Source organism: Microbacterium sp. LWO12-1.2, from assembly GCF_040675875.1.
Taxonomy (GTDB): domain Bacteria; phylum Actinomycetota; class Actinomycetes; order Actinomycetales; family Microbacteriaceae; genus Microbacterium.
The window spans coordinates 621,956-848,518 of the sequence record NZ_JBEGII010000001.1; the positions used below are offsets into that span (position 1 = coordinate 621,956).

209 protein-coding genes, 1 tRNA gene and 2 riboswitches (2 of these 212 only partly in view) are annotated in these 226,563 nt (G+C 67.9%); of the genes, 127 read left to right on the plus strand and 83 right to left on the minus strand.

The features are described from left to right. From MRBLWO12_RS02910 to MRBLWO12_RS02925, 4 genes are all read left to right on the plus strand, one after another. Positions 1 to 221, plus strand: the end of a protein-coding gene (locus tag MRBLWO12_RS02910; RefSeq protein WP_363552516.1) for a class I SAM-dependent methyltransferase. Its footprint begins 520 nt before the window's first position; 221 of the gene's 741 nt are visible here — the last part of the coding sequence; the start codon falls outside the window, past its left edge; its stop codon occupies positions 219 to 221. Between the two features lie 48 nt (positions 222 to 269). Further along, positions 270 to 1,343, plus strand: a complete 1,074-nt coding sequence (gene ychF / locus MRBLWO12_RS02915; protein ID WP_363552518.1) for a redox-regulated ATPase YchF — start codon at positions 270 to 272, stop codon at positions 1,341 to 1,343. A 132-nt stretch (positions 1,344 to 1,475) separates the two neighbouring features. Then, positions 1,476 to 1,625: a hypothetical protein gene (locus MRBLWO12_RS02920; RefSeq protein ID WP_363552520.1), complete on the plus strand. Its 150-nt coding sequence runs from the start codon at positions 1,476 to 1,478 to the stop codon at positions 1,623 to 1,625. Positions 1,626 to 1,699: 74 nt separating this feature from the next. Beyond that, entirely contained in the window at positions 1,700 to 2,092 is a 393-nt protein-coding gene (locus tag MRBLWO12_RS02925) for a VOC family protein (protein WP_363552522.1), read from the plus strand. 250 nt (positions 2,093 to 2,342) lie between these two features. Here MRBLWO12_RS02925 and MRBLWO12_RS02930 read toward each other — a convergent pair whose 3' ends face one another. From MRBLWO12_RS02930 to MRBLWO12_RS02955, 6 genes are read right to left on the minus strand one after another with little or no spacing between them, the layout of a single operon-like run. Beyond that, entirely contained in the window at positions 2,343 to 3,413 is a 1,071-nt protein-coding gene (locus tag MRBLWO12_RS02930; RefSeq protein ID WP_363552524.1) for a PLP-dependent cysteine synthase family protein, read from the minus strand. Continuing rightward, positions 3,410 to 4,492, minus strand: coding sequence for a peptidase C39 family protein (locus MRBLWO12_RS02935; protein WP_363552526.1), 1,083 nt, complete (start codon positions 4,490 to 4,492; stop codon positions 3,410 to 3,412). Before MRBLWO12_RS02935 ends, MRBLWO12_RS02930 begins: the two co-directional genes overlap by 4 nt. A 1-nt stretch (position 4,493) precedes the next feature. Further along, positions 4,494 to 6,071, minus strand: a complete 1,578-nt coding sequence (locus MRBLWO12_RS02940; protein WP_363552528.1) for an ABC transporter ATP-binding protein — start codon at positions 6,069 to 6,071, stop codon at positions 4,494 to 4,496. Beyond that, positions 6,068 to 6,925: an ABC transporter permease gene (locus MRBLWO12_RS02945; protein WP_363552530.1), complete on the minus strand. Its 858-nt coding sequence runs from the start codon at positions 6,923 to 6,925 to the stop codon at positions 6,068 to 6,070. The genes MRBLWO12_RS02940 and MRBLWO12_RS02945 overlap by 4 nt, the downstream gene beginning before the upstream one ends. Then, positions 6,922 to 7,917, minus strand: coding sequence for an ABC transporter permease (locus MRBLWO12_RS02950; protein WP_363552532.1), 996 nt, complete (start codon positions 7,915 to 7,917; stop codon positions 6,922 to 6,924). Before MRBLWO12_RS02950 ends, MRBLWO12_RS02945 begins: the two co-directional genes overlap by 4 nt. After that, positions 7,914 to 10,565 (minus strand): ABC transporter substrate-binding protein, encoded by a 2,652-nt coding sequence (locus MRBLWO12_RS02955; protein ID WP_363552534.1) that lies wholly within the window; start codon positions 10,563 to 10,565, stop codon positions 7,914 to 7,916. Before MRBLWO12_RS02955 ends, MRBLWO12_RS02950 begins: the two co-directional genes overlap by 4 nt. An 84-nt stretch (positions 10,566 to 10,649) precedes the next feature. On the opposite strand from MRBLWO12_RS02955, the gene MRBLWO12_RS02960 reads away from it, so the two are divergent. Beyond that, entirely contained in the window at positions 10,650 to 11,312 is a 663-nt protein-coding gene (locus MRBLWO12_RS02960; RefSeq protein WP_363552536.1) for a DUF1684 domain-containing protein, read from the plus strand. An 83-nt stretch (positions 11,313 to 11,395) separates the two neighbouring features. Here MRBLWO12_RS02960 and MRBLWO12_RS02965 read toward each other — a convergent pair whose 3' ends face one another. Continuing rightward, the gene (locus tag MRBLWO12_RS02965; RefSeq protein ID WP_363552538.1) at positions 11,396 to 12,256 is read right to left on the minus strand and encodes a transposase; all 861 of its coding nucleotides are present in this window, start codon (positions 12,254 to 12,256) and stop codon (positions 11,396 to 11,398) included. 384 nt (positions 12,257 to 12,640) lie between these two features. Here MRBLWO12_RS02965 and MRBLWO12_RS02970 point away from each other — a divergent pair, with 384 nt between their 5' ends. Genes MRBLWO12_RS02970 through MRBLWO12_RS02980 form a run of 3 tightly spaced genes read left to right on the plus strand, consistent with a single transcriptional unit; the run spans position 12,641 to position 15,463 of the window. Beyond that, on the plus strand, positions 12,641 to 13,204 hold the full coding sequence (locus MRBLWO12_RS02970) for an alpha/beta fold hydrolase (RefSeq protein WP_247629597.1): 564 nt from the start codon (positions 12,641 to 12,643) through the stop codon (positions 13,202 to 13,204). A gap of 5 nt (positions 13,205 to 13,209) precedes the next feature. Further along, entirely contained in the window at positions 13,210 to 13,746 is a 537-nt protein-coding gene (locus MRBLWO12_RS02975; RefSeq protein WP_363552540.1) for an isochorismatase family protein, read from the plus strand. Positions 13,747 to 13,798: 52 nt separating this feature from the next. After that, on the plus strand, positions 13,799 to 15,463 hold the full coding sequence (locus MRBLWO12_RS02980; protein WP_363552542.1) for an ABC-F family ATP-binding cassette domain-containing protein: 1,665 nt from the start codon (positions 13,799 to 13,801) through the stop codon (positions 15,461 to 15,463). A 4-nt stretch (positions 15,464 to 15,467) separates the two neighbouring features. Here MRBLWO12_RS02980 and MRBLWO12_RS02985 read toward each other — a convergent pair whose 3' ends face one another. From MRBLWO12_RS02985 to MRBLWO12_RS02995, 3 genes are all read right to left on the minus strand, one after another. Next, the gene (locus MRBLWO12_RS02985; protein WP_363552544.1) at positions 15,468 to 15,812 is read right to left on the minus strand and encodes a LysR family transcriptional regulator; all 345 of its coding nucleotides are present in this window, start codon (positions 15,810 to 15,812) and stop codon (positions 15,468 to 15,470) included. Positions 15,813 to 15,969: 157 nt separating this feature from the next. Continuing rightward, positions 15,970 to 16,269, minus strand: coding sequence for a Fe-S cluster assembly protein HesB (locus tag MRBLWO12_RS02990; RefSeq protein ID WP_363552546.1), 300 nt, complete (start codon positions 16,267 to 16,269; stop codon positions 15,970 to 15,972). Positions 16,270 to 16,412: 143 nt separating this feature from the next. Next, positions 16,413 to 16,916 (minus strand): GNAT family N-acetyltransferase, encoded by a 504-nt coding sequence (locus tag MRBLWO12_RS02995; RefSeq protein ID WP_363552548.1) that lies wholly within the window; start codon positions 16,914 to 16,916, stop codon positions 16,413 to 16,415. A gap of 70 nt (positions 16,917 to 16,986) precedes the next feature. Here MRBLWO12_RS02995 and MRBLWO12_RS03000 point away from each other — a divergent pair, with 70 nt between their 5' ends. Next, positions 16,987 to 17,529 carry a Dps family protein gene (locus MRBLWO12_RS03000; protein WP_363552550.1) on the plus strand — a complete coding sequence of 181 codons (543 nt, stop codon included), beginning with the start codon at positions 16,987 to 16,989 and terminating at the stop codon, positions 17,527 to 17,529. Positions 17,530 to 17,560: 31 nt separating this feature from the next. Here MRBLWO12_RS03000 and MRBLWO12_RS03005 read toward each other — a convergent pair whose 3' ends face one another. Then, positions 17,561 to 18,091, minus strand: coding sequence for a DUF6328 family protein (locus tag MRBLWO12_RS03005; protein ID WP_363552552.1), 531 nt, complete (start codon positions 18,089 to 18,091; stop codon positions 17,561 to 17,563). Between the two features lie 69 nt (positions 18,092 to 18,160). On the opposite strand from MRBLWO12_RS03005, the gene MRBLWO12_RS03010 reads away from it, so the two are divergent. Further along, positions 18,161 to 18,364, plus strand: coding sequence for a hypothetical protein (locus MRBLWO12_RS03010; RefSeq protein ID WP_363552554.1), 204 nt, complete (start codon positions 18,161 to 18,163; stop codon positions 18,362 to 18,364). A 21-nt stretch (positions 18,365 to 18,385) separates the two neighbouring features. Here the strand turns inward: MRBLWO12_RS03010 and MRBLWO12_RS03015 are convergent, their stop codons facing one another. Beyond that, positions 18,386 to 18,982, minus strand: coding sequence for a 1-acyl-sn-glycerol-3-phosphate acyltransferase (locus MRBLWO12_RS03015; RefSeq protein WP_363552556.1), 597 nt, complete (start codon positions 18,980 to 18,982; stop codon positions 18,386 to 18,388). Between the two features lie 76 nt (positions 18,983 to 19,058). On the opposite strand from MRBLWO12_RS03015, the gene MRBLWO12_RS03020 reads away from it, so the two are divergent. Continuing rightward, a complete protein-coding gene (locus MRBLWO12_RS03020; RefSeq protein ID WP_170198113.1) occupies positions 19,059 to 19,205 on the plus strand; it encodes a hypothetical protein in 147 nt (48 codons plus the stop codon). 38 nt (positions 19,206 to 19,243) lie between these two features. Here MRBLWO12_RS03020 and MRBLWO12_RS03025 read toward each other — a convergent pair whose 3' ends face one another. Then, entirely contained in the window at positions 19,244 to 20,713 is a 1,470-nt protein-coding gene (locus tag MRBLWO12_RS03025) for an MDR family MFS transporter (RefSeq protein WP_363552558.1), read from the minus strand. Positions 20,714 to 20,880: 167 nt separating this feature from the next. On the opposite strand from MRBLWO12_RS03025, the gene MRBLWO12_RS03030 reads away from it, so the two are divergent. Next, positions 20,881 to 22,932 carry an ABC transporter ATP-binding protein gene (locus MRBLWO12_RS03030; RefSeq protein ID WP_363558508.1) on the plus strand — a complete coding sequence of 684 codons (2,052 nt, stop codon included), beginning with the start codon at positions 20,881 to 20,883 and terminating at the stop codon, positions 22,930 to 22,932. Between the two features lie 18 nt (positions 22,933 to 22,950). Here MRBLWO12_RS03030 and MRBLWO12_RS03035 read toward each other — a convergent pair whose 3' ends face one another. Genes MRBLWO12_RS03035 through MRBLWO12_RS03065 form a run of 7 tightly spaced genes read right to left on the minus strand, consistent with a single transcriptional unit; the run spans position 22,951 to position 30,278 of the window. Continuing rightward, entirely contained in the window at positions 22,951 to 23,724 is a 774-nt protein-coding gene (locus tag MRBLWO12_RS03035) for an SDR family NAD(P)-dependent oxidoreductase (protein WP_363552560.1), read from the minus strand. 43 nt (positions 23,725 to 23,767) lie between these two features. Then, the gene (locus MRBLWO12_RS03040; RefSeq protein ID WP_363552562.1) at positions 23,768 to 24,715 is read right to left on the minus strand and encodes a glycosyltransferase family 2 protein; all 948 of its coding nucleotides are present in this window, start codon (positions 24,713 to 24,715) and stop codon (positions 23,768 to 23,770) included. A gap of 23 nt (positions 24,716 to 24,738) precedes the next feature. After that, the gene (locus MRBLWO12_RS03045; protein ID WP_363552564.1) at positions 24,739 to 25,875 is read right to left on the minus strand and encodes a cysteine desulfurase family protein; all 1,137 of its coding nucleotides are present in this window, start codon (positions 25,873 to 25,875) and stop codon (positions 24,739 to 24,741) included. Continuing rightward, positions 25,875 to 26,726, minus strand: coding sequence for a carboxylating nicotinate-nucleotide diphosphorylase (gene nadC, locus MRBLWO12_RS03050; RefSeq protein ID WP_363552566.1), 852 nt, complete (start codon positions 26,724 to 26,726; stop codon positions 25,875 to 25,877). Before nadC ends, MRBLWO12_RS03045 begins: the two co-directional genes overlap by 1 nt. Further along, a complete protein-coding gene (gene nadB / locus MRBLWO12_RS03055; protein WP_363552568.1) occupies positions 26,726 to 28,207 on the minus strand; it encodes an L-aspartate oxidase in 1,482 nt (493 codons plus the stop codon). Before nadB ends, nadC begins: the two co-directional genes overlap by 1 nt. Beyond that, the gene (gene nadA / locus MRBLWO12_RS03060; protein WP_363552570.1) at positions 28,204 to 29,565 is read right to left on the minus strand and encodes a quinolinate synthase NadA; all 1,362 of its coding nucleotides are present in this window, start codon (positions 29,563 to 29,565) and stop codon (positions 28,204 to 28,206) included. The genes nadB and nadA overlap by 4 nt, the downstream gene beginning before the upstream one ends. Next, the gene (locus MRBLWO12_RS03065) at positions 29,562 to 30,278 is read right to left on the minus strand and encodes an NUDIX hydrolase (protein ID WP_363552572.1); all 717 of its coding nucleotides are present in this window, start codon (positions 30,276 to 30,278) and stop codon (positions 29,562 to 29,564) included. The genes nadA and MRBLWO12_RS03065 overlap by 4 nt, the downstream gene beginning before the upstream one ends. 272 nt (positions 30,279 to 30,550) lie before the next feature. Here MRBLWO12_RS03065 and MRBLWO12_RS03070 point away from each other — a divergent pair, with 272 nt between their 5' ends. The 11 genes from MRBLWO12_RS03070 to MRBLWO12_RS03120 all read left to right on the plus strand — a co-directional run bounded on the left by MRBLWO12_RS03070 (position 30,551) and on the right by MRBLWO12_RS03120 (position 44,700). Further along, complete coding sequence (locus tag MRBLWO12_RS03070) at positions 30,551 to 31,885, plus strand: extracellular solute-binding protein (RefSeq protein ID WP_363552574.1); 1,335 nt, start codon at positions 30,551 to 30,553, stop codon at positions 31,883 to 31,885. Between the two features lie 64 nt (positions 31,886 to 31,949). Beyond that, positions 31,950 to 32,915, plus strand: a complete 966-nt coding sequence (locus MRBLWO12_RS03075) for a carbohydrate ABC transporter permease (protein ID WP_363552576.1) — start codon at positions 31,950 to 31,952, stop codon at positions 32,913 to 32,915. Beyond that, positions 32,912 to 33,829, plus strand: coding sequence for a carbohydrate ABC transporter permease (locus MRBLWO12_RS03080; protein ID WP_363552577.1), 918 nt, complete (start codon positions 32,912 to 32,914; stop codon positions 33,827 to 33,829). Before MRBLWO12_RS03075 ends, MRBLWO12_RS03080 begins: the two co-directional genes overlap by 4 nt. A gap of 42 nt (positions 33,830 to 33,871) precedes the next feature. Further along, a riboswitch (glycine riboswitch) is annotated at positions 33,872 to 33,967 on the plus strand. 1 nt (position 33,968) lies between these two features. Then, positions 33,969 to 34,066: riboswitch (glycine riboswitch) on the plus strand. Between the two features lie 54 nt (positions 34,067 to 34,120). Further along, on the plus strand, positions 34,121 to 35,305 hold the full coding sequence (locus MRBLWO12_RS03085; protein ID WP_363552579.1) for a glycine cleavage system aminomethyltransferase GcvT: 1,185 nt from the start codon (positions 34,121 to 34,123) through the stop codon (positions 35,303 to 35,305). Continuing rightward, complete coding sequence (gene gcvH / locus MRBLWO12_RS03090; protein WP_363552581.1) at positions 35,302 to 35,697, plus strand: glycine cleavage system protein GcvH; 396 nt, start codon at positions 35,302 to 35,304, stop codon at positions 35,695 to 35,697. Before MRBLWO12_RS03085 ends, gcvH begins: the two co-directional genes overlap by 4 nt. A gap of 61 nt (positions 35,698 to 35,758) precedes the next feature. Continuing rightward, complete coding sequence (gene gcvP / locus MRBLWO12_RS03095) at positions 35,759 to 38,587, plus strand: aminomethyl-transferring glycine dehydrogenase (RefSeq protein WP_414685503.1); 2,829 nt, start codon at positions 35,759 to 35,761, stop codon at positions 38,585 to 38,587. Positions 38,588 to 38,821: 234 nt separating this feature from the next. Beyond that, on the plus strand, positions 38,822 to 40,495 hold the full coding sequence (locus MRBLWO12_RS03100) for a peptide ABC transporter substrate-binding protein (RefSeq protein ID WP_363552585.1): 1,674 nt from the start codon (positions 38,822 to 38,824) through the stop codon (positions 40,493 to 40,495). Positions 40,496 to 40,597: 102 nt separating this feature from the next. Then, a complete protein-coding gene (locus MRBLWO12_RS03105) occupies positions 40,598 to 41,524 on the plus strand; it encodes an ABC transporter permease (RefSeq protein WP_363552587.1) in 927 nt (308 codons plus the stop codon). Beyond that, positions 41,517 to 42,461, plus strand: coding sequence for an ABC transporter permease (locus MRBLWO12_RS03110; protein WP_363552589.1), 945 nt, complete (start codon positions 41,517 to 41,519; stop codon positions 42,459 to 42,461). Before MRBLWO12_RS03105 ends, MRBLWO12_RS03110 begins: the two co-directional genes overlap by 8 nt. Beyond that, a complete protein-coding gene (locus tag MRBLWO12_RS03115; RefSeq protein ID WP_363552591.1) occupies positions 42,458 to 44,131 on the plus strand; it encodes an ABC transporter ATP-binding protein in 1,674 nt (557 codons plus the stop codon). The genes MRBLWO12_RS03110 and MRBLWO12_RS03115 overlap by 4 nt, the downstream gene beginning before the upstream one ends. Positions 44,132 to 44,133: 2 nt before the next feature. Beyond that, positions 44,134 to 44,700 carry a PH domain-containing protein gene (locus MRBLWO12_RS03120; protein WP_363552593.1) on the plus strand — a complete coding sequence of 189 codons (567 nt, stop codon included), beginning with the start codon at positions 44,134 to 44,136 and terminating at the stop codon, positions 44,698 to 44,700. Between the two features lie 48 nt (positions 44,701 to 44,748). Here MRBLWO12_RS03120 and MRBLWO12_RS03125 read toward each other — a convergent pair whose 3' ends face one another. Next, complete coding sequence (locus MRBLWO12_RS03125) at positions 44,749 to 45,552, minus strand: CPBP family intramembrane glutamic endopeptidase (protein WP_414685505.1); 804 nt, start codon at positions 45,550 to 45,552, stop codon at positions 44,749 to 44,751. Between the two features lie 98 nt (positions 45,553 to 45,650). Here MRBLWO12_RS03125 and typA point away from each other — a divergent pair, with 98 nt between their 5' ends. Together typA and MRBLWO12_RS03135 are read left to right on the plus strand one after the other, a co-directional pair. Then, positions 45,651 to 47,564 carry a translational GTPase TypA gene (typA, locus tag MRBLWO12_RS03130; protein WP_363552597.1) on the plus strand — a complete coding sequence of 638 codons (1,914 nt, stop codon included), beginning with the start codon at positions 45,651 to 45,653 and terminating at the stop codon, positions 47,562 to 47,564. 199 nt (positions 47,565 to 47,763) lie between these two features. Continuing rightward, a complete protein-coding gene (locus MRBLWO12_RS03135; protein WP_363552599.1) occupies positions 47,764 to 48,675 on the plus strand; it encodes a phospholipase in 912 nt (303 codons plus the stop codon). Positions 48,676 to 48,735: 60 nt separating this feature from the next. Here MRBLWO12_RS03135 and MRBLWO12_RS03140 read toward each other — a convergent pair whose 3' ends face one another. Then, positions 48,736 to 49,284: a helix-turn-helix domain-containing protein gene (locus MRBLWO12_RS03140; RefSeq protein WP_363552601.1), complete on the minus strand. Its 549-nt coding sequence runs from the start codon at positions 49,282 to 49,284 to the stop codon at positions 48,736 to 48,738. Positions 49,285 to 49,386: 102 nt separating this feature from the next. On the opposite strand from MRBLWO12_RS03140, the gene MRBLWO12_RS03145 reads away from it, so the two are divergent. The 6 genes from MRBLWO12_RS03145 to MRBLWO12_RS03170 all read left to right on the plus strand — a co-directional run bounded on the left by MRBLWO12_RS03145 (position 49,387) and on the right by MRBLWO12_RS03170 (position 53,875). Continuing rightward, positions 49,387 to 50,103 carry an AzlC family ABC transporter permease gene (locus MRBLWO12_RS03145; protein WP_363552603.1) on the plus strand — a complete coding sequence of 239 codons (717 nt, stop codon included), beginning with the start codon at positions 49,387 to 49,389 and terminating at the stop codon, positions 50,101 to 50,103. Continuing rightward, a complete protein-coding gene (locus MRBLWO12_RS03150; RefSeq protein ID WP_363552605.1) occupies positions 50,100 to 50,414 on the plus strand; it encodes an AzlD domain-containing protein in 315 nt (104 codons plus the stop codon). Before MRBLWO12_RS03145 ends, MRBLWO12_RS03150 begins: the two co-directional genes overlap by 4 nt. A 49-nt stretch (positions 50,415 to 50,463) precedes the next feature. Further along, a complete protein-coding gene (locus tag MRBLWO12_RS03155; RefSeq protein WP_363552607.1) occupies positions 50,464 to 50,934 on the plus strand; it encodes a histidinol dehydrogenase in 471 nt (156 codons plus the stop codon). A gap of 9 nt (positions 50,935 to 50,943) precedes the next feature. Continuing rightward, the gene (fdxA, locus tag MRBLWO12_RS03160) at positions 50,944 to 51,264 is read left to right on the plus strand and encodes a ferredoxin (protein WP_363552609.1); all 321 of its coding nucleotides are present in this window, start codon (positions 50,944 to 50,946) and stop codon (positions 51,262 to 51,264) included. A 9-nt stretch (positions 51,265 to 51,273) separates the two neighbouring features. Next, positions 51,274 to 52,383, plus strand: a complete 1,110-nt coding sequence (gene dapC, locus MRBLWO12_RS03165) for a succinyldiaminopimelate transaminase (protein WP_363552611.1) — start codon at positions 51,274 to 51,276, stop codon at positions 52,381 to 52,383. A gap of 193 nt (positions 52,384 to 52,576) precedes the next feature. Then, positions 52,577 to 53,875: a citrate synthase gene (locus MRBLWO12_RS03170; protein ID WP_363552613.1), complete on the plus strand. Its 1,299-nt coding sequence runs from the start codon at positions 52,577 to 52,579 to the stop codon at positions 53,873 to 53,875. A 156-nt stretch (positions 53,876 to 54,031) separates the two neighbouring features. Here the strand turns inward: MRBLWO12_RS03170 and MRBLWO12_RS03175 are convergent, their stop codons facing one another. Next, complete coding sequence (locus MRBLWO12_RS03175) at positions 54,032 to 55,411, minus strand: DEAD/DEAH box helicase (RefSeq protein WP_363552615.1); 1,380 nt, start codon at positions 55,409 to 55,411, stop codon at positions 54,032 to 54,034. 243 nt (positions 55,412 to 55,654) lie between these two features. After that, positions 55,655 to 56,608 carry a 2,3,4,5-tetrahydropyridine-2,6-dicarboxylate N-succinyltransferase gene (dapD, locus tag MRBLWO12_RS03180; protein ID WP_363552617.1) on the minus strand — a complete coding sequence of 318 codons (954 nt, stop codon included), beginning with the start codon at positions 56,606 to 56,608 and terminating at the stop codon, positions 55,655 to 55,657. A 95-nt stretch (positions 56,609 to 56,703) separates the two neighbouring features. On the opposite strand from dapD, the gene dapE reads away from it, so the two are divergent. The 3 genes from dapE to MRBLWO12_RS03195 all read left to right on the plus strand — a co-directional run bounded on the left by dapE (position 56,704) and on the right by MRBLWO12_RS03195 (position 59,242). Continuing rightward, entirely contained in the window at positions 56,704 to 57,777 is a 1,074-nt protein-coding gene (dapE, locus tag MRBLWO12_RS03185) for a succinyl-diaminopimelate desuccinylase (RefSeq protein ID WP_363552619.1), read from the plus strand. Further along, on the plus strand, positions 57,759 to 58,976 hold the full coding sequence (locus MRBLWO12_RS03190; protein ID WP_363552621.1) for a hypothetical protein: 1,218 nt from the start codon (positions 57,759 to 57,761) through the stop codon (positions 58,974 to 58,976). Before dapE ends, MRBLWO12_RS03190 begins: the two co-directional genes overlap by 19 nt. Before the next feature lie 92 nt (positions 58,977 to 59,068). Continuing rightward, entirely contained in the window at positions 59,069 to 59,242 is a 174-nt protein-coding gene (locus MRBLWO12_RS03195; RefSeq protein ID WP_141872549.1) for a DUF3117 domain-containing protein, read from the plus strand. An 83-nt stretch (positions 59,243 to 59,325) separates the two neighbouring features. Here MRBLWO12_RS03195 and MRBLWO12_RS03200 read toward each other — a convergent pair whose 3' ends face one another. Next, positions 59,326 to 59,964, minus strand: a complete 639-nt coding sequence (locus tag MRBLWO12_RS03200) for an O-methyltransferase (protein ID WP_363552623.1) — start codon at positions 59,962 to 59,964, stop codon at positions 59,326 to 59,328. 89 nt (positions 59,965 to 60,053) lie between these two features. Between MRBLWO12_RS03200 and MRBLWO12_RS03205 the strand changes: the two genes are divergently transcribed. Next, entirely contained in the window at positions 60,054 to 60,428 is a 375-nt protein-coding gene (locus MRBLWO12_RS03205; RefSeq protein ID WP_363552626.1) for a twin-arginine translocase TatA/TatE family subunit, read from the plus strand. Next, positions 60,425 to 61,042: a hypothetical protein gene (locus MRBLWO12_RS03210; protein WP_363552628.1), complete on the plus strand. Its 618-nt coding sequence runs from the start codon at positions 60,425 to 60,427 to the stop codon at positions 61,040 to 61,042. Before MRBLWO12_RS03205 ends, MRBLWO12_RS03210 begins: the two co-directional genes overlap by 4 nt. On the opposite strand, the gene MRBLWO12_RS03215 is transcribed toward MRBLWO12_RS03210, so the two are convergent. From MRBLWO12_RS03215 to MRBLWO12_RS03230, 4 genes are read right to left on the minus strand one after another with little or no spacing between them, the layout of a single operon-like run. Then, positions 61,039 to 61,539: a YcxB family protein gene (locus tag MRBLWO12_RS03215; protein WP_363552630.1), complete on the minus strand. Its 501-nt coding sequence runs from the start codon at positions 61,537 to 61,539 to the stop codon at positions 61,039 to 61,041. The genes MRBLWO12_RS03210 and MRBLWO12_RS03215 overlap by 4 nt on opposite strands. A gap of 22 nt (positions 61,540 to 61,561) precedes the next feature. Then, positions 61,562 to 62,683 (minus strand): Mrp/NBP35 family ATP-binding protein, encoded by a 1,122-nt coding sequence (locus MRBLWO12_RS03220; RefSeq protein WP_363552632.1) that lies wholly within the window; start codon positions 62,681 to 62,683, stop codon positions 61,562 to 61,564. Continuing rightward, entirely contained in the window at positions 62,680 to 63,195 is a 516-nt protein-coding gene (locus tag MRBLWO12_RS03225; RefSeq protein WP_363552634.1) for a DUF1003 domain-containing protein, read from the minus strand. Before MRBLWO12_RS03225 ends, MRBLWO12_RS03220 begins: the two co-directional genes overlap by 4 nt. Next, positions 63,195 to 64,463, minus strand: coding sequence for a magnesium transporter MgtE N-terminal domain-containing protein (locus tag MRBLWO12_RS03230; RefSeq protein WP_363552636.1), 1,269 nt, complete (start codon positions 64,461 to 64,463; stop codon positions 63,195 to 63,197). The genes MRBLWO12_RS03225 and MRBLWO12_RS03230 overlap by 1 nt, the downstream gene beginning before the upstream one ends. Before the next feature lie 87 nt (positions 64,464 to 64,550). On the opposite strand from MRBLWO12_RS03230, the gene MRBLWO12_RS03235 reads away from it, so the two are divergent. From MRBLWO12_RS03235 to MRBLWO12_RS03245, 3 genes are read left to right on the plus strand one after another with little or no spacing between them, the layout of a single operon-like run. Then, the gene (locus tag MRBLWO12_RS03235) at positions 64,551 to 65,240 is read left to right on the plus strand and encodes a general stress protein (RefSeq protein WP_363552638.1); all 690 of its coding nucleotides are present in this window, start codon (positions 64,551 to 64,553) and stop codon (positions 65,238 to 65,240) included. Then, the gene (locus tag MRBLWO12_RS03240; RefSeq protein WP_363552640.1) at positions 65,237 to 65,875 is read left to right on the plus strand and encodes a DUF4870 domain-containing protein; all 639 of its coding nucleotides are present in this window, start codon (positions 65,237 to 65,239) and stop codon (positions 65,873 to 65,875) included. Before MRBLWO12_RS03235 ends, MRBLWO12_RS03240 begins: the two co-directional genes overlap by 4 nt. Beyond that, positions 65,875 to 66,525 (plus strand): alpha/beta family hydrolase, encoded by a 651-nt coding sequence (locus MRBLWO12_RS03245; protein ID WP_363552642.1) that lies wholly within the window; start codon positions 65,875 to 65,877, stop codon positions 66,523 to 66,525. Before MRBLWO12_RS03240 ends, MRBLWO12_RS03245 begins: the two co-directional genes overlap by 1 nt. 63 nt (positions 66,526 to 66,588) lie before the next feature. Here MRBLWO12_RS03245 and MRBLWO12_RS03250 read toward each other — a convergent pair whose 3' ends face one another. Beyond that, positions 66,589 to 67,998, minus strand: a complete 1,410-nt coding sequence (locus tag MRBLWO12_RS03250) for an aminopeptidase P family protein (protein ID WP_363552644.1) — start codon at positions 67,996 to 67,998, stop codon at positions 66,589 to 66,591. A gap of 37 nt (positions 67,999 to 68,035) precedes the next feature. Continuing rightward, positions 68,036 to 69,058, minus strand: coding sequence for an endonuclease/exonuclease/phosphatase family protein (locus MRBLWO12_RS03255; RefSeq protein ID WP_363552646.1), 1,023 nt, complete (start codon positions 69,056 to 69,058; stop codon positions 68,036 to 68,038). An 89-nt stretch (positions 69,059 to 69,147) separates the two neighbouring features. Between MRBLWO12_RS03255 and MRBLWO12_RS03260 the strand changes: the two genes are divergently transcribed. Both MRBLWO12_RS03260 and MRBLWO12_RS03265 read left to right on the plus strand, forming a co-directional pair. Then, positions 69,148 to 70,023 carry a PHP domain-containing protein gene (locus MRBLWO12_RS03260; RefSeq protein ID WP_363552648.1) on the plus strand — a complete coding sequence of 292 codons (876 nt, stop codon included), beginning with the start codon at positions 69,148 to 69,150 and terminating at the stop codon, positions 70,021 to 70,023. Positions 70,024 to 70,090: 67 nt separating this feature from the next. Next, positions 70,091 to 71,074: a DUF817 domain-containing protein gene (locus MRBLWO12_RS03265; protein WP_363552650.1), complete on the plus strand. Its 984-nt coding sequence runs from the start codon at positions 70,091 to 70,093 to the stop codon at positions 71,072 to 71,074. Here the strand turns inward: MRBLWO12_RS03265 and MRBLWO12_RS03270 are convergent. Then, positions 70,990 to 72,501: a DEAD/DEAH box helicase gene (locus MRBLWO12_RS03270; protein WP_363552652.1), complete on the minus strand. Its 1,512-nt coding sequence runs from the start codon at positions 72,499 to 72,501 to the stop codon at positions 70,990 to 70,992. The genes MRBLWO12_RS03265 and MRBLWO12_RS03270 overlap by 85 nt on opposite strands. 194 nt (positions 72,502 to 72,695) lie before the next feature. Between MRBLWO12_RS03270 and MRBLWO12_RS03275 the strand changes: the two genes are divergently transcribed. Further along, on the plus strand, positions 72,696 to 73,409 hold the full coding sequence (locus MRBLWO12_RS03275) for a ferritin-like fold-containing protein (RefSeq protein WP_363552654.1): 714 nt from the start codon (positions 72,696 to 72,698) through the stop codon (positions 73,407 to 73,409). A gap of 21 nt (positions 73,410 to 73,430) precedes the next feature. On the opposite strand, the gene MRBLWO12_RS03280 is transcribed toward MRBLWO12_RS03275, so the two are convergent. After that, positions 73,431 to 73,718, minus strand: a complete 288-nt coding sequence (locus MRBLWO12_RS03280) for a hypothetical protein (RefSeq protein WP_363552656.1) — start codon at positions 73,716 to 73,718, stop codon at positions 73,431 to 73,433. Between the two features lie 7 nt (positions 73,719 to 73,725). Next, on the minus strand, positions 73,726 to 73,950 hold the full coding sequence (locus MRBLWO12_RS03285) for a DUF3107 domain-containing protein (protein WP_363552658.1): 225 nt from the start codon (positions 73,948 to 73,950) through the stop codon (positions 73,726 to 73,728). A 181-nt stretch (positions 73,951 to 74,131) separates the two neighbouring features. On the opposite strand from MRBLWO12_RS03285, the gene MRBLWO12_RS03290 reads away from it, so the two are divergent. Both MRBLWO12_RS03290 and MRBLWO12_RS03295 read left to right on the plus strand, forming a co-directional pair. Beyond that, positions 74,132 to 77,356 carry an ATP-dependent helicase gene (locus MRBLWO12_RS03290; protein WP_363552660.1) on the plus strand — a complete coding sequence of 1,075 codons (3,225 nt, stop codon included), beginning with the start codon at positions 74,132 to 74,134 and terminating at the stop codon, positions 77,354 to 77,356. Further along, positions 77,353 to 80,856 (plus strand): ATP-dependent DNA helicase, encoded by a 3,504-nt coding sequence (locus tag MRBLWO12_RS03295; protein ID WP_363552662.1) that lies wholly within the window; start codon positions 77,353 to 77,355, stop codon positions 80,854 to 80,856. Before MRBLWO12_RS03290 ends, MRBLWO12_RS03295 begins: the two co-directional genes overlap by 4 nt. Here MRBLWO12_RS03295 and MRBLWO12_RS03300 read toward each other — a convergent pair. After that, a complete protein-coding gene (locus MRBLWO12_RS03300) occupies positions 80,802 to 82,163 on the minus strand; it encodes a phosphotransferase (protein WP_363552664.1) in 1,362 nt (453 codons plus the stop codon). The genes MRBLWO12_RS03295 and MRBLWO12_RS03300 overlap by 55 nt on opposite strands. A 64-nt stretch (positions 82,164 to 82,227) precedes the next feature. Here MRBLWO12_RS03300 and nudC point away from each other — a divergent pair, with 64 nt between their 5' ends. Continuing rightward, entirely contained in the window at positions 82,228 to 83,109 is an 882-nt protein-coding gene (gene nudC, locus MRBLWO12_RS03305) for an NAD(+) diphosphatase (protein WP_363552666.1), read from the plus strand. Further along, entirely contained in the window at positions 83,106 to 84,827 is a 1,722-nt protein-coding gene (locus tag MRBLWO12_RS03310; RefSeq protein WP_363552668.1) for an ATP-dependent helicase, read from the plus strand. The genes nudC and MRBLWO12_RS03310 overlap by 4 nt, the downstream gene beginning before the upstream one ends. An 815-nt stretch (positions 84,828 to 85,642) precedes the next feature. Here MRBLWO12_RS03310 and MRBLWO12_RS03315 read toward each other — a convergent pair. After that, positions 85,643 to 87,061 (minus strand): zinc-dependent metalloprotease, encoded by a 1,419-nt coding sequence (locus tag MRBLWO12_RS03315; protein ID WP_363552670.1) that lies wholly within the window; start codon positions 87,059 to 87,061, stop codon positions 85,643 to 85,645. A gap of 119 nt (positions 87,062 to 87,180) precedes the next feature. Here MRBLWO12_RS03315 and MRBLWO12_RS03320 point away from each other — a divergent pair, with 119 nt between their 5' ends. Both MRBLWO12_RS03320 and MRBLWO12_RS03325 read left to right on the plus strand, forming a co-directional pair. Then, entirely contained in the window at positions 87,181 to 88,266 is a 1,086-nt protein-coding gene (locus tag MRBLWO12_RS03320) for a YlbL family protein (protein ID WP_363552672.1), read from the plus strand. Positions 88,267 to 88,323: 57 nt separating this feature from the next. Next, positions 88,324 to 91,245, plus strand: a complete 2,922-nt coding sequence (locus MRBLWO12_RS03325) for a UPF0182 family protein (protein WP_363552674.1) — start codon at positions 88,324 to 88,326, stop codon at positions 91,243 to 91,245. Between the two features lie 274 nt (positions 91,246 to 91,519). Here the strand turns inward: MRBLWO12_RS03325 and MRBLWO12_RS03330 are convergent. Next, positions 91,520 to 91,593 (minus strand) — tRNA-Met (locus MRBLWO12_RS03330). A gap of 80 nt (positions 91,594 to 91,673) precedes the next feature. Here MRBLWO12_RS03330 and MRBLWO12_RS03335 point away from each other — a divergent pair. Continuing rightward, a complete protein-coding gene (locus tag MRBLWO12_RS03335; RefSeq protein WP_363552676.1) occupies positions 91,674 to 92,483 on the plus strand; it encodes a carbon-nitrogen hydrolase family protein in 810 nt (269 codons plus the stop codon). A 9-nt stretch (positions 92,484 to 92,492) separates the two neighbouring features. On the opposite strand, the gene MRBLWO12_RS03340 is transcribed toward MRBLWO12_RS03335, so the two are convergent. After that, entirely contained in the window at positions 92,493 to 93,695 is a 1,203-nt protein-coding gene (locus tag MRBLWO12_RS03340) for an aminotransferase class I/II-fold pyridoxal phosphate-dependent enzyme (protein ID WP_363552678.1), read from the minus strand. A gap of 100 nt (positions 93,696 to 93,795) precedes the next feature. On the opposite strand from MRBLWO12_RS03340, the gene MRBLWO12_RS03345 reads away from it, so the two are divergent. The 3 genes from MRBLWO12_RS03345 to MRBLWO12_RS03355 are packed head-to-tail and all read left to right on the plus strand — an operon-like array spanning position 93,796 to position 98,135. Further along, positions 93,796 to 95,400: a S1C family serine protease gene (locus tag MRBLWO12_RS03345; RefSeq protein ID WP_363552680.1), complete on the plus strand. Its 1,605-nt coding sequence runs from the start codon at positions 93,796 to 93,798 to the stop codon at positions 95,398 to 95,400. A gap of 48 nt (positions 95,401 to 95,448) precedes the next feature. Continuing rightward, entirely contained in the window at positions 95,449 to 96,702 is a 1,254-nt protein-coding gene (locus tag MRBLWO12_RS03350; RefSeq protein WP_363552682.1) for a CDP-glycerol glycerophosphotransferase family protein, read from the plus strand. After that, on the plus strand, positions 96,699 to 98,135 hold the full coding sequence (locus tag MRBLWO12_RS03355; protein ID WP_363552683.1) for a CDP-glycerol glycerophosphotransferase family protein: 1,437 nt from the start codon (positions 96,699 to 96,701) through the stop codon (positions 98,133 to 98,135). The genes MRBLWO12_RS03350 and MRBLWO12_RS03355 overlap by 4 nt, the downstream gene beginning before the upstream one ends. A 42-nt stretch (positions 98,136 to 98,177) precedes the next feature. On the opposite strand, the gene MRBLWO12_RS03360 is transcribed toward MRBLWO12_RS03355, so the two are convergent. Continuing rightward, positions 98,178 to 99,200: a glycosyltransferase family 2 protein gene (locus MRBLWO12_RS03360; RefSeq protein ID WP_363558510.1), complete on the minus strand. Its 1,023-nt coding sequence runs from the start codon at positions 99,198 to 99,200 to the stop codon at positions 98,178 to 98,180. Between the two features lie 115 nt (positions 99,201 to 99,315). Between MRBLWO12_RS03360 and MRBLWO12_RS03365 the strand changes: the two genes are divergently transcribed. From MRBLWO12_RS03365 to MRBLWO12_RS03390, 6 genes are all read left to right on the plus strand, one after another. After that, a complete protein-coding gene (locus tag MRBLWO12_RS03365; protein WP_363552685.1) occupies positions 99,316 to 100,599 on the plus strand; it encodes a CDP-glycerol glycerophosphotransferase family protein in 1,284 nt (427 codons plus the stop codon). Continuing rightward, a complete protein-coding gene (locus MRBLWO12_RS03370; protein WP_363552687.1) occupies positions 100,596 to 101,366 on the plus strand; it encodes a biotin--[acetyl-CoA-carboxylase] ligase in 771 nt (256 codons plus the stop codon). Before MRBLWO12_RS03365 ends, MRBLWO12_RS03370 begins: the two co-directional genes overlap by 4 nt. 92 nt (positions 101,367 to 101,458) lie before the next feature. Beyond that, positions 101,459 to 101,977, plus strand: a complete 519-nt coding sequence (locus MRBLWO12_RS03375; RefSeq protein WP_414685506.1) for a PH domain-containing protein — start codon at positions 101,459 to 101,461, stop codon at positions 101,975 to 101,977. Between the two features lie 80 nt (positions 101,978 to 102,057). After that, the gene (locus tag MRBLWO12_RS03380) at positions 102,058 to 103,182 is read left to right on the plus strand and encodes a 5-(carboxyamino)imidazole ribonucleotide synthase (protein ID WP_363552691.1); all 1,125 of its coding nucleotides are present in this window, start codon (positions 102,058 to 102,060) and stop codon (positions 103,180 to 103,182) included. Positions 103,183 to 103,302: 120 nt separating this feature from the next. Then, a complete protein-coding gene (purE, locus tag MRBLWO12_RS03385) occupies positions 103,303 to 103,770 on the plus strand; it encodes a 5-(carboxyamino)imidazole ribonucleotide mutase (RefSeq protein ID WP_363558512.1) in 468 nt (155 codons plus the stop codon). After that, the gene (locus tag MRBLWO12_RS03390) at positions 103,767 to 105,215 is read left to right on the plus strand and encodes an LCP family protein (protein ID WP_363552693.1); all 1,449 of its coding nucleotides are present in this window, start codon (positions 103,767 to 103,769) and stop codon (positions 105,213 to 105,215) included. The genes purE and MRBLWO12_RS03390 overlap by 4 nt, the downstream gene beginning before the upstream one ends. A 262-nt stretch (positions 105,216 to 105,477) precedes the next feature. Here MRBLWO12_RS03390 and MRBLWO12_RS03395 read toward each other — a convergent pair whose 3' ends face one another. Next, a complete protein-coding gene (locus MRBLWO12_RS03395; RefSeq protein ID WP_363552695.1) occupies positions 105,478 to 106,062 on the minus strand; it encodes a hypothetical protein in 585 nt (194 codons plus the stop codon). Positions 106,063 to 106,203: 141 nt separating this feature from the next. Continuing rightward, complete coding sequence (locus MRBLWO12_RS03400; protein ID WP_363552697.1) at positions 106,204 to 107,967, minus strand: DUF4012 domain-containing protein; 1,764 nt, start codon at positions 107,965 to 107,967, stop codon at positions 106,204 to 106,206. Between the two features lie 122 nt (positions 107,968 to 108,089). Between MRBLWO12_RS03400 and MRBLWO12_RS03405 the strand changes: the two genes are divergently transcribed. The 5 genes from MRBLWO12_RS03405 to MRBLWO12_RS03425 all read left to right on the plus strand — a co-directional run bounded on the left by MRBLWO12_RS03405 (position 108,090) and on the right by MRBLWO12_RS03425 (position 115,376). Beyond that, on the plus strand, positions 108,090 to 109,163 hold the full coding sequence (locus MRBLWO12_RS03405) for a glycosyltransferase (protein ID WP_363552699.1): 1,074 nt from the start codon (positions 108,090 to 108,092) through the stop codon (positions 109,161 to 109,163). A gap of 101 nt (positions 109,164 to 109,264) precedes the next feature. Continuing rightward, positions 109,265 to 111,697: an FG-GAP repeat domain-containing protein gene (locus tag MRBLWO12_RS03410; RefSeq protein ID WP_363552701.1), complete on the plus strand. Its 2,433-nt coding sequence runs from the start codon at positions 109,265 to 109,267 to the stop codon at positions 111,695 to 111,697. 78 nt (positions 111,698 to 111,775) lie between these two features. Then, positions 111,776 to 112,690, plus strand: coding sequence for an ABC transporter permease (locus tag MRBLWO12_RS03415; protein ID WP_414685438.1), 915 nt, complete (start codon positions 111,776 to 111,778; stop codon positions 112,688 to 112,690). Next, the gene (locus MRBLWO12_RS03420) at positions 112,687 to 113,424 is read left to right on the plus strand and encodes an ABC transporter ATP-binding protein (protein WP_363552705.1); all 738 of its coding nucleotides are present in this window, start codon (positions 112,687 to 112,689) and stop codon (positions 113,422 to 113,424) included. Before MRBLWO12_RS03415 ends, MRBLWO12_RS03420 begins: the two co-directional genes overlap by 4 nt. Then, positions 113,421 to 115,376: a DUF6541 family protein gene (locus MRBLWO12_RS03425; RefSeq protein WP_363552707.1), complete on the plus strand. Its 1,956-nt coding sequence runs from the start codon at positions 113,421 to 113,423 to the stop codon at positions 115,374 to 115,376. The genes MRBLWO12_RS03420 and MRBLWO12_RS03425 overlap by 4 nt, the downstream gene beginning before the upstream one ends. On the opposite strand, the gene MRBLWO12_RS03430 is transcribed toward MRBLWO12_RS03425, so the two are convergent. Together MRBLWO12_RS03430 and MRBLWO12_RS03435 are read right to left on the minus strand one after the other, a co-directional pair. Then, entirely contained in the window at positions 115,377 to 115,757 is a 381-nt protein-coding gene (locus MRBLWO12_RS03430; RefSeq protein ID WP_363552709.1) for a DUF2304 domain-containing protein, read from the minus strand. It lies immediately after the preceding gene. Positions 115,758 to 115,762: 5 nt separating this feature from the next. Continuing rightward, complete coding sequence (locus MRBLWO12_RS03435; RefSeq protein WP_363552711.1) at positions 115,763 to 116,449, minus strand: glycosyltransferase family 2 protein; 687 nt, start codon at positions 116,447 to 116,449, stop codon at positions 115,763 to 115,765. An 80-nt stretch (positions 116,450 to 116,529) separates the two neighbouring features. Between MRBLWO12_RS03435 and MRBLWO12_RS03440 the strand changes: the two genes are divergently transcribed. Genes MRBLWO12_RS03440 through MRBLWO12_RS03455 form a run of 4 tightly spaced genes read left to right on the plus strand, consistent with a single transcriptional unit; the run spans position 116,530 to position 121,034 of the window. Further along, positions 116,530 to 117,141 (plus strand): acyltransferase, encoded by a 612-nt coding sequence (locus MRBLWO12_RS03440; protein ID WP_363552713.1) that lies wholly within the window; start codon positions 116,530 to 116,532, stop codon positions 117,139 to 117,141. Further along, entirely contained in the window at positions 117,138 to 118,235 is a 1,098-nt protein-coding gene (locus tag MRBLWO12_RS03445; protein ID WP_363552715.1) for a DegT/DnrJ/EryC1/StrS family aminotransferase, read from the plus strand. Before MRBLWO12_RS03440 ends, MRBLWO12_RS03445 begins: the two co-directional genes overlap by 4 nt. Then, a complete protein-coding gene (locus MRBLWO12_RS03450; protein ID WP_363552717.1) occupies positions 118,235 to 119,221 on the plus strand; it encodes a Gfo/Idh/MocA family oxidoreductase in 987 nt (328 codons plus the stop codon). Before MRBLWO12_RS03445 ends, MRBLWO12_RS03450 begins: the two co-directional genes overlap by 1 nt. A gap of 10 nt (positions 119,222 to 119,231) precedes the next feature. Continuing rightward, positions 119,232 to 121,034, plus strand: a complete 1,803-nt coding sequence (locus MRBLWO12_RS03455; RefSeq protein WP_363552719.1) for an ABC transporter ATP-binding protein — start codon at positions 119,232 to 119,234, stop codon at positions 121,032 to 121,034. A 28-nt stretch (positions 121,035 to 121,062) separates the two neighbouring features. Here MRBLWO12_RS03455 and MRBLWO12_RS03460 read toward each other — a convergent pair whose 3' ends face one another. The 3 genes from MRBLWO12_RS03460 to MRBLWO12_RS03470 are packed head-to-tail and all read right to left on the minus strand — an operon-like array spanning position 121,063 to position 124,325. Continuing rightward, positions 121,063 to 122,151, minus strand: a complete 1,089-nt coding sequence (locus MRBLWO12_RS03460) for a glycosyltransferase (protein WP_363552721.1) — start codon at positions 122,149 to 122,151, stop codon at positions 121,063 to 121,065. Continuing rightward, on the minus strand, positions 122,148 to 123,233 hold the full coding sequence (locus MRBLWO12_RS03465) for a glycosyltransferase (protein ID WP_363552723.1): 1,086 nt from the start codon (positions 123,231 to 123,233) through the stop codon (positions 122,148 to 122,150). The genes MRBLWO12_RS03460 and MRBLWO12_RS03465 overlap by 4 nt, the downstream gene beginning before the upstream one ends. A 36-nt stretch (positions 123,234 to 123,269) precedes the next feature. After that, positions 123,270 to 124,325 carry a glycosyltransferase family A protein gene (locus tag MRBLWO12_RS03470; protein WP_363552725.1) on the minus strand — a complete coding sequence of 352 codons (1,056 nt, stop codon included), beginning with the start codon at positions 124,323 to 124,325 and terminating at the stop codon, positions 123,270 to 123,272. A 112-nt stretch (positions 124,326 to 124,437) separates the two neighbouring features. Here MRBLWO12_RS03470 and MRBLWO12_RS03475 point away from each other — a divergent pair, with 112 nt between their 5' ends. Beyond that, a complete protein-coding gene (locus MRBLWO12_RS03475) occupies positions 124,438 to 125,583 on the plus strand; it encodes an acyltransferase family protein (protein WP_363552727.1) in 1,146 nt (381 codons plus the stop codon). Here the strand turns inward: MRBLWO12_RS03475 and MRBLWO12_RS03480 are convergent. From MRBLWO12_RS03480 to MRBLWO12_RS03495, 4 genes are read right to left on the minus strand one after another with little or no spacing between them, the layout of a single operon-like run. Next, positions 125,575 to 126,795 (minus strand): glycosyltransferase, encoded by a 1,221-nt coding sequence (locus tag MRBLWO12_RS03480; RefSeq protein ID WP_363552729.1) that lies wholly within the window; start codon positions 126,793 to 126,795, stop codon positions 125,575 to 125,577. The two genes, MRBLWO12_RS03475 and MRBLWO12_RS03480, sit on opposite strands and share 9 nt — an antisense overlap. A gap of 1 nt (position 126,796) precedes the next feature. Beyond that, a complete protein-coding gene (locus tag MRBLWO12_RS03485) occupies positions 126,797 to 127,984 on the minus strand; it encodes a glycosyltransferase (RefSeq protein ID WP_363552731.1) in 1,188 nt (395 codons plus the stop codon). Then, positions 127,981 to 129,156, minus strand: coding sequence for a glycosyltransferase (locus MRBLWO12_RS03490; protein WP_363552733.1), 1,176 nt, complete (start codon positions 129,154 to 129,156; stop codon positions 127,981 to 127,983). The genes MRBLWO12_RS03485 and MRBLWO12_RS03490 overlap by 4 nt, the downstream gene beginning before the upstream one ends. After that, positions 129,140 to 130,348 (minus strand): hypothetical protein, encoded by a 1,209-nt coding sequence (locus tag MRBLWO12_RS03495; protein WP_363552735.1) that lies wholly within the window; start codon positions 130,346 to 130,348, stop codon positions 129,140 to 129,142. Before MRBLWO12_RS03495 ends, MRBLWO12_RS03490 begins: the two co-directional genes overlap by 17 nt. Positions 130,349 to 130,522: 174 nt before the next feature. Here MRBLWO12_RS03495 and MRBLWO12_RS03500 point away from each other — a divergent pair, with 174 nt between their 5' ends. Then, positions 130,523 to 131,197, plus strand: coding sequence for a GCN5 family acetyltransferase (locus MRBLWO12_RS03500; RefSeq protein WP_363552737.1), 675 nt, complete (start codon positions 130,523 to 130,525; stop codon positions 131,195 to 131,197). 16 nt (positions 131,198 to 131,213) lie between these two features. Here the strand turns inward: MRBLWO12_RS03500 and MRBLWO12_RS03505 are convergent, their stop codons facing one another. Then, the gene (locus tag MRBLWO12_RS03505; protein WP_363552739.1) at positions 131,214 to 132,119 is read right to left on the minus strand and encodes an LpxD N-terminal domain-containing protein; all 906 of its coding nucleotides are present in this window, start codon (positions 132,117 to 132,119) and stop codon (positions 131,214 to 131,216) included. Positions 132,120 to 132,184: 65 nt separating this feature from the next. Here MRBLWO12_RS03505 and MRBLWO12_RS03510 point away from each other — a divergent pair, with 65 nt between their 5' ends. The 10 genes from MRBLWO12_RS03510 to MRBLWO12_RS03555 all read left to right on the plus strand — a co-directional run bounded on the left by MRBLWO12_RS03510 (position 132,185) and on the right by MRBLWO12_RS03555 (position 141,744). Continuing rightward, positions 132,185 to 132,409 carry an acyl carrier protein gene (locus MRBLWO12_RS03510; RefSeq protein ID WP_363552741.1) on the plus strand — a complete coding sequence of 75 codons (225 nt, stop codon included), beginning with the start codon at positions 132,185 to 132,187 and terminating at the stop codon, positions 132,407 to 132,409. Beyond that, positions 132,402 to 133,169, plus strand: a complete 768-nt coding sequence (locus MRBLWO12_RS03515) for an SDR family NAD(P)-dependent oxidoreductase (RefSeq protein WP_363552743.1) — start codon at positions 132,402 to 132,404, stop codon at positions 133,167 to 133,169. The genes MRBLWO12_RS03510 and MRBLWO12_RS03515 overlap by 8 nt, the downstream gene beginning before the upstream one ends. Positions 133,170 to 133,195: 26 nt before the next feature. Beyond that, on the plus strand, positions 133,196 to 134,203 hold the full coding sequence (locus tag MRBLWO12_RS03520; RefSeq protein WP_363552745.1) for a 3-oxoacyl-ACP synthase III family protein: 1,008 nt from the start codon (positions 133,196 to 133,198) through the stop codon (positions 134,201 to 134,203). 170 nt (positions 134,204 to 134,373) lie between these two features. Beyond that, positions 134,374 to 135,369, plus strand: a complete 996-nt coding sequence (locus MRBLWO12_RS03525; RefSeq protein ID WP_363552747.1) for a glycosyltransferase family 1 protein — start codon at positions 134,374 to 134,376, stop codon at positions 135,367 to 135,369. After that, complete coding sequence (locus tag MRBLWO12_RS03530; protein WP_363552749.1) at positions 135,362 to 136,540, plus strand: hypothetical protein; 1,179 nt, start codon at positions 135,362 to 135,364, stop codon at positions 136,538 to 136,540. The genes MRBLWO12_RS03525 and MRBLWO12_RS03530 overlap by 8 nt, the downstream gene beginning before the upstream one ends. Positions 136,541 to 136,568: 28 nt before the next feature. Beyond that, positions 136,569 to 137,633, plus strand: coding sequence for a non-hydrolyzing UDP-N-acetylglucosamine 2-epimerase (gene wecB, locus MRBLWO12_RS03535; RefSeq protein ID WP_363552751.1), 1,065 nt, complete (start codon positions 136,569 to 136,571; stop codon positions 137,631 to 137,633). Positions 137,634 to 137,680: 47 nt separating this feature from the next. Continuing rightward, the gene (locus MRBLWO12_RS03540) at positions 137,681 to 138,985 is read left to right on the plus strand and encodes a nucleotide sugar dehydrogenase (protein WP_363552753.1); all 1,305 of its coding nucleotides are present in this window, start codon (positions 137,681 to 137,683) and stop codon (positions 138,983 to 138,985) included. A 59-nt stretch (positions 138,986 to 139,044) separates the two neighbouring features. Then, positions 139,045 to 140,181: a UDP-galactopyranose mutase gene (gene glf / locus MRBLWO12_RS03545; protein WP_363552755.1), complete on the plus strand. Its 1,137-nt coding sequence runs from the start codon at positions 139,045 to 139,047 to the stop codon at positions 140,179 to 140,181. A gap of 10 nt (positions 140,182 to 140,191) precedes the next feature. Next, the gene (locus tag MRBLWO12_RS03550; RefSeq protein WP_363552757.1) at positions 140,192 to 141,010 is read left to right on the plus strand and encodes an ABC transporter permease; all 819 of its coding nucleotides are present in this window, start codon (positions 140,192 to 140,194) and stop codon (positions 141,008 to 141,010) included. Continuing rightward, positions 141,010 to 141,744 carry an ABC transporter ATP-binding protein gene (locus MRBLWO12_RS03555; protein ID WP_363552759.1) on the plus strand — a complete coding sequence of 245 codons (735 nt, stop codon included), beginning with the start codon at positions 141,010 to 141,012 and terminating at the stop codon, positions 141,742 to 141,744. Before MRBLWO12_RS03550 ends, MRBLWO12_RS03555 begins: the two co-directional genes overlap by 1 nt. A 10-nt stretch (positions 141,745 to 141,754) precedes the next feature. On the opposite strand, the gene MRBLWO12_RS03560 is transcribed toward MRBLWO12_RS03555, so the two are convergent. The 3 genes from MRBLWO12_RS03560 to MRBLWO12_RS03570 are packed head-to-tail and all read right to left on the minus strand — an operon-like array spanning position 141,755 to position 145,214. Next, on the minus strand, positions 141,755 to 142,348 hold the full coding sequence (locus tag MRBLWO12_RS03560) for a hypothetical protein (protein WP_363552761.1): 594 nt from the start codon (positions 142,346 to 142,348) through the stop codon (positions 141,755 to 141,757). Further along, a complete protein-coding gene (locus MRBLWO12_RS03565) occupies positions 142,345 to 143,307 on the minus strand; it encodes a glycosyltransferase (RefSeq protein WP_363552763.1) in 963 nt (320 codons plus the stop codon). The genes MRBLWO12_RS03560 and MRBLWO12_RS03565 overlap by 4 nt, the downstream gene beginning before the upstream one ends. Continuing rightward, the gene (locus MRBLWO12_RS03570) at positions 143,304 to 145,214 is read right to left on the minus strand and encodes a glycosyltransferase (protein ID WP_363552765.1); all 1,911 of its coding nucleotides are present in this window, start codon (positions 145,212 to 145,214) and stop codon (positions 143,304 to 143,306) included. Before MRBLWO12_RS03570 ends, MRBLWO12_RS03565 begins: the two co-directional genes overlap by 4 nt. A gap of 154 nt (positions 145,215 to 145,368) precedes the next feature. Here MRBLWO12_RS03570 and galE point away from each other — a divergent pair, with 154 nt between their 5' ends. Then, the gene (gene galE / locus MRBLWO12_RS03575) at positions 145,369 to 146,358 is read left to right on the plus strand and encodes a UDP-glucose 4-epimerase GalE (protein WP_363552767.1); all 990 of its coding nucleotides are present in this window, start codon (positions 145,369 to 145,371) and stop codon (positions 146,356 to 146,358) included. A gap of 44 nt (positions 146,359 to 146,402) precedes the next feature. Here the strand turns inward: galE and MRBLWO12_RS03580 are convergent, their stop codons facing one another. Together MRBLWO12_RS03580 and MRBLWO12_RS03585 are read right to left on the minus strand one after the other, a co-directional pair. Beyond that, positions 146,403 to 147,701, minus strand: coding sequence for an O-antigen ligase family protein (locus MRBLWO12_RS03580; RefSeq protein WP_363552769.1), 1,299 nt, complete (start codon positions 147,699 to 147,701; stop codon positions 146,403 to 146,405). Continuing rightward, entirely contained in the window at positions 147,698 to 149,113 is a 1,416-nt protein-coding gene (locus MRBLWO12_RS03585) for an O-antigen ligase family protein (RefSeq protein ID WP_363552771.1), read from the minus strand. Before MRBLWO12_RS03585 ends, MRBLWO12_RS03580 begins: the two co-directional genes overlap by 4 nt. Positions 149,114 to 149,181: 68 nt before the next feature. Between MRBLWO12_RS03585 and manA the strand changes: the two genes are divergently transcribed. From manA to MRBLWO12_RS03605, 4 genes are all read left to right on the plus strand, one after another. Then, entirely contained in the window at positions 149,182 to 150,312 is a 1,131-nt protein-coding gene (gene manA / locus MRBLWO12_RS03590; RefSeq protein WP_363552773.1) for a mannose-6-phosphate isomerase, class I, read from the plus strand. Between the two features lie 187 nt (positions 150,313 to 150,499). Then, entirely contained in the window at positions 150,500 to 150,817 is a 318-nt protein-coding gene (locus tag MRBLWO12_RS03595) for a WhiB family transcriptional regulator (protein WP_141872480.1), read from the plus strand. 121 nt (positions 150,818 to 150,938) lie between these two features. Continuing rightward, positions 150,939 to 153,971 (plus strand): glycosyltransferase family 2 protein, encoded by a 3,033-nt coding sequence (locus tag MRBLWO12_RS03600; protein WP_363552776.1) that lies wholly within the window; start codon positions 150,939 to 150,941, stop codon positions 153,969 to 153,971. Further along, positions 153,968 to 155,350, plus strand: coding sequence for a DUF5719 family protein (locus MRBLWO12_RS03605; protein ID WP_363552778.1), 1,383 nt, complete (start codon positions 153,968 to 153,970; stop codon positions 155,348 to 155,350). The genes MRBLWO12_RS03600 and MRBLWO12_RS03605 overlap by 4 nt, the downstream gene beginning before the upstream one ends. Positions 155,351 to 155,377: 27 nt before the next feature. Here MRBLWO12_RS03605 and MRBLWO12_RS03610 read toward each other — a convergent pair whose 3' ends face one another. Next, a complete protein-coding gene (locus tag MRBLWO12_RS03610; protein WP_363552780.1) occupies positions 155,378 to 155,803 on the minus strand; it encodes a hypothetical protein in 426 nt (141 codons plus the stop codon). An 80-nt stretch (positions 155,804 to 155,883) separates the two neighbouring features. Between MRBLWO12_RS03610 and MRBLWO12_RS03615 the strand changes: the two genes are divergently transcribed. The 4 genes from MRBLWO12_RS03615 to MRBLWO12_RS03630 all read left to right on the plus strand — a co-directional run bounded on the left by MRBLWO12_RS03615 (position 155,884) and on the right by MRBLWO12_RS03630 (position 159,138). Then, complete coding sequence (locus MRBLWO12_RS03615; protein WP_363552782.1) at positions 155,884 to 156,090, plus strand: DUF3499 family protein; 207 nt, start codon at positions 155,884 to 155,886, stop codon at positions 156,088 to 156,090. A 98-nt stretch (positions 156,091 to 156,188) separates the two neighbouring features. Further along, positions 156,189 to 157,115, plus strand: coding sequence for an efflux RND transporter periplasmic adaptor subunit (locus MRBLWO12_RS03620; RefSeq protein ID WP_363552784.1), 927 nt, complete (start codon positions 156,189 to 156,191; stop codon positions 157,113 to 157,115). Further along, complete coding sequence (locus tag MRBLWO12_RS03625; RefSeq protein WP_363552786.1) at positions 157,112 to 157,927, plus strand: ABC transporter ATP-binding protein; 816 nt, start codon at positions 157,112 to 157,114, stop codon at positions 157,925 to 157,927. Before MRBLWO12_RS03620 ends, MRBLWO12_RS03625 begins: the two co-directional genes overlap by 4 nt. Beyond that, entirely contained in the window at positions 157,924 to 159,138 is a 1,215-nt protein-coding gene (locus tag MRBLWO12_RS03630; protein ID WP_363552788.1) for an ABC transporter permease, read from the plus strand. Before MRBLWO12_RS03625 ends, MRBLWO12_RS03630 begins: the two co-directional genes overlap by 4 nt. Before the next feature lie 35 nt (positions 159,139 to 159,173). Here MRBLWO12_RS03630 and MRBLWO12_RS03635 read toward each other — a convergent pair whose 3' ends face one another. Further along, positions 159,174 to 159,983, minus strand: coding sequence for an RDD family protein (locus MRBLWO12_RS03635; RefSeq protein ID WP_363552790.1), 810 nt, complete (start codon positions 159,981 to 159,983; stop codon positions 159,174 to 159,176). Between the two features lie 16 nt (positions 159,984 to 159,999). On the opposite strand from MRBLWO12_RS03635, the gene MRBLWO12_RS03640 reads away from it, so the two are divergent. Then, on the plus strand, positions 160,000 to 160,992 hold the full coding sequence (locus MRBLWO12_RS03640; protein WP_363558514.1) for a stage II sporulation protein M: 993 nt from the start codon (positions 160,000 to 160,002) through the stop codon (positions 160,990 to 160,992). Positions 160,993 to 161,015: 23 nt separating this feature from the next. Here the strand turns inward: MRBLWO12_RS03640 and MRBLWO12_RS03645 are convergent, their stop codons facing one another. The 5 genes from MRBLWO12_RS03645 to MRBLWO12_RS03665 form a co-directional block, all read right to left on the minus strand. Beyond that, positions 161,016 to 162,323, minus strand: a complete 1,308-nt coding sequence (locus MRBLWO12_RS03645; RefSeq protein ID WP_363552792.1) for a DUF58 domain-containing protein — start codon at positions 162,321 to 162,323, stop codon at positions 161,016 to 161,018. A 1-nt stretch (position 162,324) separates the two neighbouring features. Further along, positions 162,325 to 163,248, minus strand: a complete 924-nt coding sequence (locus MRBLWO12_RS03650) for an AAA family ATPase (protein WP_363558516.1) — start codon at positions 163,246 to 163,248, stop codon at positions 162,325 to 162,327. A 98-nt stretch (positions 163,249 to 163,346) separates the two neighbouring features. After that, on the minus strand, positions 163,347 to 164,534 hold the full coding sequence (locus MRBLWO12_RS03655) for a DUF4350 domain-containing protein (protein ID WP_363552794.1): 1,188 nt from the start codon (positions 164,532 to 164,534) through the stop codon (positions 163,347 to 163,349). Next, on the minus strand, positions 164,531 to 165,169 hold the full coding sequence (locus tag MRBLWO12_RS03660) for a DUF4129 domain-containing protein (RefSeq protein WP_363552796.1): 639 nt from the start codon (positions 165,167 to 165,169) through the stop codon (positions 164,531 to 164,533). The genes MRBLWO12_RS03655 and MRBLWO12_RS03660 overlap by 4 nt, the downstream gene beginning before the upstream one ends. Next, positions 165,166 to 166,638 (minus strand): glycerophosphoryl diester phosphodiesterase membrane domain-containing protein, encoded by a 1,473-nt coding sequence (locus MRBLWO12_RS03665; protein ID WP_363552798.1) that lies wholly within the window; start codon positions 166,636 to 166,638, stop codon positions 165,166 to 165,168. Before MRBLWO12_RS03665 ends, MRBLWO12_RS03660 begins: the two co-directional genes overlap by 4 nt. 97 nt (positions 166,639 to 166,735) lie before the next feature. Here MRBLWO12_RS03665 and mtrA point away from each other — a divergent pair, with 97 nt between their 5' ends. The 5 genes from mtrA (at position 166,736) to hpf (ending at position 172,362) form a co-directional block, all read left to right on the plus strand. Continuing rightward, complete coding sequence (gene mtrA, locus MRBLWO12_RS03670; protein ID WP_141872467.1) at positions 166,736 to 167,416, plus strand: MtrAB system response regulator MtrA; 681 nt, start codon at positions 166,736 to 166,738, stop codon at positions 167,414 to 167,416. A 6-nt stretch (positions 167,417 to 167,422) separates the two neighbouring features. Further along, positions 167,423 to 169,108, plus strand: coding sequence for an MtrAB system histidine kinase MtrB (gene mtrB / locus MRBLWO12_RS03675; RefSeq protein WP_363552801.1), 1,686 nt, complete (start codon positions 167,423 to 167,425; stop codon positions 169,106 to 169,108). After that, positions 169,105 to 170,823, plus strand: a complete 1,719-nt coding sequence (locus MRBLWO12_RS03680; RefSeq protein WP_363552803.1) for a GerMN domain-containing protein — start codon at positions 169,105 to 169,107, stop codon at positions 170,821 to 170,823. The genes mtrB and MRBLWO12_RS03680 overlap by 4 nt, the downstream gene beginning before the upstream one ends. Before the next feature lie 104 nt (positions 170,824 to 170,927). Next, positions 170,928 to 171,611 carry a ComF family protein gene (locus MRBLWO12_RS03685; RefSeq protein ID WP_363552805.1) on the plus strand — a complete coding sequence of 228 codons (684 nt, stop codon included), beginning with the start codon at positions 170,928 to 170,930 and terminating at the stop codon, positions 171,609 to 171,611. Positions 171,612 to 171,705: 94 nt separating this feature from the next. After that, the gene (hpf, locus tag MRBLWO12_RS03690) at positions 171,706 to 172,362 is read left to right on the plus strand and encodes a ribosome hibernation-promoting factor, HPF/YfiA family (RefSeq protein WP_363552807.1); all 657 of its coding nucleotides are present in this window, start codon (positions 171,706 to 171,708) and stop codon (positions 172,360 to 172,362) included. Positions 172,363 to 172,435: 73 nt separating this feature from the next. Here hpf and MRBLWO12_RS03695 read toward each other — a convergent pair whose 3' ends face one another. After that, on the minus strand, positions 172,436 to 173,764 hold the full coding sequence (locus MRBLWO12_RS03695; protein ID WP_363552809.1) for a hypothetical protein: 1,329 nt from the start codon (positions 173,762 to 173,764) through the stop codon (positions 172,436 to 172,438). 71 nt (positions 173,765 to 173,835) lie between these two features. After that, positions 173,836 to 174,432 (minus strand): PadR family transcriptional regulator, encoded by a 597-nt coding sequence (locus tag MRBLWO12_RS03700; protein ID WP_363552811.1) that lies wholly within the window; start codon positions 174,430 to 174,432, stop codon positions 173,836 to 173,838. Positions 174,433 to 174,613: 181 nt separating this feature from the next. On the opposite strand from MRBLWO12_RS03700, the gene secA reads away from it, so the two are divergent. From secA to MRBLWO12_RS03715, 3 genes are all read left to right on the plus strand, one after another. Beyond that, on the plus strand, positions 174,614 to 177,424 hold the full coding sequence (secA, locus tag MRBLWO12_RS03705; RefSeq protein ID WP_363552813.1) for a preprotein translocase subunit SecA: 2,811 nt from the start codon (positions 174,614 to 174,616) through the stop codon (positions 177,422 to 177,424). Between the two features lie 103 nt (positions 177,425 to 177,527). After that, positions 177,528 to 178,223: a GntR family transcriptional regulator gene (locus MRBLWO12_RS03710; RefSeq protein WP_363552815.1), complete on the plus strand. Its 696-nt coding sequence runs from the start codon at positions 177,528 to 177,530 to the stop codon at positions 178,221 to 178,223. 9 nt (positions 178,224 to 178,232) lie between these two features. Further along, complete coding sequence (locus MRBLWO12_RS03715) at positions 178,233 to 179,459, plus strand: pyridoxal phosphate-dependent aminotransferase (protein WP_363552817.1); 1,227 nt, start codon at positions 178,233 to 178,235, stop codon at positions 179,457 to 179,459. Here MRBLWO12_RS03715 and MRBLWO12_RS03720 read toward each other — a convergent pair. Next, positions 179,383 to 180,630: an AAA family ATPase gene (locus MRBLWO12_RS03720; protein ID WP_363552819.1), complete on the minus strand. Its 1,248-nt coding sequence runs from the start codon at positions 180,628 to 180,630 to the stop codon at positions 179,383 to 179,385. The two genes, MRBLWO12_RS03715 and MRBLWO12_RS03720, sit on opposite strands and share 77 nt — an antisense overlap. Further along, entirely contained in the window at positions 180,627 to 181,247 is a 621-nt protein-coding gene (locus MRBLWO12_RS03725) for an SAF domain-containing protein (RefSeq protein ID WP_363552821.1), read from the minus strand. Before MRBLWO12_RS03725 ends, MRBLWO12_RS03720 begins: the two co-directional genes overlap by 4 nt. Positions 181,248 to 181,345: 98 nt before the next feature. Here MRBLWO12_RS03725 and MRBLWO12_RS03730 point away from each other — a divergent pair, with 98 nt between their 5' ends. Then, positions 181,346 to 181,624 carry a helix-turn-helix domain-containing protein gene (locus tag MRBLWO12_RS03730; protein ID WP_363552823.1) on the plus strand — a complete coding sequence of 93 codons (279 nt, stop codon included), beginning with the start codon at positions 181,346 to 181,348 and terminating at the stop codon, positions 181,622 to 181,624. Here the strand turns inward: MRBLWO12_RS03730 and MRBLWO12_RS03735 are convergent. After that, positions 181,612 to 182,223: a hypothetical protein gene (locus MRBLWO12_RS03735; RefSeq protein ID WP_363552825.1), complete on the minus strand. Its 612-nt coding sequence runs from the start codon at positions 182,221 to 182,223 to the stop codon at positions 181,612 to 181,614. The two genes, MRBLWO12_RS03730 and MRBLWO12_RS03735, sit on opposite strands and share 13 nt — an antisense overlap. Before the next feature lie 126 nt (positions 182,224 to 182,349). Here MRBLWO12_RS03735 and MRBLWO12_RS03740 point away from each other — a divergent pair, with 126 nt between their 5' ends. Continuing rightward, positions 182,350 to 182,736, plus strand: a complete 387-nt coding sequence (locus tag MRBLWO12_RS03740; protein ID WP_363558518.1) for an Rv3235 family protein — start codon at positions 182,350 to 182,352, stop codon at positions 182,734 to 182,736. A 24-nt stretch (positions 182,737 to 182,760) separates the two neighbouring features. Further along, a complete protein-coding gene (locus MRBLWO12_RS03745) occupies positions 182,761 to 184,248 on the plus strand; it encodes a sensor histidine kinase (RefSeq protein ID WP_363552827.1) in 1,488 nt (495 codons plus the stop codon). A gap of 112 nt (positions 184,249 to 184,360) precedes the next feature. On the opposite strand, the gene MRBLWO12_RS03750 is transcribed toward MRBLWO12_RS03745, so the two are convergent. Continuing rightward, entirely contained in the window at positions 184,361 to 184,609 is a 249-nt protein-coding gene (locus tag MRBLWO12_RS03750; protein ID WP_028503730.1) for a WhiB family transcriptional regulator, read from the minus strand. Between the two features lie 232 nt (positions 184,610 to 184,841). Here MRBLWO12_RS03750 and MRBLWO12_RS03755 point away from each other — a divergent pair, with 232 nt between their 5' ends. Next, complete coding sequence (locus tag MRBLWO12_RS03755; protein WP_363552829.1) at positions 184,842 to 185,228, plus strand: hypothetical protein; 387 nt, start codon at positions 184,842 to 184,844, stop codon at positions 185,226 to 185,228. A 13-nt stretch (positions 185,229 to 185,241) separates the two neighbouring features. Here MRBLWO12_RS03755 and bcp read toward each other — a convergent pair whose 3' ends face one another. From bcp to aroA, 3 genes are read right to left on the minus strand one after another with little or no spacing between them, the layout of a single operon-like run. Beyond that, positions 185,242 to 185,715: a thioredoxin-dependent thiol peroxidase gene (bcp, locus tag MRBLWO12_RS03760; protein ID WP_363552831.1), complete on the minus strand. Its 474-nt coding sequence runs from the start codon at positions 185,713 to 185,715 to the stop codon at positions 185,242 to 185,244. 9 nt (positions 185,716 to 185,724) lie between these two features. Beyond that, entirely contained in the window at positions 185,725 to 186,795 is a 1,071-nt protein-coding gene (gene rsgA / locus MRBLWO12_RS03765) for a ribosome small subunit-dependent GTPase A (RefSeq protein WP_363552833.1), read from the minus strand. Beyond that, the gene (gene aroA / locus MRBLWO12_RS03770; RefSeq protein WP_363552835.1) at positions 186,792 to 188,117 is read right to left on the minus strand and encodes a 3-phosphoshikimate 1-carboxyvinyltransferase; all 1,326 of its coding nucleotides are present in this window, start codon (positions 188,115 to 188,117) and stop codon (positions 186,792 to 186,794) included. Before aroA ends, rsgA begins: the two co-directional genes overlap by 4 nt. A 49-nt stretch (positions 188,118 to 188,166) precedes the next feature. Between aroA and MRBLWO12_RS03775 the strand changes: the two genes are divergently transcribed. The 11 genes from MRBLWO12_RS03775 to MRBLWO12_RS03825 all read left to right on the plus strand — a co-directional run bounded on the left by MRBLWO12_RS03775 (position 188,167) and on the right by MRBLWO12_RS03825 (position 199,552). Beyond that, on the plus strand, positions 188,167 to 188,829 hold the full coding sequence (locus tag MRBLWO12_RS03775) for a sigma-70 family RNA polymerase sigma factor (RefSeq protein WP_363552837.1): 663 nt from the start codon (positions 188,167 to 188,169) through the stop codon (positions 188,827 to 188,829). Continuing rightward, entirely contained in the window at positions 188,826 to 189,071 is a 246-nt protein-coding gene (locus tag MRBLWO12_RS03780; protein ID WP_363552839.1) for a zf-HC2 domain-containing protein, read from the plus strand. Before MRBLWO12_RS03775 ends, MRBLWO12_RS03780 begins: the two co-directional genes overlap by 4 nt. Before the next feature lie 40 nt (positions 189,072 to 189,111). Continuing rightward, a complete protein-coding gene (locus MRBLWO12_RS03785; protein ID WP_363552841.1) occupies positions 189,112 to 190,416 on the plus strand; it encodes a GNAT family N-acetyltransferase in 1,305 nt (434 codons plus the stop codon). 244 nt (positions 190,417 to 190,660) lie between these two features. Continuing rightward, positions 190,661 to 192,325 (plus strand): ABC transporter substrate-binding protein, encoded by a 1,665-nt coding sequence (locus MRBLWO12_RS03790; RefSeq protein WP_363552843.1) that lies wholly within the window; start codon positions 190,661 to 190,663, stop codon positions 192,323 to 192,325. 40 nt (positions 192,326 to 192,365) lie between these two features. Beyond that, positions 192,366 to 193,370, plus strand: a complete 1,005-nt coding sequence (locus MRBLWO12_RS03795; protein WP_363552845.1) for an ABC transporter permease — start codon at positions 192,366 to 192,368, stop codon at positions 193,368 to 193,370. After that, positions 193,363 to 194,355, plus strand: coding sequence for an ABC transporter permease (locus MRBLWO12_RS03800; RefSeq protein WP_363552847.1), 993 nt, complete (start codon positions 193,363 to 193,365; stop codon positions 194,353 to 194,355). Before MRBLWO12_RS03795 ends, MRBLWO12_RS03800 begins: the two co-directional genes overlap by 8 nt. Next, a complete protein-coding gene (locus MRBLWO12_RS03805; RefSeq protein WP_363552849.1) occupies positions 194,352 to 195,209 on the plus strand; it encodes an ABC transporter ATP-binding protein in 858 nt (285 codons plus the stop codon). The genes MRBLWO12_RS03800 and MRBLWO12_RS03805 overlap by 4 nt, the downstream gene beginning before the upstream one ends. Continuing rightward, entirely contained in the window at positions 195,206 to 196,072 is an 867-nt protein-coding gene (locus tag MRBLWO12_RS03810; protein ID WP_363552851.1) for an ABC transporter ATP-binding protein, read from the plus strand. The genes MRBLWO12_RS03805 and MRBLWO12_RS03810 overlap by 4 nt, the downstream gene beginning before the upstream one ends. Beyond that, on the plus strand, positions 196,069 to 197,238 hold the full coding sequence (locus MRBLWO12_RS03815; protein WP_363552853.1) for an ROK family transcriptional regulator: 1,170 nt from the start codon (positions 196,069 to 196,071) through the stop codon (positions 197,236 to 197,238). Before MRBLWO12_RS03810 ends, MRBLWO12_RS03815 begins: the two co-directional genes overlap by 4 nt. A 41-nt stretch (positions 197,239 to 197,279) precedes the next feature. Further along, positions 197,280 to 198,536, plus strand: a complete 1,257-nt coding sequence (locus tag MRBLWO12_RS03820; protein ID WP_363552855.1) for a 6-phospho-beta-glucosidase — start codon at positions 197,280 to 197,282, stop codon at positions 198,534 to 198,536. Beyond that, positions 198,533 to 199,552 (plus strand): N-acetylglucosamine kinase, encoded by a 1,020-nt coding sequence (locus MRBLWO12_RS03825; protein ID WP_363552857.1) that lies wholly within the window; start codon positions 198,533 to 198,535, stop codon positions 199,550 to 199,552. Before MRBLWO12_RS03820 ends, MRBLWO12_RS03825 begins: the two co-directional genes overlap by 4 nt. Positions 199,553 to 199,648: 96 nt before the next feature. On the opposite strand, the gene MRBLWO12_RS03830 is transcribed toward MRBLWO12_RS03825, so the two are convergent. Further along, complete coding sequence (locus MRBLWO12_RS03830) at positions 199,649 to 203,335, minus strand: multifunctional oxoglutarate decarboxylase/oxoglutarate dehydrogenase thiamine pyrophosphate-binding subunit/dihydrolipoyllysine-residue succinyltransferase subunit (protein WP_363552859.1); 3,687 nt, start codon at positions 203,333 to 203,335, stop codon at positions 199,649 to 199,651. A 161-nt stretch (positions 203,336 to 203,496) separates the two neighbouring features. Here MRBLWO12_RS03830 and MRBLWO12_RS03835 point away from each other — a divergent pair, with 161 nt between their 5' ends. From MRBLWO12_RS03835 to MRBLWO12_RS03845, 3 genes are all read left to right on the plus strand, one after another. Next, positions 203,497 to 204,951 (plus strand): GuaB1 family IMP dehydrogenase-related protein, encoded by a 1,455-nt coding sequence (locus MRBLWO12_RS03835; protein ID WP_363552861.1) that lies wholly within the window; start codon positions 203,497 to 203,499, stop codon positions 204,949 to 204,951. 112 nt (positions 204,952 to 205,063) lie between these two features. Further along, positions 205,064 to 206,380 carry a hemolysin family protein gene (locus MRBLWO12_RS03840; RefSeq protein WP_363552863.1) on the plus strand — a complete coding sequence of 439 codons (1,317 nt, stop codon included), beginning with the start codon at positions 205,064 to 205,066 and terminating at the stop codon, positions 206,378 to 206,380. Further along, entirely contained in the window at positions 206,377 to 207,441 is a 1,065-nt protein-coding gene (locus MRBLWO12_RS03845) for a hemolysin family protein (RefSeq protein WP_363552865.1), read from the plus strand. Before MRBLWO12_RS03840 ends, MRBLWO12_RS03845 begins: the two co-directional genes overlap by 4 nt. Positions 207,442 to 207,516: 75 nt before the next feature. Here the strand turns inward: MRBLWO12_RS03845 and MRBLWO12_RS03850 are convergent, their stop codons facing one another. Beyond that, the gene (locus MRBLWO12_RS03850; RefSeq protein ID WP_363552867.1) at positions 207,517 to 208,584 is read right to left on the minus strand and encodes an NADH:flavin oxidoreductase/NADH oxidase; all 1,068 of its coding nucleotides are present in this window, start codon (positions 208,582 to 208,584) and stop codon (positions 207,517 to 207,519) included. Between the two features lie 56 nt (positions 208,585 to 208,640). Here MRBLWO12_RS03850 and MRBLWO12_RS03855 point away from each other — a divergent pair, with 56 nt between their 5' ends. Genes MRBLWO12_RS03855 through MRBLWO12_RS03865 form a run of 3 tightly spaced genes read left to right on the plus strand, consistent with a single transcriptional unit; the run spans position 208,641 to position 211,067 of the window. After that, positions 208,641 to 209,489 carry an NAD(P)H-hydrate dehydratase gene (locus MRBLWO12_RS03855; RefSeq protein WP_363552869.1) on the plus strand — a complete coding sequence of 283 codons (849 nt, stop codon included), beginning with the start codon at positions 208,641 to 208,643 and terminating at the stop codon, positions 209,487 to 209,489. After that, positions 209,486 to 210,724, plus strand: a complete 1,239-nt coding sequence (locus MRBLWO12_RS03860) for a hypothetical protein (protein WP_363552871.1) — start codon at positions 209,486 to 209,488, stop codon at positions 210,722 to 210,724. Before MRBLWO12_RS03855 ends, MRBLWO12_RS03860 begins: the two co-directional genes overlap by 4 nt. Positions 210,725 to 210,728: 4 nt before the next feature. Next, complete coding sequence (locus tag MRBLWO12_RS03865; RefSeq protein WP_363552873.1) at positions 210,729 to 211,067, plus strand: thiamine-binding protein; 339 nt, start codon at positions 210,729 to 210,731, stop codon at positions 211,065 to 211,067. Between the two features lie 18 nt (positions 211,068 to 211,085). On the opposite strand, the gene MRBLWO12_RS03870 is transcribed toward MRBLWO12_RS03865, so the two are convergent. Further along, positions 211,086 to 212,108 carry an alpha/beta hydrolase family protein gene (locus MRBLWO12_RS03870; protein ID WP_363552875.1) on the minus strand — a complete coding sequence of 341 codons (1,023 nt, stop codon included), beginning with the start codon at positions 212,106 to 212,108 and terminating at the stop codon, positions 211,086 to 211,088. Positions 212,109 to 212,138: 30 nt separating this feature from the next. On the opposite strand from MRBLWO12_RS03870, the gene MRBLWO12_RS03875 reads away from it, so the two are divergent. From MRBLWO12_RS03875 to MRBLWO12_RS03890, 4 genes are read left to right on the plus strand one after another with little or no spacing between them, the layout of a single operon-like run. Beyond that, positions 212,139 to 212,732 (plus strand): GNAT family N-acetyltransferase, encoded by a 594-nt coding sequence (locus MRBLWO12_RS03875; RefSeq protein ID WP_363552877.1) that lies wholly within the window; start codon positions 212,139 to 212,141, stop codon positions 212,730 to 212,732. Continuing rightward, complete coding sequence (locus MRBLWO12_RS03880) at positions 212,729 to 213,517, plus strand: PaaX family transcriptional regulator (protein WP_363552879.1); 789 nt, start codon at positions 212,729 to 212,731, stop codon at positions 213,515 to 213,517. The genes MRBLWO12_RS03875 and MRBLWO12_RS03880 overlap by 4 nt, the downstream gene beginning before the upstream one ends. A gap of 48 nt (positions 213,518 to 213,565) precedes the next feature. Beyond that, positions 213,566 to 214,795 (plus strand): MFS transporter, encoded by a 1,230-nt coding sequence (locus MRBLWO12_RS03885; RefSeq protein WP_363552881.1) that lies wholly within the window; start codon positions 213,566 to 213,568, stop codon positions 214,793 to 214,795. Between the two features lie 9 nt (positions 214,796 to 214,804). Further along, positions 214,805 to 215,410, plus strand: a complete 606-nt coding sequence (locus MRBLWO12_RS03890; RefSeq protein WP_363552883.1) for an NUDIX hydrolase — start codon at positions 214,805 to 214,807, stop codon at positions 215,408 to 215,410. Positions 215,411 to 215,426: 16 nt separating this feature from the next. Here the strand turns inward: MRBLWO12_RS03890 and metX are convergent, their stop codons facing one another. Beyond that, on the minus strand, positions 215,427 to 216,635 hold the full coding sequence (gene metX / locus MRBLWO12_RS03895) for a homoserine O-acetyltransferase MetX (protein WP_363552885.1): 1,209 nt from the start codon (positions 216,633 to 216,635) through the stop codon (positions 215,427 to 215,429). A gap of 167 nt (positions 216,636 to 216,802) precedes the next feature. Here metX and MRBLWO12_RS03900 point away from each other — a divergent pair, with 167 nt between their 5' ends. Next, positions 216,803 to 217,288, plus strand: a complete 486-nt coding sequence (locus MRBLWO12_RS03900) for a hypothetical protein (RefSeq protein ID WP_363552887.1) — start codon at positions 216,803 to 216,805, stop codon at positions 217,286 to 217,288. A 17-nt stretch (positions 217,289 to 217,305) separates the two neighbouring features. Here the strand turns inward: MRBLWO12_RS03900 and MRBLWO12_RS03905 are convergent, their stop codons facing one another. Both MRBLWO12_RS03905 and MRBLWO12_RS03910 read right to left on the minus strand, forming a co-directional pair. Further along, a complete protein-coding gene (locus MRBLWO12_RS03905; protein WP_363552889.1) occupies positions 217,306 to 218,271 on the minus strand; it encodes an endonuclease/exonuclease/phosphatase family protein in 966 nt (321 codons plus the stop codon). A gap of 126 nt (positions 218,272 to 218,397) precedes the next feature. Continuing rightward, the gene (locus MRBLWO12_RS03910; RefSeq protein WP_363552891.1) at positions 218,398 to 219,720 is read right to left on the minus strand and encodes a bifunctional o-acetylhomoserine/o-acetylserine sulfhydrylase; all 1,323 of its coding nucleotides are present in this window, start codon (positions 219,718 to 219,720) and stop codon (positions 218,398 to 218,400) included. 147 nt (positions 219,721 to 219,867) lie between these two features. On the opposite strand from MRBLWO12_RS03910, the gene MRBLWO12_RS03915 reads away from it, so the two are divergent. From MRBLWO12_RS03915 to MRBLWO12_RS03930, 4 genes are all read left to right on the plus strand, one after another. Then, positions 219,868 to 220,653: an SDR family oxidoreductase gene (locus tag MRBLWO12_RS03915; RefSeq protein ID WP_363552893.1), complete on the plus strand. Its 786-nt coding sequence runs from the start codon at positions 219,868 to 219,870 to the stop codon at positions 220,651 to 220,653. Positions 220,654 to 220,655: 2 nt separating this feature from the next. Then, positions 220,656 to 221,381: a uracil-DNA glycosylase gene (locus tag MRBLWO12_RS03920; protein WP_363552895.1), complete on the plus strand. Its 726-nt coding sequence runs from the start codon at positions 220,656 to 220,658 to the stop codon at positions 221,379 to 221,381. 9 nt (positions 221,382 to 221,390) lie between these two features. Further along, on the plus strand, positions 221,391 to 222,011 hold the full coding sequence (locus MRBLWO12_RS03925) for a GNAT family N-acetyltransferase (RefSeq protein WP_363552897.1): 621 nt from the start codon (positions 221,391 to 221,393) through the stop codon (positions 222,009 to 222,011). 93 nt (positions 222,012 to 222,104) lie between these two features. Then, positions 222,105 to 223,076: an IS481 family transposase gene (locus tag MRBLWO12_RS03930; protein ID WP_363552899.1), complete on the plus strand. Its 972-nt coding sequence runs from the start codon at positions 222,105 to 222,107 to the stop codon at positions 223,074 to 223,076. Here MRBLWO12_RS03930 and MRBLWO12_RS03935 read toward each other — a convergent pair. The 5 genes in view from MRBLWO12_RS03935 to MRBLWO12_RS03955 are tightly spaced (at most 17 nt apart) and all read right to left on the minus strand, a layout consistent with a single transcriptional unit that may run on beyond the window. Continuing rightward, entirely contained in the window at positions 223,073 to 223,882 is an 810-nt protein-coding gene (locus tag MRBLWO12_RS03935; RefSeq protein ID WP_363552901.1) for an ABC transporter ATP-binding protein, read from the minus strand. The two genes, MRBLWO12_RS03930 and MRBLWO12_RS03935, sit on opposite strands and share 4 nt — an antisense overlap. Further along, positions 223,879 to 224,670, minus strand: a complete 792-nt coding sequence (locus MRBLWO12_RS03940) for an ABC transporter ATP-binding protein (RefSeq protein WP_363552903.1) — start codon at positions 224,668 to 224,670, stop codon at positions 223,879 to 223,881. The genes MRBLWO12_RS03935 and MRBLWO12_RS03940 overlap by 4 nt, the downstream gene beginning before the upstream one ends. Continuing rightward, positions 224,667 to 225,536: an ABC transporter permease gene (locus tag MRBLWO12_RS03945; protein WP_363552905.1), complete on the minus strand. Its 870-nt coding sequence runs from the start codon at positions 225,534 to 225,536 to the stop codon at positions 224,667 to 224,669. The genes MRBLWO12_RS03940 and MRBLWO12_RS03945 overlap by 4 nt, the downstream gene beginning before the upstream one ends. Continuing rightward, entirely contained in the window at positions 225,533 to 226,483 is a 951-nt protein-coding gene (locus MRBLWO12_RS03950) for an ABC transporter permease (protein ID WP_363552907.1), read from the minus strand. The genes MRBLWO12_RS03945 and MRBLWO12_RS03950 overlap by 4 nt, the downstream gene beginning before the upstream one ends. Before the next feature lie 17 nt (positions 226,484 to 226,500). After that, positions 226,501 to 226,563: the end of an ABC transporter substrate-binding protein gene (locus MRBLWO12_RS03955; protein WP_363552909.1), read on the minus strand. The gene runs 1,452 nt beyond the window's last position; the window shows 63 of its 1,515 coding nt (coding positions 1,453–1,515); its start codon lies off the right edge, out of view — the gene reads right to left on this strand; the stop codon is at positions 226,501 to 226,503.

A 226,563-nucleotide genomic window follows, 5' to 3' on the forward strand; every position in this document is an offset into this window, starting at 1 on the left:
GGCCTGTCGAGGAGGAGACGTGGGAGTGGCCGCGCCCGATGACGCGCGCGCAGCTGCACAGCATGGCCATGTCGCGCAGCTACGTCATCGCGGCATCCGCGGACGAGAAGGTGCGAATCCGGCGGGACATGGACGCGCTGTTCGACGAACTCGGACTCGACGAGTCCGGTGCGATCGAGCTTCCCTACGTCACCAGGGCGTTCCGCGCGGTCCGCGACTGAACACCGGCCCGGCGTCCCGGGCATCTTCGACCGGTAGACTCGTGCCCCGTGGCTCTTACAATCGGAATCGTCGGCCTGCCCAACGTCGGCAAGTCCACCCTTTTCAACGCACTCACCAAGAACGACGTGCTCGCAGCGAACTACCCGTTCGCGACGATCGAGCCGAACGTCGGCGTGGTGAACCTGCCCGACCCCCGTCTCGAGAAGCTCGCCGAGATCTTCGGCAGCGAGCGCATCCTGCCCGCCGCGGTGTCGTTCGTCGACATCGCCGGCATCGTGCGTGGCGCGAGCGAGGGCGAGGGTCTCGGCAACAAGTTCCTCGCGAACATCCGTGAGGCCGACGCCATCGCGCAGGTCGTCCGCGGATTCGCCGACGATGACGTCGTGCATGTCGATGGCGCGGTGAACCCCGCTTCCGACATGGAGACCATCAACGCGGAGCTCATGCTCGCCGACCTCGAAACGGTCGACAAGGCGATCAGCCGCTACGAGAAGGAAGTACGCGGGAAGAAGATCGAGCCGGTCGTGCTCGAGACCGCAGTCGCCGTCAAGGATGCCCTCGAGCGCGGTGTGCTGCTGTCGGTCGCCGGTATCGACCTGACGCCGATCCGGGAACTGGGCCTGCTCACGGCCAAGCCCGTCATCTTCGTGTTCAACGTCGACGAGGCCGTGCTGACCGACGACGCGCGCAAGGAAGAGCTCGCCGCTCTCGTCGCCCCGGCGAAGGCCATCTTCCTCGACGCGAAGATCGAGTCCGAGCTGATCGACCTCGACCCCGAGGATGCGGCGGAGCTGCTCGCCTCGACCGGTCAGGACGAGTCCGGCCTCGACCAGCTCGCCCGCATCGGCTTCGACACCCTCGGACTGCAAACGTACCTGACCGCCGGGCCCAAGGAAGCACGCGCCTGGACGATCCCTAAGGGCTCGAAGGCTCCGCAGGCTGCCGGTGTGATCCACACCGACTTCGAGAAGGGCTTCATCAAAGCGGAGATCGTCTCGTTCGAGGACCTGGTCGAGACCGGTTCCGTGGTCGAAGCCCGCGCCAAGGGCAAGGCCCGCCTCGAGGGCAAGGACTACGTCATGCAGGACGGCGACGTGGTGGAGTTCCGCTTCAACAACTGAGCGCTCTGGCGGTTCACCGACTCGCGTGCGCTGGAGTGTGTATGGCAGGCGCGGGCGTCGCGAGATGAGCGCCAGCTCGTCCCGGCCGTCGAGTATGGGGATCTGTGGTTCGCTCGTGAGCCGGATGGAGCGATGCTCGCCGGCCTGACAGGTCCAACGCAGTTCGCACGGGTGCAGGATTCGAGTGCGAACCTCTGGTGGATCTGGCAGCACGGTCATGCTGTCTGGGGCGCCGATGACGGTGAGAGCGAGCGGACAGCGGAGGGCGTCGACCAGGGATGAGGTGAGGTCTCTCCCGAGCTCGCCTCCATCCAGGACACGCTGCTCATGTCGGACGCCCCGGCTATGGTCGCCGCATGACGATTCATCTCGAAGGCATTACCGTTCTCGCTGATGATGTACCGACTCTTGCTGATTTCTATGAGCTCGCGCTCGGCTGGGTAGTGGAGGTTCGCGAAGACGCGTACGTCGCGTTCGGGGGGCACGGGGTGCGCGTCGCGATATTCTCTCGTCAATTGATGAGCGGGCACACCGACGGGCACCCGGCATATGGTGCGCAGTTCACTGGCCAGGCATTCGAACTGAATCTTCAGTGCGATAGCGCGGACGAGGTGGAGCGGCGCTACGATCAGCTGGTCGCCGCGGGGGCGACGCCGTCGGGTCGACCCGCGTTGCGGGAGTGGGGCCAGTTCGCCGGCTTCTTCGCGGATCCGGAGGGAAACATTCACTCTCTGTTTGCGACCGTGTAGCGAACGTCGACATTCCTGCGCGCGCTCTTGTCCGACCTCGTCGACCACACCTCTGGCGCTGGTGTAACGCGTCGAGGTCCGCGCAACAACTGAGTCGCGGGGGCACGTGCGCGGATCAGGAGTTCTGCAGCATTGCGGAGCAGTACCCGCTACAGCATCCGAAGTACTGCAGTTCTCCGAGATGCGGGCGCATGCCCGGGTGCCAGCGCCACCACCCTTCCCAGGGATCATCGGCGCCGCGTCGGCTGAGTCACTCCCACGTGCCACCGTCGAGGAAACGGACCATGCGGGCCCGATGCGGCGCGAGGTCCAGTCCGTTCTCACGGATCCAGTCGTCGTCGTAGTAGGTGCGCATGTATCTCGTGCCACTGTCGCAGATGAGGGTGACGACACTTCCGGCCTGCCCGGCTGCGCGCATTCGGGAGATGAGCTCGAAGGCGCCCCACAGATTCGTGCCGGTCGACCCGCCCGCCAGATGCAGGGTCCGCTCGTGAAGAAGATGCATCGCGGCAAGGGACGCGGCATCCGGGACGGCGATCATCTCGTCGATCACCTGGGGCAGGAAGGACGCCTCCACGCGCGGTCGACCGATCCCCTCGATGCGCGATGACGCCCCGGTGACGTGGGAGGCATCGCCACTATGCCAGGAGGGATAGAACGCGGACCCCTCGGGATCGACCACCGCGACTTGCGTCTCATGGCATTGGTAGCGCACGTATCGCCCGATGGTCGCAGATGTGCCACCGGTCCCGGCGCCGACCACGATCCAGGTCGGGATCGGATGCCGTTCGAGGGCGAGCTGGCGGAAGATGCTCTCCGCGATGTTGTTGTTCCCACGCCAATCCGTCGCGCGCTCGGCATAGCCGAACTGATCGAGGTAGTGGCCGCGCGACTCCGCCGCGATCCTCTCCGCTTCTGCGTACACCTGGAGGGGCTCATCGACGAAATGGCAGACGCCGCCATGGAACTCGATGAGGTCCAGCTTCTCTCGACTCGTCGAGCGGGGGACGACGGTGATGAAGCGCAGCCCGAGCATTCTGGCGAAGTACGCCTCCGAGACTGCCGTCGAACCACTGGACGCCTCGACGAGCGTGGTGTCGGCGTCTATCATGCCGCCGACGAGGCCGTAGAGGATCAGGGAGCGGGCGAGTCGGTGCTTGAGCGAGCCCGTGGGATGTACCGACTCGTCCTTGAGGTAGAGGTCGATGCCCCACTCGGCAGGCAGAGGGAACGCATGCAGGTGCGTGTCGGCGCTGCGGTTGGCATCAGCGTCGAGCAGACCGATCGCGCGCGTGCGCCAGGATGCGTCGGTGTCTCTCATCCGTGCCCGCTCACCGCAGGCAGGAAGATCACTCCGCGGTAGCCATCCGGCCCCCATCGCACGAGGTCATCGAGATCGTCGGGGCGGACGGGCAGTTCGTGGGTGTCGACCCATGTCTCTCCGGCATCCACGCTGATCCACGGGTCCTCGACCACGACGGAACCGCCGACGACGGAATGCGCCAGAATCCAGTGCGGCCCCGCCTCCCCATGCATCGGCGCCTCATCGATGAGCAGCAGCGCACGCTCGCCGTTCCCGACACGCGTGACGATCTCGGAGACCGTGACCCGATCGCGGCGCACCCCGATGCCCCGAGCAGTCGCCTGCCGCAAGGAATCGGCCTGCAGCTCCTCGCGGAACGAGCGGTCGAAGCCGGTGAAGCCTTCCAGCAGCGCCGGCCCGTCGAGGTCGAGAGCCACTTCGACCGGGGTGTGCGCGAGATGATCGTGCACCGCCACCGCGAGCCCGATCGGTTCACAGGCCGGGTAGTTGCTCGCACGTCGCCAGAAGTCGATCTCGAGCTCGCGGTCGGACTCGTCGCCGTGGAACCCGCCGCCCGCAGTGCCCTCCGATGCCATCAATGCGGCGACCGCGCCGCAGGTGAAGAGCGTGGTCTGCGCGTAGTATCCCGGCTCCTCGTGGTGTGAGGCCGCGAGCCAGAGGACGTAGCCATCAACCTGCTCGGTGCCCACCGCGGCCCACGGACGCCGCATGGCTTCGAACCCCCGGTCCGAGAGGAACGCGGGCGCTGATGCGCCGCCCGCGATCTCCCACTTGATGGCGACCGCACCGTTCCTGCGGGCGTCGTCCACCACCGCATCGAGCACGGCGGCGGCAGCGAACTCCTCAGTCCACCACAGGTCCACGATCTTCCTCGCCGACGTTGCCGGGCGGCCGCTCGTCAGCGCTGCGGCGATCAGCTCTCCGCCGGAGTCCCGGACGGCGTGGACCACCGGGTGGTAGCCGATCCGGGGGAGGCGCCAACGTTCGAGCCGCGCGGGTGCGGCGCCGAGCGCCTCGATCTCATCTGCGACCCGCAGCGGCGACGCCCCCGTCTCGATCGTATGTGCGGTACGCATCTCAGTCCTCTCCAGCGATCTCCGAGGCGGAGATCTGGTTCTCGCGGCGCCCGGCGGCGACCAGCATTGCGGTGTATTCGTGGCGTGGGTGCTCCAACACCTGTGCGCACGCGCCAGACTCGACGACCCGGCCGTTCCAGAGCACGGTCACCTGATCGGCCAGCATCCTCACGACGGCGAGGTCGTGTGAGATGAACAGGATGGCGATCCCGAGTTCTTCGCGGAGGCGACGCAGCAGGCTCAGGATCTGCGCCTGAACCGACACGTCCAGGGCCGACACCGATTCGTCGCAGATGAGCAGACGGGGATGCGTCGCGAGTGCGCGCGCGATCGCGACTCGCTGACGCTGACCGCCGGACAGCTCGGCGGGGCGCTTGCGTTCGAACTCGTCCGGAAGATTGACCATCGAGAGCAGATCGGCCAGATCCGATGTTGGTCGGCCCGCCACGGCGAGTGCTTCGCGGAGGATGGCGCCCACGGACATCATGGGATTGAGCGACGAGTAAGGATCCTGGAAGACGATCTGCATCTGAGCGGGCGTGCGGGACTTCCGGCCGGGGGCGAGCGCTGCACTGTCGAATCGGATCTCGCCCGCGTCCTCGTGCTCCAACCCCGCGATGCACCGGGCGAACGTGGACTTGCCTGAACCCGACTCACCCACGAGGCCGACGATCTGTCCGGGAGCGATGTCGACCGAAACGCCATCCAGCACCGTCCTCTCACCGAACTGCTTGGTGACCCGGGTCGCCGAAAGCAGCGGCACATCGCCGACCGCACGAGGTGCCGCCTCCGACACTGCCGGGGCCGGGGCGAGCGTGGGATCCGCGTCGAGCAGCGCACGCGTATAGGGGTGCGTGGGGGTGCTGAGCACATCACCGGTAGCGCCGCGCTCCACGACCTCGCCGTGTCGCATCACGAGCACATCGTCGGCACGGCCGCGGACCAGCCCCAGGTCATGGGAGATCAGGATGACGCACAGATTCCTGGCATGTTGAATCGCGCGCAACAGGTCGAGGATCTCCGCCTGATTCGACGCGTCGAGGGCTGTCGTGGGCTCGTCCGCGATGATCAGCTGCGGATCGGCGGCGAGGGCAGCGGCGATCGCGACCCGCTGCCTCATCCCGCCTGACAGCTGATGGGGATACGACCGGGCCACGCGCGCGGGGAGTCTCACCTCGGCGAGGCGCTCCTCGATCCTGCGCTCACGCTCGGCTCGTGCCAGTCGTCGGTCGGAGGCCGCATCGAGCGTCCAGCCGATCTGCTCTCCGCAGCGGTGGACGGGGGAGAGGCTGGTGAACGGGTCTTGGAGAAGCAGGGTCACCGTGGAGCCGCGCACCGTCCGCCAGATTGTCTGGGCAGCGTCGAGGTCGACGTCGGTGGCGTCCACCCGGACTGAGCCCTCGGCTCGGAAGCCACGCGGAAGCAGCCCCACGAGCGCTTTCGCGGTCAGCGTCTTGCCCGACCCCGACTCGCCGATGATCGCCAGAGTGCGACCGGGCTCGATGTGCACGTCGAGCGGGTGCACGACTGTTCCCTCTCGACCGCTCACGGTCAGTCCGCTGATGTCGACACCGTTCACAGCACTTGTCCGATCTGCGAGAGACGCTGGCCTGCCCAGTCGCCGACGAGGTTGACCGCGGAAGCGACCAGGATGATCAGCGCGGCCGGGACGATGACCGCGGCAGGATTGTCGAACATGATCGTCCGGTTGTCGGTGAGCTGGCGCCCCCAGTCGGCGGTACCCGGTGGCACACCGACGCCGAGGAAGGACAGAGAGGAGAACGCCACCAGGGCGAACGCGATGTTGAGCATGACGTTCGTGATGACGAGTGTGGAGACGTTCGGGAGGATGTGGCGGAACATGACGCGCCAGCGCGACAGGGAGAGCATCCGTGCCGCTTCGATGTAGGGCCGTGCGCTCTGCTCAAGAACACCCGCACGAACGATCCGGATGTCGGAGGGCGAGAACAGGATGATCAACAGGACGACGGTCACTCCGTAGCCACCGCCGAATACGCCGGAGACGACGATCGCGGCGAGCAGGACCGGCAGCGCGAGCAGCAGGTCGGTCCAACGGCTCACGACGATGTCGAGCCACCCGCGTTCGTAGCCGGCGAGCGTACCGAGGAACACACCGAGGAGCATGGAGCCGATGGCGACGCAGACGGGACCGACCAGGGCGGATGCCGCGCCGGCGACCGTCATGGCCCACACATCGCGCCCCAGCTCATCGGTGCCGAGAGGGTGGCCGGGCGATCCAGCCGGCATCAGACCGGAGAGGATGTCCTGTCGCATCGCGTCGGGATACACGAGATTGCCGAAGAGAACGGCGAGCACCGTGATCCCGAGGATGGCGAAGGCGACGACGACCGTCACCGGCAGCCGCTGACGCGTGCGCCGAGGCTGGCTGATCAGAGTGATTGCGGCGGTCATGCGGTCCTCCCGGTGCGGCGCAGGCGCGGATCCAACAGCACGTATGCGAGATCGGCGAGGAGGGCGATGACCGCGATGACGACAGCGACGAGAAGCGTGAGCGACTGGACGACGGCGATGTCCTTGAAGAGGACGGAGTCCTGCAGCAGCGTGCCCACCCCTGGCAGGGCGTAAGTGGTCTCCGCGAGGACAGTGCCGCCGACGAGGAAGGTCAGGACGAGGCTTGCCCCCGTGACGATCGGGATCGCCGCATTGCGGAGAGCGATGAGGCGCACGCGCGGCTCGGAGATGCCCCGCGCGCGGGCGGAGGTGACGTAGTCGGTCTCGAGCTCGCGCAGCATAGCGGCACGGGTGAGCTTCACGATGATCGCGCCGAGCCCGAGGGCCAATGTGACGGCCGGGAGGATGAGATGCCAGAGCGTGTCGAGCCCCCCGGAGCCTGCGCCGTACACGGGGAAGATCCGCAGGTAGTAGGCGAAGACGTAGAGGAGCAGGAGCCCGACCGCGAAGGTCGGAGCGCTGAGCCCGATCACGGCGAGGCTGCTGGCCGTCCGATCCACCCATCCGCCCGCATGCACGGCGCTCTGCACGCCGAGCGGCACGGCGACCACCAGCGCGAGGGCGAACGCGAGCCCGCACAGCGTGATCGTGAGGCCTGTCCGCTGCGCGATCGCGTCAGCGACGGGAACCTGGAGCCGGATCGACTGTCCGAGATCGCCGGTGACGAACCCGCCGAGCCACTTCAGGTACTGGAGCCACAGCGGATCGTCGAGGTTGTACTGGGCGCGGATCGCCGCGACCGCGTCGGGAGAGGCCGGCCGGTTGCCCAACAGGTTCTTCACGATGTCGCCGGGAGCGAGATGCACCAGTGAGAACACGATCATCGACAGGAGAAGAAGTACCGTGAGCGTGCCGAGCACGCGCAGCGCGACCATCCGGCCGAGAGGCCGGTAGCGGGCTGCGCGCGCTCGGACGGGGAGCGGTGTCGTCACTGCCCGGCCCGGTACAGCTGGGTCGGCCAGGACGAGATGAAGGCGAACGAGCTGTAGTCCTTCATCCCGAGATCCTTCGCGAACGCCGTGGCGGACTGCCCCCACCACAGCGGAACATTGATGACGGCCTCCGCCTGCAGGGTCTCCGCCTGCACGAGAAGGTCCACCCGCGCGGCGGGGTCCGACTCGGCTCCGGCCTGTGACAGCAGATCGACCACTTCAGGATCGTTGAAGGCCGCCGGGTTGCCGGTTCCGAGGAGGTAGGTCGGAATCTCCGCCGGGTCGCCGAGGGTCGAGAAGTACCACATCAGGTTGACGCCGTGATCAGAGGAGGCGTCGAGGCTCGCGAGCCACTCTTCGATGGGTACCTCGCGGACGTTGAGCGTGACACCGATCTCGGCGAGGTTCTGAGCGAGCGCCTGGGCGGCGGTGCCCAGCTGCGGGCCGGTGTTCGGCGTGAGGATCTCCGCCTCGAATCCGTCCGGCATGGACGATTCCGCGAGCGCCGCACGGGCCGCATCCAAATCGAACTCCCACTGCGGGATGCCTGAGAGGACGTCGCGTGCCTCCTCGGCGTCATAGACCTTGCCGAGCGACTCCGGCGTCATGATCGCGGTCGCTGCTTCCCCGTGTCCTCGCAGCAGCTTCTCGACATAGGCGTCTCGGTCGACCGCGTGGGCGAACGCTTCGCGAACCTTCGGGTCATCGAAGGGCGCGACGGTGGTGTTGAAGTACAGACCCACGTAGGAGAGGTCGTTGACGTAGTCCACGCGCATCGGGTCGATCTTCTCCCACTGCTGCGACTGGGCGAGGGGCACGTTGAACGCGACGTCCACGTCGCCCGACTGCGCGGCGAGGAGTCGGGTCGACTCGTCCGGTACGAAGTTCACGGTGATCGCCTTGACTTTCGGCAACTCGCCCCACCACGTGTCGACGCGCTCGAAGGTGACGTGCGAATCGGGGGCGAACTCCGTGACCTCATAGGGCCCTGTCCCGAGGAGCAATGCGTCGGGGGTGCCGACCTTGCCGCCGTGCTCCTCCCAGAACGCCTTCGAGGTGATGAAAGCCGCGCCGCCGCTGCTCATGTTCGCGGCGAAAGCGGCATCGGGCTCGACGAGAGTGATCGTGACCTCGGCTTCACCTGTCTTCTCGATCGCGTCCACGTTCGTGAGGTAGTACGCGAGGCCGGGGGAGGCGGTCTCGTCTCGCGCCTGCTCGAGGCTGAACACGACGTCGTCGGCTGTGACGGGGGTGCCGTCTTGGAAGGTCGCGTCATCGCGAAGTTCGTACACGTACGTGATGTCGTCGGTCTGCTCCCACGACTCGGCCAGTCCGGGCTGGATGCGACCTTGTGCATCGATCGACACGAGTCCCTCCTGCGCGATCGAGGCGATGTAGTAGTTCAGGATGCCGGCTTCTTGACCGACGTAGAGGCTGGACAGCGAACCGGGAAGGGCGACGGTGATGTGGTCGATCTCCGCCCCGGTGTCGGGTCCGGTGCTTGTTGCGCCGTCGGGTGTCGAACTCGAACATGCGACCAGCATCAGGGCGCCCGCTGTGGCGACGGTTGTCGCCTTCGCCAGGCGAGCAGTGGAGGGAAACGGCATGGTGGAACTCTCCTCGGGTGTCGGTGATGCGGTTAGGAAACGGGCGCGGTGGTTCTGCGAACGTCGACGCGATTCCAGAATCGCGTCGATCTCCGCAGGGCTCGGGCGATGGGAGGCCAGGGTGCGGACGGCCGCCGCCACGGCGGGGATGGCGGCGGCCTCGATGAGGGTGGTCGCGGTGGTGCGCCGGGTGAATGAGGGCAGAACGCCGAGCGCACGGACGCCGGCGGGCAGAGACGTCCCGGCCAGATCCGACTCGGAGACGAACGCGACACCCACGCCGTGAGCGGCGAAGGCGATCGCGGCATCAGGGCGGCTGACCGTGATGTCATCGGAGAGCGCGGCTCGCCCGCTGGCGGCGGCGACGGTCCCGCTGCAGGTTCCCGGTCCGACGATCCACGGGAGGACGCTGAGGGCGCGTGCGTTGATGCGTCCGCCTGCGGCATCGACGTCTGCCGTGGTGAGAGCGACGATCTCCTCGGCGAAGAGGAAGGTGTCACGAAGCCCGCTGCGCCGAGTTCTCTGGCGTCGATCTCCGGATGCCGCGATGTCGGATGTCACGGCGATGTCGGCACGTCCAGCGCGTACGAGCGCGAGTGCATCGGCACTGTCGGTTGCTTCATGGACCGACGTGTCGACATCGGGAATCTCGATCGCAAGGCGCGCGAGAGCGGGGGCGATGACCTGTGCCAGGCACTCTGCCGTCGCGGCGAAGCGGACGACGCCCACGCGATGCCCCAAGACTCGCGCGAGCTCGGTAGCGGCGGCGGTCAGGCTCGCATCGATTCGCGGAGCGTGTTCGACCAGCAACGCACCGACGGGTGTGAGCGTGGCGGCGCGAGCGGTGCGGACGACGAGTGCGGCACCGAGGCGGGCCTCAAGGCGTTGGACGTGCTGTGTGATCGTCGGCTGAGTGAATCCGAGTGATCGTGCCGCTGCACTGATGGACCCTGCCTGATCGATGGCCACCAGGATGCGCAGCGAATGGACGTCGAGCGCGCGGGTCAGAGCATCGACATCTGGTGCGGAACTGTTATCCATAGGTGGATGCTATTCATTTCCATGTTTCGATGGTGTAACAAAATATGTAAGATCACGAAAAGAGAGAAATGACAGGGGAAGCGCATGAAGGACGAGCACGCACAGTGGGTTCAGCAGAGGGAGACCACGGTGTGGGCTCCCCATGGCACTGCCTCGCTCGCCGCCACCTGCTGGTTGGACGACACCGATCGTGCATTCGAGGGCCTTCCCGGCCGCTGGCGCGCAGACGGCTCCGTCGTTCGCGGAAGCGGCCTCCCCGGACAGCAGATGCTGGAGCCCGGTGCTGAGGCCAGGCTCGGCGAGCTGCTGCTCCGTGCGGAAGTGCGAGAGGACGCCCTCTTGTTGCGCGTGTTCGATCCGTCGGCGGCGGGCCGAAAGGGGATCTCGACGATCGTCCGAGCGCCCTATGAACCATCTGGCGTTCGCACGGGCATGTATTCCCCGACGTCGGATCACCACGGCATCGTGGTGCTCGAGGTCGACGGCCGTGCCCACGAGCTCGAGGTCGCGCGCGAACCCGACGGCACGCTGTTCGCCGCATTCTCGGATTCCACGAGCGGCGAAGAGAGCTACCTCTTCCGCTTTCTCCGCCTGCCTACGCCCGATGCCTCCGGCCGCGTGGAAGTCGATCTGAATCGCGCCTACCTTCCGCCCTGCGCCTTCTCAGAGCACTACCTGTGCGTATTCCCCTCACCGCGCAACCGCTGGAGTGTTCCGGTGCGCGCGGGAGAGCTGCGTGTGCAGTGAGCTTTCCGGAGTTCTGCCGAATCTCGGAACAGTAGGGGGAGCGGCATCCGAAACCGTGCAGATCTCCGATGTGCAGACCGCACCTACGGGGACTGCGCCTGAGCGAGTGCGTCCAGTGCGGCCTTCGCAGCGGTCTCGTCTTGCGCGGCCCCGGAGAGGTGAGCGTCCGCCGACGCCCTGTGCTCCTCAGCGCCGTCCAAGTCGGCGTGTGCGCGCTCGGCCTCCTTCACCGTCTGCGCGAGTTCCGCCTCGAGCTCTGCCACTCGCGCTTCCAGCGACTGCACACGGGCTGCCGCGTCCCGGTGCGACTTCTCCGCTTGCTTCTGCGCGCGCTCGGCCCGCTCCCGTAGATGCTCGGCATCATGCAGCGCGCGCTCGGCGGCTCGGCGTTCTCGACGCGCGCTGACCTCGTCGGCAGGGGCGGCCGGCGGGGTAGGGGTCTCGGGAGTGCCCCCTCCCACAGCCGCACCCAGATCCACGGAATCCGACGGGTCGAGTTCGCGGACCAGCCGTCCTGACGCGACCGCCGCCGCAGCATCCGGATCGAAGAAGGCGGCGGAGATCGTCCGCTCGACCGCGTCCAGCGTGGAGGCGGTGATGCGCTCGCCGCGGGACGCCGCGAGCTCGACGGCGTTCTGCGCGAGACGGCGGGTGAGCGTGCGACGTTCACGCCCGAGCGTCGCGAGCGTGGCGGCGTCGAGATCGGCCTGGGCCTCGCGCAGGTCCTCGGCGAGGCGGAGCGCCTCCGCGAGCTGCGAGGTGCGCTCTTGAGCGAAGAGGTTGACCACCCAGGCCGCGACCGACGGTTTGCGCAGCGCCTTGATCTGCGCAGCCAGTTCGCGGTCGTCCGCGACCTTCATCTGGGCGTCGCGCGCGGAGATGAAGTCGCCCGGCAGTTCGACATAGAGCTTCGCCGCGATCGTCGAGAGTGCGGTGTCGGTCATCCGCTGTCCCTTCGCCGATCTGCGCGCCGTGCTGAGGCCACGAGTCTAGGCGCACGCGACATCCGCAGCGTCGCTCGGGAGGAGAACTCCGCGCGGGGCGGAGGAACTCGAGTGGATTCTCCTCCCGAGCCGGGGAATGCCTCCCGAAACGCTCCCGGCGCTGCCCGCCAGAGAACTTCCGGATGCGGTTCTCGACAAGGGCGGGATACGCTGGACACGGTGCGTCTGGCCTGCGGGGAACCGCGCAGACGCCCGCCGAACCGCTGGAAGGGGCCAGATCGGGTCCTTCGCGATTCGAGAGCGGCCGATCCGTGCGGGGCACCTGAGGCTTCGGGGACGCTGACCGAGCGCCCCGATAACGACACCGCGAGGAGACTGCTGAGAATGGTCGACACCCAGATCTTCGAACCCGATGGACGCGCGATCCCCTTCGTGGATGAGGGTGACGGGCCCGTCAAGCTCGTGTTGATCCAGGAGCAGGGACTCGCCGCCGACGTTCTGAGCGTCGCCGCGCACTACCTCGCCGAAGAGGCGGGCTTCCACGTGCTCCGCGTCGGACACCGCGCCGACGGTGAGGCGACGCTCGACGAGCGCGTCGCCGATGTGCTCGCCGTGATCGACCACGTCGGCATCGAAGACACCTGGGTCGGCGGCCACGGCTTCGGCGGGACGATCGCACGCGCACTGGTCGCCGCACACGTCGACCGCGCGAACGGCCTGCTGCTGCTCGGCGTCGAAGACGTGGACATCGCGGTGGCCCCGGCCATCCCCGTGCTGATCGTGCAGGGAACCGAAGACGTCGACACTCCCGCCGCCAACGCCGAGCGCCTGCAGGCTACGGTGCCGGACCGGTCGAGCATCAAGACGATCGCCGGAGACCACCTGTTCCCGATGCATCACCCGATCGAGACCGGAGTGATCATCGAGGAGTACCTGGACTGGGACTGAGCGTCGTGGCAGCACCCGGTCGTACCGTCGTCCTCGCGATCGACCTGCAGGCCGGAGTGACACCCGGATGCTTCGACGAGCACGGCGTGCTGTCGCGCGCAGCGGCACTCGTCGACCGGGCGCGGGCGTCTGGCGTCCCGGTCGTCTGGGTGCACCACGACCCCGTGGGCGTGGGCACGCCGGAGTGGGAGCTTGCGGCCCCGCTCCAGCGCGCAGAGGGAGAACCGCTGGTCCGCAAGAGCTATCGCGACTCGTTCGCCGACACGACACTGCGCGCCACACTCGACGAGCTGGGAGCGACGCGGCTCGTGATCACCGGCGCGCAGTCCGACTTCTGCGTGCGCACCACGACACAGCGTGCAGCCGCGGAGGGCTACGACGTGACGCTCGTGAGCGATGCGCACACCACGGTGGACACCGAGTGGGACGGCGTCGTGATCTCCGGCGAGCAGATCGTCGCCCATACGAACATGTACTTCTCCGGACTCCGCTACCCGGGCCAGGAGTTCGCCGTCGAGACCCACGACCGGGTGCGGCTCTGACCGCAGGCGGACACGGGCGTCGGAGGACCGTGCCGCCTGAGAAGATGGTCTGATGACCGCAACGCTCGTCGCGCAGAACCTGGCCGGTGGCTACGGCCATCGCATCCTCTTCGACTCCCTCGATCTGACGGTCGCACCGGGAGACGTGGTCGGTGTCGTGGGAGCGAACGGCGCGGGGAAGTCGACCCTGCTGAGACTGCTGGCAGGCGTGGATGCTCCGGCAGCGGGTTCGGTTTCTCTGGCGCCGTCGGATGCCTTCGTCGGATGGCTGCCGCAGGAGCATGAACGCGTCGCCGGCGAGACGGTCGCCGAGTACATCGGTCGGCGCACCGGATGCGCGCAGGCGACCAGTGACATGGACGCGGCGGCGGCGGCGCTCGGCGACCCGTCGCTGGCAGCCGAGGGGACGGATCCCGCGGATGTCTATTCGACGGCCCTGGACCGCTGGCTGGCCAGTGGCGCGGCTGATCTCGACGAGCGGATCCCGGTCGTTCTCGCAGATCTCGGGCTAGAACTCGACGGTGTTTCCGCCGCGACCGCCCAGATGACGGCACTGTCGGGAGGACAAGCCGCCCGGGTCGGACTTGCAGCGCTGCTGCTGTCGCGCTTCGACATCGTCCTTCTCGACGAGCCCACCAACGACCTCGATCTGGATGGCCTCGAACGCCTCGAAGCCTTCGTCCGGGGACTGCGCGGTGGAGCGGTGCTCGTCAGCCACGACCGCGAGTTCTTGGCGCGCGCCGTGACGCGTGTGCTGGAGCTCGATCTCGCGCAGGGATCGAACCGTGTGTACGGCGGCGGTTACGACGCCTACCTCGAAGAGCGCGCGACGCTGCGCCGCCATCTGCGCGAGAAGTACGACGAGTTCGCCGACAAGAAGGCCGATCTCGTGGCACGCGCCCGTACGCAGCGGGAATGGTCGAGTCAGGGCGTGCGCAACGCCATGAAGAAGGCGCCGGACAACGACAAGATCAAGCGCAAGGCGTCAGCGGAGTCGAGCGAGAAGCAGGCGCAGAAGGTGCGTCAGATGGAGAGCAGGATCGCGCGCCTGGACGAGGTCGAGGAACCGCGTAAGGAGTGGCAGCTGGAGTTCACGATCGGCAGCGCGCCGCGTTCGAGCTCGGTCGTGTCCACTCTGAGCTCTGCCGTGCTGCGGCAGGGAGCGTTCACGCTCGGTCCGGTATCTCTGCAGGTGAACGCGGGCGACCGTATCGGCATCACCGGGCCGAACGGCGCCGGCAAGTCCACGCTCCTTCGAGTCCTGTTGGGACGTCAGATGCCGGATGAAGGGACTGCGAGCCTGGGGGCCAGCGTCGAGATCGGTGAGATCGATCAGGCGCGGTCGTTGCTGGTGGGGACCGCACCTCTCGCCGACGCCTTCGAGGCGCTGGTGCCGGAGATGGCCTCGGGAGAGGTGCGCACCTTGCTGGCGAAGTTCGGGTTGCGGGCCGACCATGTGACGCGTCCGGTCGATGAACTGTCGCCGGGGGAGCGCACTAGGGCAGCTCTGGCGCTGTTGCAGGCCCGCGGCATCAACCTGCTGGTCCTCGACGAGCCGACCAACCACCTCGACCTGCCCGCCATCGAGCAGCTGGAGCAGGCACTGGAGTCCTACGAGGGCACGCTGCTGCTCGTCACGCACGATCGCCGCATGCTCGACACGGTCCGGATCGATCGCCGCTGGCGGGTGGATCAGGGACAGGTGACGGAGAGCTAGGGGGTCAGCGTCCCTGTCGCTTCTTGTAGGGCTTCGGCTGGCCCTTGACGATCGGGGCGCGCCCGCGGCCCTTCGAGGCCTTGGCCTTGCCGCCGGCGGGGGCGACGGTCTTGGGAGCGGGGGGCGGTGCGGCGGCGACGGTGGCGCGCGCCTCTTCGAGGAACAGCTCGCCCACGTGCGTCAGGCGCGGGGTGCCCTCACGGTGGATGAGCGCATGCCCGACTTCATCCTCGAGCTTGTCGAGCGACGTGTAGAGCGACGCGAGCGGGATGCCGAGCTGCTCGGCGGCGCGAGGGAAGTGCAAGGTGTCCGCAAGGACGACATAGCGGCGCAGGAGAGCGATCTTCACGGGGGACCCTTCAGCGCCTCGCGCGGTACGAGGCAGTCTCCAGGGTACGCGGCCGGATGCCGGAGAGCCGACGGAGGGGAGTCGAACTCCGCGGATGGATCGCCGCAGACAGCACGGATGCCGCGACCCCAGGGGCCGCGGCATCCGGAATCGTGGGTCAGGCGACCTTCGGAAGCACAGCGAACGACACGGAGCCTTCGTCGTCCACACCGGCGTCGAGGATCTTGTCCTCCAGCGCGACGGATGCGGCCTCGTCGAGGAAGATGCGCGTTCCGGAGACCTCGACGATCTGGTCCTCCGGCTCCGGATCGGTCGTCACGAGCACGGCCAGGCGAGCGCCGCCTCCCGACTCCTGCGTGGCGGTCGAGTGGATGCGGAGTCCGGCATCCGGTGCCTCGCTCTGCCGGGTGACGAGGGTGGTGACGATGGCGGTGGCGTTATCGGTGAGGGTGAGCACGTGACTCTCCTTCCGGTCGGGGCATGCCACGGTCGCGACATGTCCGGGCCACGATTCCCGAGACTGCGTCCCGCTTCAACTGAACCCAGTCGATTCTTATGGTTCTCCCACCGACCGTGCATGCGGCGACTCTACGCTGCAGGTCACGTGCGCAGCGACTTGCGCATGAACACCTGCTCGGTCCCGTCGCCCTCCGGCACTCGCTCGCTCACCGCGTAGCCGCAGCTCTCGTAGAGACGGATGTTCGCTTCGCTCAGGCTGCCCGTGAACAGCTCTGCCTCGCGGGCCTCGCTGCGCTGTTCCGCCGACTCGAGCAGCAGCCGGCCCAGGCCCTCGCCCTGCTGATCTGGGGCGACCGAGATACGGCCGACGAGGAGGGTCGCGCCATCCACGCGGTAGCGGATCGCTCCGACGAGCCGCCCGTCACGCCGCGCACCCAGAGCATCACTCTCGCGGAGCTCTGCGCGCACCTGCTCCAGAGTCTGAGTCAGCGGGGGCATGTCGGCGCTGCCGTAGATCTGGGCTTCCGAGACGAATGCGGCGCGCTGCAGGGTGAGGACCTCACCCGCATCGGTGTCTTCGAGCTTTTCGATGGAGATGTCCGGTCGGGAGTCAGATGCGTTCACCTGCGCAACTTTCGGCGCCATGAACAGAGCCTGTCAACCCCCTCGGCCCGGAGGCGAGGGACGCCTAGGGTGCAAGCCAGGAGGCAACACCATGGCTGATACCAGCAAGACCACGAAGACCACTGCGGCGAAGCGCGGAGCGAAGACCACACGACGTCAGAATGCTGAGAAGGGATTCACGGCGTCCGCCACGTTGGCGGGAAATCTGCAGTCCGTGCTCGTCGACCTTCTGGAGCTCGCGTTGCAGGGCAAGCAGGCGCACTGGAACGTGGTCGGGCGGAACTTCCGCGACACCCATCGACAGCTCGACGAGATCATCGACGATGCACGCGCCTTCAGCGACACGGTCGCGGAGCGGATGCGCGCACTGCACGCGGTGCCGGACGGCCGCAGCGACACGATCGCAGAGACGACATCGCTTCCCGCGTTCCCCGCGGGAGAGGTGTCGACGTCTGACACGGTCGACCTGATCACCGAGCGACTCGAGGCCGCGATCTCGACCATGCGCGAAGTCCACGACGCGGTCGACGAGGAAGACCCGACGTCGGCGGATATCCTGCACGCGGTGATCGAACGCCTCGAGCAGTTCGCGTGGATGGTGAGCGCCGAGAACCGCACACCCGCAGGGCGCTGACAGCGACCACGATGTCCGTCAGCGGCGGAGGTCAGCTCTGCGGCGGTACGTCCCGCTGCAGTGAGCGGCGCACGACGCGGGGCAATGTCAGCCACAGCGCCACGATGACCACGACAGCTGCGATCAGTGCCACGATGCCCGCGGTCCGGTTCACCGTGAAGTCGACGATGAGAGTGGTCACGCCCACGGTCAGGGCGGCGATCACGATGAGGTCGATCTTGACGATGCGCGCAGCGACGCGCACGAGCTCGGGCTTGCGGCGGTGGCCGAACAGCACACGGTGCAGCCCGACCGGGGCAAGCGCCAGAATTGTTGCGATGGCCGCGAGGGCGACCAGCACGACGTACAGGTCGCGCTGCAGCTCGTCCATGTCGGTGAACCGGGGCTGGAAGGCGACGGCGAGCAGGAACCCGGTGAGGATCTGGGTCCCCGTCTGCATGACGCGGAGCTCCTGCATCAGTTCGTCCCAGTTGCGATCAGCACGTTCATTGGGCGTCTCATCACGCCCGTCGACACGGTCGTCGCGCTGGGGCGGTTCCGGCTCTCGGCCTTCGGCAGTCATGAGCACAGTCTCGTGTGCTTGCTTCCGCGCTGTCCAGTCGCTTTCTTCAGCAGAAACAGAGGAGATGACATGACCCTTCCGCCCATCCATGAATGGTGGCCGCACCTCTCGATCGATGCGCGACACGAGGTGAAAGACAGCGGATCCGCGCATCTGACAGAGAAGGTGCGCCAAGAGATCCGCGAGATCACCGGAGCGGTCGTCGGTATGCAGGAGACGCTCTCCGATGAGGATCTCGACTACGCCCGCACGCAGAGCGAGGCCGTCGACTGAGCGGGTGACGATCGAGCGGGCTCAGGCCTGGTCCGGAGCGGTCGGGTTCGCGTTCTCCTCGCGCAGTCGGGGAACCGTGCGTCGCTCAGGGCGCAGCCCGGCCTTGTCGGCGTAGAACGCGCGGATCCTGTCCATGTCGCCGGCGACATCACCGGTCAGCTCGAGCGTCGGGCCGAGGCCCGTCGTCATGGTGGTGCGATCGACGAATCCCAGGGTCACCGGCATCCCGGTCTCGCGAGCGATCCGGTAGAAACCGGACTTCCAATACTCGTTGCCGCCGCGGGTGCCGTCGGGGGTGATGACGAGCCCGAAGACGTCTCCGGCATGCACCTGGCTCACGACCTCCGCCACGACACGGCCAGGATCGGCTCGATCGACCGCGACGCCGCCGATCTTGCGCATGATCGGGCCGCGCCACCCGCGGAACAGGCTCTTCTTGCCGAGCCAGTGCACGTCGATCCCGAGGCGCCAAGCGATCGCGAGCATCAGGACGAAGTCCCAGTTCGAGGTGTGCGGGGCTCCGATGAGGATCGTCGGTCTCGTCGGCACGGCATCGTGGCCGACCAGAGTCCAGCGGCTGAGTGCCCAGTACAGGCGAGCGAGGAAGCGTCGGAGCATGCCTCAACCGTAGGCGATCAGGGGCGCGGAGCTGCAGTTCGGAGCCACGCCCGCGAGACGGGCGTACGATCGAGGGATGAAGAAGACGCAGCAGCCTGTGACGGAGCAGGAAGCACCCCTCGGGTTGCAGCCCCTCCCGGACGCTCTGAACCTTCTCGACGCCGATGCCGTCGGCTACTGCAGCGGCGGCGTCTGCCACTTCCCTGCGCCGAAGACGCAGTAAGCAGCAGCCGCCGCCACCGGGTGGTCGGCGAACGGTGGTCAGTGCCCGCCGTGGAAGTCGCCAGCGTCGTCTGCGGGCTTGCGGACGAACGGGCTGAGAGCGACGGCCGCAAGCGAGATGATCGCCGCGATGAGGAACGCCATGCGCGCACCGGGAGCTCCGGCCGTTGCCGTCGTCAGTCCCTCGTTCTCACCCGCATGCAGGATCGCCGCGTAGGTGACGGTGAGCAACGCGACTCCCGCCGCACCACCCACCTGCTGCAGCGTGTTCAGGACCGCGGAGCCGTGCGAGTACAGCGAGCGCTGCAGTGATCCGAGCGACGCGGAGAACAGCGGGGTGAACGACATCGCGAGTCCCACCGACATCGCGGCCTGCACGATGATCAGCACCCACCACACGGTGTGCTCGCCGACCGTCGAGTAGTAGAACAGCGCCGCCGAGACCAGGATCGTGCCGGGGATCAGCAGAGGGCGCGTGCCGCGGGCGTCGTAGACCCGACCCATCACCGGTCCGAGCAGACCCATCAACACGGAACCCGGGAGCAGGATCAGGCCCGACTGAAGCGGGTTGAGGCCTGCGACATTCTGCAGGTACTGCGGGAGCAGCGTCAGCGTTCCGAACATCGACAGCGCGAGGATCGTCATGATGATCACCGAGAACGTGAAGTTGCCGGAGCGGAACACGCGCAGGTCGAGCAGTGCGTCGTCCACACGCTGGAGCAGCAGCTGACGCCATACGAAGAGCGCGAGCGACACCGCACCGACAGCCAGCGCGATGATGCCCGTCGTCTCTCCCGATCCACCTTCGCCGCCGAACTGGCTGAGGCCGAAGACGATGCCGCCGAAACCGAGCGCTGCGAGGGGGATCGACAGGACGTCGAGCGGGACGACGCGGGTCTCTCCGAGGTTCGTCATCCACTTCGCACCCATGAAGAGGGAGATCAGCGCGATGGGCAGGATGATCGCGAACAGGGCGCGCCAATTCAGCGTCTCGAGCACCGCACCCGCGAGAGTCGGTCCGAGCGCCGGGGCGAGCGAGATGACCAGGCCGACTCGGCCCATCATGCGTCCGCGCGACTGCGGGGGGACCACGTTCATGATCGTGGTCATCAGCAGCGGCATCATGATGCCGGTTCCGGCCGCCTGGATGACGCGACCGACCAGGAGGATCGTGAAACCGGGGGCGATGAGCGCCACGAGGGTTCCCAGCGAGAACGACACCATCGCGGCGATGAAGACCTGGCGGGTGGTGAAGCGCTGGAGGATGAATCCGGTCGTCGGGATGACGACGGCCATCGTCAGCATGAACGCGCTGGTCAGCCACTGGCCCAGCTCGGGCGGGATGCCGAGATCGACGTTGAGGTGCGGAATCGCGATCCCCATCGTCGTCTCGTTCAGGATGGCGACGAAAGCCGCGACCAGCAGGAGCCAGATCACGCGCATGTCGGAGCGTGAGATGGTCCCTGCGGGAGTGGGGGTCGTGATCGAACCGGTGTCGACAGCGGACATGCGGCCTCCTAGGCACAGAAGAGAGGGAGGAAGGTGCGCGAGAGTTCGCGAGAGTCTTTCAGCGTAACCATAGGGTCGGACATTTCATTCCGGTTTCGTCCGATTCCGCCGACGGCAGACGGAGGAACCCCCGAGTCCGGGGGCATGACTACGCTGTCGACATGAGCATGGGCGGCGGAATGGGTGGCGGTCGCGGCGGGTTCCGCGGCGTCGATGAGAGCGCACAGCGAAAGCTCAACGCGGAGGCACCGCGCATCAGCGGTCTCGGAGCCCGCGTCATGACGCTGTTCCAGGCCTATCGCACGCGGATCCTGTTCACGGGCGTGCTTGTCGTCGTCGGCGCGGCGATCGCCGTCATCCCGCCGCTCATCGTGCAGCGCATCTTCGACGATGCGCTGTTCCCGGTGGCCGGGGGTGGCCCGCACATCGACCTGCTGATCTGGCTGGTCGTGATCATGGTGGCGCTGTTCCTGTTCTCGGCGGCGCTCGGCGTCGCCCAGACGTGGCTGACCTCCACGGTGGGCAACAGCGTCACCGGAGACCTCCGGGTGCGGCTGTTCGAGCATCTCCAGGCGATGGAGCTCGGGTTCTTCACCCGCACCAAGACCGGCGTCATCCAATCTCGGCTGCAGAACGACGTCGGCGGAGTGTCAGGGGTGCTCACCAACACCGTGACCAGCATCCTCGGCAACGTGGTCACCGTCATCGCCTCACTCGTCGCGATGATCCTGATCGACTGGCGCCTCACGCTCATCGCCGTCATCCTGATGCCGTTCCTCGTCATCGTGCAGCGTCGCGTCGGCCAGGTGCGTGCACGCATCGCAGGAGAGACGCAGGAGTCGCTCTCCGAGCTCACCTCCATCACGCAGGAGACGCTCAGCGTCTCGGGAATGCTGCTGTCGAAATCATTCAACCGGCAGCGCACCGAGTCCGAGCGATACCAGGCCGAGAACCGCAACCAGGTGAAGCTGCAGGTGCGCAGGGCGATGAGCGGACAGGGGTTCTTCGCGGTCGTCCAGGTGCTCATGGCGAGCGTCCCCGCCGTGATCTACCTCGTATCGGGCTACCTGATAGCCGGTGGGGCAGGGGCTATCACCGCGGGCACCGTCGTCGCCTTCACGACCGTGCAGGCGCGACTGCTGCAGCCGCTCATGGGGCTGATGCGCGTCTCGCTCGATCTGCAGACGTCCTCGGCGCTGTTCGCCCGCATCTTCGAGTACCTCGACCTGGTCCCGGAGATCGAGGACGCGCCGGATGCGATCAGCGTGCGCGATGCTCCGGGGCCGCGGGGGCGCATCGAGTTCGCCGACGTCGTGTTCCGGTATCCGGACGCGTCTCCCGACGCCCGTCCGACACTCCAGGGCATCTCTTTCGTCGCAGAGCCGGGGCAGCACGTCGCGTTCGTGGGTCCCTCCGGTGCCGGCAAGACGACGGTGCTCTATCTGGCCCCGCGTCTGTATGAGGTGCATGGGGGAGCGGTGCTGTTCGCCGGCGCCGACGTGCGAACCCTCACCCAGGAGTCGATCATCGACGACGTGGGCATCGTGTCGCAGGAGACGTACCTCTTCCACGCCACTATCCGCGAGAACCTGCTGTACGCGAAGCCGGAGGCGACGGAGGAGGAGCTGATCGCCGCCTGCACCGCCGCGAACATCCACCACATCATCGTGGGGTTCGAGCACGGCTACGACACGGTCGTCGGCGAACGCGGCTACCGTCTGTCCGGGGGCGAGAAGCAGCGCATCGCGATCGCGCGGGTGCTGCTGAAGGACCCGCCCGTGCTCCTTCTCGACGAGGCGACCTCGGCTCTGGACACGGTCTCGGAGCGCGTGGTGCAGGTCGCGCTCGACGAGGCGGCGCGCGGGCGCACGACCCTGTCGATCGCGCATCGACTCTCGACCGTGATGGGTGCCGATGTGATCCATGTGCTCGAGGCGGGACAGATCGTGGAGTCGGGTACCCACGCCGAGCTTCTCGCCCGCGGAGGGCTCTACGCCGAGTTGGCGGCTGAGCAGGTGGCGGCGTCGCAGGTGCTTGCGACCGAGACTGCGGTGGAGCAGGCGGTGACGGGAGGCGCGGCTGCGGCGCTCACCGAGCGGCGGGCGGACCGGGCTCCCGTGGACTCGGCCGGCGCCGACGCGGTCGCCGCGCTCACTGCTGCGGTGCCTTTGCTGAACACGCCCCGTGCGGATGCCCGCGTGTACCCCGACGAGAGCTGACCCCCGCGCCCGTGCGGGTCAGTGCACCGACAACCCGCCGTCGACGAACAGCGAGTGACCGGTGATGTAGCCGGAACCCGCGCCGGCCAGGAAGACGGCTGCGCCGGCGAAATCGCTCGGCAGACCGTTGCGACCGATCATGGTCCGCGCCGCCAGCGCCGCGACCTTCTCCGGGTCCTCCTGCAGACGCGCGTTCAGCGGGGTGAGCACGAAGCCGGGGACCAACGTGTTGCTGGTCACTCCCGTGCCGCCCCAGGCTTCAGCCTCGGAGCGCATGAGGGATTCGACAGCGCCCTTGGAGGCGCCGTAGATACCGCTGGAGACGAACGCACGGTGCGCCTGTTGCGAGCTGATGTGGATGAGTCTGCCGAAGCCGCGCTCCGCCATGCCCTGTGCATAGCGCTGGCCGAGCAGGAACGGGGCGAGGGCGTTCACGGTCATCGTCGCGTCCCAATCCTCCTCGGTGATCTCGGCGTAGGCGGGGCGGATGTTGATACCAGCGGAGTTGACCAGGATGTCGGGCTCGCCGAACGGTTCGGCCGCTGCCTCTGCCACGGCGTGGATGCCGGCGCGCGTGCTCAGGTCGCCGACCACGCCGGCCGCGCGGCAGCCGTGCTCCTGCAGCTCGCGCACGGTGTCCGCGATGCGCTCCTCGCCTCGGGCGACCACGACGGTCGCGGCGCCCGCACGGGCGAGGGCTGTGGCGATGCCGCGCCCGATCCCGGAGCTTCCGCCGGTGACGACAGCGGTGCGGCCCTTCAGCGAGAAGAGGTCGGCCAGGTAGTCGTTCATGGATGTCCTCGAGGGGTTGAGCGGGTGAGGCAGGGCGTGCCGGTCACCAGGCGAGGGCGGCGGCGAGCGTGGGGTCGGGAGACGAGTCGGCGTACTCCGGGAGAGCGCGGAGCTCATCGAGGAAGGCATCGACCTCCGCCGCGTACGCGGGGTCGTCGTGCGTCACGGCGATCTCGAGCAGCGGCGGGACATCCATCGCGATGATGAGGTCGAGCCGCGCCGTGACGGCCGCGCGGGCACCGGCCTCACGCAGCACGCGGATGCCGCCGCGGAGCGCGGTGAGGTAGTCGCGCAGCACGGGCAGCTGCGCCTTGCCCTGCGTGATCGAGGTGCCGTCGGCGCGGATGCGCCAGTGCACCACGATGTCGGGGATGACATCGAAGGTCCGTGCCCGCGTGTACATCCGCTGGGCGACGATCTGGTCCTCGTACGCGACGTCTTCGGGGAAGCGCAGGTCGTGCCAGAAGTCCGTGCGGCTGACCTTCGACCACGCGACGATGTTGGCCGAGGCGTTCGGGTGCTGCAGGATCGTCGTGCGCCGACGCTCCGGGTCGGTCGCAGCGGCCACCCAGGGCTGCACGCGTCCGGCGACATAGGAGTCGTGGTGCGGGCGGGAGCGCACGTATGCTCCCGCCACGAAATCGCTTCCCGTCTCCGCCAGTGTCCCGGTGAGGCGGGCGAGCGCCGTCGGGGTGAGTTCATCGTCGCCGTCGAGGAAGCCCAGGTACGGGCTGTCGACCAGTTCGAGCGCGACGTTGCGGGCCGCACCGAGACCACGGGAGGCCGCGTGCCGGACCACCGTGAACCGCTCATCGGTGGCAGCTGCCTCGGTGAAGATCGCTCCTGTCGCATCCGCCGAGCCGTCGTCGACCAGGATCGCGCGCCATCGCGTCTCGGTCTGTGCCTGCAGCGAAGCGATGGCGGCGGGGGCGAACGGGGCGATGTCACGCCCGGGAACGATCATCGTCAAGAGCGGATCGGATGCAGTCACCAGCCGATTCTATGGCCGTATCGTCAGCCCGAGACCGCTCGCACGGAGTCCGCGACCAGCGCGGCCAGATGCTCGGGCGCATCGTCCGGCAGCGGGACGCGCCCGAACGTGAAGCGCACCGACGTCTGCGCGATCTCCGGAGCGATGCCGCAGGCGAGCAGCACGTGCGATGGCTCGTCGCTGCCCGCGGCGCACGCGGATCCGCTGGATGACACGATGCCGCGTCGTTCGAGTTCCAGGAGCACGGCCTCACCGCTGGTGCCGGCGAACGTGAAGCTGGCCGTCCCGGGAAGCCGGTGCTGCGGGTCGCCGGTGAGCGCCGCGGAGGGGATCCGGGCGCGCACTTCTGCGATGAAGCGCTCGGTCGCAGCACCGACGCGGGCGGTGACGGCCGCCCGCTCCGCCTCGGCGAGCTGCAGGGCGGTGGCGAGGCCGACCGCGCCCGCCACGTTCTCGGTTCCTGAACGTCGCCCCCGCTCCTGGCCGCCGCCGTGCAGCAGCGGTTCCATGGCCACCCGGCCCCGCACCGCCAGGGCGCCGATACCTTTGGGTGCGCCGAGTTTGTGCCCGGCGATCGAGATCGCGTCCACCCCGAGTTCGTGCAGATCGAGCCATCCCGCTGATTGCACGGCATCGACATGCAGCGGCACACCGGCGGCACGGGTCACGGCGCTGAGGGCAGCGAGGTCCTGGACGGTGCCGATCTCGTTGTTGGCGTGACCGAGCGACACGACCGCCGTATCGCTGCGGAGAGCGGCGGCGAGGGCTTCGGGGGAGATGCGCCCGAGCGAGTCGACGGCGACGTGCGTGACGGATACGTCGTGGAACCGTCGCAGGTACTCCGCAGACTCCAGGATCGACTCGTGCTCGATCGGCGAGACGACGACGTGGCGTCGGTCACGCGCGAGCGCCGCCAGGGTGATCCCCTTGACCGCCAGGTTGTTCGCCTCGGTGCCGCCCGCTGTGAAGATCACATCACCGGTGCGCATCCCTATTACCGCGGCGATCCGGGTACGGGCATCCTCGAGAGCGCTCGCCGCGGCCTCGCCGGTCGTGTGATGACTGGAGGGATTGCCGAACACCTCGGTGAGGTAGGGGCGCATCGCCTCCAGCACCTCCGGACGCACCGGAGATGTCGCGGCGTGGTCGAGGTAGAGCACTAGGAGATCCGCATGTCCAGTCCGAGGTCCAGAGCCCGTGCGGAATGCGTCAGCGCTCCGACCGAGATCACATCGACGCCGGTGCGGGCGATGTCGCCCACGGTGTCGAGGTCCACGCCGCCGGATGCCTCCGTCGTCGCCCGCCCGCCGATCAGGGCGACGCCTGCACGCAGATCCTCGAGCGAGAAGTTGTCGAGGAGCACGGTGTGCGCTCCGCCGTCGAGCACCGAGGGGATCTGGTCGAGCCGGTCGACCTCGACCACCACGTGCACCGTGTGCGGGAGGCGGGAGAGCGCATCGCGCAGTGCTGTGGCGAGATCGGCGCCGGAGCGCGCGATCACGGCGAGGTGGTTGTCCTTCGCCATCACGGCGTCGGACAGCGAGTAGCGGTGATTGCGGCCTCCGCCCGAGAGCACGGCGTGACGCTCGAACGCGCGCAGTCCCGGTGTCGTCTTGCGGGTGTCGACGATGCGCGCCTGCGTACCCTCGACCGCGGCGACGTATGCGGCAGTGAGAGTCGCGATGCCGCTCATCCGCTGCACGAAGTTGAGTGCGACGCGCTCCGCGGTGAGGATGCCGCGGGCCGGCCCCGAGACCGATGCGAGCACGTCGCCGGGGACGAAGTGGTCGCCGTCGCCGACGTGCTGGTCGACGGTGATCGAGGCGTCGGTCAGGGCGAACGCGGCGGCGAAGACCTCGCCGCCGCTGAACACACCGGATTCGCGGGCCACCAGGTCGGCGGTGGCGGTGGCGTCGGCAGGGAGCAGCGTCGTGCTGGTGAGGTCGCCCCAGGGGGCGTCTTCCTCCAGCGCAGCTCCGACGACGCGGGTGAGAGTGGCGGCGGTGAGCATCAGACTCCGATCAGAGCGGGTTCGCGGAAGTGGGCGCCGACGGACTCGGTGCGTCGCAGGGCAGCAGACACCGTCTCGTCGGCGAGGAGCAGCAGATTGGCGTCCTCGTGGTCGGCCACGCTGTGAGAGGCGTCGAGCCCGGCGCGCCAGGCGCGGATCACCTCCCGCGCGTGTGCCAGACCCTCGTCGGTGCGGAGGAGTCCGACGTGGTCCCACATCAGCTGCTGCAGTGCGGCACGGGAGAAGGGGAGCGCAGCGAGGTGGTTCGACGGCAGGATGTCGTCGCGCCAGGCACGTACCGGCGTTGACGCCGTCGCGGGAGCTGGCGCCACCAGGGCCGCAGCCGCCCTGGCTCCGAACACCGCACCCTCGAGGAGCGAGTTCGACGCGAGACGGTTCGCGCCGTGCACGCCGGTCCTGGCGACCTCTCCCACGGCGAAGAGACCGGGGATGCTGGTGCGCCCGTCGAGGTCGGTGACGATCCCGCCCATCAGGTAGTGCGCCGCGGGCGTCACGGGAATGGGCTCACGAGCCCAGTCGAATCCGCGTTCGCGGGTCACGCGGTCGATCGTCGGGAAGCGCCTCGCCAGCATCGTCGTCCCCAGCATCGTGGCATCCAGCCGCACCGGAGAGCCCTGCGCTGCAGCCTGGCGTGCGATCGCGCGCGACACGACATCGCGGGGAGCGAGCTCACCGTCCGGGTGCACGTCGAACATGAACCGTCGCCCGTCGGAGTCGATCAGGGTCGCGCCCTCGCCGCGCACGGCTTCCGAGATCAGGAATGCGGGCGAGGAGTCGAGGATGGTGGGGTGGAACTGCACGAACTCCAGATCGGCCACCGCCGCACCGGCGCGGAGAGCAGCGGCGATCCCATCGCCGGTCGTGCCCGCCGGGTTGGTCGTGTGGGCATAGAGGTGTCCGGCGCCTCCGGTCGCGAGGATCACGGCATCGGCGTCGAGTTCTCCGCTGGCGCCGTCGATCAGGGTGCGGATGCCGCGGGCGACGCCGTCGACGATCATGAGGTCGACCAGGAACGCCTCTTCGACGATCGTGATGTCCGTGTCGCGAACGGCGTACGAGAGGGCACGTGAGATCGCCGCCCCGGTGGCATCGCCACCGGCATGCACGATGCGCGCGTGGCTGTGCGCCGCTTCCCGCCCGAGCAGCAGCTGTCCGTCGGGGGAGCGGTCGAACGCCACACCGCGGGTGATCAGTTCGGCGATCCGCGCCGCTCCTTCCGCCACCAGGATCGACACCGCGGCCTCATCCGAAAGACCGGCGCCGGCATCCATGGTGTCTCGCGCATGCCGTTGCGCGGAGTCGCCCGCGCCGTACACCCCGGCGACGCCGCCCTGGGCGAAGCCGGTGCTGCCGTCTCCCAGCGCGCCCTTCGTCACAAGCGTGACGACGTGGCCGGACTCGTGCGCGTGCAACGCGGCGGTGAGTCCCGCGATGCCCGAGCCGACGACGATGACGTTCATCGCGTGCTCGCCGCCGCGGGGGTCCGGGGAGCATCCACGACGGGCGGCTTCGCTGCCAGCATCCGCTCCAGGGCGACCCGTGCAGGATCGGCCACATCAGCCGACACCGTGATCCGGTTGGGGGTGCGGCCGGCGACCAGCTCCTCCAGCGTCCAGGCGAGATACCCGGGGTGGATGCGGTACATCGTGGAGCACGGGCACACGACCGGGTCGAGGCAGAAGATCTCGTGCTGCGGGTACTGCGCCGCGAGTCGACGGACGAGGTTGATCTCGGTCCCGATCGCGAAGGTGGTCGGCTCGGTGGCGCCGTCGATCGCCCGGCGGATGTAGTCGGTGGACCCGGCCTCGTCGGCGGCGTCCACGACCTCCATCGGGCACTCCGGATGCACGATCACCCGCACTCCGGGGTGTTCGGCGCGTGCCTGATCGATCTGGCCGACCGTGAACCGGCGGTGCACGGAGCAGAAGCCGTGCCAGAGGATCACGCGAGAGTCCTGGAGCTCCTCGGCGCTGGAGCCGCCCAATGCGCGGCGGGGGTTCCACATCGGCATCTGCTCGAGCGGCACTCCCATCGCCTTGGCGGTGTTGCGTCCCAGGTGCTGGTCGGGGAAGAACAGCACCCGGCGTCCGCGGGCGAACGCCCATTCCAGCACGGTCTGCGCGTTGGACGAGGTGCAGACGATGCCGCCGTGCCGCCCGACGAAGCCCTTGATCGCGGCGGAGGAGTTCATGTAGGTGACGGGGATGACCGGCACGCGCCCTTCCGCATCGACGGCGTCGAGGTCGCCCAGCACCTCGGCGAGCTGCTCCCAGCACTCCTCGACCTGATCGATGTCGGCCATGTCGGCCATGGAACAGCCCGCAGCGAGGTTCGGGAGGATCACGGCCTGCTCGGGCCCGGACAGCAGGTCCGCGGTCTCTGCCATGAAGTGCACGCCGCAGAAGACGATCGCCTCGGCATCCGGCCGGCCCTTCGCCGCGGTGGCGAGCTGGAACGAGTCGCCGACGTAGTCCGCGTGCCGCACGACCTCTTCGCGCTGGTAGAAGTGGCCGAGGATGACGACGCGGTCGCCGAGGGTCGCCTTCGCGGCGCGGATACGCTCGTGGAGCTCCTCCTCATCGGCCTCGCGGTACGCGGAGGGGAGCTCGCCCTGGCGGGGAGAACCGGTCGGGATGACGTCGCCCATCGAGGAGCCGGGGCCGTATCCGGGACGCACGTCGAAATCCCAGGGGCCTGCAGCGAGGTCGGTGCTGCAGGTGGCGTCGGTCGACGCTCCGGTGACGATCGCCTGGATCGCGTGATCGACGGAGGCATCGATCGCAGGAACCGCGGGAGTCGGGACGAAGGTGATGCTCATCGGGTGCTCGTTTCTTCGGAACCGAGCGGGCCGCGGTCGGCCAGCTCGACATCGGTGTTGTAGCGGTACAGACGTGCAGGTCGGTGGCTTCCCGTGCGGAAGCGGTCGGTGGGGATGAGATTGCCGGTGGACTCGACCTGGCGGCGGAAGTTCGCTGGGTCGAGGTGCTTGCCGAGAATGGCTTCGTACGCCTCACGGAGGTCGGCGAGCGTGAACTCGGCGGGGAGGAAGCCGTGCGCGACGCGGCTGTAGCCGACCTTGTTGCGCAGTCGCCACAGCGCGTACTCGATGATCTTCGCGTGGTCGAAGGCGAGAGGGGGCAGCGCGTCGATGTCGAACCATTGCACGTTCTCGGGAGCGCGTCCTGAGGCGAGGTGGGCGGCGCTCTGAGCCATCACGTCGTCTTGACGAAGGAGTGCCCAATAGACGAGGGAGACCACACGTGTGGGGGAGCGGTCGACCGCTCCGAATGCGTAGAGCTGCTCCAGGTAGCTCGGTGCGAGTCCGGTGGTCTCGGCGAGTGTGCGCGCGGCGGCGTCGACAGGCGATTCCGTACGGGTGAGCCATCCACCGGGCAGCGCCCACCGGTCAGCGAAGGGTTCCCTCGTCCGCCGCACGAGCGGCAGCGCAAGCACCGGTTCCTCCTCCGCCGACGCGCGCAGCGTGAGGATGACCGTCGAGACGGCGACACGGATGCCACTGGTTTGGGTCATTGATACCTTAACCTCCGAGAACGATCTTAGTGTCAACGTGACAATTAGTGCACCTTCATGACGTCGATCGCCGTCGAGTCCGAAACGTTATCTCTCCGGGGCGGCGGGGCTTGTTCCCCCGTTCCGGGTTTGTTAGGTTACTGTCCTAACAAACCCCTTCGCGGCGTTCCGACAGGTGCACGCCGGAGGGGCACCCGGTCACCACCCCTGGAGGCCGGCCTCCCTTCGGGAGATATCCCTCCTGCAGTGCAGCACCGAGAGGAAACAGAAGAATGAACCGAAACGGCAAGCGCAAGATCGCGCTCACCGCCATCGCGGGGGCCTCCGTCCTCGCACTGGGCCTGACCGCCTGCGGTACCGCTGAAGGCGGCGAAGCGAGCGCATCCGGATTCGACCCGGATTCCGCGAAGGGACAGGACATCACGTTCTGGGTGATGGGTGGCGACACCCCGGAAGAGGCGCGCGAGTACCTGGTCGACGCATACGAAGAGGCGACCGGCGGCACACTCACCATCGAGCAGCAGGACTGGAGCGACGCCCTCACCAAGCTGACCAACCAGCTTCCCGACGCCAAGAACACTCCCGATGTGACCGAGATCGGCAACACCTGGTCGCCGACCTTCACGACCGCTGGCGCGTTCAGCGACCTGAGCCCGATCTACGAGGATCTCGGCGGCGATAAGCTGCTGAGCTCCTTCGTCGAAGTCGGTGAGGTCGACGGCAAACAGTACGCGTTGCCGTACTACTTCGGATCCCGATACATCACCTACCGCAAGGACATCTGGACCGCCGCTGGTCTTGAGGTCCCCAAGACGCTCGACGAGTTCAGCGAATCGGTCAAGACGCTCCGCACCGACGCTCAGTCGGGCTTCTACATCGGAGGTCAGGACTGGCGCAACGGAATCTCCTGGATCTTCGCGAACGGCGGGGAGCTGGCGAAGAAGGACGGCGACAAGTGGGTGTCCACTCTGTCCGACCCGAAGTCCATCGCAGGTCTCACGCAGTTCCAAGACATCTTCACTGGCGCCTCGAACGCGCCGGCCACCGAGGACGACTCGACGCCGTGGATCAACATCAACAACGACAAGAGCGGTGCGGCTCCGACTGCGGCAACGATCATCGCCCCGGGATGGGCGCACTGGTCTGTGGGTGACTACACCGGCGACAACGACGAGGGAGCCGAACTGCGCGAGTGGAACGACGACACCTTCGGCGTGTTCCCGCTTCCGGGCCTCGAGGAGGGGTCGGTCGCACCGGTCTTCGCGGGCGGGTCGAACCTCGGCATCTCGGCCAAGAGCGAGAATCAGGCGGGTGCCAAGGAACTGCTGCGGATCATCTACTCGGACGAGTACCAGGCCCTCCTCGCGAAGAACGGCCTGGGCCCGGCGAACGTCGACTTCGTCAGCGATCTCGGCGATGACCAGTTCGCCCAAGCGCTCGTCGACTCGGCGCTCGGCTCGAAGCTGACGCCGGCGGCGCCTGGTTGGGCGGCCGTCGAGGGCAAGAAGATCCTGGAGGAGTTCTTCGGCAAGGTGGCCGAGGGCGGCGACATCGCAGAACTTGCGAAGGAGTACGACGCCAAGATCGACGTCATCATCAACGGTTGATCACCAGCGTGGGGGTCGGGTCCGCCCCGGCCCCCACGCGCATTCTCAGACAGGCAACGCGCGTATGACCACCACAGATGAATCCCTTTCGCCCCCCGACCGCAGAGGTCGCTCGACCGATACTGATCCGTCCGTGCGGCGGGCCGTGCTGGCACCGTACCTCCTGATCGTCGGCGCCGTGCTCGTGCTTCTGCTCGGCATGGGGTATCCCGTCGTCTGGCAGATCATCACGTCGTTCCAGAAGTACGGTGCACTGCAGCAACTCGGTGGCAAGGCGCCGGACTTCGTCGGGCTCGACAACTACATCGCCATCGCTCAGGACGGCACGTTCTGGGCCGTGACGTTCCGGTCTGTGCTCTTCTGCCTGGTGACGGCGTTCGCCACCATCGTCGTCGGCGTGCTCCTCGCGCTGCTGATGACAAAGGTCCACGCTGCTGCCCGCTTCACCCTGCAGATCGCGCTTCTCTTGGCGTGGGCCATGCCGGTGATCGCCGCCATGACGGTGTTCATCTGGCTCTTCAACCGTCAGCGCGGCGTCGTCAACTACCTTCTCAGCATGATCCCGGGTGTCGACATGAAGGGCTTCAACTGGATCGGCACCACACCGCTGCTGTTCTTCGTCGTGGCCTCGATCATCATCATCTGGATGTCGGTGCCGTTCGTCGCGTTCTCGGCATACGCCGGACTCACACAGGTCAGCGGTGAGGTTCTCGAAGCCAGTCAGCTGGACGGCGCGAGTGCCGTGCAGCGGTTCCGCTTCATCGTGTTTCCCGTGATCAAGCCAGTGATTGCGATCGTCCTTCTTCTGAACCTCATCTGGGATCTGCGCGTCTTCGCGCAGATCACGCTGTTGCAGGACGCCGGGCCGAAGTCGACGGACTACGACCTCCTCGGCACCTACATCTACAAGACCGGTGTCGCCGGTCTTGATTTCGGAGCCGGAGCAGCGATGTCGATCTTCGTCCTCGCGCTGACGATCGCTCTGAGCTGGTTCTATGTGCGCAGCCTCATCAAGGAGGAGGGAAAATGACTGTCACCGCCACCCGCCCTGCTGTCGTCAAGAGCGCCGGTCGCGTCGCCGTCAGCGCAGACGGGAGCCGCATCCCGATTCGTCGCCGCAAGCTCCGCCTCGGCACCTTGCTGCTCAGCATCCTGGCACTGTTCATCGCGGTCGTCTGGGCGTTCCCCGTCTACTGGATGGTCAACTCGTCCATGCTCTCGACGGCCACCCTCGAGTCCTCCACTCCGACGTTCTTCCCCGTCGGCGGCTCGTTGTCGAACTTCGAACGAGTGCTCACGCCGTCGTTCTTCTCCGCACTCGCCGTCAGCGTCGGAGTGACGCTTCTCTCGGTCGCCGTCTGCCTGACCTTCGCGTTCCTCGCATCCATCGCCATCAGCCGATTCAAGTTCCGCGGTCGGGTCTCGTTCATCGTGACCATCCTGCTCATCCAGATGCTCCCCGCCGAGGGGCTGTTCATCGCGCAGTACAAGATGATGGCGAGCTTCGGTCTGCTCAGCAACGTGCTGGGACTCAGCATCCTGTATGTCGCGGCGGTCGTGCCGTTCACGATCTGGATGCTGCGCGGCTTCGTCGCCGGAGTCCCGGCGGAGCTCGAGGAGGCGGGGATGATCGACGGGCTCAGCCGGACGCAGGCGTTCGTGCGCATCACCCTGCCGCTGCTGGCACCTGGGCTCGTCGCCTCCGGCGTGTTCGCGTTCCTGCAGTGCTGGAACGAGTTCACTGTCGCTCTGGTGATCATGGAGAACAACCGGACCCTGCCGCTCTGGCTGCGCGGGTTCGTCCAGCAGAGCGCCACGCAGGCCATCGATTGGGGTCAGGTCATGGCGGCCTCGACGATCGTGGCGATCCCGGTGATCATCTTCTTCGTCATCGTTCAGGGGCGCATGACGAGTGGGCTCGTCGCCGGCGCTGTCAAGGGCTGAGCGCCACCCGCTAGACTGGTCCCACAACTGAAGACAGGCCGAATGACCCACGCGGGAGAGCCCTGGTGAACGCAGCCGGGCACCGAAGGAGCAAGCCTCCCCGCCAATCTCTCAGGTAACGCGTACCGCGCGGTTCCGGCCACTCTGAAAAGCGATTCCGATGTCTCGGGATCCGCCGACGGTGAAAGCCCTGCCCCCGTGCACAGGCGAAGCTCTCAGGCCTATGACAGAGGGGGAGTTCCTCGGATCGGCGATGTCGCCGCTCCGCCCGTCCACATCCGGGAGAACTCCATGTCCGATCCCCGCTACACCCCGCTGCGCGAGCGCCATGAGGCGCTCGGTGCGTCGTTCACCGACTTCGGCGGCTGGCAGATGCCCGTGCGTTACACGTCCGACCTGGCCGAGCACCACGCGGTGCGCCAGGCGGCCGGGCTTTTCGACATCTCGCACATGGCCGAGTTTCTGGTCACGGGCGAGCACGCCGCCGATTTCCTCGACTTCGCACTCGCCGGTCGCATCTCCTCGATGCCCGTCGGGAAGGCGAAGTACTCGCTGGTCCTTGCTGACGACGGCGGGATCATCGACGACGTCATCGCGTACCGGCTCGCCGAGGACCGCTACCTGGTCATCGCCAATGCCGGCAACCGCGGTTTCGTCGACTCCGCCTTCGCCTCGCGCGTCAGGGACTTCCCTTCGATCCCCGAGCGAGAGCTGCCCGCCCGCGCGGAAGGCGAGGAGCGCAGCTTCGCAGGATTCCTCGGCGATCGCGGCGTCGACGTGGAGGACGTGTCGGACTCGTACGCGCTGCTCGCGGTGCAGGGACCGACCGCGGCCGCCATCGTCGCTGCGACGGAGGGGATCACCGATGTCAGCACGCCGTGGGCGGAGCAGAAGTACTATGCGTGGGCCGATGCCTCTTTCCTCGGCGAGCCGCTGCTGATCGCCCGCACCGGATACACGGGTGAGGACGGCTTCGAGCTCCTCGTCCGCGCAGAGGATGCCGTCGCCCTCTGGGATGCCGTGTCGGTCGCGGGGGAGGGCCACGGCCTCGTCCCCGCCGGACTGGCGGCACGTGACACGCTCCGCCTCGAGGCGGGCATGCCCCTGTACGGCCACGAGCTCAGCCGCGAGACGAAGCCCTCGCAGGCAGGGCTCGGCCGCGTGGTGGCCGCCGACAAAGAGCGTTTCGTCGGCAAGGACTCCGCGCCGGCGTCCGCCGATGCCCCGGTGCTCGTCGGCCTCGCCGCCGAAGGCAAGCGCGCCGGTCGCGCCGGTTATGCGGTCGTCGCCGAAGACGGCACCGTGCTGGGCGAGATCACCAGCGGTGCCCTCAGCCCCACCCTCGGCCACCCGATCGCGATGGCCTACGTGACTCCTTCTTCCGCGGAAGAGGGAACCGCAGTATTCCTGGATGTGCGGGGGACGAAGATCCCCGCGACCGTGACCGCCCTGCCTTTCTACCGGAGGACCAAATGACCGACCTCAACGCACTGCGCTACACCGAAGAACACGAGTGGATCGCCGCTGGCCCTTCGACAGGCTCAGGGACCCAGACCGTGGCCATCGGGATCACCGACTACGCCGCAGAGAAGCTGGGCGACGTCGTGTTCGTCGAGCTGCCCGCTGTGGGCACCGAGCTCACCGCCGGTTCCGTGGTCGGCGAGATCGAGTCGACCAAGTCGGTGGGCGAGCTGTACGCGCCCGTCGCGGGAACCGTCGTCGAGATCAATGACGCCGTCGTCGACGACCCCTCGCTCGTGAACGCCGAGCCGTTCGCCGGCGGATGGCTGATCAAGGTGTCCGTCGCGGCGGGTGCGCTCGACGGACTGCTGGACCGCGACGCGTACGTCGCGCTCACGGAGGGCTGATCCAGAAGTGGTCTCTTTCGCCGATCGTCACATCGGACCCACCGACGCTGCACAGCGCACCATGCTGGACGCACTCGGGGTCACCTCTCCGCTCGAGGATGGGAGCCCGGTCGACGCGCTCATGCGCCAGGCCGTGCCGTCCGCGATCTTCACCGACGCAGGGGAGTCCGTGATCCCGCGCGCTGCCAGCGAGACAGAGGCGCTCGCCGAGCTCCGTGCGCTCGCCTCGCGCAACGCGGTGAACCGGCCGATGATCGGCCTCGGGTACTACGGCACGATCACCCCGCAGGTGATCCAGCGCAACGTGCTCGAGAACCCTTCCTGGTACACGGCGTACACGCCCTACCAGCCGGAGATCTCGCAGGGACGCCTGGAGGCGCTCATCAACTTCCAGACCATGGTGTCCGAGCTCACCGGGCTGTCGACGGCGAACGCCTCGATGCTCGACGAGTCGACGGCCGTGGTCGAGGGCATGCTGCTCGCCCGTCGCGCCTCGAAGTCGACGTCGAACGTGTTCGCGGTCGACACCGACGCTCTCCCGCAGACCAAGGCCCTGTTGGCCACACGCGCCGACGCCGTGGGTATCGAGCTCGTGGCGGTCGACATCGCGGCAGGTGAAGAGCTCCCGGCGGAGCTGTTCGGTGTGTTCGTGCAGTACCCCGGCGCATCCGGCAACGTGTGGAACCCGTCGGCCGTGATCGACGCCGCGCACCTCGTGGGCGGGCTGGCCGTCGTCGCCGCCGACCTGCTCGCGCTGACGCTGATCGCCTCGCCAGGCTCGCTCGGTGCCGATGTCGCGGTCGGCACGACGCAGCGTTTCGGAGTGCCGATGGGCTTCGGCGGCCCGCATGCCGGATACATGGCCGTGCGCGCCGGACTCGAGCGTCAGCTCCCCGGTCGCCTGGTCGGGGTGTCGGTCGATGCCGACGGCAAGCCGGCCTACCGCCTCTCGCTGCAGACGCGCGAGCAGCACATCCGCCGCGAGAAGGCCACGTCGAACATCTGCACCGCCCAGGTGCTGCTCGCCGTGATGGCGTCGATGTACGCCGTCTACCATGGGCCGGATGGATTGCGTGAGATCGCGCGTCAGGTGGCCGACAAGACTCTGCGGCTCCGCGATTGGCTCATCGAGGCTGGTGTCGAGGTCGCGCACGACGCTTTCTTCGACACCGTGCAGGTGCGCGTGCCCGGACGTGCGGCGGAGTATGCCGCGCAGGCGCACGACGGCTACGGCATCCTGCTGCACGTCGCGGATGCCGACACGATCAGCATCGCGGTCGATGAGACCACCACTTTCGGCGAGCTGCATCAGGTCGCCATGGTGTTCGGAGGCCAGCAGCAGCGGGCGTTCGGCTGGTTCGAGAGCGGCTCACGTGGCGCCCTGCCCGAGGCGCTGCTCCGCCAGGACGAGTACCTGACACACCCGGTCTTCCACGCCCACCGCAGCGAGACCGCCATGATGCGGTATCTCAAGAGCCTCGCCGACCGTGACTACGCCCTCGACCGGGGCATGATCCCGCTGGGGTCGTGCACCATGAAGCTCAACGCCGCGACCGAGATGGCAGCGATCACGTGGCCCGAGTTCGCGGGCATCCACCCCTTCGCGCCGGCGTCCGATGTGGCGGGCTATCTCGAACTGATCGATCAGCTCGAGACCTGGCTCGCCGAGGTCACGGGATACGACGCGGTCTCGCTGCAGCCGAACGCCGGCTCGCAGGGGGAGCTCGCCGGGCTCCTCGCGATCCGCGGATACCACCTCGCGAACGGCGACGCCCAGCGCACGGTGTGCCTCATCCCGTCGTCCGCGCACGGCACGAACGCCGCCTCTGCGGTGCTTGCCGGCATGAAGGTCGTCGTGGTCGCGTGCGATGAGCTCGGCAACGTGGATCTCGACGATCTGCGTGCCAAGATCGCTGCGCACGCCGAGTCGCTGTCTGCGCTGATGATCACGTACCCGTCCACGCACGGCGTGTACGAGCAGGACGTGGTCGAGATCACCTCCGCGGTGCACGACGCCGGCGGGCAGGTCTACGTCGACGGCGCGAACCTCAATGCGCTGCTCGGCTACGCGCGCTTCGGCGACCTCGGGGGCGATGTCTCGCACCTCAACCTGCACAAGACCTTCGCAATCCCGCACGGCGGCGGGGGACCTGGCGTGGGGCCGGTGGCCGCCAAGGCGCACCTCGCGCCGTTCCTGCCCGCGCACCCGCTCGCGCAGCGCGCGGAGCATGCCGGTGGCTTCGTGTTCGAGGGCGGCGCCGTCTCGGCCGCTCCCTACGGCTCCGCCGGGATCCTGCCGATCTCCTGGGCCTATGTGCGCATGATGGGCGCCGACGGTCTGCGCCGGGCGACAGCCGCTGCCGTCCTCTCGGCGAACTACATCGCGGTGCGGCTCGGCGAGCACTATCCGGTGCTCTACGCCGGCGAGGACGGGCGGGTCGCGCACGAGTGCATCCTCGACCTGCGTCCGCTCAAGGAAGCCACGGGCATCACGGTGGACGACGTCGCGAAGCGTCTGATCGACTACGGCTTCCACGCGCCGACCATGTCGTTCCCCGTCGCGGGCACGCTGATGGTCGAGCCGACCGAATCCGAGGATCTGGCGGAGATCGAACGGTTCATCGAGGCCATGATCATGATCAAGGCCGAGGCGGATGCCGTGGCAGCCGGCCGTTGGCCTGCGGATGACAACCCGCTCGTGCACGCACCTCACACCGCCGTCTCGTTGATCGCGGGGGAGTGGAACCACGCCTACACCCGCGAGGACGCCGCCTACCCTGTGCACGCACTCGTCGCCGGCAAGTACTGGCCACCTGTGCGCCGTATCGATCAGGCGTACGGCGACCGCAACCTGGTGTGCGCCTGCCCGCCCATCGAGGCGTTCGCCTGACGCATACTGCTCGAGCCATGACGGCGCCGTGTCACCTGAGGGTGTGCACGGCGCCGTTCTGCATCGACGGGGTGCGTCGCACGGGGTGTTTCGTACATGTCACATGTTGGTCACCACTCAGTAACGAATGATTAGCCGAGCTCTGCAGGCGACGACCACCGGGTTACGCTCAACTATCCCTACGCGTTCAACGGTGAGCGCGCAGATTGAGTGACAGTCCAGGAGGACAACAAAGTGAAGCGCAACAAGATCGCCCTTGCGGGCACCGCGCTGTTCGCGATCGGCGCCCTGGCGCTCGCGGGCTGCGCGAGTGGTGGCGGAAACGACTCGGGAGACAACGGCGCAGGGTCGGCCGACCCGGATGCCATCATCACCACGAACGGCTCCGAGCCGGAGAACCCGCTGATCCCGACCAACACCAACGAGGTCGGCGGCGGAAAGATCCTCGACGAGATCTTCGCGGGTCTCATCTACTACGACGCCGACGGCAAGCCGGTGAACGACGTCGCCGAGGAGATCACCACCGAGGACCCGCAGCACCTCACGGTCAAGATCAAGGAAGGCCTGAAGTTCACCAACGGTGAGGAGATCACCGCCGACAACTTCATCAAGGCGTGGAACTACGGGGCACAGGCCGAGAACGCCCAGCTCTCCGGCTACTTCTTCGAGGACATCGAGGGCTTCATCAATGACCCGGGCGACCCGAACAACCCCGATGACGACATCTTCGGCGCACAGGGCGACCTCGCCGGCCTGAAGCAGGTCGACGACTACACCTTCACGATCGAGCTCAACAAGCCGGCCTCCGACTTCGCTCTGCGTCTCGGCTACTCGGCGTTCTACCCGCTCCCTGACGTCGCGTTCGAGGACATCGACGCGTTCGGTCAGAACCCGATCGGCAACGGCCCGTACAAGATCGATGGCGACGACGCGTGGCAGCACGACGTGCAGATCGACCTCGTGCGCAACGACGACTACGAAGGCGGACGCAAGGCGGCCAACGGCGGTCTGTCGATCATCTTCTACGCCACGCAGGAGGCGGCGTACGCCGACCTGCTGTCGAACGAGGTCGACGTCATCGACGCGATCCCGACCAACTCGCTCCAGGTCTTCACCGATGAGCTCGGCGACCGTGCTGTGAACCAGCCCTCCGCCGTGTTCCAGTCCTTCACGATCGGACAGTTCCTCCCGCACTTCAGCGGCGAAGAGGGCCAGCTGCGCCGTCAGGCGCTGTCGATGGCGATCAACCGTGAAGAGATCACCGAGACGATCTTCTCGGGCACCCGTACCCCGGCAGCTGACTTCACGTCCCCGGTGATCGACGGCTGGTCCGACTCGGTTCCCGGCAGCGAGGTCCTCGAGTACAACCCCGACGAGGCGAAGAAGCTGTGGGCCGAGGCCGACGCCATCTCGCCGTGGGACGGCGATTTCAAGATCGCGTACAACGCCGATGGTGGACACGACGCCTGGGTCGATGCAGTGAGCAACAGCATCAAGAACACGCTGGGCATCGAAGCTTCCGGTGACCCGTACCCGACCTTCCAGGACCTTCGCACGAAGATCAACGACCGCACGATCACGACCGCTGCGCGTTCGGGATGGCAGGCGGACTACCCGGGTCTGTACAACTTCCTCGGCCCGCTCTACGCGACGGGTGCCGGATCCAACGACGGTGACTACTCGAACCCCGAGTTCGACGACCTCATCAAGGCCGGTATCAGCAACCCTGACCCGGCCGCGCAGATCGAGGACTTCACCAAGGCGCAGGAGGTCCTGTTCCAGGATCTGCCCGCGATCCCGCTGTGGTACTCCAACGTCACCGGTGGCTTCGGTGAGAGCGTCGACAACGTCACGTTCGGCTGGAACTCCGTGCCGCTCTACTACGAGATCACGAAGGCCGGCGAGTAAGTTCTGACGGCACTTCACTGTGAGGCGGTGACGATTCTTTCGTCATCGCCTCACAGGCTTGTGTTCGCGTAGCTTGCTTTCCCCTCGAGAAGGGACAAGCGGATGCTCGGTTATATTCTGAGGCGTCTTCTGCAGGTGATCCCGGTCTTCTTCGGAGCCACCCTGCTCATTTACTTCCTGGTTTTCGCCATGCCTGGCGATCCGATCCTCGCCCTGTTCGGCGACAAGACTCCGAGCCCGGCGGTCGTCGCCCAGCTGCGTGAGCAGTACCACCTGAACGAGCCGTTCCTCGTGCAGTACTGGTACTACATCACCGGCGTCTTCCAGGGAGACCTCGGCACCACCTACTCAGGTCGTCCGGTCTCCACCGTGCTGGCCGCCACGCTGCCCGTCACCGGGCGCCTCGCCGTGATGGCGATCGGTATCGAGTTCGTGCTGGCGATCTTCATCGGCACGATCTCGGCGCTGCGCAAGGGCAAGCTGTTCGACAACTCGTCGCTCATCGTGGCTCTCGTTGCGATTGCGATCCCGATCTTCGTGGTCGCGTTCCTCGCGCAGTACTTCCTGGCGATCCAACTCGGGTGGTTCAAACCCACAGTGGGGGCGGACAACGACTGGGGCGGCCTCTGGCTGCCGGCGATCGTGCTCGGCTTCAGCCTGTACGCCGTGAGCATGCGCCTGATGCGCAGCTCGGTCATCGACACCCTGAACCAGGACTGGGTGCGCACCGCCTACAGCAAGGGTCTTTCGCGCAATCGTGTGCTTCCGGTGCACGTGCTGCGGAACTCTCTGATCCCGGTGATCACGAACTCCGCAACGAACTTCGGAGTGCTGCTCGTCGGCGCCACCGTCACGGAGGGCATCTTCAACGTGCCCGGTGTCGGCAAGACGCTGTTCGAGGCGATCCAGCGCGGCGAGGGACCGACAGTCGTCTCGTTCGTCACCGTGTTCGTCATCCTGTACGTCCTGGTGAATCTGTTCATCGACCTGCTCTACGGTCTGCTCGACCCGAGGATCCGCTATGTCTGACCCCACGACCCAGAAGCACTACGTCGCTCCGGTCGAGACCGAATCGATCGCCGTCGACGCCGTCCGCATCGCCGACAAGCCCAGCAACCTCTGGCGTGACGCGTGGGCTGACCTGCGCCGTCGTCCGTTGTTCTGGTTCTCCGTCGTCCTCGCCCTCTTCTTCCTGATCATGGCGCTCTGGCCGACTCTCTTCACCACGACACCGCCCAACTCGAACTGTCTGCTGGCGAACAGCAACGGGGGCCCGACCGAGGGTCATCCGCTGGGCTTCACATTCCAGGGCTGCGACATCTACGCGCGCATCGTCTGGGGAGCCCAGACCTCGCTCGCAGTGGGACTGATCGCGACGGTGATCTCGTCGCTCCTCGGCCTGATCATGGGAGCACTTGCGGGATTCTACGGCGGATGGCTCGACTCGGTGCTTTCGCGCGTCGGCGACATCTTCTTCGCGATTCCGTACATCCTGGCGGCCGTGGTCGTCATGACGGTGTTCCGTGACTCGCGTTCGGTGTGGACACTCGCGTTCGCGATCGGAGGCTTCGCCTGGGCATCGACGGCTCGTGTCGTGCGCGCTGAGATCCTCCGCGTGCGCCAGGCCGACTTCGTGATGGCCTCTCAGGCACTGGGACAGTCCAAGTTCAAGATCCTCTTGAACCACGTCATCCCGAATGCGATCGCTCCGCTGCTCGTCGTCTCGACGCTCGGGCTGGCGGCCGCGATCGTCGCGGAGGCGACCCTGTCGTTCCTCGGAGTCGGCCTCGGCAGCGACGTGATGTCGTGGGGCTTGGACATCAGCAAGGCGCAGGCCTCGCTGCGCGTCGCCCCGATGGCGCTCATCTATCCGTCGATCGCCCTCACCCTCGCGGTGCTGGCATTCGTCACCCTGGGCGAGCTCATCCGAGACGCCCTCGACCCGAAGGCGAGGGCACGCCGATGAGCGCGCACGTCACTCCACAGGTCCCGTTGCTGAGCGTGCGCGACCTCACCGTCGCATTCCGGACCCAGGAAGGGATGCGAGAGGTCCTGCACGGGGTGAGCTTCGATGTGATGCCCGGCGAGACCGTGGCGATCGTCGGCGAGTCGGGTTCCGGCAAGTCGACGACGGCGACCGCGATCGTGAACCTGCTCCCTGGCACCGGAAAGGTCACGGCCGGATCCGTCACGCTCGACGGACGTGAGCTCACCACGCTCACCCGCCGCGAGATCGAAGGTGTTCGCGGGCGGGACATCGGTTTCGTCCCGCAGGATCCGATGTCGAGCCTCAACCCGGTGTGGAGCATCGGGTTCCAGGTGAAGGAGGCGATCCGTGCGAACGGCATCGCCCAGGGCCGTGATGCTGTCAAGGCACGTACGGTCGAGGTGCTGAAGCAGGCCGGTCTCGCCGACGCGGAGCGTCGTCTGCACCAGTTCCCGCATCAGTTCTCGGGCGGTATGCGTCAGCGGGCGCTGATCGGCATCGGACTGGCTGCCGACCCGAAGCTGCTGATCGCGGACGAGCCGACTTCGGCACTCGACGTGACGGTGCAGCGCGTGATCCTCGACCACATGGCGAGCCTCACACGCGACAAGGGCACGTCGGTGCTGCTGATCACGCACGATCTGGGACTCGCGGCCGAACGTGCCGAGAAGATCATCGTGATGAACGGCGGCAGCATCGTCGAAGCGGGGCCGAGCCGTCAGATCCTCGAGGACCCGCAGCATCCGTACACGAAGCGTCTCGTGGCCGCGGCCCCGAGCGTGGCATCGAAGCGCATCCAGGCGGTGGTGGAGGACCGGGGCATCGAGACGCTCGAGGACCTCGCCGATATCCCGCCGACCGTGCGGGTGGCCGGGTTGACGAAGGACTACAGGATCCGCCAGGGAGGCTTCCGCAGTGAAGCCTTCCGTGCGGTGGATGACGTGAACTTCGAGATCCCGCGGGGCAAGACCCTCGCGCTGGTGGGCGAGTCCGGTTCGGGCAAGTCCACGGTCGCGAAGATGGTGCTCAAGTTGGAGGAGCCGACGAGCGGAACCATCGAGATCGATGGTCAGAACGTGTCGAAGCTGTCGAACGCCCAGGCGTTCGGGCTACGGCGGCGCATGCAGCCCGTGTTCCAAGACCCGTACGGCTCGCTCGACCCGCTGCGCAACATCGGCAGCACGATCGCCGAGCCGATGCAGATCCACGGCGTGGGCGACCGCGCGTCGCAGCGCGAGCGGGTCGAGGAGCTGCTCGATCAGGTCTCGCTGCCCCGCGTGCTGGCGACGCGGTACCCGAACGAGCTGTCCGGCGGACAGCGTCAGCGCGTGGCGATCGCCCGTGCCCTGGCGCTGAAGCCCGACATCCTCGTGCTGGATGAAGCCGTGTCGGCGCTCGACGTGCTGGTGCAGGACCAGGTGCTGCAGCTGCTGGCAGAACTCCAGTCCGAACTCGGTCTGACGTATCTGTTCATCACCCACGACCTCGCGGTCGTGCGAGTGTCGAGCGACCTCGTCTGTGTGATGGAGAAGGGCAAGATCGTCGAGCAGGGAACCGTCGACGAGATCTTCGCCAACCCGCAGCAGGAGTACACGGATCGTCTGCTGAAGGCGATCCCCGGTGCATCGATCACCCTCGGTGGACACTGACGGTGACGGACTCGGAACACTCTGAGGACGCGCGGACGTACCGCGCGTCCTCAGGACCGGCCGCGATCGTCTTGAGCGGCCTTCTGGCGATCTTCCTGCTCGGAGACACCGTTCTGCGCGGCAGCTGGGGTCAGATGCTCCTCATCGCGCCCTGGGTGCTGCTGGGCCTGTGGATCGTCTACGAGATCAGCTTCGTCTCGGCGGTGCGGGTCGATGCCGACGGCGCGTCGGTGCAGAACATGCTCCGCCGCACCTCCTTCGGCTGGAGTCGCGTGCGCGACATCGACTTCCGCTGGCAGCTGGTGTTCTCGCTCGACGACGGCACGGACATCAGCTGCTACGGCGGACCGGCGCGCTCGCGTCCCAACCGCCCCAGCGCGGGTCAGGACGATGCCCGGTCCAAGGTGCCTGCCGGAGTTCGCGACCTCACCGAGATCCGCGACCGGTGGGAATCCGCCGTCGGTGCGGACGCGCCGATCACGCGCACCTGGGACGGACCCGCGTTGATCGCCCTCGGAGTGATCGTGCTGTGGGCTGTCGGCGCGGTACTGATCGCCACCGCCGGCTGACGTCACCCGGGGGAGTGCCGCCTGCACTGTCCGCCCGCCGTGGCGTGATCAGCCGGGCAATCCGAACAGCGCGGGCCAGGTCGCCGCGGCCCACGGGTAGCCGACGAAGACGGTCGCGTCGATCAGGAAGTGCGCCACCAGGAATGGCAGGAGTCTGCCGCTCCGCTGGAAGAGCCAACCGAACAGCAGCCCCATCGCGAGGTTGCCGATGAATGCACCTGGGCCCTGATACAGGTGGTAGCTCGCGCGCAGCACGGAGGTCGCCACGATGATCGTCCAGGGGCTCCAGCCCAACTGCTTCAGACGGGCGAACAGGTACCCGAGCACGACGAACTCCTCCTGCAGTGAGGCGCGGGCTGCCGCGAGCAGCAGGATCGGCACCGTCCACCAGTGCGCGTCGAGACCCGTCGGGTTCACCGCCACGAACAGCCCGAGCGCGCGCCCGACGAGGTAGAGAGCGAGGCCGGGGATGCCGATCGCGAGCACCAGCAAGATCCCATGGCCCGCATCTCGACCCCTACGGGTCCCATCCAGCCCCAGGCGTCCCAGGTGAGGACGAGACGTCTGCCACAGCAGGAAGCAGACGAGGACGACCGGCACGAGCGAGAATCCGATCGACAGGATCTGGTAGATCAGGTCGAAGATCTCCCGGTCGCTGCGCGAGGGATTCAGCGTCGCGGTCTGGTCCGCGAGCGGCGTCTCATCGGTCAGCCGGTAGGCCAGCTGGACGATCGCGTACACGGCCGATTGACCCAGGCCGAGCGCCAGCACGATCGCGATCTCCCACCACAACCGCGCACGCGAGGGCGGTGCGGTGGACAGGGCGCCGTCAGCCGGGAGAGAGGTCACGATCTCGATGCTACGGCCTGTGTTCAGGAACAGTCCCTGTGCGTGCGCTATCCTGGAACGTCGGTTTCTCGGCACTTCCCACCATCTTTTAGGACTCCTGCATGGCGCACGCCCTCCGCTCTGACCTCCGCAACGTCGCTATCGTCGCGCACGTCGACCACGGCAAGACCACGCTCGTCGACGCGATGCTCCGCCAGACCGGCTCGTTCGGCGAGCACGCCCACGTCGACGAACGCGCGATGGACTCGAACGACCTCGAGCGTGAGAAGGGCATCACGATCCTCGCCAAGAACACGGCGATCACCTACAAGGGCAAGCACGCCGACGGCAAGGAGATCACGATCAACGTGATCGACACCCCCGGTCACGCCGACTTCGGTGGCGAGGTCGAGCGCGGCCTGTCCATGGTCGACGGTGTCGTGCTGCTCGTCGACGCCAGCGAGGGCCCGCTGCCGCAGACCCGCTTCGTGCTGCGCAAGGCGCTTGAGTCGAAGCTCCCCGTCATCCTCCTGGTCAACAAGACCGACCGTCCCGACGCCCGCATCGCGGAGGTCGAGGAAGAGGCGCACGACCTGCTCCTGGGGCTCGCGTCCGACCTGGTCGACGATGTGCCGGACCTCGACGTCGACGCCCTGCTCGACGTGCCGGTGGTCTACGCGTCCGGTCGTGCCGGTGCCGCATCGCAGAACCGTCCCGCCGACGGCTCGCTGCCCGACAACGACGACCTCGAGCCGCTGTTCGAGGCGATCCTCCAGCACGTTCCCGCGCCGTCCTACGACGACGAGGCGCCGCTGCAGGCCTGGGTCACCAACCTCGACTCCAGCCCGTTCCTCGGCCGTCTCGCTCTGTTGCGCGTCTTCAACGGCACGCTCAAGAAGGGCCAGACGGTGGCCTGGGTCCGCGCTGACGGCACTCACCAGAACGCTCGCATCACCGAGCTGCTGAAGACCCGCGCCCTCGAGCGCTACCCTGCCGAGTCCGCCGGCCCCGGCGACATCGTCGCCATCGCCGGCTTCGAGAACATCACGATCGGTGAGACCATCGCTGACCCCGAGGACGTGCGTCCGCTGCCGGCCATCACGGTCGACGACCCCGCCATCTCGATGACGATCGGCACCAACACCTCGCCGCTGATGGGCAAGGTCAAGGGCCACAAGCTCACCGCCCGTATGGTCAAGGACCGTCTCGACAAGGAGCTCATCGGCAACGTGTCGCTCAAGGTCGTCGACATCGGACGTCCCGACGCGTGGGAAGTCCAGGGTCGTGGAGAGCTGGCACTGGCCATCCTCGTCGAGAACATGCGCCGTGAGGGCTTCGAGCTCACCGTCGGCAAGCCGCAGGTGGTCACGAAGAAGATCGACGGCAAGACCTACGAGCCGTTCGAGCACCTGACGATCGACACTCCCGAAGAGCACCTCGGTGCGATCACGCAGCTCCTCGCGAACCGCAAGGGTCGCATGGAGAACATGACGAACCACGGCACCGGCTGGGTGCGCATGGAGTTCATCGTTCCGTCGCGTGGCCTCATCGGCTTCCGCAGCGAGTTCCTGACCACCACGCGCGGCACCGGAATCGCCAACGCGATCTCGCACGGCTACGAGCCGTGGGCCGGCTCCATCACGACCCGTCAGAACGGCTCGATCGTCGCCGACCGCCAGGGTGTCGTTACCCCGTTCGCGATGATCGCCCTGCAGGAGCGCATGTCGTTCTTCGTGCAGCCCACGCAGGAGGTCTACGAGGGCATGGTCATCGGCGAGAACTCGCGCGCGGATGACATGGACGTGAACATCACCAAGGAGAAGAAGCTCACCAACATGCGTGCAGCCAGCTCCGACACCTTCGAGTCGATGACGCCGCCGCGTCAGCTGACGCTCGAGGAGAGCCTGGAGTTCGCCCGTGACGACGAATGCGTGGAAGTGACCCCCGAGGTCGTCCGCATCCGCAAGGTCAACCTCGATGCGAACACGCGTGCGCGTGAGACCGCTCGCATGAAGCGTCAGGACGCCGGCGCCTGACGACAGCTGTCCCGAAGAGGGCCTCATCCCGTCGATTTCGACGCGGAGGAGGCCCTCTTCTCATGAAATGCCCAGGTGAGAGATTGTTTTCGTTCAGGTTGGCCGTGCAGACTCGGTGACTTGCGCCCGGCGAGTCGGCTCCCATGAGTCGCCCTGTTCCCTGCAGGTCCGGGTGGACGACGACCCGAAAGTCGAATCCGTGCTTCACCTTCACAACACCCGTGCGTCTCGGCGCGCCGCCGCAGCCCTCGAGGCTCACTCCGCTGTTCGTGCCCGCCGCCCCGTGCTGCTCCTCGGCACGCTGACCGGCGCCCTGTTGGGCATCACTCTCACGGTTGGGGTTGTCTCGGCCCCTGCGGCCGGCGCCGAGAACCCCGCCACGGCCGATCTCGTGGCTGCCGCAGCAGCCAGCGGCCCTCAGCCTCTGCGCGAGATCGCGGATGACGCGAGCGAGGCGTACGCCGAGGCCACCGAGGCCGTCGCGGCGGCCGAGGCCCTCACCGCCGAGGTCGGGGCCTCCGATCTCGATCTGGGCGACACGGTCGTCTCGATCGACACTGCCGACTTGCAGACCGACGTGGAGGCGCTGGCCGACCGCGCTCTGGTCCCCGCGCTCCTGCTCGAGGACCTGACAGCCGATACCGTCGCCGACACCCGTGCGGTGGTCGCGCTCACCACGGACCTGAGGGCGACCTACACGACTGCGCAGGAGCAGAAGGCGGCTGCGGAAGCGGCGGCTGCCGCGGAGAAGGCCGCCGCTGAGAAAGCTGCGGCCGCCGCGGCCGCGCTCGCTTCCGCGAACACCGTCGACGGCGCGAAGGCGACCGCGCGCGAGATGGCATCCAGCCGCTATGGGTGGGGCGACGACCAGTTCTCCTGCCTGAGCTCGCTGTGGACCAAGGAGTCCGGCTGGAACTACCAGGCGTACAACGCCGACGGTGGTGCCACAGGGATCCCGCAGGCGCTCCCCGGCAGCAAGATGGCATCCGCCGGCAGCGATTGGCAGACCAACGCGGCCACGCAGATCGCCTGGGGGCTCGAGTACATCGCCGGGTCCTACGGGTCCCCCTGCAGTGCGTGGTCGCACTCGCAGGCGATGAACTGGTACTGATCTCCGTGTCGCGACCGAGAAGGCCCGGCCCCACTGCGGGGCCGGGCCTTCTGCGTGTGGTCAGCGCAGCTCGGAGATGAGGACGGCACTGGTGCCCGCGACCGTCGCCTCGAAGATGTGGGGCACGTCGCCCGCGTACGAGAGGTAGTCGCCCGGATGCAGGAGGATCGGCTGCTCCACCGGACCGATCCGCGCCTCTCCGGCGATCAGGATGACGTGCTCCGTGGTGCCGGGGTGGTGCGGGTCGGAACGTCGAGGGTCTCCGGGCTCCGCCTGGATCAGGTACAGGTCGCGGCGGGCGCCCGGAGGGCTGGCCGACAGGAGAGAGGCGCTGTACGCGGCGGCCGACGACGGCACTCCGGCGAGATCATCGGCACGGATGAGTGTCGGTGCGTTCGTCTGTTGATCCACCAGCACCGCGAAAGGAACCCCGAGGGCGACTCCCAGTGCCCACAGGGTCTCGACACTCGGATTGCCTGCGCCGCCCTCGAGCTGGGAGACGGTCGCCTTCGAGATGCCGGCTCGTCGCGCGAGCTCGGAGACCGAGAGGGATGCGGCTTCGCGCTCGCGGCGGAGCGTGCGGGCGATTCGAGTGCGGAGATCCTCCATGTGTTCATCATGCCAAACGATCGTTCGCTTGACTATCCATGCCTGATTGTTCAGAATGATCATCATGTGTTCAGTGAACCGAACGCTCGGTGAGGTCCGCCGGTGACTCCCGAGCGTGAAGTGTGGCGTGAAGCGCTCGGTGTCGTGCTCGCGACCAGTGCCTATGGCGTCTCGTTCGGCGCCCTCGCGGTGGCATCCGGGCTCGACATCTGGCAGACGTGTGTGCTGAGTCTGCTGATGTTCACCGGCGGCTCGCAGTATGCGTTCGTGGGCGTGTTCACCGCCGGGGGAGTCGCGGCCCTGCCCTCGGCCATCGCGTCGGCGGTGCTCCTGGGCGTGCGCAACGTGGCCTATGGCATGCGCATGTCGCCGATCGTCGGGGGAGGAGCGGCCCGTCGCGCAGCGGCCGCGCACTTCACGATCGACGAATCCACGGCCGTTGCCATCTCGCAGGGCGATCCCCGCCTGAGCCGTGTTGGATTCTGGGTGACGGGTATCGGCATCTTCGTGGGCTGGAACATCACCACGCTGATCGGTGCGCTCGTGGGCGATGTGCTCGGCGACCCGCGGGCGTGGGGATTGGACGCCGCGGCGGCGGCCGCGTTCCTGGCGCTGCTGTGGCCGCGACTGCAGCAACGGCAGGCGATCGCCGTCGGAGTCGCTGCCGCAGTCGTCGCTGCCGCGCTCACTCCATTCCTGATGCCGGGCATCCCGGTGTTGATCGCCGCTCTCGTCGCGATCGTCGTCGGATGGTTCAACTGGTTCGGGAAACATCCGTCGACCGGCACGGCTCAGCCGGCGTCGGGGGTGGCGCCGTGAGCGTGTGGAGCGCGATCCTGCTGGCGGCCCTCATCTGCGTCGCGCTGAAGGCAGTGGGGTACCTGGTGCCACCCTCGGTGCTCGAGGCGCCGCGACCGGCCCGCATCTCCGACCTGTTGACGGTGGCGCTGCTGGCGGCTCTGGTCGCCGTGCAGACGCTCGGGGCCGGGCAGGCGATCATCGTCGATGCCCGCGTGCCCGCGCTTCTGGTTGCGGCCGGGCTGCTCTGGCTGCGCCAGTCCTTCCTCGTCGTGGTGTTCGCGGCCGCCGCGGTCGCCGCCGTCCTGCGGCTGCTCGGGCTCGCGGTCTGACCGACCGATGCCACCGGGAGCCCGCAGCCCACGCGGGTAGGATCGACTCGTGCGCGTCAGCTGGGTGTCGAGAGTGTTGTCGTGGGTCGCAGCGGCCCTGGTCGGCGGCGTGTACGGTATCGCCGGCACGATCGGCCACAGCCTCACCTGGGGCGTCATTCCCGTCGGCCTCATCGTCGGCGGCATCGCCTGCGCCGCGATCCTGGTCGCGATCCGCGCACTCACGCACGACCGTGGGGCGGCGCTCGCTGCCGGTCTCGGGATGCTCGGGATGCTGACAGTGATCTCGGGTGTCGGTCCCGGAGGGTCCGTGGTGGTGCAGGACTCCCTGGCCGGCCGCATCTGGACGTATCTGGTGGCAGGGCTCGTGCTGCTCGTCGTCGCCTGGCCCTCATTGTCGCGACTGCCGGTGCAGACCTCGGCAGGCGCTGCGAATGCTCCGGTCGCTGATGCCCCTCTCATCACCTCGGTCCCGAGTCGTACGGCTGCCTCGGAGGAGAGCGACCCGCGCGAGTCGTAGACTGGACGGGTGACGTATGTGATCGCCCTGCCGTGTGTTGATGTGAAGGACCGCGCCTGCATCGACGAGTGTCCCGTGGACTGCATCTACGAGGGTGAACGGTCGTTGTACATCCATCCGGACGAGTGCGTCGACTGCGGAGCCTGCGAGCCCGTGTGCCCCGTCGAGGCCATCTACTACGAGGATGATCTGCCCGACGAATGGCAGGACTACTACAAGGCGAACGTCGAGTTCTTCGAGGAGATCGGTTCTCCCGGTGGTGCGGCGAAGGTCGGCGTGTACTCGTTCGACCACCCCGTCATCGCGGCTCTGCCGCCCCAGGGCGAGTAAGTCCCGCCCGTGAGCGTCCGCGACCTCGCCGACTATCCGTGGGACGCCGTGATCCCCTACCGGGAGCGCGCGGCTCAGCATCCGCAGGGCCTGGTGGATCTGTCGATCGGGTCGCCCGTCGATCCGACCCCCGACATCATCCGTCGTGCACTGGCCGAGGCGACGGATGCGCATGCCTACCCGCAGACCGTCGGCACGCCCGCGGTGCGTGAGGCGATCGTCGACTGGTACGCGCGGCGCAGGGGAGTGCCCGACCTCACGGTCGACAACGTGCTCCCGACGATCGGTTCGAAGGAACTCGTGGCGTTGCTGCCCACGCTTCTCGGCCTGGGCGACGGTGACATCGTCGTGCATCCGCTCGTCGCCTACCCGACCTACGAGGTGGGTGCGCGCATCGCCGGTGCCACTCCGCTCGCCGCGGACGACCCGGCCAGCTGGCCCGAGGGCACGAAGCTCATCTGGATCAACACTCCCGGTAACCCGGACGGACGCACCTGGACGGTCGATGAACTCGCCGCGGCCGTCGTCCGCGCCCGCGAACTCGGCGCCGTCCTCGCCAGCGACGAGTGTTACGCGGAGCTCGGCTGGGACGGACCATGGGCGACCGAGGCGATCCCCTCGATCCTCGACCCGCGCGTCACGGGCGGGAAGCGGTCGAACCTCCTGAGCGTCTACTCCCTGAGCAAGCAGTCCAATCTCGCGGGATATCGGGCAGCATTCGTCGCGGGGTGCGCACGGATCGTGGCGGACCTGCTCACCGCCCGCAAGCACCTCGGACTGATGCCGCCGGCACCGATCCAGCATGCGATGGCGGTTGCGCTCGGCGATGACGAGCATGTCGCCGCGCAGAAGGAGCTGTACCGCGCGCGGCGCGACACGCTGCGTCCGGCACTCGAGGCTGCGGGCTTCCGGATCGACGGCTCGGAGGCAGGACTCTACCTCTGGGCGACCGAGGGGCGTGACGCCTGGGAGACGATGGCACGGCTCGCCGACCTCGGTATCCTCGCCGGTCCAGGGCCGTTCTACGGTGCACACTCCACGCAGCATGTGCGCCTGTCGCTCACGGCACCCACCGAGCGCATCGCAGAAGGCGCGCGTCGGCTGCGCGAGGGACTGTAGATTCCCTCCTGGTCTCCGTTCTCCCTTTGGCGGATGTCACAGTAGGCCTGAGTCCCTACTAGGCTGTAAAAGCGATTCGGTCGTGATCCGACCAGGCGCTTGTGCGCCGCGAGATCGCCAGTTCCGGCTTGATCAAGATCTTGTCTGATTCCCACGCGACAGGCGTACGGGCAGACACAACGAGGAGGCCCGCGTGAGCGCAGCGGCAGACCAGCAGGCGACAGCGAAGCTGACCATCGGTGACACCACCGCGGAGTTCCCCCTCGTGCATGGCACGGCAGGGCACGACAGCATCGACTTCTCCACCCTGACCCGCCAGACCGGCTACACGGGGCTCGACTACGGGTTCGTGAACACGGCGTCGACGAAGTCCGAGATCACGTTCATCGACGGCGACAAGGGCATCCTGCGCTATCGCGGCTACCCGATCGAGCAGCTGGCCGGCACCACGAGCTACCTCGAGGTCGCGTGGCTGCTCATCTACGGCGAGCTCCCCTCCGCATCCGAGCTGGCGGAGTTCGACGAGAAGATCCGTCGTCACACCCTGCTGCACGAAGACCTCAAGCGCTTCTTCTCAGCGCTGCCCCACACGGCGCACCCGATGTCAGTGCTCTCCTCGGCTGTGGCCGCTCTCTCGACCTACTACGAGGGCCAGACCGACCCGCACAACCCCGAGCACGTCGAGCTCAACATGATCCGCATGCTGGCGAAGCTGCCGGTGATCGCCGCGTACGCCCACAAGAAGAGCGTCGGCCAGGCGTTCCTGTATCCCGACAACTCGCTGAGCTTCGTCGACAACTTCCTCAAGCTCAACTTCGGAGTGCACAGCGAGCCGTACGAGGTCAACCCGGTGATGTCGAAGGCGCTCGAGCTCCTGCTGATCCTGCACGAGGATCACGAGCAGAACGCCTCCACATCGACAGTGCGTCTGGTCGGCTCCACGGGTGCGAACCAGTTCGCCTCCGTGTCAGCCGGGATCCAGGCGCTCTCCGGTCCACTGCACGGTGGCGCGAACGAGGCCGTTCTCACCATGCTCGGCCAGATCCGCGACTCCGGTCAGAGCGTCGCACGGTTCGTCGAGCGCGTGAAGAACAAGGAAGAGGGCGTGAAGCTGATGGGCTTCGGGCACCGGGTCTACAAGAATTACGACCCCCGCGCCAAGCTCGTCAAGGACGCCGCAGACGAGGTGCTCGCCTCACTCGGTGTGACCGACCCGCTGCTGGACCTGGCCAAGGAGCTCGAGGAGCTGGCCCTCGCAGACGACTACTTCCGTGAGCGTCGCCTCTACCCGAACGTCGACTTCTACACCGGCGTCATCTACAAGGCGATGGGCTTCCCGACACGGATGTTCACCGTGCTCTTCGCGATCGGCCGCCTGCCCGGTTGGCTCGCCCAGTGGCGCGAGCTGCAGAGCGACCCGCAGACGAAGATCGGACGCCCGCAGCAGCTGTACGTCGGCTCGCCGGAACGTTCGTTCCCGACCTCGCGCTGACCTGACCCGGCCCTGCAGGGCTCATCGCTCCCCACGAACCCCCGTCGACCGCCTGCATGGCGGCAGGCGGGGGTTTCTTACTGCCCGTGAACTCGTTCCGGAGACGAGAACGGCCTGCCCTCCCGAAGGAGGACAGGCCGTGTCGAGTGTTGCGGGTCAGCGACCCTGAGCGCTGCGGCCGCCCTGACGCTGACCGCCCTGGCGGGAGGAGAAACCGGCCTGGCCCTGACCGCCACCCTGTCCACCGGAGCGGGGGCGACGACGGCGTGCGGGGGGAGTGGAGGCGCCTGCGCGCTCACCACCGGCCGGGCGCTGCTTGGCCTGACGCTGCGGCTGTGCTGCCTGCACGGGGGCAGGGCGCACGTGTGCGGCGCGCTCCGGCACGAGCCCGGTGACGGCCGCGGCCGTGGCGCTCTCGAGCGGAGCCGTGATGGCTGCCTTGCGCAGGAGGTCCTTCACGTCGCGGCGCTGCTCGGGGAGCACGACCGTGACGACGGTGCCGGCAGCACCAGCGCGCGCGGTACGGCCCGAGCGGTGCAGGTAGGCCTTGTGCTCCATGGGCGGGTCGACGTGGACGACCAGGTCGACGTTGTCGACGTGCACGCCACGGGCGGCGACGTCGGTGGCCACGAGCACGCGCACGCCACCGTCGGCGGGGTCGGACGAGAAGGCGCTCAGGTTGCGCTCACGCGCGTTCTGAGACAGGTTCCCGTGCAGGTCGACCGCGGGGATGCCCGCAGCGGTGAGCTGCTTGGCGAGCTTCTTGGCCTGGTGCTTCGTACGGGTGAACAGAATGCGGCGACCGGTTCCCGATGCGAGATCGCGGACCAGGGTCGTCTTGTCGTCGGTCGATTCGACGACGAGCACGCGGTGCGTCATCTCGCCGACCGGCACGCTCTCTTCGTCGACCTCGTGGCTGACGGCGTTCGAGAGGAAACGACGCGCGAGCGTGTCGATTCCGCGGTCGAGCGTCGCGCTGAACAGCAGGCGCTGGCCGCCGGCGGGAGTCGCGGTGAGGATGCGTGTGACGCCGGGCAGGAAGCCGAGGTCCGCCATGTGGTCAGCCTCATCGAGCACGGTGACCTCGACGGCGTCGAGCTGCACGATCTTCTGCTTCATGAGGTCTTCGAGGCGGCCGGGGCACGCGACGACGATGTCGACGCCGCTGCGCATGGCCTGCTCCTGCGGGCGCTGGCTGACGCCACCGAACACGGTCGTGACACGCAGGCCCTTGGCCTCGGCGAGCGGCGCGATGGTCGCAGCGATCTGGGTGGCGAGCTCGCGGGTGGGGGCGAGCACGAGGCCACGGGGGTGGCCGGCGCGGCTCTTGCGCGTCGAGGCGGCGATCCGAGCGACGAGCGGAAGGGCGAAAGCGATCGTCTTTCCGCTGCCGGTGCGACCGCGGCCGAGGAGGTCGCGGCCCGCGAGGGAGTCGGGGAGCGTGTCGCGCTGAATCGCGAACGCTTCGGTCTTGCCGTCCTTTGCGAGGACGGAGGCGAGATCGGCGGGCACGCCGAGGTCGAGGAAGGAAGTCATGAAGTATCTCCGAGAATGCACGCGCGAACGAGATGGCCGGGTGCGTGAGGTGGGCGACGGCGCGGGATCGCGCATCGTTTCGCCGTTCGAAATGGCCAGAACCAGGCTAGTGGCGCGGGAGCGTGTCGACGACGCAGACGTCTCGCATTGCGATGTACGTCACGCTGACAGTATCACGGGCAGCAGGGGAGAGCCTGTGCGGCACTCCGGAGAGCCGCACAGGCCGTGCGCGGAGAGCGCGATTCAGGCGTGCAGTGCCTCGTTCAGGGTGACGCCGACACCGGCACGGCGCACGGCTTCGACCGCGCCGCTGAGAGAGTTGCGGCGGAACAGGAGTCCATCCTGTCCGGAGAGCTCAGCGCCCTTGACTGTCTTCTTCACGCCGTCGGCCGTCGTCGGGCCGTCTGCCAGCACGATCTTGGTCCCGGCGGTGACGTAGAGGCCCGCCTCGACGACGCAGTCGTCACCCAGCGAGATGCCGATCCCGGCGTTCGCCCCCAGGAGGGTGCGTGCTCCGATCGAGACGCGGTGGGTGCCGCCCCCGGAGAGCGTGCCCATGATCGAGGAGCCGCCGCCGATGTCGCTGCCGTCGCCCACGACCACGCCCTGCGAGATGCGGCCTTCGACCATCGAGGCCCCGAGGGTACCCGCGTTGAAGTTGACGAACCCCTCGTGCATCACCGTGGTGCCGGGGGAGAGGTAGGCACCCAGGCGCACGCGTGATGCATCGGCGATGCGCACGCCTGCCGGCTGCAGGTAGTCGGTCAGGCGGGGGAACTTGTCGAGCCCCTGTACCTGGATGCCGGCGCGCTGGAGCGTCGGGCGCAACCGGGCGGCGTCGGCAGGGTGGACCGGACCGGCGTTGGTCCAGGCGACGTTCGGCAGGTGACCGAAGATGCCGTCGAGACTCAGGTCGTTCGGACGCACCAGAAGGTGGGAGAGCGCGTGCAGACGCAGATACGCGTCGGCGGTGGAGGCCGGCGCCGCATCGAGGTCGATCTCGAGCTGGACGACCTCGACCGTGACGTTGCGGCGCTCGTCGGGGCGTGCGTCGTCCTGCAGTGCGGCAGCGGCGGCTGCGGACTCGCCCGCAGGTGCGGTACCGGTACCGAGTGCGGAGTACCACGCGTCGAGCACGGTGCCGTCACCGGCGATCGTGGTGAGTCCGACACCCCAGATGCTGCGCGATTCAGTCATGACTCCACGGTACCGGGAACCGCGCAGGCCTCCGGTCCTGATGACGTCATGCTCGCCCAGGCGGGGCCCGGGGCGGCAGGTCATAGGCTGGGGTCATGGTGCTCGATCTCACTGCGTCCTCCCTTGCCCTCACGCGCGCGATCTGCGACATCCCGAGCGTTTCGGGAGAGGAGCACGCTCTCGCCGACGCGATCGAGGAAGCGATCGCGTCGCTGACACACCTGGAGGTGATCCGGCACGGCAACACGATCGTCGCGCGAACCGCCCTCGGCCGCAGCCAGCGCGTCGCGATCGCGGGCCACATCGACACGGTGCCGATCAACGACAACCTCCCCACGCGTGACATCGAGATCGACGGAGAGCCGTACCTCTGGGGACGCGGAACCGTCGACATGAAAGCCGGCACGGCGGTCCAGCTGAAGCTCGCTGCCGAGCTGACGGATCCCACCGTCGACATCACCTGGATGTGGTACGACAACGAGGAGGTCGAAGCGTCCAAGAACGGCCTCGGGCTGCTCGCCTCCGTACGTCCCGATCTGTTCGAAGCCGACTTCGCGATCCTCGGCGAGCCGTCCAACGGTGAGGTCGAGGGCGGATGCAACGGCACGCTGCGCGCCATCGTGCGCACATCCGGCGTGCGTGCCCACGCGGCACGTGCCTGGATCGGCGAGAACGCGATCCATCGTGCCGCCCCTATCCTGACGCGGCTCTCCGAGTATCGTGCCCGCGAGGTGCTCGTCGAGGGGCTGCTCTACCGCGAGAGCCTGAGCGCCGTGCGGATCTCGGGCGGCGTCGCCGGAAATGTGATCCCCGACGCCTGCGAGGTGGAGATCAACTACCGTTTCGCCCCGAGCAAGACCGCGGGTGACGCTGAGGCACATGTGCGCGGTGTCCTCGCCGGATTCGACCTGGAGGTCACCGACGCCGCTGAGGGTGCACGCCCGGGCCTGGACGCCGCGATCGCGCAGCAGTTCGTGGCAGCGGTCGGTGCCGAAGCACGGCCGAAGTACGGGTGGACCGATGTCGCGCGCTTCTCGGCGCTCGGCATCCCGGCCGTGAACTACGGGCCGGGTGACCCGCATCTGGCACACCACGACGAGGAACGCGTGCCTGTCGCGCAGATCGAAGCGGTGGAGCAGGGCCTGCGCGCATGGCTCACGTCCTCCTGACACTGTCCCGCCGGTGGGCGCTGACACCTGTCGCGCTCCGCATCGCCGTGATCTATCTCGCGGCGCGCCTGGTCACCACGCTCTTCTTCGTGCTGGCAGGGTCGATGTCGACCTCGCTCTCGCGGTTCGGGGCCGATGCGGGCATCGTGGACTTCGTGCTCGGATGGGATGCCCAGTGGTACTGGCTCGTCGCCGAGAACGGCTACCCGAGCGAGCTGCCCCTGACTGATTCCGGCGATGTCGCCGAGAACGCCTGGGCATTCATGCCGGTGTTCGCCATCCTCGCGAAGATCGTGGGTTTCCCGTTCGGTTCCTGGGGAGCCGGAGCCTTCCTGGTGTCGGTGGTCGCGGGGTACTTCGCCTGCGTGGCCCTGCACCGACTTCTGCGGGACCGGATCGGTGCCTCGGCTGCGATGTGGGCCGTGACCTTCTTCACGGCAGGACCGTTGGCGGCGCTGTTCCAGGTCGGGTACGCCGAGACGCTGTTCCTGCTGCTGCTGTTCCTCGCGCTCGATGCCGTGGCCCGGCATCGCTACGCCTGGCTCTATCTGCTCATCCCGGTGATGGCTTTCACCCGCCCCGGCATTCTCGCCTTCGCCCTCTACCTGGGCCTGCATGGGATTCTGCGCTGGGTGCGGCGACGCGAGGATCCCCTGGCCACGCGCGAGATCGTGCACATCGTCGCGCTGGGAGCGCTCGCGACGGCCGCCGGGTTCTCGTGGCAGCTCATCGCCGGGGTCGTCACCGGTGATCCCGGCGCGTATCTGGCGACGGAGCTGGCCTGGAGGCGTCATTGGGTCGTCGGTGGCGTCGAGGGTTTCATCCCCTTCGAGGGATGGATCCAGGCATCACAATTCTGGTTCGGCCAGTGGGGGCTGCCGACGTGGGGCGGGCCGGTCGCCCTGATCCTGCTCGTGGTGGCGGCAGGAGTGGCGCTGCTGCGCTCGCCGCAGGTCAGGGCGGTGGGCACCGACCTGCGGTTGTGGAGCGCCAGTTATCTGCTGTATCTCCTGGCCGTCTTCTTCCCGCAGTCGAGCACCTTCCGCCTGTTGGTCCCGCTCAGCCCGCTCTGGGGAGCGGTCGCGGTGCCGCGATCTCGCGTCTGGCGGCTCGGTGTGCTCGCGGTCGGCCTGGCGGGGCAGTGGCTGTGGATCTACCACGTTTACGCCCTCGGCAACACTTTCTGGCAGGTGCCGTGAATGTAAAGGATCGGTGCATTTCTTCACAGGTGACGTCCAGGCGCGATCGCACCCGATAAACTCATCTCATACCACCGAGGAAAGGGGCCACGATGGCAGCGATGAAGCCGAGGACCGGAGACGGACCCATGGAAGCCGTGAAAGAAGGGCGACTCATCATCGTGCGCGTTCCGCTCGAAGGCGGCGGCCGCCTGGTCGTCTCTGTGAACGACGCCGAGGCGAAGGAGCTTCACGACGTGCTGGCCGGCGTCGTGGCGCCTGCCTGAACGAGCAGATCCGTTTCCACACGGACGACGAAGAAGGCGACGGATCATCGATCCGTCGCCTTCTTCGTGTGTCAGAGGTGTCGTCAGGACCGCTCGGAGATGCTGACCAGCTGCAGCAGACCTTCTCCGGCGGGGGAGACCGTGGCGAGCACGGCCGAGGACTCCTGCGTCTCCTGGACGAGGGAGCGGTAGGCCGAAGTGATCTCATCGCGCTGCACCGGATCCGCGGCACGGCCGCCGACCAGTACCCGCGGGACGAGGACGATGCCGCCATCGCGCACGAGCCGCAGCCCGTGGGCGACGTAGGCGATGACGTTCTCGGGGTCGGCATCGACCAGCACGATGTCGTAGGACTTCTCGTTCATGCGAGGAAGGACGTCGGACGCGCGGCCGGTGATGAAGCGCGCCTTGGTCGATGGGACCTTCGCATCGGAGAACGCCTGACGCGCCGCAGCCAGGTGCTCAGGCTCACTGTCGATCGTCGTGAGCACAGCCTGCGGAGCACCTCGCAGCAGCCAGAGGCCGGAGACTCCGGCTCCGGTGCCGATCTCGACGATCGATCGCGCGTTGGTGGCCGCCGCCAGCACGGCGATCTGCGAGCCGACGGCAGCGCTGATCGGTGCTGCCCCCAGTTCCACCGCGTGGGCGCGCGCGCGGGCGATCGCATCCGGTTCCACGATGGACTCGCGGATGAAGCGTGCGTTCGCGTCGTGCTCGCTCATGCCCTTGTTCTCCCTGCCTGCATATGAGTGTTTCCAGGATATTCGCTCCGTGTGCACCAGGAGCGCAGGCGCGACGGTAGCCTGGACAGATGCAATTCGGGCTCACCTTCGAGAAGCTGCTGCTGATCGGTCTCATCGTGGTGCTTATCGTGGGTCCGGACCGGCTGCCTCGCGTGGCCGAGGGCTTCGCGAAGTGGGTTCGCAAGGCCGGTGAGTACGTGCGCGACACCAAGTCGAAGATGCGCGACGAGATGGGCCCCGAGCTCGACGACGTCGATTGGCGCAAGCTCGATCCGCGTCAGTACGACCCGCGTCGCATCATCCGCGAGGCGCTCATGGAGGACCCTGCCCCGGCCGCCGCGGCCGCCGCGACGAAGACCGTCATCGCCGAGCCGGCGGCGCCGCGGATCCCGCAGGAGTTCAGCGCCACGAACAAGCCGCCGTTCGACGTCGAGGCCACGTGACCTCTGCCGCTCGAAGCGGCGGTGTCACGGATCGCGACCGCGCCGCCCTCGTGGCAGCGCTCATCTGCGCTGCCGGCGGCGTCCTGATCTGGTTTCTCTGGGTCCTCCCCGTCGCCGCATCCGTGGACGCCGCGGATACGCATCCGATGGGAGAGCCGGCCGTGGTGCAACTCGATGCCGGGCAGCGCGCCGGTATCTGGGGGAGAGGGATCTCGGCGAACCTCGGCACCATGGCCTGCACCGTCACCGCGCCGGACGGGGAGGGCGTGGCCACGCGCAGCGGCCCCTCGCTCGACTGGAGCGACACCCTGTGGTGGATGACGCCGAAGTGGGGATTCGAGCAGAGTGCGCAGTTCACCGCCGCCGATGCCGGAACCTATCGGGTGAGCTGCGTGGACTCCCTCGACACCTATGACGGCGAGTTCCTGATCGCCGGCGATTCCTTCGGCGGCGGCAGCATCGGTCTCGGTCGCAACGGCGGCAGCGACTACGCGATCGGCTCGCTGCTGGCGTTCGGCGCCGTCTTCTGCCCGCCCGTGGCGATCATGCTCCTCATCATCATCGGTATCCGGCTCGCCCTCGCGAAGAGCCGGTCGAGCCGCGTGTCCCGCTAGCCGATCTTCGCGCGGAGGGTCACGATGTCGTCGTCGGTGAGCAGAGCGCGGGGGATCGCGGTCGCGGCTGAGGCATCGCGCAGCTTGAACAGCACCGCGTCCTTGCCGGCGCGCATGCTCTGGAACGTGCTGTAGCGGATGTCGGAGCGGCGGCGACCGCTCCCCATCTGGAGCACGTCGTCGCCGAGCGCCACCCAGACGACCGTCTCCGGAGGCATGGCGGCTCGAACTGCGCGGCGCGCACTCGACACACTCAGGACGATCGCGTAGGCGGCCAGGCCGAGGATCACGGGTGGCATCCACGCGGCGAGACCGACCTCGTCCGGGCCGGCGGCGACCCGCGCGTTCAGGTTCAGGATGCTCAAGACGAACGCACCGGCGAGCGCGACCCACATCACGATCGCGAGCGGTCTGGTCAACGAGTACACGGTCGCGTCGTTGGCCATCCGCCGCAGCAGGCTCTCGTCGACGGTGAGCGAGCGGGGGGTCGTGGACACGCCCCTATTCTCCCACGGCGATTCAGCCCACGGAGATCGGCAGTGCGCGCCCGGAGAGGCCCCTGCCCTGTCGCGCGAGGGTGGCGGCGAGCTCGTTGATCGCCCGGGCTGCGGCATCCGCCGGCTCGCTCAGCACGACGGGATCTCCCGCGTCGCCTCCTGCCCGCAGCCTCGGGCTCAGCGGGATCGAGGCGAGCAACGGCACGGTGTCTCCCGCCTCCGAGAGCGCCCCGGCGACGGCTGCTCCGCCTCCGCTGCCGAAGAGATCGATGACGGTGCCGTCGGGGAGCGAGAACGCGGCCATGTTCTCGATGACACCGATCACGCGCTGGCCGGTCTGCCGGGCGACCAGGCCGCTGCGGATGGCGACCTCTGAGGCGGCCGTCTGCGGGGTCGTGACGACCAGCACCTCGGCGTGCGGCAGGAGCTGTCCGATCGAGATCGCGATGTCTCCTGTGCCGGGAGGCATGTCGATCAGCAGCACGTCGAGGTCACCGAAGAACACGTCGGTCAGGAACTGCGAGACCGTGCGGTGCAGCATCGGTCCGCGCCAGGCGACCACGGCCTCGCCGTCACGCAGGAACATGCCGATCGAGATGGTCTTCACCCCGTAGGCGACCGGGGGCAGCATCAGGTCGTCGATGCGGGTGGGTTGGGTGCCGGTGGGGATCCCGAGCAGACCCGGGATCGAGAACCCGTGCACGTCGGCGTCCACGAGCCCGACCGCGAGCCCCTGTTCCGCGAGTGCGACGGCGAGGTTCGCCGTGACGGTGGACTTGCCCACTCCGCCCTTGCCGCTGGAGACCAGGACGACGCGGGTGAGGGACTCGGGGCCGAACGGCATCTGCCTGGCGGGTCTCCCGTCGCGGAGCTTCTCGGTGAGCGCCTTGCGTTCGGTGGGCGTCATCACACCCACCTCGACGTCGACATGGGCGATCCCCGGGACGGAGGCGGCGGCGTTGCGGACATCGGACTCGATCCGGGCGGCGGCGGGGCAGCCGACGATCGTGAGGACGATGCCGACATGGGCTATGTCGCCCTCGACGGTCACCTCGCGGACCATGTCGAGGTCGCCGATGGGCCGGCGCAGCTCCGGGTCGGTGACCGCTGCGACCGCCGATCGGACGCTGTCCGCCGCCGTCATGAGCTGGTGCCGGCCGCGTCCGGCTTCTCGTCGTGCTCGAGTTCCGCGAGCAGCGCCTTGAGCTCCTGACGCAGCACGTCACGGGTCACGGCCTGGGCGTTGCGCTCTTCGAGCGACATCCGCAGTGCCACGATCTCCCTGGCGAGGTACTCGGTGTCCGCGAGGTTCCGCTCCGCGCGCTGACGGTCCTGCTCGATCTGCACCCGGTCGCGGTCGTCCTGACGGTTCTGCGCGAGCAGGATCAGGGGAGCGGCGTAGGACGCCTGCAGTGAGAGCATCAGCGTGAGGGCCGTGAACCCGAGCGCCGCGTCATCGAAGCGCAGCGGATCGGGCATGAGCGTGTTCCACACGATCCACAGAACGCAGAACAGCGTCAGGATGACGAGGAACGCCGGAGTGCCCATGGCACGAGCCACCCACTCCGTGAAGCGGCCGAATCTGTCGCGCGAGGTGGGGCGCGTGCGGGTGGCGCCTCTGCCCAGAGGCGCGTCGAGACGAGGGGAACGTGCCATCAGCGCACCCCCTTCGAAGGCTCGGCGGCATCATCACTGTCGTGCGAGCGCCAGTCGTCGGGGAGCAGGTAGTCGAGCACATCGTCGATGCTGATCGCGCCGACCAGCCGGTGCGCGGCATCGATCACGGGGAGTGAGACGAGGTCGTAGCTCGCCAGCATCCTCGCCACCTCAGCCGCCGACGCGGTGACCGACACGGGCTCCATGCTGTCGTCCACGATCGCCCCGAGCCGCTCGTGCGGGGGATAGCGCAGCATCCGCTGGAAGTGCACGACGCCGAGGAGTCGGCCGGTCGGCGTCTCGAACGGCGGGAGGGTCACGAAGACCGCAGCAGCGAGTGCCGGGTGGAGTTCATGGCGGCGGATCAGCGCCAGGGCCTCGGCCACCGTGGCATCGGCCGAGAGGATGATCGGTTCGGGGGTCATCAGACCGCCGGCCGTGTCGGGGCCGTAGCGCAGCAGCATCCTGACGTCCTCGGCCTCCTCCGGCTCCATGAGCTCGAGAAGCTGCTCGAGGCGGCCAGGGGGGAGCTGTGCCAGCAGGTCGGCGGCGTCATCCGGCTCCATCTGGTCCAGGATGTCGGCGGCGCGCTCGTCACCGAGCCGGTCGAGGATGTGCACCTGCTCGTCTTCCGGCATCTCCTCGAGCGCATCGGCCAGCCGGTCGTCCGAGAGTTCCTCCGCGACCTCGATCATGCGCTGCTGCGGAAGATCGAGAAGAGTGTTCGCGAGGTCGGCGGCGTGCAGCTCGGAATACGAGGCCACGAGTTGCTCCGCGGACTGCGCTTCGCCCGGCGTGTGCTGCTCGGTGACCTCGCTCCAGGCGGCGAAGGTCGTCGGCCCCTTGGCGAACGGAGAGGCGCTGGTCTTCGGGCGACGCAGGAACAGCTGGCTGATCGCCCACTCGCCGAGTCGGTTCGGCTCGATGGCGACGTCCTCGATCACCGCGGTGCCGCTGCCGTCGACGAAGCTCATGCGGCGTCCGAGCATCTCGGCGAGCACACGCACCTCTCCCGCACGGGGGGAGAAGCGTCGGACGTTGATCAGCCCGGTGCTGATCACCTGTCCGGAGCGGATCGAGGTGACACGGCCGATCGAGAGGAAGACCTGGCGACGACCCGGGATCTCCACGACGAGTCCGATCACGCGGGGTGCCGCGGTACTTCGGTACACGATGACGACGTCACGGACTTTGCCGAGCCGGTCGCCGACGGGGTCGAAGACGGCGCACCCGGCGAGGCGCGCGGCGAAAACCCGTTGTGTGCTCACTCTCACCAGCGTAGTGCGCGGGGGTCTGTGGCAGCTCCCCTCTTGCATTCCCCGCGCCGCCATAGCAGCGCGTGGAAGAATGGTTGGATGAGTATGCTGAACCGACCTGCGAACAGCGCCGACAGCGGCGAGATCGTCGCGTCGATGCGCGACTACGAGAGCGCACAGAAGACGGTGTCGAAGCTGATCGCTGCGGAGGTTCCTGCCCGAGACATCGCGATCGTCGGGCAGAGCGTGCGCACCGTGGAGCGCGTCACTGGCAAGCTCGGCTATGCCGCCGCCGCGCGATCCGGCGCGATCAACGGCGTGCTGATCGGACTCTTCCTCTCCGCGATCCTGGTGCTCGGCAACCCCGAGGTCCCGATCCAGCTCTTCGTCGGCTTCGTGTTCATCGGCGTCGCCGTCGGGATGCTGCTGAGCCTGATCACCTACGCGATCGTGCGTCGTCGTCGCGACTTCGCGAGCGTCACGCAGTTCGCGGCCGACCACTACGAGGTCACGGTGATGCCCGCGTCGTTGGCCAAGGCGCGCCTGGCGATCGGCGCCGCACGGCCGGAACCGACCCGCCCTCCCGTCAATCTCGACGAGCCGCCGCGCTACGGAGAGCGGATCGTCCCAGCGGGCGTCGCCCCGGCCCAGCCCGTTCCCGCGACCGCGGGCGAGCCGGTCATCCCGCCGCGCCCTGCGGATCCGGTCGAGCCCGGGGAACCGTCCGAGCACCCGTCATCAGACGCGCCCTCGACCGATCCTGACGCTGCGTCGAGCGAGACACGATGACGTCGCCTTCCGAGCCGCAGCAGCCCGGAGGCTTCCCACCCGCCCCGCCCGCGCCTCCGTCCGCGCACCCGCCTCTGCCGCCGACTCCTGACGCTGCCGTGCCTCCGGCTCCGCCGTATCCGGCGCCGCCACACCCGGCACTCCCGCATCCGGCGCCCGCCTACGCAGCGCCGGGCTATCAGGTGGCGCCTCCGACGCCCGGATACCCGGTTCCCGGGTACCCGGCCGTCGCGCCGACCGTGCCCGCGCGCGGTCTGCTGCCCTGGGTCCTCGGGTTCCTCATCGTCATCCCGTTCCCGTTCGTGGGCGGGATCGCCTCGGGCATCGCGATGGCCGTCAGTGGCGGAGCGTCTCGTCGCGCCGGTGGCATCGCCCGTGAGAATGCCCGCGCGGCCCTCAACTGGGGACTCACGTACCTGCTGATCTCGACGTCGCTGATCGTGCTGCACTTCGTGGTGCTGTTCCTGCTCACCGCCGACAGCCCGGCGACCGGGTTCTACCCGATCGGCATCCCGCTGACGATCTATGTCGCGATCTCGCTCCTGCACCTGGTGCTCGTGATCGTCGGGACGATCCGGGCCTCATCGGGCGCGGTCATGCGCGTGCCGTTCGCGATCCCGTTCGTTCGCGCGTGATGGTCGACATCCCGGTCGAGCTGCCCGCAGGGCCGGAGACCGTGACAGGCGACTGGACCGTGGGCGATCGCGAGGACATCGTGCTCATCGCCCACGGCGCCGGTGCGGGCAAGGACCACCCGTTCCTGGTCGGTCTTGCCGATGCGCTCGGTGCGGAGGGGCTCTCGACACTGCGGTTCAATTTCCCCTATGTCGAGAAGGGCAGACGGATGCCGGGACCCGCCGCGCATGCGATCGCGACGTGGAACGCCGTCGTGGCATGGGCACGCACGCAGGAACCGTCCGCGCGCGTCTGGGCGACCGGCAAGTCCTATGGCGGACGGATGGCGTCGATGGCGGTCGCCGAAGGGCTCGTGGTCGACGGCCTCGCCTACCTCGGGTATCCGCTGCACGCACCGGGCAAGCCGGAGAAGCCGCGGGCGGAGCATCTGCCGGTGATCGCGACCCCGCAGCTGTTCATCGAGGGCACGAACGATCCGTTCATCCAGCCGCTGGAGCAGTTCGAGACCGTCGTCTCCACTTGTCAGAACGCACGAGTGGCCTGGGTCGACGGCGGCGGACACTCTTTCGAGGTGAAGGGGCAGAAGCGCCCTGCAGCCGAGATCGGGGCGTCGTTCGCCCGGGTGATCGCCGAGTTCATCCGCGGCTGAGCCCGCGGATGAGCCTCGACGAGAGCGCCGTCGTGCACCGGGGGCGTCGCTGAGCGTCGGGTTTCAGCCCTGGACGCGGGCGATCCAGGCCTCGACCTCGTCCGCCGTGCGGGGAATGTCCGCCGACAGGTTCACGGGGCCGTCGGCGGTCATCAGGATGTCGTCCTCGATGCGCACGCCGATACCGCGCAGGTCGACGGGCACCGTGAGATCGTCGATCTGGAAGTACAGCCCCGGCTCGATGGTGAACACCATGCCGGGGGCGAGGATGCCGTCGTAGTACATCTCGCGGCGGGCCTGGGCGCAGTCGTGCACGTCGATGCCGAGGTGATGCGAGGTGCCGTGCACCATGTAGCGGCGGTGCTGGCCACCGGCATCCGCGTCGAGGGCCTCTTCTGCGGTGACCGGGAGCAGGCCCCACTCGGCGACGCGCTCAGCGATCACCTTCATGGCGGCGCCGTGCACATCGCGGAATCGCACGCCCACCTGGGCGGCGGCGAAGGCGGCATCGGCGGCCTCTCGGACGGTCTCGTACACGCGGCGCTGCACCTCGGTGAAGGTTCCGGAGACGGGGAGCGTGCGGGTGATGTCGGCCGTGTACAGGCTGTCGGCCTCGGCGCCCGCGTCGACCAGGATCAGGTCACCGGGAACCACGGTGCCGTCGTTGCGCGTCCAGTGCAGGTAGCACGCGTGCGGACCGGAGGCGGCGATCGTGTCGTAGCCCTCGCCGTTGCCGTCCTCGCGTGCGCGACGGTGGAAGACGCCCTCCACGACGCGCTCGCCGCGAGCGTGCGCGACCGCTGACGGGAGTTCGCGGATGATGTCGTCGAAGCCGGCGGCCGTGATCTCCACCGCCTTGCGCATCTCGGCGATCTCGAACTCGTCCTTGATCAGGCGGAGCTCGGAGACCGCGCGGGTCAGATCCTCGTCATCGTCGAGGATCAGCTCGCCGTCGACGGGCTGGAAGGCGGAGAGGTGATCGGTGGCGATGGCGAGGTCGGCGGCGACGCCGGCGAGGGACGGGCGCGGGCCGATCCAGAACTCGCCGACGGTCGCGTCCGCATAGAACTCGGTCGTCGTGCGGTCGGCGCGTTCGCGGAAGTACAGCGTCACCTCGTGCGAGCCGTCGACCGGCTCGAAGACCAGGATCGAATCGGGCTCCGCGTCGGAGGCCCATCCGGTGAGGTGGGCGAACGCGGAGTGTGCACGGAAGACGTAGTCCGTGTCGTTGCTGCGCTGCTTGAGCGAGCCGGCAGGGATGACCAGGCGCTTGCCGGGGAATGCGGCCGAGAGTGCGGCGCGACGAGCGGCGGCGAACGATGCCTGGGCTCGCGGTGCGGGGAGAGTCTCGGGGCGTTCCGCCCACCCGGAGGAGATCGTGTCCAGGAAGCCGCGGGGGAAGGGCTGCTTGCGGTTCGTGTTGCTGTTCTCGACGGCGGGCTCTGCGATCGTGTCGCGTTCTGCGGTGCTCATCCGTCCAGTCTGTCACCTGCGGCGTGAGCGCGGGAGCTCAGCCGGCGGGCTCGAGCTGGACGATCAGTGCGCGGTGGTCGCTTCCGCCGGCATCGTCGAGGACGGCCGACCCGGAGGGGGTCCAGTTGGACGTGGCCATGACGTGGTCGATGGGCGCTCCCGCGAGAGCGGGGAGCGAGCTCGGCCACGTGCCGGACAAGCCGTTGCCGGTGCGGGACGCGACATCGCGGCAATAGCCCATGTCGCCGCCGTCGACACCGAGCGATGCCATGTGATCGATCGTCGCGTTGAAGTCGCCCGCGAGGATGACGTCCCCCGCGGGGCACTGGTCTGCGATCCACTGCAGATCAGAGCGCCACTGCTGCATCTCCTCCATGCGGGGAGCGACCGCATGGACGGCGACGATCGTCGGTCCGCTGCCGTCGATCGGCATCAGCACGACACTCGGCACGGAGCCCGTGTTGCTGGAGCCGTCTTCGGAGGACTGGATGACCGAGTACTCGCCGAGATCGGGGGAGACCAGCACCGTGGTCTGCCAGGACTGGGGGCCGTTCGGGACATCCGGCCGGAACTGCACGTGATGCACCCACATGGGATGCCCCTGCTCGCGCAGCATGATCGCGATGCGCTCGCCGACCGCCTCGGTGGTCTCCGGGAGCGCGACGATGTCGGCACCTTGATCGAGGATCCGCTGCGCGATGGTCTCGGCCGAGACCGCTTCGCCTGCCGTGTTCCAGGTGAGCACGCGGACGCTGCTGTCGGTCTTCGCCGGAAGCGCTGTGGCTCCGAAGCCGCGCGTGACGCCGATGACGCCTGTGGCTCCCGCACCCAGGAGCGCGATGATCAGCACCGAGGCCGCGAATCCTCGCAGCGGACGGATGAAGAGCAGCAGCAGCGCGAGCACCGCGACCACGAGGAAGGCGCCGAGCACGAGGCCTCTGACTGATACGAGCTGCGTGAACGGGTAGGTCTGTTCCAGACGGAAGAACTGCGGCCACACGACGATCGCCGTGGCGATCGCGAGCAGCACGGTGAACAGAATCCCCAGTAGTCGAAGCATCCCGACAAGCCTAGAAGAGCAGGCTGTGAAGTCTCTGCCTCGGTGCTGCGTTCGCGACCGCCACCGACTCCGCTCGGTACGCTCAGAGGATGGTCGATCATCCTCCCCACAGGTTCGCGGGCCCCGCAGACCTGCATCTGCACTCCCACCATTCCGATGGCACGGAGGCGCCGGCCGAGGTGATGCGCCAAGCACACGCGTACGGGGTGCGCACCGTCGCCCTCACCGACCACGATCGCACGAGCGGGTGGGACGAGGCGGCAGCGACGGCCGCCGCTCTCGGCATGACGTTCCTCCCCGGCATGGAGCTCTCTGCCAAGCACGAGTGGCGCAGCGTGCACGTGCTGGGTTACCTCTTCGATCCCGATGATGCCGCGCTCAGTGCGGAGACGGCGCGGATCCGCGACGACCGGATCGGGCGGGCGGAACGGATCGTGCGTCACATCGGACGCGACTACGACCTGCATTGGGACGACGTGCTCGCCCAGACCGTCGCCGACGCCACAGTCGGGCGCCCCCACATCGCGGACGCTCTGGTCGCACGGGGCATCGTGCAGGATCGCACCGAGGCGTTCGACGGGATCCTGCACCCGCGAGCGGGGTACTACGAACCGCACTACGCGCCCGATCCGCTCACGGCGGTGCGGCTGATCACCGAGGCCGGGGGAGTGGCCGTGATCGCCCACCCGGTGACGTCGGGCCGCGATCGCATGATGCCCGTGTCCTTCATCGAACAGTTGATCGCAGCGGGGCTCGGCGGATTCGAGATCGACCATCGCGAGAACACCGCTGCGGGCAAGAAGCTGCTGCACGAGATCGCCGCGACGCACGACCTCATCGTGACGGGCTCCAGCGACTATCACGGCAGTGGAAAGCCCAACCTGCCCGGTGAGAACACCACCTCGGAGGAGATGGTCGCCCGGCTCATCGCGCGGGCGAGCGGGTCGGAACCGCGATACCCCTGACGCGCGTCCGGCATTCTGTCGGCACACTCCCGGCACATTCGCGAGCGGGATTGATACGTTCCTCCGCATGCGCCAAGCGACTTCAGTGGAGCGCCGCGTCGATGTGTTCGTTCATCGTCTGCTGCGGGATGCTCCTGCCGACGGCATGCGTGCCGCTCTGGTCGAGGTCGCGGTGTTCGTCCTCAAGCAGGCGTGGGCGTGCATCTTCGGGGCCGCGCTCCTTGCCGTGATCGTCGCCGCGCGACTCTGGTATCCCGACGACGCCACGATCGCGCGCAACGACGCCTTGACGATCGCGGCTGTGATCATCCAGATCGCGATGCTCGCGTTCCGGCTCGAGAGCGGCCGGGAGCTCTGGGTCATCGTGCTGTTCCACATCACCGGTACCGTGATGGAGCTCTTCAAGACAGACGTCGGGTCGTGGATGTATGCCGCAGACGGCATCCTCCGTATCGGCGGGGTTCCTCTGTTCAGCGGCTTCATGTACGCCGCGGTCGGATCGTACATGGTGCGCGTCTACCGACTCTTCGATCTCGGCTTTACGCGCTATCCTCATCGACTGCTGACGACCGTGGTGGCCCTGGCGATCTACGCGAACTTCTTCACGCACCACTACTGGTGGGATGCGCGCTGGGTGCTGCTCGCCATGGTCGTGCTGCTGTGGATCCCCACGGCGATGCACGCCAGGGTCTGGCGCCGTACTCTTCGTCTGCCGCTGCTGGCGGTCTTCGCGGGTGTGGCCGTCTTCATCTACCTGGCGGAGAACATCGGCACCTGGGCGGGGGCGTGGATGTACCCCGACCAGGCGGACGGCTGGCAGCCGGTGTCGGCCAGCAAGCTCGTGTCGTGGTTCCTGCTGATGATCATCTCGGTCGTGCTGGTCACGTGGGTCTACCCGCCGCGTCCGCCGGGGACGACGAAGGGGGCGGATGCCGCTGTCGCAGCATCCGCCCCCTCAACGATCGATCAGGCGCCGGCCGGAGCCGTCCCTCCACCCGAGCCGCCGCGGCGGCGACGGCGGCGGCGAGCCGGTGCGGGCTTGCCGTCGTGATGTTCCTTGCCTGAGCCGTCGTGCGTTCCCGCGCCTTCGGCGCTGCGGTCGGACGACGCGGTCGGTGCCTCGGCAGCAGGAGTCTGCGCTGCACCTTCCGCAAAGGTCGAGCCGACCGGGGCGGAGCCCCGACGACGACGGCGGCGGCGGGTGCCACCCTCTTCGGTGCCCTCGGCGGCGGCATCCGCTGCACGCTCGGGACGAGGGGTGCGCTCGGTCTTGACGGCCTGAGCCTTCGGAGCGGACGTCAGACGTCCCTTCGTGCCCTGGGGGATGTCGAGGTCGGAGAACAGGTGCGGGCTCGAGGAGTAGGTCTCGACCGGTTCCGGCTGACCGAACTCGAGCGCCCGGTTGATGAGGGCCCACTTGTGCAGGTCCTCCCAGTCGACGAACGTGACGGCGATACCGGTCTTGCCGGCGCGACCCGTGCGGCCGGCGCGGTGCAGGTAGGTCTTGTCCTCATCCGGGATCGTGTGATTGATGACGTGGGTCACATCGTCGACGTCGATACCACGGGCGGCGACGTCGGTGGCGACCAGCACGTCGCGCTTGCCGGCCTTGAAGGCGGCCATCGAGCGCTCGCGCTGGTCCTGGCCCATGTCGCCGTGCACGCCGCCGACGTTGAAGCCGCGGTCGCTCAGCTCGTCCACCAGGCGCTGTGCGGCGCGCTTGGTGCGGGTGAAGATCACCGTCTTGCCGCGACCTTCCGCCTGCAGGATGCGGGCGATGACCTCGTCCTTGTCGAGCGAGTGCGCGCGGTAGACCAGGTGCTTGATGTTCGCCTGGGTGAGGCCCTCATCCGGGTCGGTCGCGCGGATGTGGATCGGATTGGTCATGAAGCGGCGGGCGAGCGCGACGATCGGTCCCGGCATCGTCGCCGAGAAGAGCTGCGTGTGGCGCACTGCGGGGACCTTCTGGAAGATCTTCTCGATGTCGGCGAGGAAGCCGAGGTCGAGCATCTTGTCGGCCTCATCGAGGACGACCTCTGTCGCGTTCGAGAGGTCGAGCAGCCGCTGTCCTGCGAGGTCGATCAGACGGCCGGGCGTGCCGACGACGATCTGGGCGCCGGCCTTGAGCTGGTCGATCTGTCCCTCGTACGCCTTGCCGCCGTAGATCGCGACGACGCTGGTCGAGCGGTTGCTGGTGAGCAGGTCGATGTCCTCGTACACCTGCACAGCGAGCTCGCGGGTGGGCACGACGATGAGCGCCTTGACGCCATGCTCGGGATTCTGGCCGAGCCGCTGGACGACGGGGATGCCGAAGCCGAAGGTCTTCCCGGTTCCGGTCTTGGCCTGTCCGATGATGTCCTGGCCGGGCAGACCGAGCGGGATGGTCTGCGCCTGGATGGGGAACGCGTCGACGATGCCTTTGGCGGCGAGTGCGTCGACGATGTCCTGATCGACTCCGAGATCAGAGAAAGTTGTCACTTGTTCAATTGCCTGTCCGGCGATCGTTCGCAGATCACCACGTAAACGGATCCACGCCGTCTCTTGTGCCACAGGCGCGGGGGCCCGCTCCAACGGCGGGACACGCCCAGCCTACCCGAGCAGGTGCGAACAGCTGGTAGAGGTCGGCCGCGCGGGTATTGTGAACGTCGTGACGAACTGGATGGGCAGTCCCCGTGGTTAAGTGGTTCTGGCAGCGCGATGCCGCCCCGCGGCGTGCTCTGGCATTGCGCAGCCGGGGTGATCAGGGTGACGCGACCCGCGTGGACTTCGCGGAGCTCGCGCCCGAACTGCCGCGCTTCCTCGGGCAGGCCGCCTATCTGCAGCTCGGCTACTTCGAGACGCTCACGCGCCTCATCCGTGCCACGCCGGAACTGTCCGAGAAGGAATCGCTGTCGCGGGCGGCCGGTGCCACTCTCACCAAGCACCGCGCGATCGTCGAGCTGATCACCGAGCGCGGCGACGATCCGACCCAGTTGATGCTCCCGTTCCGGGAACATCTCGACGCGTTCCGACGCAAGACGATCGGTGCACGCCCCCGAGAGACACTTCTCGCCGTCTACATCACCGCCGGCATGCTCGATGACTTCTATCTCGCGCTCGCATCCAGCTACGGCGATGCGGGGCGTCGAGTCGCCGACATCCTGCGCGAGGACGATGCGCGCCACGAGATCGTCGCGATCATCCAGGAGACGATCGAAAGCGACGAAGAGTGGCGTTCGCTGCTGTCGATGTGGGCTCGTCGTCTGGTCGGAGACACGATCCTGGTGTGCCGTTCCGCGTTGCGGCCGGAGTCCCTCGCGGCAGACGACGCACGCATCGAACCGGTCTACACCGAGCTCATGGGCGCGCACGCGCGTCGCATGGACGCGATGGGGCTCGCCTCCTAGCGATCACGCACGCCCCGGGCGTCAGATCCCGAGGGCGGCCTTCGCTGTGGCATCCGAGCGGCGGCGAGCGGCCACGATCACCAGAGTCGCGAGTGCTGCCACGCCGACCGCTCCGACCACGCTCGCCAGCCACAGCCAGACGCTGTCCTCGCCGACACCGCCCCATTGCAGCCCGGTGTAGACGATCGCGGAGGTCGCGGTGGCGATCGCCGGCGTGAGCGCGACGCCGCGCAGCTCACGACCGCCGATCAGGAAGTGCGCGGCGATGCCCAGCACGCACGCGCCGATGAGCGCGAGGAGGATGTACACGATCGGATCAGGCGACGAAGCCGACGCGGCGGAGTTCCTCGGTGCCCAGCTCGATGTAGGCGAGGTTCGCGGTCGGGACGATGTAGGAGTTGCCCTTGACATCGGAGAAGCTCAGGTGCGGCGTGCTCTGCTCGAGTGCCGCAGCGACCTGGCTGCGGATCTCGTCAGCGCTCGAGCCGGTGTCGAAGCTCAGCTCGCGGCCGGTGTTGATGATTCCGATGCGGATTTCCACGCGTGCTCCTTGCGATACGGGACGGGCGGACGCCGTCAGACGCCGCCGTTCGAGGACTCGCCCAACTCTACCCCGGGCGCTCGGGCCGGGGTCTGCTGCGGCCCCCGGTTTCGCCGTGAGCGCACACCCGGGCTGGCGCGGACGGGCGGTGATGTCGGCGCGTCCGGCTAGCGTGGAAGACATGACAGGGGATGCTGCGCAACGAGCCGTCGTGACGGCCGAGACACACGCATCAGGGGTCATCATCGGCGCACCGGGCACGGGCAAGACGCGTGCGCTCGTCGATCGGGTGGTGCATCTGCTCGACGTCGAGAGCCTGCATCCGGAAGAAGTGCTCGTGCTCACTCCCAGCAGGCAGGCCGCGACGTCATTGCGCGACCGCATCGGCGTGCGCATCGGCCAGGCGACGCCGGGCCCGCTCGCGCGCTCTCTGGGGTCGTTCGCGTTCCAGGTGGTGCGTGGTGCGATGGTCCGTGCCGGTGCCGAGCCTCCCGCGCTGCTCACCGGGGCGGACCAGGACCGGATCATCGCGGAACTGCTCGCGGGCGATGAGGAAGACGGACTGATCGCGTGGCCGGAGGCTCTCAGCGCCTCGGTCAGGGCGTCGAAGGGCTTCCGATCCGAGCTGCGCGCGTTCCTCGCCGAATGCACCGAGCTCGGCGCTCGGCCCGGTGAACTTCGCGACGCCGGCGACCCGGTCTGGGCTGCCGCCGCAGAGTTCCTCGTCGAGTACCGATCGGTGCTCGACGCCCTGCGTTCGGCGCACCGTGACGCCGCGGACCTCCTCAGCGAGGCCAGTGCGATCCTGCAGACGGCCGACGACGCGACTCTCGGGCCCCTTGCTCCGCTGCGCGTCGTGCTGATCGACGATGCCCAGGAGCTGACCCGCGGCGGGATCGCCGTGGTCCGGGCCCTGCGTGGGCGCGGCGTCGCCGTGCACGCGTTCGGAGACCCCGACATCTCCTCCGGCACATTCCGCGGAGCGAGCCCTGAACTGTTCGCGCAGCTCGCCGGAGCGCTCGGCGAGGTGCACGTGCTCGATGAGCCCCATCGGCAGAAACCCGCCCTCACGGCGCTCACCCGAACGATCACCCAGGCGATCGGCGTCTCCGGACGCGTCGAGCACCGCCGTCCCCCTGGAACCACCGACGGCGACGATGCGGAGGCGACATCAGCGGTGTCGACCTTCGTCGCACCGTCGCCTCATGAGGAGCTCGACAGGATCGCCGGTGTGATGCGCGAGTGGCATCTCACCGCGGGGATCCGGTGGGATCGGATGGCGGTCATCGCCCACGACACACGGCAGGTGACGCAGCTGGAGACCGAGCTCGCCGCGCGCGAGATCCCGACCAAGGCCGCAGGGGTGCAACGTCCGCTCGGCAGTGAGGGCATCGTGCGGGACATCGTCGGTATCGTGCGCCTGGCGCTGACTCCCGTCGAGGACCGCACCGCCTTGGAGCTGGAAGAAGCCCTGCGGACACCGTTCGGAGGGATGGACGCGATCGGTCTGCGACGGTTGCGCGCGCGTCTGCGGCACATCGAGCTCGAGCAGGGCGGTTCGACCCCTGCGCGCGAACTGCTGCGGCGGGCCATGGCGAAGCCGGCGCATTTCACGCTCATCGACGCACCCGAGTCGCGCACGGCGGCACGGTTCGCCGACACGATCGCCGCACTCGAGACGGCTGCAGCCTCCGGCGAGACCGTGCACGATCTCCTCTGGCGGGTGTGGGATCAGGCCCGCGCGGTGGACGGTCGTCGGCTCCACGTCGCCTGGCGTGAGATATCCATGCAGCCGACCGGAGCGGAGACGGCCAGGGCCCTGGACGCTCTCGTGTCCCTGTTCGACGCGGCGAAACGGTTCGTCGAACGCACGCCGAACGAACACCCCGAGGTGTTCGTGCGCGACATCCTCGACAGCGAGGTGCCAGAGGACTCCCTCTCGACGCCCGACCGTCCCGGCAGAGTCACGTTGCTCACTCCCGCGACCGCGCTCGGCACCGAGTTCGACGCGGTCGTCGTGGCGGGAGTGCAGGACGGCGTCTGGCCGAACGTGCGCCTTCGCGGCGGCATGCTCCAGACCTGGCGGCTCGCGGATGCGCTCGCGGCGAGCCGCACCGGCATGCGCGTCGAGGCGCCGACACCGCTCGACCGGCGCCGCAGCGCGCTCCACGACGAGCTGAGACTGTTCGTCCGTGCGGTCTCCCGGGCGCGTGATCGTCTGCTCATCACCGCTGTGGACGACGACGACATGACGCCGAGCGCCTTCTTCGGGTTCCTTCCGCCGCCGGATCCTCCCGAGCGGCACGCCTCGGCGGAGCACCCGCTCACGCTGCGGGGCTCCGTGGCCCGCAACCGGCGCGTGCTCACGACGTCCCGCGTCGAGTCGGTACGCCAGGACGCCGCCGAACAACTCGCTGTTCTGGCGCGCGAAGGTGTGCCCGGTGCCGACCCTGTGGACTGGTACGGGGTGGTGCCCGTCTCGACGCAGGTCCCACTGCGGGATCTCGAGGTCGAGGGTGCACGGGTGTCGCCGTCGAAGATGGAGTCCTATGAGGAGTGCGGCCTGAACTGGGTGGTCTCGGCCCTCGGCGGCGACACCGTGATGCCGCCCACGGCGGGGATAGGCACGATCGTGCACGAGGCGATGGAGAGGGTGCCGGATGGTGACCTCGAGCGCATGCGCGCGATCGTGGCGGAGCATTGGCCGGAACTCGATTTCGAGACCGAATGGATCGGACGCAAGGAACGCCGACGCGCGGATCTGTTCGTGGATCGTCTGCACACCTATCTGGGGGAGGTGCGCGCCGATGGCGGACGAGTGCTCGGCAGCGAAGCGCGCTTCGACTTCGCGGTCGCCCTCGGCGACGATCACGTCGCTCCGCAGGTGCGGCCGGTGGACGCCGAGGATATCGGGCCGCGTGCCATCGTGAGCGGATACATCGACCGCGTCGAGGCCTATCCCGAGGGGCACGGCGAGCACGCTCATGCCCGGGGGCGCGGCTGGGTGGAGATGGCTCCCGGTGCCGACGGCGAACGAGCGGTCGTGGTCGACCTCAAGACGGGGAAGACCGATCCGGAGTCCGACTCCGGGGTCGTCGAGCATGCCCAGCTCGCCGCCTACCAGGTCGCCGTGCAGCAGGGACTGATCGACGGTGCGGCCCCTGCGGCGCTCGCGGGCGCACGGCTCGTCATCGTCTCCAAGACGCTGGCGAAGAGCGACTATCGCATCGCACACCAGCATCCCCTCGATGACGAGGCGCGGAGCGCGTTCCTCCGACGAGTGGCCGACGCCGCCCGCGGGATGTCGGCGTCGAGCTTCACGGCGCAGGTCGAGTCCCACTGCGCCGACACGCAGCGGCGCGTGCACCCCTGCCGCATCCACACGGTTCCGGCGGTGAGCGCGTGACGGGCTGGGAGGGTGCGTACGGCATCTCCGCGACGGATGTCGCCGCCGCCCTGGGGCAGCCCTCGCCGACCGCGGCGCAACAGCGCGTGATCGAAGCGCCGCCTGAGCCCGCGCTCGTCGTCGCGGGTGCCGGCAGCGGCAAGACCGAGACCATGTCGGGCCGCGTGGTCTGGCTCGTCGCGAACGGTCATGTGCGCCGAGACGAGATCCTGGGACTCACGTTCACGCGCAAGGCCGCAGGCGAACTCTCCGAGCGGATCGGTGCGCGTCTCGCCCTGATCGACGAGTACGGCCGTCGCGGCCTGCTCCCGCATCTGCCGGAGATCGTCCGCTCCGGCGCATTGCGCCGTGTCGACGACGCCGCGGCCGGGAGACAGCGCGATGTGGTGCGGGCGCACGTGCTCGATGAGCTCGCGGCCACGCACGGCACCGGCTGGAACCCCGCCGCCGCACGCTCGGCGGAGGACCTCATGATCCGGCCCCGCGTCTCGACGTACAACGCATTCGCCGACGGTATCGTGCGTGAGCATGCGGCGCGGATCGGGCGCGACCCCGACGTGGCGATGCTCAGCCAGGCCGCCTCCTGGATCCTGGCGCGCGAAGTGGTGCTGCGCTCCGACCTCCCCGAGCTCGAAGGCATCGACTATGCCCTCGGGACGGTGATCGATGCGGTGCAGCGTCTCGCCGGCGATGCGCTCGATCACCGCGTGGATCTCGATCGCGCGGAGAGGATCGCGCGGGAACAGGCTCGTGCATTCGAGCCGTACCGTGGCAATGGCGACGTCGAGAAGGCCGCGACCAACCTGCTCAGCCTGCCCACGATCACCCACCTCGTGCGCGACTACATCGCCGAGAAGCAGCGCCGTGGCGTGCTCGACTTCGCCGATCAGGTGGGTGGCGCCTATGACATCGTCGAGTCGGCGCCCGATGTACGTGCGGAACTGCGGGAACTGCACCGCGTGGTCCTGCTCGACGAGTATCAGGACACCTCGGTGATCCAGACGAAGTTCCTCGCCGAGCTCTTCCGTGACGCGGCGGTCATGGCCGTCGGCGATCCTCACCAGTCCATCTACGGCTGGCGCGGTGCCAGCGCCGACAACCTCTACGCCTTCTCCCGCTCGTTCTCGAGCCAGGGTGAAGTCCAGACCTACAGCCTGATGACCAGCTGGCGCAACGACCGGCGCATCCTGGACATCGCGAACAGCGTGCTCACTCCGCTCCAGCGGCCCGAGCTCGACGTTCCGCCCCTCGATCCACGGCCAGGGGCCGATGCGGGGGCGGTCACCGTGCGCTATCCGTTCACCGTGGACGACGAAGCCTCCGATGTCGCCGAATGGTTCGCCGAGCGTCGTGCGGCGCACGACGCGGATCCGACGCGCACGCGCCCACACACCGGTGCGATCCTGTTCCGCTCCAAGCGGCACATGCAGACCTTCGCCGCGGCACTCGCAGCGCGGGGCATCCCGCATCGTATTCTCGGCCTCGGCGGGCTGCTGGCCACGCCCGAGGTGGTCGACGTCGTCTCTGTGTTGCGAGTGGTGCATGATCCGACCGCGGGCTCCGCACTGATCCGCCTCCTCACCGGTCCTCGGTTCGGCGTGGGCGTGGCCGACATGGCGGCGCTGTACGACCTCGGCCGAACATTGGCGGAGCGCGATACCGCGATGATGCCGCTGCCCGACGAGGTGCGAGCGCGTCTGCGCTCCTCGCGCGGTGCCGATGAAGCCGTGTCTATCGTCGATGCGGTCGATGTCGTTCGCGCCGTGCGTGACGACTACCGCATGCTGGAGGCCATCACGCCGGACGGACGTCAGCGCATCCGCGCCGCGGGAGAGATGCTCGAACGGCTGCGGCGCGCGTCGTCGCAGCCGATCCCCGAGCTGATCCGCTTGATCGAGCTCGAGCTGCGCCTCGACATCGAACTGGCGGCGAACGAGACACGCGGCCCGGCGCGCATCGCGGCGACCCAGCTGCGCGCCTTCTCCGACGAGGTGCGCGCATTCCTCGCCGCCGACGATCGCGGGACCATCGGGAGTCTGCTCGCGTGGCTCGCCAAGGCCGAGAGCACCGATGAGCTGATGCCACGGCCGGAGCCGCCGGAACCCGGCGTGGTGCAGCTGCTCACGATCCATGGCTCCAAGGGCCTCGAGTGGGATGCCGTGGCCGTCGTTCGGCTGGTGGTCGATGAGCTGCCCGGCCGGGTCTCCGACACCTCGGGGTGGTTCGGGTTCGGTGTGGTGCCGTTCGCGTTGCGTGGTGACCGCGACGCGCTCCCGACCTTCACATGGGACCCCGAGTCGGCGATGGAGGGCGAGAGCGATCCGAAGAAGAGACAGGCGCTCGCCCAGTCGTCGTTGTCCGGAGGCGTGACCAAGGCGAACCCGCAGGGGGGAGCGCTGAAGCGGTTCAAAGATGACTATCGGCAGTACCAGCAGCAGGAGGAGCGCCGACTGGCGTATGTGGCCGTGACCCGCGCGCGCACGGACCTGTTGCTCAGCGGTTCGCACTGGGCTGGACAGAAGTCTCCGCGCATGCCCAGCCCCTACCTGGTGGAGGCGATGGAGGTCCTCGGCCTTGAGGCCATCGAGCCGGTCGACCCGGATGAGAATCCCTATGACGGTCCCGGATCGACGCTCAGCTGGCCCCTCGACCCCTTGGGCGGCCGCCGCGCCGTGGTCACTGCGGCCGCGGAAGCTGTCCGGAGCGCTGCGACGAGGGGGGAAGGTCTCGAGCCGTCGCCCGAGTTGGCGAGGCTGCTCGCCGAGCGCGCGGCGCGCCTGCGAGGTGCGGACGCCGTCGCCCCCACCCGTGTCCCGGCCTCGCGGTTCAAGGACTACGTGACGGATTTCTCCGGCACGCTGTCGTCGATCGTGCGGCCGATGCCCGAGCGTCCCTACCGTCAGACGCGTCTGGGCACCCTGTTCCACGCCTGGGTGGAACGTCGCTCAGAACTGGTCGGCGTGGGCAGCCGTGTCGATGAGGCCCTGTGGGAGCTCGACGAGGACGAGTCCTCAGCCGCCGTGCCGGACGCGTTCTCGGGCGAGCCCTCGGTCACAGCATCGGACGACGCAGCCCTCGCCGCGCTGCAATCGACGTTCGAGCGCAGCGAATGGGGCCCACTGCTCCCGATCGCCGTCGAGATCGAGATCGACTTCGCCTTGGGGGGAGGGATGCTCGGCGTCGAAGCCGACCCCGAGCATCGCGAACACATCGTGATCTGCAAGCTCGACGCGGTCTACCGCCGGGAGGACCGCGGCGGTCGCATCGAGATCGTGGACTGGAAGACGGGAAAGGCTCCGAAGACCGCGCAGGAGCGCGAGGAGCGCATGCTGCAGCTGGCGTTGTACCGACTCGCGTATCACCGTCGGTTCGACGTTCCGCTCGAGGAGATCGACGTCGCGCTCTACTACGTCGGCGATGACCTCATCATCCGTGACGACCGGATCTACTCCGAGGAAGAGCTCTTCCAGCGCTGGAGCGCGGCGCGCGCGGCACGCTGAGCTTCCTCTTCGGAGTCGAAGTCCGCATCGGCGGCCGAATCGGTGTCGGGGGAGCGAAGTGGATGCGACTCTTCACGCACCCCGGCGGCGCCCGTCGTCCCGGCGAACAGCCCGCTCACGCCGGAGAGGTCCTCGGTCTCGACGGTGAGCATCTCCGCCCGGCGCGCGGCGTCGGCGTCGCCGTCCTCACGCGTAGTCGAGGGGAGCGGTTGCACGGGCCCGGTCTTCTCGGCGTCGGCGTTCGTGTCGAGCCACAGCTCGTCGGGGTTGTACGCATCGGTCTGCATCGAGGTGTCGATCGCGGAACCGGTTTCGACGGGCACGCGATCCAGCGCGTCCATCGCGGAATCGACTCCCGCCCCGAGAGTGGCGATCACGCTGAGATCGTCGTCGCGCAGGCCGTCAGCGAGGGATTCCAGGAGCGCAGCGGCGTCGTCGACGATGTCGCTGCGGCGCATCGAGTCACCGTGGACCAGCCAGCGCGCGAACTCCAGTTCCGCGAGAAGCCGCGCACGCACGTCGAGCGCGGCATCGGGAACCCGGTCGAGGCTTCGGGAGTACGAGGCATGCACATCGGGCGCGGCATCCGGCGCCGCCGACAACCAGGCGAGATCGACGGCGGGGTCTCCCACGGCGAGTCCGTGCCAGCCGACCAGGCCGGTGACCTCGGGTCCGCGCTCGGGATCGTCGTCGAACAGGAAGGATGTCGACTGGACGCCGCCGAGCACCACGGTGGACTCGAAGCGCCAGAGGTCATCGTCGCTGATCGCCTGCCTCCACCGCACCGTCAGGCGGGCGGGGACGCGCCCGGTCGCGGCGGCTTCGTCGATGAGGCGCGCCAGTTCCTCCCGGCTCTCCTCCGCTGACTTCGAGACGAGGCCGGCGCCACGCACGACCGAGGTGGGCAGCCCGTGGACCGCTGCGATCGCCGCGCCCATCGACTCGGCTGCGCCGCGCCCTGACGGGACCATCGCCGCTTCGATCTGGAATCCGGGGAGAAGTCCGGTGACGAGCGCGCGACCTTCTCCGACGCGCGTCTCGCCGATGTACTCCGGGGCCTTGAACGGCAGCATGGCGCGCGCTCCCGCCGTGAGTGCGCGGAGCGCCAGAGCCTCTGCGGCCAGTTCCCGCCCGGTCTCATCGTCATCGGCGATGCGGATCGCGAGCTCGCGTCCGTCGGCGAGCGTGGCCACGGCGGAGTCGAATCGTCCGTCAGCGGCGGCCGTCAGTGCGCGAGCGCCCGTGACCTCCGCCCCGGGCAGTGCAGCCGTCACTGCCGCGGCTAGAGTGAAAGGAGAGCGTCCCATGCCCTTAGGGTAGGTCGGCTCAGGGGCGGTCCCGCCTCCGCCACGCCCGTGAGAGAGGGAGTCGATGACCATTCGCCGTTCATCTCTCGACCGCGCCGCTGATCTCCGCGAGGAGCCAGGGGTGCTGGATCGACTGCGCAGCGACACCGAGACCCGCACGATCGTCGTGCGCGATGGGCGCGTTCGCGTCGTCGATTCCGCTCTGCTGCGGGTCTCGCCGGACGAGGTCGGTGATGCGGCGTGGGCGCTGCTCGGCCGCGACGAGGACGGCGCGCCCGTGCTGCTCGCTGCGCTTCCCCCGGAGACGGAGAGCGTCGACGCGGCGCCCGATGAGATCTGGCTCGGGTTGCGCGACCTGGGCGGCCGCATCGACGCGGAAGAGACCGAGCTCCTGGTCGAGGCGATCGCGGTGGCGGGCTGGCTCCGTGACGCGCGCTTCTGCCCGACGTGCGGAGGCGGAACCGAGCTGCGTCAGGCCGGGTGGTCCCGACGCTGCCTCTCCTGCGGACGCGAGCATTTCCCGCGCACCGATCCCGCCGTGATCGTCGCGGTCGAGAGCGCGGACGGTGAACGGCTGCTGCTCGGCGCGAACGCGAACTGGGGCGGACGCATGTACTCGTGCTTCGCCGGGTTCGCCGAGGCAGGGGAGTCTCTCGAAGCGACGGTCCACAGGGAGCTCGAGGAGGAGTCGGGAGTGCGCCTCGCCGCCCTGCGGTACATCTCCTCGCAGGCGTGGCCGTTCCCGCGCTCCCTCATGATCGGATTCCGCGCGGTCGTCGATGACGAGTCGGCGGCCCGCGCCGACGGCGAGGAGATTATCGATCTTCGTTGGTTCACCAGGGCGGAGATCCGCACGGCACTCGTCGGCGACGGCCCCGTGGGGCTTCCCGGACCTGCCTCGATCGCCAGGGCGTTGATCGTGGACTGGCTCGAGGATCGGGCGTGAGCGCGCTCGACGCACTCGACGAACGGCAACGGCAGGCGGCATCGGTGCTGCGCGGCCCCGTCGCCGTCCTGGCCGGCGCCGGAACCGGAAAGACTCGGGTGATCACGCACCGCATCGCGCATGGCGTCGACACCGGTGCCTATTCGCCTGGTCGCGTGATGGCCGTCACGTTCACGGCCAAGGCAGCGGGCGAACTGCGCGGACGGCTTCGGGCGCTCGGTGTCGAGGGCGTCGCCGCACGCACCTTCCATGCGACGGCGCTCGCCCAACTCAACTTCTTCTGGCCCACGCTCGCGGGTTCGCCTGCGCCGTCGATCATCGACAACAAGGTCCGCATGCTCGGCCAGGTCGCCGACGGGCTCCGTCTGCGACGCACCACCGCGACGCTCCGCGACATCGCGTCGGAGATCGAGTGGCGCAAGGTCTCGATGCTCTCGATCGAGAAGCACGCAGAGCTCGGTCGCGCGGTCACCGGTGTCGACGCCACGCAGCTCGTCGAGCTGCAGCGCGGGTACGAAGCGCTGAAGGACGAGCGTCGCCAACTCGACTTCGAGGATGTGCTCCTCGCTTGTGCCGGCATGCTGGAAGCAGAACCGCGGGTCGCTGCGTCCGTCCACGAGCAGTACCGCCACTTCACCGTCGACGAGTTCCAAGACGTGTCGCCCCTGCAGAACCGGCTGCTGGAGCTCTGGCTCGGCGATCGGCACGACATCTGCGTGGTCGGCGATGCGAGCCAGACCATCTACTCGTTCGCGGGTGCCGAACAGCGCTATCTGCTCGAGTTCGAGCGCACCCATCCGGATGCGACGGTCGTGCGACTCGAGACGAACTATCGCTCTCAGGCGCCCATCCTCACTGCGGCGAATGCGCTGATGCGGGGGCGTCCCGGTGCTCTCGAACTCGTTCCCGCGCGGGAACAGTTCAGTGCCGATGCTCCCACCGTCACGGCGTACGACACCGAGACGGAGGAGGCCCAGGGCATCGCGGCCGCGATCTCGGCTCAGATCGCAGCGGGCGCTTCGCCGGCGGAGATCGCCGTGCTCTACCGCGCCCACGCGCAGTCCGGTGTGCTGCAGCAGGCGCTCGCCGCAGCGGGGATCGCGACGACGGTCCTCGGGGGAACCCGCTTCTTCGCGATGCCAGAGGTGCGCCAGGCCATCCTGGCATTGCGCGCCGCGGCGATCGCCCCCACCGAGCAGGGCTTCCTCCCCGGTGTGCAGCGCGTACTGCGCGAACTCGGTCTCACGGACGAGCCCCCGCAGGCCGGAGGTGCTCAGCGCGACGGCTGGGAAGCACGCAGGGCGATACTGCGGCTGGCCGAGGAGGCCGGGCCCGAAGCGAACCTGCGCTCCTTCAGTGACGCGCTGATGGCGCGCGCGAAGGACCAGCACGAGCCGACCATGCGCACCGTCACGCTGTCGACGCTGCATGCGGCCAAGGGACTGGAGTGGCCGCACGTGCACTTGGCCGGGTGGGCTGAAGGCGCGCTGCCGATCTCGTATGCCACGACTTTCGAGTCCATCGATGAGGAGAGACGCCTCGCCTATGTCGGTGTCACGCGCGCAGCGCGAACCCTGGCTCTGAGCTGGTCGCGGTCCGCGGGACGAGGGGAACGGGCTCCGTCTCGGTTCCTGGCAGAGATGGGAACGACAGCGCGCGGCACCGGCATTCTGCGTGAAACGTCACCGCACTCCACACGCGGGAACCGTCAGCGCTGAGCCGGACGACTTCACCCGCCGTCGCGTCGGTCCGCAGCAGCCGTGCGGCCAGGGCGGCGGCTTCGGCGACCATCGCGGCGCGCAGCTGTCCGGCATCGCGATCGATCAGTTGCGCGTGCAGCCGCGGCCAGGCATCGTCCCGGTCGCGCTCATGCCCGTCGCGGCAGGCGAGGCACGGGGAGGCGCCGGGTCGGACGACCGGCCCGATGGTCACCGTGCCCCGCTCGAACGCCACCGGGAGGTGCGGAGTGTCGTCCCGGAGGTAGCGGGCGAACTGCATGGCGGCCGCGGCACCCTGCACCAGGACCACGGCGACATCGTCGGGTGACGAGCGGTTCCCCGAGGTGACGTTCTCGTCGGCGAGCGCCTCCCGCATCCGGTATGCCGCACGCCCGTCGGTGATGTTCACGGATTCGACCCATGCCGCATGAGGGGGTGGAGCGTCGTCCACGAGGAACGCGCCGAGCTGTGCGAGCAGCATCCGGGCTTCCCGTCGGGGTGCGCCGACGCCGTGTGCGACGACGTCGAACGCGGATCGGCGGAACCCGGCGCGCATCCGTCCGATCAGCAACTCCACCCATGCCGCGGCGACCTCGATGCGGACGTCGCCGGCCATGCCGAGCTGGAGGGTGGTGTCGTCCCTCCACAGCAGTGGGACGTCGGGGTCCAGACGCGTCAAGGTCGTGGGGGAGAGCGGTGACATTCTCCGATTCTGAAGACGCGACGCGTGTCGCGGGACACCGATGGTGCATCCGTGGACAACTTAGCCCTCCTCCCGATCAGGGGAGGAGGGCTCGTCGTTGCTCCCCGAGTGCTCAGACGGGTCGGTCGCCCTCGGGACGCTCATCGTCGGTGCCATCCGGCTCGTCGGCTTGCTCGGGAGTGGTGTCCGCCGATCCGGCGTCGGAGAAGTCGTCACCGTCGAGGAGACGAGCGAGGGCTTCGTCGAACTCGTCGGCCACGGGCTGCTCGCCGCGTGCCGCGGCCTGCAGGCGGGCCACGAGGGCGGTCGGGTCATCGATGTCCTCCGCGGTGGGCATCAGGTCCGGATAGTCCCACAGCGAGTCCCGACCGGCGATGCCCACGGCCTCGGTGACCGTCTTCCACATCGCCGACGCCTCACGGATGCGGCGGGGGCGCAGCTTCAACCCGACGAGGGCGCCGAGCGCGTCCTCCGCAGGGCCTCCCACCGCGCGACGGCGTCGTGCGGCCTCGGCGATACGCGTGCTTTCGGGAAGGCGTGATGTCGCCTCGGCCGTGACGACGTCGACCCAACCGTCGATGGTGGCGATCAGGTTCTCGAGGCGGGCGAGCGACTCGCGCTGCGCCTCGGTCTGAGCGGGCAGCAGGGCACCGCCCTCGATCGCGGCACGCAGTTCCTCCGGGTTGGAGGGATCGAGCCGGCTCGCGACGTCCTCCAGCGCATCGACGTCGACCGTGACACCACGGGCGAAGTCGGTGATCTGGGCCATCACGTGCAGGTGGAGCCACTTCGCGTGGCGGTAGAGGCGCGCGTAGGCGAGCTCGCGGGTCGCCAGGTACAGGGCGATCTGGTCTTCGGGGATCTCGAGCCCCTCGCCGAAGGCCGTGAGATTCTGCGGGATGACCGCCGCGACACCGGCGGGCAGGACCGGGATGCCCACGTCGCCGCCGGACACCACCTCGAGCGCGAGGTTGCCGAGCACCTGGCCGAACTGTGCGGCGAACACCGAGCCGCCCACGCCGCGCATGAGCTTTCCCGCTCCCTGCACGACTCCGCGCATCTCCTCGGGGACCTGCGTGTCCAGCGCGCTGGTGAGCGCGTCCGCGATGCTCGTCGAGACCGGGCCTGCGATCTCCTTCCACACCGGGAGCGTCTTCTCGACCCATTCCCCGCGGGTCATGGCGCTCGGGCTCTCCGCGAGCTCGGAGATCGTCGTCGCCTCGCCCAGCCACAGGTTCGCGAGCGCGAAGGAGTCCACCAGCGAGGTCCGGGATCCGTCGGTGATGCCCTGACCGTCGCGGTTGGCGATGTGGAGCGCCTGCCGCAGCGCGTTCTCCCAGGGGTCGCCGCCGAACGCACCCTGCAACTGCGACATGATCGTCTGCATCATCGCGGGATCGAACTGCATGCCCTCCATGCCCTCGAAGGCGCCACGCAGTGCCTCCGGGTCGATGTCGCCACCGCCTTGGCCGGAGAGCATCTTCCGCAGGAATTCCTGGAAGTCCTCGGGTGTGGGGTCGTTGTCCGCCATGTCGATCGCCCTCTCAGTACGCCGTAAGCCTGCGGGATCTACGCTAGTCACAGGTTTCTGCAGGTGACCCCGACATGGGCGAATCGCTGTACGCCGCTCGCGAACGACGGAGGAATGCTGTGGATCGAACGCGGTCTGTGAAGCTCGGGCTGGGAGTCTGGGCGCTGATCGTCGCGCTCATCGCGCTGGTGGTGCTCACCTTCCTCCCGACGCCGTACGTGATCCAGCGGCCCGGGCCGGTGTACGACACCCTCGGAACCGCAGACGGTGCCGACGGCGAGCAGGTGCCGCTGATCCGCATCGAGGGCGCTGAGACGTTCGAGACCGCGGGCACGCTCGACCTCACCACCGTCCAGGTGGTCGGTAACCGCGAGCGCACGCCCAGCTGGTTCGAACTCGCATTGGCGTGGACGGATTCCTCGCGCGCGGTCGTGCCGCTGGACTCGGTGTTCCCCGAAGGCGTGACCAGCGAGCAGCGCGATGAGCGCAACGCCACGCTGATGGTGGATTCGCAGCACGAGGCGACCGCCGCGGCGCTGAACGAACTCGGCTACGACACCGGAGCGGAGGTCGTGGTCGTCGAGGCGGTCGACGACACGCCGGCCGCCGGTCTGCTCGAACCGAGCGACGTCATCACCGGCATCGACGGCGCCGACGTCACCTCCGCGAAGCAGCTCCGCACGGCGATCCAGGATGCCGGCGGCGACACGATCACCCTCACGGTCCTCCGTGACGGCGAGGAGCAGAGCGTCTCGATCACGCCGGAGAAGCACACCCAGGGCGATGTCACGACGTGGCTGATCGGCATCACGCTGCGCACCGACTACGACTTCCCGATCGATGTCACCATCCAGCTCGACAACGTCGGCGGGCCGAGCGCGGGGATGATGTTCGCACTCGGGATCATCGACACCCTGACCGAGGGCGAGCTCAACGGCGGAGAGAACGTCGCGGGCACCGGAACGATCGAGGCGGACGGCACCGTCGGGCCGATCGGCGGGATCCGTCAGAAGCTCTACGGGGCACGCGACGCCGGAGCGGCGTACTTCCTGGCGCCGGCATCGAACTGCGACGAGGTCGTCGGGCATGTGCCGGACGGTCTGCAGGTGATCCGCACAGCCACGCTGGACGAGTCCCTCGCTGCGCTCGACGTGATCGCCGAGGGCGGTGACGTCGCTGCGCTGCCGACATGCGCCGCGTCGTGACCTCCCCGTGACCGGGATGACAGCCCCCGCCCAGTAAGGCATGCCTAGGATGGGGGAGTGACCTCGACCTCAGCTCAGAACCCGGCCACGCCTCGAACGTCCCGACGTATTCTCGGCATCTCACTGGTGATCATCGCCGCGTTGATCGCGGTGTTCTTCGTCTTCGCATCGCTGTACACGGAATTCCTCTGGTTCGACCAGGTCGGATTCACCGGTGTGTTGACGACGCAGTGGATCGCGACGGCGGTGATGTTCGTCGTCGGATTCCTGGCCATGGCCGTTCCGTTGTTCGTGGTGATCCAGCTCGCCTACCGCCTGCGCCCTGTTTATGTGCGGCTGAGTTCGCAGCTCGACCGGTACCAGGAGGTCATCGAGCCTCTGCGCCGCTTGGCCATGTGGGGGATGCCCATCTTCTTCGGACTCTTCGCCGGCTTCGCCGCGGCGGGCAACTGGAAGACCGTGTGGCTCTGGGCCAATGGCGTGGCGACCTCCACGGTCGACCCGGAGTTCGGCATCGACACCGGTTTCTACATGTTCGCGATGCCGTTCTACTCGATGCTCCTCGCGTTCGTCTCCGCCATCCTCTTGCTGAGCCTGCTGGTCACCGCGCTGGTGTCCTACCTCTACGGTGCGGTGCAGATCGGCCAGGGCGAGCTGCGCATCTCGAAGTCCGCGCGCATTCAGCTGGCCGTCATCGCCGGTCTCTACCTGCTCGTGCAGGCTGTCAGCCTCTGGCTCGACCGGTACAAGACGCTCGTCGCCCCGGATGACCGCATCACCGGTGCTGCGTACACCGGCGTGAACGCGACGATTCCCGGTCTCGCGATCATCGCCATCATCGCCGCGCTCGTTGCCGTGCTGTTCTTCGTCACCGCGGTCATCGGCCGCTGGCGGTTCCCGCTCGCGGCGACCGCGCTGCTGATCGTGGCATCCCTCGTCGTCGGTGTCGGCTACCCGTGGGTCGTCACGACGTTCCAGGTCAAGCCGAACCAGAACGCCTATCAGGCGGAGTACTACCAGCGGAACATCGACGGCACCAAGGAGGCCTACGACGTCGCTGACCTCGAGACCACCTCGTTCCAGGCCGAGACGGATGCCGAGGCAGGACAGCTCCGCGAAGACGCCGACACCACGGCGTCGATCCGCATCATGGACCCCAAGGTCATCAGCCCGACCGTGCGTCAGCTCGAGCAGTACCGTGCGTACTACCAGTTCGAGGAGACGCTCGACGTCGACCGCTACGAGATCAACGGCGAGATGCAGGACACCGTCGTGGCCGTCCGTGACCTCGACATCACCAAGCTCGGCGACGGCGACAACTGGAACAACCGCGTCGCGGTCTACACCCACGGCTACGGCCTGGTGGCGGCAGCGGGCAACCAGCGTACGTCCGACGGCGAGCCGGTGTTCCTCGAGCGTGGCATCCCCTCTGCGGGCTTCCTGACCGACCGCGAGAACTTCGAGCCGCGCGTGTACTTCGGCGAGAACTCCCCGGAGTACTCGATCGTCGGTGCGCCGGAATCCTCGGCCCCGGCCGAGATCGACTACCCGCGCGGCAAGGACGGGTCCAACGAGACCAAGACGACCTTCAACGGCGACGGCGGCCCGAAGATCGGCGACACGTTCACGAAGCTGCTGTATGCGCTGAAGTTCCAGTCCGAGCAGATCCTGTTCTCGAACCTCGTGAACGAGGATTCGCAGATCCTGTACGACCGTGACCCGAAGACCCGTGTGCAGAAGGTCGCGCCGTACCTCGAGCTCGACAGCGACCCGTACCCGAGCGTGGTCGACGGCCGGATCGTCTGGATCGTCGACGGATACACGACGAGCGCGACGTACCCGTACTCGACCAGCGTCAGCCTCTCCGAGGCGATCGCCGACTCCAACGTCCCGACGCCTACTCTCGCGATCGACGACATCAACTACATCCGCAACTCGGTCAAGGCGACCGTGGACGCGTATGACGGCTCGGTGACGCTGTACGCGTGGGATGACGAGGACCCGGTGCTCAAGACCTGGCAGAACGTCTACCCGTCGACCGTGAAGCCGATCAGCGACATGTCCGGCGAGCTGATGAGCCACGTCCGCTACCCGACCGATCTGTTCAAGGTGCAGCGCGATGTGCTCGGTGTCTATCACATCGACAACGCGAACTCGTTCGCTCAGCAGGACAACCGCTGGCAGACGCCGAACGATCCGCGCAGCGACGCGATGCTGCAGCCGCCGTACTACCTCACGATGAAGATGCCCGGTCAGGACTCGGCACGGTTCTCGATGTTCTCCACGTTCATCCCTGCCTCGCAGGGCGCGGGAAGCACCCGTGACGTCCTGATGGGCTATCTCGCGGTCGACTCAGACGCGGGATCGGAGAAGGGCGTGAAGGGCGAAGGCTACGGCCAGCTGCGCATGCTCGAGATCAACGACGACACCACGGTGCCGGGCCCCGGGCAGGTGCAGAACACCTACAACTCGGATACATCGGTCGTGCCGCAGCTGAACCTGCTGCAGCAGGGCGAGTCGCAAGTGATCTACGGAAACCTCCTGACCCTCCCGGTCGGTGGTGGTCTGCTCTACGTGCAGCCGGTGTACGTGCAGTCCTCCGAGGGCACGCAGCTCCCGCGCCTGCAGAAGGTGCTGGTCGCCTTCGGTGACCGGGTCGCTTTCGAAGACACGCTCACCGCGGCGCTCGACACGCTGTTCGGCGGCGACTCGGGAGCCACGGGCGGCGATGAAGAGGTCGAGCCGTCCGACCCGGACGCGGACCCCGGTACGGATCCCGATGCCGATCCGGACGCGGGGCAGACGCCCGCTCAGCCGACGGACGAGCAGGCAGCGGCACTCTCCGCCGCGCAGCAGGCCCTCCTCGACCGTGACGCCGCCCTCAAGGCAGGCGACCTGGAGAAGTTCGGCGAGGCGGACAAGCGCCTCACCGCCGCCGTCCAGAAGCTTCTGGAGCTGGAGGCGGCCGCAGGGGAGTGATCCTCCTGCGTCGATGACGAATGGGCGTCCCCCTCGGGGGCGCCCATTCGCGTGTCCGGGCGCTGCACCTCGGCGCCGCGAGATATGCGTGTCTGCACTGCCTGAGGGGTCAGGACATGCCGAGCCGACGGGCTCGCGGACGGCGTGTCGTGACTCTTCGCCGATGGGCCGTTCGCTCCGGCCCAGAGTCCACAGGACAAAGCAGAAGAGTCCACAGGACAAAGCAGAAGGCCCGGATCCTTGCGGATCCGGGCCTTCTTGTGTCGCATTCTCGTTGCGGGGACAGGATTTGAACCTGCGACCTCCGGGTTATGAGCCCGGCGAGCTACCGAACTGCTCCACCCCGCGGCACAAGAGATAGCCTAACACGGGTTTCGGGAGTGCGCGAATCGGGGCGGGTGCTCGACGGATAGGGGAAGATGAGGAACATGTCCGAGCGCTCCGCCGTCCCCGTCGCCGTCTGCCAGTTCGCGCCCTCTGCCTCCCGAGCGGACAACCTCGAACGCATCGCCGAGCTCACCGCGGAAGCGGCAGGACGCGGCGCACGGCTGATCGTCTTCCCCGAGTACGCGAGCTACTTCGTGGATCCGATGGATGCGAGTCTCGCGGTGAACGCCGAGACGCTCGACGGCGACTTCGTGACGACGCTCACCGCCTTGGCGGGGGAGTACGGGGTCGTGATCGTCGCGGGGCTCGTGGAGCGGGCATCCGATGATCACCGTGTCCGCAACGCCGTGGTCGCCGTGCGCGGTGACGGGCTGCTCGCGGTGTACCGCAAGCAGCACCTGTACGACGCGTTCGGCCAGGCCGAGTCGGAGTGGGTGGAAGCGGGAGATGTCGGCACCGCGGTGACGTTTGAGCTGGGCGGCCTGCGGTTCGGACTGATGACCTGCTACGACCTGCGTTTCCCCGAGGTCGCCCGCACTCTGATGGATGCTGATGCCGATGTGCTGGTCGTGCCGGCGGAGTGGGTCAGGGGGCCGCTCAAAGAACACCACTGGACCACGCTGCTCGCCGCACGTGCGATCGAGAACACCGCGTACGTCGTGGCCGCCGACCACCCGGCCCCGACCGGCGTGGGGCATTCCCAGATCATCGATCCGCAGGGCGTCGTGCTCGCCGGGGTCGGCGTGGCGGAGGGCATCGCGATCAGCGTCGTGGAGCGCGATGTGATCGAGCGAGTGCGCTCCACGAACCCTTCCCTGCGGGTCCGCAGATACGCCGTCGTGCCCCGCTGAGGGGCCTTCTCAGCTCCCGAGCACCGCGAGGCGCGCGACGGCTTCTTCGAGCACTTCGACGCGCTTGCAGGCGGCGAACCGGATGAGTCCGGAGTACTCCCCGCGGCGGGCTTCAGAGACGAATGCCGTCAGCGGGATCGCGACGACACCGGCGCGGTCGGGCAGTGCGCGGCAGAACGCCGCGGCATCCGCACCGCCGAGAGCGGTCGCATCGGCGACGGTGAAGTAGCCGCCCTCAGGTGCGAGCACCCCGAATCCGGCCGCACGGAGCCCGGCGCCGAGGATCTCGTGCTTGCGGGCGAGTGCCGTGGCAGCGCCGTCGAAGAAGGAATCGGCCAGGCGCAGCCCCACCGCGATCGCGGGCTGGAACGGCGATCCGTTGACGTACGTCAGGTACTGCTTGACCGTGAGCACTGCCGTGATCAGGTCTGCAGGGCCGTGCACCCACCCGATCTTCCATCCGGTGGCCGAGAACGTCTTGCCCGCTGAAGAGATCGTCAGCGTGCGCGTCGCAGCTCCGTGGAGCGTGGCGATCGGAGTGTGCGGGGCATGGAACGCCAGGTGCTCGTAGACCTCATCGGTCACGATGATCGCGTCGTGCAGCTCAGCGAGGCGCACGATCTCCGCCAACACCTCTCGGCGGAACACCGTGCCGGTGGGGTTGTGCGGGTCGTTGATCAGGATGATCCGGGTGCGATCCGTCACCGCCGCCGCGAGCTCGTCCAGATCGGGCTGGAAATCCGGTGCGCGCAGCGGCACGGTGCGCAGCGTCGCGCCCGCGAGGGCCGCCGCCGCGGCGTAGGAGTCGTAGTAGGGCTCGAAGACGACCACTTCGTCGTCCGCGCCCTCGATGAGTGCGAGGAGCGTCGCCGTCAGTGCCTCGGTCGCTCCCGCGGTGACGATGATCTCGCGCTCCGGGTCGACCTCCAGCCCGTAGAAGCGCCGCTGGTGCTCGCTGATCGCAGCGAGCAGGTCGGGGATCCCCCGCCCCGGCGGGTACTGATTGGCACCGTTCGCGATCGCCGCCCGTGCCGCCTCAAGCACCTCGGCGGGGCCGTCCTCATCCGGGAACCCCTGTCCGAGATTGATGGCGCCGGTTCTGGCCGCTGCCGCGGACATCTCTGCGAAGATGGTGGGTGCGACTGCTCCGTCGCTCGAGAGCAGGCCGGCGCCCGCTGCGGTGCGGCGCCATGCGCCCGGGACGACACTCATGAACAACAGGCTAAGGCCATAGGGGAAACTCACCTTCGCCATAAGAAACGCACAGACATGGGGAGCAGTCTGAGGGAGCGTTGTTGAAGGAGCACACACCATGAACGAAGACAACACCCACGACCACTCGGCACCCGACGTGCCGCCCACCGAGGTCGCAGGAGCCGCCGGAACACCGGCGCCCGACGCGTCCGCTGACACCACCATCGACCCGGCCGCGCCGGGCCAGGCGCAGGCATCCGCTCCGGCCGCAGCCGGGCATGAAGTCCCGTCGACGTTCACGTCGCAGGCAGCCGGTCCTGTCCCGCTGCCGCCTGTCCCGTCGGCTCAGCAGCAGTTCGCCGCGCCGACATCCCCGGCCCCGGCGGCATCGTCCGGTGCCGCCTTCGGCATCCACAGCGATGCGTCGGCGACTCAGCCCACGCAGCCGCTCGGCGGCAGCCTCCCGCTCGGCGCACCCTTCGCGACCGGCGATGCGCTCCCCGGCGCCACCAAGGCGAAGGACGCGAAGCCGCGAGGTGGCGTGAAGATCGCGGCACTCGTCGTGGCGGCCGCCCTCGTCGGCGGCGTCGCCGGGTTCGGCGGAGGGGCGATCTGGAACGCTGTCGGCAACTCGCCGTCCACCGGTGTCGCCTCGGGCCCGGAGACCGTGACCGTCAACAACCCCGGTTCGGTCAACGAGACCACGGCGGTCGCCAGCAAGGCGCTGCCGTCGGTCGTCACGATCGAGGTGGCGGGCTCCAGCGAGGCGGGCAGCGGCTCCGGCGTGATCATCAGCGACGACGGCTATGTGCTCACCAACACGCACGTCGTGACGCTCGGAGGCGCAGTGGCTGATCCCACGATCCGCGTGACGACGTCGGATGGGCGCATCTACGAGGCGACTGTCGTCGGCACCGACCCCATCTACGACCTCGCCGTGATCAAGCTCAAGGACGCCAAGGGCCTCACGCCGATCGACTTCGCGGACTCGTCGAAGCTCAACGTCGGTGACACCGCGGTAGCCCTCGGCGCGCCTCTCGGACTCGCGAACTCCGTGACGACCGGAATCGTCAGTGCGTTGAACCGCAGCATCCAGATCGCCTCCTCGGCTCTGCCCGAGTCCAGCTCGGAGGACGCTCCGCAGGAGCAGGCCCCTGAGGAGGGCGAGCAGGGCCCGTTCCAGTTCGACCTCCCCGGCTCCGGCCAGCAGCAGAGCAGCGACTCGATCTCGATCGCCGTGATCCAGACGGATGCCGCGATCAATCACGGCAACTCCGGGGGAGCGCTCGTCAACAGCAAGGGCGAGCTGATCGGAATCAACGTCGCGATCGCCAGCTCGGGCAACTCGGAGGAGTCCGGCTCCATCGGTGTCGGCTTCTCGATCCCCTCGAACATCGCCAAGCGCGTCTCCGAGGAGATCATCGCTGACGGTGCCGCGACGCACGGACTGCTCGGCGCCTCGGTGCGCGACGCATCCACGGTCGAGGGCGCTGTCGTCTCGGGCGCCTACATCGCCGAGGTCACCGATGGTGGAGCAGCCACGCAGGGCGGGCTGAAGGCGGATGACGTCGTCACCGCGTTCAACGGCGTCCCGATCACGAGCGCCACCGACCTCACCGCGCAGGTGCGGGCCGCGGCCGCCGGCAGCAAGGCCACCGTCACGTACAACCGGGGCGGGAAAGAGTTCGAGACGGAGGTCACGCTCGGCGAACTCGCCGGCTGACCCCTCGTCTCACAGAGAAGGGCGCCACCTCCGCGATAGGCTCGCGGGGTGGCGTCCTTCTCATTCGGCACCGGCAATGCGGCCAAGCTGCTCCGGATCCCGTTGTATGCCGTCGGGCGTATAGGCACGTTCCTCGTTCCCCGCGGACGGCGCTGGGTCTTCGGATGCGGCGCGGGTGTCGGCGACGGCGCTCTGGCGCTGCAGCGGTACGCGGCGGCGGCCGGTCATGACACGCTCTGGCTCACGTCGACAGCGCGCGAAGACCGTGAGGCCGCAGCTCTCGGCATCCGCACGGTGCGCAAGGGAGGACTGCGCGGCTGGTGGGCGACAGCCCGCGCCGGAGTGCTCGTGGTCACCCACGGTCTCGGCGATGTCAATCGATACGCCAACTCCGGAGCATTCGTGGTGCAGCTGTGGCACGGCATCCCGCTCAAGCGCATCGGCCTGGACTCTCCGGCCACCACTCAGGTGCCGTCCGTCCCCGGTGCGCCGCAGCTGCGTCGGCTGATCGCGTTTCTGTACCGCAGCGCTGCTCAGCGCATCCGCGTGCTTCCCGCCGCCTCGCACCGTTCTCGTGGACGCCTGGAATCGGCCTTCCGCCTGCAGGACGACCGCGTGGTCGTGACAGGCGAGCCCCGGGTGGACGTCCTTTCCGCCGGTTCGGTCGAAGAGCGGCGCGCGCGTGCCACCGCGATTCTCCGTGATGGCGTCGAGGGTACCTCTGATGCGGTGCGAACGATCCTGTACGCGCCCACGTGGCGCGACGGTGCGGCAGACCCAGCGGTCCCCACCGCCGAGGAATGGGTCCAGATCATCCGTGTGCTCGAGCAGAACGACGCTCTGCTCCTCGTCAGGTCGCACCCGCTCGGGGAAGGCGGCTATGCACCGCCGCTGCCGAGCAGACGGGTGCGGATGCTGGGGGCGTCTGTGCTCGCGGATGTCACCCCGGTGCTTCCCGCCGTCGACGTCCTGATCACCGACTATTCGTCGCTGGCCTTCGACGTCGGTCTTCTGGCGATGCCCGTGCTGTTCCTGGCCCCCGACGCCGCGGACTACGCGCGCACCAGAGGCTTCTACGGCCGATTCGAGGACGTCGCCGGTGAGGACGCCGCGACGACCTGGGGTGGTCTGCTGTCTCAACTCGACGAGCTCCTCGCGAGCACGGAGGCGCTCGCGGCGAGATCCGCGCGTTCCGCTACGCTCAGCGCGGAGATGCATGCGTACCGCGACGGACGCAACACCCATCGGGTGTATCAGGCAATCCGCGCGCGGGGCATCCCCGCGCCGAAGGGAGCAGCATGACCACGGCCCGGATCGATGAGGCGACGCAGTCGCTGATCATCGCAGGCACCGGGCAGCGTCCGGCGAGTGCGCTCCTGGTCGGCCCACGCGCTCGCGTGGAAGCGCGTGTCACGGGGGGCGGCAAGACCTGGAAGGCATCGTTCCCGCTCGAGGCCGCGCGCTGGGGTGGCCCGGCGCTGCCGCTGCCGGGCGGCGAGTACGAGCTGCGCATCGACGAGGTCGCGCTGGACGATCTCGTCGTGATCCCAACCATGCTCCCCGGAGTCCGAGTGGCCGTCGACGGGGAGCGCGTCAGCATCGCCGCTCCCATCGACCCCGTCTACGAGACCCCGGAAGGCCAGTCGACGCTCGAGGAGCGTTACGTCGCGCAGTCAGGCGCCACGGAGAATGCCGTGTTCTTCGAGAGCTTCTATGGGCGCAGCGTCGGTTGCAACCCTCAGGCGATCGATCGTGAGATCGCGGCGCGTGCGCCGGGAGTCCGCCGGTATTGGAGCGTGGTGGACCTCTCGGTGCCCGTCCCGGAGGGAGCTGTCGCGGTCGTCGAGGGAAGTCCCGAATGGTGGCGTGCGCGCGGTGCGGCACGACTGCTGGTCGTCAATGACTGGCTTCGTCGTCGTTTCGCCCGCAAGCCGGGCCAGCAGGTGCTGCAGACCTGGCACGGCACCCCGCTCAAGCGGCTCGCGCTGCACCGCCCTGGTTTCGATCCGCGGCGGATGGCGGCTGTGGTCAAGGAGTCCCGGCGCTGGGATGTGCTGCTTGCGCAGAACCCGTACTCGGCACGGATCCTGAAGAAGGCCTACGCATTCTTCGGCCGTCCGATCTGGGTCGAGGGCTATCCGCGCAACGATGCGCTCGTCACGGGCGATGCGGCGGCGATCCGCGCGGCACTCGGAATCGCCGAGGGGGAGCGCGTGCTGCTGTACGCCCCCACCTGGCGCGACGACCGGCGCGAGATGGTCGACTTCATCGATCCGGAGCTGTTGGCCGAGCAGGCAGGCGCGGTGGTCCTCATGCGCGGGCACTCCCGCACACTGCTGCAGGGGCGCGACCATGCCGGCGCGCGGGTGATCGACGTCACCGGATACCCGGAGACGGCTCAACTGCTGCTGGCCGCGGATGCGCTGATCACCGACTACTCCTCGGTGATGTTCGACTTCAGCGTCACCGGCAAGCCCATGTACTTCCTGGTGCCTGATCTCGCGCACTATCGCGGCGAGCTTCGGGGCTTCTACTTCGACCTCGCAGAACGGGCACCTGGGCCTCTCGTCAGCACTCAGGAGGAACTCGCCGCTGCGCTCGCGGATCCGGATCACGAGAGCACCTATCAGACGCGGTACGGAGCCTGGAAGGCACAGTTCAACGCACGCGACGACGGTCACGCGGCGCAGCGCGTCGTCGATCGCATACTGGATCAGGGATTCCTGACGCGCTGACGGCGCAGACAGCAGCCATGCGGTCCTGAGCCGGTTCCGGGGTCAGGGAAGAGGCGTGTTGCGCGTGCCGAGGCGCGACGCGTCCACGGTGTCGCGGGCGCCGCGCAGCACACCGCCAAGGAACCCGAAACCCCACGACAGGTGCATGGTCGGGAGCACGAGCAAGGTCCACAGGCGTTGACGGATGCCTCCACCGCCGGGCATGAGCGCGACCGCGAGCACCAGCAGGGCGTAGGCGACGAGAGGAAGGTAGATCGCCGAAGCGATCAGCGAGGCGGCCCCCGTGAGGACGCCGGTCAGCTGCAGCACGCCGATCACGACCGCGACAGCGACGATGAGTACGAGTGCGGGCGGCGCGAAGAAGCGCAGACCATTGCGTCGTCCGAAGCGGCGCACCAGCTCGCCGCGCCACGCGCCGGTCGCCCGGAACTGTCGCGCCAAGCGCAGCCAGCTCTCACGGGGCCAGTAGGTGACGGACAGGTCGGGGTCGAACCAGACCAGGTGGCCTGCCTGACGGATCCGGAGATTCAGTTCCCAGTCCTCGCCGCGCCGGATGGTCTCATCGAACAGTCCGACCTCGTCGAGCACGTCGCGACGCATCACACCGAGGTAGGCCGATTCAGCCTCGCTCTCCCGTGCACCGCCGTGGTACGCGCCGCCGCCGAGGCCGACGGGGGAGTTGTACAGGCGAGCGACCGCCTTCTGGAACGGCGTGCGCCCTTCGGCGTGCATCACTCCGCCCACGTTGGCGGCGCCGGTGCGCTCGAGCGTGCGCAGCGCGCGTGCCGCGTATCCGGGCGAGAGCTCGGAGTGGGCGTCCACGCGGATGACCGTCGGGTACCGGCTGGCCCGGATCGCCGCGTTCAGGCCGACCGGGATGTGCGCGGCGGGGTTGTCCACGAGTCGGATGCGGTCGTCGTCGGACGCGAGCATCCTGGCGAGTTCCGTGGTGCCGTCGGTGGATGGACCGAGCGCGAGCACCAGCTCCGCGGGGACGTCGAGATCCTGCGCCAGCACCGACTCCACCGCATGCTGCAGGTAGGCGCGTTCGTTGAGCACCGGCATGACGAACGACACTCCTGCCGCCGGCCCCCTGGATTCACTGTCCTGCACCTCTCGATCATGTCACGGAGGGGGTACCGCTGCCTGGCACTTCCATGGGCCGAAGTATCCTGGAGGGATGGGTGCAATGTCAGACGCGAAGAAGGCGTATGGGCTGTTGAGGCGCGCGCTGGCGTCCCGTGCGGCGGTGCAGAGGGTACGGCGACGGCTTTCCGACGAGTCCCCGCACCCTGAGGGCCACTACCAGGTCGCGGTGTACTTCGCGGATGGTGCCGTGAACATGTACCAGATGCGCCAGTGGTATCGGCCCCTGGCTGCTCTCGCACAGCATCGTCCCGTCGTGGTCCTGGCGCGGCAGGCCTCGGGCGCGGAGCGCCTGCTCGACGAGGACGCCCCTCCGGTCGCCTTCGTGCCGACGGTCCGTGACCTCGAGCGGTTCATCGCGAAGCAGGACATCCGCGTCGTCCTGTACGTGAATCAGAACACCCGCAACTTCCAGATGTTCCGGTACGGACGTCGGTGGCACGTGTTCATCAACCACGGCGAGTCCGACAAGATGTACATGACGACCAATCAGTACAAGGCCTACGACTACGCGCTGGTCGCCGGTCAGGCCGCGAGGGATCGGCTCTCGCGCACGCTGTGGGACTATGACGTCGACAAGCGCACGATCGAGATCGGTCGCCCCCAGGCCGACCATTACTCGGGCACGCTTCCTTACACTCCGGATGGCCGCACCGTTGTGCTCTACGCCCCGACGTGGGAGGGCGACCGCCCCAGCGCGCACTATGGATCGATCGCCTCTCACGGCGAGATCCTGGTGAACGAGCTGCTCGCCACGGGCGCGCACCGCGTCATCTACCGCCCTCATCCGCGCAGCGGGGTCGTCGACGATGCGTATGGAGCGGCGCACAAGCGCATCGTGGCGGCGATCGCCGCGGCGAATGCGGCCGATCCTGCGGCGCAGCACGTCTACGATCACGGTGCGGACCTCGGGTGGCAGTTGTCTGCCGCCGATGTGGCGATCGTCGACATCTCCGCCATGGTCTACGACCGTCTGGCCGCGGGCCGCGCGTTGATGATCACGCGCCCCACCGACGAGCGCGCCGCCATCGACACGAAGGGGTACCTCGCGGACTGCGAGTGGCTGACCGTCGAAGGCGCACGACACATCGTCGCCGAGGTGGAGCGCGTGCGTGCCGATGAGGCGGCCGTCGCACGCCTGACCATGTGGGTGCAGCACTACTTCGGAGACACGACCCCCGGCGTCGCGACCGCGAAGTTCCACGACTCCATCGAGCGGCTGATCGCGGAGTGGGAACGCTGGCACGCTCACGAGATGGGCGCGATCGTCGCGGACGAGGACGACGACGATGAAGAAGGCGACGAGGAGGAGATGTGAGGAAGGATCTCTCCCGGGCCCGCGAGCTCGCTGGGCGTCTCGACGTCGTCGCCGAGTCCGGTTCCACCAACGCCGACCTGAGGTCGCATGCCGCAGACGCCGCAGCGTGGCCCCACCTCTCCGTGCTGGTGACCGAGAACCAGACAGCCGGCCGCGGTCGGCTCGACAGAACATGGTCCGCGCCTGCCGGATCAGCACTGGCGATCTCGGTACTGCTGCGTGCGCTCCCGGCGGATCCGACGGCGCGCGGCTGGATTCCGTTGCTCGCGGGCGTGGCGATGGCGGATGCGATCGCCACGCAGCTTCCGGATCGGCACGTCGCGATCAAGTGGCCCAACGACGTCCTCGTAGAGGATCGCAAGATCTGTGGCATTCTCGCCGAGTCGAGCGGTGATGCCGTGGTGGTCGGGGCGGGAGTGAACACTGCCATGACCGCGCAGCAGCTGCCTGTGACGACGGCCACATCGTTCGCGGTCGCAGGTGGCACGGTCGACGAGGACCGTCTGATCGCCGACTATCTGCGCGGGCTGGACTTCCAGCTTGCGGCCCTGACCGAGACGGGGGATGCGGTCGGAAGCGGGCTGCACGCCGCCGTCGCAGCGCGTTGCTCGACGATCGGTCGCCGTGTGCGGGTCTCGATGCCGGGGGATCAGACGCTCGAAGGTGTCGCCACGGGACTGGATGCGGACGGGCGGCTGCTCGTCGATGTCGACGGCGCCGGGCAGGCTGTCTCGGCCGGTGACGTCGTGCACGTGCGTCCCGCCTGACGCTGACACGCCGCCGCGCAGCAGGAATTGTCGCAGATCACGGGCACAATGGTGGGGTGACTCAGCCTGTGACGCTCGGCGGTCGGCCGATGATGCCGCCGCCCGGCGTGCCCTCCGAGGAACTGCTGATCGCTCGATTCCGCAGTCATGCGCGGCGCTTGTTCTGGTCGGCGCTGGTCCTCATCGCGACCTTCGGTGCCACGGCGTACTTCTACGGGAACCTTCCTGCTCCCTTCGAGAACTGGATGCTGCTCGCGGCGGCGGGGATCGTCGTGCTGCTGCTCGTCGTGCTCCCTTTCATCATCTGGTACTCGCGGAGCACCACGGTCACGACGCGGCGGGTGATCGCTCATCAAGGTCTCGGCGCGCGACAACGTCGTGAGATGTCGCACGCAAGGGGATACACGATCGCCGTGCGTCGCGGTCCGCTGCAGCGGATGTGGGGCTCGGGGACCATCACGCTGACGAACGGGGTGGACGCTCCGCTGCGACTCCAGAATGTTCCGACCGTCACGCTGGTTCACGAGACACTGGCGGACCAGATCGAGGTCAGCCAGATCCTCGCTCACCGCGATGCGCAGGCCGGATCCGACGCCGGCATCACGTCCTGAGCCCGTTCTGCTCTGCGCTGGGCGTGTGCTCCGGCCACCCGCGGATGCGAGAGAATGGTGACGACGAATGGAGGCGGCACATGGCGCTGCGTGTGGGCGTGATCGGTGGAGGACAGCTGGCCCGGATGATGATCGCTCCGGCGGTCGAACTCGGACTCGAACTGCAGGTGCTTGCTGAGGCCGACGGCATGTCCGCTCAGCTCGCCGCATCCGCCGTCGGCGACTATCGCGACCTCGACGCCGTCCGTGCGTTCGCGGCGGACGTCGACGTCATCACGTTCGACCATGAGCATGTGCCGCAGGAGATCCTCCGCGCGCTCGTCGCCGACGGTGTCGTCGTGCACCCGGGACCCGATGCGCTGCAGTTCGCTCAGGACAAGCTCGTGATGCGCGCGAAGCTCCAGGAACTCGACGTGCCGCAGCCGGATTGGGCAGCCGTCCGCACCGCGGATGAGCTGCAGGTCTTCCTCGACGCGCACCACGGTGCCGGCGTGGTGAAGACGCCGCGCGGAGGCTACGACGGCAAGGGCGTTCGTGTGATCCGCAGCGCGGAGGAGGCGCAGGACTGGCTCGACGATCTGGCCGCTGCGGACGCGCTTCTCGTCGAAGAGCTCGTCCCGTTCGTACGCGAACTCGCACAGCAGGTGGCTCGCCGTCCCAGCGGACAGATCGTGGCGTATCCGGTCGTGGAGACCGTGCAGCGCGACGGCGTCTGTGCCGAGGTCATCGCTCCGGCTCCGGCCGCGTCCGAACGCCTCTCGCAGGTCGCCGAGGGCATCGGCCGTCGCATCGCAGAAGGCCTCGGCGTCACCGGCATGCTGGCCGTCGAGCTCTTCGAGACCGACGACGACCGGATCCTGGTGAACGAGCTCGCGATGCGGCCCCACAACAGCGGTCACTGGAGCCAGGACGGTGCCGTCACCGGGCAGTTCGAGCAGCACCTGCGCGCCGTCGCCGATCTGCCGCTGGGCAGCCCGGCTCCGCGCGCGCCGTGGTCGGTCATGGTCAACATCCTCGGCGGTCCGCAGACTGGCTCGCTCGGGGAGCGGTTTGACGGTGCGATGGCGGAGTATCCTGCCGCCAAGATCCACACCTACGGCAAGGATCCCCGCCCTGGGCGCAAGGTCGGACATGTCAACGTCGCGAGCGACGATCTCGATGACGCCGTGTACATCGCCCGAGCGGCTGCTGCACATTTCCTCTGAGCAGGGGTCGTTCTCCTCGCCGTGCCGCGTGCCGTGGGGGCAATCTCCAGGGGCAGACCGTACCCTGAGCTAGTGACTGAGCCTCTTCATTCCTCCGCCGCACCCCTGGTCGGCGTCGTCATGGGATCCGACTCCGACTGGCGCGTGATGAGCGACGCCTCCCAGGCGCTGACGGACTTCGGGATCCCGCATGAGGTCGAGGTGGTCTCCGCCCACCGCACCCCTGACAAGCTGATGAGCTACGCGCGTGAGGCCCGTGCCCGCGGCATCCGCGTCATCATCGCCGGCGCAGGGGGAGCAGCGCACCTGCCTGGCATGCTCGCCTCGATGACGCCGCTGCCCGTCGTCGGTGTGCCCGTGCCGCTCGCCTACCTCGACGGTATGGACTCCCTGCTCTCGATCGTCCAGATGCCCGCAGGGATCCCGGTCGCTACCGTCTCGATCGGCGGAGCACGCAATGCCGGGTTGCTCGCCGCGCGCATCCTGGGTGTCGCAGATCCCGTGTTGGCAGACCAGATGGAGGCGTTCTCCCGTGACCTGGAGGCGCAGGTCGAGGCGAAGAACGAACGGCTGAAGGAGTCGCTGTGACCCTGGCGCCGCCCCGCGGCGCTACCCGTCCTCTCATCGAGACCCGGCCGATGCGGCATCCGGATCCGACCGACGCCGGGACGATGGCCAAACGCGGCTGGTGGCTGGTCGTTCTGAACGTGCTCGTGCCCGGCTCCGCGCAGACGCTCGCAGGTAGTCGCCGTCTCGGACGGTTCGGGCTGGGGGCCACCCTTGCCGCATGGCTCCTGGTCATCGTGGCAGCGGCGTTGGCGCTCTTCGCTCGTCCGGTCCTGCTGTGGCTGACGATCGGCGGTGGCTTCTTCTCCGCGGTGATCCTCACGCTCGTCCAGGTGCTTCTGGTCGGTTATGCCGTGCTCTGGGTCGTCCTCACCTTCGACACGCTCCGCCTGGTGCGCCTCGTGAAGGTGCCGACCATCCAGCGGTTCGCCATCCCCGTCGTCGCGCTGGTGCTGCTCGGGCTGGTGGGCGGCGCGGCCGCCTACGCGGCCACGGTGGTCGGATCGACGCGCAACACGATCGGCTCGATCTTCGGTCAGAGCGGTCCGAGTCTCGCGCCCAGCGACGGCTACTACAACATCCTCCTGCTCGGCGCGGACAGTGGCGACGGTCGCGATTCGATGCGGTTCGACAGCATCTCTGTGGTGTCGATCAACGCCGACAGCGGAGCGGTCACCATCACCGGTATCCCGCGCGAGCTCCCGAACCCGCCGTTCAGCGCAGGAAGCCCGATGCTCGAGCTGTACCCGAACGGATTCGAGGGTCACGGTTCGTCGACCTGCGGCTGGAACGGCTGGATGAACCACGTCCGCAACGCAGCGGAGATCTGCCGAGAAGACCAGGGAACCGGTCTGTATCCGGACGCAGCCGCGCAGGGTTCGGCACCCGGTATCGAAGCGACCAAGGACGCCGCGGAAGGCGTGCTCGGAATCGAGATCCCCTACTACGTGTTCGTGGACATGCACGGGTTCGCCGAACTCGTCGACGCCCTCGGCGGAGTGGACATCGACGTCACCGAGCGACTTCCCAAGGGCGGTCCTCCTGAGGGGTGGACCGGGTCGGACGTCAACGAATGGGCGATCGGCTGGATCGAGGTCGGTCAGCAGCATATGGACGGCGACACCGCGCAGTGGTACGCCCGTTCCCGGTACACCACGAGCGACTGGGATCGCATGAAGCGGCAGCGGGAGCTGCAGGAGGCGATCCTCGATCAGTTCACTCCGCAGACGGTTCTGACCCGGTTCAACGAGGTGGCGGCGGCGGGGACGGCACTCATCGACACCGATCTGCCGCAGGACAAGCTGCCGGAGTTCTTCGACCTCATGCTGAAGGCCAAGGAGCAGACCGTGCAGACGATCGAGCTCACGCCGGAGAACGGCGTGGACGAGCATCAGCCGGACTACGGATACATCCACGAGATGATGCAGCAGGCGCTGCACCCGCCCACGGCGACGCCCAGCCCCTGATCACACCCGCATCGCCGCTCGACGAGATTGCGGCACGACGGAGGTCGGGTGTGCGGTGCGCGGCGCGAGATCAGTCGCTGTCGCACTCCGCGCGGGGGCGACCGCAGACATGCTCACGGCGCAGAACAGCCCACGGCGGCCACCTGAGATGGGTGACGGCCGTGGGCTTCCGGTGCGTTCACCGGGATCGCCAGACGACGGTGATCGGAGGGGGAGGGATCACCGTCGTCCAGCCGACCACCGCTCGAAGCGGCGATCTGACCTAGGCGCGCTTGCGACGCGCGGCGCCCGCAGCGACGAGGGCGCCACCGGCGACGAGCGCCACTGCGCCGCCCCCGAGGACCCACGGCGATACGCTTCCGCCGGTGAGTGCGAGTTCGATGGTTCCACCCGTCAGAGGCAGCTCGGTGCCGGCCGCTGCGACCGCAGGATCGTGGTCGCAACTCGTCGCGGCGTCATGCCCATGCGACACCGTGATGGTCGCGGTGTAGGAGCGCGATCCGCTGAAAGCGATCCCGTAGGAGCCCTCTCCGTCCTTCGGCGGGCGGAACGTCAGCGTCAGACTGCCGTCAGCACCTGCGGTGTTACCCGACACGGCGGAGTCGGCGGCCTTCAGGCCGGAGACGGAAACTCCCACGTTCTCGGACGGGAGGAAGTACCCCGGGCCGAAGACGATGGTCGAAACCTCGCAGATGTCGATGATCGGGTCGTTGACCCGGACATCGGGCGTCTCCGGGTACGAGTCGGACATTGCAGTCGGTGCAACCGGTGCAGCGGTGGCGACAGTCGGTGCGATGAGCACGAGTGCGCCGGCGGTAAGGCTGATGGCAGCCAATTTCTTCAGCATGATTCTCCCCAGATTTCACGCGGAATCGCCTCCGAACACACCCCTGCGTTCGACTGCGTGGATTCTTCTTGCCCCCACGGCAAGATGACAGAACCCAGATATTCCCCAGTGAGTCGACAGTACCCTATCGACGCAGGAAAGTCACGATGCGCAGACCAGCTTTTCGCGTGTCGTCTTCGGAGTCTCGACCATCGGCGTATGCAGGACCTGGGTGAGGCGTTCGCCTGCCCCGGTGCCCTGGAACTCGAGGGTGACCGTGGTCGACTCTCCCGGTGCGAGGAGCACCTCGTGCTGGACGACGGAACGACCGTCGATCGTGGTCGTCTGCACGCCCTCCTCAGCGCCGTCGCGGTCGATGTGCGAGGGGGTGGCACCCTGTGGTCCATAAAGGGCGATGAGCGTGCGGACAGAGCCGGCGGGGACGCCGTACCAGCCGTCTGCCGTGACATAGGCAGGCAGCGTGGTCGCCGCGTCAGCGGGTGCGTCGTTGGTCCAGGTCATGCGCAGCTGAGTTGTCGGCTTCCCATCGCAGCTGCCGACCGCTGTCGAAATCGAAGCGCGGGTGTAGTAGTCCATCTTTCCGCCGGTGCTGTCATTGATCAGCACACCCACGTAGGTCGCATCCGCGTCGTCGTCGGGGATCGTTCCCCCCAAGGACGATGCCGCGAGCACTTTCTGCTCGTCTTCGTGAGCGCTCCAGATTCGGATGCGTCCTTCGTCGGCAGACTCCGCGAGCGCACCGATGAGCGCCTTCGGATCGCCTCCCGAGAGCGCCGCTCCGAACAGGGCGCTGGCGGCCTGCGCGAACACCTCGTCCTGCACGCGCGGATCGGGGATCGTCGCGTAGATCTCGGAGAGGAGAATGCTGACGATGTTGTCGGGCGTGGCGGTGAAGGTTCCAAACGTCAGATCTCCCGTCGCCTGCATCAGGTTCGCGGCGACCACCGTGTCCACTGCGATGACGCCGTCGACGGTTCCTCCGAAGCGACCCTCCCATCGAGCGGCGATCGTGGGGCCCGCTTCGGAGAAGTCGGGGATGCTCGTGATGTTCTGCATGAACCGTCCGGGTCGGTCCTCGAACAGGGCGACGGTGGAGTCGCTCACCGGGAGAGGGGCGTCCAGGGGAGGGAAGTCGGGCGTGGACGCCTGGCGTACCAATGTGATCTTCCCGTTCTCGGCGTGCAGCAGCGCGCTGGAGCCGATGATCCCACCCGAGGACCGCAGTTCGGCGTTGTTCTGCATGGCCAGCACATAGTTCCGCGGGCCCTCGCCGCCGAGCATCGTCGGCAGCAGCACTGCGGCGCCGTGGAGTGCGCCGACGGCGCCAGCAGCCTGGGTCACAGTGGAGCGCATCTGCCGCACCGCATCTGCGAGCGGGGGCAGCGTCGCGTCCTCATCGATCCGCTGAGCCTGCAGTTGGGCGGCGGTCAGGGTCGCACTCGCCTCGCCGAGCGGCTTCTCGATGGTGGCGAAGGGCTCGAGATCGATCGCGCCGCCTGAGAAGCCGAGGCCGGCCAGGTCGAACTCCCCGGCGACGGCGAGCAGCGGGGTGAGTGCCTTGTCTGCAACATCGTCCGCGATCTCTGCGACCTCGCTGACCGCGCGGAAGTTCGGACCGATCAAGGGAATCGCACCGAATGCCTGCCAGATCGGATCCGAGGTGAGGGCATGTGCCGACTGCGCGTGATGTGCGATGCGCTCGGCGATCGGCTCCGCGCCGTCGAGGTCGGCGGTGGCGATCGACGCCTTCAGCTGTGATGAGTCCTTCGCGACCTGTTGGAGATCGTTCACGGCGCCGATGCCGCGGACGGTCACCCATCCGAGGGCGATGACGAACAGCGCGACGAAGATGCCGATGGTCCACCCGATCCATCGGCGCCGCACGGGAAGTCGACCGTCGCTCATCTGAGCATTCAAGCATGAACCAGTTCGCCGTCGATGGACGGATGCTGAGGGAAGACTGACAGTCGCCCTGTCGCGGGGCGGCGCTCCACGGTCGGACGCCACTGCGCGGTTAACCTGAAGCCATGGGTGCTCGACTTCGTGTGGTTCTGGATCAGCTGGTGCACGTCGTCGACCCCGATCAGGCCGCAGCGGCGGTGGATCTGACGCACGGTCTCGTGGTGACGGCGCCGTCCGGGTGCTCCGTCGACGCCATCGTCCCGTCCGGCACCGACGTCTCGATCCGCGGTGTCGAAGACGTGCGAACCCTCTCGTTGGCTCGTCGCGAGCTCGCCGCGTCGTGGCAACTCGGTTTCGCACCGGGAGTCGGCGGCGGACTCATCCACTCGCCGACCCTGTTGGCACCGCTCGTTCGCCATGACAGGGTGCACGACAACGATCAGACGACGGTCACCGTGTGGGATCTCGCCGCGTGGGATGCACCGGACACTCTCTCCAAGGCGACGGTCGCGTGGCAACGGGCGATGCTGCGGAGGGCCGTGAAGCACGCCGACGCCGTCGTGGTGCCGTCGCACGCTATCGCAGAGAGACTGGCGGAGCTCGTCAAGCTGGGGGATCGCATCCGCGTGATCGCGGGAGCCGCCCCGCGCGGTTTCGCTGTACCGTCGGATTCCGCGGAGCGCAGGGCCGCTCTCTCGCTGCCGGAACGCTACGTGGTGTTGACGGGGTCAAAGGCGACGCTGGCTGAAGGTTTCCGGGGCGCTGTCGCAGCGGATCGCGAAGCCGTTGTGCTCGATGCCGCCGAGGGGACCGACCCTCATCTTGCCGAGATCGCATCGGCAGCCGGGCTCCCGGAGCGTCGGGCGCATATACGCGGCGCGCTGTCTGCGGACGATCGTGCGGCCGTCCTCGCCGGCGCGGAGACGTTCGTCGCCACGGATCCGCTCTTGGCCTGGCCATGGCGGGCGGTGGAAGCCATGACCGTTGGGATACCGCTCGTCGCTGTCGACAGTGGATCGCATCATGACGTGATCGCTGACGGTGGTCGTCTGGTGGCGGAAACGGATCTGGCTCAGGCCGTGGCCGACGCGGTCGGATCAGCGGGGGATCGGCTCAGGGTGCTCGCCGCTGATCGTTCGCGAGCGTTCTCGTGGGCGAGTTCGGCAGAGCGAGTCTGGGCCCTGCACGCCGACCTCTAATCCCCTGGGAGCAGCCTGCGCATCCACGCGACACGCCGGGTCTTTGTGGCGTGTCGCTCGTAACAGTGGCATCATCTCGCAACTTCCGTCACACTGGTCACATGTCTCGACGTGCCCCACGCTCTCGAAACACACTGCGGAGTCCCCAGCTCCTCACCTGTTTCCTCGCTGCCTTCGCTGTCCTCCTCGGTACCGTGATCCCCGCCGGTGCCGCGACGGCGTCTGCCCCCGCGCCCGCCGCAGCGTCAGTGGTGCAGTCCCGTGACGTGAAGTCGACGCTCGTCGGATTCACCCCGGGGAACATCATCAGCGACCTCGTGTTCACTTACAAGGACTCGATGACAGAGGCGCAGATCCAATCCTTCTTCAACAGCAAGGTCGCCCGATGCCTGGGCGGTACGGACGAGAAGGGCAGGCCCATCGTCTGCCTCAAGGATTTCAAGATCACGTCGGTGACACGGCCGGCCGACGCTTACTGCAGCGGATACTCCGGCGCGGCCAACGAGTCGGCCGCCCGGATCATCTACCGCGTCGCGCAGTCGTGCAACATCAATCCGCAGGTGCTGATCGTGATGCTCCAGAAAGAGCAGGGTCTGGTCACGAGCACATGGCCGAGTGCCTGGCGCTACGACATCGCGCTGGGACAGGGGTGCCCTGACAACGCGCCCTGCGATCCCCAGTACGTCGGCTTCTTCCACCAGATCTATGGCGCCGCGCGCCAGATGCAGATCTATATGGAAGGCAAGTGGTTCCAGTGGTACGCCCCGGGGAAGACCTGGAACATCCTCTACAACCCGGAGCCGAAGCTGGGTTGCGGCTCGTCGCCGGTCTACGTCGCGAACAAGGCGACCTCGGCGCTCTACTACTACACGCCGTACCAGCCGAATGCGGCGGCGCTCCGGGCGGGATACGGCACCGGCGACCTCTGCTCGGCCTACGGCAACCGAAACTTCTACAACTACTTCACCGACTGGTTCGGATCGACCCAGTCCCCGGCAGGGCCCTCCCTCGCCTCCGTGAACTCCTCTTCCTACATGCTCGGCATCGACAGTGCCGGCGCCCTCTGGGGATACCCGTTCGCGAAGAGCGCCTGGGGCAACCGCAAACAGCTGGCGAGCGGCCTCGCCGGCGTGACCTCGACGATGATGGTCGGCGACCTGAACGGCAACGGCACCCGTGACCTGGTCATCCGCCAGCAGAACGGCGTATCCGTGCTGCGCGGCAACGGCTCCGGTTTCGACGCGCCGCAGCCGCTGAACCTCGACTGGAGCTCTGTCGTCCTCTCGACAGCGGCCGGTGACCTCGACGGAGATGGGATCCCCGATGTGGTGACCACTGCAACCAACGGCGACCTAATGCTCTGGCGAGGCAACGACAAGGGCGGGCTGCTCCCGGCGATCCGCATCGGTTGGGGCTGGGCCGGTATGAACGTGCTCGTGGGTAACATCGACCTCAACCGCGACGGCAATCCTGACCTCATCGGACGGGACGCCTCCGGTCGTCTGTTCGTCTACTACGGAGACGGAGCCGGCGGCTGGACCGGGTCGCGTCAGATCGGCCAGGGGTGGGGTGGGATGACCTCGATCTTCGTCCCCGGCGACTTCACCGGCGACGGAATCAGCGACATCGCGGCGCGTACGGCCAACGGCGATCTCTACATGTACCCGGGCGATGGAGCGGGCGCCATTACCTCGACGGGCAAGATCGGCAACGGCTGGCAGGTCCTTTCCGCTCTGTCCGGCTCGGGCGGTGCCGTGGTCGGACCGCGGTCCATGCCTGCGGGCGCGGGCGACGTGGATCGGGACGGCGGCCCCGATGTAGTCGGACTCACGCCGGAGGGCAACCTCAACCTCTATCGCGGGAACGGCACCGGCGCCTGGCGCGGCTCGAAGCAGATCGGCTCCGGGTGGGCTGCAGGAGATCGCATGATCACACTGGGCGATTTCAACAGCGACGGCTATCGCGACCTCGGTCGCATCACGGTCGCCGGACAGTTCTGGTTGATCCCCGGCACGGCGGGCGGCTACGGACAACCGGTCATGATCGGCACGGGATGGCAGACCCTCACGCTCGTCGTGGGCGGTCTCGATTTCGACGGCGACCGGAACACGGACGTGATCGGACGCAACTCGGCCGGGAATCTGGTGTACTACCGAGGCGACGGCAAGGGTGGCTGGGCCAGTCAAGCCCTGCAGATCGGGGTCGGCTGGGGAGGGTTCGACATGGCCGTCAACGGGGGAGACTTCGACGGAGACGGCCGAGCGGACCTGATCATGCGCACCTCGGATGCGCGGCTCTGGGTGTACCCCACGAACGGTGCCGGGGGGTGGGGCACCCCGCGCGGGATCGGACAGGGCTGGGGTTCATTCAGCGCGCTGTTCAGCCCGGGAGACTTCGACGGCAACGGCACATCCGACCTGATGGGCCGCCACACGAACGGCAATCTCTACCTGTTCCGCGGCGATGGCCGTGGCGGCTGGGGTACGAGCGGAGTCATCGGCAACGGGTGGGGTGGGTTCACGGCTCTCGGCTGATCGGCGCGCGCCTCCGGGCGCTCAGGGTGGGTGCCATAGGATACTGAAGTGCGCCGTGGCGACCGCCACCGCAGCTGAATGAGTGGGCCAGTGACCGATACCCGTGATCTTTTCTCCGCCGTCCCGCGCACTGCATTCGATACACCTGGCACGAGCCGGGGTCTGATCGATGTGGTGCGCTGGCGCTACCTGCTGTACCTGCTGGTGCGGACGGGCGTCACGACGCGCTACCGCAACTCGGTGCTGGGCTGGACGTGGTCGTACGTTCGCCCCGGCGCACAGTTCCTGGTGTTCTGGGTGGTGCTCGGGCTCTTCCTCAGCCTCAACAGGGACATCCAGAACTATCCGGTCTACCTGTTCTCGGGCATCGTCGTCATCAACCTCTTCTCCGAGGCGTTCAAGAACGCGACGACGTCGATCGTGAACAACGCGCCTCTGGTGCGCAAAGTCTTCCTGCCGCGTCAGCTGTTCGCGGTGTCGTCTGTGATGGTCGCGTTCATCCACTTCCTCCCGCAGCTCGCTCTGCTGCTCATCGTGTGCCTCTTCATGGGGTGGATCACGAGCATCACCGTGCTGTCCGTGCTCGCCGCGCTGGCCGGCATCCTGATCGTGACGCTGTTCGCCCTCGGCATGGGCCTCTTCTTCGGGGCGATCAACGTGCGCTTCCGCGACGCGGAGAACATCGTAGAGTTGCTGCTCCTGCTCGCCACCTGGGCCTCACCGGTCCTGTACTCCTGGACCATGGTGCAGGAGGCCGTCCACAAGCTCGGCTGGCCGAGCTGGATGCTGGAGCTGTACATGCTCAACCCGATTACGCAGGGCGTCGAGCTGTTCCACTACGCATTCTGGCGTCCTGTCACAGGATCCGTGATGGAACTTCCCCCCGGGCTCGGGTGGAACACGCTGTGGACTTTCCTGATCGCCGTGGCCACGCTCCTGATCGGACAACTCGTTTTCCGACGCCTTGAGGGAAGGTTCGCGCAAGACCTATGAGCACCGCAATCGCTGGACGCCCGAGCATCATTGTCGACGGTGTCCGCAAGAACTTCACCCTGAACCATGCGTTGTCCCTCAAGGACACTGTGGTGTCCTGGATTCGTCGGCAGAAGACGTCGAGCACGTTCGAAGCTCTGAAGGGACTCGACCTCGTCATCAACGAGGGGGAGTCCGTCGCGATCCTCGGTCTGAACGGCTCAGGTAAGTCGACACTCCTCAAGCTGATCTCCGGTGTCATGGAGCCAGACGCGGGTGAGGTGCTCACCCGCGGTAGGGTGGCCGGCCTCATCGAGGTCGGTGCCGGTTTCCACCCCGAGCTTTCCGGCCGCGAGAACGTGTTCCTCAACGCGGCTATCCTCGGGATGCAGCGCAAGGAGATCGAGGAGCGCTACGACGAGATCGTGGCGTTCAGCGAGATCGAGCAGTTCATCGACCAGGAGGTCAAGCACTACTCCTCCGGCATGTTCATGCGTCTGGCCTTCTCCGTCGCGATCCACGTCGAGCTCGATGTCCTCCTCGTCGACGAGATCCTCTCTGTCGGAGACGCACCGTTCCGGGAGAAGTGCCGGCTCAAGTTCGGCGAGCTGATCGCGCAGAAGAAGACTCTCGTCGTGGTCAGCCACGACATGGAGATGGTCCGCGAGCTGTGTACCAGAGGCGTGGTGATCAACAAGGGCGAGGTCGTGTACGACGGTGAGATCGAAGGCGCGATCGCGTTGGTCGACGAATGATCATCGACTGGATCGCGCACTCCGGGCTGCTACTGCTCGCGCTGCTCGTGGTCTTCCTCCCCGGGCTGCTGGTGGGGCTGGCCCTGCGATTGCGCGGGCTGATGCTGTGGGCATCTGCCCCGAGCATCTCCGTCGGCCTGCTCTCACTGCTGGCGATCGTCTTCCCTCTGCTCGGCATCCGATGGGCGCTCACCGCGGTCGCGCTGGCCGTCGTGATCATCGCTGTGGTCAGCCTTCTGGTCTCCTTCGGTGTGCGCCACGGTCGTGAGATCGTGGACGCTCCGCGTCCGCAGGCGGGCCATGCACTCCTCGTAGTCGTCGGACTCGTCGTGGGCGGGGGACTGAACGCTGCACGGCTGATGACATATGTCGGCACGCCGACCGCGATCTCTCAGACGAACGACGCCGTCTTCCATCTGAACGCCCTGCGCTGGGCCGCCGAGTCGGGGACCGTCTCGTCGCTGGATCTCTCCGGCCTCCTCGGAGGCACGACGTTCTACCCGGCCGCGTGGCATGCGATCACGTCGCTGGTCGCTCCGGACATCGAGCTGATCCCCGTCGCTGCGAACATGGTGGCTCTCGTCATCGCCGCCGCCGTCTGGCCGCTCGGCGTGACGCTTCTCGCATCGGTGGTCAGCCGGGGGGACAGGATCGTCACCGCGCTGGCCGCCGCGCTCTCAGCGGGACTGATGGCGTTCCCGCAGCTCATGTTCGAGTGGGGCGTCCTCTACCCCTACGCGGTGTCGCTCGCCGTGGTCCCTGCAGCAGTCGCTCTCACGATCACGGCTGTGCGCTCGTGGCGGGGAGCCCGGCGGGGTGATCGTCTGCGTCTCGCCGCGGGACCGGGCGTCGCCGCACTCCTGGCCGTGGCAGCCGTGACGCTGTCGCAGCCGTCTTCGGTGCTGGCCTGGGGCTTGCTGGTGATGCTCTGGTTCACGGGCAGCCTGCTCGTGGGCATTCGCTCTCCGCAGGCACGTCCCGTGCTCCGCTGGGTGGCGATCGCCGGCGGCTGGGCCGCGTTGGCGATCGTCTGGCTCATCTTGGCGTACCTCGCCGGCCCCGTTCTGTGGAGGTCGTACCGTGGCGTGTTCGGGGCAGTCGCCGATGTGCTCGTGAACAGCCATTCGCTCCTTCCTGCTGCCTGGGGAATGAGCGTGCTCCTCCTGGCGGGTGTCGTCGCCGCCGTGCGCGAAAGACGCCTGCGCTGGTTGCTCATCGGCTGGGCAGGTTTCTCGGTGCTCTACATCGTCAGCGTGAGCACCGACCTTCCGGTGATCAAGCGGGTGCTCACAGGGCCGTGGTATGGGGATTCCTTCCGTCTCGCCGCCATGGTGCCGATAGTGGTCGTGCCGCTCGCGGCCTTCGGACTCGCGATGATCATCCGCATCATCACGACCGCTGTTCCCCGGCTCTCCCGTGCGCGCCGCGATGCGGTCGCCCTGGCCTCGATGGCGGTCATCGCCATCGTGGGTGCGATCGGGATCGTGCTGACGCCCGTGGTCCTGCTGAGGGTCGCCGACGAGACCGACGAGCAGTCCCGGTACACCATGAATGCGGACAGCTACCTCTCTGCCGACGAGTACCGGCTCCTGACTGAGCTCCCGGAGCTCGTGCCGCGGGACGCACTGCTCATCGCCAATCCGTCGACCGGAGCGGGCTTCGCCTACGTGCTGGGCGAGAGGGACATCGTCCCGCGCACCTGGGCGCCGCCGCAGTCCCTGGCATGGGATCTGATCGCCGATGGCCTGCGCGACGCCGGAGACGATCCTGCGATCTGCGAGGCACTCGCCGCCTACGGTGCGCCCGACTACGTCCTGGACTTCGGTGTGGGAGGGACCGGGCCGGGGGAGTACCTCATGCCAGGCATGACGGACTTCGAGGGGCGCCCCGGGTTCGAGGAGGTCGCCCGCGAAGGCGAAGCCAGCCTCTGGCGGATCACCGCCTGCGACTGATCAGTCGTCCTTCGGGTCGCCGTGAGGCGTGCTCTCCGGCTCCTCATCGTGCTGATCGCGTGCGGCCTGCAGTAGGGCGAGCTTGCGCGCCAGCAGTGTGAGGCTGCGCTGCTGCGCCGCGTTCTTCCGAGACTGCGTGTACACGAAGACCATGAACACGACCACGAATGCGTACAAGAGCAGGTCGGTGCCACGCCCGACTCCCACGAGGTTCGCGACCCACGTGAGCCACTGCGGGAACATGATGGACACGATCGCCACGAGAGCGAACGCCCCGAACATGAGCCGACGGATCGCCAGGTGGCTGTCCGCGCCGGTGCGTCGCATGAAGACGGCGCCGATCGCGATCACGGCGGCGATGAGAAGGATCTGAATCCACATGGTATTCACCGCACGATCAGATCGACGAGGATGTTGACGGAGTTGAGCACCGATTGCCCCTTGGCTTTCGAATAGTCGGTGTAGAGCAGCTCTACGGGATGCTCGATCCACGGAAGGCCCGTGTCGCCGAGCTGGAGCACGATCTCGGTGGCGTGCGCCATCCTGTCCTGCTTGAGCTGGATGCGGGATGCCGCGTCCGCGCGGATGACCCGCAGGCCGTTGTGTGCGTCGGTGAGCTTCACACTCGTGGTCATGTTCGTGACCCAGACGGCGGTCTTGAGGATGACGCGCTTCATCCATCCCGGGTTGGTGCGATCATCGAGGAAGCGGGAGCCGAAAACGATCGCCGCACCGCTTTCGCGAGCCGCGGCCACCATCGACACGGCGTCATCCACGCGGTGCTGACCGTCGGCGTCGAAGGTCACGATGTACTCGCAGCCCGGGTGCGAGAGCGCGTAGTCGATACCTGTCTGCAAGGCGGCGCCCTGACCGAGGTTGATCGGGTGCTCGACGATGTGGGCGCCGGCGCGCCTGGCCACGTCGAGCGAGCCGTCCGTGGAGCCGTCGTCGATGCACACGACGTTCGGGAAGTGGGGGAGGAGTCCCGCGATGACAGCGGCGATGACGGTCGCCTCGTTGTACAGCGGGACGACAACCCAGGTATGGGGGTCGGGAGTGGCTGGGTTGGTCACACCCCTATCCTCTCAGGAAACGCCTGAGCAAGCAGATAGGATGACCGAGTCCCCTTCTGGAACCACAAGGAGAATCCCGCATGCCCTCACCGACCGATGTCCGAATCGTCGATTCGGCCGATGTGTCCCCTGAGGCGAAGATCGGAGCCGGCAGCTCGATCTGGCACCTGGCGCAGGTGCGCGAGAACGCGCAGCTCGGCGAGAACTGCATCATCGGCCGCGGGGCCTATGTCGGCACGGGCGTCGTCATGGGTGACAACTGCAAGGTGCAGAACTACGCCCTCGTCTACGAGCCGGCGAAGCTCGCCGACGGCGTGTTCATCGGCCCTGCCGTGGTCCTGACGAACGATACCTACCCTCGTGCCATCAATGCCGATGGCACCATCAAGAGCGCGCACGATTGGGAGCCCGTCGGCGTGACCATCGAGCGCGGCGCGGCGATCGGAGCACGCGCGACCTGCGTGGCGCCTGTGACGATCGGGGCCTGGGCCACCGTGGCCGCAGGAGCCGTCGTCGTGAAGGACGTTCCCGCTTATGCGCTCGTCGCCGGCGTCCCCGCGCGTCGTATCGGCTGGGTGGGCGAAACCGGTGTGCCGCTGGTCCCCGGCGAACAGGACATGACCTGGGTGTGCCCCTCGACAGGTGCTCACTACATCGAAACTGACGGAACACTGACCAAGGAGACCGTGTGAGCGATTTCATCCCCCCGGCAAAGCCGATCATCGGCGAAGAAGAACGCGAGGCCGTCGACCGGGTGCTGCGCAGCGGCATGGTCGCGCAGGGCCCCGAGGTCGCCTCGTTCGAGCAGGAGTTCTCCGCGCACTTCGTGCCGGGCCGCCCCTCCGTCGCCGTCAACTCCGGCACGGCAGGGCTCCACCTCGGTCTGCTCGCGGCAGGTGTCGGCGCAGGCGACGAGGTCATCGTGCCGTCGTTCACATTCGCCGCCACGGGCAACTCGGTAGCCCTCACGGGCGCGACGCCGGTGTTCGTCGACATCGAGCCCGATACCTTCAGCCTCGACCCCGCGGCCGTAGCCGCGGCTATCACGCCGAAGACCAAGGGCATCCTGCCTGTGCACCTCTATGGGCACCCGGCGCGTATGCGCGAGCTCGAGGCACTGGCGTCAGAGCGCGGTGTCGCCCTGTACGAGGACGCAGCACAGGCGCACGGCGCCTCGCTCGACGGACGTCCCGTCGGCTCCTTCGGCGAGTTCGCGATGTTCAGCCTCTACCCGACGAAGAACATGACCAGTGGTGAGGGCGGCATGGTCACGACGGCCACCGACGAGATCGCGCGGCAGGTCAAACTCCTGCGCAACCAGGGTATGGAGCGTCAGTACGAGAACGAGGTCATCGGCTTCAATGCCCGTATGACCGACCTGCATGCCGCGATCGGTCGTGTGCAGCTGACCAAGGTCGACGCGTGGACGAAGACCCGTCAGCAGAATGCGGCGTTCCTCGACGCGAACCTTCAGGGCGTCGTTGTCCCGGTCGTCGCAGACGGTGCCGTGCACGTGTACCACCAGTACACGATCCGCGTCCCCGAGGACCGCGACGGCTTCGTGGCCGCGCTGAAGAACGAGCACAACGTGGGCGCCGGGGTCTACTACCCGATCCCGAACCACCGACTGCCCTCGCTTGCGCACTTCGCACCAGGACTCGACCTTCCCGAGACCGAGCGCGCGGCGCGGGAGGTGGCCTCGCTGCCGGTGCATCCCTCGCTGAGCCAGGACGACCTGGAGCGCATCGTCGCCGCCGTGAACACCATCGCAGGAGCGGGCGCCTGATGGCCAACCTGCGCGCTGGCCTGCTGGGCGTCGGGATGATGGGGCGTAACCACGCCCGCGTGCTCCGCGACGTCGACGGTATCGACCTCGTCGCGATCGCGGACCCCGGTGGTGACCCGCACAAGGTCGCAGGCGAACTCTCGATCTTGCCGGACATCGAGTCTCTCATCGCGGCCGGAATCGACATCGCGGTGGTCGCGGTGCCGACCGCCTTCCACGAGGATGCCGCGCTCAAGCTCGCTGAAGCCGGTGTCCACACGCTCGTGGAGAAGCCGATCGCGCACTCCGTGGAGGCGGGGCGACGGATGACCGATGCCTTCGCTGCCAAGGGCCTCATCGGTGCCGTCGGCCATGTCGAGCGTTTCAACCCCGCCGTGCAAGAGATGCGCCGCCGGATCGAAGGCGGTGAGCTCGGCGACGTCTACCAGATCGCGACGCGCCGCCAGAGCACATTCCCCGCCCGCATCGCCGACGTCGGTGTCGCGAAGGATCTCGCCTCGCACGACATCGACCTCACGAGCTGGGTCGCCCAGAGCGAATACACGACCGTGTTCGCCCAGACCGCACACAAGAGCGGTCGCGAGTTCGAGGACATGATCACCGTCACGGGGCGTCTCGCGAACGGTGTGATCGTCAACCACCTCGTGAACTGGCTGTCGCCGATGAAGGAACGGGTCACCGTTGCCACAGGTGACCGCGGCACGTTCATCGCCGATACCTCCACCGGCGACCTCACGTTCTACGCCAACGGGACGATCCCTCTCGAGTGGGAGTCGATGCTGGCCTTCCGTGGCGTGTCGGAAGGCGACATCACGCGCTACTCCTTCGCTAAGCGGGAGCCGCTCAAGGTGGAGCACGAAGCGTTCCGCGATGCCGTTCTCGGCAAGCCGAACCACGTGGTCACCATGGAACAGGGCCTCCGCACGCTCGAGGTCGTCGAAGCCGCACTGGCATCCGCCGGTACCGGCGCATCCGTAGCACTCTGAACGCGAGAACATGAAACGCATCTGGCCGGTCCTCAAGGCCCTCCTCCCGCTGCTGCCGACAGGTGCGCAGCGGTACTTCGTCGGCTACATGATCGCCACGACGCTCATCACGGTGCTCGATGTGGTGGCGATGTCATTGCTCGCGCTCATCATCGGTCCGGCGCTGACGGGAGGTGCGCTGAACATCCCGCTGATCGGCGAGGTGTCGACGGACATGACTCCGTTGCTCGTCCTCGGTGCCTGCGCGTTGATCATCCTGAAGTCGGTGCTCTCGGTCACGCTGCACTGGTTCGCCACTCGCCGGTTCGCGAAGTACGAGCTCGAGATCGGCGATCGGATGTTCAAGGCCTACATCAACTCCAGCTGGGAAGAGCGCTCCAAGCGCACTGTCGCGGAGATCACCCGAATCGCGGACGGCGGCATCGCCAACACGATGTCGGGGTTCCTGTTGCCCTTGATGCGTGTTCCGAGCTCGGTGTTCACCTTTGTCCTGATCATCGGGGTGCTTCTCGTCGTAGACCCGATCACCGCGATCATCGCCATGGTGTATCTGCTGCTTGTCGCCTTCGTCGTACACCAGGTCGTCACCCGGCGCTCGCTGGAAGCGGCGACCGTCAACCGCAACTACAGCTATCGCGTCGCGATCCTGATGACCGAGATGATGGAGGCGCTGAAGGAGCTCAGCCTGCGCAACCGACTCGCCGATGTCGCGCAGCTGGTGACGGACAGCCGGCACCACTCGGTGCGGGCGCGGGCGAACGCGTCGTTCCTCGGTGTGGTCCCGTCCTTCGCCTTCGAGTCCGCCCTGATCGGAGGCGTCGTCATCATCGGAGCTGTCTCCTTCTGGCAGGGCGGCCTGGCCGCTGCGCTGTCTTCTGTGGCGCTCTTCACTGCGACTGGCTTCCGGTTGATCCCCGCGATCAGCGGCATCCAGGGCGGTATCGTGCAGGGTGTCGCGAGCATTCCCGCGGCGCAGGACGTCATTGGCGACCTCACCGCCGCCGAGAAGGACATGGAGGTCTCACGGACGCCGGCCGATACTGCCGAGCTCGCCGAGAACCCGCGTCTTCTCAGGCTGTCCGACGTTCACTTCCGCTATCCCGGTGCGGACGAGGACGTCATCCGCGGTCTCTCGCTCGACATCCCGCTCGGGAGCTCCCTGGGAATCGTCGGCCCCTCAGGGGCGGGAAAATCGACCCTCATCGACCTGCTTCTCGGTCTCAGTCAGGCGACCACCGGAGAGATCGAGATCGACGGCCATCCACTCACCAACGTGCTGCGTCAGTGGCGCGGACGGGTGGGATATGTGCCGCAGCGAGTTGCGCTGTTCGACGCCTCGATCGCGCAGAACGTGGCGCTCACCTGGACCGAGGAGATCGACCGTGAGCGCGTCGAGTACGCGCTGGAGCGTGCGCAGCTCAGTTCGCTGGTCGCCTCTCGCGCGAACGGCATCGATGAGCGCATCGGCGAGCGGGGAGTCTCGCTCTCCGGAGGACAGCAGCAGCGCCTCGGCATCGCCAGAGCCCTGTACACCGACCCGCTCGTTCTCGTGCTCGACGAGGCGACAAGCTCTCTCGACACGAAGACCGAGGACGAGGTCACCAAAGCGATCCGCTCGCTCCGTGGCGAGGTGACGCTGATCTCGGTGGCACACCGACTGTCGACGATCAAGGACTACGATCGCATCTGCTACATGGACGACGGCGTGATCGCGGCGCAGGGATCGTTCATCGAGGTCGCATCCTCGCTGCCGGCCTTCGCCGAGCAGGTCCTGCTTGCGGGACTCGCCGGAGAACTCGAGCGCAAGGCCTGAGGCCTCTCGCGCGCTGCCACCGACCGGATCAGCTGATCCGGTCGGTGCGGTTGGCGGCGAAGAACAGGCGCATCATGCCCTGTCTGTGCAGCGACAGCCACGGGTTCGGTGTCAGAAGTGCGCCGAAGGAACGCTGATTCCAGCGATCGTTGGCGAGCACCTTGATCCGCTCTACGTCGGGGGCGGCTGCGAACGCTTCCGCGATGATCCGGTGGTCGACACGGGACAGTAGTCGGAGCGCACGGGGCGCCAGCTGTTCGAGGCGGTCGAGCGTGTCTCGCAGCTCGGGCTGGTGGGACACGAGCTCTTCCGCGCTTGTCGCTCGCACACCGATCGCGCTGAGGAACTGGATGCGCAGGAGCTTGACGACGATTGCGGTCCGAGACTGTTCGCGCAGACTGCGGAACCAGTCTGCGCCCTCAAGTTCGGCGAGGAAAGCGAAGTCCTCTCGCACAGGGCGCGGAGTGAAGGTGACTCGATCCTTCTCGTCCTCGTGACCGACGTAGGCCGGGCCGTCGATGTCGACGGCGAGGTTCCGTCCGCGGAACCAAAGCTCGGCGGTGAAAGCGATGTCCTCGCCGGAGGAGAGCCCCTCGGAGAAGCGCAGGTGTCCGAATCTGTCGCGGTCGATCAGACCGAGCGGCGCGCTCCGGTACGCGAGGCGGTCCTTTGCGGCATCCAGACGCCGTGATCGTCTGCCATCTCGCAGCGGAGGCAGCGGGTTGTTGTGCCGCCCGATGATCGCGATCTTCGGTATCACGGTGCTTGCGCCTGTCGATCGCTGCACACGGAGCCAGGAGTCGAGTGCGCCGGGGGCGAACTCGTCGTCGGAGCCGAGGAGCGCGATGAACGGTGCAGTGGAGTTCGCGAAGCCTGCGTTCATCGGTCCGGCGGGGGAGCGGATGCCGTCTTGGAGATCGAGCATGAGAACGCGGTCGTCGGTGGCGAGGTCGCCGAGGTTGTCGCGGATGATCGCAGGATCGATGTTGTGTGCGACGACGATGACTCGCACTGGCGCCTCGGTGCCGTCGAGCACCGAGGCGACGGCACGCCGGATAGGACGGCTCGCGGAGTGGACCGCGATCGTAACGTCCACCAGAGGAGCGACAGCGGTCACAGCTGGCCGACCCTCTGCGAGCGCGCACCGGCGAAAAGCGTGCGTAGCGGCGCCTGCCGGTGCAGGGCCAGGAACGGATTCCGGGTGAGCTGTGCTCCGAGGGAGAGGTAGATCCATCGACGCCCGAGGAGGGCGCGTGTGCGCTCGGGATCAGGGTAGCCGGTGCGAAGCTCGTCGATGACCCGTCGGTCCGCCTGCGAGAGGACGGACAGCACCCCCGGCGCCCACCCGCAGACCCGATCCAGCATTCGGAGGAGTTCGTCGCTCACCGACGCGATCCCCGGGCTGTCGAGGCGGGCGGCCACCGCATCGAAGAAGTGGATGCGAATCAGCTTGACCGCGAGCGCGCGTCGATCAGCGGACGATGTGCGGGCGAACCAGTCCGCGTCCTCGATCGTACGCAGGAACTCGAAATCGGCCGCGACGCTCCGTGGAGCAGATGTGACCCGGTCGTCCGCGTCGTCGTGTCCCACATAGGGCGGGCCGTAAAGGTCATACGCAATGCTCTCCGCGGTGATCCAGAGTGCGGCCGAGTAGGAGAGATCCTCGCCCGATGCCAGGCCCTGCGCGAACCGGAGGTCGCCGAAGCGTGAACGGTCGATGAGGCCGAGTGGCGCGCTCCGATAGTGCAGACGATCGCGATCCGCGCTAAGACCGGTGGTGCGACGGCCTCGCCTGACCGGCGGGTACGGGTCTGGGCCGCCCGTCACGAGTCGAATGCGACCGATCACCACCTGGGCTCCGGTGCGCCGCTGGAGAGCGAGCCAGGAGTCGATCGCGCCCGGCGCGAACTCGTCGTCAGAGCCGAGGAGTGTGTGGAACCGCGCCGTGGCCTCCGCCATACCGAGGTTCATCGGGCCGGCCGGCGATGGAATGCCGTCGCGCAGGGCGAGCAGACGCACGTCCGGGTGATCGGCGTACTCGCCGAGGTTCGTCCGGATGATCTCCGGGTCGATGTTGTGCGCGACCACGTTCACGCGGACCGGCGCCGCAGTGCCGTTCACGACGGAGGCGACGGCGCGCGCGATCGGGCGGGTGGCTGAGTGGACGGCGATCGTGACATCGACAAGTGGAGATTCCATACCAGGTCGATGTTACCGCGAGGCTTCGGCTCGTCCCTACGGCAGCATGTCGCGGAGCGTGCGATACGGCGCCTGTCGGTGCAGCGAGAGGAACGGGTTTGCGGTCAGGCGACCGTCCGGGCCGCCTCCCCACCGAGCCGTGAGGTGGGTTCGGATCTGCTCCGCGGAGGGCGCGCTGCCACCGAGTTCGACCAGTACCTTCCGATCCGCTCGGGCGAGGAGGGCGATGGCGCCGGGGGACATCCGCTCGATCCTGGCGGCGACGGCGAGAAGCTCGGCGCTGTGTGCCTCGATACCGCCGGGGGCTTCGAGGCGCGCGGCAACGGCATCCATCAGATGCACGCGCAGGTTCTTGACGCCGAAGGCCCGTCGCAGGTCTGCGCCCGCCGCCGCGTACCAGGGCCGCGCAGCGACGATATCCAGAAAGGCGAAGTCCTCAGCCAGCGGCCGCACCGTCCTGGTCACGCGATCGGTGGCGTCGTCGTGGCCGAAGTAGGCGGGGCCGTTCCGGTCGTAGGCGATGTGGGAGCCGGTGAACCAAAGCTCTGCGGTGAACTCCAGGTCCTCTCCCGACGCGAGGCCGGGGGTGAAACGGAGGTGCCCGAAGCGGGAGCGGTCGATGAGCCCGAGCGGCATGCATCGGTAAAGGAGCCGGTCCTTGACCGGATCGAGATCGCGCGTGCGTCCTCGCCGTGTGGGCGGCGTGGTCTCGACGCTCTGCTCGACGCGGACACGAGGGATGACGGTCGTGGCTCCCGTCGACACGGCGACGGTATGCCAGGAGTCGAGTGCGCCGGGGTCGAGTTCATCGTCTGAGCCGAGTACGCAGAAGTACGGTGCCTCCGCGGCGTCGATGCCGTGGTTCATCGGGCCGGCCGGAGACGAGATCCCGTCCTGGAGCGAGAGCACCCGCACCCCCGGATGATCTGCAAGATCGGCGAGGTTCGCGGCGATGGCGTCGGCATTGGTGTTGTGAGCGACGACCGTGACGCGGACGGCAACGGTGTTCGCGAGCACCGAGCGAACTGCGCGCTCGATCGGACGACTGGGCGTGTGCACGGGGATGACCACGTCCACGTCGGGCAACGGCATGTGCTCGATTCTAACGGGCGCTGCCGAGCGCTGGGCCGTCTGCAGGTATCCTTGCTCCAGCCGGTCGCCCCTGCGGACCGTGCGTCCTCACCGACAAGAAGGCAACTTCCGCGTGCACGCTGTATCGACCCTCGCCCAGCGGACCGGACGGCTCGACTCGCTCACCGGTCTGCGGTGGTGGGCCGCTTTCGCAGTGTTCCTGTACCACATGAACAACTTCGCGCCCCTCCCGGGCCCGACCCAGACGGTGCTGCTCAACGGCTATCTCGGCGTGACATTCTTCTTTGTACTGTCCGGGTTCGTCTTGACCTGGTCAGCGCGCCCGGCAGTGCCGATCTCGACGTTCTACTGGCGAAGATTCGCGCGCATCTGGCCCGCGCACATGGTTGCACTCCTGATCGCGATCCCGGTGTTCTACACGCTGTTCCCCGTCGGCGATGGTAGCTTCCTCAAGCCGTTCGATCTGGCGATCCTCTTGTTGTCAGTGCCCATCATCCAAGCCTGGTGGTCGAACCCGATGATCCTTTTCTCGGGGAACCCGGCGGCGTGGACTCTGACCTGCGAAGCCTTCTTCTATGCGCTTCACCCGTGGATCTCGCGGGTGCTCGTTCCGATGGCGAAGCGCGGCGCATTGCTTCTCGCGGCTGGCGTCGTTCTGTACGCCTTCGCGTTCCGGCTCACGGCGCTGCTCTGGCCCGAGAGCGGTCTCGGGATCGTCCCGGTTCCGATGCAGCGGCTTCCCGAGTTCGTGTTGGGTATGGCGTTGGCGTGGGCGATGCGCTCGGGGTGGCGTCCGCGCATTCACCCGCTCATCGGAGTGGCGACTCTGGGGGCCGTGGTGGCGCTCCGACTAGTCGCCGAGCGCTATGCCGCGGGCGGGCCTTGGGGAGTTCTCGTCGACGGGATATCCAACGAACTCTTCACGGTCGCCTGTGGGATCGCGATCGTGGCTCTTGCCAACCATGCGCTGCGTGGGGGACGGATCTGGTTTGCCTCGACCTGGCAGGTGCGTCTCGGAGAGTGGTCTTTCGCCTTCTACCTGGTGCACGCGACGTTCATCTACCTCGCACTGCGGATTTTCGGCTACCAGCCGGCGTCCTGGACGAATCTTCTCTGGTTCGCGGCCCTGTTCGTTGTCGACCTGGTCGCCGCGTGGGCGCTGCACACCTTCGTCGAGCATGCCCTGGAGAAGCGGATGCGCCGTTGGAAGGACAACCGCGACGAGAAGCGGGTGAAGGTTCGCGTCGCGTCAGTCTGACGTGCGGATCCACCCGTTCAGCAGTGCCTCGGCGCTGCGCGCACCCGAGTGCACGGCCTCGACGAATCGCGGGCCGGCGGCAGCCGCAGCACGCGCCGTCTCCGGATCCTCGATCAGCGCGGTGATGACCGACCTGAGCGTCTCGGGGTCGGCCTCCACGATGGGAAGCGGCATTCCGATCTCGGCGGCGATGCGCGCGCGGATGTCGGGAAGCACGTGCCCGACGACCACTCGACCCGCGGCCATCGCTTCGCAAGCGGCCACACCGTACGACCCGAGGCGGAACTGATCCAGCACGATGTCTGCGTCGGCGAGGATGCCCGGCATGCGGTCGGAGCTGACGCCGGTGATCAGCTCGTACTCGACCGCGCCCCCGTCGATCAACGGTGCGAGCGCCGGTTCGATGAGGTGGCTGCCCTTCTGCACGGCAGAGCTGGAGGAATGGATGACCCGCACATGATCCTTGGCCATCGCAGGCTGGTCGGTGCGGAACCGATCGATGTCGATCACGACAGGGCACCAGATGCCCCACGGTACGTCGTCGAGGAGATCGGGAGTCGAGACGAAGGTCGGACGGCGCAGTCGCGTGAGCAGTTCGAGATTCGCGTCCGCATCGGCCTGCAGCACCTCGGTGCGTGGATCCTCCGGATACGGCGACCATGGCGTGCGACGGGCGTGTTCACGAGGATTGCGGATATCGGTGCCATGAGAAAGGAAAGCCACCGAGACACCGGCTTCCTCCAGCGCAGTGACCTCTGCGCTCACCTGTCGATCGAACAGCCGACCGAACAGGGGGCGCTCGGCCTCGATGAGCACGTGGGAGAACTGTCGCACGGCATCCCACTCCGCCTGCGTCCACTCCGACGACGATGTGGACGCGACAGGTACGGGAGTGTCCGCAGGGAAGGAGAATCCGATGGGCAGCACGATCTCCATGTTGCGCGCGCGGAGGTCAGGGGCAGCCGTCTCGAGGGCGCGAGCCCATCGGTACCCCTGGCCCGAGTAGTTCGTGGGGCCGATGAAGACCCGGACGGGGGCGTCGGGGACGTCCGTGATGGGAGCCTCGCCGCCGCCCAAGGCCCGATGAGCGAGACGACCGATCAGACCGTCGGGGTCGCGGGCCGCCGAATCGAGAGCACGATTGACCCACGTGGGAAGCTGCGAGCGGTTCCTGATGATCCACCCGGCGATGGCGTTGAGCTGTCTGCGCATCTCAGGCGTGCTCCGCGGCATCGTCGCCGGACGCTTCGAGCACGTCCACGACTCGTGCGGCGACGGCCGCGAGCGAATGGCCGGCTGCGGTCCAAGCCGCCACCCGGTGGCGTTCCGGAGCGGTGAGCGGATCCGTTGCCAGTGCCGTCATGGCTGCAGCGACGGACGCGGCATCGTATGTGCTCACGATCCCGCCGCGGACCTCCGCGTTCGCGCGGTGGAGAAACGCACCCGTGGGCCCGGCCTCCGGCCCCACGAAGATCACGGGGCATCCGGCGGCCATCGACGAATAGGCTTTGGTGGCGAAGGCATATTCGTATCCCGAGTCGGGGAGCTGGGTGGCGAAGCTGGCCACCGCCCGGTGCAGGTGGGGGACGAGGTCGGCGCTCGGTATGGTCTCGATGAAATCGACGGCGTGGTCGACGCCGAGCTCCCTCGCGCGTTGCTCGAGTGCCTCCCGCTCGCTGCCGTTTCCGATGAACCGGAGGACGTATCCGGGATGCGTGACGGTGAACGCCGCGAACCCATCCACGATGATCTCCGCACCGTGCCAATGCGAATATGTGCCCGCGTACACGAACACACGTTCGGTCGGCACCTCTGCCTCTGTCGGCGGGAGGAACGAGGTGGTGTCGGCGCCGAATCCCGTCACGACGACCGGCCGCGAGATACCGAGGGTGGCGATGCGATCCAGGACGCCCTGCGAGATCGTGACGATCGCGCGCGCTCCCCGCATCGCGAAGCGCTCCGTCGCCCGCAAGACGCGGAGCACGAGCCGTGATGCGGTCACCTGCTGAGCAGCGTCCGACCAGACATCCGCGGCATCGTAGACGTAGGGGATGCGGCGCAGTGTGCACACGACGCGGACGACGAAACCGGTGGTGGGCGGTGGCTCCATGAAGACCACGTCGGGCCGGGGGAGGAAGAGCAGCCGGAAGAACAGAGGCACATCGAAGCTGAGATACGGGAGGTAGCCCCGCACGTAGCCGCTGCGGTCGCGCAGCACAGGAGACATGCGCACGTCTTCGGCTGGCTCGCCGACGTCGATGCCGTGCGGAGGCCGCGCTGTGAGAACGGTGACGTGGTGCCCGCGAGCGACGGCGTCGTCGGCGACAGCTCCGAGGAATGAGGATGCCGCGGATGGTTCAGGACGGTAGATGCGAGAGACGATCGCGATGCGCATGCTCATGCCGCGAGGAAATGCTTCATCAGCTGATCGCGCGAGAAGTCGCCGTTGTGGAGGCGGGCCACGAAGTCCTTGCCGGTACGGGCGATGGCTCGGTACTCGTCGCGCCGAACGGCGATGTCACGGAGCATATGCTCGAGGGTGTCCGGCGTTGTATCCGGTATCGGCAGCGCCATGCCCGCGTGGGTCTCGACCTCACGGCGCACCTGCTCCGTGATGTGAGCGAGGACGACACGCCCCGACGTCATGCTCTCGCAGGCCGCGACCCCGTAGTCGCCGATCCGGAACTGATCGAGGACCACGTCGGCTGACGCCATCACGGCGGGCATCTCGTGGTTCGGGACGCGGTCGAGTTGGATGAACTCGATGAGTCCCTCGTCGTGGAGACGTTGGGCGATCGGCACGATCAGGGGTGTTCCCTTGACATGCGGATTCGTGGGGCCGTGGATGACGCGGATGCGGTCGCGTTCGAGAAGCGGTTCGTCATTGATCCACTGTTGCTGGTCGATCACCACTCCGAGGAACTGCGCCTGGGGGAGGTCGACGAGCAGGCCCGCAGTCGAGACGAACGTCGGTAGATCGAGATCCGCGATGGCCGCCAGATTGGCAGCCACGGCCTTCTCCGCGAGGTCGACGGGGATCCACTCGTCGCTGTCGGTGAACGGGGACCACGGCGTCGATTCGAGATGCGTCGACGGCAGGCGCACCTCATTTCCGTGTCCGACGATGCCGACATGCACGCCGCGCTCCCGCAGCAGCGCGGTCTGGCGCCGCAGATCTCCCGAGAACATCCCGCCGAGGATCGGGAAGCACGCTTCGATCAGTACGTGCGTGTAGTTCTCGGCGATCGCGTCGAGCATCGCCTTCTGCCACGCACGCGAGTGCTCGGCGGTGCGCCAGGGGACGGTGTAGTCGGCCGGGTACTGCAGAAGGTTGTTGCCGGAATGCACGTAGTTGACTCCGGAAACCGTGCCGGACGTCTCCGCGGCCCGTGACCACCGGTACCCCTGTCCCGCATAGTTCACAGGGCCGACGAGCATCCGGGTGGGACGGCTGAGGTCGGGCACCGGGGGTGGTGGTGGCGTCACTCCCTGCAGTCGGTCGACCGTCGAGGCGATCGTGTCCTGTACAGGTTTGGGGACGAGTTTCCAGACGGCTTCAACGCGCGGGTGCATCGGCTTCTTCCTGTTCCGTTCCTGACCGGGGGAGCATCAGCCACGCCTGATCGAGGACCTCTGCGGATCGTCGACCGTCGTGGACGGCGCGGACGAATGCATCCCCCGGCGTGCGGAGCTCCTCGAGGTCGTCGCGAGCGGCAAGTTCACGGAGAACGTGTTCGATCGTATCCGGCGTGGCTTCGACGATCGGCGGGGTCATTCCCGTCGCGTTCTTCACGGCGTTCCTGACGCGCTCGCTGAGGTGCCCGACGACGATGCATCCCGAGGCGAGTGCCTCACAGGCGGCGACGCCGTATGAGCCAATCCTGAGCTGATCGATCAGGACGTCGGCCATTGCGAAGCGGTCCGGCATCTGGGCCGTCGGTACGCCCTGGATGATGTCCAGATCGATGATGCCCTCCGCTTCCAGCCGTTCCAGCGTGTTTCGAATGAGGTGCGTCCCTTTGATCACCGACACGGAGGGCGCATGGGCGACGCGCAGGCGCCGGTCGCGACTGCGCGCGCTCCGCGGGCGCTCCCACCGCGAGATGTCGACGGCGACTGGGCACCAGACCGCAGCAGGCAGGTCCTCGAGCAGGTCGGGGGTCGACACGAAGACCGGGCGCCCGCTGGTCTCGAGGAGGTCGATGTTGCGCGTCGCGACGACCTCGTCGCGCGCTGCGTAGATCTCAGGGTCCGCGTAGTGGGACCACGGGTTGTCGCGCAGATGCCGCGATGGCAGGCGCACATCGGTGCCGTGCGCGAGGAAGGCGACATTCACACCGCCCTTCGCAAGGGCATCGACCTGGGCCGCCACGGAACGCCCGAGCAGCCGGCCGAACGGCGGCTCCTCAGCCTCGATCAGGACGTGTGTCGCGCGCTGCGCTGCTTCCAGCTGTGCGCGCTGCCAGGCGGTGTCATTGTGATAGGTCGGCACCGGCACCACGAGATCGGCGGGGTAGTCGAACCCGCAGGGGACCTCGATGGCCATGTTTCGCGCGGAGATGCCCTGCGAGTGTCGCTCGAGTGCCCGGGCCCAGGCGAAGGCCTGGCCGGAGTAGTTGACGGGAGCGATCAACACGCGAGTGAGGCGCTCCTCGAACACGGTCACGCCCACTGCACCGGGGACGGGTTTGCCGTAGCGGCGTGCCGCGATCCGTCCGATGGGGCTCATCGGGGAGTCGGCGATCCGGTCTATCACGGCGTTCACCCACCGGGGGATTCTGTTCCGGTTCACGTCGAGCGTGCATTCTCCGGAGGACAGGAAATCATCTCGCCATTATACCGAGGCGCCGAAACGGGAGGTCAGCGGCAGACGGCTATCATTGAGCGGGTTGCCGCGGTCCCGTTCCGATGGACCGGGACCGATTGGAACGGTGGATCGATGACCTCCTCAGAGCCGGGCAAGAAGGGCTTCTCGCTCAAGGACTATGCGGAGACGCTGCATGCCTACCTTGACAGCGGATATGCGGTCACCAGCTTCGCGAAGTACCTCGATGCGCCGCAGGAGAAGCACCTCATCCTCCGCCACGACATCGACAACAGCATCGAGCAGGCCATGCGCGTCGCCAGGGTCGATGCCGAAGCAGGTTGCTCGTCGAGCATCTTCCTCCGGGTGCATGCGCGTGGATACAGTCTGATGAGTCTGCCCTCGCTCGTGATGATCCGCGAGATGGAAGAACTCGGGCATGAGGTCCAGCTGCACCTCGAGGGAGGCATCGGTGAGGTGCTCGGAGGCGACAATTTTGAGTGGGCCGAGCGTCAGCGGACGGTCTTCGAGACAGCCGTGGGACGCTCGATCGGCGGCTTCAGCCTGCATGAACCTGCGCGCCTTGGCGGGTTCGAGTTCGCCGCAGAACTGCTCGACCGTTGGTCGGACACGGTGAGCTACCACGCCTATGAGCCGCGGTTCATGATGCCCAATATGAAGTATCTGAGCGACAGCAGCGGAAACTGGCGCGAGGGGCACTTCGCCGAATGGATCGACAAGGAGCCGGTCATCCAGGTTCTGACGCACCCCTTCTGGTGGTTCGAGAAGGTGCCGGCCGAGAACTACTGACGGGAGTGGTGCGAGCTCAGCGCTTGTTGTCGCCGAGTCTGCGTGCCGGGTTGCCGATGCGGATCTCATCCGCAGGGACGGACTTCACTGCGACCGCGCCGATGCCCAGAAGAGAGTTGCGCCCCAGAGTCACCCCTTGGATGACGGACGCGTTCGGACCGATCCAGGCATCGTCGTCGATCACGACGCTGCCCGATATCTCCGCGCATGCGGTGATGATCACGTTGCGCCCGATCCGGCAGTTGTGCGCGACGTGCACGTGGTCGTCGATCTTGGTGTGATCGCCCACGCGGGTGGGGGAGATGGTGCCGGAGCACACGGTCGTGAAGTTCCCGACCTCGACGTGCTCCTCGATGATCACCGAGCCGACGTGCGGGATGCGGATGTTGTCACCGTCGGCGTCGCGTTCCATGCCGAAACCCTCCTCGCCGATGACGGCGTGGCTCTTGATGAGAGCGTACGCTCCGATGCGCACGTCATGACCGATAACGACGTGGTCGCGGATCTCAGCACCGTCGGCGACTACTGCGCCGGCGCGGATCACGGTGTACTCGCCGACATGGGCTCCGGGATGCACCTGCGCCTCCGGGTCGACGCGAGCGGTCGCGGCGATGCCGGGGATCGGTCGTCGCGCGAAGTGGGCCGCGACCGCTTGAGCGAAGGCGGCGCGAGCGTTCTGTACGAGAATCGCCGTTCCAACGATGCTCTCGCTGGGGAGCGTGGAGGGGGCCAGCAGGATCGCACCGGCACGGAGCGCGGCGGTGGCCGCATCCGCGTTCGCCACCGGATCGACCACGAAAGTCAGATCGCCCTCCGCAGCCTCACCCAAAGGGGCGAGTCCCGTCACCGCGCGGTCGGGGCCAGCGAGGACGGCGGAGAGCTGTTCGGTGATGACGGCGGCGGTGAGTTGTGGCGCGTTCATGCTCCGACCCTACTGCGACCGGCGCGCCGCGGCCGGCGCCAAAAGGGTGTTGATATGATCGGAGCATGGATGAGAAGGCGTTCCTTGATCTGGTGGCGGAGATTCTCGAGGTCGAGACCGATGAGGTCGCGCTGGCGGACGAGCTGGACGCAGTCGGCTGGGACTCTCTCGCCAACATCAGCTTCATCGCCGAGGTCGACGAGGCGGTAGGGGTCACCATCGACGCCGACGAGCTCGCGAATGCGAAGACTGTCGCCGACCTGCACGCGCTCACTCGTGCTGGTGTCTGACAGCTCCGACTATCTGAACCTCGGCGGCCGTTCCGTCGTGGTCACGGGGGCCACATCCGGCATCGGACGGCAGACGGCGCTGGCGCTGAGCCGCCAAGGAGCGCGCGTCGCGCTGATCGGACGGCGTGAGACCGAACTCGCCGAGACCCGGGACATGCTCGCGGGTGAAGGACACATGGTCGTGCCGTACGACCTCACGGATCACTCCGGCGTCTCTGCCTTGCTTCGCGGGATCGCCGCCGAGCTTGGGCCGCTCGATGGGCTCGTGCACGCTGCGGGCGTGCATGTGACGGCGCCTCTGCGCATTGCGACGGCAGACCAGACGGCCGCGCTGTTCGACATCAACGTCACCAGTGCGCTGATGCTGGCCAAGGCGTTCCGCCACCCCAAAGTGCGTGCCGAATCGTCGAGTATCGTATTGCTGTCTTCTGCGGTGGGTCTCGTCGGCGAGGCGGGAGTGAGCGCATACGCCGCGAGCAAGGCCGCAGTCGCTTCCCTTGGCAAGTCCCTCGCACTCGAGCTCGCGCGAGAGGGCGTGCGTGTGAACAGCATCGCCGCGGGGATCGTCATGACGGCCCTGACCGAGCGCCTGAGGTCCTCTGTCGGTGCCGATGCTTGGGGTGAGATCGACGCGGCTCATCCGCTAGGGCTCGGCACCGTCGACGATGTCGCGGGGGCTGCGCTCTACCTCCTCTCGCCCGTGTCTCGGTGGGTGACCGGCTCGGTCATGGTCGTCGACGGCGGGTACACGGCGAGGTGACGCTGCTCGGCCCGTAGACTTGCCGCATGGGTGCACGCATTGCAGCAGTCGACTACTACCTGCCTGAGACCGTCCTGAGCAACGAGGATCTGTCGAGAGAGTTCCCCGAATGGAGTGTGGAGAAGATCTCTGGCAAGACCGGGATCGACCGCCGCCACATCTCCGGAGCTGACGAGTTCTCCTCCGATCTTGCGATTGCTGCCGCCCGCCGCCTCTTCGAGCGCGAAGGTATCGACCCTCAGTCGATCGACTATGTCATCCTCTGCACTCAGAGCCCCGACTACTACCTGCCATCGACGGCGTGCATCGTGCAGGACGCTCTCGGGATCCCGACCTCGGCGGGTGCGACGGACATCACGCTCGGGTGCTCCGGCTACGTCTATGCCCTGGGCCTCGCCAAGGGCCTGATCGAGTCCGGTCAGGCACGGAACGTGCTCGTCGTGACGGCCGATACGTACACGAAGTTCATCAACCCCGCTGACAAGTCCGTGCGCACGATCTTCGGCGATGGTGCGGCGGCGACGCTCGTCACCTCGGATGGCTCGGACACCGCACTCACGGCCTTCACCTACGGCACCGATGGCGCCGGCGGCAAGAGCCTCATAGTCCCCAACGGCGGGCTCCGCGCAGGCTCGGCCCTGCAGCCGAAGGCGGACACTGCGGTGCGCGATCTGGTCGAGTCCGGCTACGACCTCTACATGGACGGCCCGGACATCTTCAACTTCACCCTGCGCGTCGTCCCAGAGACGGTCGAGGAGATCCTCGCCAAGGCGCAGCTGGAGCAGGACGACATCGATCTGTTCGTATTCCATCAGGCCAACGCGTTCATGCTCGAGCACCTGCGCAAGAAGCTGAAGGTGCCGGCAGAGAAGTTCTTCGTCTCCCTCGCCGAGTCGGGGAACACGGTGTCCTCGACCATCCCGATCGCGCTCGCCGACGCGGAGCGACAGGGCGCACTCATCCCGGGCATGCGCGTGATGATGCTCGGATTCGGTGTCGGCTTGTCCTGGGGCGGACTGGTCGCGACGTGGTGAATGCGCCGGTCGCACGTCCGACGCTCCTGATTCTCTCCTTCGTCCCGATCGACGGCGACCCCCGCGTCATAAAACAGGTTCGCCGGTTCGTCGACGAGTACGACGTCACGACCTGCTCGCCGGGACCGTCGCCGCACCCCAGTGTGAGTCATGTCCAAATCCGCGGCAATATGACGCCGCGCCAGGACATCGTCACCAGGGTGCTGGACGAGGTCGCTCACCGTACTGAATGGTTCCGGCGGATGTATTTCCAGTCCGCCGGAGTCGTCGAGACGACGCACCTTCTCCGCGGGCGCCGGTTCGACGCTGTGATCGCCAACGACGCTGAGACGGTGGGAGTGGCGTGCCAGCTCTTCGGCGCCGACCGCGTGCATGCCGATCTCCACGAGTTTTTCCCCGACATGGGCTTCGAGGACTCGGCCTTGGGACGGAGGCATCAGCGCTACTGGTCGTGGATGACGAAGAAACTCGTGTCGCAGGCGCACTCGTCCACAACTGTCGGCGGAGAGATCGCGAAGCGCTATCACGAGTACGGCGTCCATCCCGGTGTGGTCACGAACTCCACGTACCTCCGTGACCTGCCCTACCGCCCTGTCGGCTCGGCGATCCGGCTCGTGCACAGCGGCAACCCTTTCCACGAGCGCAGCCTCGGCGAGATCATGCGCGCCGTCGCCGCCTCGCCGGTGGAGGTCACTTTCGACCTCTACTTGACGTGGCACCCCGAGAAGGAGCGTGCGGAGTTCGTGGCCCTCGCCGAAGAACTCGGGCCGCGAATCACCGTGCACGATCCTGTGTCGCAATCGGTTCTCATCGAGACCCTCAATGAGTACGACATGGGAATCCACATCCTGCAGCCCGTGAGCACGAACAACGTGATGGCGCTGCCGAACAAGTTCTTCGACTACGTCCAGGCGAGGCTCGGGATCATCGTCGGGCCGTCGATCGAGATGGCGCGGATCGTCCGGGAGCACGGGATCGGAGTGGTGACGGAGGACTTCGATCCGGTGTCGATAGCGGCGGCGATCGACGCACTCACCCCTGAGGTCGTCGACGGCTTCAAGCAGGCGGCGATGCGCGCGGCCGACCCACTCTCGTCCGAGCGTCAGGTGGAGGTGTGGGCGAAGGCCGTGGAGGAGATCGTCTCCTCGTCGGACGGTCGTGCCTGACATCGCCGCGCGCGCCTATCGGTTCGCGCAGAGGGTCGTCCCCGACGCGGTCGCAGGATACGTGCTCCCTGGGCACGTCCGCCAGTTCCAGCAGACGGGGGTGACCGCAGTGGGCGATGCCCGGCGCCGTCTGCTGATCGCGCCGGTGAACTCCGCCGGTCAGGGGTACGCGTGGGCGCGTGCGTCTGAGAGGCTGAGCGATGTCGCCGCGGCGAGTGCGATGTTCCGCGGTGGCGATGACGTCTTCGGATTCACGGCCGATCATCTGATCCCCGCGACGGCGCTGATCGGCAATGACCGCTGGCGCCGTGCGCAGCGCCGGGGGATACTCCGCGGCTTCACTCACGTGCTGATCGAGTCCGGCCGACATCTCTTCGAAATCGACGGCGACCCGATCGCTCTGGTGCGCGAGCTGCAGGCGGCGGGCATCCGCGTGGCGTTCGTCTGGCACGGCAGCGACATCCGGCTCCCGAGCGCGCACGCAGCGCGGGAGGTCGACTCGCCATTTCACGGCGATGCATATCCCGGGACATCCGTGCTTGAGGAGATCGCGGCTTCGCACGCGCGTCTCGCGGAGAGCGCCGGGATCCCGGTGTTCGTCTCCACCCCTGATCTTCTGTCGTACGCTCCCGGCGCGACGTGGCTCCCTGTCGTCGTCGATCCGCGGCGATGGGCGGATGCGGCGTCTCGCCCCGTACTGACAGGTGATGGTCCGCTGCGCGTCGTACATGCACCATCCCGGGCCAGCCTGAAGGGCAGCCACGCGATCGCCGACACCATGCGGCGTCTGCACGATGAGGGCATCGTGGAGTACACCGAGCTCCACGGGATACCCGCGGAGCGGATGCCGGAGGTCGTCGGCAGCGCGGATGTGGTGCTCGACCAGTTCCTGGCCGGTGCCTACGGCGTCGCGGTGTGCGAGGCACTGGCGGCGGGACGGCTGGTCGTGAGCCACGTCGCCGACGACACAAGAGAAGCCGTGCGTCGGTTGAGCGGCAGGACGCTCCCCGTCGTGCAGTCGCGCGCATCCGAGCTCGAGGGGGTGCTGCGTGAGGTCGCGGCGGAGCGTGCGCGCTTCGCGGCGACGGCCGCAGAAGGGCCTGCGTTCGTCCGCGTCGTCCACGATGGCACCATGTCGGCTGAAGCGTTGCGGCCGTTCCTCGACTCCTGAATCCCATTCGCTGCATAGAGGAGAACCTGTGAAGATCATCAGCGTGGTAGGCGCGCGACCGCAGTTCGTCAAGCTCGCCCCGATCCACCACGCCGCGAAGGCGGCCGGTGTCGAGCACGTCATCGTGCACACCGGTCAGCACTATGATCCGATGCTCTCCGACGTGTTCTTCGACGACCTCGGGATCGGTGCTCCCGACGTGCATCTGGGGGTCGGAAGCGGGTCGCATGGCGTGCAGACGGGCGCGATGCTCTCAGCCCTCGATGCGGTGTTCGACGAGCACCGACCTGACTGGGTGCTCGTCTACGGCGACACGAACTCCACCGTTGCCGCAGCGCTGAGCGCCGTGAAGATGCACATCCCCGTCGCGCACCTCGAGGCGGGACTGCGCAGCTTCAACCGCCGGATGCCGGAGGAACACAACCGCGTGATGACAGACCACGCGGCCGATCTGCTCCTGGCTCCGACGCAGGTCGCCGTCGAGCACCTCGAGCGCGAGGGACTGGCCGAGCGGACAGTGCTTGTCGGCGACGTCATGACGGATGTGCTGTTCGACGTGCGTGATCGGGTCGCGGAAGCCAGTTCGGGACTCCTGGAGGAGTTCGGGTTGAGTGAAGGAGGTTACTACCTCGCGACCATCCACCGCGCTGAGAACACCGATGACCCCGCGCGGCTGCAGCAGGTGGTCAGCGCGCTGGCGGGGCTCGACAAGCCGGTGATCCTGCTCGCCCACCCGCGTGTCGTCGCCAAGGCTGCCGCACACGGGATCGACCTCACCCAGGGGGCGCTCATCTCGCGCTCGCCGCTGGCGTACCCCGAGCTGATCGCGGCCGCCGCGTCGAGTGCCGGAGTGGTCACCGACTCCGGAGGACTCCAGAAGGAGGCATTCCTCTTGCGGGTGCCGTGCACGACCGTGCGCACCGAGACGGAGTGGGTCGAGACGATCGATCTGGGGTGGAACGTGCTCGCGAACACGGCGGCGGAGATCTCGTCCGGGGTGACGCGGCCGCGTCCGCCGGCGACGGAGGACGCGCCATACGGCGACGGACAGGCCGCGGGGAGAGTGATCGCGGTCCTGACTGAACGGACCTGATCCTCTCGGCGGAGAGGGGCCCGTCTGGCCTAGATATACTGGCGATCATGCGCATTGCCGTCGTGGCCCTCGGAAAGATCGGGCTCCCCCTCGCACTCCAGTTCGCAGGCCAGGGCCACGAAGTGATCGGCGTCGATGTGAACGCCGGTCTCGTAGACCTCGTGAATCGTGGTGTGGAGCCGTTCCCCGGAGAAGCAGAGCTGCAGGAACGGCTGACGGCTGAGACCGTTGCGGGACGACTGCGCGCGACCACGGACTACGCCGAGGCGATTCCGTCCGCGGATGCGGTCGTGGTCGTGGTGCCGCTCTTCGTCAACGAGGAGACTGCCGAGCCGGAGTACGGCTGGATGGACCAGGCGACCGCATCGCTCGCAGCGCACCTTACACCGGGGACTCTCGTGTCGTACGAGACGACTCTCCCCGTCGGTGTCACTCGCGGTCGTTGGAAGCCCATGATCGAGCGGATTTCGGGTCTGACCGAAGGAGAGGATTTCCACGTCGTCTTCTCCCCGGAGCGTGTATTCTCCGGCCGTATCTTCGCGGACCTCCGCAAGTACCCGAAGCTGATCGGAGGCCTGTCCGCGGAGGGTGCTCGTCGTGCGACCGAGTTCTACGAGGCCGTGCTCGAGTTTGACGAGCGACCTGATCTCTCCCGTGCGAACGGCGTGTGGGACCTGGGCAGCGCGGAGGCCGCCGAGATGGCTAAGCTCGCCGAGACCACCTACCGTGACGTGAACATCGGTCTCGCTAATCAGTTCGCGCTCTTCGCGGGAGCGAATGGCATCGATGTGTACCAGGTGATCGAGGCCTGCAATTCTCAGGTCTTCAGCCACATCCATCGCCCCGGCATCGCCGTCGGCGGCCATTGCATCCCCGTGTACCCGAAGTTGTACCTCTCGACCGACCCTGATGCGAATATCGTCCGCACGGCACGGGAGTTCAACGAGTCGATGCCCGAGCGCCTGGTCGCCCAGGCGGCCGGCATGCTCGGAGACCTGTCGGGGCTGCAGGCCGTGGTGCTCGGTGCGGCATACCGTGGCGGTGTCAAGGAGACCGCATTCTCCGGTGTCTTCCCCACGGTCGCCGCTCTCGAGCAGCGCGGCGCTGTGGTGCGCGTGCACGATCCGCTCTACACCGATCAGGAGCTGCAGAGCCTCGGATTCGTGCCCTACTCCTTGGGGGAGGACGTCGATATCGCCATCGTCCAGACCGATCACGCGGGCTACCGTGAGCTTGCGCCCGCGCAGCTCCCCGGGATAAGGCTGCTCGTCGATGGTCGCGCTGCTACAGACGCGGACCGCTGGGCAGGCACTCCTCGTCTGGTGGTGGGCACCCCCGCCAGCGGATTGTGACGGCACGAACGGTCCGGCTCGGCTGAAGCTCACAGGTGATCGCCGATACGATTGGGGCTATGGATCTTCTCGTCGTCGGGTCGGGTTTCTTCGGCCTCACCATTGCTGAGCGCGCTGCAGAAGCGGGCCGCAAAGTCACCGTCATCGACCGCCGCCACCACATCGGCGGCAACGCTTACAGCGAGGCTGAGCCCGAGACGGGGATCGAGGTCCATCGTTACGGTGCGCACCTCTTCCACACCTCGAACGCGACCGTGTGGGAGTACGTGAACCGCTTCACGTCGTTCACGAACTACGTGCACCGCGTCTACACGACGCACAAGGGCACCGTGTTCCCGATGCCGGTGAACCTCGGCACGATCAACCAGTTCTTCCAGTCCGCCTACACGCCGGAGCAGGCGCGGGCGCTGGTCAAGGAGCAGGCGGGGGAGTTCGACGCGAAGACGGCGGCGAACTTCGAGGAGAAGGGCATCGCGCTCGTCGGTCGCCCGCTGTTCGAGGCGTTCTTCCGCGACTACACGGCCAAGCAGTGGCAGACCGACCCGCACAAGCTGTCGGGCGACATCATCAGCCGTCTTCCCGTGCGCTACACCTACGACAACCGCTACTTCAACGACACCTGGGAAGGTCTGCCGACCGACGGGTACACCGCGTGGATCGAGCGGATGGCGGATCACCCGAACATCGAGGTCAAGCTCGAGGTCGACTACTTCGACGAGTCGCAGCCGCTGAACCGGAAGGCCACCGTCGGACAGCTGCCCGTGGTCTACACCGGGCCCGTCGACCGCTACTTCGACTACACCGAAGGCGCGCTGAGCTGGCGCACGCTGGACTTCGAGCAGGAGGTGCTGAACGTCGGTGACTTCCAGGGCACCAGTGTCATGAACTACCCCGACATGGACGTGCCCTACACGCGCATCCACGAGTTCAAGCACTTCCACCCGGAGCGCAAGGACATCTACGAGTCCGACAAGACCGTGATCATGCGCGAGTTCTCCCGGTTCGCCACACGCGAGGACGAGCCGTACTATCCCGTGAACACGCCGACCGACCGCGACGGGCTGCTGGCCTACCGCGAGCTCGCGAAGGGCGAGAAGGACGTGCACTTCGGCGGCCGCCTCGGCACGTACCAGTACCTCGACATGCACATGGCCATCGGCTCGGCGCTGTCGCTCTGGAACAACACACTCTCGTAGACTCGACACTGTGAGTCACACTGCGGTCGGGGCACCGGGGACGCCCCGTAGATATCTGCATTCTCTGTGGCTTCTCTCCGCCCGCGACCTCAAGGTCCGCTACGCGACCAGCATGCTGGGCTACGTCTGGTCGGTGCTCGACCCGCTGGTGATGAGCCTGATCTACTGGTTCGTCTTCACGCAGGTGTTCCACCGGGACGTGGGCGAGGAGCCGTACATCGTGTTCCTCATCAGCGCCCTGCTGCCGTGGGTGTGGTTCAACTCGTCTGTGAGCGACTTCACGCGTGCCTTCAAGAAGGACGCGAGATTGGTGCGATCGACCGCGATCCCGCGCACGATCTGGGTGAACCGGATCGTGCTGAGCAAGGGGATCGAGTACCTGTTCTCGCTCCCCGTGCTCGTGCTGTTCATCGTGATCAGCCTGCTGATGGAGACGAATCCCGACAACGTCGTCCAGGTCGGCTGGGGGATCCTGTGGATGCCGGTGGCGATGCTGTTGCAGGCGATCCTGCTGGTCGGGCTGGGACTGCTCATCGCGCCGCTCTGTGTCATGTACGTCGACCTCGAGCGGACCACGGCGTTGATCCTGCGGGCGATGTTCTACGCGACCCCCATCATCTACAACGTCACGGACCTTCCCGGAATCGCCCAGACGCTCGGGGCTTTCAACCCCCTCGCCGGGATCTTCATGCTGTACCGGATGGCGTTCTTCCCCGACCAGTGGAATCTGTTCACGCTCGTGATCAGCGTCGTGATGAGCCTGGCGATCCTCGCGCTCGGAGTCTGGGCATTCCGCCGGCTCGAGCGTCCCGTGCTGAAGGAGCTGTGATGTCGGCGGCGATCGAAGTGCAGGGACTCGGCGTCCATTTCCGACGTAACAGACGAGGCAGTCGCAGCTTCAAGGACCTGTTCGGCGGAGCGTCGCGGAGGTCCCGGCCTGGCGAGTTCTGGGCGCTCCGAGACGTCTCCTTCACTGTGCAGTCGGGAGAGTCGATCGGCGTCGTCGGACGCAACGGGCAGGGCAAGTCCACGCTCCTCCGCCTCGTGGCCAAAGTGCTGCTGCCGGACGCGGGGACCGTCTCCGTCAACGGCGGGGTCGCGCCTCTGATCGAGATCACCGGCGGTTTCGTCGGAGATCTGACCGTCCGCGAGAACGTCCGTCTGACGGCCGGCCTGCACGGCATGTCTCGTGACGAGGTGTCGCGTCGATACGACAGCATCATCGAGTTCGCCGAACTCCACGGCTTCGAGGAGACGCCGTACAAGCACCTCTCCAACGGCATGAAGGTGCGTCTTGCGTTCTCGGTCGTGTCGCAGCTCGACGAGCCGATTCTCCTGGTCGACGAGGTGCTCGCTGTCGGTGACAAGGCCTTCCGGGAGAAGTGCTACACCCGCATAGACGAGTTGCTCGCCGAGGGGCGCACCCTGTTCTTCGTCAGCCACAACGAACGCGATCTCCGTCGCTTCTGCACGCGGGGACTGTATCTCGACAAGGGCGCTCTCGTGCTGGATGCACCGATCGCCGAGGTCCTCGACCGGTACAACGGCGACTACGCCGGCTGATCGGTCGGGCTCAGAGCCCGACCAGGGTCCGCAGGTCCTGCGCGGCCGCGCGGGCGGCGTCGACGGCCCCCGAGACGCCCGAGCCCGCGGAGACGGCTGAACGGAGGTCAGAGAGGCGCTGGCTGTAGATTTCGAGGTCATCCCGCCATGCCTCCGCGATCGACGCCGGCGCCTGCGCGTCCGACAACCGTTGCGCGTCCTGCTGCAGGCTGTCGACCACAGGAAGAGCATCCTGGCCGCTCGCACCGGCGACGATGTCCAGACCGCGCAGCGCATCGTTGAGCCATCCGCTCACCTGACCGCGGAACGCCTCGATGGTCGGATCGACGACCGGAGGCGGGGTCACGACCGGTGCCGACGTCTCCGTGGAGGTGGGTGTGGGTGTCGGCGTCGGTGTGGTGCTCGACGAGGGGGAGGGCGTCGGCGTCGAGCTGGTGCCCGGCTCGGGCGCGGTACCGCGGGGCAGCACGAAGAACAGCACCAGACCCACGATGACGACCGCAGCCACGATGAGACCGATGATCAGCCACATCCGCCCGCGGTGCCGCGGTGCCGGAGGGATGGGTGCCCAGCGGAGTTCGGGCTGCGGGTCGCTCACGATCATGCCTCCAGGGGTGCCATGGGCTGCCAGGTGCGGTCCCGACCGAGCTTGCCGCCTTCGCGGATGCCGCGGAACAGGTTGCTGGTCCCGCGCACCGTCCGCTCGACGAACACCAGGCGGATCAGCTCCTTGAAGAAGGTCGCCGTCGTGCCCAGGCCGAACAACACCGGGTTGTGGACGCCGTGTGCGCGGTAGTACTGCTTGATGAAAGCACGATTGCGCATGATGTAGAAGCGGTAGGCGTTGCTCGATGCGTTCATGTGGCGCACGCCCATGTCCCACTGCTTGATCTCGCGGGTGCGGCGGAGGACGAACTCGTCCACGATGACGGCGGTCGTCCTTCGCGAGGCCAGCCAGCCGTACATCTGGTCATCCCAGTAGATGAAGAACCGCGGGTCGGGTAGACCGATCTGCTGCACGATCGAGCGGTGGATGAACATGCCCTCGAAGCACCCGCTGTTCATCTCCTTGTACCCGGACTCATCGAAACCGGCCGGGGCGAAGGGAATCGGGATACCCATGCGCTCGGCGATGCGGTACTGCCAGTAGAACTCACTGCCGTCGTAGTCGTAGCGCCGTCCTTGGATGCTCTTGAAGCGGGGGGCCCACTTGCCCATCCTGGCCAGACCGTCGGGGAGCACTTCGACGTCGTCGTCCATCATCCAGATCCACTCGGATCCGAGCTCGTACGCGGTGCGCATGCCTTCGCTGAATCCTCCGGAGCCACCGGTGTTCGTCTCGAGACGTCGATAGACGATCTCGGTGCCGAGTCGCTCCCGGAAGGACTCTACGACCTCTGTGGTGTCGTCCGCCGAGGCGTTGTCGATGATCACGACACGGCCAGGTTTCGGGTCCATGTCCGTGATGCTCGTCAGCAGTCCGGTGAGCAGATGCGAGCGGTTGAAGGTGACGATCACGATCGTCGCCGCGGTCGGATCGAATGCAGCGGGTGCCGCGGTCATGCCTTCTCCTCGAAGATCTGCTGCCAAGACTGGGGGGAGACGAGCTCGGGAAGCGCGTCACGGTACTGCCTCTGGAGTTCTGGCCAGCGGCGGCGGAGCTCGCCATGTAGTCGGATCGACTCTCGCAGCATCTGCCGATACTTGCGGCGGTCGCGGGTGTAGATGTTCTTCCCGGAGCCGTCCGCGGCGCTCACCAGAGCGCTGTCGAACGCAGGAACTCGCCACCAGTGCGCGTCTTCCTTGCCGAACTCGACCTCGGGCTGGGTGACGTTTTCCGGACGAGGTTCATGTAGCCAGTGCGAGAGCAGGGTCGACAGCGTGAATCGGCGCAACGCGAATCCGGTGGGGGTGTCCAGCTCGTTCGGAGTCATCTGCTTGTACACCTGGCGTCCGCGGCGCGAATGCAGCACGGCGGACGGGTCGCGATGCACCACGGTTTCGGGGAAATCCGCGGCGAGGGCACGGGCGGCGGGCATCGCGGTGCCGATATTCCTGCGCAGGTGCAGCGGGCCGGACAGCACGTCGCGCAGCGCCATGGCGCGCAGAGCCACGGGGTAGTACTGCATCATCATCAGGTGCTTGAGGTCGACCCGTCGACTGTGCGTCAGCAAGCGCCCGCCGCGCGGGGCGTTCGAGTGAAGAAGTCCGGCGACGATGCGATTGCGGGCATGGAAGTACGCCTGCCAGTCGATCGTGTCGTCCTTGTTGACCCAGGAGACGTGCCAAAGGGCGACGCCGGGCATCGATACCGTGGGGAATCCCGCTTCCCCGGCGCGCAGGCAGAACTCGGCGTCATCCCACTTGATGAATGCGGGCAGAGAGAGGCCGACCTCGCGGATCGCGGCAAGGGGGATCAGACACATCCACCACCCGTTGTAGTCGGCGTCCATGCGCATGTGCAGCAGCGTCGACTGCCGGAGGTTCGCGACGCCGAAGTCGTGCGGCATCTTCTCCTGGTAAAGGTTGCGCCACATGAACGGCGCCTCGTCGACGACCTCTGCCCATCCGTGCAGCTTGGGGCGGTCGAGCAGGTCGAACATGTGACCGCCGACGAGCACAGGTGTCGTGGCGTACTGCCCGAAGACGATCGAACGGCGCAGGGACTCCGGCTCCAGCCGGACGTCATCATCGAGCAACTGCACGAAGTCGCTCTCGGGACGCTGCAGGGTCTCGTGCATCGCGCGCGCGAACCCTCCAGAGCCTCCGAGGTTGGCCTGGCGGATCACCTGAAGGGTCTCGCCGAGGTCGGCGGCGACCTCGTCATAGCCGTCCTGGTCGGCGACGGTCTGGGTGCCCTGGTCGATCAGGAAGATGCGGTCGACAAACTCGAGCGCGTCCGGTGACGCCGCGAGCGCGCGCAGTGTCTCCACACAGTAGTCCGGCTTGTTGTAGGTCGTGATTCCGAGTGAGGCCTTGCCTGTGCGGGCGGGCTCCTGCTCAGTCGTCCACTCGGCGCCTTCGAGTACCGCATGCTTCTCGTCCGCGACTATGTCAAACCAGATCCAGCCGCCGTCGCTGTACTGGGTGAGCTCCAGGTCGAATGATGCCGAGGATTCGCCCGTGACCTCTCTCGTCGCGACGCGCTGGCGGATGCCGGAACCGTTCGACCGATATACGAGGATCGTCGCGGGACCCGTGGTGCGTACGGTGAGGCGGATTCGACGCACGCTGGTCCAGTGCTGCCAGTACGACGCTGGAAACGCGTTGAAGTAGGTGCCGAGCGACACGCGGCGACCCGCGATGATCCGAGCGCGATGCCGTCCCAGGATGTTGCCGAGGTGGGCACGATTGGACACGCGGACAGGTTCGCCCTCGATCACCGACCACGTCTCGGGGTCGGCATAAAGCGGCAGTAGATCGGGGTCGCGATCAAGCGGGAAGACGACATTCTGCAGGACGTGGACCACGGGGAGATTCTCCGATGTTGTTGCACCGACTGCCGCTTTCGCAGGAGGCAGTGGACTCGACGAGCAGAGAGTAGCCTACCGCCCGCCACCTTCGGATCTGCGGAGAGGCGAGGCCGCCCGCGTTCCACGGAGGCTCCGCGATAGGATGACCGCGATGAAGGTATTGATCACCGGCGGAGCCGGCTACATCGGATCCACAGTCGCAACCGCATGCATCGAGGCGGGAATCGACACCGTGCTGATCGACGATCTGTCCACAGGTCGGCGGGCATTCGGTGAGGGACGCAATCTTTACGTCGGCGACATCGCGGACCGCGAGCTCGTGGCCACAGTGCTCTCGGAGCATCCGGACATCGACGCGGTCATCCACTGCGCAGCGCGGATCGTCGTGCCGGAATCCGTCGTGGATCCGCTGGGCTATTACGACGCGAACGTGGGCAAGACCATCGTCCTGCTGCAGAGTCTGCGAGATGCCGGCGTCGGACGCATCGTGTTCAGCTCGTCCGCCGCGGTGTACGCGGGGGAGAGCGGCGCGGGAGTCGACGAGTCAGGCGTGCTCGCCCCCTCGAGCCCCTACGCCACGACCAAGGCCATGGTGGAGCAGATCCTCCACGATGCGGCGACCGCGGGAGACTTCCGCGCGATCGCGCTGCGCTACTTCAACCCCATCGGGGCCGACCCCCAGCTGCGCACGGGCCTGCAGAACCCGACCCCATCGCACGCTCTCGGGATGATCATGCGGGCGAAGGCGGCGAACGAGCCGTTCTCGATCACCGGCACCGACTGGGCGACCAGGGACGGTTCAGGGCTGCGTGACTACATCCACGTCTGGGATCTCGCGCTCGCACATGTCGCCGCGGTGCAGCGGTTCGACGACGTCGCGCCCGAGGACGAGCCCTACCAGGTCATCAACATCGGAACGGGTGACGGCGTGACGGTGCGCGAGCTCGTCGCGGCGTTCGAACGCGTCACCGGTGAGGCACTGCCGGTCGTGGAGACCGCCCGTCGGCCGGGAGACCAGGCCGGTGCCTTCGCGATCGTGGACCGAGCGGCAGACGTGCTCGACTGGCGTGCAGAGCGATCCGTCGACGACGGTGTGCGGGACGCGCTCGCCTGGGCGGCCACGCTCCGCACTCTGGACTGATGCGCCCGCGCTCGGGAGCGGCATCGTGACCGCGGCCGGGCGGCTCAGCTCTGCGGGCGCAACGTCGGGATGGCGCCCGTCTGCGCGGCATCGATGTTCTCGCGCCACGAGCGCGACTGGCCCGCACGCAGGGCGCACAGCACGAGCATGAACCAGCCGGCCCCGACCAGGGTGAAGCTCTCGAACATCGAGTCGACGGCAAGGGTGACCAGGGTGATCGGCGTCCATGCGTAGACGACAGAGCGGCGCACGCTCGCGACGAGCCAGGACCGGATCAACGCCACTCCGCCCAGCAGGAGGAACAGCACGAGCCCCGCGGTGCCCAGCTGGAGGAGGACGTCGAAAAACGCGTTCAGGGCGCTCTGGTGATGATCGTCCAGCTGGAAGTTGATGTACGTGAAGGGGTACTCGCCGCGCGCCCACGCACCGAACCACCCCCACCCCTCGATCGGTTTCAGCGCGACGAAGTCGAGGATCGTGTTCCACAGGTCGCCGCGGAGCGAGAAGTCGGATCCGGCGTCGAGGAGGGCGATGATCTGGTGTCGCAGGGCGAACGCCACTGTCAGGGCGAGCGCCACCAGGATGCCGAGTACCCACTGCACCAGGTTGCGGCGCTCCGCAGAGGCGTGTCGCACGATGGTGAGCGCTGCGGTGACGACACCGACCGCGGCGGCGAGCACCAGTACGGTCGGTGATGCGGAGAGGAAGGCCAGGGCGCCGGCCAGCGCGATCGAGGCGACGGCCCTCGGCGCGTTCACCGACTGCGTCCGCCATTCGATCACGAACGTGATGAGGGCGAGCACCGCGATGAATCCCAGCATGTTCCGGCTGCCGAAGATGCCCTGGATCGGGCCGCCCTCGGCCAGATTCCCCTGGATGCCCAAGAAGGTGAACGGCACGTCCAACAGGATGCCGGACAGGATCTCGATGCCCAACGACACCGTGAGCAGCACGCGCAGGGTGTCGCCGATGGCGCGGACGGTCTGCAAGGTGTCTCGAATGTGGCCGACCGTCAGCGCCAGGAAGGCGAAGCCGAACAGCGACATCCAGCCGAAGAACGTCTCCGACCGATCGGTGGTCCACACCAGGCTGACCAGCGCCCAGCCGAGGAAGGCGAACAGCGACGAGGGGGCGATCCGCAGGGGGGACAGCTCATCGCGGCGCACCCAGAGGATCGCGGCGCCCAGCACGCACAGGATGGCGATGATCGTCGCGAGCGTGACCGCGGACGTCATCTGCTCGACCGCGAACGACCCGAACACCGCGCCGAGCACCGCGAGAGTGAAGGCGCGGGCCATCTCCACGGAGCCGAGCAGCCGGGCGAGGCGATACGCCGGCGTCACGGGACGCGCCGCGGTCGTGTGCCGCGTTCGAACACGAGATCCCGCTCGCCGACGCCGACCAGGGGGACCGACTTCAGCTTGAAGGACAGCAGCACCAGCAGCATCCATCCCCACAGCATGATCGGCGTGGACTCGGAGAGCCCCTGCACGAGGAGGACGACCGTGAACAGGCTGGGAAGGAGAGTGAGCGGGGAGTACGCCCGACGGGAGTTCAGATCCCACCGGGGACGGTCGACCGCGAAGAACCAGGCACGCCAGAGCAGACTCAGGTAGGCGATGGCCATCAGCGCGACTCCGAGCGCACCGAGCTGCATGAACACGTCGAGCCACATGTTGTGCGCGTGGAAGACGGTGATGCCGTGGTCCGTGATCCAGCCGTCGAATGCGGGGTCCGAGGGGATCCAGGGGCTGGAGAAACCATTGCCGAAGAACGGATGCTCGCTCGCCCGCTCGAGAACCTTGGTCCAGATCTTCTCGGAGCGGCCGGTGAGGTCCGCGCTGCGTCCCAGCAGGGCGAAGAGGGGTTCGCGGAGCACCCAGACCGCGGCGCCGCCGATGACGGTGGTGCCGATCGCGATCGTGTAGACCCTGGTGCGTGCGCCGGGGGTGCGCGCCCGACGCATCGCGAGCGCGACCACCAGGACCACGACCACGGCTGCGGCGCACACGAAGGCCGTCGCCGACGATGTGCGGAGGAGGAAGTACGCAGCGAGCAGAATCCACAGGGCGAGAGTGGTGCGCCACCGGGCTCGCGCGGCGAACAGCACTCCGAAGGTGATGATCGCGAACAGGGAGATGATGGCGAGCAGATTCGCGTTGCCGACGATCCCCTGGATGCGTCCGCCGTCGAACAGGTTGTCGCGCACCCAATACCACTGCGGATCGATCTTGCCGTCCGGCAGCGTGAGGAAGTTCGGCAGCAGCGGTCCATGCAGGACCAACGACACCCACAGCTCGAGTGCGAGCGACAGGCCCAGGATCCACTTGAACGCGGACGAGAGCGCGCGGATGATCTCGTTCCAGGTGAGCACATGCACGAGGAAGAGCGCATTCACCGTCACTGCGGCGAGCAGGACCCACGTGACCAGGGTCGGCACTCGCCACTGCGACCACGCGACGGAGATCAGCGCGAGGGTCACGTAGCCCAGTGCGGTCCACGGCAGGCGACGCCAGCGGAACGGCTGCGGGCGCTTGCGGGCGAGCATGGGCACGCCGATGGCGACCGTCGCGAGGGTGAAGACGGCCAGCACGACCCCGGCACCGTCCTGGCCGAGGAGGTTGTAGACGGCCGAGTGCGCGAAGGTCACGATCAGCACCAGGATCGCGTAACCGCGCAGCAAGAGATGCCCCGTCGATTCGCGTTCGGGTGCGGTGGGCCGGGCCGCGACCGGATGCTTGGTGTACTGAGCCATCGCGTTCAGGCTACCGCGCCGCACCCGGCGCGTCGCTGAACATGGCTGACCAGCTCTACGCTGGGGGCATGCTGCTGAGTCTGACCAACGCCCCCCGTGACTACGCCTGGGGCTCGGCCTCCCTCCTGGCCGAGCTGGAGGGGCGCTCGCCCTCCGGGGCGCCGGAGGCGGAAGTGTGGTTCGGGGATCACCCGGGTGACCCGGCCGACGTCGATGGCGACGGCACTCTGGACGAGATCACCGGCGGTACTCTTCCCTACCTGCTGAAGCTGCTCGCGGCCGCTCAGCCGCTCTCGATCCAGGTGCATCCCACGATCGCTCAGGCGCAGCAGGGATGGGCCGCAGAGAGCGGGAAGGCTCTCGACGATCCGACGCGCAACTACCGTGACGACAATCACAAGCCGGAGCTGATCGTCGCGCTGAGTGAGACGTTCCAGTCCCTGAGCGGATTGCGTCCGGTCTCCGAGACGCTATCCCTGCTCGAGGCGCTCGGCGACAGTGAAGGCGTGGCGGAGCTCCGCGCTCATCTGACCGGTGACGCGGATGTGCTCCGCGACACACTCAGCTGGCTGCTGAGCGGCACGGTGCAGTGGCAGGTGGACGACATCATCGCCTCGATCGCCGCCGCAGCGGAGCGTGCGGATGCGGGGGAGTGGGACGCCACGATCCAGGCCATCGCCGGCGTGGCCCGCACGTACCCGGGGGACCCCGGTGTCGTGGTCGCTCTGCTGATGAACCACGTCGTCCTGCGCCGCGGCGAAGGACTCTTCCTCCGTGCCGGCCTCCTGCATGCGTACCTCGAAGGGCTCGGGGTGGAGATCATGGCGGCGAGCGACAACGTGCTGCGTGGAGGTCTCACGCCCAAGCGCATCGACGTGGCCGAGCTGCTGTCGATCGTGGACTCGGTGCCGTCGGAGGTGCCGGTGCTGCGGCCCGCGTCCGATGGTGCCATCACCTCGTACCCGGTGCCGGTCGCCGACTTCGCGCTCGACCGCGTGACGTTGACGGGCGAGCCCGTGGTGCGAGCGGTCACCGGGCCCACCATGGTGCTCGCGACGGCCGGCGATGTCGCGGTCGAGACCGAGTCGGGCACGGTGCGCACCGTACCGGTGGGGACCGCCGCGTTCGTGTCTGCGGATGAACCCGAGCTGCGCCTGAGCGGAGTGGGCGAGGCGTTCATCGCTGCGCCCGGTCGCTGAATCGCGCTGCCGCGCCGGCCGGGCGTGTCGTGTCGAGACGAATCGCGGCGACACGCCGATGCGTCGTCAAGAACCTTCAAGAGATGATTGAGGGTTTACTATCCGCGACTTGACCGCAGCGAATGACACGGGTGTAATTAGGTATGCACGGCCCGCCGGGGGGCGGAGACAGGGTTGGGAGATCGAGATGACGGGATACCGTTCAGACGTACCGGAGAACTGGTTCGTCGATCCGATCAACCTCGGAGTGCCCGGCGTCCGCAAGCCGGACTCCGAGGACGACACCGCTCTCGGTTGGCAGAGCGAAGCGCTCTGCTCGCAGACGGACCCTGAAGCGTTCTTCCCCGAGAAGGGCGGATCGACGCGTGACGCGAAGCGGATCTGCACATCGTGCGATGTCCGTGGCGAATGCCTCGAGTATGCGTTGAACAACGATGAGCGCTTCGGTATCTGGGGCGGCCTCTCGGAGCGCGAGCGCCGCAAGCTCAAGCGCCGCGCGAGCTGAGCGCACAGCTCCCTCGATGCGCGGCGCCTCAGAGTGCGCCCGATATCGTCGACACGGCTTCGCGGGCGCGCCGCGTGCGGTGCCTCCGCGCTCGCTGACCCGCGCATAGGCTGACGACGTCATGCCAGCCCGAGTTCACGCCATCATCGTCGCGCGCGCCGGATCCTCCTCCCGCGCGCAGCTTCTCCGCACACTGGAAGCGCTGCGCTCCCAGTCGACTCCGGTCTCCGCGGTGACGCTCGTGATCTGCGGGGACGCCGCCTCGGTGCGTGAGAGTGAAGCGGTCGCCCGCACGGTCGAGGGGATCATCGAGGCGCGCAGCACCACCTCCTTCGCGGAAGCGATCGAACTGGCACGGCCACGCGTCGCCGAGGGATCGGCGATCTGGTTGCTCGCGCAGGACACGGCTCCGCACACCAGGGCTTTGGAGCGCCTGACCGGGATGCTCGAACGCTCCCCCTCTGCGGCGATCATCGCGCCGAAGCTCGTCGCGACCGACAACGATCGAGAGATCGTGTCGCTGGGCGTCAGTATGACCGCACTGGGACGAACCGTCGAACTCGCGGCCGGGGAACTCGATCAGGGACAGCACGACGGGGCGGATGACGCACTCGGATCCGATATTCGCGGCGTGCTGATCCGTTCCGAGGTGCGCGATGCGCTGCGTCCGGACCCCGCGCTGGCGGGGGCGGACGAAGGCCTCGACCTCGGAGTGCGAGCGCGTCTGGGCGGTGGGCGCGTCGTGCTCGCTCCGAGCGCGCGCGTGTCTGTCGGGCCGGACGGACCCGCCACACTCCCGAACGGTCGCGCGCGGCGCGCCTACGTCACCCGACTCGCGCAGCTTCATCGCCGGCTGGCCTATGCGCCGGCCGCCGCGGTCGCGCTGCACTGGCTCACATTGCTCCCGCTGGCTCTGTGGCGATCGATCACCCACCTGATCGGCAAACGTCCCGAGTCGGTCCTCCCCGAGTGGGGCGCCGCCCTCACGGCCATGGCCCGCCTTCCTTCCGTTGCGCGCTCTCGAGCACGGATCCGGTCGTTCCGGACATCGACATGGGCGAGCATCGCCCCCCTCAGGGTGACCGGTTCCGAACTGCGCCGACGACTGGACGACGGTCACGGCAGTGAGGGTGGTGCCGTCAGCGAGCTGCGCTTCTTCTCCGGTGGTGGAGCATGGGCGGTGCTCGCCGCACTCGCCGTCAGCATCGCTGCGTTCACGACCCTCCTCGCCTGGCCGGTGCTCGGCGGCGGGGGGATTCTGCCGCTCCGCGACACCGTCGCCGCACTCTGGGCTGACGCCGCGTGGGGAGTGCGGGGGATCGGTCTCGGGGTGATCGGCCCCGCGGACCCGTATGCGGCGGTCGTCGCTCTGTTGGGGTCGCTGTGGCCTGCCGGCCCGTCCTTCTCGCTCGTGCTCCTCTGGATCCTGGCTCTGCCGCTCGCAGTGCTCGGCGGGTGGTTCGCTGCCACTCGCGTCACGGACCGCGCCGGTCTGCGGATCTTCGCCGGTGTCGCGTGGGCGCTCGCTCCGACATTCCTCACCGCGCTCGTCGAGGGGCGCCCGTCTGCCGTTCTCGTGCATCTGCTGCTGCCATGGCTGTTCCACAGCGCCGTCGTCGCTCACCGGTCCTGGGGAGCCGCCGGAGCGGCGTCACTGCTGCTCGCCGCCGTCGTCGCCTGCGCTCCATCGTTGGCACCGGCCCTCGCGCTGTTGTGCGTGATCGCTATCGGCATCACGCTCGGGACGGCACAGTTCCGCGGAGCGGGACGACTCCTCTGGCTGCCGGTTCCCACTCTGCTGCTCTTCGCTCCGCTGGTGTTCTGGCAGTTCGCGCACGGCACGCCGCTGTCGCTGCTCGCAGACCCCGGACTTGTCGTCTCCAGCGCCGCCACGCCGGATGCCGCGGGACGGCTGGCGATCGCGACGGGATTCCCCACGCCCGATCTGGCCGGATGGATGCAGTTCCCGCTGCTCCCGATCGGGCAGTGGGCCGCACTGCTCTGCGCTCCGGTAGCGCTGCTCGCGCTGGCCGCTGCGATCGCCCCACGATGGCGCGCCGGTATCACGATGCTCGTCGTCGCCGCGTCCGGTCTCGCCACGGCCTTCCTGGCCGTGGGGATCACGGTGAGCTTCACGCAGGGTGCGCCCGTGGCCATCTGGCCCGGCGCCGGGCTGAGCCTCGCGTGGCTCGGTGTCGTCGGCGCGGCACTCGTCACGCTCGACACCGCGATCACTCTTCCGCGGCTGCGTGTCGCCGCGACGACGGCATCCGCACTGGCACTGGTCATCTGTGCGGTCCCCGCTCTGACGGCGTTCCACACCGATCGCTCCGCGCTCACGAACGGTCCGCAGTCGACGCTGCCGGCGTATGTCGCAGCGCAGGCCGCGTCGGAAGGTCCCGTCGGGACCCTGGTGCTCACGGCCCAGAATGACGGCGGTCTCGCAGTCGACGTGGTGTGGGGCGAGAGTGAGACGCTCGGGGCACAGAGCACGATGATGTCGACGGCGACGGAACCGCAAGGTGCAGACATCTCGGTGCTGTCGGTCGATCTGCTCTCGGCGCGCGACTTCGATGCACCGGGCGAGCTGGCGGCGCAGGGCATCTCCTATGTGCTTCTGGCGCAGCGGGACGGCGGAGAGGGCGACAAAGCGCGTGCACTGCGCACATCCGCCATCTCGTCGATCGACCAGAGGGCCGGATTCGTGCATGCGGGGACGACGGAACGCGGAGTGCTCTGGCGTGTGGAGGCCGATGTGTCCGAACGCACCGCTCTCAGCAGCGCTCAGCAGGGGACCGCGAGGCTCGTGATCACCGTGCAGCTGATGGCGATCCTCGCCGCGCTGCTGCTGTCGGTACCCACGAGGGCCTCACGTCGCGCCGCGCGCGCGCAGTCGCGCATCGTCGGACGCGCCCCCGAAGAACCGCTGGTCCTGCCGCGGCACGCGGAGGACCTGCACGTCGACGAGGACACGACCATCGCGCCGCCGGAGACGATCGCACCGCCGGCGGATCTCGGGCATCCCGACGAGACCGCAGCGCCGGAGAGCACAGCGCCGGAGGAGACCGTGCCGCCGGACGAGACCCTGCCGGACGAGACCTCCGCGGAAGCCGACGGATTGCATCAGGAGCGCGACGCGGAGGAGGAGCGATGAGCACCACTCGAACGGTTCGCGTCGCAGCGACCGGCGCCCGCCTTGTCACCGGGGCGGCTGTCGCGGTGGCCTGCGTGATCGGCGTCGTGAGCGCGATCCATGCACCCTGGCCCGAGGTGACGCACGATCCGGCGCAGGTGGAGGTGACTCCCTTGCCCGGTGACAGCCTGCTGGTGTGCAACGGCGACCTCCGAGCTCTCGGGCGAAACTCCGTCGACCCGTTGAGCATGGTCTCGGCAGCGACTCCGAGCCTCACCGTCGACGGCACGTCCGGCGCGCCGACGATAGCCACGTTGCAGGTGCCCGATCTCGCCGGTGCCGGCGAGGTGCGCACGATCACTGGTGCCGTCGAGGATCGGACAGCGCCGCTGGTCGCTGCGTCCGAGTCCGCCATCGTCTCCGCGGAAGACATGAGCGGCTTCGCCGCGTTGCCGTGCGGGACGCCCCGGCTGGAGTCCTGGCTCGTCGGTGGAACCGTGGACACCGGGGCCTCTGATCTGATCGTGCTCACCAACGCGGCGGAGGTGCCGTCGACCGTGACCCTGTCCGTGTACGGCACGAGTCGCAGCAGTCGCACGGTGATCGTCCCGGCGCAGACGCAGGTCGCGCTCCCCGTCACATCGATCGCGGCAGGGAACTCGTTTCCCGTCGTGCAGGTCACTGCTGATGGTGCGCCGGTGCGCGCCGTGCTCCAGTCCTCGCTCGTGCGCACTCTGGACCCCGCAGGAGTCGATCTCCAGGATGCCGTGCCCGGACCGCAGCTCCATCCCGTGTTCGCCGGTGTGCAGGCTTTTGCCGCCGACGGCGACGACGCAGAGATGACCGTGCTCCGGATGCTCTCGCCGGAGGATGCGGCGCAGGCGCGTGTGACCGTTCGTGCAGCCGGATCGAACACGGTGGCGAACGAATTCACGGTGTCGCTCGTAGCGGGGGAGCCGGCACAGGTGTCGCTCAGCGGCCTGACGCCCGGATCGTACAGCGTGCAGATCGATGCGGATGCGCCGATCGTCTCGGCGATCCGGCAGCAGGACGGCCTCGTGCGCGGCTCCGACTTCTCCTGGATGACCCCCGCGCCCGAGATCGACGCCGACGTTCTCCTGGCCGTTCCTGCGGGGCCGGCACCGCGACTGCACCTGCTCAACGACACGGATTCGGACGTCACGATCACGCTCGAACCCACAGACGGCGGGCCGACCACGGACATCACCGTTCCAGCGGACGGTTCCGTCGATACCGCGGTGACGACTCGGACGAACTATCTGCTGCGCACCTCCGGCACGGTGCACGCCGCTGTGACGATGAGCGCCGACGGCCGACTCGCAGGGTGGCCTGTGCAGCCGAGCGCCGGAGCCGCGCAGAGCATCACCGTCTACCCCTGATCCGCGGATCGCGACGGCTGCGGGATGTCAGTGGTCGTGGCCGAGGTCCCAGGGCTCGCGGCCGACGTACTCTGCGGCGGCGCGGAACACTGCACTCTCGATGGCCATGCGACGGTGAGCGTTGTCGTCGTGCCCCGGAGGGAGCAGTCGTTCGATGGGCAGGCGGAAGAGCACGATGCGGCGCTGCTCCCGGTCCAGATACCACCGAGGCACCTCCTCAGCGGTGTCGAAGCCCGGCATGGCACCGATCTCGAAGCGCACGTCCTGCAGCTCCGGCCAGGTGCCGCGAAGGAACTCGACGGCGGTCCCGACGGTCAGATCGAAACGGTCGATCCGGCCGTCCAACGGTGCCAGCGGCGGGCGCACCACTTCGCTGCGTCCGAGGCGACCATGACGGCCATGGCGCGCGCCACGCCGCGGGGCGGCGGAGGGGGCACTGCGTCGACGAGGCATGTCGAAAGTCTAGGCGCTGAGGCAGGCGGGCGCGGCGCGGCATCCGGTCTGCCGTGTTCCTTCGACGTACGCTGGCCGTGATGAACGGACGACTCTGCTCGAAGGTCGGGTGCGCGCGGGAAGCCGTCGCGACCCTCACCTATGACTACGGCGACCAGATGGCCGCGCTCGGACCGCTGGGGCTCGCGCAGCACCCGCACGCACATGATCTGTGCGCCCCGCACGCGGAGCGACTCTCGGTACCCGCCGGGTGGCTCGTCGTACGTCACGAGGCACTGCGCGCCTGAGCCCTTCCTCGACACGCGGCGCGCGCGGGCGATACCGTATCGCCGCCTGGGTATCCTGACGGCGGACGTGCCACGGCGGCGCGCCAGGAAAGGCTGTCGTGATCGTCTGGCGTCGCTGGATCTTCCCCCTGCTCCTCGTCATCATTCTCGGGGCGAGTGCTGCCGCGTTGGTGAAGATCGCCTTCTTCCCCGATCGGGTCGAGAGCATCGTGAGTCCGGAGGCCGGCATCACCGACCCGGTCGTGGCCGTCGAGCGAGGCGCCGTCGTCAACGCGTTGTCGTTGAGCGGCAACATCGCCCGTGACGAGGTGGTCGCTGTGCGCGGTGAGATCAATGGCACCGTGCTCGCCGTGCACGTCGGCGAAGGGGCGACGGTCGCGGCCGGCCAGAAGCTGTTCACCGTGCGTCAGGACGATCCACGCAAGGACATCGACATCCTCGCGCCGGAAGCGGGAGACGTCTCGGAGATCGCGCTCGTGAAGGGCCAGATGACGTCGGTGGGCACCGAGATCTACAAGTTGACGCCCGCGCGCTACCACCTGCTCGCGACCGTCGAGCCCGTGCAACTGTACCGGCTGGTCAACGCCCCCACCGAGGGCACCGTCACGGTGACCGGTGGCCCCGCTCCGTTCACCTGCACCGGCGTACGTGTGCAGGTCACCGCCGAGGGCACGGCGAGCGTCCGCTGCGCCATCCCGACGGATCAGACCGTGTTCGCGGGTCTTCCCGCGACCATGGATCTCGCACTGGGGCAGGTCGAGGATGCGCTCGTGGTGCCGGTCACCGCGGTGCAGGGCGGTGCCGGGTCCGGGAATGTCTGGGTCGATGCGGGTGATGGGACAGAGCCGGAGAAGCGCGCAGTCACGCTCGGTGTGAACGACGGTGCGATGGTGGAGGTCACCGAAGGGCTCGCCGAGGGGGACAGCATCCGCCAGTTCGTCCCCGGGTTCGTGGCACCGGTGGAGGAGTTCTGCTACGAGGTGTCCCCGGGCGTCGAACAGTGCGACAGCGGGATGAGCTGGTGACGCTCGTCGCTCTGGAGGACGTCGAGAAGAGCGTCCTCCTCGCCGATGACTCGCGCCTGGACATCCTGCGCGGGATCAGTCTGTCCGTCGGCGCCGGCGACCATGTCTCGATCGTCGGGCGTTCGGGCTCCGGCAAGTCGACGCTGCTCAACATCCTCGGGATGCTGGACGCCCCGACGTCGGGCACCGTGTCCTTCGAAGGACGAGAGGTGCGCAAGATGCGCTCCGGACGCCTCGACCGTGTGCGCGGCGACAACGTCGGCTTCGTGTTCCAGCAGTTCAACCTGCTGCCGGGGCGCACGGCGCTCGACAACGTGATGATGCCGCTCGGCCATGCCAAAGGGCGTCTGTTCTGGAACCGGCGGCAGATCGCGGCCGACATGCTCGAACGGGTCGGTCTCGGCCATCGCATCGAGCAGATCGCCGACCGGCTCTCCGGCGGCGAGCAGCAGCGCGTCGCCATCGCGCGAGCTCTCGTTCGCAAGCCCGTGCTGATCCTCGCAGACGAGCCGACAGGCGCCCTCGACATCGAGACGGGGGCGTCTGTGATGTCGCTCCTCGACGAGGTCGCCACCGAGACCGATGCGGCGCTGGTGACCATCACGCACGACCTCCACGTCGCCGCCAGGGCGCGCAGGCACTACCGGCTGGATGCGGGGCGGCTGGAGGAAGCTGATCTGCGCCGGGCCTTCGAAGCGTCGACGCTGTCGGCAGCCGTGCCGGCCGCCTCTGAGCCGGCTGCAGCTGCTCCCACGTCCCACGCTCCCGCGGTACTTCCGCCGTTGCCTGCCGCGAACGGCGTGGGCGCATGAGCGGGTTCCTCGGCGCGCTGTCCGACGCCTGGGCGGAGATCCGTGTCCACAAGCTCCGGGTGCTGCTGAGCCTGATCGGCATCGCGGTCTCGGTCGGCGCCCTCACCGCGGTCGTCGCGATCTCGGAGTACCAGCGGCAGTTCCAGACCGAGCAGTCCGACCGCTTCGGCGGACGGGCGGCGACGATCGTGGTCACGGTCGCCAACGAGGACGGCACACCGGTCGACTTCGACGATTTCGACGAGCGGTTCGCCCGTGTATCGGAGCGGTTCGGATTCAGTCACACCGGCCGCATCGTCGGGGGCATGATGCAGAGCGTGCAGTTGCCGGACGGCGTCACCGACGTCGGCGCGCGGCTGATCGACCCCCTGTACCCGCAGATCCATCGCGAGGTGCTGCTGGACGGACGCTGGTTCGTCGATGCGGATCTCGAGGCGCTCGCACCGCCGGTGGTGATCACGGAGGCGCTCTGGGACCGGATCGGACGGACGCCGCTCGCCCAGCATCCGACGCTGTCGCTCACAGGCGGGGCAGGGGGCACCTACCAGGTGGTCGGCGTCGTGCCGAGGCAGGGAACCGGAGACGAGGAGCTTCGCGTCGATCTGCTCTACGACGCGTACCGTTCGCGTGTCGACGCGCTGCCGGAACGCGCGTGGCCGCAGTACGAGGTCTGGGTCGGAGCCGACCAGGCGGACGAGATCGGCCCCGTGCTGGCGATGGACCTGCGAGCGGGACTGCCGGAGGGGCAGACCGTCTCGGTCAGCCGTTCTGACTGGGCAGCGCAGCCGGGAGCGCTCGACGTGCAGGCGACGTTCGAGATGATCACCGGCGGTATCGCCGCGTTGATCCTGGCTCTCGGAGCGCTCAGCCTCATCAACATCCAATTGGTGGCGATGCGGCAGCGGGTGCGCGAGATCGGTGTGCGTCGTGCTTTCGGGGCGACCTCGGGCCGCGTCTTCTTCTCCGTCTTCCTGGAGAGCCTGGTGGCCACGACGGTGGCGGGAGTGGTCGGGATCGCGATCGTGGTGGCGATCCTGCGCTCCGACTGGGTGGTGACGTCACTGTTCTACGGCATCCAGGACGTTCCGCCGTTCCCGATGCGCGCCGCACTGGTCGGCCTGGTGGCGTCGGTGATCGTGGGGGCCGTGTCAGGCTTCATCCCGGCACTCTTCGCTCTGCGTGTGAAGGTGATCGACGCGATCCGCTTCTGACTCGGCGGGTCCGTCCTCACGGGCGGATCCCCGGGTCACACTCCGACGCGGCGACCCGTGAGCTTCTCGGCGCGGCTGTCGGCGTTCTCGAGCGCCCGCCTCTCGCGCTCGCGGCGCAGCACGGTGATGCCGATCAGCACGTGCTCCGGCGGGGCCGCGGGTATGGGGGAGACGAAGGGCGCGGCTTCGGTGAGCAGATCGCGTGCCACCCGTTCGCGTGCCGCAGGGACCATGCGCGGGGCGCTCTGCAGGAACTGTGAGATGCGACGTGCGAGGCGGTCGGGCATGCGCGCGACATCGGCGATCCGCGCCCACTCGTGCAGCCCGGCCGGCATCGCCGGCACGTGAGACACCAGCTGCGGAGTGCGCACGCGCTGGCTGTAGGTGCCGGCGACAAGGTCTCCGAGGCGCTGCGAACGGGCGTTGAAGGCGCCGGTGAGCACCGCGAGACCACCGAAGGTCATGTAGATCTCCAGGACTCCGAGCAGCGCGCGGATGAAGGCGTGTCGGAACCCGGCTGCACCACCGTCGACGCGCACGATGCGGCCGCCCACGGCGAGCTTGCCGAGACTGCGGCCCTTCAACGCGACCTCCATCGTGATCGGCAGCACGACGAAGCTCACGACGAGCGCCGAGACGGTCGCGATCCGATCGGTCGCCTCGTCGAGCACTCCGGCGTCGATGAGCCAGATGCGCAGGAAGATCCACAGGATGAAGACCGCGAAGCCGAGCAGCATGTCGATGAGGGCTCCGAGTGCGCGCAGCAGGAAACCGATGGGCTGCACATCGATCGCGACGGCTTCTCCGGAGAGCACCTCATCGGAGGTATCGATCGGCGTGGACATGAGTACAGTAAATCAGGTGGATGCTGATGCGCTGACGGATGCACGCCGTGCCGAGTGGCAGCGGTTGGACGATCTCAGCCGTGCCCGGCTCGACGGTCACGGCGTCGATGAGCTCATCGTGCGATACCGTGCGGCGTCGGCGGACCTCGCCGAGCTGAAGACCTCCGTGGGCGATTCACCGCAGGGCGCGTACCTGTCGACCATCCTGGTCCGCGCGCGGCTGCGGCTGACGGGTGCTTCCGACAACATCCTCACGCAGACCGGTCGGTTCTTCACCTCCCAGCTGCCCGCCGCTCTCTACCGAGTGCGTTGGCTGACGCTCATCATCGCGCTCGGCTTCATCGCGGTCGCGGTCGGCACCGCTGCCTGGATCGCGAACGACCCTGCCCTGGTCGCGACGCTCGGGGAGCCGGATGCGCTGGAGCAGTACGCCGACGAGAGCTTCACCGGCTACTACACCGAGAACCCCGCCGCCGTGTTCATGGGCATGGTGTGGACCAACAACGCCTGGATCGCGATGCAGTGCGTGCTCTTCGGAGTGACCGGCATCTGGCCGATCTACATGCTCGTGCAGAACGCGATGGGGCTGGGAGTCTCGGGCGCCGTCATGGCCGCCCACGATCGCGCAGACGTCATGGTGCTGTACGTGCTCCCGCACGGGATGCTGGAGATGACGTGCATCTTCGTCGCGGCCGCCGCCGGCCTTCGAGTCTTCTGGGCCTGGGTCGCCCCGGGACATCGCTCGCGCGGCGAGGCACTGGCGACGGAGGGGCGCGCCCTGGCGACTGTGGCGATCGGCCTCGTCTTCGCACTGTTCCTCGCCGGGCTCGTCGAAGGATTCGTGACCGGCTGGGCACTCCCGTGGCCCGTGAAGATCGGCATCGGTGCCGCCGCGCTCGCGATCTTCCTCATCTACATGGTGGTGATCGGCGGACGGGCCTATCGGCGCGGCGAGACCGGCGACCTGATCGAGTACGAGGCGGGGACTCCGCGACTGGTCGCCGGCTGAAACGGGCGTTCGACGCCTCTGCGTCAGAGCCGTCCTGCCGCCTTCAGCTCCAGGTAGCGGTCGGCGATGCGCGGCGGCAGTGCCTCGGGGTCGGCCGCGATCGCCTCGCCTCCGGCCCGTCGGATCGCATCGGCCACGTTCTCGGCGTCGCGTAGCGTCCTTTCCGCCGCTGCGGCGAGGTAGACCTCTTCCCGCGACCCGCGCTGCTGCGCGAGCGAGGAGATGTCGTCGTCCGTGACGGAGCCGACCAGCACGGTCGTTGCGCGAGAGGCGTTCGGGAACGCGCCGAGGAACGCGCGCGCGGACTCCGCGGCATCCTGCGCGGTCAGGACCACGATGAGCGAAGGACGTGTGGTCAGCGTGCGCACGGCGGCGAACGCGCCGTGCCAATCGGTGTCGACCAGGCGCGCATGCACCGGCGCCATGGCATCGGTCAGAGCGGGAAGGAGCGCGGCGCCATCGACGCCGGTCACTCTGGCACGCACGACCCGGTCGTACATGAGCAGGTGCACGTGATCTCCCGCGCGAGACGCGAGTGCTGCGAGCAGAAGCGCCGCCTCGAGAGCCGCATCCACTCTGGTGCCGTCGCCGACACGGGCGGCGGCGGTGCGTCCCGTGTCGATGATGATGACGACATGGCGGTCGCGCTCGGGGCGCCACGTCCTCAGCATCGTGGTCCCGGCCCTGGCGGTGGCACGCCAATCGATCGAGCGGACGTCGTCGCCGCGCACATACTCCCGCAGCGAATCGAACTCGGTGCCCTGCCCGCGCACCTGGATGCTGGTGTTCCCGTCGAGCTCGCGCAGTCGGGCCAGCCGGGACGGAAGATGCTTGCGCGATGAGAAGGCAGGGAGCACCCGGAAGGCGCCGCGCACCGAATGGCGCGCCTGGCGGCCGGCCAGGCCGAGGGGACCACGAGAGCGCAGCATCACGAACTCGCTGACCAGCTCACCTCGACGACGGGGGAGCAGCGGAATCGCGACGCGCACGCGCTCGCCGGACGGGATGAGCAGGGTCTGCCTGGTGGGTTCCGCGCCGGCCGTCGGCTGCCACGCGTCACGGAGGATCCCGTGCAGGGTGCGCTGACCGTGATTGTGCACGGCGACGCTGACCGGCACCGGCTCTCCCAGGCGAGCGCGGGCCGGAACCCGGCGCGACACCGTCACCGTCCGCGGACTGGCAGCCAGCGCGACGTCGAGGCCCACCAGGAGCGCGCAGAGGGCCACCCAGGCGCCCGCCAGGGCATACGGCGGATAGCCCGCGAGTCCGGCGAGGACGAGCGGGAGGACGCCGATGGCGATGGCGACGGCGAGGCGACCGGTGACGAACACCTTAGATCGGCACCCTGGTCTGCTGCACGACCGACGTCAGCACGGCGTCGGCCGAGACGCCCTCCATCTGGGCATCCGGTCGCAGCTGCAGGCGATGACGCCAGACGGGCACCAACATCGTCTGCACGTGGTCGGGCGTCACCGCAGAGGAGGCGTTGAGCCAGGCCCACGCCTTCGCCGCAGCCAGCAGGCCCGTCGAGGCGCGGGGGCTGGCGCCGAGCTCGACGGACGGGGACTGGCGTGTCGCACGGGCGAGGTCCACGACGTAGCCGAGCACGTCGTCCGTGACCTCGACACGTCCCGCAGCCTCCTGCGCCGCGCGGATCTCCTCGGCGGTGACGACGGCCTCGACCCCTGTCAACTCACGCGGGGAGAAGCCTTCGGCGTGGCGGCGGAGCACGGACACCTCCGCGTCGCGCTCCGGCATCCCGACGACGAGCTTCATGAGGAAGCGATCCAGCTGAGCTTCCGGGAGCGAGTAGGTGCCCTCGTGCTCGATCGGGTTCTGTGTCGCCGCGACCAGGAAGGGGTCGGGGAGTGCGCGGCTCACGCCGTCCGCCGATACCTGACGCTCCTCCATCGCCTCCAGAAGAGCGGCCTGGGTCTTCGGGGGCGTGCGGTTGATCTCGTCGGCGAGCAGGATGTGGGTGAACACAGGACCCGCGCGGAAGTCGAATTCGCCGGTGCGCGCGTCGTACACGAGCGATCCGGTCACATCTCCCGGCATGAGGTCGGGGGTGAACTGCACGCGCTTGGTGTCCAGTCCCAGTGCGCGAGCGAACGACCGCACGACCAGCGTCTTCGCGACGCCAGGCACGCCTTCCAGAAGCACGTGGCCTCGCGCGAGCAGCGACACCAGCAGCCCGGTGACGGTGCCGGCTTGGCCGACGACGGCTTTGTCGACCTCGGTGCGCACGCGGTGCATCGCCTGGCGCAGTGCGGCGTCGTCGGCGGGATTGTTCTCAGCGATCACGTGATGCCCTCGGCTTCCGTCGGGATGGGTGGATGAGGCGTCGGATGATGTCATCCGTCGCTCCGGGTCGTGTGAGTGGTGGCCTCGACGGCGGTCTCGAGCTCGCCGAGTCGTCGCGCCAGTTCGATCAGCGCGGCGTCATCGCCGGGAAGAGGTCCCGCGAGCAACGTCTGCAGCGTTCCGCGCGGGATGCGCAGGCGATCCGAGGCCGCATCTGCGACTTCATCCGCGCTGGCGTGCGCCGCGAGCCCGAGTCGACGCGCGAGTCGGCGCTGGGCGCCATCGCGAAGAGCGTCGGCGGCGTGCGCGGAGTCTGCTGCCTTCGCGGTCAGGCGGGCACGTCCGTGCATCGTCTCGGAGGCGCGCACGGTGACCGGGAGGGTTTCAGAGACGAGCGGCCCGAAGCGCTGCCCTCGCCAGATCGCGGCGGCGACACCGGCGAGGAGCAGCAGCAGGATCACCGGAGTGAGCCAGTCCGGCGTGAGCGAGCCGAGGGTGCCCTCGGACTGTCCTTCGATGTCGGAGTCCCCGAACGTCGGGACGTACCACACGATCCGATCGGTCTGACCGAGGAGAGCGAGCGCCAGGGCCGCGTTGCCGTCTTCGGCGAGATACGCGTTGCTGAAGAGCTTCGAGCCCTCCACGACGACGTGACGCCCGTCCATGCGGTCATCCACGAGCACCGCAGCACCTGTGCTCCCTCCGAAGCACGCGGCGACGCCGTCGGCCGGGGTGAAGAGGCGGTCGGGCCGGATCTCGCCGACGCGGGCGAACTCCGGGACCTCGCACCCCGCAGCGACGGCGGGTGAGGTCCCTGGCGCGTCTTGACCGATGCGCAACAGGCTCAGCAGCCGGCTCGCGGTCGACAGGAACACCACCCGATCCGCAGGCTCCATGAGTTCGGTCAGACCTTCGTCGCTGAGCGTGTACGGGTTCGCCATCACCAGCGTCGTCTCGTCGTCGATCGCCGCGCGAGCCTCCGTGCGCGAACGCGACACGATCACATCGACGCCCTGATCGCGCAGGATCTCCGCCAGTGCGAGGGCTCCGGAGTCGTTGCGTCCCTCGGGGTCGAGGCCGCCGTGCCTTCCGGGTGCGCTGGCGCTCACTCGCAGGGCGATGAAGGCGACGCCGACGACCAGAGCGGCGACGATCAGCCATCCGATCAGGGTCCGCCAGCGCGGAGGGCGGCGCACCGCCGTTGATGGCGTGCCGGTCCGCTCGGTGGTGAGCGTCATGCGAGCACCGCCTCTGGGCGACGGGCGCGCAACCGGTCGTCCGTGTCCGCCAGTTCACGGTAACTCTCCGCGCTCGCCGGATGACGCAGGTAGCGGACGTCGTCGAACGACACCGCCGCACGCCGCACGGCGGCGCTCTCGTCGGCGAAAACCGTGCTCGCCTCGCGGGCGATGGCCTGCGCAGTGGCTCCGGGAGCAGGGTCGATCAGGTCGCGTTCGAGGAGTCCGCGCGCGAGTGCACGGAAGCGCAGGATCGTCGCCGCGTCCCAGTCGCCGTCGCGCGCGTGTCGATCGGCGTCCGAACGCAGCTGCGCGGCGCTCCGATCGTCACTTGCGCCCAGGAGATCGCCCCGCGCGGCGCGGACGCTCCTCGCGCTGCGGGGCCGGCCCCAGATGATCAGTGCGACGACCAGGGCGGCGACGATGATGACGCTGACGATGATGAGGGCGGCCGGACCGACGTTCGCACCGTTCTCCGAGGTGAACAGGTCGCGCAGAAAGCGTCCGATGTCACGGGCGAGAAGGTCGAACCAGGTCGGCTTCGCGTCGGCGTAGCGGGGGTTCGCGAGTTCTTCCTCGGCCCACCGCCGCGCCTCGTCACCATCGGGAACGTAGACGTCGAACGATCGGATCATACGGAACCATCACCGTCGGCGCCGGGAGCCGTCCAGCCGCCGTCGGTCGGAGGCGCCCACGGGCTGTCGCTCGGCGCCGTGGGCGTCGCGGGCGGCTGGACGCCGGCAGCGGAGACCGGCGGTGGTGCCGGCGCGAATGCGGGCGGCTGCGGCGCGGGGGCCGGCGCGGGATAGGCGTGATCCTGAGGGGGAGGCGACGGCTGCGCCTGCGGGGAGTGCGGCTGGCCGGGGTAGGACTGGCCGGGGTACTGCTGTCCTGCGAATGGCTGCCCGGCGTACGCAGGAGTGGAAGGGGGCGCCTGCAGCGGGGCGGGATACACGGGCGCCCCGTACAGCGGTGGGGTCGCGTAGCCGGTCGACATCATGACGTGCTCCGGGACCTGGCGGGGCGGCGGCACGTTCGAGACTGCTCGGCTCGGGTCGACGACGTACGGATCGCCGAGCTGCTCGTCGGTCCATCCGAGATCGCGCCGCTCCACGTGGGAGATGAGCGTCTGGTCAAGCCCCTCGTACCTCATCCGGCAGTCGAGGTAGACGAGGGCGGATCCGGTGCTTTGAACGACGAGTGTGATCGCCTGCAGGACGAGCAGCAGGATCTGCGGTGCGACCAGCGTGAACACGTAGCTGATGATCGCGCTGGGCTCCGGGGAACCCGTCGGGGCGACGACCGAGCCGAGCAGCGAGCTGAGCAGCGCGACGGGCAGGCTCACGACCTGCATGGCGAGACCCATGATCGCGCTGATGAGGAAGGTCACACCCCACGCGACCCAGAAGCGTCCGCGGGTCAGGCGCCAAGAGCGCACGAGCGCTTCCCGGAAGCGCGCACCCTCGAGCACCAGGATCGAGGGCACGAGAAGGAGCTTGGTCGACAGCCACACCACGAGCGGGATGCAGGCGAGCGCGATCAGGATCACGACGATCACCAACACGCCGATGAGCTCGGCGCTCCCACCCAGGCCACCGGCGATGAACGCGCCGATGAGAACGGCGACGATCGCGATGAACCCGAAGACGGCGATCACAGACAAGGACGCGAAGCCGGTGAGGCGCCAGAAGGCGGGGGCCATCTTCTTCCACAGCATCCGCAGCGTCGCCTTCACGCCGATCGCCGCGTAGCCGATCTCCGCAGCCACGACTCCCTGCATGATCGCGGTGAAAGCGATCGACGCGAGGCCGACGGCGAGACCGGCCACGATGTTGACGGCGATGGTGCCGGCGAGCATCGCGTCGTAGTCGGGGGAGCCGACCGGCACCGTCTCCAACCGGGCGAAGCTGGTGAACAGGACGACGCCCATGATCCCCGCCGTGGCCAGGACGACGATGAGCTGGATGACGACAGCGAAGCCGAACAGCACCTTCGGGTTGTGTCGGAGCGCGGCGAAGGCCTTGCCCAGCAGCATCCCGAACGTCAAGGGATGAAGGGGGATGATGCCCTTCTTCGGGGCAGGGGTCCACATCTGACCGCTCACAGGCATTCCCTCCGTCGTGCGCTCCCATCGTGTCATATCCACCTGCCTGGTGCGCAGACCTGGGGACGCCGGTACTGGGTGCCATAAGGTAACAGTTATGACCTCACGCATTCTTGTGGTCGACGACGACACCGCGCTCGCCGAGATGATCGGCATCGTGCTGCGCACGGAGGGTTTCGAGCCGGTGTTCTGCGCCGACGGAGCACGGGCCGTCGACGAGTGGCGCGCCCAGCGTCCGGACCTCGTCCTGCTCGATCTCATGCTTCCGGGGATGGACGGGATCGAGATCTGCACCCGCATCCGCGCAGAGTCCGGCGTCCCCATCCTCATGCTCACGGCGCGCAGCGACACGGCCGATGTGGTGCGCGGCCTGGAGGTCGGCGCGGACGACTACATGGTCAAGCCCTTCAACCCGAAGGAGCTGGTGGCTCGCATCCGCACGCGGTTGCGGCCCACACCTCAGGCCACGATCGAGCAGCTCCGGGTCGGCGATCTGACCGTCGACGTCGACGCACACGAGGTGCGCCGAGGGACAGCGCCGATCGCCCTCACGCCTCTCGAGTTCCAGCTGCTCGTCGCGCTCGCGTCGAAGCCGCAACAGGTCTTCTCGCGGGAGATGCTGCTGGAGCAGGTGTGGGGATATCACTACAAGGCCGACACGCGGTTGGTGAACGTGCACGTGCAACGGCTCAGGGCGAAGGTGGAACTCGACCCGGACAACCCCAAGATCGTGATGACGGTTCGGGGCGTCGGATACCGGGCCGGGAGCGTCGGCTAGGCGTCCATGGCAGTGACCACGACGACCACCACGGCGGTCGCCGTTCTGCGCGACTGGCGCAGTTGGCCGACGGTCTTCGCGACGCTCTGGCGGCGTTCGCTGCGGTTCCGCACGCTGACCATCACCCTGCTCGCGACATCACTGGCCATCTTCATCACCTGCGTGACGATGGCCCTCGTGATTCAGAACGACCTCTTCATCTCGCGGAAGAACGTCGTCCTCGAGGATGCGCGTCGCGCGATCGACGATGCACAGAGCAAGCTCGATGTGGCAGAGGTCGGTGATGATCCTGCCGCACTGCAGGAACTCTGGCGGAGCATCACACAGGGACTGGCTCGCACTTCGAGTGCCGAGCAGCTCGCGGGTTTCCGCATCGAGAAGGGGCCCAACCCGCTGCGACTGAACGGCTTCACGCAGGGTGGCCTGACCGCGAACCAGCTGAGTGACGGGCTCCGCAACCGCGTGAAGGAGTTCGACTACCTTCAGGCCTGGCAGTCGATCGCACTCGTGAGCGACGGGGGCCGGGAGGTACCGGGGATCGTGGTCGGGCAGCAGCTCCAGGTCCCGGAGGCCGGGCCGTTCGAGATCTACTTCGCGTACGACCTCGGCGACGCGGATCAGACCCTGGTCTTCGTGCAGCGCACCCTGTGGATCGCGGGAATCGGCCTCGTGGCGATCGTCGCAGCGATCTCCTGGGTCGTGCTGCGCACGGTCTCGACACCGATCATCCAGGCGGCCGAGACCAGTGCGCGTCTGGCTTCGGGTGATCTGGGAGTGCGCCTCGAGGTGCGGGGCGAGGACGAGCTGGCCACTCTCGGCCGTTCTTTCAACGCGATGGCCGACAGCATCGAGTCGCAGATCAAGGAGCTCGGTGAGCTCTCGATGGTGCAGCAGCGATTCGTCTCCGACGTCTCGCATGAGCTGCGCACCCCGCTGACGACGATCCGCCTGGCCGCGGACATGCTGAACGATCAACGAGAAGAGTTCGACCCGACGACGGCGAGAACTGCCGAGCTGCTGTACACGCAGGTGCAGAGGTTCGACATCCTGCTGTCGGACCTGCTCGAGATCAGCCGCTACGACGCCGGATCCGTACAGCTCGAACTGGAGGCGACGAGCCTCGCCCACGTCGCCGAAGACGTTATCGAGCAGATGCGACCGCTCGCCGAGGGGCGGGGCACGGAGCTCAGACTCGTCGCTCCGGGCGGATACTCGCCGGTCGACATGGACCCGCGCCGGGTCCGCCGAGTGCTGCGCAACCTCATCGGTAACGCGATCGAGCACGGCGAGGGCCGACCGATCGTCGTGACCGTCGACAGCAATCAGCATGCGGTGGCCGCTGGGGTGCGCGACTTCGGCATGGGGATGGTTCCCGAGGATGCAGTGCGCGTCTTCGACCGGTTCTGGCGCGCGGACCCCTCGCGGCAACGTACGATCGGCGGCACCGGCCTCGGCCTGTCGATCTCTCTGGGCGATGCGACTCTGCATGGCGGGACGCTCGGAGTCTGGTCCGAGCTCGGTGAAGGCACCAACTTCGTGCTCACACTGCCCCGCCACGGGACGGTGCTGGAGGGGGCGAGTCCGATTGCGCTCGAACCACAGGAACCGCTGGCCGAGATCGGCGATGCGACGCAGCCCATCTCCCTCGCCGACCTGGCCAGGGAGCTTCTCGACCGCGAGGACGAATCATGAACGGACGTCGGGCGACGCAGGCGCTGCGGGGCATCGCGCTGGTGCTCGCTGCGCTGCTGCTGCCCGCGTGCACGGGATTGCCGATGAGCGGGGATGTGAACGCCGGACTGGAACTGGGCGAGGCGCCTGAGGTCAACGACCTTCTGCTCGTCGCCTCTGGCCCCCCGCCGGGAGCGAGCCCGCAGGAGATCGTCGAGGGTTTCCTGGAAGCGGCGATCACCCCTGCGGACAACTGGAGCATCGCCCGCACGTTCCTCACCCCGGAACTGCAGCCCACGTGGCGCCCCGGAGTCGGCGTATCGATCGATGCGGCCGTGAGCTCACGGACGGTCTCGTCGAGCATCTCGAACAAGGACGCCGAGGATGCGACGTCGGGGGATGTGAAGGTCCAGTTCGATCTCGTCGCGAACGTCGATGAGTTCGGTGCCTACTCCGAGTCGACCGGGGCCTCGAACGTGACGTTCACCGTGCAGCGCCTCGACGACGGGGAGTGGCGCATCTCGAAAGCTCCGGACGGGATCGTGATCGACGAGTCGCGGTTCTCGCTCGTGTTCGATGGCTACCCCCTGCAGTACTTCGATCAGAGCTGGACTCATCTGGTTCCGGATGTGCGCTGGTTCCCCCGGCGCACGAGCATCGCGACGACCGTCACACAGAACCTCATCGGTGGGGCTCCGAGCCCCTGGCTGGCGCAGTCCGTGCAGTCGGCATTCCCCGCGGATGTGGAGCTCGCGCAGGATGCCGTGCCGATCGTGGAGCAGGTCGCCGAGGTCGCCCTCACAAGCGCGGCGGCGCGCCTGAACCAGGCGACGCTCGCCCGCATGCGCACTCAGCTGGAGGAGACCTTCGAAGCTTGCGGGGTGCGCGTGTCGCAGGTGAGGTTCACGGTCGACGGTCGTTCGCTCAACGCAGGCATCGTGAAGCTGCGTGACGAGACGGTCGATCCCGGTTCGCTCATCCTGACCGATGACGCGTTCGGCGCCATCGTCGGCGATCAGATCTCGCCGATTCCCGGCATCAGCGAGGAGATCGTCGGGCTGTCGCAGGACGTGGCGGCGATCGAGGTGGCTGCGGACTCCTCGCAGGCCGCCGTCCAGCTCGCAGACGGGAACGTCTACCGGGTGGGCAACGGACGCGTGGATCAGTTCCAAGCCCCGGTCACGACCGTCGCCCCGTCGATGGACCCGTTCGGGTACACCTGGATGGTGGCTGCGGACGACCCCACAGCCGTGCAGGCGTGGGGGAGCGATGTCTCCGTCGCCCGTGCCGTCGCCAAGGCCTGGCCCACGGCGTCGGCCATCTCCGCGTTGCGGGTGTCAGCGGACGGCGCCAGAGTCGCTGCGGTGATCACCGTTGGCGGTCAGCACTGGGTGGTCGTCGCAGCGATCGTGAGAGACGACGGCGTGCCGGTCGAGCTCGGTCCCGCCAATCAGCTCACCAGGATCGACGATGCCGCCCATGATCTGGTCTGGCTGGGAGCGACGCTCCTCGCCGTGCTGATACCTGGCGAGGGGACTCCGCTGCTGACCCAGATGGTCGGTGGCCCCGGGACCGTCGAAGCCGCGCCAGCGGGAGCAGACTCGCTCGCGGGGGCACGCACGGCCACGGGAGTGCGTGTGCGGGACGCTGAGGGCACTCTCTTCGCGCACTCCGGGTCCGCGTGGCGGGAGATCGCGTCTGGCGTCCGGGTGCTGGCCACCCGAGCTGGCGAGTGAGGGCGAGCGGCACTCGCCCTGCACCGCGCGAGAGTGCACGGAGTTGTCCCCGCCGCCCGGCAGGCTGACCTTCCCATCGGCTGCCCCTGGCCGAGGATCGGCGCATGTCCTCCTCGTCGCTGCGAATGCCACTCCGCCGCATCCTCTCTGAACTGGCCGGGCTCCTCCTCGCCGCGTCCTGCGCGGGGTGCGGGGAGCCGGGGGAGCTGTTGTGCACGGTATGCCGCGCAGAGCTCACGTCGTGCCGGGTGGACACCATCACGCCGGATGGTCTCACCGTGCATGCCGCGCTCTCGTTCGACGGCGTCGCGGCGCGATGCATCCGCCGTCTCAAAGGTGAAGGCGAGACGCTGCTCGCCGGTGTGCTCGGTGACGCGCTCGCTCCGGTTCTCGACGAGGTATCGGCCTCAGGGGCGATAGTCGTGCCGGTGCCGACCAGCCGCGCCGCATTCCGCCGCCGCGGCTATCGGGTACCAGACCTTCTCGTCCGCCGAGCCGGAGCGGAACCGGTGGACCTGCTCATCCACGAGGGTGAGCGCGAGGATCAACGCGGTCTCGACGTGCGTGAGCGCCGCGACAACGTCCGAGGGAGCATGCGCGCACGGCATCGCGGTGCAGGGGAGCAGGTCGTGGTGGTGGATGACGTCGTCACCACCGGTGCGACGCTGGACGAGGCAGCGCGAGCCCTCAGGCAGGCAGGATTCGAAGTGCTATCCGCCGTTGCGCTCGCCGCCACGCCGCGTCACCGAAGACTCATCGAGGACTCATCGGCGACACGGAGGAAATGACCCGTGACATCCGTCCACGGGCGGACTACGGTTGGGGGTCACAAGGCGACCACGGTCCGCCCTTGGCCGGGAGGACCGGGACAAGGAGGCAGCAATGGAAACGAGCATCGTTGGCGTCGGGGTGGGTATCACTGACCGATTCCGCACCGTTGTCGAAGAGAAGATCGCCAAGATCCAGACGTTCGCCGGACGCGCGCAACGCCTGGATGTGAAAGTCACGCATCGCGTGTATCGCAACGGCCACGTTCCGGACGAGACTGTCGAGCTCACACTCGTCGGCAAGGGTCCGGTGGTGCGAGCGGAGGCGACGGACGGCGACAAGTTCGTCGCTCTCGACCTGGCGGTCGACAAGATGTCGGAGCAGCTGCGACGCGCGAAGGAGAAGCGAGTCGACGGTCGACAGCACCCGCGCGGTGCGCATTTCGAGAAGGGCAGCGGTGCCCTGGAAGGAATCGATGTGCAGCCGGCATCCGTGGAGGTCCTCCACGCGGTCGCGACGGGCAACGTCCCCGTGCAGAACGATGAGGAAGAGGCGTACTCGCCCGTCGTCATCCGCACCAAGAGCTTCGATGCGGAATGGATGACCGTCGAGGAGGCGGTCGACCGCATGGAGCTCGTCGGACACGACTTCTTCCTGTTCGTCGATGTGCGCAGCGACCACCCCAGCGTCGTGTACCGCCGCAAGGGCTGGGACTACGGTGTGATCGCGTTGAGCACCCAGGCGCCGCCGGCGGAAGCCCTCGCGTCCTGAGCTGAGACAGATCCGAGAAACACGAAGCGGCCCGGTTCCGAGAGGAACCGGGCCGCTTCGTCGTCGCGCATGGTCAGTCGAAGATGCCGTCCAGGAGGCTGCCGATCACGAGACCGCCGAGGATGCCGGAGGCGATGTCGCCGCCTCCTCCGCCACGGCGTCCGCCGCCGCCTCCCCAGCCGCCTCCGCCGCCCCATCCGTCGTCCTGGGGGCGAGAGGAGTCGATGTCGCGCTGGGCGAGTTGGAGAGCTTCCGAGGCGAGGTGGGCGACGCGCCGGGCGCCGGCCAGTGCCGCTTCGCGCGTCTCTTCGGCGGGGAGCATGTCGGACAGATCGATGCGCAACCGCTCGGCCTCAGCGAGCCGCGTGCGGGCGTCCGCGCCGATCCACCCGCGATGACCGGCGATCAGGCCGCGTGCGACGCCCAGCTGCCGATCCGCGTCGTCGATCGCGTGCTGCACCTGCTGCACCGAAGGCAGGGGGTTGGCGGCGCGATGCTTCGCCGTCGCGATCGCGTCGTCCAGAGCCGTGTTGGCATCCCGGAGCTGCGAGAGCTCGGCGAACGGGTCGTTGCGGGCGCCGGAGGGAGCGAGCGCACCCAGGGCTGCCTGCAGAGCCGACACGGCCGACGTGACGGCCGGTACCTGGGGGGCGGTGCGCGCCGCGATCAGATCGCCGCGGGAGTCCGCTACGACCTCGGCGAGCGTCGACTCCGCACGCAGGGCCTCGATCTCGAAGTCCTCGACCGCATCGAGGAGCGCGGAGGCCCGCCGAGTGGCTTCTGTGGCGGTCTCCAGTGCGACGTTCGCCTCTTCGTTCTGCTTCGCAGCCCGCCGGCGCTCGGACACCGAGGCGCCGTGGACGGCGAAGGCGATGAGCTGTTCAGCCTCCGCTGCGCTCGCCGCGATCTGCGTCATGGCGGAATCCGCATAGCGACTCGAGAGGCGCTCGACCGCGGCCTTGGTCTGGGGGATACGCGCGCTCAGGGCCTCGGCGTCCGCTCGCACCTGGGCGATGATCTCGGGGGCACGGCGCACCTTCGCGACCGAGGCGGCCAGCACGTCCGTCTTCTCGTCGAGCAGATCCTGCGCCCAGTCGCACAGCTGGATGATGCGCGCGTTCCTGGTGCGCAGCTCCTCCGCGGTGTCGGGGATCTCATCGTGGTTCAGCTGGTGCATCTGGAAAGCCTCGCGCAGGTGCGTCCGCACTGCGGCGAGGGCCTTGCGCAGGTCGGCGGTCAGTGACTCGCCGAGTTCCGCCTCGGCGAACGCCAACTCATCGGACGTGGTCCGGATGCGCTCGTCCGCCGCAACCAGCGCCTGCTCCGCGCGTCGCGCGAGATCGGCGTCCTGAGCGGCGAGTGCTTCCTGCTCGCGCTTACGTCTGCCCCAAATTCCAGCCATGTGCTGATCCTACTTTCCGAGTGCGATGCGATGGCTGAGCATCCGCTTCAGGCGAACGCCGGAGGAACGCGTCACGCCGCGTCGACCCGCGCCGGCCGACCTCTCTTCGGGCGTTCGGTGGTGAGCGCGAGCGAGAAGGCGGTCGCGGGGTGCTGGGAGAGGCGCTCCTCGACGCGATCGAGCCATCGGGTCTCGGCCTCGGCGGCGAACAACATCGAGTCCATCACCAACGACCAGGCGAGCTCTTCCGGGCCGCCTGCGCTCTCACCGCGGTATCTCGCCTGCTGCAGGGCGTGCAGCTGTGCCAGGGACTCCACGCGCTGTGCGCGGATGACGGCTGCCACATCCGTTCCAGGGAGAGTTGCGGCGACCGCGAGCTTGACCGCGAGCTCATCACGCGTCGTGCTGTTGCGCACGACGGGGGAAGCCAGCCATCGGGCGACCTCGAGGGAACCGTCCTCGGTGATCTGCCAGTACACGTGACCGCGTTCATCGGCCTCACCTCGCCGGACGAGCCCGTCTCGTTCGAGGCGCTCGAGCGTGTTGTAGATCTGCCCGACGTTGAGAGTCGACGTCGCCCCTGTGCGTCTGTCGTACTCGTGCTTCAACTGATAGCCGTAGCAGGGGCCTTGATCCAGGATGGCGAGCAGGCTCTGGCGCACCGACATGATGATCTCCCGTCGAGACGAATGCGATACCGAGTATATGCATACCCGATATGCATCCGTGGCGGATGCGGGGACGCGTGCAGGCGACGTGCAGGTCACGGGCCGGTAACATGACAACATATGCCTGGCGATCGTCTGAACGTCCGCCGGCTTTTGACCCACCAACAGGGAGATGACATCCGTGGCCAATCCTCTTGAGAAGCTGCTGCGCGCCGGTGAAGGACGGATCATCCGTCGTCTGAACCAGGTGGTCAAGGCCGTAGGAGCGCTGGAAGAGGACATCTCCAAGCTCACCGATGACGAGCTTCGCAACGAGACCGCAGAATTGCGCGCCCGGTTCGAGAAGGGTGAGTCCCTCGACCAGCTGATGCCGGAGGCCTTCGCAGCGGTGCGCGAGGCGGCCAAGCGCACGCTCGGCATGCGCGCGTACGACGTGCAGATCATGGGTGGCGCCGCACTCCATCTCGGCAACATCGCCGAGATGAAGACCGGTGAGGGAAAGACGCTCGTCGCGACGTTCCCGGCCTACCTGAACGCGATCGCCGGCCAGGGCGTCCACATCATCACGGTCAACGACTTCCTCGCCAGCTACCAGGCGGAGCTCATGGGTCGAGTGTTCCGTGCGCTGGGCATGACCACGGGCATCATCGTCTCGGGTCAGACTCCGGCGGTGCGCCGCGAGCAGTACGCCGCTGACATCACCTACGGCACGAACAACGAGTTCGGCTTCGATTACCTGCGTGACAACATGGCGTGGCGCAAGGAAGATCTCGTGCAGCGTGAGCACTACTTCGCGATCGTCGATGAGGTCGACTCGATCCTCATCGACGAGGCGCGCACGCCGCTGATCATCTCCGGCCCCTCGTCGGGTGAGGCCAACCGTTGGTTCGCGGAGTTCGCGAAGATCGCCCGGACTCTCGAAGTCGGTGAGGACTACGAGGTCGACGAGAAGAAGCGCACCGTCGGCGTCCTCGAGCCCGGCATCGAGAAGGTCGAGGACTACCTCGGCATCGACAACCTGTACGAGTCTGCGAACACTCCGCTGATCTCGTTCTTGAACAACTCCATCAAGGCACTCGCCCTGTTCAAGAAGGACACCGACTACGTCGTCATGAACGACGAGGTCATGATCGTCGACGAGCACACCGGCCGCATCCTGGTCGGCCGTCGATACAACGAAGGCATCCACCAGGCCATCGAGGCCAAGGAGGGCGTGCCGGTCAAGGCGGAGAACCAGACCCTCGCGACGGTCACGCTCCAGAACTACTTCCGCCTCTACGACAAACTCGCCGGTATGACCGGTACGGCGGAGACCGAGGCCGCCGAGTTCATGTCGACTTACAAGCTCGGCGTGATCCCGATCCCGACGAACAGGCCGATGATCCGCAAGGACCAGTCGGATCTCGTGTACAAGAACGAGACGGCCAAGTTCGCCCAGGTCGTCGAGGACATCGCAGAGCGTCACGCCGAGGGCCAGCCGGTGCTGGTCGGAACGGTCAGCGTCGAGAAGAGCGAGTACCTCTCGCGCCTGCTCGCGAAGAAGGGCATCAAGCACGAGGTCCTCAACGCGAAGAACCACGCGCGCGAAGCTGAGATCGTCGCCAGGGCCGGGCGTCTCGGCGCCGTCACCGTGGCGACCAACATGGCCGGTCGCGGCACCGACATCATGCTCGGCGGAAACGCGGAGTTCCTCGCCGTGCAGGAGCTCAAGGCCAAGGGACTCGACCCTGTCGAGACGCCCGAGGAGTACGAGATCGCCTGGGACGAGACCTACGAGGTGATGAAGGCCACCGTCGCCGGTGAGGCCGAGAAGGTCATCGAGGCCGGCGGACTCTACGTCCTCGGTACCGAGCGCCACGAGTCGCGGCGCATCGACAACCAGCTGCGCGGACGTTCGGGGCGTCAGGGCGACCCGGGCGAGAGCCGCTTCTACCTGAGCCTCACCGACGACCTGATGCGGCTGTTCCAGTCCGGAGCCGCTGAGGCGATCCTGTCGCGCACCAACTTCCCCGACGATGTCCCGATCGAGTCCGGGCTCGTGTCCCGAGCCATCCGCAGCGCGCAGTCGCAGGTCGAATCGCGCAACGCTGAGATGCGAAAGAACGTGCTCAAGTACGACGACGTCCTCAACCGTCAGCGCGAGGCGATCTACACCGACCGTCGCCACATCCTGCACGGCGATGACATCGCCGACCGTGTCCAGCACTTCATCGAGGATGCGATCACGGGCGTCGTGAACGACCACACGGGCGAAGGCCACAACGAGAGCTGGGACTTCGACGCCCTGTGGACCGAGCTGAAGACGCTCTACCCGGTCGGTGTCACGATCGACGAGGTCGTCGCAGAGGCCGGCGGACGCAAGGGCGGCATCTCGGCCGACGGCCTCACGCGTGAGCTGCTCTCTGATGCGAAGATCGCCTACGAGAAGCGCGAGGAGTCGCTCGGCGACGCCGCAACGCGTGAACTCGAGCGACGCGTCGTGTTGCAGGTGCTCGATCGCCGCTGGCGCGACCACCTGTACGAGATGGACTACCTCAAGGACGGCATCGGCCTGCGCGCGATGGCACAGCGCGATCCGCTCATCGAGTACCAGCGCGAAGGCTACGCGATGTTCCAGTCGATGATGGGCCAGATCAAAGAGGAGTCGGTCGGTTACCTCTACAACCTCGAGGTCGAGGTGCGCCGCGCCGGCGATGCGGAGACGACCGAGGTCGAGGCGAAGGGGCTGTCGGTGGATGGCGGCGAACAGCGCCTCGAATACTCTGCCGCGAATGACGCGGGTGAGGTCGAGGTGCGCAACGACCGTGGCCAGGTACAGCAGGCGGCGACGGATCGCCTGCGCCAGGCCGCCGTGGCACGCGACGCCGCAGAACCGGCCGCCGAGCCTGAGCAGGGCGCGCGTGGCGCCTTCGGGCAGCGGACGGATGCGCCGGCACAGCCGACCGCCGGCAACCGCGAGCAGCGCCGCGCCCAGAGCAAGAAGAAGAAGTAGCAGTACCGGTGAGAAGGGGTCGATCCTGAAGGATCGGCCCTTTCTCCTTAATCGGCGGGCGGTTACCGGTCGAGGCCGTGCATGCAGAGGGGAGTAGGAGCCTGTGACCAGCGCAGATGAGGGTGTTCTCGAATCCACCAGGGTCGCCGATTGGCTCCGTGACGCCATTCTCGACGGTGTCAGATCCCCCGGAAGCCGTCTGATCGAACGAGACCTGGCCGCCGAGTTCGGCGTCAGCAGGGTTCCCGTGCGTGACGCCCTCAAGATCCTCGAGGTGGAGGGACTGGTGACGTTGCGGCCGCGGACCTGGGCGATCGTGCGCGAGTTCACCGCGTCGGACATGACGGATCTCGATGAGGTCCGCTCGGTACTGGAACCGCTCGCTTTCCGCCGGGCGGCAGAGCGGCACCGTCGCAACGGTTTGGACGAGCTGCGGCGTGCTCTCGACGAGGAGACGATCAGCGCGGCGGCCGGCGATCCGATCGCATCACGTCGAGCAGCGGCCGACTTCCACGAGCAGGTGACCGTCCTCACGGAGAACCGGGTGCTCGGAGACCTCATGCAGGGCATGCGCAGCAAGCTGCGCTGGGGGCTCTCGCAGCACGACGATCTCGCGCACGTCACGGAGCAGCATCACGCGCTCTTCCAGGCGATCAGCGCACGTGACGGCGACCTCGCTGAGGAACTCGCGCTGGCTCACATCGAGAGCAGCCGCCTCGAGCGCGAGGCGCACATGCGTGCCGTCACGGTCCCGGGGGCGTCGCCACGGGTGCACGAGGAGTCCTCGCGACGGTTGTAGGCTTGCTCGATGACACCATCGCGCACCTTCGACCAGTCGTCGAAGCTCAAGAACGTCCTGTACGAGATTCGCGGAAACGCCCTCGTCGAGGCGGCGCGTCTGGAAGCAGAGGGTCACAAGATCCTCAAGCTGAACACCGGGAATCCGGCGATCTTCGGATTCGATGCGCCTCACCAGATCGTCCACGACATGCTGGCCGCGCTGCCGACGGCACACGGCTACAGCGACAGCAAGGGCATCGTCTCCGCACGTCGTGCGGTGGTCAGTCGCTATGAGGAGATCGAGGACTTCCCGCGCTTCGGGCCGGACGACGTGTACCTCGGCAACGGAGTCTCCGAGCTGATCACGATGACCATGCAGGCGCTCCTCGACGAGGGCGACGAGGTTCTGATCCCGGCACCCGACTACCCGCTGTGGACCGCGATGACGAGCCTCGCCGGTGGTACGCCCGTGCACTACCTCTGCGACGAGGAAGATGCGTGGCAGCCCGACCTCGAAGACATCCGTTCGAAGATCACTCCGCGCACCAAGGCGCTCGTGATCATCAACCCCAACAACCCGACGGGAGTCGTCTACTCGCGGGAGATCCTCGAAGGGCTGGTGCAGATCGCACGGGAGCATCAGCTGCTCCTGCTCTCGGACGAGATCTACGATCGCATCCTCTTCGACGGAGCCGTGCACATTCCGACGGCAACCCTGGCTCCCGATCTGCTGTGCCTGACGTTCAACGGCCTGTCCAAGACCTATCGCGTGGCCGGATACCGATCCGGGTGGCTGGTGATCACCGGGCCCCAGACGCACGCCAAGGGTTTCATCGAGGGGATCACCCTGCTGGCGTCGACGCGTCTGTGCCCCAATGTGCCGGCGCAGCATGCCGTACAGGCCGCACTTTCCGGGGTCCAGTCGATCGATGCTCTCATCGCACCCTCGGGGCGTCTGCACGAGCAGCGCGACATCGCCTGGGAGGGGTTGGAGAGGATTCCGGGGGTCTCCTGCGTCAAGCCGGAAGGCGCGCTGTACGCCTTCCCGCGGCTCGATCCTGAGGTGCACGAGATCCGCGACGACGCGAAGCTCGTCTACGATCTGCTCGTGTCGGAGCACATGCTGCTGGTGCAGGGCACCGGATTCAACTGGCCGACGCCTGACCACCTCCGCCTCGTCACTCTCCCCGAGCCGCGCGTCCTGAGCGAGGCCGTCGAAAGACTCGGGAACTTCCTCGCGAGTTACCGCCAGTAGCGGCTGAAACCGGGGTCGGCGCCATCGAGGCGGCGAGCCCGCGGATCGACGCCACCAGCGATGATCGCGGAGTGACGTCCGACATCGGCCGCGCATGGAGCAGAGCGGCGTCTGCCGCACGCTGGTCGAACGGGAGGAAAGTGACATCCGTGATGCCCGCGAATCGTTCGAGTGTGTGCCGGATCTGACCGCGCGCATCGATTCCGAGCGGTCCTGACCGCACCCGGTTGATGACGACGCTGGTCGGCGTCGGCCCCGCGAGTCGGCGCAGCTCCGCATGGTCGCGGAGGAAACGACTGATACCGACGGGGTCCGCCGACGCGACCGCGATGATCGCATCCGCCTCTCGCACGGACGCCGTCGTCGCGGCGTGTCTTCGGGGACCCGCCATGTCATAGGTCGCTTCGTCATCGGCGTCGAAGGCGCCGTTCACGTCGACGACGGTCTCGTCGGCCCAGAGCCGACAGGCTTGCAGCGCGGCTGTGAGTCGCGCTGCCGAGAGCTCGGGCCACCGCGTCGGCCGGTTGATCCCGGGGAGCACATCGAGATCGCCCCCGCTGGTCTCGACGCTGCTCGCGAGCCGCGTGAGCTCGCGCGCGTCGAGCCCTCCGAGCTCCGCGCGCCGACAGGCTGCCGCGATGCCCGGCGCATCGTCGCTGAGCCCCAGCAGCAGGGCGAGCGAGGGGGCGACGGTGTCGGCGTCGACGAGTGCCGTCCGGCGTCCGGAGCGCGCGAGTTCGACGGCGAGTTGCACGGCAACGCTCGAGCGGCCAGGGGCGCCCTGCGGCCCCCATACCGCGATGACCCGCGGGGCCTGACGTGCCTCTCGGCGGGGGGAAGCGGGGATGTCCTGGAGCAGTGCGGCGGCGACTTCCCACCCGCTCGCGCTACTCGGGAGCCCGGCGCCGATTCCGAGACGACCGAGCACCCGGCTGTCGGTCCCGCCCAGGGCCAGGATGCGGACCCCGGCGCGATCGCACGCGGAGATCAGCTCGGACGTCAGGATCGAACGCGCGGCCGGAACCACTATGGCCTCGACGTCGGCGAGGAACGTGCGGATGGCTTCGAACGCAGGGGCCGCCGTCGCAACGACCGTGAGGCCTTCCAACTCCAGCTCGGAGGCCAGTTCTCGCGCACGCGGCTCGGTCAGGGCGAGCAGCACCCTCGTCACGAGCCGGATCCCACCGGCACCACGGAGAGCGCGGAGCCACCGGTGACTGCGGCGAGCACATCCGCGACGTCCGCGCGGTCGATCACCATCTCCACCGCGACACCCGACTCCGCGAGCATGCCGTCCGGCTCCCGCACGTCGCGCACGATCACGTCCGCGACCAGGATCCTGGGTGCCTCGAAGGTGCGGCCGTCGTCGTGCGGCGGAGCATGCCAGAGCTCCACCACGGCTCCCGCGGTCACCTCATCGGGCACCGGCGTTCCGCTCTCCACGACGATCGTGGTGGTGCGGCTGTCGTCGGCGTCACCGATCGCCGAGACCGGAATCAGCTCGCCCTCGGCGACAGTCCGAGCCGCGATGTGTCCCGGCTTCAAGTCCTGCGGCGACAGGTAGTCATCGGAGAGCGTGCCGAGCCCGACTTCGACCACCTGGAAGTCACCCGAGACGAGCGCTTCGCCCTGCGTGATCGTTCTGGTCGCCTGCAGCGCGGGAGCCGTGTGATCGGATGACGAGACGATGAGCCAGACGCCGGAGATGGAGAGTGCGATCAAGGCGATGCCGATGAGGAACCGGACATCTCCCCAGAAGGCACGCCGAGGACGGGAGGGAGTGGTCATGGCGAACATCGTCACAGAGATCGGGAGGGGCGCGGTCGAGTTATCCACAGGAGCGCGGGGGACTCGGGGTTCGAGAGCACGTGGGAGAGAATGGGCTCATGCCCGATTCGTCCCCTGCCGTTCCGCGCTTTCTCGCGCCCGCGCAGGTGGCGGAGCTGCTCCAGATCGGCGTTGATGAGGTCATCGACCTCGTGCACGAAGGTGAGCTTCGAGGCATGCAGCTGGGGACGCCGGCGCGCTGGCGCGTCGAGGAGTCCAGTGTGGAGGACTACCTCGCCGCGCGGGTGGAGAACTCCCGGCGGATGGCGTTGTGGCGACAGTCCCAGGTCGCGAGCTTTCCCGAGGTCTGGGGAGGATCGACGGCTCAGAGCCTCTGATCGCCCACAGTGCGCAGCGCGATGAGCGTCGTGAGCGGGATGATCCGGAAACCCTGAACCGCAGCGGCGAGTCGAGCAGTGCCGGCATCATGGACCGCCAGGTCGAGATGATCCGAGCCCGCGCGATCGATCGTGCCGTGCACATCATCGCCGATCGTCAGACTGAGGTGCACCGGAACGCGGCGGCGGGCGAGATCCCGGAGGACGAATCCGAGGCTCATCCGCTCGCGGAGGGCGCGCCCGGGATCGGCCACGTCTTCCAGGCTCGCCAGCACGCTGCCATGGTCGGCGCGGATCGCGACGATGGCGTGCAGTGGCACGATCCGGGTCGATCTGCCCATGAGCAGATCATCGCCTGGCGCGGATTCTGCGGCCACCCAGTCGGCGCCGAGCGCACGCATCGTGACGGGGAGCCGGCGCCCGTCGGCGAGCTCGACCGTCACGGTCGCCCGCGCCTCGCACAGATGCCGTAGACGGCTCCGGAGGTCCAGACGCGAGATGCGCAGCCGCTCCGACTCTGCGTTCAGCACCGCGCGCTCCGTCTCCCACTCCGCGGCCAGCTGACCCTCGAGGTCTTCGAAAAGGCGATCCCAATGCACGGCTCCGAGCGTAGGTGAGCGGCCGATGCCATGTACGAGTTATCCACATACATTGCCGAAGCCCCCTCCCGTGATGCCCTGCTCGTGCTCGACTGGCCCTTCGTCTTCCCCAGGAGAGAACCGATGATGAGCGTGCACGAGTACTTCGCCCCGCAACCCACCCCGACGGCTGCGCTGCCGGACCCTGCGCCCCTGTTGCGCAGTCTCACGCAGGGGGTGCTGGAGGCACTGGCGGGGGTGAGGGAGGTCGAGCAGCTCGCACGCTGGTTCAGCGAAGATGCGTACCGCAATCTCGTGAGCCGAGCGAACCTGTCGGCAAGGGCGCGCAGCGCGCGCGGAGTGGCTCCCACCCGGCCGACCTTCGAGATCCGCTCGATCAGAGTGTCCGAGCCGCTCGACGGTGTCATCGAGGCGGTCGCCGTCGTCGCAGGGCCGGGCCGGACTCGCGCTGTGGCGATCCGGCTGGAAGGGCTGGACCGCCGCTGGCGGGCGACCTCCCTGGCGGTGCTCTGACCGAAGTCGCCGTAGGCTGGGGGAGTGTCAACGCTTAGTGATCTCGCCCACGCGCAGGGCCGTCTGACCGACAACGACGTCGAGTGGCTTCATCGCCTCGCAGGGGACGGGCAGTTGCTCGCCGATCTCGCATCGGCCGATATCGTCGTGTGGATCCAGACCGATGACGGATCGTTCATCGCCGTCGCGCATGCGCGGCCGAGCGGGGCGGCCACGCTCTTCTACCGCGACATCGTCGGCGAGCGGGTGCGCCCGCAGTGGCGCACTCAGGTGCAGGGTGCGTTCGACTCCGCCGAGATCGTCGACTCCTCGTCGCCCGACTGGTTCGAGGAGACACCGACCAGGGTCAGGGCCGTACCGATCGTCGTCGGTCGACGGGGAGCGGGCGCGGGCGCGCCGACGGCCATCGGTGTCGTCACCCGGCACACGAACCTGGGTGAGGTGCGCACGCCCTCTCGACAGCAGATCACTTTCGACGAATGTGCGAACGATCTGTTCCGGATGATCGCCGACGGCAGCTTCCCCGATCTCGCGGCGCCGACATCTCCCCGGCGCGGCGCTCCGCGGGCCTCGGACGGGCTCATCCGGATCGACGTCGACGGCATCACGACCTTCGCCAGTCCCAACGCCCTCTCCGCCTTCAATCGCATGGGGTTCGATGACGAGCTGGAGGGAGAGTCCCTCGCCGAGGTCACTACCCGTCTGGTGCCTCCGTCCCGACAGGTCGACGAATCCCTCCCTGTCGTGGTGACGGGACGGGCGCCGTGGCGCACCGACATCGAAGCGCGGGGAGTGACTGTCTCGCTTCGTGCCATCCCGCTGAAGGATCATGGCACCAGGATCGGCGCGATCGTGCTCTGCCGCGACGTCTCAGAGCTGCGGCATCAGGAGCAGGAGCTCATCACCAAGGATGCGACGATCCGCGAGATCCACCATCGTGTGAAGAACAACCTGCAGACGGTCGCTTCACTGCTGCGCATCCAGGCCCGCCGGACCCACTCCGATGAGGCGCGGGAAGCGCTCACGCAGGCGATGCGCCGGGTCGACTCGATCGCCGTCGTGCACGACACGCTCGCGCAGGGGCTGACGCAGAAGGTCGACTTCGACGAGGTCTTCCATCGGGTGCTCAAGCTCGTGGCCGAGGTCGCCTCCGCGCCCAACACGCGGGCGCAGACGCAGCTCACCGGGCGCTTCGGCGTTCTGCCCAGCGAATACGCGACGCCACTCGCGCTCGCCCTCACCGAGGTCGTCACGAACGCAGTCGAGCACGGTCTGGCCGGTCAGGAAGGCGTGATCGCGATCGATGCGGCGCGCACGGAGGAGAGCCTCCGGGTGACGGTGAAGGACACCGGCCACGGTCTCCCCGAGGGGCGCATCGGGCAAGGGCTCGGCACCCAGATCATCCGCACGCTGATCCAGGGCGAGCTCGGGGGCACGATCGAGTGGCATGGCAGCGAGGGAGATGGCACCGAGGTGATCATCGACATCCCGCTGCGCTGGCTGACCAAATGACAAAAGCCGGACGAGGTCGCATTGCGACATCGTCCGGCGGTATCAGCGGTGCGGCTCTGCAGAGGCCTCGGAGGAGGTCAGCAGAGTCGTTCCGCGTGGACGCGGACCTCGGTCAGGAGGCGCGGCGGGCGCGAGCGGCGCGACGCTTCAAGGCGCGGCGCTCGTCTTCGGAGAGACCACCCCAGACACCCGAATCCTGGCTGGACTCGAGGGCGTACTGCAGGCAGATCTCGGTGACCGTGCAGGTGGCGCAGACGGTCTTCGCCTTCTCGATCTGATCGACGGCCGGACCGGTGTTCCCGACAGGGAAGAACAGTTCGGGGTCGACGGTCAAGCAGGCGGCCTTATCGCGCCAATCCATGGGGGCTCCTCGGTATGGGATTTCAAGAGATGTCGCGACGCGACGACTCGATTCGGGCGGCGGCTCGGGTTCCGCTACCCTGTTCAGATGCGGACGGATGCCCGCGAATTGTGATGCGAGCGAATCGCCCGCCCCACGCCGCTGTGGGAGCACATGACGCTGTCTATTCTGTTACATGAAACCTGCGAAATCAAGGGTTTTCATCCTTCTCATTCGATTCTCAGGAGACATCGTGCGTGCACCAGGACTCGCCGCAGCGGCAGCGGCCGTACTCGCCCTCGAGGGAGCGGCCCTCGTCGTCTTCGCGATCATCGAGCTCATGGGACTGGGCGCGGGAGATGCTGCGTCGCTGCCGACGGCGATCGCACTCATCGTGCTGACCTTGATCGGCGCGGGCGCGCTCTTCGCCTTCGCCTTCGGCGCCCGTATCGGACGCTCGTGGGCCCGGTCGGGCGGAGTCGTCTTCCAGGTCCTCGCTGTCGCGCTCGCCCTCGCATCGCTGACGCTGCAGCCCATCCCGTGGGCCTTCACGATGGGCGTCGGTGTACCGGGCATCATCGGGTTCGTGTTGCTCATCTCCAGTGCTCGTCGTGAGAGTGAGCGCGCGGAGACCGACTGACGGCGATGGCCGCTCAGGCGTCGATGCCGAGGAGCTTGCGCAGTCGCGCGACGTGTCCCGTCGCCTTGACGTTGTACTGAGCGAGGCTGACGACTCCGTTCTCGTCGAGCACGAACGTCGAGCGGAGGACGCCTTCGACGACCTTGCCGTAGTTCATCTTCTCGCCCCACGCCCCATAGGCGTCGTGCACGGCGTGATCGGGGTCGCTGAGCAGGGTGAACGTGAGGCCGTCGCGTTCGCGGAACTCTGCGAGCTTCGAGGGCTCATCGCGTGAGACGCCGACGACACGGTAGCCGGCGCCCTGCAGGGAGGAGATGCTGTCGCGGAAGTCGCAGGCCTGCGTCGTGCACCCCGGGGTCATCGCCGCCGGGTAGAAGTAGAGGACCGTCTTCTGGCCGCGGAGGTCGGAGAGGCGCACGGTGGCGCCATCCTGGTCGAGCAGGGCGAAGTCGGGGGCGGGAGATCCGTTTTCCAGGCGCTGAGTCACCCCTCCAGCCTATCGTCCGGGCGCCTGCTCGGCCTTGTCGGCGAATGTCTGCAGGAGTCGCTGCAGCGAGTCCAGCCGCGCGCGTTCGGCCTCGCTGAGGTCGCCGCGCTCCTCGGCCTCGATCAGGGCGCAGTCCGGAGCGTCGGCGAGATGCGTGCAGCCGCGGGGGCAGTTCTCGGCGATGAGGGCGAGCTCGGTGAAGGCCGCCAGGATGTTGGCCGGCTCCACGTGGCCGAGCCCGAACGAGCGCACACCCGGGGTGTCGATGACCCACCCTGAGCCGTCTGCACCTTCATAACGGAGCGAGACCGTCGAAGACGAGGTGTGGCGTCCACGACCCGTCACCTGGTTCACATGGCCGGTGGCTCGCTTGGCCGTGGGGACGAGCTCGTTGACCAGGGTCGACTTCCCGACCCCGGAGTGTCCGACGAACACCGTCGAATGGCCGATGAGGGCGGCGCCGATCTCCTCGGTCGGCATCTCCTCGCGCGCACTGGTGAACACGCGCAGGTCCAGGCCGTCGAAGTGTGAGAGGAAGGCCGTGGGATCGGCGAGGTCCGTCTTGGTCACCACGAGCAGCGGCCGGATGCCGGCGTCGAGCGCTGCCACGAGGTAGCGGTCGACCAGGCGTGCGCGAGGCTCCGGATCGGCGGCAGCGACGACGATGAGCATCTGATCGGCGTTCGCCACGATCACGCGTTCCACCTGATCGGTGTCGTCGGCGCTTCGGCGGAGCAGGGAGGTGCGATCCACGATGCCGACGATGCGACTGAGCGTGCCCTCAGCGCCTGAGGTGTCGCCGACGACGCGTGCCTGATCGCCGGTGACGATCGGCATGCGTCGGAGCTCCCTGGCCCTGGTCGCCGAGACGAGGTGCTCGTCTTCGGTCCCCTCGTCGATCAGGACGGTGTAGCGCCCGCGGTCCACACCGAGCACTCGTCCGATCACCGCATCTTCGTGCGCAGGGCGGCGTTTGGTCCGTGGGCGGTTCGCCTTGGGGTTGGGCCGCGTGCGGATACTGCTCTCGTCGTAGTCCTCGAAGCCGTCTTCGAGGTCGTCGGAGTCGTCTAGCCAGCTCACGCGCCAGCGCCTCGCAGCATCCGTTCCCAGAGCAACGTGAACTCGGGGAGGGTCTTGGCCGTGGTTCCGATCTCGTCGATCTCGACGCCAGGAACACGCAGGCCGATCAGGGCGCCGGTGGTCGCCATCCGGTGATCATGATGCGCCGCCCACCCGCCCCCGTGCAGGGGACGGGGGATGATGCGCAGCCCGTCCGAGAGCTCCTCCGCCTCGCCGCCGAGGGCACGGAGATTGCCGATGAGTGCGGCGATCCGATCGGTCTCGTGCAGACGGATGTGGCCGATGCCGCGGATCGTGGTGGGCGACTCGGCGAAGGCCGCAAGCCCGACGATCGTGGGCGTCAGCTCGCTCGCGGCCGAGAGATCGAGATCGAGTCCGCGGATGCCGTTGCCCGCGCGGACGGTGAGCGCGCCGCCGTGGCGGCTCGTGTGGGCTCCCATCGCCTGCAGGAGCTCCGGGAGAAGGGCACCGGGCTGCGTCGAGTGCGCGGGCCACCCCGTGATCGACACCGATCCTCCCGTGACGAGCGCCGCGGCGAGAAATGGAGCGGCGTTCGAGAGATCGGGTTCGATCGCGATCTCCTTGGCGCGGGGCACGCCGGCCTCGACGAGCCATTCGCCCACAGCGGGGCGCTCGATGCGGATGCCTCGTCGGCTCAGCGACTCGATCGTCATGTCGATGTGCGGCAGGCTCGGCAGGTGCTCGCCGGTGTGGACGAGGTGGAGTCCGACGTCGAAGCGGGGTGCGGCGAGGAGGAGTCCGGAGACGAACTGGCTCGATGCGGAGGCATCGATCTCGATGCGGCCGCCGCGGATGCGTCCGTGACCGCGGATCGTGAACGGCAGCGACCACGTCCCTTCGTCGTCGATGTCGACGCCGAGGTCGCGCAGAGCGCTGATGAGCCCGCCCATCGGGCGATGCAGAGCGGTCTCATGCGCGGTGAGATGCACGTCGTTCGCGGCGAGCCCGGCGAGCGGGGCGATGAATCGCATGACCGTTCCCGCCTGTCCGCAGTCGACGGTCACTCCGCCGGTGAGCTTGCCGGGGGTCACGACGAGGTCGGGACCGAACTGGCCTCCCGCGTCGATCTCCTCGATTCCGACGCCGATCGCGCGGAGTGCATCGACCATCCGGCGAGAGTCGTCCGAGTGCAGCGGGGCCACCAGGCGGCCGGGACCATCGGCGATGGCGGCGATGATCAACTCGCGGTTCGTCAGTGATTTCGAACCGGGAATGGTGAGGGTGGCGTGCACCGCGTCGTCGGCGGTGGGCGCGGTGTAGGCGCCCTGGACAGGGGGAGGGGAATACCTGTTGACGCTCATCGGTTTCCACCTTAGTGAACGGCGACGCACGCGCCGAGAAGGAGAGAGCATGATCGCGACCTTGGAGCGCGGATCTGTGGACATCAGCGGCCTAGACTGGCCGGTGATGGATGACACCGCAACCGCAGACATCGTCGGCGACCCTCGGCGCGAGTTCGAGGAGCAGGCGATCCCTTTCATGGATCAGCTCTACGCCGCAGCGATGCGTATGACGCGCAATCCTGCCGACGCCGCTGACCTCGTGCAGGAGACCTTCGTGAAGGCGTACGGCTCCTGGTCGACGTTCTCGCAGGGCACGAACCTCAAGGCCTGGTTGTACCGGATCCTGACCAACACGTATATCAACATCTATCGCAAGAAGCAGCGCGAGCCGTTCCAGGGCACGATCGACGAGCTCGAGGACTGGCAACTGGGCGGTGCGGAGTCGACCACGGCCTCGCACAGCCGTTCCGCGGAAGCGGAGGCGATCGACCGCATGCCGGCATCGGTCGTCAAAGATGCGCTGCAGGCCGTGCCGGAGGACTTCCGGCTGGCGGTGTACCTCGCTGATGTCGAGGGGTTCGCCTACCAGGAGATCGCCGACATCATGAAGACACCCATCGGCACCGTGATGAGCCGTCTGCACCGGGGCAGGCGCATGTTGCGGGAGCTGCTGGCGGATTACGCCGCGGAGCGGGGCATCACCGCGGCCGACACGAGGAGCAGGAAATGAGCGACTGCGGCTGCGACAAAGCCCGTCAGGATCTGGAGGAGTACCTCCGCAACGAGGTCTGCAACACGGAGCACACCGAGATCCGTGAGCACCTGGAGAACTGCCCGTCGTGTCGCGACGAGGCACTCGTCGCGACCACGCTCACCGAAGTGGTGGCGCGGGCGTGCAAGGAGACCGCTCCGGAGGAACTGCGCGATCAGGTCTTCGCTCGACTGCGCGCGGTGCAGGCCAGCCAGCACTGATCCGGGACGCGCCGTCGCGGTCCGACCGTAGGCTGTCACCATGGCCTTCATCGATGCGCGCGGGATCCCCGCAGACCAGACCTCCGTCGACCGGCTCGCCAAGAACGGGCTCGACTATCGTCTCGCGGACTTCGCTGACGACGCGCAGGCCGCGTCCTATCAGCGTGCCGTCGCTCGCGGCTTCCTCGGAAGCGAGCCCACGGCGGAGTCGCTCTCGGCAGAACGGGCGACGTTCGCTGAACGCCGCAACACCGGCGTCTACGAACGGGCGGGTGCTGCGGACGCGCTGCCGGTCGCGACGGTCAACTCCTGGGTGACGCCCCTGACGCTGCCGGGCGGCGGCGAGATCGGGATGTGGGCGATCAGCGTCGTGACGGTCGCCGGCACACATCGTCGGCGGGGGATCGCTCGGGCTCTTCTCGAGGGCGAGCTGCGTGCCGCGGCATCCGCCGGCGTCCCCATTGCGGGACTCACGGTGTCGGAGGCGACGATCTACGGCCGCTACGGCTTCGGCGCGGCCGTTCCCGCGGCGCGGTTCTCGGTCGACACCCGCCGCGCAGGGTGGGGCGGCCACGTCCCCGAAGGCAGCGTGGAGTATGTCGAGCGCGAGGCGCTGGCCGCCGATCTCGGGGCCGTGCATGAACGAGCGCGTCACGCGCGTGCCGGACAGATCGCCGGATGGCAGGGGCGTTGGGATGGATACGCCGGTGTGACCGGGAGCGATGCCGAGCGCGAGAAGGTCCGTGGCGTGCGTTACCGCGACGCGTCCGGTGAGGTCCGCGGGGTGCTGGTGTACACGCTCAGCGAGATCAACGGCACGTTCCGTTCCGCACTCCAGGTGCGTCTGCTCGTGGGCGAGACGACGGATGCGGTCGCGGCCCTGTGGCGGTTCGCGGTGCAGCACGACCTGGTCGACCAGGTCACCGCCGACCTGCGGCCGCTCGACGATCCGCTTCCGTGGCTCGTCGCCGACACCCGCGGTGTGGCCCAGGAGGTGCACGACCATGGGTGGCTGCGCGTGCTCGACGTTCCCGCTGCGCTGGGGGCACGACCCTTCTCCGCGCCGCTCGACGTCGTCATCGGAATCGACGACCCGCTCGGCTTTGCGGAGGGAGAGTGGCGGCTGCAGGTCGACGACCGTGGCGTCGCCTCTGTGGAGCGTGCAGACGGGCAGGAGGTCGATGCCCGCATGGGTGTCGCCGCGCTCTCCTCGCTCTACGCCGGCGGTGTACGTGCCGGCTCGCTGCGCGGCGCAGGGCTGATCGACGCCGACGCGGCCACCGTCGAGAAGCTCGACAGGGCGTTCATCACGTTCCCTGCGCCGTCGCTCGACATCTGGTACTGATCTCGTCTCGCGGTCGCCCGCGAAACGCTCGATCCGCTCCGCACTCGTGGCGGGGAATGCCGTCCGCTCTGATCATGGAGCGGGCGGCATTCTGCGTCCATGCTCGAACCGGCCGAGAAAGATTCTTTACAAATTAATTGGAAAAGTCTTTACCGGAAAGAACCTTTACTATAACCTCGCCTCCAGGCGGACACCTGTTCGCCGTGCTCGATTCCCGCAATGAAGCTCTTGAGACGAGGTTCCCATGCACGACAACCGCTGGAGGAAAACCCTTCCTCTCGTCGCCGGTGCCGCCGCACTCGCGCTGGCACTGGGCGGCTGCACGCCCGGTGGCAGCGCGTCCGGAGGTGAACGCCCGCTCCGGATGTGGTCCGGCTCGATGACGCCGATCACGAACAACTTCAACCCGTTCGCTGTCGACACGGCGACGCACATGACGTTCGGTGCCATCTACGAACCGCTCTTCTTCTTCAATCAGCTCTCGGACGACGCCCCGGTCGGGCTGCTCGGTGACACCTACGAGTTCAACGAAGACGGCACGGTGCTTACCGTGACCATCAAGCCCGACCTGAAATGGAGCGACGGCGAGGACCTGACGGCTGCCGACGTCGCCTTCAGCCTCGGGTATGGATCGAACCTCGACCCCGACATGGTCTCGGCCGAGGCGCCCGACGACACGACCGTCGTCGTCACGTACTCCTCCGCGAAGTTCACCGCGGCCTCGCTGATCCTCGGATCGACCTGGATCATCCCGGAGCACATCTGGTCCGAGATCGACGACTACATGACCGAGACGAACCCGAAGCCGGTCGGATCGGGGCCGTACAAGCTGAAGTCGTTCACGGACGCGGCCTACACGCTCGAGGCGAACTCGCTGTTCCGCGACGGCGCCCCGAAGGTGAAGGAGGTGCAGGACATCGGCATCGACTCGAACCAGTCGTCGGAGGATCTCCTCAAGACCGGCAAGCTCGACTGGGTCGGGCAGTTCATCGCCAACCCGGATGGTGTTACGGCGAACGGCCGGATCAGCACGATGAACCAGCAGCAGGACCCCACCGTGATCATGACCTGCGCCGATACCGCGATGGGATGCTCTGGCGCACAGACCGATCCCGCCGTCCGCCAGGCTCTGAACGTGGCGATCGACCGCGCGTCCATCAGCAAGAAGGCATTCGCAGGTCTCTCCGGCGAGTCGTCGCCGAGCTTCGCGCTGCTGCCGCGCGACGAGAAGTGGCTGGGCGACCCCGCGCTGGCGACGAGCCCGCAGGAGCCCGATGCCGCATCCGCCGAGGGAATCCTCGAGGCCGCCGGTTACACCAAGGGCAATGACGGCTTCTACGGCAAGGACGGTGTGGCGATCGAGCTCGACCTGTTCTCTCCGGACGGCTGGACCGACTACAACGATGCGGCGAAGCTCATCAGCGCCCAGGCGGCAGAGGCGGGCATCCGTGTGAACGCCCGCACGGTATCGGAGGCAGAGTACTGGACGCCGATCTCGACCGGAGAGTTCCAGCTCGCCCTCTACGGACTCACGCAGTCGCTCGTCGCGGACCCCTACTCGAACTACGACCAGTACTTCACGACGACCGCGAGCGCCCCGGTCGGCGAGGAGCCCACGAAGGGGCAGAACTACTCGCGCTACACGAACTCCGTCGTCGACGAGGCCGTGAAGAAGGCCGGTGCGACGCAGGACGAGGCGATCAAGCAGCAGGCCTATGCGGCGATCCAGACCGAGATCGCTCGGGACCTGCCGTACATCCCGGTTGTGCTCAACGCCTCGCAGTCCTTCTTCAACACGGCCGACTTCACGGGGTGGCCGAGCGAGAGCGACATGTACGCGGCGCCGCTGCCGTACCTGTCGACCGCCTCGGCTGTGATCCTGACCCGCCTCAGCCCCGTCACGAAGTAGGACGCATTCCCATGGACCGATCCACTGAGAGGAGGGCCCCGTGAAGTTCTGGATGCGACGCATCGGGTTCTATCTGATCACGCTCTGGGCTGCCATCTCCCTCAACTTCCTCCTGCCGCGGTTGCTGCCGGGCGATCCCGCCGCGATCATGCTGGGCAAGCTCCGGCGTGCGAACGGCGGGCGGCCGCTCTCCGAGGAGACGATCACGGCGATCACCTCGATCCTCGGAGCGGAGCAGGGATCGAGTCTGTGGGACCAGTACCTCGCCTACTGGGGCCGGTTGCTGCAGGGTGACCTCGGGATCTCCTCTACCCGATACCCGGCCCCGGTGGGCGAGCTCATCTCCGCGGCGCTGCCGTGGACGGTGACACTCGTCGGAGCGGCGACCATCATCTCCTTCGTCCTGGGGATACTCGCCGGCGCGTGGGTCGGGTGGCTCCGTGGCACCTGGCTCGATCAGCTGGTGCCGATCACCACCTTTCTCCAATCGATCCCGTACTTCTGGCTCGCGCTCGTGCTCGTCGCGGTGTTCTCTGTGCAACTGGGGCTCTTGCCCATCATCGGCGGCTACGACGTGTTCGAGTTCCCGGCGGGACCGGAGTGCACGCCGGCGTTCTTCGCCAGCGCGTTCGTGCACGCGCTGCTCCCTGCCGCCACGATCGTGATCTCCTCGGTCGGCGGATGGCTGCTCGGCATGCGCAACATGATGGTCCAGACGATGGCCGAGGACTATGTGCTCACGGCGGAGGCCAAGGGGCTGCGGCCCTCACGGATCCGGACGGCATACGCGGCGCGCAATGCGTCGATCCCCAGCCTCGCCGGCTTCGGGATCGCGCTCGGCTTCGTCGTCGCGGGGTCCATCGTGACGGAGCAGGTGTTCAGCTATCCCGGTCTCGGAAAGCTGATGATCCAGTCCGTCCAGGGGCTCGACTACGCCCTGATGCAGGGGGTGTTCCTCGTCATCACCCTCACGGTGCTGGCGGCGAACTTCCTGATCGACCTTCTCTATGGCTTCATCGACCCGAGAGTGCGCCGCGATGGCTGACCTGATCGTTTCTCCCACAGAATCCACGCATGCCGTGGCCGTCGCCCAGTCGGACCGCGTCCGACGACGCCTCCCACGGATGTCGGGGAAGCTCACCACCGGCGTGATCATGCTCGGCGCGATCGTGTTGTTCGGGCTCCTGGGCCCGCTGGCGCTCGGTGATCCGCGGGATGCGGGCTTTGATCCGCTGCTGCCGCCGAGTCCCGAGCATCCTCTCGGCACGACGAAGCTCGGCTTCGATGTGCTGTCGCAGGTCGCCACGGGCACACAGGGATCACTGTTCGTCGGGGCCGTCGCGGGGTTGGTGGCGTTGGTCCTCGCCCTCGTGTTCGGCGTGCTCGCGGGCTACTTCGGGGGTGCCGTGGACGAGCTGCTGATGCTCGCGACGAACATCATGCTCGTGATTCCGGGGCTGCCGCTCGTCATGGTGATCGCCGCATACGTGCAGCACACCGAGGGACTCGGGGACCTGGCGCGCAGTTCGCTCCTGGTGGCGCTGGTGCTGGGGATCACCGGCTGGGCGGGATCGGCCGTGGTGCTGCGCGGCACGGCCCGCTCTCTGCGGACCAGGGACTATGTCGCCGCCTCGGTGGTCGCGGGGGAGCGTCCGCTGCGGGTGATCTTCGTGGAGATCCTTCCAAACCTGGTGCCGCTGCTGGCCGCGCAGCTCATCTTCGGGGTGATCTTCGCAGTGTTGGGGGAGGCGGGGCTCTCGTATCTCGGTCTGGGACCGACGGGATCGATCACTCTGGGGACCGTGCTCAACGATGCGCAGACCGGGCAGGCGGTCGGCAGCGGGGCCTGGTGGTGGTTCGTGCCGCCGGGGGCGATCATCGCGCTCATCGGCACGGCGCTGTCGTTGATCAACTTCGCGATCGACGAGGTCGTGAACCCGAAGCTGCGGCTGGTGCCGATGGCGGCGCGTCGACAGCGGCGCGCGCGTCGGGCCGGTCGCGGTATCGGCGGAGAGGGAGCGGTCGCATGAGTGAGGCGGTTCTGACGGCGCGGAATGTGTCGATCGAGTATGAGGTGGATCCACCGGTGAAGGCCGTCCGCAATGTGTCGTTGACGCTGAACCGGGGGGAGATCCTGGGACTCGCGGGCGAGTCCGGGTGTGGGAAGACCACGCTCGCGTATGGGATGAATCGGTTGTTGAAGGCGCCGGCGTTGATGACCGGTGGGGAGATCGTGTTCCATGACCGGGACGGTCATGACATCGACATCGTGGGTTTGGATGGGGAGGGGCTCCGGGCGTTCCGGTGGGACAAGATCTCGATGGTGTTCCAGGGGGCGATGAACTCGCTGAACCCGGTGATCAGCGTGCGGGCCCAGATCTTCGACATCTTCGACACGCACCGCCCGGGGATGAGCAAGAAGGCGAAGACGGCCAGGGCGGAGGAGCTCCTCACGTTGGTGGGCGTCGACCCGGCCCGGTTGACAAGTTTCCCGCATGAGCTGTCGGGCGGCATGCGACAGCGGATGATGATCGCGATGGCGCTCGCGCTGGATCCGCAGGTGATGATCATGGATGAGCCGACGACGGCGCTCGACGTCGTGGTGCAGCGGGGGATCATCCGCGAGATCATGCGGCTGCGCGAGAGGCTGGGCTTCGCGGTGATCTTCATCACACATGATCTGCCGATGCTGATCGAGATCAGCGATCGCATCGCGGTGATGCTGCAGGGGCAGATCGTGGAGGAGGGCACGGCGGAGGAGATCTACCGCGCGCCGCAGCACGAGTACACCAAGAAGTTGTTGTCGAGCTTCCCGTCGTTGACGGGCGAGCGCGGCGACTTCGTCCGCACCGGCAACCAGCCCAGTGAGGAGCAGGTCCGATGAGCGCAGTTCGTCCCATGATCGGCACGGCGGGGGTTCCGACCCTCGAGGCACGGAACCTGGTGAAGGACTTCCAGTTGCGGTCGGGGGTGAAGACGCGCACGTTGCATGCGGTGAAGGACGTGTCGTTCACGATCGCCGCGGGCAGGACCGTGGCGTTGGTGGGGGAGTCGGGGTCGGGGAAGTCGACGATCGCGCGGATGCTGATGAAGCTGGAGACTCCCACCAGCGGGGAGATCCTGTTGGACGGCGCTGCCTCGGGCACGAGGGGGCGGGCGTTGGCGCGGTATCGGTCGGAGGTGCAGATGGTGTTCCAGGACCCGTTCGCGTCATTGAACCCGTTCCATACGATCGCCCATCACCTGGAGCGGCCATTGCGCCTGCATCACCCGGCCTGGTCGGGGGCGCAGGTGCGCGAGCGGGCGTTGGAGTTGTTGGAGCGGGTGCGGCTGTCGCCGGCGGCGGGTTTCGCGGACCGGCGCCCGCATGAGCTGTCGGGTGGGCAGCGGCAGCGTGTCGCGATCGCGCGGGCGTTGGCACCGGGGGCCCGGTTCATCGTCGCCGACGAGCCGGTGTCGATGCTGGACGTCTCGATCCGGTTGGGCGTGCTGAACCTGCTCGCGGAACTGCAACGTGAGGAGAACCTGGGCGTGCTGTACATCACGCATGATCTCGCGACCGCCCGGCACTTCTCCGACGAGATCATGGTGCTGTTCCACGGGGACGTCGTCGAACGCGGGGCCGCGGACGAGGTCATACTGAACCCGCAACATGAGTACACCAAGACGCTGCTGGGCGCCGCCCCCGAGCCCGAGAACCTCGGACGCCTCCGCGACGAAGTCCGCCAAGAACTCGGCAGCACATGACCCGCGCTCCGGAGAACAGGGGCACGTCGCAGATCGATCCGGGCACGTCGTCGTGGTTGCGCACCAGGAACGACCGGGAGGCGCTGCGTCTGATCCTCGAACACGGCCCCCTCACGCGCTCGCGCCTGGGGGAGCTTTCGGGGATGTCCAAGCCGACCGCAACGCAGATGCTCGCACGACTCGAACGCGCCGACCTCGTTCTTCCGGTGGGCGAGGTCGCCGGCAGCCGGGGGCCGAGCGCCGTGAGCTGGGGTGTGCGCACGGACCGCGTCGCCGGGGTCGCCGTGAACATGCTCGATGAGAGCATCCAGGCGGTGCTGGTCGACGCCTCCGGGGCCGAGCATCCGATCGTGGATCTGCCCGTGCAGGGAACGGAACGCTCACCCGAAGCCGACATCGCCAGGGCCATCGACGCCGCGTGTGCGGCGGCCGGTGCCGACCGAGGCTGCATCGAAGCCGTGACGGTCGGCGTGCAGGCGGCGGTGAGCGGCGGGGGAGATGCGCTCTCTTTGACGGACTCGCTGCCGGGGTGGCCGTCATCCGGTGCTCGGGCGCGCATCGAACGCGAGCTGGGGGTCTCGGTGACTCTGGAGAACGACGTCAACCTCGCCACGATGGCCGAGCGGGCGATCGGAGTTGCCCAGCAGGCGAGCAGCTTCGCCTTCCTGTGGGTGGGAGTGGGCCTCGGTGTCGGCGTCGACCTGAACGGCAGCATCCATCGCGGCATGCACGGCAGCGCGGGCGAGGTGGGCTACCTGACGGTCGCGGCCGGAACCGGTGCGCCTGGCGCCGTCACCACCGATCTGCTGGGCGAACAGGTGATCCTCGAGCTGCTCGGATCGCATGGAGGTGCGGGGCAGGGGAGCATCGCGGAGCTCGTCGAGGATGACGTTGTGATGAACGTGGTCGCCGACCGCATCGCGCTGACTCTCGAGCCGGTGCTCGCCGTTCTCGACCCTGCCGTGATCGTCCTCGGCGGACCCACCTGTCTTGCCGCGGGTGCGCGCCTCGCGCAGCTCGTCGCGGCCCGCGCGGAGCGGGAAGAACGGCCCGCCCCCGACGTGCTTCTGAGCGGAACCGGTGATAGCGCCGTCCTCGTCGGAGCGCGCCGGCTGCTCGTGGAGCAGATCCGTGCCCGACTCGAGGAACGAATTCCCACCGACTGACGCCGACCGGCGAGCGGGCGAACCATGAACAAGGAGAACAGATGAAACTGGCCATCGTCGGCGGCGGATCGACGTACACTCCGGAGCTGATCGACGGCTTCATCCGACTGCAGAGCGAGCTCCCGATCGAGGAGCTGGTGCTGGTCGACACGGACCGATCGCGCCTCGACCTGGTGGGGGCCATCTCCCGGCGGATGCTGGCCAGAGGCGGGCATCCTGCGCGGCTGATCGCCACGGACGACCTCGTCGCCGGGGTGAGCGATGCGGACGCCGTGCTCATCCAGCTGCGCATCGGGGGACAGGACGCCAGGGAACAGGACGAGAGCTGGCCGCACGAGGCCGACTGCATCGGTCAGGAGACGACCGGTCCCGGAGGGCTGGCCAAGGCGCTGCGCACGGTTCCTGTGGTGCTGCGGATCGCTGAGGTCGTGCGGCAGTATGCGAAACAGGACGCGTGGATCGTGGACTTCACGAACCCCGTCGGCATCGTCACCCGTGCGCTCCTGCAGGCAGGACACCGCGCGGTCGGGCTCTGCAACGTCGCCATCGGGTTCCAGCGCCGCTTCGCCGAGGAGGCCGGTGTCGCACCGGATCGGGTCGAACTGGCGCACGTCGGGCTGAACCACCTGACCTGGGAACGCGGCGTCTTCGTCGATGGGGTGGATGTGTTGCCCGGTGCTCTCGAGAATCGTCTCGGCGAGCTCGCGGAGACAGTGGAGCTGGCGCCCGCGCTGCTCGCTCAGCTCGGAGTGATCCCTTCGTACTACCTGCGCTACTACTACGCGCACGACGAGGTGCTTCATGAGCAGCGCCACCACGCCACGAGGGCCCAGGAGGTGCGGGCGATCGAGCAGGATCTCCTCCGCCTCTATGCGGATCCTTCCGTCGACACCAAGCCGGAGATCCTGGAGAAGCGCGGCGGCGCGTTCTACTCCGAAGCGGCGATCGAGTTGCTGATCGCGATCCGTGGAGGGACGGACGTGCCTCGGGTGGTCAATCTCCGCAACGACGGTGTTCTCCCGTTCCTGCCGGACGACCACGTGATCGAGGTGCCGGCGCGCCACATCGACGGACGATTCGTGGCCGAGCCGGTCGCCGCACTGCCGGATGACATCAGCGGGCTGATCGGCGCCGTCGCGGGGTACGAGCGCGTCGCGCTGGACGCCGCGATCCACGGGGGACGAGACCGGGTGCTGCGCGCCATGCGTGCGCACCCGCTGGTGCTGCAGCACGATCGGGCCGAGAAGCTCACCGATCTGCTGCTCGTGGCGAACGCGCGATTCCTGGAGTGGGCGTGACTGCCGCGCCGAAGCCCGATCTCGTGCTCGCCGTCGACGGGGGCGGGTCGAAGACGGATGTCGTCCTTCTCGGAGTCGACGGCGAGGTGGTCGCCTGGGAGCGTGGCAGCGGATCGAGTCCGCAGCTGGCAGGGCTCGCCACATCCGTGAGCGTGATCGACGAACTCGTCGGCCGGGCGCTCGGCGGGCGTGATCCCCAGACCCTGGCGCAGGTGGGGCTGTATCTGTCGGGGCTCGATCTCGCCGAGGAGATCTCGGTGTTCCGCGCCGAGATCGCCGATCTGCCGTGGGCGGGCGATGTCATCGTCGAGAACGACCTGCACGCTCTGCTGCGCGCTGGAACGGATGCACCGAATGCCGTCGCCGTGATCTGCGGCACCGGGATGAACGCGATCGGCGTGCGGGCGGACGGCGCACAGGTGCGCTTTCCCGCGCTCGGACCGCTCTCGGGGGACTGGGGCGGCGGCGGCGAGCTGGGGGACGCGGTCGTCTGGCATGCGGCACGGGCGGAGGACGGACGCGGGCCTGCGACCGTGCTCGTCGACCTGCTTCTCGACGCGGTCGATGCGCCCAGCGTGGCCGCCCTGATCGAGGACGTCCACCTCGGCAGACGCCCCGGCCAGGGGTTCGCCCCACTCGCTCCCTTGGTGTTCGCCGCCGCGCACGCCGGGGATCCGGTGGCGCGAGATGTCGTGCAGCGTCAGGCCGAGGAAGTCGTCTCCTACGCGCGCGCCTGCATCGATCGCCTCGGACTGCGTGAAACCGACGTGCCGGTGGTCTTCGGCGGAGGGGTGGCGAGAGGACGCGACCCGCTCCTGCTCGACGACATCCACGCCGGGCTTGCTCAGCAGGTGCCGAACGCTCGGCTCAGCGTGGTCGACGCTCCGCCGGTGCTCGGCGCTGCTCTGCTGGTGCTGGCGGCGGCGGGTGCCGACAGGCAGGCGATGGAGCGGGCGACCACCCTCCTGAGCTCGGACGTGCGGTTCGTCCAGAGGATGCCGCTCGCCGCGAGCTGATGCACCGTCACCCACACGAGAATTCGTCATACACGCGAGAACGAGGAAGGCGCCGTGCCCCGGAGGTCACGGCGCCTTCCTCGTGGTGTCCGTCTGTCAGTCGATCGTGAGTGCCTCACGCAGCAGGGTGGCCTGCTCGGCGGCGTGCACCTTCGAGGAGCCGGTCGCCGGTGACGCCGACGCGGTGCGGGCGACCGGGCGGAACGAGCGGTCGCCGGGGACGTCGGCGAAGGCCAGCGCCAGGAACGGCCAGGCGCCCTGGTTCTCCGGCTCCTCCTGGACCCACACCAGCTCGGCGTTGGGGTAGGAGTCCGTGATCGTCTTGAGCTCGTCGATCGGAGTCGGGTACAGCTGCTCCAGCCGGACGAGGGCGACCTCGGGGTTCGGCTTCTTGTCGAGCTCGGCGCGCAGGTCCCAGTGGACCTTGCCCGAGTGCACGAGCACCCGCTTGACGGCCGTGCGGTCGAGACCGCGGTCGTCGTCGATCACCGGCTCGAAGCGGCCCTGCGTGAACGCCTCGACGGGGCTCGTCGCGCCGCGCAGGCGCAGCATCGCCTTCGGCGTGAACACGATCAGCGGCTTGCGTGGACGTGCATAGGCCTGGCGGCGCAGCAGGTGGAAGTAGGACGCCGGCGTCGACGGACGTGACACGATCATGTTCTCCTGAGCGCAGAGCTGCAGGAAGCGCTCGATACGCGCCGAGGAGTGATCGGGTCCCTGTCCTTCGTAGCCGTGGGGGAGCAGCAGCGTCACGCTCGACTGCTGGCCCCACTTCTGCTCGGCGGCGGAGATGTACTCATCGATCACCGACTGCGCACCGTTGACGAAGTCGCCGAACTGCGCCTCCCACAGCACGAGTGCCTCGGGCGCCTCGACCGAGTAGCCGTACTCGAAGCCCAGCGCCGCGTACTCGCTGAGGAGCGAGTCGTAGATGAAGAAGCGGCCCTGTGCATCGGACAGGTTCGACAGCGGCAGCCACTCCTGGCCGTTCGCGCGGTCGTGCAGGGTCGCGTGACGCTGCACGAAGGTGCCTCGCCGTGCATCCTGACCGGCGAAGCGCACCGGGGTGCCCTCGACCAGCAGCGATCCGAACGCGAGCAGCTCGCCGAAGCCCCAGTCGATGTTGCCGTTGCGGCTCATGTCGAGGCGCTTCTCGAGAAGCTGCTGGATCTTCGGGTGCACCGTGAAGCCCTCGGGCTTGTTCACGAAGGCATCGCCGATGAGCTGGATGACCTCGTTCGGCACGCCGGTCACATCGGGCGCTCCGACCTGGTCCTCGGCGGGCAGCGCCTCGGGCGCCACCGGCAGCGCACCGGTCTCGGCGGCGTGCGTCTCTGCGAAGGCGATCTCCAGACGGTTCTGGAAGTCGGCCTTGGCCTCGTCGTACTCCTGCTCGGTGATGTCACCGCGGCCGACGAGCGACTCGGTGTAGAGGCGGCGGACGGAGCGCTTGGCCTGGATCAGATCCGTCATCAGCGGCTGCGTCATCGAGGGGTCGTCTCCCTCGTTGTGGCCGCGGCGGCGGTAGCAGACGAGGTCGATCACGACGTCGCGGTGGAACCGCTCGCGGTACTCGAACGCGAGCTGCGCGACATGGATGACGGCTTCAGGGTCGTCGCCGTTCACGTGGAAGACCGGCGCCTGGATGGTCTTGGCGACATCGGTGGCGTACACCGAGGTGCGGCCGTCGTTCGGAGTGGTGGTGAATCCGACCTGGTTGTTCACGACCACGTGGATCGTGCCGCCGGTGCGGTAGCCGCGCAGCTGCGACATCTGCAGCGTCTCGACCACGACGCCCTGGCCGGCGAAGGCGGCGTCACCGTGCACGAGGATCGGCAGCCAGGCGAAGGTGCCGATCGGCTTGCGGTCCTGCTTGGCGCGGACGATGCCTTCGAGCACGCCGTCGACCGTCTCCAGATGCGAGGGGTTGGCGGCGAGGTAGACCGGAAGCTCCGCTCCGTCTTCTGCGATGAAGGTGCCCTCTGTGCCCAGGTGGTACTTCACGTCACCGGAACCGCGCTGATTGCCGGGGGTCTGGGTTCCCTCGAACTCCTGGAACACCTGGCCGTAGGTCTTGCCGGCGATGTTGGTGAGCACGTTGAGGCGACCACGGTGGGCCATGCCGATCGCGGCGCCCTCGAGGCCCGCGTTCGCCGCGCCCTGGAGGATCTCATCGAGCAGCGGGACGAGCGACTCGCCGCCCTCGAGCGAGAAGCGCTTCTGACCGACGAACTTCGTCTGCAGGAAGGTCTCGAACGCCTCGGCCTCGTTCAGCTTGCGCAACACGCGCAGCTGCTCGTCGTGGCCGGGCTTCTGGTACTTGAGCTCGACCTTCTCCTGGAACCAGCGACGCTGCTCCGGGTCCTGGATGTGCATGTACTCGATGCCGAGGGTGCGGCAGTAGGAGTCACGGAGCACACCGAGGATGTCGCGCAGCTTGGCGATGCGACGTCCGCCGAATCCACCGGTGACGAATTCGCGGTCGAGGTCCCAGAACGTCAGTCCGTGGCTCTCGATCTCGAGGTCGGGGTGCGAGCGCTGGACGTACTCGAGCGGGTCGATGTCGGCCATCAGGTGGCCACGCACGCGGAAGGAGTTGATCAGCTCCTGCACACGGGACTGCTTGTCGACGCGCTCAGCCAGGTCGACGGCGATGTCGGGGTTCCAGCGAATCGGTGCGTACGGGATGCGGAGCGCGGCGAAGATGTCGTCGTAGAAGCCGCGCTGCCCGATGAGCAGCTCGTGCACCTTCTTGAGGAACTCGCCAGAGCCGGCGCCCTGGATCACGCGGTGATCGTAGGTGCTGGTGAGGGTGATCGTCTTGCCGATCGCCAGCTCGTTCAGCGTCTTCTCGCTCGCGCCCTGGAACTCGGCCGGGTACTCGAGGGCACCGGCGCCGATGATGCAGCCCTGGCCCTTCATCAGACGGGGGACCGAGTGCACCGTGCCGATGCCGCCGGGGTTCGTCAGCGACACCGTGGTGCCCTGGAAGTCGGCGGCCGTCAGCTTGTTGTTGCGTGCCCGGGTGACGAGGTCCTCGTAGGCGACCAGGTACTCGGTGAACGTCATGGTGTCGGCACGCTTGATGCTCGGCACCATGAGCGCGCGGGTGCCGTCGGGCTTGGGGAGGTCGATCGCGATGCCGAGGTTCACGTGGGCCGGCGCGACGACCGATGCCTTGCCGTCGATCTCGGCGTAGAACACGTTCTGGCTGCGGAACTCGTCGAGCGTGCGGATGAGTGCCCAGCCGATGAGGTGGGTGAAGCTGATCTTGCCGCCGCGGGTGCGCGCCATGTGGTTGTTGATGACGATGCGGTTGTCGATCATCAGCTTGGCCGGCACCGTGCGCACGCTGGTCGCGGTCGGAACGGTCAGCGACTCGTCCATGTTCGCGGCGAGAGTCTTGGGGAGACCGCGAAGCGGGGTGACCTTGTCTTCCTCGGCGGAGTCCGCGGCTTCCTTCGCCGCGGGCTTCGGCGCCTGCGCAGGGATCGGAGCGGCAGCGGCAGGCTTGGTCGTCGTCCGCGCGACGGGCTGGGAGCCGATCACGGGGATGGGAGCTGTGACCGGGTGCGCGGGCTGTGCCGAGGCCTCTGCGGGCGCTGCGGGCGCTGCGGGCGCTGCGGCACCGGTGGTGTCGGAGTGGTACTTCTCGAGGATCGGCCACCACTCCTTGTCCACGGAGTCGCGGTTCACCTTGAACTGCTCATAGAGCTCTTCGACGAGCCAGGAATTGGCTCCGAACCCCCCGTCGCCCCCGACGCCGGTCACCTGGTTCGACACGCTCGATCGCCCTCTTTCATCGCTGAATCTCACTGTGTTGGCACGCCGCGCAAAGATGCGCTCGGGCTCGCACACTCTCGACCAACAAGCCTAACGTGTTTCCCCCTGGGAATCGTCGAACCCATGCGCCCAGATCTCCACGATCTGAGTAGCGTGGAGACATGGAGTTCTCTGGTGAGCAGCCGACTGTCGATCTGACCTACTCGGACGTGTTCCTGGTGCCGCGCAGATCCGCGGTCACCAGTCGTCTTCAAGTCGATCTCGCCCCGCACGACGGCACGCCGGCAACGCTGCCACTGGTTGCCTCGAACATGAACTCCGTGACGGGACCGCGGCTGGCCGCCGTGCTCGCCCGCCGCGGAGGCATCGGGGTGCTGCCGCAGGACATGCCGCTGCAGGATCTGGATCAGGCGATCAGTGATGTGAAGGCCCAGCCGGTGCTGTGGGACACGCCACTCGTGCTCCCGCCGGAAGCTCCCGTCGCCGAGGCCCTCCGTCTGCTCCCGGCGACGGCGGGCCACGGCATCGTCGTCGCCCATGGCAGAGGCGAGATCGAGGTCGACCAGATCCTCGGCATCCTGCCGGCGACCCGCCTGGCCACGGCATTGCCCGACGCGCAGCTGGGGGATCTGGTCCGTACGGGCACACCGTCGCTCGATGCGGACGACATCGGCTCAGAGCGCCATGCGTTCGACGTCATCACCGATGCCGGGGTCGAGATGGTCACGGTCAGCCACCACGGCCATCTCGTCGGCACGCTGAGCGCCCGCAGCGCCCTGCGGTCGACCCTGTACGGGCCGGCGCTCGACGGCGATGGCCGTCTCGCCGTCGCGGCGGCCGTGGGGATCAACGGTGATGTGGCCTCCAAGGCACGGGCGCTCGCCGCCGCAGGGGTCGACGTGCTGGTGGTCGACACCGCGCACGGGCATCAGGAGGGGATGCTGCGCGCACTCCGCGCCGTTGCCGAACTCGGCCTCGACATCCCCATCGTCGCCGGCAACATCGTCACTGCCGACGGCGTGAACGACCTGGTGGACGCGGGAGCGACGATCCTCAAGGTCGGCGTCGGACCGGGTGCGATGTGCACGACGCGCATGATGACGGCCGTCGGTCGGCCACAGTTCTCCGCGGTCCTCGAGACGGCGCAGGCCGCACGGGAGCTCGGAGCCCACGTCTGGGCGGACGGGGGCGTGCGGTATCCGCGCGACGTCGCGCTCGCGCTCGCCGCCGGTGCGGCATCCGTGATGATCGGATCGTGGTTCGCCGGCACGATCGAGGCGCCGGGTGCGCTGCAGCGGGACAGCGATGGGCGCATCTTCAAGGAATCGTGGGGCATGGCGTCGACCAAAGCCGTCCAGGCCAGGTTCGAGCGGCTCGATGCCTACGAGCGCGCGCGCAAGGAGCTCTTCGCTGAGGGCATCTCGTCGTCGAAGATCTACCTCGACCCGCTGCGTCCCGGTGTGGAGGATCTGCTCGACATGATCACCTCGGGCGTGCGCTCGTCCTTCACCTACGCCGGAGCCTCGTCGGTTCCCGAGTTCCACGAGCGCGCGCTGGTCGGCCTCCAGTCGGCGGCCGGATACGAGGAGGGGAAGGCCCTGCCGGTCAGCTGGTGAGCCGCGTCGCGATCTCAGCGGATTTCGGTAGAATCGTCGTCACCATGGACGACCCTCCCAGTTGCAGTACTTCGCCCCACTGTCCGCCTCTCTCACCGGAGAGGAACCACTGATGGACTACATCATGTTGGGCGTGGGGCTCCTGCTCACGGTCGGCACCGGCCTCTTCGTCGCGAGCGAGTTCGCGCTGGTCAATCTCGACCGCGCGGAACTCGAGGCGCGGCAGTCGCGCGGAGAATCCCGACTCGCGCTGACCATCAGCGCTCTCAAGCACACCTCCACGCACCTGTCATCGGCGCAGCTCGGTATCACGCTGACCACGCTGCTGACGGGATACACGATGGAGCCGGCCCTCTCGAACCTGCTGCGTCCGACGCTGATCGCCTGGAACCTGCCGGAGGCAGCGGTCTCACCGATCGCGACGATCGTGGCGATGCTGGTCGCGACCGTCCTGTCGATGATCCTCGGTGAGCTCGTCCCGAAGAACTTCGCCCTCGCGCTGCCTCTGGCCACCGCGAAGCTCGTCATCCCGTTCCAGATCGCCTTCACCACCGTCTTCAAGCCGGCCGTGGTCGTGCTCAACGGGAGCGCCAACGGCGTGCTCCGGAGCATGGGCATCGAGCCGAAGGAGGAGCTCTCCGGTGCACGCAGTGCCGAAGAGCTCTCATCGTTGGTGCGCCGTTCGGCGAGTGCAGGAATGCTCGAGGCCGACACGGCCACGTTGCTCGACCGCACGCTGACCTTCTCCCGCCTCACCGCGGCCGATGTCATGACCGCCCGCCCGAGCATGCACGCGATCGCGGCGGGGGACTCGGCAGATGACGTCATCCAGCTCGCCCGGCGCACCGGTCACAGCCGCTTCCCGGTGTACGACGACGATCTCGACGACATCACCGGTGTCGTTCATCTCAAAGCCGCCATCTCGGTGCCGCGCGATCGCCGCACTGAGGTACCGGTGGGAGCCCTCTCGACCGAGCCGCTGCGTGTGCCCGAGACGGTGCACGTCGACGCCCTCATCTCGGAGCTCCGGGCTCGCGGCTATCAACTCGCCGTGGTCGTCGACGAGTACGGCGGAACCGCGGGTCTGGTGACTTTGGAGGATCTGATCGAGGAGCTGGTGGGTGAGGTCGCCGACGAGCACGACCGCACCCGCGCCGGCGTCATCCGAGGCCGTGACGGTGTCACGTTCCCCGGCGAGCTCCGCCCGGATGAGCTGCGTCAGCGCGCCGGGGTCGAAGTGCCGGAGGGCGAGGTGTACGACACGGTGGGCGGCTACGTCATGAGCGTGTTGGAGCGGGTGCCCGCCGTCGGAGACGAGGTCTCCGTCGACAGCGGCGTGCTGCAGGTGGTCCGCATGGACGGACGACGCGTCGACCGCATCAGGTACGTTCCCAGTCCGGATCAGCCAGGAGAGGTGGACCCCCGATGAGCGACTGGGGAGGACTCGCCTGGTTGGTCGTGCTGCTCGTGGCCAACGCCTTCTTCGTCGGCGCCGAGTTCGCAGTGATCTCCGCACGGCGTTCGCAGATCGAACCGCGCGCCGAGCAGGGTTCGCGTGCGGCGAAGACCGCCCTGTACGCGATGGAGCACGCGACGCTCATGCTCGCGACCTCGCAGTTGGGCATCACGATCTGCTCACTGCTGATCCTCAACGTCTCCGAACCCGCCATCCACCACCTGCTCGCCGTGCCGCTGCACGCGTTCGGCTGGCCCGACGGCGCGGTGGATGCCGTGTCGTTCGTGATCGCCCTGCTGATCGTCTCGTTCCTGCACGTGGTGTTCGGTGAGATGGTGCCGAAGAACCTCGCATTCTCGGTGCCCGATCGTGCGGTGCTGATCCTCGCGACACCGCTCGTGTGGGTGTCGAAGGTGTTCATGCCGGTGATCTGGGCGCTCAATGCGGCGGCGAACGGCGTGCTGCGGCTGTTCCGCGTGGAGCCGAAGAACGAGGCCGCCTCGACCTTCACGCTCGACGAGGTGGCGACGATCGTCAACCAGTCCCGCCGCGAGGGTGTCCTGATGGACACCGCCGGAACAGTGGCCGCGGCGGTCGAGTTCACCGACAAGAAGGCGCGGGACGTCGCCGTGCCGCTGAGCGATCTCGTGACGCTGCCGCAGTCGACCACGCCGGACGACATCGAGAAGGCGGTCGCGCGGTACGGGTTCTCGCGCTACGTGATCGTCGACGCGGATGCGGTGCCGATCGGGTACGTGCACCTCAAGGACATCCTGCGTGCCTCTGAAGGCGTGGATGCCGAGACGAAGATGATCCAGCCGATCCCCGCCAAGCGCATCCACCACATGGTGCCCGTCCAGGAGGACACCGACCTCGAGGATGCTCTCGCGGTGATGCGCCGGGCAGGACGTCATCTGGCGAAGGTGCGCGACGCCGCGGGGCAGACGACGGCGGTGCTGTTCCTCGAGGACATCCTGGAGGAACTCGTCGGCGAGGTGCAGGACGCCACGCGGCGCGTGCGCGGACACTACTGACCGCTGATACCGCTTCCACGCACAGGCCGCAGGCTCCTCAGGGAGCCGGCGGCCTGTGGCGTCGCATGCGGCGGCTCAGCGCCAGTGCGCGCGTTCGTACTGCGGCGGCCACGTGACCTCGGCACCGAGCTCGTGGGCGGCGCGGAGCGCGAAGTGCGGGTCGCGCAGCCATTCGCGCCCGGCGAAGATCGCATCGGCCGCCCCGTCGGCCAGCACCTGCTCGGCCTGTGCTGCTGCGGTGATCAACCCGACGGCCGAGACGGGGATCCGACCGCCCTGGCGCACGGTCTCGGCGAGCGGCACCTGGTAGCCGGGGAACACGCTGATCTGCTGGTGCGCGACCAGGCCTCCGCTGGAGACGTCGATCAGATCCGCACCGTGCTGCTCCGCCCAGGCGCCGACAGTCGCGGCCTCCTCGGGGGTGAAGCCGCCCTCGGCGTGGTCGGTGGCGGAGATGCGCACGAACAACGGAACCCCCTCTCCGGCCGTCGCCCGCACCGCGTCCACGACGCGCAGGAGCAACCGGGCCCGGTTCTCGAGAGAGCCGCCGTACTCGTCTGCGCGGAGGTTCGACAGCGGCGAGAGGAACTGGTGGAGGAGGTAGCCGTGTGCGCCGTGCAGCTCGAGCACGTCGAATCCGGCATCGAGGGCGCGGCGGGCCGCGGCGGCGAACGCATCGACGATCCGCTCGATGCCGGCGGCGTCGAGCGCGACCGGAGCGGCGAAGCCCTCGTACGCGATGTCGGACGGTGCGGTCGTCGTCCACCCGCCCTCGGCAGCAGGCACCGACCCCGAGCCCTCGGCCCAGGGCCACCACGTCGACGCCTTGCGACCCGCATGCGCGAGCTGCACGCCGGCGACCGCGCCACGGTCATGGATCGCCTGCACGATCGGAACCCACGCGTCGCGCTGCTCGTCGTTCCACAGGCCGACGTCCCTCGGGGATATCCGTCCTTCCGCCACGACCGCCGTCGCCTCGGCGATGATCAGCCCGGCGCCGCCTGAGGCGAACTGGGCGAGGTGCGTGTGATGCCATTCCTGTACGACGCCGTCCACGGCGCTGTACATGCACATGGGGGAGACCCAGAGGCGGTTGCGGAAGGTGACGGATCGGATGCGCAGCGGAGAGAAGAGGATGCTCACCGTTCGACGGTACTCCGCGGTGAGTGTCACGAGGGCCGTCCGGCTAACGTGGAGTCATGGTCGAGGTGCGCGAGTGGTCCCGCAGCGATACCGCCCGATTCCTGCGGGTGCCGTCGTCAGGCGATGACAAGTACTCGCGCGGCGTGGTGGCCCTGCGCACGGGGTCTGCCCTGTACCCGGGAGCAGCAGTGCTGGGTGTCGAGGCGGCGTGGCGCGCCGGTGCGGGCTTCGTCCGGTACGTGGGCGAGGGGCGTGCAGCGGACGCGGTGATCGCCAGGCGTCCGGAGACGGTCGTCGGCGCCGATACCGGTCGCACGCGGATCGACACGTGGGTGATCGGCTCCGGTACGGACCCCTCGGCGCGGTCCGACGACGAGAGCGCGGCGCTGCGGCAGATCCTCGCCGGGTCCGCGCGCGTCGTGGTCGATGCCGGCGCGCTCGATCTCGCTACCGGGAGCGCAGCGCCATTCGTGGTCACCCCGCACGCGGGGGAGTTCGCGCGGTTGCGGGCGCAGCTGCGACTCGCGCCGTCCGACGACACGCAGCGCGCGCAGGCCGCCGCCGACGTCGCCGCGAGACTGGGCGGAACCGTGCTGCTCAAGGGGGCGCGCACGCTGGTCGCCGATGTGGACGGGCGTGTGATCGAGATCTCCGCCGGTACCGGATGGTTGGCGACCGCCGGCAGCGGAGATGTGCTGGGCGGGGTGCTCGGGGCTCTGCTCGCCGCGAACCCGCACGCGCCGCTCGCCGAAGCCGCCGCCGCTGCGGCCTGGCTGCACGGCTACGCCGGTCGACTGGCGGCTGATGCGGCAGGAGCCGGTGAACGCCGAGGACCGGGGCATCCGATCGTCGCGATGGACGTCGCGGAGGCCCTGCCGAGCGCGATCGCGGACCTGCTCGCATGACGCGCCTGAACACCGCGCGTCTCGCGGCGCTGTGGATCGTCTTCCTCGCCGTGCACCTGCTCACCGCCTGGGTCGGATGGATCTACCCCAGTCAACCCATGGGCGATGTCGTGCTCGTCTACGAACCCTGGGCGACGTCGGCACTGGGTGGGGGCGCGATCGTGGGTGTCACCGAGACCTGGGTGTATCCGCAGCTCGCTCTCGTGCCGATGCTCCTCGCCAAGGGGCTGTCGATGCCACTGGTGCCCCTGCTCGGGGTGTCCGGTGCGTACCTGGTCGCGTGGGCCGTTCTGGTGACCGCCCTCGATGCTCTTGCATTCGCGGTGCTGCTCGGCCGATCTCCCTCACGTCCGCGCATCACGGCCGCCTGGTTCTGGTGCGCCGCTCTGCTGCTCCTCGGTCCGATCGCGCTGTACCGTATCGACGCGATCACGGTGCCGATCGCTGTGATCGGCGGACTCTGGCTGGCGACGCGACCCGCGCTCGCCGCCGCGTTGCTCACGATCGGGGCATGGATCAAGATCTGGCCCGGCGCCCTGGTCATCGCCGCCGTCGTCGCGGCGCGCGCGCGATTGCGGGTGCTGATCGCCGCCGCCGCTGTGACGGCCGGCGTCATGGTGCTGCTGGTGCTGCTGGGGGCCGACAACGAGCTCCTCGGCTTCCTCACCGAGCAGACAGGACGGGGTCTGCAGATCGAGGCGGTCGCGGCGACGCCGTTCCTCTGGCTCGCCGTAGCGGGTACCGCGCGCATCGAGTACAGCTTCGAGATCCTCACCTTCCAGATATCCGCCGTCGGGGTGGACGCCGTGCAGACGCTGCTCACCCCGCTGATGGTGGTCGCGGTGCTCGCGATCACCGCCCTCGGAGCCGTGAAGATGCTGCGCGGTGCGTCCTTCCCGCGGTTGTTCCCGCCGCTGGCCCTGTCGCTCGTCGCCGTGCTCATCGTCACGAACAAGGTCGGGTCCCCGCAGTTCCAGACCTGGCTGATCGCACCGGTGGTGATCTGGCTGGTGCTGGACTCGGCAAGGGCGCGCGTGCCCGCTGTGCTGGTGCTCGTGCTCTGCGCTCTCACCTGCCTCGTGTACCCGCTCAGCTACGACGCTCTGCTCGCCGCGGAACTGCTGCCTGTCCTCGTCCTGACACTGCGCAACCTCCTCCTCATCGTCCTTCTCATCGTCGGCATCCGCGCACTCGTGCGTGTGCCCGCCATCCGCACCACCCACCATCAGGAGTGAAACCATGCTGATCGCCTTCTCCGTCGCCCCCAGCGGAACCCCTGCCGAAGGGCGGGAACGTACCGACGACTCCGTGCACGATGCCGTCGCCGCAGCCGTCAAGGTCGTGCGCGAGTCGGGTCTGGCTCACCGCACGACGAGCATGTTCACCGAGATCGAAGGCCCGGACTGGGACACCGTGATGGATGTCGTCAAGCGCGCGACGGAGGCGGTCATGCCGTTCGGTTCGCGAGTGTCGCTGGTGCTCAAGGCCGACATCCGTCCCGGCTACTCGGGTGAGCTTGACGCCAAGATCGAGCGGCTGGAACAGGCGATCGCGGACCCTGGCGAGAACATCGGCTGATCGAGCACGCATTCCACGTCACTGGATCCCGTCGAGGAATCCGGTGTATCGGTCGATCACGCCCGGCGCCAGCAGCGCTCGCGGCCAGAACGTGCCGACAAGGATTCCGACGGCGGCGTTGTCGTCGACGATCGGCCTGGCCATGGAGTGGACCGAATCGATGTGCTGGACCGATAGTGCGTCACCGAAGATGTCGCGATAGACCTGTTCGGTCTCGGCCATGTCGACATTGCGATCGTGCGTGCCGGCGAGGAGGAGCACAGGGATGCCCCGAGTCGAGGCGCGGTGCAGATCCGCCGTGGCGTCGGCGTCCATGTTGCGCGCCACGAACGCCCACCGATCCGCAGTCATCGGGGGGTCATCGGTCGTGGTGGCGAGGTACTGATCGAAGCCGGTGTCCTCTGCGAGGAGTCCGCGTACGGCATCACTCTCGGCGATGGCCAGCTCGCGCTCGGCTTCGGTGGCGCCGGCGTGGTCGAGTTCCGCCATCAGATTGAACCGCCCCTGCGAGAGCCAGTTGATGGCGGTGCCGACCATGGCCATCCCATCGATGTCGTCACGCGAGGCCACGACGGCGGGGATCACCCATCCTGCTTGGCTGGCTCCCCACAGGACGATCCGATCTGCGGGAATGTCGCTCTGCGCACGTGCCCAGTCGATGGCGGCATTCACTTCGGCGGCACGGTCTTGCATCGACTGGTCCAGCCAGTTCCCGGTCGATCCGCCGACCCCCGGTTTGCTCCACGACAGTGTCGCGAACCCTGCATCCGCGGCGCCCTCGAACCACGGCGAATACAGCCCCTCTTGGGTCGCGTCGACAGCACCGTCACCGTGCACCATGACGACCAGGCCTCGCGCCGGGGCGTCGCGAGGAAGAGTCAGCACTCCGTCGAGGTGTCCCTGGGGGAGCGGGATCTGCACGGCAGTCTGAGTGAAGCGATACTCGTTTCCCACCGCAGCGACTCCGATCGCTGCCAGCACCAGGGCGACCACTATGCCGAGAGTGATGATGCGCCGCCGAGTTATTATCTTTTTTCGCACGAACGTACTCTATCTGATAGAAATGGCGGTATGGGAACGGAGCGAATCACACTCGGGTTCGATGAATCCGAGCGGATGCAGGTCGGGGCGCTCTACTGGGAGGCGTTCCGACGAAAGCTTCGTCCCGCGTTCGCGGACTCCCAGACGGGGCTCCGCGTCGTGCAGGCGTCCCTGCGCTCGGAGCGGATGCTCGTCGCCCGTTCGGCCGCGGGATCCGTCTCCGGCGTGTGCGGGTTCCACGAGGACGGAGCCGGCGCAGTGGCGATGACCTGGGCGGCGATGCGCGGGATTCTGTCGGTGGGTCAGGCTCTCCGTGCATCTCTCGTCCTGTCGCTGCTTGCACGCGACGACGAGGCGGGGGTGCTCGTCCTGGATGGGATCTGCGTGCACCACGACCAGCGAGGAACCGGTATCGGCACCACGCTCCTCGATGCGGCCGAAGCCCATGCGCGTGAACGGGGTATGGCGTCGGTAGGCTTGTCCGTCGTCGACGGCAATCCGCGTGCCAAGGCGCTCTACACCCGTCGCGGTTTCGTACCGGTCTCAACGGGTGCGTTGGGAGTGCTGGGGCTGGTGTATGGCTTCGACGGGTACACCGTGATGCGAAAGGCGCTCGTCTCGTGACGGAGAAGATATCCCCCCGTACGCTCGTCGAGGCATTTCTGCCATTCGACGGGGAGGCTGATCTCTCGCTGATCTACGACACGGCGAACGAGATCGGGATCGAGGATCAACCCGTCAGGCTGACCGTGCGGCGCCTCGTGGCGGCGGGCGAGATCGCCCAACGCGGACGCGGACGCTCTGGTCGACTGGAACTCACCGAGGCGGGGAGGGACCGCCTCTCCGGAGACCGCGCCGCGGTCCGGCTCGTGTTCGCTCAAGATTCCGGCGCGGCGCCCTGGGATGGGCTCTGGCGGCTTCTCGCGATCAGCGCTCCCGAGTCCCGGCGTGCGGTCCGCGATACATTCCGTCGGGACATCGTGAGTCTGGGCGCGGCATCGTGCTCGACGGGTCTCTACGTCACTCCCCACGACCTCACTCCGCTTCTCTCACCGGATATCAGCCCGTACCTCGTGGTGGCCGAAGCCGAGAACCTCACTCTGCGCGGACTCGACGATCCTCAGGAGATCGTCGAGTCGCTCTGGCCGGCGCAGGGGATCATCGACGGCTACGCCCCGCTCGCTCAGGCTCTCGACGCGGCATCGGAGAGCCTCACCCCGCTCGCTCGGCGGCTCCGCCTCGCCGATGCGCTGGAGAAGGCGCTGAGAGACGACCCGCTCATCCCGACCGAGCTGCGAGCGGGGCACTGGGAGCCGGTGCGCCTGCGGCGGCGATGGCTCGAGCGCTGGAATCAGCTGAACGACAGCGACGGCGCGCGCTCGGTATTCCGGGGCTGGCTGCCGGAGTGAGAGATGCTCAGCGAGATCGCGCGCGCCGACGACCGGTAGCATGGTCAGGTGAATCCCTCGACTGAATCGAGGGGTGCGGCGAAGAGGGCGCTCCTCTCTCTCGCCATCGGCAGCTTCGGAATCGGCATGACCGAGTTCGTGATCATGGGCTTGCTGCCCAACATCGCATCCGACCTCCTTCCCGCGCTCTCGGCGACCAGCCAGGAGGACGCTCTCAGCCAGGCCGGCTGGTTGATCTCGCTGTACGCGCTCGGCGTCGTGATCGGTGCGCCCACCATCGCCGGTTTCGTGGCGCGCTATCCGCGGCACCGCGTGATGATCGTGCTCGCTCTCGCGCTGACCGTCTTCAACGCGCTCACCGTGGTTCTTCCGACGTTCGAACTGGTCGGGATCTCTCGGTTCCTCGCCGGGCTGCCGCACGGTGCCTACTTCGGCATCGGCGCGCTGGTCGCGGCCGATGTGATGGGCCCGGGCAACCGCGCCAAGGGCGTGGCCTTCATCCTCACCGGCCTCACCGTCGCGAACGTGGTCGGAGTGCCGTTGGGCACGTATCTCGGCCAGGAGCTCGGCTGGCGCGCGGCCTTCGCCGTCGTCGCCCTCGTGTTCGCTCTCGCCACGCTCTGCATCACGTTCTTCGTGCCGAAGCACCCTGGCGAGCCCGGACGCACGATGCGTCAGGAGCTCGGAGTGTTCCGCATCCGTCAGGTATGGTTCACGCTCGGTGTCGGTGCGATCGGCTTCGGCGGATTCTTCGCCGTCTACAGCTACATCGCACCTCTCGTGACCGAGGTCGCCGGATCGCCCGAGTGGGTGGTGCCGATCGTGCTCGTGCTCATGGGCCTCGGGATGACGGCGGGAAACCTGGTCGGCGGACACCTGGCCGACATCGATCTGCGCCGCACCCTCCTGTATGGGCTCGCGGCGATGGCGGTCGTGTTCGCGCTGCTCGCCGTGCTGTCGTTCTGGATCGTGACACTGAGCCTCGTCGTGCTGATCGTCGGCTTCGTCTCGTCGGTGCTCAGCCCGACGATCCAGACACGGCTCATGGACGTCGCCGGCGACAACCAGTCGATCGCCGCAGCGATGAACCACTCCGCCCTCAACATCGGTAACAGCCTCGGGGCGTTCTTGGGTGGCGTCGTCATCGCCCTCGGATGGGGTTTCACCGCGCCGGCCTGGACAGGCGCAGCTCTGGCGATCGCGGGACTGCTGATCGCGCTGCTGTCATACCGGATCGAAGCGCGTCGACCTGCGGCTCCGGTGCTGGTCGCGTCGTAGAGTGACGGGGTGAGCGACCCCGAAGAGTCTCTGCCCGTCGCCGGCACCGTCATCCTGTTGCGCCCTGCGGCGGCGGGAGTCGAGGTGCTCGTGATGCGCCGACCAGACAGAGGATCGTTCGCCGGAGCATGGGTCTTCCCCGGCGGCAAGGTGGAGGCCATCGACCGGAGACCAGGAGCGCCCGAGAGCGAGGACGCGCGCCGCGCGGGCATCCGCGAGACCTTCGAGGAGGTCGGGATCGACGCCGACGAACTCGTGGTGCTGTCGCAGTGGCAGCCGCCGCGCGAAGCGCCGACGCGCATCCGCACCTGGTTCTTCCTCGCGGCAGCCTCGGGCCAGCAGGCATCGCCATCGGCCGACGAGGTGAGTGAGATCGAGTGGGTCAGCCCGGCAGTGGCTCTCGAGCGGCATGCGACCGGCGTCTGGACGCTCTTCCCGCCGACGTGGGTCACCCTGCACCGGCTCGCCGCCTTCGAGGACGTCGAGTCCGCTCTGGCCTCGGCAGGGACCGCAGAACTGTTCCAGACGCGGGTGCACGACGCGGGTCGCGTGTTCGAATGGGCGCAGGGGCGGCTCGACGCCACCCGCCTGCCCTGGAGATTCGTGTCGGCCTGAGCCGCGACCTCCGTTGTCAGCTGTCGAGCAGGCGACGCAGGTGCGCGCCGACCGCTTCGCTCTCGATGAGAAAGCCGTCGTGGCCGAAGTCGCTCGCGAGCACCACGGCCTCGTTGCCGTCGAGGGTGTTCGGGATGCTGCGGGCGATCCGATGCTGGCCGTCGACCGGGAAGAGGCGGTCGCTGTCGATCCCGAGCACGAGCGTGGTGGCGGTGACTGCGTGCAGAGCCTCTTCGACGCCGCCGCGGTCGCGCCCCACGTCGTGGGAGTTCATCGCCTCGACGAGCGTGATGTAGCTGTTCGCGTCGAAGCGTCGGGTGAACTTGTTGCCGTGGAAGTCGAGGTACGACTCGACCGCGAACCGGCCGCCGTGGCCCAGGGGCGACACATCCGACTGCCACGAGCGCTGGAAGCGCTGGTTGAGCTCGATCGGGCTGCGGTAGTTCAGCAGCGCCATGCGACGAGCGAGGGCGAGGCCGCGGTGCGGACCCTCTCCGTCACTGAGGTCGTAGTACTCGCCACCCTGGAACCGCGGGTCCATGCGGATCGTGCCGATCTGCACCGTGTTGAGGGCGATCTGGTCGGCCGTCGTCACCGGGGGAGACGACAGCACAGCGAGACGCTCGACGCGCTCCGGATGCGTCGCCGCCCATTCCACAGCGTGCATGCCGCCCATGGAACCGCCGATCACCGCGGCCCACCGGTCGATCCCGAGTGCGTCGGCGAGCTGGACCTGGGCGGCGACCTGATCGCGGATCGTCAGATAGGGGAACCGCGAGGCCCACTCGTAGCCGTCGGGGGCGATGCTGGCCGGACCCGTGGAGCCCTGGCATCCGCCGAGCATGTTGGGGGCGATCAGGAACCAGCGGTCGGTGTCGAGGGGAGCACCGGGACCGGTGAGATCCTCCCACCAGCCGGCAGTGGGGTGTCCGGCACCGGCAGGACCGCGTACGTGGCTGTCGCCGGTGAGGGCATGCAACACGAGCACAGCGTTGTCCCGTGCCTCGTTCAGCTCGCCCCAGGTCTCGTAGGCGAGGCGGATGCCGGGGAGCTCGGTGCCGCTCTCGGTGCGGAACGCCCCGAACGAGGCGAAGTGTCGCCCGCCGATCGGGTCGCCGTCACGCCACGCTCCCGTGGCGGGAGGGCGCGCGCGCAGCAGGCGCACATCGGCCTCCGTCACGGGTGCCGATGGCACCGTGTCCTCGGAGGTCGTCTGCCAGTCCATGTCTCCATTCTCGCCTGGCAGGACGGCGATCAGCCGAACGTTACGGTGCGGGCGCGCACGATGTCGCGGAGTTGCCCGGGTCAGAGGCAGAAAACCTTGGTCGTGCCATAGCCGTCCCGGGCGTTTCCTGCGGTGAGGGGCGCACGCGCGTCCGCTACGCTCGGGCCATGCGACGGATGACGAGAGCGGCCGCCGCCGGAGTGATGGTCGGGGCGACCGTCGCTGTGGCGGGATGCTCGCCGCTCGTCGCCGCCCCCGAGTCCCGCGAGGCGAGCGGCCCTGTCGTCGTTGTCGCTGGGGACGACTACGAGGGCTACTACGATGCGATCGCGTCACCGGTCTCCGAGCATGACGCGGTGGGCGCCATGCGGGGCTCGTTCGGCACAGGCAGGGGCATCGCCCCCGTCGGCTGGTCGCACCGGAGCGCGGCGCCCGGAGCCTACGTCGTCGCGGTCGAATGCGCCGGTGCCGCCGAGGTCGACGTCCGATTCGACCAGACGGATCGTCGGCAGGATGCGACCGCGCGGCTGAGCTGCCCTGGGAGCGTGACGTTCGACGTGACGACGACGGAGATCGGCTTCATGATCGAACTGGACAGTGCCGGCGAACCCGGCGCGTATCGCGTCTCGGTCGCCTCGCGGCTCGCATCCTGACGCCTGCCGGGTGACCCTCAGGGTGCGATCGAGGTCACCGTGGCCAGATGGTCGCTGTTCCCGGCGCGGATCGTGGTCGACGAGAGTACAGAGAGACCGCGCACGAAGACCTGGTCGATGCGGGCGAGCGGGAACGCCGCCGGCCATGTGAACCCGAGGGATCCATCGGTCGGACGTACCCAGTCGGCCTGCGCGCGGATCGCCGACAGCGCGGGGTCGGCGGAGGTCGCGTTGAAGTCCCCGACGGTGATCAGGGCAGTGGCGGGGTCGGCTGCGACCGCCTCAGCGAGACCCGCCAGCATGGTGTCGCGGTCCTGCTGATGCCCTGGGCGCACCGAGGCGGCATGCAGGACGTAGACGGCGAGCGGCGTGGTCGGGGTCTGCACCTCGACGCGCAGCGCGCGTTTCCAGCCGAGGCCGAGGGACAGCGGTTCGGCATCGGTGATCGGGTACTTGCTCCAGATCCCCACCGTGCCCACAGCGGACGAGTGGGGGTAATCGTCGGAGAGCGCCTCGCGGGCAGCGGAGAGGCTCTCGCCGTCGAGCTCGGTGAGGGCGACGACGTCGGCACCGTTGTCTGCGAGTTCGGCGGCCGATGCTGCTGCACCGCCGGACTGCGCGCGCACGTTCTGGCTTGACACCGTGATCGGGGTCGTTCCGTCCGCCCCTGCGACCGGGAGCCCCGGAAACGACGGCGCCATCGCCAGGATCCAGACGAGGACAGGGACGAGTGTCAGCACGATGAGCCGGCGAGCGACGAGCACGGCGGTGATCAGCACGGCGAGCAGACCGAGTCCGAGCCATGGGAGGACGGCGGCACCGGCTGTGCCGATCACGCCGGGGATCCAACTGCACACGACAGCGAGGAGCAGGATCATGGCGGCGACCGCCAGCTGCCGCGCGCGCCGCGTCTTCAGCCGCTTCGGGGAGCGCTGCTGCGGCAGGTGCGTGTCGATCGTGCTCTCCTCGTGGTGAGCTTCCATTCTCGGCGGGATCGGCTGTGCGACAGCCGAGTGGCGCGCACCGGACGACAGGGTGCGAGCGGCACGGACGCAGAGATGCCCCGGACCGCGAAGGCCCGGGGCATCTCTGCTCTCTGAGGAGGAGACTCAGGCGCGAGCGGCCTCCGTGACGCGGCGAGCCGCGGCGAGGGCCTGGTCGAGGTCGGCCTTGAGGTCTTCGATGTTCTCGATACCCACCGAGAGACGCACGAGACCGGGGGTGACGCCCGCGGTGAGCTGCTGCTCCGGGGTCAGCTGGGCGTGCGTGGTGGACGCCGGGTGGATGACGAGCGAGCGCACGTCACCGATGTTGGCGAGGTGGCTGAACAGCGAGAGGCTGTTGACGAACTCGCGACCGGCCTCCACGCCGCCCTTGAGCTCGAACGACAGCACGGCGCCGACGCCCTTGGGGGCGTACTCGTTCGCCTTCGCGTACCAGGGCGAGGAGGGCAGGCCGGAGTAGTTGACCGTCGCGACGTCGTCACGGTTGTCGAGCCACTCGGCGATCTCCTGAGCGTTCTGCACGTGGCGCTCGATGCGCAGCGACAGCGTCTCGATGCCCTGGATGAGGTTCCAGGCGCTCTGCGGAGCGATCGCGGAGCCGAGGTCGCGCAGCAGCTGCACGCGGGCCTTGATGATGTACGCGAGCGGGTCTCCGACCGCGGCCGTGTAGCTGGCGCCGTGGTACGAGGGGTCCGGAACCGTGAGGCCGGGGAACTTCTCGACGTTCTTCGACCACTCGAACGAGCCGCCGTCGATGATCGCACCACCGATGGTGGTGCCGTGGCCGCCGAGGAACTTGGTGACCGAGTGGACGACGATGTCGGCGCCGAACTCGAACGGACGGATCAGGTACGGGGTCGCGATGGTGTTGTCGACGATGAGCGGCACACCGGACTCGTGGGCGACGTCGGCGACCGTGCGGATGTCGAGGATGTTGATCTGCGGGTTGCCGATGGTCTCCGCGAAGAACAGCTTGGTGTTCGGGCGGACGGCACGACGCCATTCCTCGGGGTCGTCCTGGTTCTCGACGAAGGTGACCTCGATGCCGAGCTTGGCGAGGGTGTACTTGAAGAGGTTGTAGGTGCCGCCGTAGATCGAGCTGGAGGCGACGAAGTGGTCGCCGGCCTCGGCGATGTTCAGCACCGCGAAGGTCGAGGCGGCCTGACCACTGGCGAGGACGAGGGCGCCTGTGCCCCCCTCCAGCGCGGCGAGGCGCTGCTCCAGGACATCCTGCGTCGGGTTCTGGATGCGGGTGTAGATGTTGCCGAACTCCGCGAGTGCGAACAGGTTCGCCGCGTGGTCCGCGCTGTCGAACACGTAGGAGGTGGTCTGGTAGATCGGCGTGGCGCGAGCCTTCGTGACCGGGTCGGGAGCGGCGCCCGAGTGGATCTGCTTGGTCTCGAAACGCCAGGTCTCGGGTGCGGACATGTTGTTCCCCCTGGAACTCGTGGAAGGTCGATGGCAGATGCCGTTTCAGCGAGAGTACGTAATATTCCCTCCTGTCAACAACGGGTGGGAAATGTGACGTAACAGTGGGAGCCGCCGAAAAGACGCGGAACATCGTACGGTGGAGGCATGGCCAACAGACGTGCAGTGGTGACAGGTGCGAGCTCGGGAATCGGTGCGACGACGGTACGCGCGCTCCGATCCAGCGGATGGGACGTCGTCGGCGTCGCGCGACGAGAGGATCGTCTGTCCGCGCTCGCCGCCGAGACCGGGGCATCGGCGATCGCCTGCGACCTGACCAACCCGGACGCCGTCGACGCGCTCATCGCCGAGCTCGAGAAGTCCGGCCCCGTGCACGCGCTCGTGCAGGTCGCCGGCGGTGCCCGCGGCACCGATCGTGTCGAGGATGCCTCGATCGAGGATTGGCAGTGGATGTTCGACGCCAATGTGCTCGCCACCCAGCGTCTCGTGGCCGGTCTCCTGCCGTCGTTGCGTCGTGCCGCGGCGGCCGACGGTCACGCCGACACGATCTTCGTCACCTCGACCGCCGCGCAGACCGCCTATGCGGGCGGCGCCGGATACAACGCCGCGAAGGCCGCGGAGGCGATGCTGGTGCGCGTGCTCCGCCAGGAGCTGAACGGCGAGCCGATCCGTGTCGTCGAGGTCGCGCCCGGCATGGTGCACACCGAGGAGTTCACCCTCAACCGTCTGGGGGGCGACGCTGTCGCCGCCGAGGCCGTCTACTCCGGGGTCGAAGCCCCACTTCTGGCCGACGATGTGGCCGACGTCATCCGCTACGCGCTGGAGTCGCCCGGCCACGTGAACCTCGACCTGATCACGATGCGCCCGGTCGCGCAGTCCGCCCAGCACCTCCTCGCGCGCGGGCCCCTGCGCGTGCGCTCCTCCATCGACTGACGATGGCGCGGACACTCGCCGAGCTCGCCGACGACGGGCTGATCGACGCCGGGTGGGCTCAGGCCCTGGCTCCGGTGCAGGACGACATCACCGCGCTGGGGGAGCGTCTGCGGGCGGAGCAGGAGGCCGGTCGCGGGTATCTTCCGGAGGGGCACCACGTGTTGCGTGCGTTCCAGCGGCCGCTCGCGGATGTGCGGGTGCTCATCACCGGACAGGACCCGTATCCGACGCCCGGGCATCCGATCGGGCTGTCGTTCGCGGTCGACCGTGACGTGCGCCCGCTCCCACGCAGCCTCGGCAACATCTACAGGGAGCGCGAGACCGATCTCGGCATCCCGTCGGCCCCGCACGGAGACCTCACCGCGTGGAGCGACCAGGGCGTGCTCCTGCTGAACCGCGTGCTCACGGTGCAGCCCGGAGTCGCGGGCTCTCATCGCGGTTGGGGCTGGGAGAAGGTGACCGAGCACGCGATCCGCACCCTCGTCGCCCGCGAGCAGCCGCTCGTCGCGATCCTGTGGGGCAAGGACGCCGCGAACCTGCAGCCGCTCCTCGGCGCGACGCCGGTGATCGCCTCGGCGCATCCGTCTCCGCTGTCGGCCCGCCGCGGGTTCTTCGGCTCCCGCCCGTTCTCACGCGCGAACGCGTTGCTCGAGGGCATGGGCGCGGCGCCGGTGGACTGGCGGGTGGAGGGGGAGCCGCTCGTTCCCTCAGAGCCCCTCGTTCCCTAAGCTGGGCGCATGCAGTTCGAACCGGGGGACCGACGCCGCGTGCTGCCGCGTCATCTGCGCCCTGCTGCTCCGGTCGAGGTCTTCTCCTACACGATCCGCCCCGTCAGAGCCGCGGACCTCCCACACGTCCGCGAGATCTACAACCACTTCGTGAGCAACTCCGCCGTCACTCTCGACGAGCGGCGCAGCAGCATCCCGTACTGGCGCGAGAAGTTCGCGCTGCTCACGCGGCTGAATCTGCCGTTCCTCGTCGCCGTCTCGCCGGCCGGCGTGGTGCTGGGCTACGCGCTGGCGCAGCCGTGGGCGGGCAAGAACGCCTACCGCTACACCGTGGAGGACTCGATCTACCTCGGCCCTGGCGCTGGGGGCAAGGGGCTCGGAGCCGCCCTGCTGCAGGCGTTGATCGACGCCTGCGAGCAGATCGGCATCCGCGAGATGGTCGCCGTCATCAGCGACAGCGGCGCGGAGGCCTCCATCCGCCTGCACGCCAAGCTCGGTTTCGAAGAGGCTGGCCGGATGGGCCGCGTCGGCTACAAGTTCGGGCGCGAGCTCGGCACGGTCTACATGCGACGCGCGTTGCGTCCGAGCGGTCGGCGCCGCGGGCTCTTCTCCTCGAGTCGCGGGCGCTAGCTGTACTGACCCGGATCATTGTTGACGTAGGAGAGACCTTCGGTGTCGAGTGGGAGCTGTCTAGGTTCCGGTTCGATCACACGAAGGTCTCTCATGTCCCACGCTAATGCCCGGTTGGCTCCGGCCGGCAGATTGATCATGGTCCAGCGCATCCAGTCCGGGCGTGCGGTCGCGCATGTGGCGGCGGAGATGGGGGTCTCCCGCACGACCGCGTGGCGGTGGTGGCGCAGGTTCCGGGAGGAAGGGCGGGCGGGTCTGATTGACCGGTCCAGTGTCGCCAGGTCGCATCCCGCTCGGACGGGCCCGTGTCGGGAGACACGGGTGCGGATCATGCGACATCTCACCCGTCGCGGTCCGGTGTTCATCGCGGCGAAGCTGGGGATGCATTCCTCGACCGTCGGACGGGTATTGGTCCGACACCACACCCCGCTGTTGCGAGAGACGGACCCGGTCACCGGGACCGTGATCCGCGCAGTGCGGCGTTCCGCCCGCCGTTACGAGCACGACCATCCCGGCTCGTTGATCCATATTGACGTGAAGAAGCTCGGACGCATCCCAGACGGAGGCGGATGGCGCGCGCACGGCCGCAGCGAGAAAGTCCGCAGCCGTGGGATCGGCTACGACTACATCCATGCCGTGATCGATGACCACTCCCGCCTCGCTTACGCCGAGATCCACGACGACGAGAAGGGCACCACCGCAGCCGGAGTCCTCGAACGCGCAATTGCGTTCTATGCCGCCCTCGGCGTCACCGTCGAGCGGGTCATCAGCGACAACGCCTTCGCCTACCGGCACTCGGCCGCGTTCCGCGCGGTCCTCGACGCCCACGGCATCACCCAGAAGTTCATCAAACCGCACTGCCCCTGGACCAATGGGAAAGTCGAAAGACTCAACCGCACCCTCGCCACCGAATGGGCCTACGCCCGCGCCTATACCTCGAACGCCGAACGCACAGCTGCCTTGCCCATCTGGCTCGACTACTACAACCTAGACAGAGCCCACCTCGGCATCGACGGCAAAACCCCCATCGACCGAATCAACAACGGTCGAGGTCAATACAGCTAGCTCGCGGCGTTCCCCGAGTCGCCTGAGGGGATCACCGGGATCGCGGAGAGCAGTGCCTTGGTGTAGTCGTGCTGGGGGTGCAGCAGTACGTCGTGCGTGGTGCCGCGCTCGACGATCGCGCCATCCTTCATCACCACCACTGTGTCACACAGGTTCTGCACCACGCCGATGTCGTGCGACACGAGCACCAGCGTCAGGTCGGTGGTGCGGCGCAGTTCGATGAGCAGCTCGAGGATCTGCGCGCGCACCGTCACGTCGAGTGCTGAGAGCGGTTCATCGCCGACCAGGATGCGCGGGCGGTGCACGATCGCGCGGGCGAGTGCGATCCGCTGGCGCTGCCCGCCGGAGAACTCGTGCGGGTAGCGATCAGCCATCTCGGGTTCGAGCCCCACCTGCGCCAGCACCTCGCGCACGCGCGCACGGCGGTCGCCCGAGATGTCGAGGGCCCACAGCGGCTCGCCGACGATCTGTCCCGCCGACATGCGGGGGTCGAGGGATGCGTAGGGATCCTGGAACACCAGCCCGCTCTCCCGGCGCAGCCAGTGCAGCGACTTCGCGGAGGCCGTGGCATCCACCGTCCGGCCGTCGACGCTCACCGTGCCGGCGGTGGGATGGTCGAGGCCCAGCAGCAGACGGATCAGCGTCGACTTGCCCGACCCGGACTCGCCGATGATGCCGACCGACGAGCCTTCGCTCACATCCAGGTCGGTCGGCGCGAGGGCGGTGTGCGTGCGGGTGCGCTCGAACGTCGACCGCTTGGGCACGAAGAAATCGCGGCTCAGTCCGCGTGCTTCGATCAGGCTCACTGTGCACTTCCGTCCGGACGCCAGAGCGTCGCCGTGGCGTCGCGCAGCAGTCCCTGCGTGACCGGCGATGTGGGAGCCGTGAGCAGGTGCTTCACGGAGGCGGCTTCGACCACTCGTCCGTGCTCCAGTACGACGCCTTCCGTGGCGACCTGGGCGAGAACGGCGAGGTCGTGCGTGATGAACACCAGCGACATCCCCTGTTCCTCCACGAGGGAGAGCAGCAGCGACAGGATCTCAGCCTGGATCGTCACGTCGAGCGCGGTGGTCGGCTCATCGGCGATCAGCAGCTTCGGGCGGCACGCGAGTGCCATCGCGATCGCCACGCGCTGCCGCTGCCCTCCGGAGAGCTGGTGCGGGTAGCGCTCCACGATCGATGCGGGGTCGGGCAGTCGTACGCGCGCGGCTTCGGCGATCGCCCGTTCGCGTGCCTCACGTCGACCGATCCGCTCGTGGATGCGGATGGACTCCGCGATCTGCCGTCCGACGGTGCGGATCGGGTTGAGCGCGGTCCGCGGCTCCTGGAACACGATGCCGATGTCGTCGCCGCGCAGTCGGGCCAGCTCGCGGTCGGGCATGCCGATCAGCTCTGTGCCGTTCCAGCGGATGCTGCCGCTCGCGGTCGCACCGTCGGGGAGGAGGCCGAGCACGGCCAGTGCCGTGAGTGACTTGCCGGACCCGGATTCGCCGATGAGCCCGAGACGTGCGCCATCCGGTACCTCGAAGGAGATGCCGTCGACGACCGGGCGTCCATCGATCTCGATGACCAGGTCCTGCACGGAGAGTGTCATGCGACCACCGCCGGGATGTGGGTCTCGGCCGCACGGTGGCGCAGCGTCGGGTCGGTGGCCTCGCGCAGCCCGTCTCCGAGCAGGTTCAGCGCGAGTACCGTGATCGTGATCGTGAGGCCGGGCCAGATGACCGACAGCGGGTGCACGCCGATGTAGCGCTGCAGGTCGGCGAGGAGGATGCCCCAGCTCGGCTCGACCACTGATGCCCCGAAGCCGAGGTACGACAGCCCGGCCTCGGCCAGCACGGCCACCGCCATCGACCACGACAGCTGAACGATGAACACGGGAGCGACATTGGGGAGCAGATGCCGCACGAGGCTCTGCGCCGGGGTGAGCCCTGAGGCCTTCGCCGCCAGCACGAAATCGCTCTGCTGCACGCGCCGCAGCTCGGGTCGTGTGACCCGGGCGATGTTCACGCCGAAGCCGATACCGACCGCCCAGATGACGACCCACAGTGATCCGCCCCAGACCGAGGAGATCATCATGGCGATCAGCAGCACGGGGAAGGCGATCAGGATGTCGACGAACACCGCGACGGTCTCACGCACCCACCGGGTGGTGAGGGCGCCGAGTGCGGCCAGGGCGATGCCGATCACGGTGGCGACGATGCCGGCGCCCACGCTCACGAAGACGGCAGTGCGAGAGCCGGCCATGATGAGGCTGAGGATGTCGCGCCCCGTGTCGTCGGTGCCGAGGAGGTGCGGCCAGCTCGGCGGCAGCCAGCGGTCGCCGATGTCGGAGGACTGCGGATCGAACGGCGTCCAGAATGCCGACACGATCGCGGTCACGGCGATGACGGCGACGACGATGAGTCCGAAACGTCCCGTGGCGGTCTGCCAGAGTCGGCCGAGCCAGAGGGGGGTCATGCGGCCTCCCGCTGTCGGGGGTCGATCGCCCGGTGCAGCAGATCCACGAGGAAGCCCACCACGAGCACGAAGCCGGTCAGCACAAGTAGCTCGCTCTGCACCTTGATCAGGTCGCGGGTGCCGACATCGGCCACCAGCATGCGTCCGATGCCCGGAAGTGTGAACAACTGCTCGATCACGACCGAGCCGACGATGATGCCGGCGACCTGGAGCCCGAGCACCGTGATGATGGAGAGGCCGACCGCGGGGATGCCGTGTTGGATGAGCGCGCGTGTGCGGGTCAGGCCCTTCGCGGCGGCGGTGCGGACGAAGTCCTGCCCTGCGGCCTGCAGAGTGGCGCTGCGTACGAAGCGCATGAGCATGGCGCCCTCGACGATGCCGATCGTCAGCGCTGGGAGCAGCAGCGATTCGATCGCCTTGCCCGGGGTGGACCAGCCCGTGCGCGGAAAGCCCTGCGGCGGCAGCCAGCCCAGCCAGACGGAGAACACGACGATCAGCATCATGCCCGCCCAGACGACAGGGACAGCGGCCAGTGCCTGCGCGCCCACGCTGAGGGCCGTGCCGCCGCGGCGGCCGCGGAGGATCGCGGCGAGGATGCCGAAAGGCACCGCGATCAGCACGGCGATGAGCAACGACATGATGCCGAGGGGCACCGTGACCTGCGCCTTGAGGAACAGTTCTTCACTGACCGATGCACCCGAGAGCAGCGAAGTGCCGAGGTCGCCCCGGAAGATGCCGCCGATCCAGTCGGTGTACTGCGCGAACAGCGGCTGGTTCAGGCCCAGGGACTCGCGCAGCGCCTCGACCTCGGCGGGGGAGGCCTGAGTGCCGGCGATCAGTTGAGCGACATCGCCGGGGAAGACCCGGAGAGTGAGGAAGATGAGCACGCTCGACACGAGGAGCCCTGCAATGAGCAGGGCTCCTCGGACGAGCGCGTAGCGGATCACGAAGTGGCGACCGCTGCTTACTTCTCGGCCGACACGGTGACGTCGGCCAGGTTGATGCGCGAGTTGATCGAGTCCTCCGG

Excerpts from the sequence above, each read along its gene's own strand:
- MRBLWO12_RS02920 (WP_363552520.1), top strand. The coding sequence starts at position 1,476 with ATGCTCGCCGGCCTGACAGGTCCAACGCAGTTCGCACGGGTGCAGGAT.
- MRBLWO12_RS02925 (WP_363552522.1), top strand. The coding sequence starts at position 1,700 with ATGACGATTCATCTCGAAGGCATTACCGTTCTCGCTGATGATGTACCG.
- MRBLWO12_RS02930 (WP_363552524.1), bottom strand. The coding sequence starts at position 3,413 with ATGAGAGACACCGACGCATCCTGGCGCACGCGCGCGATCGGTCTGCTC.
- MRBLWO12_RS02935 (WP_363552526.1), bottom strand. The coding sequence starts at position 4,492 with ATGCGTACCGCACATACGATCGAGACGGGGGCGTCGCCGCTGCGGGTC.
- MRBLWO12_RS02945 (WP_363552530.1), bottom strand. The coding sequence starts at position 6,925 with ATGACCGCCGCAATCACTCTGATCAGCCAGCCTCGGCGCACGCGTCAG.
- MRBLWO12_RS02955 (WP_363552534.1), bottom strand. The coding sequence starts at position 10,565 with ATGGATAACAGTTCCGCACCAGATGTCGATGCTCTGACCCGCGCGCTC.
- MRBLWO12_RS02960 (WP_363552536.1), top strand. The coding sequence starts at position 10,650 with ATGAAGGACGAGCACGCACAGTGGGTTCAGCAGAGGGAGACCACGGTG.
- MRBLWO12_RS02965 (WP_363552538.1), bottom strand. The coding sequence starts at position 12,256 with ATGACCGACACCGCACTCTCGACGATCGCGGCGAAGCTCTATGTCGAA.
- MRBLWO12_RS02970 (WP_247629597.1), top strand. The coding sequence starts at position 12,641 with ATGGTCGACACCCAGATCTTCGAACCCGATGGACGCGCGATCCCCTTC.
- MRBLWO12_RS02980 (WP_363552542.1), top strand. The coding sequence starts at position 13,799 with ATGACCGCAACGCTCGTCGCGCAGAACCTGGCCGGTGGCTACGGCCAT.
- MRBLWO12_RS02995 (WP_363552548.1), bottom strand. The coding sequence starts at position 16,916 with ATGGCGCCGAAAGTTGCGCAGGTGAACGCATCTGACTCCCGACCGGAC.
- MRBLWO12_RS03000 (WP_363552550.1), top strand. The coding sequence starts at position 16,987 with ATGGCTGATACCAGCAAGACCACGAAGACCACTGCGGCGAAGCGCGGA.
- MRBLWO12_RS03005 (WP_363552552.1), bottom strand. The coding sequence starts at position 18,091 with ATGACTGCCGAAGGCCGAGAGCCGGAACCGCCCCAGCGCGACGACCGT.
- MRBLWO12_RS03010 (WP_363552554.1), top strand. The coding sequence starts at position 18,161 with ATGACCCTTCCGCCCATCCATGAATGGTGGCCGCACCTCTCGATCGAT.
- MRBLWO12_RS03015 (WP_363552556.1), bottom strand. The coding sequence starts at position 18,982 with ATGCTCCGACGCTTCCTCGCTCGCCTGTACTGGGCACTCAGCCGCTGG.
- MRBLWO12_RS03020 (WP_170198113.1), top strand. The coding sequence starts at position 19,059 with ATGAAGAAGACGCAGCAGCCTGTGACGGAGCAGGAAGCACCCCTCGGG.
- MRBLWO12_RS03025 (WP_363552558.1), bottom strand. The coding sequence starts at position 20,713 with ATGTCCGCTGTCGACACCGGTTCGATCACGACCCCCACTCCCGCAGGG.
- MRBLWO12_RS03030 (WP_363558508.1), top strand. The coding sequence starts at position 20,881 with ATGGGCGGCGGAATGGGTGGCGGTCGCGGCGGGTTCCGCGGCGTCGAT.
- MRBLWO12_RS03035 (WP_363552560.1), bottom strand. The coding sequence starts at position 23,724 with ATGAACGACTACCTGGCCGACCTCTTCTCGCTGAAGGGCCGCACCGCT.
- nadC (WP_363552566.1), bottom strand. The coding sequence starts at position 26,726 with ATGCTCACCGCCGCCACTCTCACCCGCGTCGTCGGAGCTGCGCTGGAG.
- nadB (WP_363552568.1), bottom strand. The coding sequence starts at position 28,207 with ATGAACGTCATCGTCGTCGGCTCGGGCATCGCGGGACTCACCGCCGCG.
- nadA (WP_363552570.1), bottom strand. The coding sequence starts at position 29,565 with ATGAGCATCACCTTCGTCCCGACTCCCGCGGTTCCTGCGATCGATGCC.
- MRBLWO12_RS03065 (WP_363552572.1), bottom strand. The coding sequence starts at position 30,278 with ATGACCCAAACCAGTGGCATCCGTGTCGCCGTCTCGACGGTCATCCTC.
- MRBLWO12_RS03070 (WP_363552574.1), top strand. The coding sequence starts at position 30,551 with ATGAACCGAAACGGCAAGCGCAAGATCGCGCTCACCGCCATCGCGGGG.
- MRBLWO12_RS03075 (WP_363552576.1), top strand. The coding sequence starts at position 31,950 with ATGACCACCACAGATGAATCCCTTTCGCCCCCCGACCGCAGAGGTCGC.
- MRBLWO12_RS03080 (WP_363552577.1), top strand. The coding sequence starts at position 32,912 with ATGACTGTCACCGCCACCCGCCCTGCTGTCGTCAAGAGCGCCGGTCGC.
- MRBLWO12_RS03085 (WP_363552579.1), top strand. The coding sequence starts at position 34,121 with ATGTCCGATCCCCGCTACACCCCGCTGCGCGAGCGCCATGAGGCGCTC.
- gcvH (WP_363552581.1), top strand. The coding sequence starts at position 35,302 with ATGACCGACCTCAACGCACTGCGCTACACCGAAGAACACGAGTGGATC.
- gcvP (WP_414685503.1), top strand. The coding sequence starts at position 35,759 with ATGCTGGACGCACTCGGGGTCACCTCTCCGCTCGAGGATGGGAGCCCG.
- MRBLWO12_RS03105 (WP_363552587.1), top strand. The coding sequence starts at position 40,598 with ATGCTCGGTTATATTCTGAGGCGTCTTCTGCAGGTGATCCCGGTCTTC.
- MRBLWO12_RS03110 (WP_363552589.1), top strand. The coding sequence starts at position 41,517 with ATGTCTGACCCCACGACCCAGAAGCACTACGTCGCTCCGGTCGAGACC.
- MRBLWO12_RS03115 (WP_363552591.1), top strand. The coding sequence starts at position 42,458 with ATGAGCGCGCACGTCACTCCACAGGTCCCGTTGCTGAGCGTGCGCGAC.
- typA (WP_363552597.1), top strand. The coding sequence starts at position 45,651 with ATGGCGCACGCCCTCCGCTCTGACCTCCGCAACGTCGCTATCGTCGCG.
- MRBLWO12_RS03140 (WP_363552601.1), bottom strand. The coding sequence starts at position 49,284 with ATGGAGGATCTCCGCACTCGAATCGCCCGCACGCTCCGCCGCGAGCGC.
- MRBLWO12_RS03175 (WP_363552615.1), bottom strand. The coding sequence starts at position 55,411 with ATGACTTCCTTCCTCGACCTCGGCGTGCCCGCCGATCTCGCCTCCGTC.
- dapD (WP_363552617.1), bottom strand. The coding sequence starts at position 56,608 with ATGACTGAATCGCGCAGCATCTGGGGTGTCGGACTCACCACGATCGCC.
- dapE (WP_363552619.1), top strand. The coding sequence starts at position 56,704 with ATGGTGCTCGATCTCACTGCGTCCTCCCTTGCCCTCACGCGCGCGATC.
- MRBLWO12_RS03190 (WP_363552621.1), top strand. The coding sequence starts at position 57,759 with ATGGCTCACGTCCTCCTGACACTGTCCCGCCGGTGGGCGCTGACACCT.
- MRBLWO12_RS03195 (WP_141872549.1), top strand. The coding sequence starts at position 59,069 with ATGGCAGCGATGAAGCCGAGGACCGGAGACGGACCCATGGAAGCCGTG.
- MRBLWO12_RS03200 (WP_363552623.1), bottom strand. The coding sequence starts at position 59,964 with ATGAGCGAGCACGACGCGAACGCACGCTTCATCCGCGAGTCCATCGTG.
- MRBLWO12_RS03205 (WP_363552626.1), top strand. The coding sequence starts at position 60,054 with ATGCAATTCGGGCTCACCTTCGAGAAGCTGCTGCTGATCGGTCTCATC.
- MRBLWO12_RS03220 (WP_363552632.1), bottom strand. The coding sequence starts at position 62,683 with ATGACGGCGGCGGACAGCGTCCGATCGGCGGTCGCAGCGGTCACCGAC.
- MRBLWO12_RS03225 (WP_363552634.1), bottom strand. The coding sequence starts at position 63,195 with ATGGCACGTTCCCCTCGTCTCGACGCGCCTCTGGGCAGAGGCGCCACC.
- MRBLWO12_RS03235 (WP_363552638.1), top strand. The coding sequence starts at position 64,551 with ATGAGTATGCTGAACCGACCTGCGAACAGCGCCGACAGCGGCGAGATC.
- MRBLWO12_RS03240 (WP_363552640.1), top strand. The coding sequence starts at position 65,237 with ATGACGTCGCCTTCCGAGCCGCAGCAGCCCGGAGGCTTCCCACCCGCC.
- MRBLWO12_RS03245 (WP_363552642.1), top strand. The coding sequence starts at position 65,875 with ATGGTCGACATCCCGGTCGAGCTGCCCGCAGGGCCGGAGACCGTGACA.
- MRBLWO12_RS03250 (WP_363552644.1), bottom strand. The coding sequence starts at position 67,998 with ATGAGCACCGCAGAACGCGACACGATCGCAGAGCCCGCCGTCGAGAAC.
- MRBLWO12_RS03255 (WP_363552646.1), bottom strand. The coding sequence starts at position 69,058 with ATGCTTCGACTACTGGGGATTCTGTTCACCGTGCTGCTCGCGATCGCC.
- MRBLWO12_RS03260 (WP_363552648.1), top strand. The coding sequence starts at position 69,148 with ATGGTCGATCATCCTCCCCACAGGTTCGCGGGCCCCGCAGACCTGCAT.
- MRBLWO12_RS03265 (WP_363552650.1), top strand. The coding sequence starts at position 70,091 with ATGCGCCAAGCGACTTCAGTGGAGCGCCGCGTCGATGTGTTCGTTCAT.
- MRBLWO12_RS03290 (WP_363552660.1), top strand. The coding sequence starts at position 74,132 with ATGACAGGGGATGCTGCGCAACGAGCCGTCGTGACGGCCGAGACACAC.
- MRBLWO12_RS03300 (WP_363552664.1), bottom strand. The coding sequence starts at position 82,163 with ATGGGACGCTCTCCTTTCACTCTAGCCGCGGCAGTGACGGCTGCACTG.
- nudC (WP_363552666.1), top strand. The coding sequence starts at position 82,228 with ATGACCATTCGCCGTTCATCTCTCGACCGCGCCGCTGATCTCCGCGAG.
- MRBLWO12_RS03315 (WP_363552670.1), bottom strand. The coding sequence starts at position 87,061 with ATGGCGGACAACGACCCCACACCCGAGGACTTCCAGGAATTCCTGCGG.
- MRBLWO12_RS03335 (WP_363552676.1), top strand. The coding sequence starts at position 91,674 with ATGTCCGAGCGCTCCGCCGTCCCCGTCGCCGTCTGCCAGTTCGCGCCC.
- MRBLWO12_RS03340 (WP_363552678.1), bottom strand. The coding sequence starts at position 93,695 with ATGAGTGTCGTCCCGGGCGCATGGCGCCGCACCGCAGCGGGCGCCGGC.
- MRBLWO12_RS03345 (WP_363552680.1), top strand. The coding sequence starts at position 93,796 with ATGAACGAAGACAACACCCACGACCACTCGGCACCCGACGTGCCGCCC.
- MRBLWO12_RS03355 (WP_363552683.1), top strand. The coding sequence starts at position 96,699 with ATGACCACGGCCCGGATCGATGAGGCGACGCAGTCGCTGATCATCGCA.
- MRBLWO12_RS03360 (WP_363558510.1), bottom strand. The coding sequence starts at position 99,200 with ATGCCGGTGCTCAACGAACGCGCCTACCTGCAGCATGCGGTGGAGTCG.
- MRBLWO12_RS03365 (WP_363552685.1), top strand. The coding sequence starts at position 99,316 with ATGGGTGCAATGTCAGACGCGAAGAAGGCGTATGGGCTGTTGAGGCGC.
- MRBLWO12_RS03375 (WP_414685506.1), top strand. The coding sequence starts at position 101,459 with ATGCCGCCGCCCGGCGTGCCCTCCGAGGAACTGCTGATCGCTCGATTC.
- MRBLWO12_RS03380 (WP_363552691.1), top strand. The coding sequence starts at position 102,058 with ATGGCGCTGCGTGTGGGCGTGATCGGTGGAGGACAGCTGGCCCGGATG.
- purE (WP_363558512.1), top strand. The coding sequence starts at position 103,303 with ATGGGATCCGACTCCGACTGGCGCGTGATGAGCGACGCCTCCCAGGCG.
- MRBLWO12_RS03395 (WP_363552695.1), bottom strand. The coding sequence starts at position 106,062 with ATGCTGAAGAAATTGGCTGCCATCAGCCTTACCGCCGGCGCACTCGTG.
- MRBLWO12_RS03400 (WP_363552697.1), bottom strand. The coding sequence starts at position 107,967 with ATGAGCGACGGTCGACTTCCCGTGCGGCGCCGATGGATCGGGTGGACC.
- MRBLWO12_RS03405 (WP_363552699.1), top strand. The coding sequence starts at position 108,090 with ATGGGTGCTCGACTTCGTGTGGTTCTGGATCAGCTGGTGCACGTCGTC.
- MRBLWO12_RS03410 (WP_363552701.1), top strand. The coding sequence starts at position 109,265 with ATGTCTCGACGTGCCCCACGCTCTCGAAACACACTGCGGAGTCCCCAG.
- MRBLWO12_RS03415 (WP_414685438.1), top strand. The coding sequence starts at position 111,776 with ATGAGTGGGCCAGTGACCGATACCCGTGATCTTTTCTCCGCCGTCCCG.
- MRBLWO12_RS03420 (WP_363552705.1), top strand. The coding sequence starts at position 112,687 with ATGAGCACCGCAATCGCTGGACGCCCGAGCATCATTGTCGACGGTGTC.
- MRBLWO12_RS03425 (WP_363552707.1), top strand. The coding sequence starts at position 113,421 with ATGATCATCGACTGGATCGCGCACTCCGGGCTGCTACTGCTCGCGCTG.
- MRBLWO12_RS03430 (WP_363552709.1), bottom strand. The coding sequence starts at position 115,757 with ATGTGGATTCAGATCCTTCTCATCGCCGCCGTGATCGCGATCGGCGCC.
- MRBLWO12_RS03440 (WP_363552713.1), top strand. The coding sequence starts at position 116,530 with ATGCCCTCACCGACCGATGTCCGAATCGTCGATTCGGCCGATGTGTCC.
- MRBLWO12_RS03450 (WP_363552717.1), top strand. The coding sequence starts at position 118,235 with ATGGCCAACCTGCGCGCTGGCCTGCTGGGCGTCGGGATGATGGGGCGT.
- MRBLWO12_RS03455 (WP_363552719.1), top strand. The coding sequence starts at position 119,232 with ATGAAACGCATCTGGCCGGTCCTCAAGGCCCTCCTCCCGCTGCTGCCG.
- MRBLWO12_RS03465 (WP_363552723.1), bottom strand. The coding sequence starts at position 123,233 with ATGGAATCTCCACTTGTCGATGTCACGATCGCCGTCCACTCAGCCACC.
- MRBLWO12_RS03470 (WP_363552725.1), bottom strand. The coding sequence starts at position 124,325 with ATGCCGTTGCCCGACGTGGACGTGGTCATCCCCGTGCACACGCCCAGT.
- MRBLWO12_RS03480 (WP_363552729.1), bottom strand. The coding sequence starts at position 126,795 with ATGCGCAGACAGCTCAACGCCATCGCCGGGTGGATCATCAGGAACCGC.
- MRBLWO12_RS03485 (WP_363552731.1), bottom strand. The coding sequence starts at position 127,984 with ATGAGCATGCGCATCGCGATCGTCTCTCGCATCTACCGTCCTGAACCA.
- MRBLWO12_RS03490 (WP_363552733.1), bottom strand. The coding sequence starts at position 129,156 with ATGCACCCGCGCGTTGAAGCCGTCTGGAAACTCGTCCCCAAACCTGTA.
- MRBLWO12_RS03500 (WP_363552737.1), top strand. The coding sequence starts at position 130,523 with ATGACCTCCTCAGAGCCGGGCAAGAAGGGCTTCTCGCTCAAGGACTAT.
- MRBLWO12_RS03505 (WP_363552739.1), bottom strand. The coding sequence starts at position 132,119 with ATGAACGCGCCACAACTCACCGCCGCCGTCATCACCGAACAGCTCTCC.
- MRBLWO12_RS03510 (WP_363552741.1), top strand. The coding sequence starts at position 132,185 with ATGGATGAGAAGGCGTTCCTTGATCTGGTGGCGGAGATTCTCGAGGTC.
- MRBLWO12_RS03520 (WP_363552745.1), top strand. The coding sequence starts at position 133,196 with ATGGGTGCACGCATTGCAGCAGTCGACTACTACCTGCCTGAGACCGTC.
- MRBLWO12_RS03525 (WP_363552747.1), top strand. The coding sequence starts at position 134,374 with ATGACGCCGCGCCAGGACATCGTCACCAGGGTGCTGGACGAGGTCGCT.
- MRBLWO12_RS03540 (WP_363552753.1), top strand. The coding sequence starts at position 137,681 with ATGCGCATTGCCGTCGTGGCCCTCGGAAAGATCGGGCTCCCCCTCGCA.
- glf (WP_363552755.1), top strand. The coding sequence starts at position 139,045 with ATGGATCTTCTCGTCGTCGGGTCGGGTTTCTTCGGCCTCACCATTGCT.
- MRBLWO12_RS03555 (WP_363552759.1), top strand. The coding sequence starts at position 141,010 with ATGTCGGCGGCGATCGAAGTGCAGGGACTCGGCGTCCATTTCCGACGT.
- MRBLWO12_RS03560 (WP_363552761.1), bottom strand. The coding sequence starts at position 142,348 with ATGATCGTGAGCGACCCGCAGCCCGAACTCCGCTGGGCACCCATCCCT.
- MRBLWO12_RS03565 (WP_363552763.1), bottom strand. The coding sequence starts at position 143,307 with ATGACCGCGGCACCCGCTGCATTCGATCCGACCGCGGCGACGATCGTG.
- galE (WP_363552767.1), top strand. The coding sequence starts at position 145,369 with ATGAAGGTATTGATCACCGGCGGAGCCGGCTACATCGGATCCACAGTC.
- MRBLWO12_RS03585 (WP_363552771.1), bottom strand. The coding sequence starts at position 149,113 with ATGGCTCAGTACACCAAGCATCCGGTCGCGGCCCGGCCCACCGCACCC.
- manA (WP_363552773.1), top strand. The coding sequence starts at position 149,182 with ATGCTGCTGAGTCTGACCAACGCCCCCCGTGACTACGCCTGGGGCTCG.
- MRBLWO12_RS03595 (WP_141872480.1), top strand. The coding sequence starts at position 150,500 with ATGACGGGATACCGTTCAGACGTACCGGAGAACTGGTTCGTCGATCCG.
- MRBLWO12_RS03600 (WP_363552776.1), top strand. The coding sequence starts at position 150,939 with ATGCCAGCCCGAGTTCACGCCATCATCGTCGCGCGCGCCGGATCCTCC.
- MRBLWO12_RS03605 (WP_363552778.1), top strand. The coding sequence starts at position 153,968 with ATGAGCACCACTCGAACGGTTCGCGTCGCAGCGACCGGCGCCCGCCTT.
- MRBLWO12_RS03610 (WP_363552780.1), bottom strand. The coding sequence starts at position 155,803 with ATGCCTCGTCGACGCAGTGCCCCCTCCGCCGCCCCGCGGCGTGGCGCG.
- MRBLWO12_RS03615 (WP_363552782.1), top strand. The coding sequence starts at position 155,884 with ATGAACGGACGACTCTGCTCGAAGGTCGGGTGCGCGCGGGAAGCCGTC.
- MRBLWO12_RS03630 (WP_363552788.1), top strand. The coding sequence starts at position 157,924 with ATGAGCGGGTTCCTCGGCGCGCTGTCCGACGCCTGGGCGGAGATCCGT.
- MRBLWO12_RS03635 (WP_363552790.1), bottom strand. The coding sequence starts at position 159,983 with ATGTCCACGCCGATCGATACCTCCGATGAGGTGCTCTCCGGAGAAGCC.
- MRBLWO12_RS03650 (WP_363558516.1), bottom strand. The coding sequence starts at position 163,248 with ATGCACCGCGTGCGCACCGAGGTCGACAAAGCCGTCGTCGGCCAAGCC.
- MRBLWO12_RS03655 (WP_363552794.1), bottom strand. The coding sequence starts at position 164,534 with ATGACGCTCACCACCGAGCGGACCGGCACGCCATCAACGGCGGTGCGC.
- MRBLWO12_RS03660 (WP_363552796.1), bottom strand. The coding sequence starts at position 165,169 with ATGATCCGATCGTTCGACGTCTACGTTCCCGATGGTGACGAGGCGCGG.
- mtrA (WP_141872467.1), top strand. The coding sequence starts at position 166,736 with ATGACCTCACGCATTCTTGTGGTCGACGACGACACCGCGCTCGCCGAG.
- mtrB (WP_363552801.1), top strand. The coding sequence starts at position 167,423 with ATGGCAGTGACCACGACGACCACCACGGCGGTCGCCGTTCTGCGCGAC.
- MRBLWO12_RS03680 (WP_363552803.1), top strand. The coding sequence starts at position 169,105 with ATGAACGGACGTCGGGCGACGCAGGCGCTGCGGGGCATCGCGCTGGTG.
- MRBLWO12_RS03685 (WP_363552805.1), top strand. The coding sequence starts at position 170,928 with ATGTCCTCCTCGTCGCTGCGAATGCCACTCCGCCGCATCCTCTCTGAA.
- hpf (WP_363552807.1), top strand. The coding sequence starts at position 171,706 with ATGGAAACGAGCATCGTTGGCGTCGGGGTGGGTATCACTGACCGATTC.
- MRBLWO12_RS03695 (WP_363552809.1), bottom strand. The coding sequence starts at position 173,764 with ATGGCTGGAATTTGGGGCAGACGTAAGCGCGAGCAGGAAGCACTCGCC.
- MRBLWO12_RS03700 (WP_363552811.1), bottom strand. The coding sequence starts at position 174,432 with ATGTCGGTGCGCCAGAGCCTGCTCGCCATCCTGGATCAAGGCCCCTGC.
- MRBLWO12_RS03715 (WP_363552817.1), top strand. The coding sequence starts at position 178,233 with ATGACACCATCGCGCACCTTCGACCAGTCGTCGAAGCTCAAGAACGTC.
- MRBLWO12_RS03725 (WP_363552821.1), bottom strand. The coding sequence starts at position 181,247 with ATGACCACTCCCTCCCGTCCTCGGCGTGCCTTCTGGGGAGATGTCCGG.
- MRBLWO12_RS03730 (WP_363552823.1), top strand. The coding sequence starts at position 181,346 with ATGCCCGATTCGTCCCCTGCCGTTCCGCGCTTTCTCGCGCCCGCGCAG.
- MRBLWO12_RS03740 (WP_363558518.1), top strand. The coding sequence starts at position 182,350 with ATGAGCGTGCACGAGTACTTCGCCCCGCAACCCACCCCGACGGCTGCG.
- MRBLWO12_RS03750 (WP_028503730.1), bottom strand. The coding sequence starts at position 184,609 with ATGGATTGGCGCGATAAGGCCGCCTGCTTGACCGTCGACCCCGAACTG.
- aroA (WP_363552835.1), bottom strand. The coding sequence starts at position 188,117 with ATGAGCGTCAACAGGTATTCCCCTCCCCCTGTCCAGGGCGCCTACACC.
- MRBLWO12_RS03775 (WP_363552837.1), top strand. The coding sequence starts at position 188,167 with ATGATCGCGACCTTGGAGCGCGGATCTGTGGACATCAGCGGCCTAGAC.
- MRBLWO12_RS03780 (WP_363552839.1), top strand. The coding sequence starts at position 188,826 with ATGAGCGACTGCGGCTGCGACAAAGCCCGTCAGGATCTGGAGGAGTAC.
- MRBLWO12_RS03785 (WP_363552841.1), top strand. The coding sequence starts at position 189,112 with ATGGCCTTCATCGATGCGCGCGGGATCCCCGCAGACCAGACCTCCGTC.
- MRBLWO12_RS03790 (WP_363552843.1), top strand. The coding sequence starts at position 190,661 with ATGCACGACAACCGCTGGAGGAAAACCCTTCCTCTCGTCGCCGGTGCC.
- MRBLWO12_RS03800 (WP_363552847.1), top strand. The coding sequence starts at position 193,363 with ATGGCTGACCTGATCGTTTCTCCCACAGAATCCACGCATGCCGTGGCC.
- MRBLWO12_RS03805 (WP_363552849.1), top strand. The coding sequence starts at position 194,352 with ATGAGTGAGGCGGTTCTGACGGCGCGGAATGTGTCGATCGAGTATGAG.
- MRBLWO12_RS03810 (WP_363552851.1), top strand. The coding sequence starts at position 195,206 with ATGAGCGCAGTTCGTCCCATGATCGGCACGGCGGGGGTTCCGACCCTC.
- MRBLWO12_RS03815 (WP_363552853.1), top strand. The coding sequence starts at position 196,069 with ATGACCCGCGCTCCGGAGAACAGGGGCACGTCGCAGATCGATCCGGGC.
- MRBLWO12_RS03820 (WP_363552855.1), top strand. The coding sequence starts at position 197,280 with ATGAAACTGGCCATCGTCGGCGGCGGATCGACGTACACTCCGGAGCTG.
- MRBLWO12_RS03835 (WP_363552861.1), top strand. The coding sequence starts at position 203,497 with ATGGAGTTCTCTGGTGAGCAGCCGACTGTCGATCTGACCTACTCGGAC.
- MRBLWO12_RS03840 (WP_363552863.1), top strand. The coding sequence starts at position 205,064 with ATGGACTACATCATGTTGGGCGTGGGGCTCCTGCTCACGGTCGGCACC.
- MRBLWO12_RS03845 (WP_363552865.1), top strand. The coding sequence starts at position 206,377 with ATGAGCGACTGGGGAGGACTCGCCTGGTTGGTCGTGCTGCTCGTGGCC.
- MRBLWO12_RS03855 (WP_363552869.1), top strand. The coding sequence starts at position 208,641 with ATGGTCGAGGTGCGCGAGTGGTCCCGCAGCGATACCGCCCGATTCCTG.
- MRBLWO12_RS03860 (WP_363552871.1), top strand. The coding sequence starts at position 209,486 with ATGACGCGCCTGAACACCGCGCGTCTCGCGGCGCTGTGGATCGTCTTC.
- MRBLWO12_RS03865 (WP_363552873.1), top strand. The coding sequence starts at position 210,729 with ATGCTGATCGCCTTCTCCGTCGCCCCCAGCGGAACCCCTGCCGAAGGG.
- MRBLWO12_RS03875 (WP_363552877.1), top strand. The coding sequence starts at position 212,139 with ATGGGAACGGAGCGAATCACACTCGGGTTCGATGAATCCGAGCGGATG.
- metX (WP_363552885.1), bottom strand. The coding sequence starts at position 216,635 with ATGGACTGGCAGACGACCTCCGAGGACACGGTGCCATCGGCACCCGTG.
- MRBLWO12_RS03900 (WP_363552887.1), top strand. The coding sequence starts at position 216,803 with ATGCGACGGATGACGAGAGCGGCCGCCGCCGGAGTGATGGTCGGGGCG.
- MRBLWO12_RS03905 (WP_363552889.1), bottom strand. The coding sequence starts at position 218,271 with ATGGAAGCTCACCACGAGGAGAGCACGATCGACACGCACCTGCCGCAG.
- MRBLWO12_RS03910 (WP_363552891.1), bottom strand. The coding sequence starts at position 219,720 with ATGTCCGCACCCGAGACCTGGCGTTTCGAGACCAAGCAGATCCACTCG.
- MRBLWO12_RS03915 (WP_363552893.1), top strand. The coding sequence starts at position 219,868 with ATGGCCAACAGACGTGCAGTGGTGACAGGTGCGAGCTCGGGAATCGGT.
- MRBLWO12_RS03920 (WP_363552895.1), top strand. The coding sequence starts at position 220,656 with ATGGCGCGGACACTCGCCGAGCTCGCCGACGACGGGCTGATCGACGCC.
- MRBLWO12_RS03925 (WP_363552897.1), top strand. The coding sequence starts at position 221,391 with ATGCAGTTCGAACCGGGGGACCGACGCCGCGTGCTGCCGCGTCATCTG.
- MRBLWO12_RS03930 (WP_363552899.1), top strand. The coding sequence starts at position 222,105 with ATGTCCCACGCTAATGCCCGGTTGGCTCCGGCCGGCAGATTGATCATG.
- MRBLWO12_RS03940 (WP_363552903.1), bottom strand. The coding sequence starts at position 224,670 with ATGACACTCTCCGTGCAGGACCTGGTCATCGAGATCGATGGACGCCCG.
- MRBLWO12_RS03945 (WP_363552905.1), bottom strand. The coding sequence starts at position 225,536 with ATGACCCCCCTCTGGCTCGGCCGACTCTGGCAGACCGCCACGGGACGT.